At 57.4% G+C, this 230,686-nt stretch carries 196 protein-coding genes, 8 tRNA genes, 3 rRNA genes and 1 pseudogene (2 of these 208 running past the window's edge); 125 read left to right on the plus strand and 83 right to left on the minus strand.

Features of this window, described 5'->3' with window-relative positions; translation table 11 throughout:
• The 6 genes from dapE to map form a co-directional block, all read right to left on the minus strand.
• A protein-coding gene (gene dapE / locus ACO06L_RS00505) for a succinyl-diaminopimelate desuccinylase (RefSeq protein ID WP_202347396.1) crosses the window boundary here: on the minus strand, positions 1 to 227 show its 5' portion. Its footprint begins 910 nt before the window's first position; 227 of the gene's 1,137 nt are visible here — the first part of the coding sequence; it begins with the start codon at positions 225 to 227; its stop codon lies off the left edge, out of view.
• Complete coding sequence (gene dapD / locus ACO06L_RS00510; protein WP_104323431.1) at positions 214 to 1,242, minus strand: 2,3,4,5-tetrahydropyridine-2,6-dicarboxylate N-succinyltransferase; 1,029 nt, start codon at positions 1,240 to 1,242, stop codon at positions 214 to 216. Before dapD ends, dapE begins: the two co-directional genes overlap by 14 nt.
• A gap of 88 nt (positions 1,243 to 1,330) precedes the next feature.
• Positions 1,331 to 1,672 (minus strand): ArsC family reductase, encoded by a 342-nt coding sequence (locus tag ACO06L_RS00515; RefSeq protein ID WP_104323432.1) that lies wholly within the window; start codon positions 1,670 to 1,672, stop codon positions 1,331 to 1,333.
• The gene (gene dapC / locus ACO06L_RS00520; protein ID WP_202347397.1) at positions 1,669 to 2,871 is read right to left on the minus strand and encodes a succinyldiaminopimelate transaminase; all 1,203 of its coding nucleotides are present in this window, start codon (positions 2,869 to 2,871) and stop codon (positions 1,669 to 1,671) included. Before dapC ends, ACO06L_RS00515 begins: the two co-directional genes overlap by 4 nt.
• Positions 2,868 to 5,513 carry a [protein-PII] uridylyltransferase gene (locus ACO06L_RS00525; RefSeq protein WP_202347398.1) on the minus strand — a complete coding sequence of 882 codons (2,646 nt, stop codon included), beginning with the start codon at positions 5,511 to 5,513 and terminating at the stop codon, positions 2,868 to 2,870. Before ACO06L_RS00525 ends, dapC begins: the two co-directional genes overlap by 4 nt.
• Positions 5,514 to 6,284: a type I methionyl aminopeptidase gene (gene map, locus ACO06L_RS00530; RefSeq protein ID WP_064227416.1), complete on the minus strand. Its 771-nt coding sequence runs from the start codon at positions 6,282 to 6,284 to the stop codon at positions 5,514 to 5,516.
• A 253-nt stretch (positions 6,285 to 6,537) separates the two neighbouring features.
• Between map and rpsB the strand changes: the two genes are divergently transcribed.
• The 17 genes from rpsB (at position 6,538) to ACO06L_RS00615 (ending at position 22,030) form a co-directional block, all read left to right on the plus strand.
• Positions 6,538 to 7,290, plus strand: a complete 753-nt coding sequence (gene rpsB, locus ACO06L_RS00535) for a 30S ribosomal protein S2 (RefSeq protein WP_008170383.1) — start codon at positions 6,538 to 6,540, stop codon at positions 7,288 to 7,290.
• 91 nt (positions 7,291 to 7,381) lie between these two features.
• Positions 7,382 to 8,251, plus strand: a complete 870-nt coding sequence (gene tsf / locus ACO06L_RS00540; protein WP_064227417.1) for a translation elongation factor Ts — start codon at positions 7,382 to 7,384, stop codon at positions 8,249 to 8,251.
• 185 nt (positions 8,252 to 8,436) lie between these two features.
• The gene (gene pyrH / locus ACO06L_RS00545) at positions 8,437 to 9,165 is read left to right on the plus strand and encodes a UMP kinase (RefSeq protein WP_008170379.1); all 729 of its coding nucleotides are present in this window, start codon (positions 8,437 to 8,439) and stop codon (positions 9,163 to 9,165) included.
• Positions 9,166 to 9,239: 74 nt separating this feature from the next.
• Positions 9,240 to 9,797: a ribosome recycling factor gene (gene frr / locus ACO06L_RS00550; RefSeq protein ID WP_064227418.1), complete on the plus strand. Its 558-nt coding sequence runs from the start codon at positions 9,240 to 9,242 to the stop codon at positions 9,795 to 9,797.
• Positions 9,798 to 9,868: 71 nt separating this feature from the next.
• The gene (uppS, locus tag ACO06L_RS00555) at positions 9,869 to 10,639 is read left to right on the plus strand and encodes a polyprenyl diphosphate synthase (RefSeq protein WP_202347399.1); all 771 of its coding nucleotides are present in this window, start codon (positions 9,869 to 9,871) and stop codon (positions 10,637 to 10,639) included.
• 21 nt (positions 10,640 to 10,660) lie between these two features.
• Positions 10,661 to 11,500 (plus strand): phosphatidate cytidylyltransferase, encoded by an 840-nt coding sequence (locus ACO06L_RS00560; protein WP_202347400.1) that lies wholly within the window; start codon positions 10,661 to 10,663, stop codon positions 11,498 to 11,500.
• Between the two features lie 2 nt (positions 11,501 to 11,502).
• Positions 11,503 to 12,687 (plus strand): 1-deoxy-D-xylulose-5-phosphate reductoisomerase, encoded by a 1,185-nt coding sequence (gene ispC / locus ACO06L_RS00565; protein ID WP_202347401.1) that lies wholly within the window; start codon positions 11,503 to 11,505, stop codon positions 12,685 to 12,687.
• 49 nt (positions 12,688 to 12,736) lie between these two features.
• Positions 12,737 to 14,086: an RIP metalloprotease RseP gene (rseP, locus tag ACO06L_RS00570; protein ID WP_064227422.1), complete on the plus strand. Its 1,350-nt coding sequence runs from the start codon at positions 12,737 to 12,739 to the stop codon at positions 14,084 to 14,086.
• A 44-nt stretch (positions 14,087 to 14,130) separates the two neighbouring features.
• A complete protein-coding gene (gene bamA / locus ACO06L_RS00575) occupies positions 14,131 to 16,449 on the plus strand; it encodes an outer membrane protein assembly factor BamA (RefSeq protein ID WP_104323441.1) in 2,319 nt (772 codons plus the stop codon).
• Between the two features lie 45 nt (positions 16,450 to 16,494).
• Positions 16,495 to 16,992, plus strand: a complete 498-nt coding sequence (locus ACO06L_RS00580) for an OmpH family outer membrane protein (RefSeq protein ID WP_064227424.1) — start codon at positions 16,495 to 16,497, stop codon at positions 16,990 to 16,992.
• 47 nt (positions 16,993 to 17,039) lie between these two features.
• Positions 17,040 to 18,065 (plus strand): UDP-3-O-(3-hydroxymyristoyl)glucosamine N-acyltransferase, encoded by a 1,026-nt coding sequence (lpxD, locus tag ACO06L_RS00585; protein ID WP_064227425.1) that lies wholly within the window; start codon positions 17,040 to 17,042, stop codon positions 18,063 to 18,065.
• Positions 18,066 to 18,076: 11 nt separating this feature from the next.
• Positions 18,077 to 18,514, plus strand: a complete 438-nt coding sequence (fabZ, locus tag ACO06L_RS00590) for a 3-hydroxyacyl-ACP dehydratase FabZ (RefSeq protein ID WP_202347402.1) — start codon at positions 18,077 to 18,079, stop codon at positions 18,512 to 18,514.
• On the plus strand, positions 18,514 to 19,305 hold the full coding sequence (gene lpxA / locus ACO06L_RS00595; RefSeq protein ID WP_104323442.1) for an acyl-ACP--UDP-N-acetylglucosamine O-acyltransferase: 792 nt from the start codon (positions 18,514 to 18,516) through the stop codon (positions 19,303 to 19,305). Before fabZ ends, lpxA begins: the two co-directional genes overlap by 1 nt.
• Positions 19,306 to 19,323: 18 nt before the next feature.
• Positions 19,324 to 20,505, plus strand: coding sequence for a lipid-A-disaccharide synthase (gene lpxB, locus ACO06L_RS00600; RefSeq protein WP_064227427.1), 1,182 nt, complete (start codon positions 19,324 to 19,326; stop codon positions 20,503 to 20,505).
• Complete coding sequence (gene rnhB, locus ACO06L_RS00605) at positions 20,505 to 21,191, plus strand: ribonuclease HII (protein ID WP_064227428.1); 687 nt, start codon at positions 20,505 to 20,507, stop codon at positions 21,189 to 21,191. The genes lpxB and rnhB overlap by 1 nt, the downstream gene beginning before the upstream one ends.
• 69 nt (positions 21,192 to 21,260) lie before the next feature.
• Positions 21,261 to 21,337 (plus strand) — tRNA-Met (locus ACO06L_RS00610).
• A 276-nt stretch (positions 21,338 to 21,613) separates the two neighbouring features.
• The gene (locus tag ACO06L_RS00615; RefSeq protein WP_227512648.1) at positions 21,614 to 22,030 is read left to right on the plus strand and encodes a fibronectin type III domain-containing protein; all 417 of its coding nucleotides are present in this window, start codon (positions 21,614 to 21,616) and stop codon (positions 22,028 to 22,030) included.
• A gap of 31 nt (positions 22,031 to 22,061) precedes the next feature.
• Here the strand turns inward: ACO06L_RS00615 and ACO06L_RS00620 are convergent, their stop codons facing one another.
• From ACO06L_RS00620 to ACO06L_RS00635, 4 genes are all read right to left on the minus strand, one after another.
• On the minus strand, positions 22,062 to 24,629 hold the full coding sequence (locus tag ACO06L_RS00620; protein ID WP_202347403.1) for a CHASE2 domain-containing protein: 2,568 nt from the start codon (positions 24,627 to 24,629) through the stop codon (positions 22,062 to 22,064).
• Positions 24,630 to 24,662: 33 nt separating this feature from the next.
• Positions 24,663 to 26,300, minus strand: coding sequence for a FecR family protein (locus tag ACO06L_RS00625; protein ID WP_202347404.1), 1,638 nt, complete (start codon positions 26,298 to 26,300; stop codon positions 24,663 to 24,665).
• Complete coding sequence (locus ACO06L_RS00630) at positions 26,293 to 27,027, minus strand: response regulator transcription factor (protein WP_202347405.1); 735 nt, start codon at positions 27,025 to 27,027, stop codon at positions 26,293 to 26,295. Before ACO06L_RS00630 ends, ACO06L_RS00625 begins: the two co-directional genes overlap by 8 nt.
• A gap of 111 nt (positions 27,028 to 27,138) precedes the next feature.
• Positions 27,139 to 29,322 (minus strand): DNA topoisomerase 3, encoded by a 2,184-nt coding sequence (locus ACO06L_RS00635; protein ID WP_202347406.1) that lies wholly within the window; start codon positions 29,320 to 29,322, stop codon positions 27,139 to 27,141.
• 275 nt (positions 29,323 to 29,597) lie between these two features.
• Between ACO06L_RS00635 and ACO06L_RS00640 the strand changes: the two genes are divergently transcribed.
• Complete coding sequence (locus ACO06L_RS00640; protein ID WP_202347407.1) at positions 29,598 to 29,951, plus strand: BolA family protein; 354 nt, start codon at positions 29,598 to 29,600, stop codon at positions 29,949 to 29,951.
• On the plus strand, positions 29,951 to 30,574 hold the full coding sequence (locus tag ACO06L_RS00645; RefSeq protein ID WP_104323115.1) for an L-threonylcarbamoyladenylate synthase: 624 nt from the start codon (positions 29,951 to 29,953) through the stop codon (positions 30,572 to 30,574). The genes ACO06L_RS00640 and ACO06L_RS00645 overlap by 1 nt, the downstream gene beginning before the upstream one ends.
• 21 nt (positions 30,575 to 30,595) lie before the next feature.
• On the opposite strand, the gene ACO06L_RS00650 is transcribed toward ACO06L_RS00645, so the two are convergent.
• Positions 30,596 to 31,261 (minus strand): hypothetical protein, encoded by a 666-nt coding sequence (locus ACO06L_RS00650; RefSeq protein ID WP_202347408.1) that lies wholly within the window; start codon positions 31,259 to 31,261, stop codon positions 30,596 to 30,598.
• A 285-nt stretch (positions 31,262 to 31,546) separates the two neighbouring features.
• On the opposite strand from ACO06L_RS00650, the gene ACO06L_RS00655 reads away from it, so the two are divergent.
• Positions 31,547 to 33,181 (plus strand): methyl-accepting chemotaxis protein, encoded by a 1,635-nt coding sequence (locus ACO06L_RS00655; protein WP_202347409.1) that lies wholly within the window; start codon positions 31,547 to 31,549, stop codon positions 33,179 to 33,181.
• Here the strand turns inward: ACO06L_RS00655 and ACO06L_RS00660 are convergent.
• The 3 genes from ACO06L_RS00660 to ACO06L_RS00670 all read right to left on the minus strand — a co-directional run bounded on the left by ACO06L_RS00660 (position 33,150) and on the right by ACO06L_RS00670 (position 35,186).
• On the minus strand, positions 33,150 to 33,797 hold the full coding sequence (locus ACO06L_RS00660; protein WP_320407637.1) for an MBL fold metallo-hydrolase: 648 nt from the start codon (positions 33,795 to 33,797) through the stop codon (positions 33,150 to 33,152). The two genes, ACO06L_RS00655 and ACO06L_RS00660, sit on opposite strands and share 32 nt — an antisense overlap.
• Before the next feature lie 36 nt (positions 33,798 to 33,833).
• Entirely contained in the window at positions 33,834 to 34,412 is a 579-nt protein-coding gene (locus tag ACO06L_RS00665) for a Tll0287-like domain-containing protein (protein ID WP_082905110.1), read from the minus strand.
• A gap of 99 nt (positions 34,413 to 34,511) precedes the next feature.
• Entirely contained in the window at positions 34,512 to 35,186 is a 675-nt protein-coding gene (locus tag ACO06L_RS00670) for a hypothetical protein (protein WP_202347410.1), read from the minus strand.
• Between the two features lie 291 nt (positions 35,187 to 35,477).
• Between ACO06L_RS00670 and ACO06L_RS00675 the strand changes: the two genes are divergently transcribed.
• The 3 genes from ACO06L_RS00675 (at position 35,478) to rnhA (ending at position 38,442) form a co-directional block, all read left to right on the plus strand.
• The gene (locus ACO06L_RS00675) at positions 35,478 to 36,359 is read left to right on the plus strand and encodes a DUF2971 domain-containing protein (protein ID WP_202347411.1); all 882 of its coding nucleotides are present in this window, start codon (positions 35,478 to 35,480) and stop codon (positions 36,357 to 36,359) included.
• Between the two features lie 927 nt (positions 36,360 to 37,286).
• Positions 37,287 to 37,844, plus strand: a complete 558-nt coding sequence (locus tag ACO06L_RS00680) for a recombinase family protein (RefSeq protein ID WP_202347412.1) — start codon at positions 37,287 to 37,289, stop codon at positions 37,842 to 37,844.
• Between the two features lie 109 nt (positions 37,845 to 37,953).
• The gene (gene rnhA, locus ACO06L_RS00685) at positions 37,954 to 38,442 is read left to right on the plus strand and encodes a ribonuclease HI (protein ID WP_202347413.1); all 489 of its coding nucleotides are present in this window, start codon (positions 37,954 to 37,956) and stop codon (positions 38,440 to 38,442) included.
• Positions 38,443 to 39,440: 998 nt separating this feature from the next.
• Here rnhA and ACO06L_RS00690 read toward each other — a convergent pair.
• Both ACO06L_RS00690 and ACO06L_RS00695 read right to left on the minus strand, forming a co-directional pair.
• The gene (locus tag ACO06L_RS00690; protein WP_202347414.1) at positions 39,441 to 40,772 is read right to left on the minus strand and encodes a tyrosine-type recombinase/integrase; all 1,332 of its coding nucleotides are present in this window, start codon (positions 40,770 to 40,772) and stop codon (positions 39,441 to 39,443) included.
• Between the two features lie 131 nt (positions 40,773 to 40,903).
• Positions 40,904 to 40,980: transfer RNA gene (locus tag ACO06L_RS00695), tRNA-Arg, on the minus strand.
• A gap of 87 nt (positions 40,981 to 41,067) precedes the next feature.
• On the opposite strand from ACO06L_RS00695, the gene ACO06L_RS00700 reads away from it, so the two are divergent.
• Positions 41,068 to 41,775: a TIGR04283 family arsenosugar biosynthesis glycosyltransferase gene (locus ACO06L_RS00700; RefSeq protein ID WP_202347415.1), complete on the plus strand. Its 708-nt coding sequence runs from the start codon at positions 41,068 to 41,070 to the stop codon at positions 41,773 to 41,775.
• Complete coding sequence (locus ACO06L_RS00705; RefSeq protein WP_202347416.1) at positions 41,762 to 42,394, plus strand: TIGR04282 family arsenosugar biosynthesis glycosyltransferase; 633 nt, start codon at positions 41,762 to 41,764, stop codon at positions 42,392 to 42,394. Before ACO06L_RS00700 ends, ACO06L_RS00705 begins: the two co-directional genes overlap by 14 nt.
• A 5-nt stretch (positions 42,395 to 42,399) precedes the next feature.
• On the opposite strand, the gene ACO06L_RS00710 is transcribed toward ACO06L_RS00705, so the two are convergent.
• On the minus strand, positions 42,400 to 45,222 hold the full coding sequence (locus ACO06L_RS00710; protein ID WP_202347417.1) for an insulinase family protein: 2,823 nt from the start codon (positions 45,220 to 45,222) through the stop codon (positions 42,400 to 42,402).
• Between the two features lie 64 nt (positions 45,223 to 45,286).
• Positions 45,287 to 45,586 (minus strand): hypothetical protein, encoded by a 300-nt coding sequence (locus tag ACO06L_RS00715; protein WP_202347418.1) that lies wholly within the window; start codon positions 45,584 to 45,586, stop codon positions 45,287 to 45,289.
• Positions 45,587 to 45,971: 385 nt separating this feature from the next.
• Between ACO06L_RS00715 and ACO06L_RS00720 the strand changes: the two genes are divergently transcribed.
• Positions 45,972 to 47,957, plus strand: coding sequence for an SDR family oxidoreductase (locus ACO06L_RS00720; RefSeq protein WP_202347419.1), 1,986 nt, complete (start codon positions 45,972 to 45,974; stop codon positions 47,955 to 47,957).
• Between the two features lie 157 nt (positions 47,958 to 48,114).
• Positions 48,115 to 50,361, plus strand: a complete 2,247-nt coding sequence (locus tag ACO06L_RS00725; RefSeq protein WP_202347420.1) for a methyl-accepting chemotaxis protein — start codon at positions 48,115 to 48,117, stop codon at positions 50,359 to 50,361.
• Between the two features lie 74 nt (positions 50,362 to 50,435).
• Here ACO06L_RS00725 and rnt read toward each other — a convergent pair whose 3' ends face one another.
• Both rnt and pyrC read right to left on the minus strand, forming a co-directional pair.
• On the minus strand, positions 50,436 to 51,092 hold the full coding sequence (gene rnt, locus ACO06L_RS00730; protein WP_075267700.1) for a ribonuclease T: 657 nt from the start codon (positions 51,090 to 51,092) through the stop codon (positions 50,436 to 50,438).
• A 44-nt stretch (positions 51,093 to 51,136) separates the two neighbouring features.
• The gene (pyrC, locus tag ACO06L_RS00735) at positions 51,137 to 52,168 is read right to left on the minus strand and encodes a dihydroorotase (RefSeq protein WP_202347421.1); all 1,032 of its coding nucleotides are present in this window, start codon (positions 52,166 to 52,168) and stop codon (positions 51,137 to 51,139) included.
• A 186-nt stretch (positions 52,169 to 52,354) separates the two neighbouring features.
• On the opposite strand from pyrC, the gene ACO06L_RS00740 reads away from it, so the two are divergent.
• Positions 52,355 to 53,272, plus strand: a complete 918-nt coding sequence (locus ACO06L_RS00740) for a flagellar protein MotY (protein WP_202347443.1) — start codon at positions 52,355 to 52,357, stop codon at positions 53,270 to 53,272.
• A gap of 6 nt (positions 53,273 to 53,278) precedes the next feature.
• On the opposite strand, the gene ACO06L_RS00745 is transcribed toward ACO06L_RS00740, so the two are convergent.
• The gene (locus ACO06L_RS00745; RefSeq protein WP_202347422.1) at positions 53,279 to 54,205 is read right to left on the minus strand and encodes a histone deacetylase family protein; all 927 of its coding nucleotides are present in this window, start codon (positions 54,203 to 54,205) and stop codon (positions 53,279 to 53,281) included.
• A gap of 209 nt (positions 54,206 to 54,414) precedes the next feature.
• Between ACO06L_RS00745 and ACO06L_RS00750 the strand changes: the two genes are divergently transcribed.
• The gene (locus tag ACO06L_RS00750) at positions 54,415 to 57,159 is read left to right on the plus strand and encodes a GNAT family N-acetyltransferase (RefSeq protein ID WP_202347423.1); all 2,745 of its coding nucleotides are present in this window, start codon (positions 54,415 to 54,417) and stop codon (positions 57,157 to 57,159) included.
• A gap of 55 nt (positions 57,160 to 57,214) precedes the next feature.
• Here the strand turns inward: ACO06L_RS00750 and rdgC are convergent, their stop codons facing one another.
• The 8 genes from rdgC to ACO06L_RS00790 are packed head-to-tail and all read right to left on the minus strand — an operon-like array spanning position 57,215 to position 62,959.
• Complete coding sequence (gene rdgC, locus ACO06L_RS00755; protein ID WP_202347424.1) at positions 57,215 to 58,141, minus strand: recombination-associated protein RdgC; 927 nt, start codon at positions 58,139 to 58,141, stop codon at positions 57,215 to 57,217.
• A gap of 19 nt (positions 58,142 to 58,160) precedes the next feature.
• Entirely contained in the window at positions 58,161 to 58,361 is a 201-nt protein-coding gene (locus ACO06L_RS00760; protein ID WP_069184858.1) for a DUF2788 domain-containing protein, read from the minus strand.
• Between the two features lie 24 nt (positions 58,362 to 58,385).
• Positions 58,386 to 59,156 carry a peroxide stress protein YaaA gene (yaaA, locus tag ACO06L_RS00765; RefSeq protein WP_202347425.1) on the minus strand — a complete coding sequence of 257 codons (771 nt, stop codon included), beginning with the start codon at positions 59,154 to 59,156 and terminating at the stop codon, positions 58,386 to 58,388.
• A 12-nt stretch (positions 59,157 to 59,168) separates the two neighbouring features.
• On the minus strand, positions 59,169 to 59,402 hold the full coding sequence (locus ACO06L_RS00770) for a glutaredoxin family protein (RefSeq protein WP_202347426.1): 234 nt from the start codon (positions 59,400 to 59,402) through the stop codon (positions 59,169 to 59,171).
• Complete coding sequence (locus tag ACO06L_RS00775; protein ID WP_064227468.1) at positions 59,402 to 60,151, minus strand: YciK family oxidoreductase; 750 nt, start codon at positions 60,149 to 60,151, stop codon at positions 59,402 to 59,404. The genes ACO06L_RS00770 and ACO06L_RS00775 overlap by 1 nt, the downstream gene beginning before the upstream one ends.
• A gap of 57 nt (positions 60,152 to 60,208) precedes the next feature.
• Positions 60,209 to 60,880 (minus strand): phosphoglycolate phosphatase, encoded by a 672-nt coding sequence (gph, locus tag ACO06L_RS00780; RefSeq protein ID WP_064227469.1) that lies wholly within the window; start codon positions 60,878 to 60,880, stop codon positions 60,209 to 60,211.
• Positions 60,870 to 61,586, minus strand: a complete 717-nt coding sequence (gene ubiG, locus ACO06L_RS00785; RefSeq protein ID WP_202347427.1) for a bifunctional 2-polyprenyl-6-hydroxyphenol methylase/3-demethylubiquinol 3-O-methyltransferase UbiG — start codon at positions 61,584 to 61,586, stop codon at positions 60,870 to 60,872. Before ubiG ends, gph begins: the two co-directional genes overlap by 11 nt.
• 35 nt (positions 61,587 to 61,621) lie before the next feature.
• Entirely contained in the window at positions 61,622 to 62,959 is a 1,338-nt protein-coding gene (locus tag ACO06L_RS00790; protein WP_202347428.1) for a TRZ/ATZ family hydrolase, read from the minus strand.
• A gap of 113 nt (positions 62,960 to 63,072) precedes the next feature.
• Here ACO06L_RS00790 and mtnA point away from each other — a divergent pair, with 113 nt between their 5' ends.
• On the plus strand, positions 63,073 to 64,137 hold the full coding sequence (mtnA, locus tag ACO06L_RS00795; RefSeq protein ID WP_421845159.1) for an S-methyl-5-thioribose-1-phosphate isomerase: 1,065 nt from the start codon (positions 63,073 to 63,075) through the stop codon (positions 64,135 to 64,137).
• On the opposite strand, the gene ACO06L_RS00800 is transcribed toward mtnA, so the two are convergent.
• The 4 genes from ACO06L_RS00800 to ACO06L_RS00815 all read right to left on the minus strand — a co-directional run bounded on the left by ACO06L_RS00800 (position 64,126) and on the right by ACO06L_RS00815 (position 70,755).
• Positions 64,126 to 64,926, minus strand: a complete 801-nt coding sequence (locus ACO06L_RS00800; protein ID WP_202347430.1) for a helix-turn-helix domain-containing protein — start codon at positions 64,924 to 64,926, stop codon at positions 64,126 to 64,128. The two genes, mtnA and ACO06L_RS00800, sit on opposite strands and share 12 nt — an antisense overlap.
• Positions 64,927 to 64,944: 18 nt before the next feature.
• Positions 64,945 to 67,128, minus strand: a complete 2,184-nt coding sequence (locus tag ACO06L_RS00805) for a carboxy terminal-processing peptidase (protein ID WP_202347431.1) — start codon at positions 67,126 to 67,128, stop codon at positions 64,945 to 64,947.
• 238 nt (positions 67,129 to 67,366) lie between these two features.
• Positions 67,367 to 69,517, minus strand: coding sequence for a 3-hydroxyacyl-CoA dehydrogenase NAD-binding domain-containing protein (locus tag ACO06L_RS00810; RefSeq protein ID WP_202347432.1), 2,151 nt, complete (start codon positions 69,515 to 69,517; stop codon positions 67,367 to 67,369).
• A 29-nt stretch (positions 69,518 to 69,546) separates the two neighbouring features.
• Positions 69,547 to 70,755, minus strand: coding sequence for an acetyl-CoA C-acetyltransferase (locus tag ACO06L_RS00815; RefSeq protein WP_202347433.1), 1,209 nt, complete (start codon positions 70,753 to 70,755; stop codon positions 69,547 to 69,549).
• Positions 70,756 to 70,943: 188 nt separating this feature from the next.
• Between ACO06L_RS00815 and ACO06L_RS00820 the strand changes: the two genes are divergently transcribed.
• A complete protein-coding gene (locus tag ACO06L_RS00820; RefSeq protein ID WP_202347434.1) occupies positions 70,944 to 71,207 on the plus strand; it encodes a late competence development ComFB family protein in 264 nt (87 codons plus the stop codon).
• Positions 71,208 to 71,220: 13 nt separating this feature from the next.
• Here ACO06L_RS00820 and ACO06L_RS00825 read toward each other — a convergent pair whose 3' ends face one another.
• A complete protein-coding gene (locus tag ACO06L_RS00825) occupies positions 71,221 to 73,686 on the minus strand; it encodes a DUF349 domain-containing protein (RefSeq protein WP_202347435.1) in 2,466 nt (821 codons plus the stop codon).
• Between the two features lie 178 nt (positions 73,687 to 73,864).
• Here ACO06L_RS00825 and ACO06L_RS00830 point away from each other — a divergent pair, with 178 nt between their 5' ends.
• A complete protein-coding gene (locus ACO06L_RS00830) occupies positions 73,865 to 74,335 on the plus strand; it encodes a regulatory protein RecX (protein WP_202347436.1) in 471 nt (156 codons plus the stop codon).
• 20 nt (positions 74,336 to 74,355) lie between these two features.
• Here ACO06L_RS00830 and mltF read toward each other — a convergent pair whose 3' ends face one another.
• Positions 74,356 to 75,798: a membrane-bound lytic murein transglycosylase MltF gene (mltF, locus tag ACO06L_RS00835; protein WP_202347444.1), complete on the minus strand. Its 1,443-nt coding sequence runs from the start codon at positions 75,796 to 75,798 to the stop codon at positions 74,356 to 74,358.
• A 353-nt stretch (positions 75,799 to 76,151) separates the two neighbouring features.
• Between mltF and purL the strand changes: the two genes are divergently transcribed.
• Positions 76,152 to 80,057, plus strand: a complete 3,906-nt coding sequence (gene purL / locus ACO06L_RS00840; RefSeq protein ID WP_202347437.1) for a phosphoribosylformylglycinamidine synthase — start codon at positions 76,152 to 76,154, stop codon at positions 80,055 to 80,057.
• Between the two features lie 416 nt (positions 80,058 to 80,473).
• Positions 80,474 to 80,785, plus strand: coding sequence for a YqfO family protein (locus ACO06L_RS00845; protein ID WP_064227481.1), 312 nt, complete (start codon positions 80,474 to 80,476; stop codon positions 80,783 to 80,785).
• Positions 80,786 to 80,794: 9 nt separating this feature from the next.
• Here ACO06L_RS00845 and ACO06L_RS00850 read toward each other — a convergent pair whose 3' ends face one another.
• Positions 80,795 to 81,346, minus strand: coding sequence for an NUDIX hydrolase (locus ACO06L_RS00850; RefSeq protein ID WP_064227482.1), 552 nt, complete (start codon positions 81,344 to 81,346; stop codon positions 80,795 to 80,797).
• Between the two features lie 97 nt (positions 81,347 to 81,443).
• Between ACO06L_RS00850 and ACO06L_RS00855 the strand changes: the two genes are divergently transcribed.
• The 9 genes from ACO06L_RS00855 (at position 81,444) to rrf (ending at position 89,696) form a co-directional block, all read left to right on the plus strand.
• On the plus strand, positions 81,444 to 82,031 hold the full coding sequence (locus ACO06L_RS00855; protein WP_064227483.1) for an NUDIX hydrolase: 588 nt from the start codon (positions 81,444 to 81,446) through the stop codon (positions 82,029 to 82,031).
• A 1-nt stretch (position 82,032) separates the two neighbouring features.
• Positions 82,033 to 82,566 (plus strand): gamma carbonic anhydrase family protein, encoded by a 534-nt coding sequence (locus tag ACO06L_RS00860; RefSeq protein WP_202347438.1) that lies wholly within the window; start codon positions 82,033 to 82,035, stop codon positions 82,564 to 82,566.
• Positions 82,563 to 82,751: a DUF1289 domain-containing protein gene (locus tag ACO06L_RS00865; RefSeq protein WP_064227485.1), complete on the plus strand. Its 189-nt coding sequence runs from the start codon at positions 82,563 to 82,565 to the stop codon at positions 82,749 to 82,751. The genes ACO06L_RS00860 and ACO06L_RS00865 overlap by 4 nt, the downstream gene beginning before the upstream one ends.
• 21 nt (positions 82,752 to 82,772) lie before the next feature.
• Complete coding sequence (gene purT, locus ACO06L_RS00870) at positions 82,773 to 83,963, plus strand: formate-dependent phosphoribosylglycinamide formyltransferase (protein WP_064227486.1); 1,191 nt, start codon at positions 82,773 to 82,775, stop codon at positions 83,961 to 83,963.
• A gap of 398 nt (positions 83,964 to 84,361) precedes the next feature.
• Positions 84,362 to 85,901: ribosomal RNA gene (locus ACO06L_RS00875) — 16S ribosomal RNA — on the plus strand.
• 91 nt (positions 85,902 to 85,992) lie between these two features.
• Positions 85,993 to 86,069, plus strand: a tRNA-Ile gene (locus tag ACO06L_RS00880).
• A gap of 123 nt (positions 86,070 to 86,192) precedes the next feature.
• Positions 86,193 to 86,268 (plus strand) — tRNA-Ala (locus ACO06L_RS00885).
• A 322-nt stretch (positions 86,269 to 86,590) separates the two neighbouring features.
• Positions 86,591 to 89,483: ribosomal RNA gene (locus ACO06L_RS00890) — 23S ribosomal RNA — on the plus strand.
• A gap of 98 nt (positions 89,484 to 89,581) precedes the next feature.
• Positions 89,582 to 89,696: ribosomal RNA gene (rrf, locus tag ACO06L_RS00895) — 5S ribosomal RNA — on the plus strand.
• The 16S, 23S and 5S rRNA genes sit together here with 2 tRNA genes alongside, the layout of an rRNA operon.
• Before the next feature lie 67 nt (positions 89,697 to 89,763).
• Here the strand turns inward: rrf and ACO06L_RS00900 are convergent.
• From ACO06L_RS00900 to ACO06L_RS00935, 8 genes are all read right to left on the minus strand, one after another.
• On the minus strand, positions 89,764 to 90,444 hold the full coding sequence (locus ACO06L_RS00900) for a sensor histidine kinase (RefSeq protein ID WP_202348463.1): 681 nt from the start codon (positions 90,442 to 90,444) through the stop codon (positions 89,764 to 89,766).
• Positions 90,441 to 92,078: a tetratricopeptide repeat protein gene (locus tag ACO06L_RS00905; RefSeq protein WP_202348462.1), complete on the minus strand. Its 1,638-nt coding sequence runs from the start codon at positions 92,076 to 92,078 to the stop codon at positions 90,441 to 90,443. The genes ACO06L_RS00900 and ACO06L_RS00905 overlap by 4 nt, the downstream gene beginning before the upstream one ends.
• Complete coding sequence (locus tag ACO06L_RS00910; protein ID WP_202348461.1) at positions 92,075 to 95,593, minus strand: PAS domain-containing hybrid sensor histidine kinase/response regulator; 3,519 nt, start codon at positions 95,591 to 95,593, stop codon at positions 92,075 to 92,077. The genes ACO06L_RS00905 and ACO06L_RS00910 overlap by 4 nt, the downstream gene beginning before the upstream one ends.
• A 53-nt stretch (positions 95,594 to 95,646) precedes the next feature.
• Positions 95,647 to 96,153, minus strand: coding sequence for a hypothetical protein (locus ACO06L_RS00915; protein WP_202348460.1), 507 nt, complete (start codon positions 96,151 to 96,153; stop codon positions 95,647 to 95,649).
• A gap of 97 nt (positions 96,154 to 96,250) precedes the next feature.
• Positions 96,251 to 98,017 (minus strand): sodium:solute symporter family protein, encoded by a 1,767-nt coding sequence (locus ACO06L_RS00920; protein WP_064230527.1) that lies wholly within the window; start codon positions 98,015 to 98,017, stop codon positions 96,251 to 96,253.
• A 6-nt stretch (positions 98,018 to 98,023) separates the two neighbouring features.
• A complete protein-coding gene (locus tag ACO06L_RS00925) occupies positions 98,024 to 98,290 on the minus strand; it encodes a DUF4212 domain-containing protein (protein WP_008172923.1) in 267 nt (88 codons plus the stop codon).
• A gap of 213 nt (positions 98,291 to 98,503) precedes the next feature.
• The gene (locus ACO06L_RS00930; protein WP_064230528.1) at positions 98,504 to 99,211 is read right to left on the minus strand and encodes a PolC-type DNA polymerase III; all 708 of its coding nucleotides are present in this window, start codon (positions 99,209 to 99,211) and stop codon (positions 98,504 to 98,506) included.
• A 16-nt stretch (positions 99,212 to 99,227) separates the two neighbouring features.
• Positions 99,228 to 101,144: a putative nucleotidyltransferase substrate binding domain-containing protein gene (locus tag ACO06L_RS00935; RefSeq protein WP_202348459.1), complete on the minus strand. Its 1,917-nt coding sequence runs from the start codon at positions 101,142 to 101,144 to the stop codon at positions 99,228 to 99,230.
• 170 nt (positions 101,145 to 101,314) lie between these two features.
• On the opposite strand from ACO06L_RS00935, the gene smrA reads away from it, so the two are divergent.
• From smrA to ACO06L_RS00980, 9 genes are all read left to right on the plus strand, one after another.
• The gene (gene smrA / locus ACO06L_RS00940) at positions 101,315 to 101,896 is read left to right on the plus strand and encodes a DNA endonuclease SmrA (RefSeq protein WP_202348458.1); all 582 of its coding nucleotides are present in this window, start codon (positions 101,315 to 101,317) and stop codon (positions 101,894 to 101,896) included.
• A gap of 63 nt (positions 101,897 to 101,959) precedes the next feature.
• Positions 101,960 to 102,151, plus strand: coding sequence for a membrane lipoprotein lipid attachment site-containing protein (locus tag ACO06L_RS00945; RefSeq protein ID WP_064230531.1), 192 nt, complete (start codon positions 101,960 to 101,962; stop codon positions 102,149 to 102,151).
• A 79-nt stretch (positions 102,152 to 102,230) separates the two neighbouring features.
• Positions 102,231 to 102,719, plus strand: coding sequence for a (2Fe-2S)-binding protein (locus tag ACO06L_RS00950; protein ID WP_064230532.1), 489 nt, complete (start codon positions 102,231 to 102,233; stop codon positions 102,717 to 102,719).
• A 1-nt stretch (position 102,720) separates the two neighbouring features.
• Positions 102,721 to 104,925 carry a xanthine dehydrogenase family protein molybdopterin-binding subunit gene (locus tag ACO06L_RS00955; RefSeq protein ID WP_202348457.1) on the plus strand — a complete coding sequence of 735 codons (2,205 nt, stop codon included), beginning with the start codon at positions 102,721 to 102,723 and terminating at the stop codon, positions 104,923 to 104,925.
• The gene (locus tag ACO06L_RS00960; protein ID WP_227716136.1) at positions 104,918 to 105,913 is read left to right on the plus strand and encodes an XdhC family protein; all 996 of its coding nucleotides are present in this window, start codon (positions 104,918 to 104,920) and stop codon (positions 105,911 to 105,913) included. The genes ACO06L_RS00955 and ACO06L_RS00960 overlap by 8 nt, the downstream gene beginning before the upstream one ends.
• A gap of 49 nt (positions 105,914 to 105,962) precedes the next feature.
• Positions 105,963 to 106,589, plus strand: a complete 627-nt coding sequence (locus ACO06L_RS00965) for a methylthioribulose 1-phosphate dehydratase (protein ID WP_064230534.1) — start codon at positions 105,963 to 105,965, stop codon at positions 106,587 to 106,589.
• Complete coding sequence (locus ACO06L_RS00970; RefSeq protein WP_064230535.1) at positions 106,586 to 107,146, plus strand: 1,2-dihydroxy-3-keto-5-methylthiopentene dioxygenase; 561 nt, start codon at positions 106,586 to 106,588, stop codon at positions 107,144 to 107,146. The genes ACO06L_RS00965 and ACO06L_RS00970 overlap by 4 nt, the downstream gene beginning before the upstream one ends.
• Positions 107,143 to 107,835 (plus strand): acireductone synthase, encoded by a 693-nt coding sequence (gene mtnC / locus ACO06L_RS00975; protein WP_064230536.1) that lies wholly within the window; start codon positions 107,143 to 107,145, stop codon positions 107,833 to 107,835. Before ACO06L_RS00970 ends, mtnC begins: the two co-directional genes overlap by 4 nt.
• 36 nt (positions 107,836 to 107,871) lie before the next feature.
• Positions 107,872 to 108,927 carry a DUF3080 domain-containing protein gene (locus ACO06L_RS00980; protein WP_202348456.1) on the plus strand — a complete coding sequence of 352 codons (1,056 nt, stop codon included), beginning with the start codon at positions 107,872 to 107,874 and terminating at the stop codon, positions 108,925 to 108,927.
• A 6-nt stretch (positions 108,928 to 108,933) separates the two neighbouring features.
• Here ACO06L_RS00980 and ACO06L_RS00985 read toward each other — a convergent pair whose 3' ends face one another.
• From ACO06L_RS00985 to arsC, 4 genes are read right to left on the minus strand one after another with little or no spacing between them, the layout of a single operon-like run.
• Positions 108,934 to 110,751 (minus strand): GspE/PulE family protein, encoded by a 1,818-nt coding sequence (locus ACO06L_RS00985; protein WP_202348455.1) that lies wholly within the window; start codon positions 110,749 to 110,751, stop codon positions 108,934 to 108,936.
• Positions 110,752 to 110,771: 20 nt separating this feature from the next.
• Entirely contained in the window at positions 110,772 to 111,143 is a 372-nt protein-coding gene (locus tag ACO06L_RS00990; protein ID WP_064230539.1) for a DUF2069 domain-containing protein, read from the minus strand.
• Positions 111,144 to 111,200: 57 nt separating this feature from the next.
• On the minus strand, positions 111,201 to 111,806 hold the full coding sequence (gene wrbA / locus ACO06L_RS00995; protein ID WP_064230540.1) for an NAD(P)H:quinone oxidoreductase: 606 nt from the start codon (positions 111,804 to 111,806) through the stop codon (positions 111,201 to 111,203).
• A 43-nt stretch (positions 111,807 to 111,849) separates the two neighbouring features.
• Positions 111,850 to 112,203 (minus strand): arsenate reductase (glutaredoxin), encoded by a 354-nt coding sequence (arsC, locus tag ACO06L_RS01000; RefSeq protein WP_202348454.1) that lies wholly within the window; start codon positions 112,201 to 112,203, stop codon positions 111,850 to 111,852.
• A gap of 68 nt (positions 112,204 to 112,271) precedes the next feature.
• Here arsC and ACO06L_RS01005 point away from each other — a divergent pair, with 68 nt between their 5' ends.
• From ACO06L_RS01005 to ACO06L_RS01085, 17 genes are all read left to right on the plus strand, one after another.
• Positions 112,272 to 112,739, plus strand: a complete 468-nt coding sequence (locus ACO06L_RS01005) for a TlpA disulfide reductase family protein (RefSeq protein WP_320407650.1) — start codon at positions 112,272 to 112,274, stop codon at positions 112,737 to 112,739.
• A gap of 45 nt (positions 112,740 to 112,784) precedes the next feature.
• Complete coding sequence (gene dnaE / locus ACO06L_RS01010) at positions 112,785 to 116,267, plus strand: DNA polymerase III subunit alpha (RefSeq protein ID WP_202348452.1); 3,483 nt, start codon at positions 112,785 to 112,787, stop codon at positions 116,265 to 116,267.
• Positions 116,268 to 116,406: 139 nt separating this feature from the next.
• Positions 116,407 to 117,360 (plus strand): acetyl-CoA carboxylase carboxyl transferase subunit alpha, encoded by a 954-nt coding sequence (gene accA, locus ACO06L_RS01015; RefSeq protein ID WP_008172897.1) that lies wholly within the window; start codon positions 116,407 to 116,409, stop codon positions 117,358 to 117,360.
• Positions 117,344 to 118,699: a tRNA lysidine(34) synthetase TilS gene (gene tilS, locus ACO06L_RS01020; RefSeq protein ID WP_202348451.1), complete on the plus strand. Its 1,356-nt coding sequence runs from the start codon at positions 117,344 to 117,346 to the stop codon at positions 118,697 to 118,699. Before accA ends, tilS begins: the two co-directional genes overlap by 17 nt.
• Positions 118,700 to 118,786: 87 nt before the next feature.
• Positions 118,787 to 120,415 (plus strand): CTP synthase, encoded by a 1,629-nt coding sequence (locus ACO06L_RS01025; RefSeq protein ID WP_202348450.1) that lies wholly within the window; start codon positions 118,787 to 118,789, stop codon positions 120,413 to 120,415.
• A gap of 2 nt (positions 120,416 to 120,417) precedes the next feature.
• The gene (kdsA, locus tag ACO06L_RS01030) at positions 120,418 to 121,263 is read left to right on the plus strand and encodes a 3-deoxy-8-phosphooctulonate synthase (RefSeq protein ID WP_202348449.1); all 846 of its coding nucleotides are present in this window, start codon (positions 120,418 to 120,420) and stop codon (positions 121,261 to 121,263) included.
• Between the two features lie 180 nt (positions 121,264 to 121,443).
• Positions 121,444 to 122,739, plus strand: a complete 1,296-nt coding sequence (eno, locus tag ACO06L_RS01035) for a phosphopyruvate hydratase (protein ID WP_202348448.1) — start codon at positions 121,444 to 121,446, stop codon at positions 122,737 to 122,739.
• Between the two features lie 205 nt (positions 122,740 to 122,944).
• Complete coding sequence (locus ACO06L_RS01040; RefSeq protein WP_202348447.1) at positions 122,945 to 123,217, plus strand: septum formation initiator family protein; 273 nt, start codon at positions 122,945 to 122,947, stop codon at positions 123,215 to 123,217.
• A 6-nt stretch (positions 123,218 to 123,223) separates the two neighbouring features.
• Positions 123,224 to 123,925 carry a 2-C-methyl-D-erythritol 4-phosphate cytidylyltransferase gene (gene ispD / locus ACO06L_RS01045; RefSeq protein ID WP_202348446.1) on the plus strand — a complete coding sequence of 234 codons (702 nt, stop codon included), beginning with the start codon at positions 123,224 to 123,226 and terminating at the stop codon, positions 123,923 to 123,925.
• Positions 123,926 to 123,951: 26 nt separating this feature from the next.
• The gene (gene ispF / locus ACO06L_RS01050; protein WP_202348445.1) at positions 123,952 to 124,431 is read left to right on the plus strand and encodes a 2-C-methyl-D-erythritol 2,4-cyclodiphosphate synthase; all 480 of its coding nucleotides are present in this window, start codon (positions 123,952 to 123,954) and stop codon (positions 124,429 to 124,431) included.
• On the plus strand, positions 124,428 to 125,477 hold the full coding sequence (truD, locus tag ACO06L_RS01055) for a tRNA pseudouridine(13) synthase TruD (protein WP_202348444.1): 1,050 nt from the start codon (positions 124,428 to 124,430) through the stop codon (positions 125,475 to 125,477). Before ispF ends, truD begins: the two co-directional genes overlap by 4 nt.
• 11 nt (positions 125,478 to 125,488) lie before the next feature.
• Positions 125,489 to 126,259 carry a 5'/3'-nucleotidase SurE gene (gene surE / locus ACO06L_RS01060; protein ID WP_064230552.1) on the plus strand — a complete coding sequence of 257 codons (771 nt, stop codon included), beginning with the start codon at positions 125,489 to 125,491 and terminating at the stop codon, positions 126,257 to 126,259.
• Complete coding sequence (locus tag ACO06L_RS01065; RefSeq protein ID WP_064230553.1) at positions 126,256 to 126,912, plus strand: protein-L-isoaspartate(D-aspartate) O-methyltransferase; 657 nt, start codon at positions 126,256 to 126,258, stop codon at positions 126,910 to 126,912. The genes surE and ACO06L_RS01065 overlap by 4 nt, the downstream gene beginning before the upstream one ends.
• A gap of 2 nt (positions 126,913 to 126,914) precedes the next feature.
• Positions 126,915 to 127,904: a DUF368 domain-containing protein gene (locus ACO06L_RS01070; protein ID WP_202348443.1), complete on the plus strand. Its 990-nt coding sequence runs from the start codon at positions 126,915 to 126,917 to the stop codon at positions 127,902 to 127,904.
• Between the two features lie 309 nt (positions 127,905 to 128,213).
• Positions 128,214 to 129,002 carry a peptidoglycan DD-metalloendopeptidase family protein gene (locus ACO06L_RS01075; protein ID WP_227716137.1) on the plus strand — a complete coding sequence of 263 codons (789 nt, stop codon included), beginning with the start codon at positions 128,214 to 128,216 and terminating at the stop codon, positions 129,000 to 129,002.
• Between the two features lie 205 nt (positions 129,003 to 129,207).
• Positions 129,208 to 130,203, plus strand: a complete 996-nt coding sequence (gene rpoS / locus ACO06L_RS01080) for an RNA polymerase sigma factor RpoS (protein ID WP_202348441.1) — start codon at positions 129,208 to 129,210, stop codon at positions 130,201 to 130,203.
• A 206-nt stretch (positions 130,204 to 130,409) separates the two neighbouring features.
• Positions 130,410 to 130,985 (plus strand): chalcone isomerase family protein, encoded by a 576-nt coding sequence (locus ACO06L_RS01085; protein ID WP_064230556.1) that lies wholly within the window; start codon positions 130,410 to 130,412, stop codon positions 130,983 to 130,985.
• Positions 130,986 to 131,047: 62 nt separating this feature from the next.
• Here ACO06L_RS01085 and nth read toward each other — a convergent pair whose 3' ends face one another.
• Genes nth through metG form a run of 8 tightly spaced genes read right to left on the minus strand, consistent with a single transcriptional unit; the run spans position 131,048 to position 139,319 of the window.
• Complete coding sequence (gene nth / locus ACO06L_RS01090; protein WP_008172868.1) at positions 131,048 to 131,686, minus strand: endonuclease III; 639 nt, start codon at positions 131,684 to 131,686, stop codon at positions 131,048 to 131,050.
• A gap of 27 nt (positions 131,687 to 131,713) precedes the next feature.
• Positions 131,714 to 132,430 carry an electron transport complex subunit E gene (locus ACO06L_RS01095; RefSeq protein WP_202348440.1) on the minus strand — a complete coding sequence of 239 codons (717 nt, stop codon included), beginning with the start codon at positions 132,428 to 132,430 and terminating at the stop codon, positions 131,714 to 131,716.
• Positions 132,431 to 132,432: 2 nt separating this feature from the next.
• Positions 132,433 to 133,134: an electron transport complex subunit RsxG gene (gene rsxG / locus ACO06L_RS01100; protein WP_202348439.1), complete on the minus strand. Its 702-nt coding sequence runs from the start codon at positions 133,132 to 133,134 to the stop codon at positions 132,433 to 132,435.
• Between the two features lie 2 nt (positions 133,135 to 133,136).
• Positions 133,137 to 134,186: an electron transport complex subunit RsxD gene (rsxD, locus tag ACO06L_RS01105; RefSeq protein WP_202348438.1), complete on the minus strand. Its 1,050-nt coding sequence runs from the start codon at positions 134,184 to 134,186 to the stop codon at positions 133,137 to 133,139.
• A 21-nt stretch (positions 134,187 to 134,207) separates the two neighbouring features.
• Positions 134,208 to 136,055 (minus strand): electron transport complex subunit RsxC, encoded by a 1,848-nt coding sequence (rsxC, locus tag ACO06L_RS01110; protein ID WP_202348437.1) that lies wholly within the window; start codon positions 136,053 to 136,055, stop codon positions 134,208 to 134,210.
• Positions 136,055 to 136,633 (minus strand): electron transport complex subunit RsxB, encoded by a 579-nt coding sequence (rsxB, locus tag ACO06L_RS01115; protein WP_104320779.1) that lies wholly within the window; start codon positions 136,631 to 136,633, stop codon positions 136,055 to 136,057. Before rsxB ends, rsxC begins: the two co-directional genes overlap by 1 nt.
• A gap of 29 nt (positions 136,634 to 136,662) precedes the next feature.
• On the minus strand, positions 136,663 to 137,244 hold the full coding sequence (gene rsxA, locus ACO06L_RS01120; protein ID WP_064230563.1) for an electron transport complex subunit RsxA: 582 nt from the start codon (positions 137,242 to 137,244) through the stop codon (positions 136,663 to 136,665).
• A 44-nt stretch (positions 137,245 to 137,288) separates the two neighbouring features.
• Positions 137,289 to 139,319: a methionine--tRNA ligase gene (gene metG / locus ACO06L_RS01125; RefSeq protein WP_202348436.1), complete on the minus strand. Its 2,031-nt coding sequence runs from the start codon at positions 139,317 to 139,319 to the stop codon at positions 137,289 to 137,291.
• A gap of 198 nt (positions 139,320 to 139,517) precedes the next feature.
• Between metG and apbC the strand changes: the two genes are divergently transcribed.
• The 4 genes from apbC (at position 139,518) to ACO06L_RS01145 (ending at position 143,412) form a co-directional block, all read left to right on the plus strand.
• Positions 139,518 to 140,618, plus strand: coding sequence for an iron-sulfur cluster carrier protein ApbC (gene apbC, locus ACO06L_RS01130; protein ID WP_064230565.1), 1,101 nt, complete (start codon positions 139,518 to 139,520; stop codon positions 140,616 to 140,618).
• A gap of 279 nt (positions 140,619 to 140,897) precedes the next feature.
• Complete coding sequence (gene dcd / locus ACO06L_RS01135; protein WP_064230566.1) at positions 140,898 to 141,464, plus strand: dCTP deaminase; 567 nt, start codon at positions 140,898 to 140,900, stop codon at positions 141,462 to 141,464.
• Complete coding sequence (locus tag ACO06L_RS01140) at positions 141,461 to 142,060, plus strand: YjaG family protein (protein ID WP_104320776.1); 600 nt, start codon at positions 141,461 to 141,463, stop codon at positions 142,058 to 142,060. The genes dcd and ACO06L_RS01140 overlap by 4 nt, the downstream gene beginning before the upstream one ends.
• Positions 142,061 to 142,134: 74 nt before the next feature.
• Positions 142,135 to 143,412 (plus strand): valine--pyruvate transaminase, encoded by a 1,278-nt coding sequence (locus ACO06L_RS01145; protein WP_202348435.1) that lies wholly within the window; start codon positions 142,135 to 142,137, stop codon positions 143,410 to 143,412.
• Here ACO06L_RS01145 and ACO06L_RS01150 read toward each other — a convergent pair.
• The 3 genes from ACO06L_RS01150 to purM all read right to left on the minus strand — a co-directional run bounded on the left by ACO06L_RS01150 (position 143,409) and on the right by purM (position 145,957).
• A complete protein-coding gene (locus ACO06L_RS01150; protein WP_202348434.1) occupies positions 143,409 to 144,143 on the minus strand; it encodes a DUF3108 domain-containing protein in 735 nt (244 codons plus the stop codon). The genes ACO06L_RS01145 and ACO06L_RS01150 overlap by 4 nt on opposite strands.
• Positions 144,144 to 144,233: 90 nt before the next feature.
• Positions 144,234 to 144,896: a phosphoribosylglycinamide formyltransferase gene (gene purN / locus ACO06L_RS01155; protein ID WP_202348433.1), complete on the minus strand. Its 663-nt coding sequence runs from the start codon at positions 144,894 to 144,896 to the stop codon at positions 144,234 to 144,236.
• Positions 144,893 to 145,957 carry a phosphoribosylformylglycinamidine cyclo-ligase gene (purM, locus tag ACO06L_RS01160; RefSeq protein WP_202348432.1) on the minus strand — a complete coding sequence of 355 codons (1,065 nt, stop codon included), beginning with the start codon at positions 145,955 to 145,957 and terminating at the stop codon, positions 144,893 to 144,895. Before purM ends, purN begins: the two co-directional genes overlap by 4 nt.
• Positions 145,958 to 146,023: 66 nt before the next feature.
• Between purM and ACO06L_RS01165 the strand changes: the two genes are divergently transcribed.
• The 5 genes from ACO06L_RS01165 to ACO06L_RS01185 are packed head-to-tail and all read left to right on the plus strand — an operon-like array spanning position 146,024 to position 149,937.
• Entirely contained in the window at positions 146,024 to 147,454 is a 1,431-nt protein-coding gene (locus ACO06L_RS01165) for a DUF2066 domain-containing protein (protein WP_421845179.1), read from the plus strand.
• A gap of 21 nt (positions 147,455 to 147,475) precedes the next feature.
• Entirely contained in the window at positions 147,476 to 148,036 is a 561-nt protein-coding gene (locus ACO06L_RS01170; RefSeq protein WP_202348431.1) for a CDP-alcohol phosphatidyltransferase family protein, read from the plus strand.
• Positions 148,033 to 148,731 (plus strand): DnaA regulatory inactivator Hda, encoded by a 699-nt coding sequence (hda, locus tag ACO06L_RS01175; protein WP_064230572.1) that lies wholly within the window; start codon positions 148,033 to 148,035, stop codon positions 148,729 to 148,731. The genes ACO06L_RS01170 and hda overlap by 4 nt, the downstream gene beginning before the upstream one ends.
• Before the next feature lie 60 nt (positions 148,732 to 148,791).
• Entirely contained in the window at positions 148,792 to 149,589 is a 798-nt protein-coding gene (locus ACO06L_RS01180) for a ParA family protein (RefSeq protein WP_202348430.1), read from the plus strand.
• Between the two features lie 12 nt (positions 149,590 to 149,601).
• Complete coding sequence (locus tag ACO06L_RS01185; protein ID WP_064230574.1) at positions 149,602 to 149,937, plus strand: YqcC family protein; 336 nt, start codon at positions 149,602 to 149,604, stop codon at positions 149,935 to 149,937.
• On the opposite strand, the gene nadC is transcribed toward ACO06L_RS01185, so the two are convergent.
• The gene (gene nadC / locus ACO06L_RS01190) at positions 149,938 to 150,777 is read right to left on the minus strand and encodes a carboxylating nicotinate-nucleotide diphosphorylase (protein ID WP_202348429.1); all 840 of its coding nucleotides are present in this window, start codon (positions 150,775 to 150,777) and stop codon (positions 149,938 to 149,940) included.
• Between the two features lie 223 nt (positions 150,778 to 151,000).
• On the opposite strand from nadC, the gene ACO06L_RS01195 reads away from it, so the two are divergent.
• The 4 genes from ACO06L_RS01195 to ACO06L_RS01210 all read left to right on the plus strand — a co-directional run bounded on the left by ACO06L_RS01195 (position 151,001) and on the right by ACO06L_RS01210 (position 157,045).
• On the plus strand, positions 151,001 to 153,310 hold the full coding sequence (locus tag ACO06L_RS01195) for a DUF1631 domain-containing protein (RefSeq protein ID WP_202348428.1): 2,310 nt from the start codon (positions 151,001 to 151,003) through the stop codon (positions 153,308 to 153,310).
• 69 nt (positions 153,311 to 153,379) lie between these two features.
• On the plus strand, positions 153,380 to 154,006 hold the full coding sequence (gene ampD, locus ACO06L_RS01200; protein ID WP_202348427.1) for a 1,6-anhydro-N-acetylmuramyl-L-alanine amidase AmpD: 627 nt from the start codon (positions 153,380 to 153,382) through the stop codon (positions 154,004 to 154,006).
• Complete coding sequence (locus ACO06L_RS01205) at positions 154,007 to 154,894, plus strand: histidine kinase (RefSeq protein ID WP_202348426.1); 888 nt, start codon at positions 154,007 to 154,009, stop codon at positions 154,892 to 154,894. It begins immediately after the preceding gene.
• A gap of 120 nt (positions 154,895 to 155,014) precedes the next feature.
• On the plus strand, positions 155,015 to 157,045 hold the full coding sequence (locus ACO06L_RS01210; protein ID WP_202348425.1) for a methyl-accepting chemotaxis protein: 2,031 nt from the start codon (positions 155,015 to 155,017) through the stop codon (positions 157,043 to 157,045).
• Positions 157,046 to 157,087: 42 nt separating this feature from the next.
• On the opposite strand, the gene ACO06L_RS01215 is transcribed toward ACO06L_RS01210, so the two are convergent.
• From ACO06L_RS01215 to ACO06L_RS01235, 5 genes are all read right to left on the minus strand, one after another.
• Entirely contained in the window at positions 157,088 to 157,645 is a 558-nt protein-coding gene (locus ACO06L_RS01215) for a cob(I)yrinic acid a,c-diamide adenosyltransferase (RefSeq protein WP_202348424.1), read from the minus strand.
• 14 nt (positions 157,646 to 157,659) lie between these two features.
• The gene (locus ACO06L_RS01220; protein ID WP_064230581.1) at positions 157,660 to 158,553 is read right to left on the minus strand and encodes a ketopantoate reductase family protein; all 894 of its coding nucleotides are present in this window, start codon (positions 158,551 to 158,553) and stop codon (positions 157,660 to 157,662) included.
• A 5-nt stretch (positions 158,554 to 158,558) separates the two neighbouring features.
• Positions 158,559 to 161,411 (minus strand): valine--tRNA ligase, encoded by a 2,853-nt coding sequence (locus ACO06L_RS01225; RefSeq protein WP_202348423.1) that lies wholly within the window; start codon positions 161,409 to 161,411, stop codon positions 158,559 to 158,561.
• A 131-nt stretch (positions 161,412 to 161,542) separates the two neighbouring features.
• Positions 161,543 to 162,058, minus strand: a complete 516-nt coding sequence (locus tag ACO06L_RS01230) for a DNA polymerase III subunit chi (RefSeq protein ID WP_202348422.1) — start codon at positions 162,056 to 162,058, stop codon at positions 161,543 to 161,545.
• Positions 162,045 to 163,538, minus strand: coding sequence for a leucyl aminopeptidase (locus ACO06L_RS01235; RefSeq protein WP_202348421.1), 1,494 nt, complete (start codon positions 163,536 to 163,538; stop codon positions 162,045 to 162,047). Before ACO06L_RS01235 ends, ACO06L_RS01230 begins: the two co-directional genes overlap by 14 nt.
• A gap of 242 nt (positions 163,539 to 163,780) precedes the next feature.
• Between ACO06L_RS01235 and lptF the strand changes: the two genes are divergently transcribed.
• Together lptF and lptG are read left to right on the plus strand one after the other, a co-directional pair.
• Entirely contained in the window at positions 163,781 to 164,890 is a 1,110-nt protein-coding gene (gene lptF / locus ACO06L_RS01240) for an LPS export ABC transporter permease LptF (protein WP_202348420.1), read from the plus strand.
• Positions 164,877 to 165,938 carry an LPS export ABC transporter permease LptG gene (gene lptG, locus ACO06L_RS01245; protein WP_064230586.1) on the plus strand — a complete coding sequence of 354 codons (1,062 nt, stop codon included), beginning with the start codon at positions 164,877 to 164,879 and terminating at the stop codon, positions 165,936 to 165,938. The genes lptF and lptG overlap by 14 nt, the downstream gene beginning before the upstream one ends.
• A gap of 24 nt (positions 165,939 to 165,962) precedes the next feature.
• On the opposite strand, the gene ACO06L_RS01250 is transcribed toward lptG, so the two are convergent.
• The gene (locus ACO06L_RS01250; RefSeq protein WP_064230587.1) at positions 165,963 to 166,517 is read right to left on the minus strand and encodes an RDD family protein; all 555 of its coding nucleotides are present in this window, start codon (positions 166,515 to 166,517) and stop codon (positions 165,963 to 165,965) included.
• Between the two features lie 141 nt (positions 166,518 to 166,658).
• On the opposite strand from ACO06L_RS01250, the gene alaS reads away from it, so the two are divergent.
• The 8 genes from alaS (at position 166,659) to ACO06L_RS01290 (ending at position 172,574) form a co-directional block, all read left to right on the plus strand.
• The gene (gene alaS / locus ACO06L_RS01255) at positions 166,659 to 169,289 is read left to right on the plus strand and encodes an alanine--tRNA ligase (RefSeq protein WP_064230588.1); all 2,631 of its coding nucleotides are present in this window, start codon (positions 166,659 to 166,661) and stop codon (positions 169,287 to 169,289) included.
• 105 nt (positions 169,290 to 169,394) lie between these two features.
• A complete protein-coding gene (locus ACO06L_RS01260; protein ID WP_064230589.1) occupies positions 169,395 to 170,633 on the plus strand; it encodes an aspartate kinase in 1,239 nt (412 codons plus the stop codon).
• A gap of 189 nt (positions 170,634 to 170,822) precedes the next feature.
• A complete protein-coding gene (gene csrA, locus ACO06L_RS01265) occupies positions 170,823 to 171,020 on the plus strand; it encodes a carbon storage regulator CsrA (RefSeq protein WP_008172808.1) in 198 nt (65 codons plus the stop codon).
• Positions 171,021 to 171,146: 126 nt separating this feature from the next.
• Positions 171,147 to 171,236 (plus strand) — tRNA-Ser (locus ACO06L_RS01270).
• A 63-nt stretch (positions 171,237 to 171,299) separates the two neighbouring features.
• Positions 171,300 to 171,376, plus strand: a tRNA-Arg gene (locus ACO06L_RS01275).
• A gap of 25 nt (positions 171,377 to 171,401) precedes the next feature.
• Positions 171,402 to 171,478: transfer RNA gene (locus ACO06L_RS01280), tRNA-Arg, on the plus strand.
• A gap of 357 nt (positions 171,479 to 171,835) precedes the next feature.
• Positions 171,836 to 172,027: a hypothetical protein gene (locus tag ACO06L_RS01285; RefSeq protein WP_104320753.1), complete on the plus strand. Its 192-nt coding sequence runs from the start codon at positions 171,836 to 171,838 to the stop codon at positions 172,025 to 172,027.
• Between the two features lie 37 nt (positions 172,028 to 172,064).
• Positions 172,065 to 172,574, plus strand: coding sequence for a BCAM0308 family protein (locus ACO06L_RS01290; protein ID WP_202348419.1), 510 nt, complete (start codon positions 172,065 to 172,067; stop codon positions 172,572 to 172,574).
• Positions 172,575 to 172,590: 16 nt separating this feature from the next.
• Here ACO06L_RS01290 and ACO06L_RS01295 read toward each other — a convergent pair whose 3' ends face one another.
• Entirely contained in the window at positions 172,591 to 174,420 is a 1,830-nt protein-coding gene (locus ACO06L_RS01295) for a HAMP domain-containing methyl-accepting chemotaxis protein (protein ID WP_265103142.1), read from the minus strand.
• 282 nt (positions 174,421 to 174,702) lie between these two features.
• A complete protein-coding gene (locus tag ACO06L_RS01300; protein ID WP_064230592.1) occupies positions 174,703 to 175,239 on the minus strand; it encodes a DUF2058 domain-containing protein in 537 nt (178 codons plus the stop codon).
• Between the two features lie 106 nt (positions 175,240 to 175,345).
• On the opposite strand from ACO06L_RS01300, the gene dbpA reads away from it, so the two are divergent.
• The 4 genes from dbpA to ACO06L_RS01320 all read left to right on the plus strand — a co-directional run bounded on the left by dbpA (position 175,346) and on the right by ACO06L_RS01320 (position 180,374).
• Positions 175,346 to 176,719: an ATP-dependent RNA helicase DbpA gene (gene dbpA, locus ACO06L_RS01305; RefSeq protein WP_202348417.1), complete on the plus strand. Its 1,374-nt coding sequence runs from the start codon at positions 175,346 to 175,348 to the stop codon at positions 176,717 to 176,719.
• Between the two features lie 225 nt (positions 176,720 to 176,944).
• Positions 176,945 to 177,196 (plus strand): OadG family protein, encoded by a 252-nt coding sequence (locus tag ACO06L_RS01310; RefSeq protein ID WP_008172126.1) that lies wholly within the window; start codon positions 176,945 to 176,947, stop codon positions 177,194 to 177,196.
• Between the two features lie 41 nt (positions 177,197 to 177,237).
• Positions 177,238 to 179,025 carry a sodium-extruding oxaloacetate decarboxylase subunit alpha gene (gene oadA, locus ACO06L_RS01315; RefSeq protein ID WP_202348416.1) on the plus strand — a complete coding sequence of 596 codons (1,788 nt, stop codon included), beginning with the start codon at positions 177,238 to 177,240 and terminating at the stop codon, positions 179,023 to 179,025.
• Positions 179,026 to 179,039: 14 nt separating this feature from the next.
• Positions 179,040 to 180,374, plus strand: a complete 1,335-nt coding sequence (locus ACO06L_RS01320) for a sodium ion-translocating decarboxylase subunit beta (protein WP_082905231.1) — start codon at positions 179,040 to 179,042, stop codon at positions 180,372 to 180,374.
• Positions 180,375 to 180,425: 51 nt separating this feature from the next.
• Here ACO06L_RS01320 and ACO06L_RS01325 read toward each other — a convergent pair whose 3' ends face one another.
• Genes ACO06L_RS01325 through imuA form a run of 3 tightly spaced genes read right to left on the minus strand, consistent with a single transcriptional unit; the run spans position 180,426 to position 185,662 of the window.
• Entirely contained in the window at positions 180,426 to 183,545 is a 3,120-nt protein-coding gene (locus ACO06L_RS01325) for an error-prone DNA polymerase (RefSeq protein ID WP_202348415.1), read from the minus strand.
• Positions 183,545 to 184,963 carry a Y-family DNA polymerase gene (locus tag ACO06L_RS01330; protein ID WP_202348414.1) on the minus strand — a complete coding sequence of 473 codons (1,419 nt, stop codon included), beginning with the start codon at positions 184,961 to 184,963 and terminating at the stop codon, positions 183,545 to 183,547. The genes ACO06L_RS01325 and ACO06L_RS01330 overlap by 1 nt, the downstream gene beginning before the upstream one ends.
• 9 nt (positions 184,964 to 184,972) lie before the next feature.
• Complete coding sequence (gene imuA, locus ACO06L_RS01335; RefSeq protein ID WP_202348413.1) at positions 184,973 to 185,662, minus strand: translesion DNA synthesis-associated protein ImuA; 690 nt, start codon at positions 185,660 to 185,662, stop codon at positions 184,973 to 184,975.
• A gap of 128 nt (positions 185,663 to 185,790) precedes the next feature.
• On the opposite strand from imuA, the gene ACO06L_RS01340 reads away from it, so the two are divergent.
• Complete coding sequence (locus ACO06L_RS01340; protein WP_064230599.1) at positions 185,791 to 186,138, plus strand: 4a-hydroxytetrahydrobiopterin dehydratase; 348 nt, start codon at positions 185,791 to 185,793, stop codon at positions 186,136 to 186,138.
• Between the two features lie 275 nt (positions 186,139 to 186,413).
• Here the strand turns inward: ACO06L_RS01340 and ACO06L_RS01345 are convergent, their stop codons facing one another.
• Both ACO06L_RS01345 and ACO06L_RS01350 read right to left on the minus strand, forming a co-directional pair.
• Positions 186,414 to 186,728 carry a hypothetical protein gene (locus ACO06L_RS01345; protein ID WP_064230600.1) on the minus strand — a complete coding sequence of 105 codons (315 nt, stop codon included), beginning with the start codon at positions 186,726 to 186,728 and terminating at the stop codon, positions 186,414 to 186,416.
• A gap of 2 nt (positions 186,729 to 186,730) precedes the next feature.
• A complete protein-coding gene (locus tag ACO06L_RS01350) occupies positions 186,731 to 186,967 on the minus strand; it encodes an addiction module protein (RefSeq protein ID WP_064230601.1) in 237 nt (78 codons plus the stop codon).
• 139 nt (positions 186,968 to 187,106) lie between these two features.
• On the opposite strand from ACO06L_RS01350, the gene ACO06L_RS01355 reads away from it, so the two are divergent.
• The 5 genes and pseudogenes from ACO06L_RS01355 to ACO06L_RS01375 all read left to right on the plus strand — a co-directional run bounded on the left by ACO06L_RS01355 (position 187,107) and on the right by ACO06L_RS01375 (position 190,121).
• The gene (locus ACO06L_RS01355) at positions 187,107 to 187,469 is read left to right on the plus strand and encodes a transposase (protein WP_413816187.1); all 363 of its coding nucleotides are present in this window, start codon (positions 187,107 to 187,109) and stop codon (positions 187,467 to 187,469) included.
• Positions 187,454 to 188,278, plus strand: a pseudogene (locus ACO06L_RS01360) (IS3 family transposase); the annotation flags it as partial. The gene ACO06L_RS01355 and the pseudogene ACO06L_RS01360, both read left to right, overlap by 16 nt.
• Positions 188,279 to 188,284: 6 nt before the next feature.
• Entirely contained in the window at positions 188,285 to 189,094 is an 810-nt protein-coding gene (locus tag ACO06L_RS01365; protein WP_421845190.1) for a DUF6386 family protein, read from the plus strand.
• A 134-nt stretch (positions 189,095 to 189,228) separates the two neighbouring features.
• A complete protein-coding gene (locus ACO06L_RS01370; RefSeq protein ID WP_064230603.1) occupies positions 189,229 to 189,528 on the plus strand; it encodes a helix-turn-helix domain-containing protein in 300 nt (99 codons plus the stop codon).
• Positions 189,529 to 189,614: 86 nt separating this feature from the next.
• On the plus strand, positions 189,615 to 190,121 hold the full coding sequence (locus ACO06L_RS01375) for an N-acetyltransferase (protein WP_336143823.1): 507 nt from the start codon (positions 189,615 to 189,617) through the stop codon (positions 190,119 to 190,121).
• 71 nt (positions 190,122 to 190,192) lie between these two features.
• On the opposite strand, the gene ACO06L_RS01380 is transcribed toward ACO06L_RS01375, so the two are convergent.
• On the minus strand, positions 190,193 to 191,233 hold the full coding sequence (locus tag ACO06L_RS01380) for a succinylglutamate desuccinylase (RefSeq protein WP_320407624.1): 1,041 nt from the start codon (positions 191,231 to 191,233) through the stop codon (positions 190,193 to 190,195).
• Positions 191,230 to 192,714 (minus strand): hypothetical protein, encoded by a 1,485-nt coding sequence (locus ACO06L_RS01385; protein WP_064230606.1) that lies wholly within the window; start codon positions 192,712 to 192,714, stop codon positions 191,230 to 191,232. Before ACO06L_RS01385 ends, ACO06L_RS01380 begins: the two co-directional genes overlap by 4 nt.
• A 258-nt stretch (positions 192,715 to 192,972) precedes the next feature.
• Here ACO06L_RS01385 and cysP point away from each other — a divergent pair, with 258 nt between their 5' ends.
• The 7 genes from cysP to ACO06L_RS01420 all read left to right on the plus strand — a co-directional run bounded on the left by cysP (position 192,973) and on the right by ACO06L_RS01420 (position 200,981).
• Positions 192,973 to 194,007, plus strand: coding sequence for a thiosulfate ABC transporter substrate-binding protein CysP (gene cysP / locus ACO06L_RS01390; RefSeq protein WP_202346811.1), 1,035 nt, complete (start codon positions 192,973 to 192,975; stop codon positions 194,005 to 194,007).
• A 17-nt stretch (positions 194,008 to 194,024) separates the two neighbouring features.
• Positions 194,025 to 194,897 carry a sulfate/thiosulfate ABC transporter permease CysT gene (cysT, locus tag ACO06L_RS01395; protein WP_202346810.1) on the plus strand — a complete coding sequence of 291 codons (873 nt, stop codon included), beginning with the start codon at positions 194,025 to 194,027 and terminating at the stop codon, positions 194,895 to 194,897.
• A gap of 3 nt (positions 194,898 to 194,900) precedes the next feature.
• The gene (gene cysW, locus ACO06L_RS01400) at positions 194,901 to 195,731 is read left to right on the plus strand and encodes a sulfate ABC transporter permease subunit CysW (RefSeq protein ID WP_053114946.1); all 831 of its coding nucleotides are present in this window, start codon (positions 194,901 to 194,903) and stop codon (positions 195,729 to 195,731) included.
• Positions 195,732 to 195,741: 10 nt separating this feature from the next.
• Entirely contained in the window at positions 195,742 to 196,833 is a 1,092-nt protein-coding gene (locus ACO06L_RS01405; RefSeq protein WP_202346809.1) for a sulfate/molybdate ABC transporter ATP-binding protein, read from the plus strand.
• A gap of 130 nt (positions 196,834 to 196,963) precedes the next feature.
• A complete protein-coding gene (locus ACO06L_RS01410) occupies positions 196,964 to 199,363 on the plus strand; it encodes a Lon protease family protein (protein ID WP_202346808.1) in 2,400 nt (799 codons plus the stop codon).
• The gene (locus ACO06L_RS01415) at positions 199,353 to 200,222 is read left to right on the plus strand and encodes a universal stress protein (protein WP_227715800.1); all 870 of its coding nucleotides are present in this window, start codon (positions 199,353 to 199,355) and stop codon (positions 200,220 to 200,222) included. Before ACO06L_RS01410 ends, ACO06L_RS01415 begins: the two co-directional genes overlap by 11 nt.
• Positions 200,223 to 200,255: 33 nt before the next feature.
• Positions 200,256 to 200,981: a ZIP family metal transporter gene (locus ACO06L_RS01420; protein WP_202346807.1), complete on the plus strand. Its 726-nt coding sequence runs from the start codon at positions 200,256 to 200,258 to the stop codon at positions 200,979 to 200,981.
• 9 nt (positions 200,982 to 200,990) lie between these two features.
• Here ACO06L_RS01420 and ftsH read toward each other — a convergent pair whose 3' ends face one another.
• The 3 genes from ftsH to ggt are packed head-to-tail and all read right to left on the minus strand — an operon-like array spanning position 200,991 to position 204,955.
• The gene (gene ftsH, locus ACO06L_RS01425; RefSeq protein WP_202346806.1) at positions 200,991 to 202,904 is read right to left on the minus strand and encodes an ATP-dependent zinc metalloprotease FtsH; all 1,914 of its coding nucleotides are present in this window, start codon (positions 202,902 to 202,904) and stop codon (positions 200,991 to 200,993) included.
• A complete protein-coding gene (locus ACO06L_RS01430; protein ID WP_014576785.1) occupies positions 202,901 to 203,149 on the minus strand; it encodes a thiamine-binding protein in 249 nt (82 codons plus the stop codon). The genes ftsH and ACO06L_RS01430 overlap by 4 nt, the downstream gene beginning before the upstream one ends.
• A 42-nt stretch (positions 203,150 to 203,191) precedes the next feature.
• Positions 203,192 to 204,955 (minus strand): gamma-glutamyltransferase, encoded by a 1,764-nt coding sequence (gene ggt, locus ACO06L_RS01435; RefSeq protein WP_202346805.1) that lies wholly within the window; start codon positions 204,953 to 204,955, stop codon positions 203,192 to 203,194.
• A gap of 143 nt (positions 204,956 to 205,098) precedes the next feature.
• Between ggt and purU the strand changes: the two genes are divergently transcribed.
• The 12 genes from purU to pyrF all read left to right on the plus strand — a co-directional run bounded on the left by purU (position 205,099) and on the right by pyrF (position 219,554).
• Complete coding sequence (gene purU / locus ACO06L_RS01440; protein WP_064230613.1) at positions 205,099 to 205,953, plus strand: formyltetrahydrofolate deformylase; 855 nt, start codon at positions 205,099 to 205,101, stop codon at positions 205,951 to 205,953.
• Between the two features lie 126 nt (positions 205,954 to 206,079).
• Complete coding sequence (gene gyrA / locus ACO06L_RS01445) at positions 206,080 to 208,710, plus strand: DNA gyrase subunit A (RefSeq protein ID WP_202346804.1); 2,631 nt, start codon at positions 206,080 to 206,082, stop codon at positions 208,708 to 208,710.
• Between the two features lie 51 nt (positions 208,711 to 208,761).
• Entirely contained in the window at positions 208,762 to 209,844 is a 1,083-nt protein-coding gene (serC, locus tag ACO06L_RS01450) for a 3-phosphoserine/phosphohydroxythreonine transaminase (RefSeq protein WP_202346803.1), read from the plus strand.
• 2 nt (positions 209,845 to 209,846) lie between these two features.
• Complete coding sequence (pheA, locus tag ACO06L_RS01455; protein WP_064230616.1) at positions 209,847 to 210,944, plus strand: prephenate dehydratase; 1,098 nt, start codon at positions 209,847 to 209,849, stop codon at positions 210,942 to 210,944.
• Positions 210,945 to 210,989: 45 nt separating this feature from the next.
• Positions 210,990 to 212,114, plus strand: coding sequence for a histidinol-phosphate transaminase (gene hisC / locus ACO06L_RS01460; protein WP_064230617.1), 1,125 nt, complete (start codon positions 210,990 to 210,992; stop codon positions 212,112 to 212,114).
• Position 212,115: 1 nt separating this feature from the next.
• Positions 212,116 to 214,344: a bifunctional prephenate dehydrogenase/3-phosphoshikimate 1-carboxyvinyltransferase gene (locus ACO06L_RS01465; protein WP_202346802.1), complete on the plus strand. Its 2,229-nt coding sequence runs from the start codon at positions 212,116 to 212,118 to the stop codon at positions 214,342 to 214,344.
• Positions 214,344 to 215,024 carry a (d)CMP kinase gene (gene cmk / locus ACO06L_RS01470; RefSeq protein ID WP_202346829.1) on the plus strand — a complete coding sequence of 227 codons (681 nt, stop codon included), beginning with the start codon at positions 214,344 to 214,346 and terminating at the stop codon, positions 215,022 to 215,024. Before ACO06L_RS01465 ends, cmk begins: the two co-directional genes overlap by 1 nt.
• A 130-nt stretch (positions 215,025 to 215,154) precedes the next feature.
• A complete protein-coding gene (gene rpsA, locus ACO06L_RS01475) occupies positions 215,155 to 216,849 on the plus strand; it encodes a 30S ribosomal protein S1 (RefSeq protein WP_008172063.1) in 1,695 nt (564 codons plus the stop codon).
• 134 nt (positions 216,850 to 216,983) lie between these two features.
• Positions 216,984 to 217,280 carry an integration host factor subunit beta gene (locus tag ACO06L_RS01480; RefSeq protein WP_008172061.1) on the plus strand — a complete coding sequence of 99 codons (297 nt, stop codon included), beginning with the start codon at positions 216,984 to 216,986 and terminating at the stop codon, positions 217,278 to 217,280.
• A gap of 59 nt (positions 217,281 to 217,339) precedes the next feature.
• Complete coding sequence (locus ACO06L_RS01485; protein WP_064230620.1) at positions 217,340 to 217,642, plus strand: LapA family protein; 303 nt, start codon at positions 217,340 to 217,342, stop codon at positions 217,640 to 217,642.
• A complete protein-coding gene (gene lapB, locus ACO06L_RS01490) occupies positions 217,642 to 218,811 on the plus strand; it encodes a lipopolysaccharide assembly protein LapB (RefSeq protein WP_202346801.1) in 1,170 nt (389 codons plus the stop codon). Before ACO06L_RS01485 ends, lapB begins: the two co-directional genes overlap by 1 nt.
• Positions 218,812 to 218,843: 32 nt before the next feature.
• Positions 218,844 to 219,554 carry an orotidine-5'-phosphate decarboxylase gene (gene pyrF / locus ACO06L_RS01495; protein ID WP_202346800.1) on the plus strand — a complete coding sequence of 237 codons (711 nt, stop codon included), beginning with the start codon at positions 218,844 to 218,846 and terminating at the stop codon, positions 219,552 to 219,554.
• Between the two features lie 573 nt (positions 219,555 to 220,127).
• Here the strand turns inward: pyrF and ACO06L_RS01500 are convergent.
• Together ACO06L_RS01500 and ACO06L_RS01505 are read right to left on the minus strand one after the other, a co-directional pair.
• Positions 220,128 to 220,203 (minus strand) — tRNA-Asn (locus ACO06L_RS01500).
• A gap of 70 nt (positions 220,204 to 220,273) precedes the next feature.
• Positions 220,274 to 221,458, minus strand: coding sequence for a pyridoxal phosphate-dependent aminotransferase (locus tag ACO06L_RS01505; protein WP_064230623.1), 1,185 nt, complete (start codon positions 221,456 to 221,458; stop codon positions 220,274 to 220,276).
• A gap of 183 nt (positions 221,459 to 221,641) precedes the next feature.
• Between ACO06L_RS01505 and uvrB the strand changes: the two genes are divergently transcribed.
• On the plus strand, positions 221,642 to 223,702 hold the full coding sequence (gene uvrB, locus ACO06L_RS01510) for an excinuclease ABC subunit UvrB (RefSeq protein WP_202346799.1): 2,061 nt from the start codon (positions 221,642 to 221,644) through the stop codon (positions 223,700 to 223,702).
• On the opposite strand, the gene rimI is transcribed toward uvrB, so the two are convergent.
• Complete coding sequence (gene rimI, locus ACO06L_RS01515; protein ID WP_064230625.1) at positions 223,703 to 224,821, minus strand: ribosomal protein S18-alanine N-acetyltransferase; 1,119 nt, start codon at positions 224,819 to 224,821, stop codon at positions 223,703 to 223,705. It abuts the gene before it with no gap.
• A 200-nt stretch (positions 224,822 to 225,021) separates the two neighbouring features.
• On the opposite strand from rimI, the gene ACO06L_RS01520 reads away from it, so the two are divergent.
• The gene (locus ACO06L_RS01520; protein WP_064230626.1) at positions 225,022 to 226,521 is read left to right on the plus strand and encodes a RimK family protein; all 1,500 of its coding nucleotides are present in this window, start codon (positions 225,022 to 225,024) and stop codon (positions 226,519 to 226,521) included.
• 18 nt (positions 226,522 to 226,539) lie between these two features.
• Here the strand turns inward: ACO06L_RS01520 and ACO06L_RS01525 are convergent, their stop codons facing one another.
• Positions 226,540 to 227,700, minus strand: coding sequence for a cation diffusion facilitator family transporter (locus ACO06L_RS01525; protein WP_064230627.1), 1,161 nt, complete (start codon positions 227,698 to 227,700; stop codon positions 226,540 to 226,542).
• A 409-nt stretch (positions 227,701 to 228,109) separates the two neighbouring features.
• Between ACO06L_RS01525 and ACO06L_RS01530 the strand changes: the two genes are divergently transcribed.
• A complete protein-coding gene (locus ACO06L_RS01530) occupies positions 228,110 to 229,129 on the plus strand; it encodes a quinone-dependent dihydroorotate dehydrogenase (RefSeq protein ID WP_202346798.1) in 1,020 nt (339 codons plus the stop codon).
• 172 nt (positions 229,130 to 229,301) lie between these two features.
• Here the strand turns inward: ACO06L_RS01530 and rmf are convergent, their stop codons facing one another.
• The gene (gene rmf / locus ACO06L_RS01535; protein WP_008172042.1) at positions 229,302 to 229,514 is read right to left on the minus strand and encodes a ribosome modulation factor; all 213 of its coding nucleotides are present in this window, start codon (positions 229,512 to 229,514) and stop codon (positions 229,302 to 229,304) included.
• 301 nt (positions 229,515 to 229,815) lie between these two features.
• Between rmf and rlmKL the strand changes: the two genes are divergently transcribed.
• On the plus strand, positions 229,816 to 230,686 hold the 5' portion of the coding sequence (rlmKL, locus tag ACO06L_RS01540; protein ID WP_265103084.1) for a bifunctional 23S rRNA (guanine(2069)-N(7))-methyltransferase RlmK/23S rRNA (guanine(2445)-N(2))-methyltransferase RlmL. It continues 1,322 nt past the right edge of the window; 871 of the gene's 2,193 nt are visible here — the first part of the coding sequence; its start codon is at positions 229,816 to 229,818; the stop codon falls past the right edge of the window.

A 230,686-nucleotide genomic window follows, 5' to 3' on the forward strand; every position in this document is an offset into this window, starting at 1 on the left:
GTTGGAACCACATCGGTATGGCCGGCAAAGGCCAGCACCGGCCCTTCGGAGCCCTTTCGGGCCCAGAGGTTATCGGTATCGCCAAACCGCAGGTTCTCGCCGGTAAAACCCAGGGGGGCCAGCCGCGACATCATCAGTTCCTGGCAGCCGGCGTCGTCCGGTGTAACGGACTGCCGGCGGATCAGGTCGATCGCGAGTTCGAGGGTCGGGGAATCAGTTGTTTGCATGCAGCTCTTCATTCAGCTCGATGGCGGTCTTGTTGGTTTTGCACTCCACGGCGCCGGTCTGGCTGTTACGACGGAACAGCAGGTCTGTCTGATTAGCCAGGTCGCGAGCCTTGATAACCTCTACCAGTTCATTGTTGTCATCGAGCAGCGCGACTTTGGTGCCGGCTGTGATGTACAAGCCGGCTTCAACCTTGCAGCGATCGCCCAGGGGGATGCCGATACCGGCATTGGCACCGATGAGGCAGTTCTCGCCAACGGCAATGATGATGTTGCCACCACCGGACAGGGTGCCCATGGTGGAACAGCCGCCGCCCAGGTCAGAGCCCTTGCCAACCATGACGCCAGCAGAAATACGGCCTTCAATCATGCTGGTGCCTTCGGTGCCGGCGTTGAAATTGATGAAGCCTTCGTGCATGACCGTGGTGCCTTCACCCACATAGGCGCCAAGACGAACCCGCGCGGTGTCGGCAATACGAACACCTTTCGGTACCACGTAATCGGTCATCTGCGGGAATTTATCCACGGATTTCACTTCCAGCGTGCGGCCTTCCAGGCGGGCCTGGAGCTGGCGGTCGGAGAGCTCGTTCAGATCGATCGCGCCTTCGTTGGTCCAGGCCAGGTTCGGCAGCAAACCAAAAATACCGTCCAGCTTCAGACCGTGGGGTTTCGCCATGCGATGGGAAATCAGGTGAAGCTTGAGGTAAACCTCGGGCGTGCTGGACGCTGTGTCATCTGTTTCGAGTACGGTAACTACGACCGGGCGTTTGCTCGTGGCTGCTTTGTCCGCCAGTGCCGCCTGGTCGGTCTGGCCGATCTGGCGCAGGGCGTTGGCGAGTTGGCTGAGTTGCTCGGGAGTGGCACTGATCGCCTGGTTGCCACCCTTGTAATCCAGGGCGTTGGAGATGACGTCCATCAGGGTGTTATCGGGTGTCATGACCGGCTGCTGGTAAAAGACTTCCAGCCATTCGCCCTGGTTGTTCTGGGTGCCGATACCGATACCGAATGCAAAGCTCATCTGATGGTTGCTCCTGTTTTGAATGTGGGGTCAAAAGCACGCGCTTTCGGACCCCGGAATTAAAGTTTGAATCTGGTTTACCTGAGGTTCAGGTCAGCCATGCAGTCCATTCGTCTGCATTGAAACCCACGCGCACTTCATCGCCGCGTTCTACGACAGGGCGCTTAATGATGGATGGATTTTCCAGCATGATTGAATGGGCGCTCTGGGCGCTAATGGTATCACGAACCTCTTCGGGAAGTTTGCGCCAGGTGGTGCCGCGGCGGTTGACGAGGGCTTCCCAGCCTAACGCTTTTTCCCAGCCGGACAGCAGCTCGTCGTCGAGGCCGTCCTTCTTGAAATCGTGGAACTGGTAATCAACACCGTTTTCATCCAGCCACTTCCGGGCTTTCTTCACCGTGTCACAGTTTTTAATTCCGTAAACCTTCATGCCCGATTCGCCTTAACAAATTCAACAATGCGGTTTGCCGCCTCAACGCACTCTTCCAGTGGCGCTACCAGCGCCATGCGGACCCGGTTTTCCCCAGGGTTGTGGCCATTCACGGTGCGGGAGAGGTAGCGGCCGGGCAGAACGTGAACGTTCTGTTGGGCGGAAAGTTCCCGGGCGAAGGTCTCGTCGTCCATCGGGGTTTCCGGCCAGAGGTAGAAGCCGGCATCGGGAAAGTCGACGTTCATCACTTCCCGCAGTATGGGCACGACGGCCTCAAACTTGGCCCGGTAAGCGGCGCGGTTTTCGCGCACATGGTCTTCATCATTCCAGGCCGCAATGCTGGCTAGCTGGTTGTGGATGGGCATGGCGCAGCCGTGGTAGGTGCGGTACTTGAGGTAGCCCTCCAGAATGCTGGCATCGCCGGCGACAAAGCCAGATCGCAATCCGGGCAGGTTGCTGCGTTTGGACAGGCTGTGGAACACCACGCAGCGGCCGTAGTCATCACGGCCAATGGCAGCGCAGGTTTGCAGCAAGCCTTCCGGCGGATTGCTCTCGTCCGGATACAGCTCGGAATAGCATTCGTCAGAGGCAACAACAAAGTCGTATTTGTCGGCGAGAGCAATCACCCTGGCCAGCGTTTCCCGGGGGATCACCGCACCACTGGGGTTGCCTGGTGAGCAAAGGAACAGTACCTGACACTCCTGCCAGATGGATTCTGGCACCGAATCAAAATCGGGAATAAAGCCATTGGAGCCGTCGCAGGGAAGGTATACCGGGGTGGCGCCGGCCAGGAAGGCGGCACCTTCATAAACCTGGTAAAACGGGTTGGGGCTGACCACTGTGGCAGGCTTGCTGGAATCCACCACCGCCTGGACCAGGGAAAAGATTGCCTCGCGTGTGCCGTTCACCGGCACGATATTGCTGGCCGGGCTGAGGCTGCCAGGTGTCAGGTTGAATCGGCGCGTCGCCCACTGGCTGATGGTTTCGCGCAGTTCGTCCGTGCCTCGGGTCGTCGGGTAATTGGCAAGCTTGTCCAGATTGTTCGCAATGACCTGTTTGACGAATTCCGGCGAGGGGTGCTTTGGCTCCCCAATCCCGAGAGAAATCGGCCGGAGGTGATCTGGCACGCTAATGCCGGCCTTCAGTTTGGCGAGCTTTTCAAACGGGTAGGGGTGGAGTCTGTCCAGATTTGGATTCATTGAATGTCGTCCAGCATTTTACAGAGATCTTGCTGCAGGGCCTGGCACACGGCCGGGTCCCGGATGGCTTCGCCGTGCTCGTCGGTCACAAAGAAAACGTCCTCTACGCGTTCGCCCAGGGTAGCAATCTTGGCGTTGCTCAGGCGTACCCGATGCTCCAGCAATACCTGGCCGACTCGCGCCAGCAGGCCGGGCCGGTCGGGCGTGATCACTTCCATCACAGTGCGCTGATTGATGGTGTCATTAGAGAAAGTCACTTCCGTTGGGAAGGCGAAATGCTTCAGTTGCCGTGGTGTGCGCCGGTGGATGATGTCCGGGTAGTCCTCCGGATCATCCAGCTCTTCGATCAGGCGTAAACGCACTCGTTCCTTGCGCGCGGGGTCGATGCCCAGTGGCTGGCCCTTTTCATCCAGAACCACGTACGAACTGATGGAGTAGGGACCTTCGCTGGAGCTGATCCGGGCGTCCACGATGTTCAGGTTCAGTTGCTCGAGGACGGCGGTGGTTGCAGCAAACAGCGCCACCCGGTCCTTCATGTAGATAATGATCTGGGAGTAGCCGTCCGTGGGGCCGCCCCGGGTGTCGCGAATAAGCACCAGTGGGTCGGGGTTGTCGCCATGGCGGATAATGGCAGCGGTCTGCCAGGCGATATCAACGGTAGAGTCCTGGAGGAAATAATCCTCGTCTACGGTGTCCCAGATGGCGTCGATCTGTTCATCGGTCATGTTCTGGGCGTGCAGGATCTCCCGCGCTTCCGACTGGGTAGCGCGAACCCATTCCTGCCGGTCGATGGGGGTTTCCGTGCCCCGGCGCAGGGCCCGTTTGGCTTCAATGTACAGTTGACGCAACAGCGAGGCGCGCCAGGTGTTCCAGAGTTTGGGGTTGGTGGCACTGATGTCGCACACGGTCAGCACGTAGAGGTAGTCGAGGTGCGCCTGGCTCGGTACCGCCCTGGCAAATGCATGAATGATGTCCGGGTCGGAAATGTCTTTGCGCTGCGCAGTCATGGACATCAGCAGATGGTTTTCCACGAGCCATGAAATCAGTTGGGTGTCCCGCTCACTCAGATGGTGCCTTTGGCAGAAAGCCTCGGCGTCTATGGCGCCCAGTTCCGAATGGTCACCGCCCCGGCCTTTGGCGACATCGTGGTATATGCCAGCAATATAGAGGGTTTCCAGTTTTGGTAGCCGATGGATCAAGCGTGAGGCGAGGGGGTATTCAGTTCGGGCGTCGGCGCCGCTGAGTCTTACCATGTTGCGGATGACCCGCATGGTGTGGGCATCCACGGTATAGATGTGGAAAAGATCGTGCTGCATCTGGCCAATTATCTGGCCGAATTCCGGAAGGTAGCGGCCCAGCACATTGTACTTTTTCATGGCAGACAGCGTCTGATCCAGCGCATGGGGCGTTCTGAGCAGCTCCATGAACAGTGTGGTCACGGCCAGGTCGGACCGGAACGCATCGTCAATCAGGTGCCGGTGTGCCCGTAGAGACCGGATCGTGGTGGCCCGTATGCCCTTGATCTCCGGGTGCTGGGCCATCAGCACAAAGATTTCCATAATGGCGTACGGCGCGTAGGCAAACACCTGATTGTTAACCGCTTCGATATAATAGTTGCGAATCTGGAAGCGTTTGTTTATTGGCTGGATGGCGTCTTCCGACGCGCTGCCGAGAATGGCCTCGTCATAATATTGCAGAATCACATCGGCCAGCTCGGCGAGTGCCAGTACTGTCCGGTAGTAGGACTGCATCATCAGTTCAACGCCGAGTCGCTTACCTTCGTCCTTGTAGCCGAGCATCTGGGCCAGGGCTCGCTGGTGGTCAAACAGCAGGCGGTTTTCATTCCGGTCGGCCAGCAGTTGTAAGCCATAGCGCAGCTGCCACAGGAAGGTTTCACCCTGGAAAAGAATCTGGTGTTCTTCCTCGGTAAGAATGCTGAATCGGGTCAGGTCCGCAATGTTCTGGAGTCCGAAATGCCGCTTGGTAATCCAGCCAATGGTCTGTATGTCGCGGAGGGCGCCCGGCGACCCTTTGACGTTGGGCTCAAGGTTATATTCGGTATCGCCGTATTTCTGGTGCCGTTGCTGCTGCTCTTCGCGTTTGGCAATAAAGTAGTCGCGATCGGTGCTGACATTGTCGGAGTACACCTGCTCGCTCAGTTCCGAACGCAGTTCATCCGGGCCTGCAATGGTGCGGGTTTCCAGCAGGTTGGTCAGTATGGTGATGTCTTCACGGGCCGCCGCTTTGCTCTCTTCAATACTGCGAACGCTATGACCGATATCCAGTCTTAGATCCCACAGGAGGGTAACGAAGGCGCCCAGGTCTTCGTGCCAGCTGTCTTCAATGCCATTTCGTGTAAGGATGAGCAGGTCAATGTCGGAGTGGGGGTGAAGCTCACCGCGCCCGTAGCCGCCAACGGCTATCAGGGCAATGTCCGGTGAGTCGGCAAACGGGTAACGGTTCCAGATAAGTCTGAGAACGGTATCGACGGTGTCGGCCCGGGAATGAACAAGGGCGCGAACATCGGCGCCCTGTCGGAAGGCCTCGGCATCGGCGTCATACCTCCCCTTTAACAGCTCCCGGGCCGCCTTGACCGGAGAGGGGTCGTTACTGATGCGGGATTCCAGCTCGCTTTGGTCCACTTAGAAGGACTCTTCCTTTCGCTTGGTCAGAACCTCATGGCCGTCCGCAGTCACAAGGATGGTGTGCTCCCATTGTGCAGAGAGCTTGTGGTCCTTGGTAACCACTGTCCAGCCATCTGGCAGAAGTTTGGTCTGGTACTTGCCCTGGTTGATCATCGGCTCAATGGTAAAGGTCATGCCTTCCTGTAGCTCCAGACCAGTGCCGGGTTTGCCGTAATGCATCACCTGTGGCTCTTCGTGAAACACCGCGCCGATGCCATGGCCACAATAGTCACGAACCACGGAATAACGGTGTTTCTCGGCATGCTGCTGAATGACGTGGCCAATATCGCCAAGGCGGGTCCCCGGCTTCACCAGTTCGATACCCTTATAGAGGCACTCCTGAGTGATCTGAATCAGTCGCTCTGTACCTGGTTTCGGTTTGCCGACGATCCACATCTTGCTGGTATCGCCGTGGTAGCCATCCTTTATTACGGTGACATCAATATTAAGGATGTCACCATCCTTCAATATTTTCTTCTCAGACGGTATTCCATGACAGATAACGTGGTTGACCGAGGTGCAGATAGACTTCGGAAAACCTTTGTAATTGAGCGGCGCCGGAATGCACTTCTGCTCGTTAACAATGTAGTCGTGGCAAATCCGGTCGAGTTCTTCGGTGGAAACGCCCGGTTTGACGTAGTCGCCAATCATCTCGAGCACTTCGGCCGCCAAACGGCCAGCGACGCGCATCTTTTCGATTTCTTCCGGAGTCTTGATCGATACCTGCATTGGGCTTCCCGTTGATTTGTATCAAACCGGCATTTTAAGGGGCCTGCCGCCCGGGTACAAGGAAGCGGGTCGTCAAAAATAATGGCGTTCACCGACTCGAATATGGTATAAACGCGCCCGCTGGAAACGAATCCGGCAAATTCACACACGTGTCGGCACGTTATCCCAGGGTGCCTGCTTCTGCTTTTCAAGGAGCCAGGTTGGGGTAATCGGATACGTGGAGGACTAACCCGAAGCTAAAAAGGTAACTATCATGGCTCAGGTAAATATGCGTGACCTGCTGAAGGCAGGTGCTCACTTCGGTCACCAGACCCGCTACTGGAACCCGAAAATGTCGAAGTTTATCTTCGGCGCCCGTAACAAGATTCATATCATCAACCTTGAGCAGACTGTTCCTGCCATGAACGATGCGCTGAAATTCGTTCAGCAGCTGGCAGAGAACAAGAACAAGATCCTGTTCGTTGGTACCAAGCGTGCCGCGGCCAAGATCATCAAGGAAGAAGCCGAGCGTGCCGGTCAGCCGTTCGTCAATCACCGCTGGCTCGGTGGCATGCTGACCAACTACAAGACCATCCGTCAGTCTATCCGTCGCTACCGTGATCTGGAAACCCAGAGCCAGGACGGTACTTTCGACAAGCTGACCAAGAAAGAAGCCCTGGATCGCACCCGTGAAATGGACCGCCTTGAGCGCTCCATCGGTGGTATCAAGGACATGGGCGGCCTGCCGGACGCCATGTTCGTGATCGACGTTGACCACGAGCGTATCGCTATCAAGGAAGCCAACAAGCTGGGCATTCCTGTAATCGGCGTTGTGGACACCAACAGTGATCCGGACGGTGTTGATTACGTGATCCCGGGCAACGATGACGCCATTCGCGCGATCCAGATTTACGTGAAAGCCGTTGCTGACACCTGCATGGAAGCCGCCCAGTCTGCCGGTGCCGGCGCTGACGAGTTTGTTGAAGTCAGCGAAGACGCTGAAGGCGCTGCTCCAGCCGCTGAGTGACGCTTTACCTTCACGTTTGAGATGTAAGGTGTGCCCCGGTTGCCTCGGGCACACCTCCCCACCGAATTCGGAACAGTTGAGAGGATTGAACATGGCTGCAATTACCGCTGCAATGGTCAAAGAGCTGCGTGAGCGTACCGGCCTTGGCATGATGGAGTGCAAGAAGGCGCTCGTTGAAGCCGAAGGCAGTGTAGACGCTGCAATTGAAGAGCTGCGAAAGTCTTCTGGTCTGAAAGCTGCCAAGAAAGCAGGCCGTACCGCTGCTGAAGGCGCTTCACTGATCAAGATTTCTGACGACAACACCGTTGCCTACATTCTGGAAGTGAACTCCGAGACCGACTTCGTCGCTCGCGATGACAACTTCCTGAACTTTGCCAACGACGTGCTGAGCGTTGCATTTGAAAAAGGCGAAACCGACGTAGCCAAGCTGATGGAAGGCGATCTGGAAGCCAAGCGTGAAGCGTTGGTTCAGAAGATCGGCGAGAACATCACTGTTCGTCGTATCGTCAAGGTTGAAGGTCCGGTTGTTGGTGGTTATGTCCACAGCAACAACAAGATTGCTTCGGTTGTCGCCCTGACTGCCGGCGATCCTGAAGTCGCACGTGACATCGCCATGCACGCCGCTGCCGTTAACCCGCGCGTTGGCAAGCCGGAAGATATGCCGGCAGAAGAGCTTGAGAAAGAGAAGGAAGTGATCAAGGCTCAGCCGGACATGGAAGGCAAGCCCGCCGAGATCGTCGAGAAGATGATGGGTGGCCGCATCAAGAAGTTCCTCAAGGAAAACAGCCTTGTTGAGCAGCCTTTCGTCAAGAACCCGGATCAGACCGTGGGCGAGTTGATCAAGTCCAACGGTGGCGAGCTGGTTGGTTTTGTTCGCCTGGAAGTGGGTGAAGGCATTGAGAAGGAAGAAGTGGACTTTGCTGCCGAGGTTGCTGCTGCAGCCGGCACAGGCAAGGCCTGATCCTTCGTTTGATGCAGCCGGCATTTAGCCTCTGCATCACCTGAGTCTGCCACGTTAGCCGGGAATTCCCGGCTCTCGTGGCGGGCTTGTATCTGAGATACCCCTTTTCGCGAGGAGTATGTCAGATACAAGCCTGCAACGGGTATCACGCCGGATAGCAGCCAACAGACGACAAGGGGATCATCATGCCGACATCATCGAAAACCCAGCCCAGATACAAGCGTGTTCTGCTCAAACTCAGCGGCGAGGCCCTGATGGGAGAGCACGATTTCGGTATTGATCCCAAAGTTCTTGACCGCATGGCACTGGAAATCGGTGCGCTGATTGGTATTGGCGTACAGGTTGGCTTGGTGATTGGCGGCGGTAACCTGTTCCGTGGAGCAGCCCTGAATGCTGCCGGCATGGACCGGGTGACCGGTGATCATATGGGAATGCTGGCCACCGTTATGAACGGTCTGGCCATGCGTGATGCCCTTGAGCGCTCGAATATCCGGACCCGCGTGATGTCGGCAATCCCGATGAGTGGAATCGTCGAACATTACGATCGCCGTCGCGCGGTGCGGGATCTCAAGGACGGCGATGTCGTGATCTTCTGTGCCGGTACCGGCAACCCCTTCTTCACGACCGATTCCGCTGCCTGCCTGCGTGGTATTGAGATCGAGGCCGATGCCGTGCTCAAAGCCACCAAGGTGGATGGCGTATACTCAGCAGATCCACACCTGGACAGCAGTGCAGAGAAATACGATTACCTCACCTATGATGAGGTTCTGGACAAGAAGCTGGGCGTGATGGATCTGACGGCCATCTGTCTCGCTCGGGATCATGGCATGCCGTTGCGGGTATTCGATATGAACCGCGCAGGCGCGCTGACTCGCATCGTAACCGGCGAGAAAGAAGGTACACTGATTGAATGAATCGCTGTCCCGGCCCCATAGGATATTGGGGCCAGATTACAGAATGACATGACGAACGAATTGAGGATGCTGAAGTGATCAACGACATCAAAGCAGAAGCCGAAAAGAAAATGAAAAAGAGCCTGGAGTCCCTGAACTCCGCGTTCAACAAGATTCGCACCGGCCGGGCCCACCCCTCTATCCTGGATAGTGTCATGGTGAACTACTACGGCCAGGAGACACCGCTGAAGCAGGTGGCGAGTGTCAACGTCGAGGATAACCGCACGCTGACGGTCTCCCCTTGGGAGAAAAACCTGATGCCGACCATCGAGAAGGCCATCATGGCGTCAGACCTGGGTCTGAACCCGGCTACCAGCGGCGATATCATCCGCATTCCGATGCCCATGCTGACCGAAGAAACCCGTAGGGAAATGGTCAAGCAGGCAAAGGCAGATGCCGAGCATGGTCGTGTTTCCATCCGTAATGCCCGTCGTGACGCTAATAGCATGATCAAGGATCTATTGAAGGAAAAGGAAATCACCGAAGACGATGAGCGCAAGGGCGAAGACGATATCCAGAAGCTGACCGACCGCTACATTGCCGAAGTCGAGAAGATGCTCAAGGCCAAAGAAGAGGACCTGATGGCGGTTTAACCGTTCGGGTTCACTTGCAAGCGAATTGAAAGGCCGCGGCACAGAAGCGCTCCGGCCGCACAGGGGATTTCATGACGGGAACTGTATCCGCAGAGATTCCGGTGTCGGCAGACAGCCGGCCCCGGCATGTGGCCATCATCATGGACGGTAATAACCGATGGGCCAAGGCCCGTCGTCTAAAGGGAGTGGCTGGCCACAAGGCCGGTGTGGATGCGGTCAGGGCAGTGGTGGAAACCTGTGCCCGCGAAGGTGTGGAAGTCCTCACCCTGTTTGCCTTTTCCAGTGAAAACTGGCGCCGGCCCAAGGAAGAGGTGTCGGCCCTGATGAAGCTATTCCTGTTCGCGCTGGAGCGGGAGGTGCGCAAGCTTCATAGAAATGACATCCGGCTGCGCATTATTGGTGACCGGTCTGCATTCAGTTCTGCGCTTCGCGAACATATGGAAGCGGCTGAAGAGCTGACCCGTAACAATTCCCGGATGACACTGGTAATTGCAGCCAATTACGGCGGTCACTGGGATATCACTCAGGCCACGCGTAAGGTTGCTGAGCAGGTTCGTACCGGGCAGTTGGCTCCATCTGATATTACCGATGACCTGATTCAGCAGCACCTAAGTATTGGCGACCTGCCAATGCCTGATCTCATGATTCGTACCGCGGGTGAGCAGAGAATCAGCAATTTCATGCTGTGGCACCTGGCTTACACAGAGCTCTACTTTTCCCCGGTGTACTGGCCTGACTTCCAGCAGGAAGAGATGCTCAAGGCCCTGCAGGCCTATGCCGGTCGACAGCGTCGTTTTGGCCAGACAGATGATCAGATTGCGGCCAAGGCTCTACAACAATAACGAACGATAGCGACGTCAACCGTGTTAAAAACCCGAATTATAACCGCACTGATCCTTGCTCCGATCGCCATTGGCGGGATCTTCTTTCTCCCGCCGATGGGGTTTGCGCTCTTTACCGGGGCCATTATCACTGTGGGTGCCTGGGAATGGGCGAACATGTCCGGTATTGGCAATCCTGCCGGCAGGATTGGCTACGCCCTGGCTACCGCGCTAATTCTTTACGGTTTGCTGAACGTCCCCTTTGTGGCAGTGCTCTGGCTGTCGCTGCTCTGGTGGTGCGTGTGCTTTCTTCTGGTACGTAGTTACCCCGCCGGCTCCGAGAAATGGGGCAGTCTGCCCGCAAGGGCGGTGATGGGGCTGTTTGTGCTGGTGCCCGCCTGGGTGGGCCTTAATCATTTGCGCACCGGTGGCTTCCAGTTTGGGGATAGCACCAATAACCTGTTGCTCATTCTTTATGTGTTCTGTGTGGTCTGGGTCGCCGATATCGGCGCTTACTTTGCCGGTCGGGCCTTCGGTAAAGCGAAGCTGGCGCCCCGGGTCAGTCCTGGTAAGTCCTGGGCAGGTGTCTGGGGTGGTCTGGTAGCCGTAGGAGCTTTTGCCCTGGTGGTCAGCTTCCTGGCTTCGGCAGGCTCCGGCCAGACACTGCTCTTGATCGTTGCCAGTCTTGCTACAGGCCTGGTTTCCGTGTTGGGTGATCTGCTGGAAAGCATGCTCAAGCGGCACCGTGGCATCAAGGACAGTAGCCAGTTGCTTCCGGGGCACGGCGGGATTATGGATCGGATCGACAGCCTGACAGCGGCCATTCCGGTATTTGCGTTGATCATTACCCAACTTGGTTGGCTGACAACCGGGCACTGGTGACTATGTTAACCCGCTCTATCAGTGTTCTCGGAGCCACAGGTTCCATCGGTCTCAGCACCCTGGATGTTGTTCGGCGTCACCCGGAACGTTTCTCGGTTTATGCATTGACGGCCAGCACCCGGGCCGAGGAGCTGGCGGTATTGTGCCGCGAATTTCGTCCCAGGGTGGCTGTTATGGCTGATCCTGCGGCTGCCAATGAACTCTCTGAGCTGCTGGCCGACTTGCCAGATACCGAGGTGCTTGCTGGCCTGGATGGGTTATGCCAGGTAGCCTCGGCTCCTGCGGTTGATACCGTAATGGCAGCCATAGTCGGGGCGGCGGGGTTGTCGCCGACGCTCTCGGCGGTAAGGGCAGGGAAGCGGGTATTGCTTGCCAATAAAGAAGCCCTGGTAATGTCCGGCAAACTGTTTATGGATGCCGTGGCCGAGGCCGGAGCGGAACTTCTGCCGATCGACTCCGAGCACAACGCGATTTTCCAATGTATGCCGGCGGACAAGGTTCGGGATCCTGTTGGTGCCGGTATCACTCGTATACTGCTGACAGCGTCCGGCGGCCCCTTCCGCGAGCATTCCGCCGAGGACCTCCGGTCGGTAACACCGGCCCAGGCCTGTGCCCATCCGAACTGGTCCATGGGGCAGAAGATTTCCGTGGACTCCGCGACCCTGATGAACAAGGGGCTGGAGCTGATTGAAGCCTGCTGGCTGTTCAATACAACACCCCAGAAGGTCGAGGTGCATGTTCACCCCGAAAGCATTGTTCACTCCATGGTTGAGTATGCGGACGGCTCTGTGTTGGCCCAACTTGGCAGCCCGGATATGAGAACGCCGATCGCCAATGGCCTGGCCTGGCCGGAGCGCATTGACGCCGGTGTTGCACCATTGGATTTGTTCGCTATCGGACGTTTCCACTTCGAGCGCCCGGACATGGTGCGCTTCCCCTGCCTCCGCCTTGCCGCAGAAGCGTTTGAGGCAGGTGGCACTGCGCCGGCAGTTCTGAATGCCGCCAATGAAGTGGCCGTTGCCGCTTTTCTGGACGGCACCCTGTGTTTTTCGGATATCCCCGTTATCATAGAGCGAACGCTCGCTGCGACTGCCGTTGAGCCAGCCGACAGCTTTGACGTTATCTTTGCCAAGGATAAAGAAGCACGGAGCCGTGCACGGGAACAGATAGGTCTGTTAACTGTCTGATAGTCGCAGCAGAATGCTGCCCGGCTGAAGCCATTCAATCAGGAACGCTATGCAGATTATTGAAACCGTCCTCGCACTTGCGCTTACCCTGGGCATCCTGGTGACCCTTCACGAATACGGTCATTTCTGGGTTGCCAGGCGCTGTGGCGTAAAGGTGCTTCGCTTTTCCGTGGGTTTCGGGAAACCGATGTTCTCCTGGTATGACAAGCATGGAACCGAGTTTGCAGTCGCGGCCATTCCCCTGGGCGGCTACGTCAAGATGCTGGATGAGCGCGAGGGACCGGTACCAGAGGAGTTAAGAGACCAGGCCTTTACCGCCAAGCCTCCCGGCCAGCGTATTGCCATTGCCGCGGCCGGCCCCGTGGCCAACTTCCTGTTCGCCATTTTCGCCTACTGGCTGTTGAGCGTGGTAGGCGTTACCCATGTTGCGCCCATTGTCGGGCAGATTACTGACGAGAGTGTGGCCGAGCGGGTAGGGCTGCAGGAAGGCATGGAGATTCACGCTGTGGATGGCCATCGTGTCAGTTCCTGGCGCGATGTGAATATGCGTATTCTGGAGCGGACCGGCGAGCATGGTGTGATTTCCATGGAGGTGTCAGAGGATGGCGCCCGCGGCACAGTCAGCGGCGAGCTTTCCGGTTGGGGCCTGAGTGACGATACTCCCAATCCGTTAGCCGAGTTCGGCATTACGCCATGGCGCCCGGCTGTTCCGCCGGTATTGGGGCAGATTTCAGATGGTGGCCGTGCTCAGGCTGCTGGCCTGCAGCCCGGGGATCGCATTGTGGCCGTGGACGGTGAGCCGATCAGCAGCTGGTTTGAGCTGGTCGAATTTATTCGCAATGCCCCGGAGCAAACACTTCAGGTAACCATCGAGCGTAATGGCGAGGAACAATCTGTCAGCGTGACACCGGAAGCGAAGACTCAGGAAAGTGGTGAGTCAATCGGTTTTGTCGGTGCCGGTGTGGAAGCTATCTCATGGCCGGAAGAGGTGCTGCGTGATGTCAGCTACGGCCCATTCGCCGCCGTTCCGGTCGCCCTCAGCGAAACCTGGGCAGATACCCGTTTAACGCTGGTAGCCATCAAGAAAATGGTCACCGGACTTTTGTCGCCTACTAATCTCAGTGGTCCGATTACCATTGCCCGGGTTGCTGAAGCCAGTGTCAGCTCGGGATTCGAAGATTTCGTGCGTTTTCTTGCCTACCTGAGCGTGAGTCTGGGCATTCTGAACCTTCTGCCTGTACCGGTACTTGATGGTGGCCATATCGTTTACTACACCATCGAAGCCCTCCGCGGAAAGCCGCTTTCCGAGCAGGCTCAGGCGTTTGGATTACGAATTGGTATGGCAATGATCCTCACATTAATGGTGTTTGCTCTTTACAACGACCTGATGCGGTTGTGAGAATTGCGAGCTCCTTACGCGCATTAACCAGGCGAAATATTTGAATGAGACGTTCTCTTCTAGGTGTAGCCGTTGGCCTCGCTGTAGCCGTGTCCGGCCTGAAGCCAGCACTTGCTGATCAGTTCACTGTTGCGGATATTGAGGTGGAAGGCCTGCAGAGGGTATCTGCGGGTACTGTTTTTTCCGCGTTCCCTGTCAACATTGGTGAGCAGGTGGACGAGACCGAGCTGGCTGAAGCGATCAAATCGCTGTTCCGGACTGGTCTTTTTACCGACATTGAGGCCAGCCGGGATGCCGGCGTACTTATCCTGACAGTTCGGGAACGCCCATCGATCAGCGATATCGAGATCGAGGGCAACAAGAACATCGAAACCGAGATGTTGATGGATGCCCTCGCCGGTGCCGGGCTTCAGGAAGGCCAGGTGTTCCGGCGCGCGACTCTTGAACGTCTGGAACTGGAAATTCTGCGCTCATACATAGCTCAGGGGCGCTATAACGCCCGGGTAAAGGCAACGGCGGAAGAACTGCCCAGAAACCGGGTTGCGATCCGTCTGGATATTAACGAAGGTTCTGTTGCCGCAATTCACCACATCAACCTGATTGGCAATCAGGATTTCAGCGATGAGGAACTGCAGGAGCTGTTCGAGCTGCAGACCACGAGCTGGTGGAACTCGATAACCAATGCGGACAAGTACGCCAGAGAGCGTCTGAGTGGTGATCTGGAGTCGCTGCGTTCATTTTATCTTGATCGGGGCTACCTTGATTTCAACGTGGAATCCAGTCAGGTCTCTATTTCGCCGGACAAGCAAAAAGTCTTCATTGCGATTGCCCTGAATGAAGGTCCTCAGTACACCATTTCCGAGATTAACCTTCGTGGTGAGCTGATCGTGGGTGAAGAGGAGTTGCGCTCGCTGATTCCGGTAGAGGAAGGCGACGTATTTTCCCGATCCCGCATGACAGCCATTTCTGAATCCCTGGCATTCCGGCTTGGCCGGGAGGGCTATGCCTTTGCCAACGTCAACGCCGTTCCCGAACCTGGCGAAAACAACACGGCCGCAGTCACTTTCTTTGTGGAGCCTGGTAAGCGGGCTTACGTGCGCAGAATCAATTTCGACGGCAACGTTTCTACCCGTGATGATGTGCTGCGCCAGGAAATGACGCAGATGGAGGGTGGCGTTGCGTCTTCTGACCGCATCGAGTTTTCCAAGACCAAGCTTGAGCGTCTTGGCTTCTTCCAGACAGTCAATGTGGATACCGTTCCGGTGCCCGGCACCGATGACCTGGTGGATGTTAATTACTCCGTTGAGGAGCAGCCAACGGGTAGTCTTTCCGCCTCTATTGGCTTTTCCCAGGATTCCGGGGTGATTCTCGGTGCCAATGTCTCCGAGAATAACTTCTTTGGTACCGGTAAGCGGGTGTCGTTTGGCGTGAATGTCAGTGATGCCATCAAGAGTGCCAACATCTCCTACCTGGACCCCTACTATACAGTTGATGGAGTGAGCCGCGGGTTCAGCTTATTCGCCCGGGAGACTGACTATGAAGAGGAAGATATTTCCTCATTCCTTCTCGACGAGTACGGTGGCCGCGTTACCTTTGGCTATCCTACGGACAGTATTACCCGCCTGAACTTCGGTGCTGGTGTGACCCAGTCAAACCTGAAGGAAGGCCTGTTCACCTCACAGGAGGTGAGTGACTTTATTGATGAGGAGGGTGACTCGTTCACCAACTTCTTCCTGTTCGGGAGCTGGCGCCGCAGTACCCTGAACCGTGGCGTGCTGCCGACTGATGGTTACAGCCACTCGCTGTCGCTGGATGTGGCGGTACCGGGTAGTGACCTGACCTTTTACAAAGCCACTCATAAAACCGATTTCTACTACCCTGTGACTGACAACAATCGCTGGGTCTTCCGGGCACGGTCCGAGATTGGTTATGGGGATGGCTACGGCGATCGTTCCCAGATGCCGTTCTACGAACATTTCTATACCGGCGGCTATGGCTCGGTTCGTGGTTACGAAGCCAATTCCCTGGGCCTAAGAGCGACCAATAATGTCAACGACCTGTCGGATCCTGATCCGTTCGGGGGCAACCTGCTGACCGAGGGTGGCTTTGAGCTGATTTTCCCGACGCCATTTGCCGGCGATACCCGCTCGATGAGGACGGCATTCTTCCTGGATGCCGGCCAGGTATTTGACACGGCACGCGGTTTTGATCCGGAATTGAGCGAAATCAGGATGGCAGCCGGTGTTGGCTTCCAATGGATAACGGCAGTTGGTCCATTGGCATTCAGCCTCGCTTACCCTCTGAACGACAAGGCTGGCGACGATACCCAAGTGTTCCAGTTCTCACTGGGCCAGACCTTCTAAAGAATGGATAATAATAATCTACGGATGAAAACCAGGAGAAAACCAATGTCCCGATTTGTGTTGATGTTCGCTGCAGTGATCATGGCGTTTTCATTTCCGGCGATGGCCGAAACCCGGATCGGTGTCGTCGATCTGCGCCAGGCACTTTTCTCGTCTGACGATGCCAAAACCTTTAGCGAATCGCTTCAGAAAGATTTTGCAGGCGACGAAGCCCGGGTGCGTGAAGCGCAGGAAGAAGCGCGAAAACTTCAGGAGCGCCTGGAAAAAGACGGTGCCATGATGAACGAGAGTGAGCGCAACAAGCTAGCCGGCGAGTTCCAGGAAAAGGTGAAGGAATTCAACTTCCTGAAGCAACGGCTGGATTCTACTGTGAATCAGCGGAAGCAGGCGTTTCTTGAGCAGGCCCGCCCCGAGGTGGACGCAGCGGTCAAGGAGCTTCTTGAGGAAAATAACCTCGATCTGATCCTGCCAAGCGAAGCGGTTGTTTATGTAAAGCCGGAAATGAATCTGACCTCTCAGCTTCTCGAAAAACTGAACCGTTAATCTGTGACGGGCACCCCGGTGCCCTGATCGTTGCTTGGGAGTTCGCAATGACAGAAAGGTCCTATCGCCTTGGGGATATTGCCAATGCCCTGGGTGCGGAGCTACGGGGTGATCCTGATGTAAAGGTATCGGGTCTGGCGACGTTGCAGGCGGCTGGTCCAGGACAGATCAGCTTCCTGGCGAATCCGTCCTATGGCAAATACCTTGCGGATACACGTGCTTCGGCCGTTATTGCCTCGCCTGCCGGGGCGAAAGATGCTCCTACCAACGTCCTGTTACTGGATAACCCATATCTCGGATATGCTCAACTGAGTCATTGGTTTGATCCCGCACCCGTTGCTTCGCCCGGCGTTCACGCAACTGCAGTAGTAGACCCCTCCGCTACAATCGCTGAGGATGCCAGTATCGGTCCTAACGTGGTGGTGGAGGCCGGTGCAGACATTGGTGAGAAGGTTGTTGTCGGAGCCGGCTCGATTATTGGTGCCCGCGCCAGAATCGGAGCCCGAACCCTGATCCGACCCCGGGTGACTCTGGCCCACGACGTGGTGATTGGCGAACGTTGCCACATACTCAGCGGTGCCGTCATAGGCTCCGACGGATTCGGTTTCGCAAATGAAAAGGGCGTATGGCACCGTATCGCACAGCTCGGGCGGGTTGTTCTCGGGAATGATGTGGAAGTGGGTGCCAACACCACCATCGATCGAGGGGCATTGGACGATACCGTGATTGGCAACGGGGTGAAGCTCGATAACCTCATCCAGATTGCCCATAACGTATGTATCGGCGATCACAGCGCCATGGCTGCGATGGTTGGCATTGCCGGCAGCACGCGCATTGGCCGGCACTGTGTTTTCGGTGGCGCCTCCGGCGTGGCTGGCCACCTGGAGATCGCCGATCAGGTCCATCTCACTGGCATGACACTGGTAACCGGTGATATCCGGGAGCCAGGGGTTTATTCATCAGGCACCAGTGCCGATACCAACCGCCAGTGGCGCAAAAATGCTGTGCGCTTCCGGCAGCTGGATGCTCTGGCGCGACGGGTAAAAGAACTGGAAAAGAAATTAGAGGGCTGAGGCCGATCAACATGATGAACATCGACGAAATTCTGGAATACCTGCCGCACCGATACCCGCTTTTGCTGGTGGATCGGGTAACGGAGGTCGAAAAAGGAAAATCGATCAAGGGCTACAAGAATATTTCGTTTAACGAGTCGTTCTTCCAGGGCCACTTCCCCAATAATCCGATCATGCCGGGCGTATTAATCATTGAGGCCATGGCCCAGCTGTCAGGCATCCTTGGTTTTGTGACAGTGGGCCGGAAACCTTCTGACGGCGTGGTACAATACCTCGCCGGTTCGAGCAAGGCCCGGTTCAAACGCCCGGTATTGCCAGGGGATCAACTGTGCATGGAGTCGGAACTTATCTCCGGTAAACGGGGTATTTACAAATTCGAGTGTCGCGCCCTGGTCGACGGAGAAGTCGTTTGCGTGGCAGAGATTCTGACCGCTGAGAGAGAAGTTTGATGGCGACAAATGACTGGTCGGGTGTCCATCCTCAGGCGATTGTAGACCCGTCAGCCAGGCTCGGGGACAACGTCACGGTTGGGCCCTGGAGTTATATTGGTCCGGATGTGGAAATCGGCGATGGTACCGAGATTCTGTCCCATGTGGTTGTTAAGGGGCCTACGGTCATCGGCCGAAACAACCGCATTTTCCAGTTCTCCAGTATCGGTGAAGAGTGCCAGGACAAGAAATACGCGGGCGAGCCCACCACACTGGTGATTGGTGACGATAATGTGATTCGCGAGAATTGCACCATCCACCGCGGCACAGTCCAGGATCGTGGTGAAACCCGAATTGGCAGCGGTAATCTTTTGATGGCCTACGTGCATGTCGCCCATGACTGTATCGTGGGGGATAACACTATCCTGGCCAATTGTGCGACCCTGGCGGGCCATGTTTCGGTCGGTGATTTTGCCATCCTCGGTGGCGGTACCATGGTGCATCAATTCTGCCATATTGGTCCGCACAGTATGGCGGCCGGTGGCAGCATCGTACTCAAGGACATCCCGGCCTATGTGATGGCCAGTGGTCAGTCAGCCGAGCCACACGGCATGAACGTCGAAGGCCTCAAGCGCCGTGGTTTCAGTAAGGACGTTCTGCTAGCCTTGCGCCGGGCCTACAAGGTCATCTACCGCCAGGGACTCACGACCGAGCAGGCCGTCGAAGAGCTCGAGAAGTCTTATTCCGATGTGGCGGAGATACGGCCTCTCATCGACTCCCTGCGTGGAGCACACCGCGGCATCATCCGCTAACCCGGCAGGAGCCTGTCGGTGACAGATCTTTCTCACGCGACCATCAGCCAACGCAAAATCACATTTGGAATTATTGCCGGCGAGGCATCGGGGGATATCCTGGGTGCCGGTCTGATCCGTTCGCTCCGTCAACGCTATCCTCATGCCCGTTTCGTTGGAATTGGCGGTGAAGAGATGGTCGCGGAGGGTTTTCATTCCCTGGTGCAGATGGAGCGCCTGTCGGTCATGGGGCTGGTGGAAGTCCTCGGGCGAATCCGCGAGCTTTTCAGTATCAGGGCTCGATTGCTGGACTATTTCTTCACCACCCCTCCGGATGTGGTCATAGGAATCGATTCCCCGGATTTCACTCTCGCAATCGAGCGGCGCTGCCGCGAGGCCGGCATTCTTTCTGTCCATTATGTCAGTCCGTCGGTGTGGGCCTGGCGGCAGAAGCGGATCTTCAAGATCGCCAAGTCCGTCAACCTCATGCTGACCCTGTTCCCGTTCGAAGCCAGATTCTATGAGGAGCATCAGGTGCCTGTGGCATTTGTGGGTCACCCCCTGGCGGATCGTATTCCCCTGGAGCCTGATACCCTCAAGATGCGGGAGTCGCTGGGTATAGATCCTGATGCGTCGGTGCTGGCGGTTCTGCCAGGCAGTCGGGCAGGGGAAGTGGACAGGCTGGGCACTCTGTTTCTGGAGGCATCTCGCTGGATCCAGGAAAGACGTCCGGATCTTCAGCTGGTGATTCCCTGTGTAAACCGGGAACGTGAGAAGCAGGTGCGCGATCTGGTTGATGCGCTTGATGTGAAGCTGCCGGTTACTATTGTGCGAGGCCGGTCCAGAGACGTGATGGCCGCCTCCGATGTGGTGCTGCTGGCTTCCGGAACGGCAACCCTGGAAGCCATGCTGCTGAAAAAGCCGATGGTTGTAGGTTACCGCCTGAGTGGATTCAGCTATGCGCTCCTGTCCAAGCTGGTGAAGGTTCCTCACGTAGCGTTGCCCAATCTGCTCGCCAAGCGCCAGCTGGTGCCTGAACTGCTCCAGGACGATGCCACTCCGGAAAGTCTGGGGGCAGCGGTGCTTGAGCGCCTCGAGAATACTGAGGAGCGTGAGAGGCTCAGAGAAGCCTTTACCGACTTGCATCTTACTCTGAAGCAGGGTGCCGATGAAAAAGCTGCCCAGGCGATATCAGACCTGATGGAGCAGGGTGCCCACTGATGCCAAAGACTCCGTTGCCACCCTTCGAATGTCGCTACACCGGTTCTCTCCTGGCTGGTGTGGACGAGGTCGGTCGAGGCCCGCTGATCGGGGCTGTCGTGACCGCTGCGGTGATTCTGGATCCAGATCGGCCGATCGCGGGCCTTGCTGACTCGAAGAAGCTGACAGAAAAACGCCGTAGCGCCCTCTATGAGCAGATTCTTGAGCATGCCAAGGCCTGGAGCATCGGTCGCTGCGAGGCCTATGAGATCGACGAGCTGAATATCTATCAGGCCACAATGCTGGCCATGGAGCGCGCGGTTGCGGGGTTGGCCATTGTGCCTGAATACGTTCTGGTGGATGGTAATCGCTGCCCCAGGTGGCACTGGCCATCAGAGCCGGTCATCAAAGGCGACAGCCGTGTAGAAGCCATCAGCGCCGCCTCTATTATTGCCAAAGTAACCCGTGACAGAGAGATGGAAGCGCTCGAAGCGCGCTTCCCCGGATTCGGCCTGGCGCAGCATAAGGGATACCCAACGCCCATCCATCTGGAAGCCTTGCGCCGGCTGGGTGCAACCCCTGAGCACCGTCGCTCCTTCCGCCCGGTTCAGGAGGTGATTGAGCAGGTGGGTTTCTATCGAGAGGATGTGACTAAAGAGCCTGAGCAACTCCAGTATAGAGGCGACCTTTTTGAAGATATCGATTGACAGTGGTGCGTCCAATCCTTAATATACGCGCACGTTGATCGGGGCAGCCCGGTAAACAACCAGTTTTGATGCGGGGTGGAGCAGTCTGGTAGCTCGTCGGGCTCATAACCCGAAGGTCGTTGGTTCGAATCCAGCCCCCGCTACCATTATTCAAATAAAGCCCGCTTTTGCGGGCTTTATTGCTATATACCCCCCCCTCCTATCTCTTTCCGGGCTTAGACCTTTTTACAGTACCGTCCGCTTCTATCACCTTCCCCAGGCAAAATTTTGCTCGCCTAATCAGTAACTTCCCTTACTTCATTACCGATCCCTGACGGGAAATTGACAATTTCGTAACTAGGGAAATGACAGGCTTCACATCGATAATCAGCCCCGTTTTATACAATTTCACAAAGTCGACGAAAAAATGGTGCTAAATACACATGAAGCGCGTCATCAAAGTGTCACAGGCATGGATTGCCGCGTTTATTTTGGGAGCACTACTCACAGGGTGTGGCGGTGGTGGTTCTTCCGAGTCTGCAGGTACACAAACCGGTTCCAGCGGAGAGACTTCTTCTCCAGAGCGGTCCGCTGTATTGAGCTGGAGTGCACCCCTGACTCGCGTTAACGGCGAGAGCATCCCGATGGGCGAGCTGGACAGATACGTAATCCGTTATGGCCAGGATGCTGACGAGCTGAGCGAAGAGGTTGTCGTCACCAATGCCCAGGCCGAGGCGGAAATGTCCTACGAAGTAAGCGGTCTGGATACTGGCACCTGGTATTTCACCATTCAGGTTCAGGATACCAACGGGCTGATCAGTGAGCCCTCTGATGTTGTGAGCAAATCAATCCGGTCCTGAGAAGGGAATCCCCGGCCTGAAGTCTGAAGTCTCAGGCCAGAGGATCTGCAATCGGAAGTTTGAGAGTGAAAGCAGAGCCTTCTCCCGGTGTTGACGACACCGAAATCTCTCCCCTGTGTTTTTCCACAACAGTCTTCACGAAGGATAGTCCGAGCCCGGTGCCGTGCACTCCGGCCAGTTCAGTGCTCTTCTGGCGTCGGTAGCGGTCAAATAGATGCGGCAGTTCTTCCGGATCGATTCCTGTGCCTTCATCGGCGATCGTCAAACAGGCCTGATGGCCAGCGCGGAATACCTGAATGCTAACGTCTGATCCACTCGGGCTGTATTGAACAGCATTGGTCAGCAGGTTAATAACGGCCCGCTCCAGAAGCTCCGCATTGCCTTTCAGCCAAAGGTCCTCGGTGCCCTGTAACTGTAGTTGTATTTGTTTCTCGATGGCTTGCTCACTGACACTGTCCCGGGCGTTTTCGACAATGGCAAGAAATTCACATTCATAGAACCGGGTTTCCGTTAGCTGTTCGGCTCGTGCCAGCTGCACGAATTCCTCGGCCAAGTGGTAGCTTCTCCGGGCCAGTCGGCCCAGCTGTTCCAGTTGTTCCTGTTCAATGTGGCTTGGGTCCCGTTTCAACTGTTCAATCAGGGCAAGCTGGGACACCAGTGGCGAACGCACGTCGTGGGAAATAAAGTCGATGGCTTCGCGATGCTGGCGTTGCTGCTCCCGCAATTCTGAAATGTCCGAAATGTTGGCGATGATGCCTTGCTGGTCACTGTCGGGCAGTGAGAACGGCGCGAAGTGGATCAGGAAATCCTTGTCACGGATTCTCAGGTCCACGGTCCGGCTCTGCTGCAGGGTCAAGGTATCGGAAACAGTTTCGTGCCAGGGCGGCGTTTCCCGAGGGTCGTGTCCTTCGAGCAGTCTTACCAGGGGCAGGCCTGCGAGGCTGGGCATGGGTTCACGGAACCATTCCTCAATATGGCCGTTGGCAAAGCGGATAACGCCCAGCTCATCGGTCACGATGATACCGTCTGGCATGCGCTCGAAGCTTCTGCGAATAAACTGTTGCATATGATTCAGTCGATCTGTGGCAATGCGGACCCGCTCAATTCGTGCTGAAATATTTTCGCTGGGTCTTGCGGCTGAATCCGCTGGTACAGTCTGCTCTAGATGAAGTCTGCGCAAATAGCGCTGAATGGCCTCGCGACCGAGGTCATTGGGCAGCATCAGGCCCAGGTGATAGCGGGTGCCGGAGCGCAAGAGCTGAATCCAGCTGCGGTTGCTGTCGTGGAACCAGTGGCCTGGGGTCAGATCAGCCGGAATATCGCCCCGCGACAAACCTCGGGCCGAAAGAATCTCGCTCTCCTCTGTCAAAATCCACCCAGTGGGTCGGAAAAGCGCCTGGAAGTGCTCCAGAAGTTGCGTTGGGTTCCTTCCCGAGGGCGCGGGTAGGGCAACCTGGGGGCTCCTGGCAAGATCGTCCAGCTGCCGGTTCAGAAATCGGTTGGTCATGGCGAGTCGAAGGCCGCTCGAAACCGGAAATGCCAGGAGCGGCACCAGCAAAGCGTTCGCCAGGGGGATCCACCATTTCATCGCCAGAAGCATAAACAGATAGAGGCCGGCCAGCCCGATCAGGGCCGCTGCACAGGCCAGCAGGGTGCGGGCCGGGCGCATCTTAGGCAGCGCCAGCGCGAGTGTCAGAATGGTTGTAATCGAAAGAAGGGCAGAAGCCCACTCCGGCGCTGGGTGAATCAGTAGCCCCTGTGTCCTGGCCGAAAACACGTTGGCGTGAAATTCAACGCCGGACATTGGACGACTCAGGCCTGAGAAAGGAGTCGGTAGTATGTCTCCAAAACCTGCGGCCGTGGCGCCGACAAAGACGGTTTTACCCCTGAAACGTTCCGGTGCGGGCGGTTGTGTCAGAACTTGTGCAAAGGGGTAAGCCTGCAGGGAACCCGCGCCACCGATCAGAGGCACGGCCCGATATTGATCGCGAACATTCACATAGGGAAGGGCTTCTTCAGTCGCTGAATTCTGTGGCCCGAGCCCGCTGGCGGCCAGGGCAAGACTCGGCCACAACTGATGCCCGAGGCCATTGAACAGGTAAAGACCACGAGCGACACCGTCGCTATCCAGTTCCACGTGAGCGTGGCCAAGCCCCGCGGCCGCTGACGCCAGCTGTCCAACCGGCAATTGTTCACTTAACAGGTACTGGGATGTGGGTGGAGACAGGTAGACCGGCAGGATTACGTTGCCATGGTTGCGCATCTGTTCTGCCAGTTGCTGATCGTCGGGTGACGGTTCCGCGAACAGGATATCGAAGACAATGGCTTTCGCGCCTGCCTGCTCAAGCTTGCCAATAAGCTCGGCGTGCAGGTTACGAGGCCACGGCCAGCGCCCCAGGCGGTTCAGGCTGAGCTCGTCAATGGTTACCAGCACAACCTCGTCTGAGGCTTTCACGGGATTTGAAGTAATGGCCTGATCGTACAGCCAGTAATCAAGGCGTTGGGGCAGTTCCGTTGTCTGGATGAGCAGAAGAAGTGCCAGCAGTATCAGGCCCAGAGTCCAGGGGGTCGTTTTAATTGGCAGCCAATCCCGGTTCATGAGCCCTGCTGTGTGTTTCGGTCGATCAACGGATTATTCCAGGTACAATTCCCTCCCTGGTCCCCAGCGGCTTTGCAAAGGACCATCAGAAAGAGCTTTCAGGCGCACAAAATACCGCCTTCCGGGAATAAGACGCAAGGCCGCTGTGGTATCAGACAGCGTTGCTTCCTTGATGATGTTGTTGAAACCAGGCTCTTCCGAAAGCTGAAGGCGGTAGTCTGTCGCCGTGTCCACTTTCTCCCAGAACACCCTGACCTGGCTGTCGATGTAGTTCACGCTAATGATTCGAACCGGCGGCAGGCTTCCATTTACTACAAGCTCTCGCGGCTCGGTGGTAGCGACGGAGTTGCCGCCTGCTTCGGTAACGACCCGCCAATAATATTTGCCAGGCCCTAACGGACGTGAAGGCAGGGCTGCAGTCTCCGGCGCCCATTCGCTGGTAGCGATCAGGTTCCGGAAATCCTTGTCCTCGGCAACTTCTACTCGAGCTACTTCGTTATCGCCGTTCAGCTGCCAGCGAAACTCAGGCATGTCATCGTTCACCGTGTCACCATCGGCGGGAGATACCAGGCTGGCTGTTCTCGCCTGAAGGTCGACCTCCACCGGAACGACACGGGGCATGCCTGCGGTACCGCGAGTGTCGAGCGCCGCCAGATGCACCTCATAGCTGCCGTTATCCAGTCGCCCGATATCAAAGCTGTTGCCGGTGAGTTTCCGGCTCTCCACCCAGCGACCGGTGTCGCTTTCGAAAATATCCACCCGATGCATGGGGGCACGGCTTTCCTGCCAGGTCATGGTGGCCGGCAGTTGGGTCAGTCTCGGGGGAAGAGGGTTGAGCGCCGGCGCCGGGGGCAGGCGGCGTATGCTCAGGCCGTCATTGCCAGTGGTTGACAGGCTGGCACCGAAACCGGCAGGAATTCGGCGGGTCTTGCCGGGTGCACCGAAATCTACGTCTCCCTCGGTTACCTGAAGGCGAGTGCCGTCCGCGGATGTCTGGAGTGCAAATGCGGTTCCACGCACGGCGGCGACTGCCGAGGGCGTTTCAATCTCGAATCGGGCGCCGCCTTCCATCACTGGTTTCACACGAGTGTGGATCTCGCCCCTGTCGAGTCGGAGCCGGGTATCCACCATGCCGGCTTTACCATATTGGGTGAGGCGGTTGAAGATAAGCCGTGAATTCGGAGAAATCCGAACTTCCGAGCCGTCCGCCAGTTCAATAGTGGCGGTTCCGGACGCCGATAAAATTTCATCACCGACGCGGATCAGGGCATCTTCACTGAGGGGCGTTTTCCGGCCCGTGTTTCCGGAAATCAGTTGGACGGTTCCGGTGACCGAGGTCGCCTGCGCCGGTTGTGGTTGGCGTTTCAGCCAGGCAAGTGGAATGCGAACGCTGTCGCCGGCACCAAGCGTGGCACCATTGCCAATCTTGTTGTACTGAAGCAGCCGACTTGCGGGAAAGTTCGGCGCGAGCAGATCGCTGGCCACTTCCGAAAAACTCTCGCCAGGCCGTAACGTGTAGATCCACTCCGGCACTGTGTTGGCGGAAGATACGTCGGAATGTCCGGCAGATCCACGCGTCACCGATAGCTCCGCAGCCGTGGGTGCTGCGCAAAGAAGTAGCGCGAGTATCAGCAGCAGGAGAGGCAAGCACGGAGCGGGGCTTTCAGTCATTGGCTGCCCTGGCGGGTTGCTGGTCTTCAAACGTCTGATCCTGCGCCTTCATGGCTTCCAGGCGGTAGCCCCGCTGGTAAATCGTCTTGATTCGGAAGCCGTTTTCAGGATTGAGACCCAGACGACGGCGAAGGCGGCTCATGTGCGTATCCACAGTGCGGGTGTTAATGTCCCTGGCCAGCCCCCAGACGCGCTCAAGCAGCATTTCACGAGTCAGTAGTCGCCCCTGGTTCTGGAACAGGAACAAGGTCAGGTCAAAATCCTTGTCGGTCAGGGTCAGTTCTTCACCATGAAGTGCAATAACCCGTTGCTGCGTGTTGATTTCGAACGGACCGTAGCGAAGCACTTCCTTCTCGCTGTCAGGATTGGAGCGTCTTGCCAGGGCATTGATGCGCGCGACCAATTCTGCCGCACGGGCCGGCTTGGCCAGGTAGTCGTCGGCGCCGGCATCCAAGGCCCGAACAATGTCTGCCTCGCTGTCCCGTTGGGTGAGAAACACCACTGGAATCGGCCAGTTCAGCTGGGCGCGAACGCTCTGAAGAACGTCAATGCCGGTCATGTCCGGAATCTGCCAGTCCAGAATCAGCAGGTCGTAGCTGCGATGCAGAACCGCGCTCAGGAAATTTTGGCCGGTAGGGAAGCTGTCGCAGTGATGCCCGCGCTCAGACAGAATCGACTGGATGTGCTGTGCCTGTTCGGTTTCATCTTCAAGCAAAGCAATACGCATTTAGCCTCTCCCGGAGTGTTGCTCTCTTGCCTGTCATGGAGCAGAGCTTTTGACGGACTACTCTGCTATATCAAACAATTATCACAAAATGTGGATCTGGGTTCAGTATCGTTATGTAGACTTGCGTAAACGGACGGCAGGCTTTCCGTTGTCGTCGTCCAGTGTTTGTCGGCAGCCGGGGAAATTACTGCAGCCCCAGAACCAGCCTTTTTTACCTTTTCGCCGCACCAGGGGCGAGAAACAGTGGGGGCAGGGAATCGGCTTCTGGCTGGTCCCGTCCTGGGGGCTGGCCTCTTCCAGTGGTCGGGTGCCCCGGCAATCCGGGTAGCGGGTGCAGGCATAGAATCGGCCGAACTTGCCGTCTCGCTCCAGCATCGGGGCACGACATTTGGGGCAGTGGGGCTGGGACTCTGGTGAAGCTCTACCGGTCTGTTCGGTGTCCTGGGCCGGCCGGCCCTGTGGCCTGTTGAGAAAGCCGCGAATTTCCTCTTTCAGGGTTTCCAGGAACTGTCTCGGGTCACCTTCTCCGCGGCGGATGCTCTCCAGGTTTGCTTCCCATACAGCCGTTCGATCCGGTTTGCTGACCGATTCGGGCAGAGCGCCGATCAATGCCTTGGCTTTGTCGGTGGCGCGGATGTGTCGGCTGTCGCGGTACAGATAATCCCGTTTGAACAGGGTGTCGATGATGGCCGCGCGGGTCGCCTCGGTGCCCAGGCCATCGGTTTCCCGCAGGGTTTTTCTGAGTTCTGTATCGGTTACAAATCGGGCGATGTTGGTCATCGCCGAGAGCAGGGTTGCATCGGTGAAATGCTGGGGCGGCTGGGTTTTCCGCTCGGTAAGGTTGCTATCCTCGCAGAATACCGGTTCGCCTTTTTCCAATCTCGGCAGGGGTGTCTTGTCCGGTTCGTTGCGTCCTTCCCGGAGTTTAAGTTCCAGCGTTTTCCAACCAGGCACCAGGATGGCAGTTTCTGTGGCGCGGAACTGGTGCTCTGACACTCGTACCGTCAGTTTGCCTTCCCGGTGAACGGCATCTGGCGCGAACTGCATCAGGTAGTAGCGGCTTATCAGGCCGTAGATCTTTTGTTCCGCTGCGCTGAGTTTGCCGTTGGGTGTTGGGCGGCTGGTTGGGATAATGGCATGGTGAGCGTCGACCTGTTTGTCGTTCCACGCGGCAGTCCTGCGGTCCAGATCTGCGCCATTACAAGCTTCTCCAAGCTCTGGTGCAACCCGGGCAATGGCCTTTATCACCTGCTCCCGCTGAGGGTAATGGCCCTCCGGTAAGTATCGGCAGTCGGATCGCGGGTAGGTAATAAGCTGGTGGCGCTCGTACAGGTTCTGGGCGGTATCCAATACCTCTTTAGCGCCCATCCGGAAAAGCCTGCCAGCCTCGATCTGCAGGGCCGAGAGAGAAAACGGCAACGGTGGAGCTTCCGACCGATCCCGAAAACGGGATTCCGTGATAGTCCCGGGTCGGCTCCGGACGCTGTCGGCAATCTGTTCAGCGATTTCCCGATTCAGCAGGCGATTTTCTTCATCCAGATAATCCTGGAATTGCTCGTTGGGCAGCCAGCGGGCGGTGAAGGTTCGCTGGTCGGCTTCCTCCTCCTGAGCCTTGAATCGGGCTTCAATCCGGTAATAGGGCTTGGGCTGGAAGTGTTCAATGGTGTTGTCACGCTCAACCACAAGGCCGAGTACCGGCGTTTGGACCCGGCCAACCGAATAGACGCCTTGCTCCCCTTGCTGCTGGTAGCTGAGCGTATAGAAGCGGGTCAGGTTGATGCCATACAGCCAGTCCGCCCGTTGCCGGGCCAGTGCTGAATGGGAAAGCCGCCGGAATTCCCGGTTGTCTTTGGGGCTCTGGATCGCCCGAGCCACGGCCGCCGGTGTCAGATCGTTGATCAGAATACGCTGCACCGGGGCGCTGGCGCCGAAATAGCGGATAACCTCGTCTACCAGCAACTGGCCTTCGCGGTCCGGGTCGCCGGCATGAATAATGGTCTGGGCCTGGCGGATCAGGGATTCCAGCACCTTGAGCTGCTGCCGCACGCTGTCCTTGGGCATGACTTCCCATTTATCGGGAAACATGGGCAGGTCTTCCTGGCGCCATTTTTTCCACGCCGGGTTATAACGTGCGGGCTCTGCCGGTTCGAGAAGGTGGCCGATGCACCAGCTTACGGTGGCAGCATTTTCGCCATTGCCACAGCGTATCCAGCCCTGGCCTTTCTGGTGAGGGCCGGGGAGGGCGGCGGCGATGGCGCGGCCGAGGCTTGGTTTTTCGGCGATGTACAGGTGCATGGGGTTTGGGTGTTTTGGAATCGGGAGGGGAATGTGGCGCTTTGGCTTTATGCTGTCAAGGTTCGGGTGGTGCCTGGTATGTGTAGTAGACTGGTCGGTGTGGAGGAGGCGTCTGTGGCGATGGCTTTCCCAAAAGACGCCGTGAACCCTTCCATGGGGGCTTGGCGTTGCCATCCCTGGCAACGCACACTTTTGGGAAAGCCATCGCCACACCCGCTTCTGACAACGTGCTATTCGCCTCTCCAGTTCAAACGCGGAGGCAGGAGTATTGAAACATGAAAATCCAGAATGCAATTGAAACCAAATTGAACGACGCCTTCGATGCGCGTGTTCTTCAGGTGGAGAACGAGAGCCACAAGCACAGTGTGCCGCCGAACTCTGAAACCCATTTCAAGGTGACTCTGGTGTCGCCGGAGTTTGAGGGGCAGATGAGGGTGCGGCGGCATCAGGCGATTTACAAAGTGCTTGCCGAGGAGCTGGCGGGTCCGGTTCATGCGCTGGCGTTGCATCTATACTCACCGGAAGAGTGGGAGGCGACCGGTCAGGCGGCGCCGGAGTCTCCGAATTGTATGGGCGGGTCCAAGAAGGATCCGGCGATGGCGGCGCGGACCGCTCAGGGAGAGGATTAATGAGTCAGTTTTTCCAGATTCATCCGGAGACGCCGCAGAAGCGTCTGATCAATCAGGCGGTAGACATTCTTCGCCGTGGTGGGGTGATTGTTTACCCCACGGATTCCGCCTATGCCATTGGTTGTCACCTGGGTGACAAGCAGGCGGCGGATCGGATCAAGCGGATTCGCAGGCTGGATGACAAGCATAATTTTACGCTGGTGTGCCGGGACCTTTCGGACATCGGGGTCTATGCGAAGGTGGACAATACCCAGTACCGGTTGCTGAAGAATTTCACTCCCGGCCCCTACACCTTCATTCTGGATGCCACCAGTGAAGTGCCCCGGCGACTGCTTCATCCGAAGCGGCGTTCAGTGGGCGTTCGCGTGCCGGATAACGCGATTGTGCAGGAACTGTTGGGTGAACTTGGTGAGCCAATCATGAGCAGTACCCTGATTCTGCCGGGCGAGACGGATCCCATGACTGATCCCTACGAAATTCGGGATACTCTGGAACATGAGTTGGATTTGATTATTGATGGAGGATTCTGCGGCATGGAGGCGACCACGGTGGTGGACTTTACCGGGGATGCGCCGGTGGTTACCCGGGTTGGTAAGGGAGATCCGGCGCCATTCGATGTTTGATCGCCGTTATTTCTCCTGCTGTCAGGCACGGGCGTTCAGGTTGAAAGCGTACGCCCGGCTATTCCCCGCTGCTTCCATTTGCTCGGCATTGACCGAGCGCCGCATGGTGTCGTAACGGTGTACCAGGTCCTGCAGACCATTGAATTGCTGGTTTTCGCTGATCAGAGTGTCCAGTAGGGGGTTGTTCACCCCGTAGGCCTGGTTCAGCTTGAGCGCATTATCCATAAAGTGCAGCGTTGGCTCGTTAACGCTCAGGCGATTGAAGGCTTCCTTGAAGTTCTTGTTCACGTTCAGGTCTTTCTCAATCTGCGCACGTGTGTTGTCCGAGATTTTCCCTTCGACCGCAACGCTGCCGTTTTCATTTTTGCTGACGTTCAATGCGGTTGCCGGGTGCAGGTTGTATTCGGCAAGTTTGTGCCGCAGTGTTTCCCGAACGAAGGCAAGATCCTGCCTCACAGTCTGCTTGTAGTCTGTCATGGCCAGTCGGCGAGCTTTCAGGCGGGCGATGTCAGACTGGCTGTTTTCCGAAGGGGTGAAGCGGTCATCGCCAGGTGTCGCCTCGGTCTCTACAGTGTTCGTCTGGATTTTGCCAGGAGCGCCGTCCGGCCCTGCAGGCGGGGTCTGGCGCTTTTCCATGGCCTGCTGGAACTGGGTGCTCGCCCGGATCAGAGAGGTCAGTAGGGACATGGATAGTTTTCCTCCTTCGGCCAACCGGTGTGGCTTCCGAACAATCTGCGATTGGAATAGCGGATACTTACCACCTTGCGTTGCAGCTTTCAGGCCAACTTCAACGAGTCTTTATCATACAGCTCCCTTTCCTTTCTTTGGGCGTGAGAGACCTTTCCCGGATCTGATCTAAGTCAGGAAATAATTGACGCAAATCTATAAAGTTTGGCGACACTTAGCCGTCATTATGAATTGTCAAAACAATCTTCAAGCCGCCAGAAGAGCGGCCTTCTGCGTCGGGTTACCATGAAAAAACACTACTCCATCCGCTTCCTGTTGCTTGCTGCCCTGGCGGCTGCCTTCTCCCTGGTGCTCGTGTTTACTGTGCTCTACAGCGCAGACTCGCAGCGTGATCATCTCGAAGAGTTCAGCCACAAATACGTGGACGGGCTGGCTAAATCCTATTTCGATGGGCTGAACACCATGATGGTCACCGGCACCATCGGCAACCGGGATGTGCTCCGGCAAAAGGTGATGGCCTCTGAGGATGTGCTGGATGTCCGGGTGATTCGCAGTGACCATCTGAACCGCACCTTCGGGGCCGGCAATGCATCGGAGCAGAAAAGAGAGCCGCTGGATGAGAAAGCGCTGGCGGGTGAGCGGGTGGAATCCTACTCCAGTAATGAGGAAGGTCGAGTCTACACCCTGATTGAGCCAGTGATCGCCATGGAAAACTACCAGGGCGTGAATTGTCTTGGCTGCCACCAGGCCAGTGAGGGCGATGTTCTTGGTGCCATACGGGTGGATTATTCGCTTGCGGAAAGTGATGCCCGTTTGCAGCAACAGTTGCTGACCAGTGGCGGCATTCAGGTGGCTATCTTTGCTGCGGTGTTTTTTCTGACTGCGGCCGCTTTGACCCGCCTGGTGTTTTCTCGCCTACGACGACTCCACGACCGTATGGACGAGATTTCCAGCAATTCTGACCTGACCATTGAGCTTGAGGTCACCCGCAACGACGAAATCGGTTCCGTCTCCCGGGCATTCAACCGGATGATGGCGAAGATCCGCGACAGTATGAATACTGTTATGGACAATGCCGAACAGGTTGAGCAGGCGGCCAGAAGCATTGCAGGCAAAGCTGACACCACAGAGCGGGAAGTGCTTGCCCAGCGTGACAATACCGATCAGGTGGCCAGCGCCACCACCGAGATGGCTGCTTCTGCAGTTCAGGTCCGGGAAAACGCCATTCACACCACTCGCAAATCCGCAGATACGGCGGAATCTGCCAGCAAAGGGGAAAGCCTTGCCCGCAATGCGGTTGAAGGCATCGAGGCATTGAACAGCGAAGTTCAGAGTGGCGCACAGCGCATTGAACAACTGGATCAACGCACCGGCCAGATGTCTGACATGCTGGAGGTCATCTCCAATATTGCCGACCAGACCAACCTGTTGGCCCTCAATGCCGCCATTGAGGCGGCGCGGGCCGGAGAGCAGGGCCGCGGTTTTTCGGTGGTGGCAGATGAGGTACGGGCACTTGCCTCGCGAACCCAGGATTCCACAGAAGAAATCCGCAAAACCATCAATGGATTGAAAAGCGAGGTTGTCGATTGTGTGGCCACCATGCGCCACGCGTCGGAGATGGCAGAACAGCAGGTTTCAGCGATTCTGACCGTGGAGTCGGAATTGCAGGCCATAGCCGCCGCCGTGCGCGAGATTACCGATCTCAATCAGGAAATGGAGAGTGCCGCCAACGAGCAGAGCGATGTCTCCGAATCCATCAATCACAACGTGATTGAAATCAGTCGTTCAGCGGAGCAGACATCCGGGGATGCCAAGGAAACAGCCCGAATCGCAGGAGACTTGCTGGCCATGGCAGAGTCCCTGAGAAAGACCATTGAACAGTTCCGGCTCAACCCCGGTGGTCGGACACAAAAGGATTAGTGGCACGTTCCTGGCCAAAGGTGGACATCGGTCCGTGTCCCGGAATGAAGGCAACTTCGTCTCCCAGCGGGAACAGCTTTTCGCGGATGGAGTGAATTAATGTCGCGTGGTCGCCCTTTGGAAAATCCGTGCGCCCAATCGAACCGTGGAAAAGCACGTCACCCACCAGCGCTAGGCCTGATTCCTTGTGATAGAAAATTACATGGCCAGGTGTGTGGCCGGGGCAGTGAAGGACCTTCAGGGTCTGGTTGCCCACAGTGACCTGCTGCCCATCTTCCAGCCAGCGATCCGGGGTGAAGACTTCCGGCGCAGGAAACCCGAACATCTGGGCTTGCTGGGGCAGGCCGATGATCCAGAAATTGTCTTCCTTCTGCGGCCCCTCAATGGGAATACCCAGCTCTTTGGAAAGCTCCGCAGTTCCGCCGGCATGGTCAATGTGGGCATGGGTAAGCAGAATTTTTTCGACCGTCACACCTTCCTCATCCACAGCGGCGCGAATCTTCTCCAGATCCCCGCCCGGATCGACTACGGCTGCCCGGCGCGTCTTTTCGCACCAGATCAGTGAGCAGTTCTGCTGGAAAGGCGTGACCGGAATGATTCTGTAGTTCAGTGACATACCTGTTCTCAATCGCTGAAGAAATGGCTAGAGCCGTCAGTTTACTGGAACTTCCCGCGTAACAACGAACGCGCCCCGCAAATCGCCCTCGGAGAAGCCGGTCGCCTTGTCTTCAGGATAGAGTTCAGCCAGTTTTGCCTTCACCTCCGGGGCAATGGACTTACCGTGACAGCCAAGGCAAAGCTTCTGTGTCGGGATGGCGCTCATATATTGGAACGCCGGCTGTCCGGACGCTTCCGAGACCTGCCAGACCTCTACTGGTTTTCCGTTCTTGACCGGTTGTTTGTCCATGGCCCGCAGCTGGATCTCCTGCCAGTCGGTGGGGGTGTTTTCCGGGTTTCGGACTTTGAGACTGGTTCGGGTGATGGTCCACGCGCCCTTGCTGTTACTCTCGGCAATTTCCGGCGCCACGGTTTTGCAAACGCCAATACCGTTGGTAAGGCCACCTTCCTTGATTGCCGCCTGAAGCGCCTGCTTCAGGGAGCCACCATAGGCTTTCACCAGTGACCGTGCTTCGGTCACCAGTGCCTCCGGGTCTTCCGTCTGTGGTTGAGCCAGCAGTGGCATGGAAAGGACGGAGCATAAAAGGGCAGTTGTCATGATCGGCTTGGACATTGGGCGCCTCCCGGGCTCTTTTGGGTTTGGAATAAGTATATAACAAAGATGCCAAACTCAATTTGAGCTAGGGCAGGTCCGTGCAGCCGTTATCAGGAATCACCAGGCCAGCCAGATGACATGACGGGCGCCTTTGCCGGGGCGCAGGGCCCTTACGGTGATTGGCTCAACGGAAAAGCCCGCGCGTCTAAGCCTCTCGGTAAACGCGTGCTCAGGACCGGCTGACCAATAGGCGAGAATGCCGTCGGGGCGGAGGGACTTCTGGGCTGCCGCAATGCCGTCCGGGCTGTAGATCCAGTTGTTTTCTTTGCGGGTCAGGCCTTCGGGGCCGTTATCCACATCCAGCAGAATGGCATCCCACTCACCGTTCCCGTTTCTGAGCAATTCGGCCACATCCCCAATATGTACCCGGGCTCGTGGATCTTGCAAAGGGTTGCCTGCGGCAGAGCCCAGAGGGCCCCGATTCCAGGCTTCCACCTCGGGAACCAGTTCGGCCACTGTGACCTGCGCATCGTCTCCAAGAGCGGCCAACGCTGCCGCCAATGTGAAGCCCATGCCCAGCCCGCCGATAAGTACTCGGGGGGCGGGCTGATCGGCAATTCGTTCGCATGCCAGCGTGGCAAGAGCATCCTCCGAGCCGTGGATCCGGCTGTTCATCAATTCTCCGGTGGTGCCGGCGATCTTGATGGAAAATTCATCATTGCGTTGTAACAGGCGTAACTGGGTTCCCTTGCCGGGGATCGTTGCGGTGCCGATTTCAGTGAAGCGTGCCATTCAGGAGTCCAGATCTCAGGAGGGAGTGCAGTTTAGCGTGCTTTAATCTGGGTGAACATGAGAGGCGGAGGGTAGTTGAAGCTGGGGATGGTACCCCCGGCAGGATTGGTTACCTTCGGAGAGGTCCATAAACAATTGAATTCTATGGCTCAAACTGCGGCTCTGACGCAAGAGTAACACAGCTTGTTACACAGAGTGTACACTTGGCGGGAATGTACGAGCGTGAGATTGGGAACATTGGGCGCGTGCTCAATCATCGTTTATCTGGAGTTCAGAGATAGTGGAGGACGGGTGCCTGATTTAATCAAGGTGTTCAAGTTCAGGGAGGGAAACGTCAGAGACCTCGATGCTTTTTTCAACAACTACCTTTGGTTCTCGCCATTGGGAGCATTGAACGACCCCTACGAGGGCTTTGCACACTTTTCTTCTGAAGGCGTAACCAATGATCTGAGGGTCAAGTTTCTCAAAAAGGTATACGCCACTGAGTCGAAAGAAAGAAACCCGGAGAAGGTTGTACATGACCTTTACATGGAACATCTGAAGAATGGAGAGAATGAATTTGCTGACTATGTGGATGGTCAGGCAATAGAGTACCTTCGGGATTTTCACGAGGCTCAGAGAGAAGAGATCGCTGTGTACTCTCTGTCGGTATCGCGTGGAGACGATGAGAAGTTGCCCTCTCCATTGAACAACATGCAAATGTGGGCGCATTACGCAGGGGGCTTCAAGGGTTTTTGCATCGAGTTCGACTACGCAAAGCTCCTGGAATCCCTGAAAGAAAAGAACAAAGGCAGGATAGCAACATCACAGATACATTACGCGGATGATCAACGACTTCCTATAGTTTCTGTAAAGCAGCTTATGGAGAGCTACCTCAGCGACGAACATACCGCGTCGTCCATTGAGATTCTCAAAGCGTTCGCAACCAAGCAGAATAGTTGGGCATATGAAAACGAAGTCCGAGTGCTGGGGGATGTTCATGGAAAAATGTTCTTCGATCCGTCTTGCATTCGTGCCATCTATGTTGCCTCGCCAATGCCGGAGTGGTCGAAGACTTTTCTGTGTGCTGCCGCATCGTCAAAGGGCTCTCAAATCAAGGTTTATGTCGTGGAGCTTCATCCTGAGTTTTACAAATTTGGTATTCGGGAGATATTTCAGACTGATGACGATTAGGAGTGTTTCTGAAGGTCGCACCCATAGGCACCATGAAGACCAAGCTGATGATGTTGCGCCGCATTCGCACTGACATTACCGAAAGGTTTTCATAGAAAAAATTTGAGTGGGTAAGTAGATAAACTCGAAGCTTGAATTCCCCCCCATACCCCCTCTTATTTAGGGGCAGGGGAGGCAAAGGGGGCATCCCTTATAGCAACATCACGTGGGCTTCGTACTCTGCAACTTGTTTTATTTCCGGTTGCTCAGCATTTGGCCCGCCTGGAGTGATCGGCAAGATCAGCACCAAGTACAGCATCAGGGTTCTGAGCGTTCGCCCACTCACCCAGATTGATATTCCGTCTCTAGGAGGGGTAATATCAGGTTGTCGTCGCTCGAGATGTCGAGTTTGACGGTGGAGTAGTGGCATATGGGTTCTCCTCTAAAGTACCTGTTGCCATGCTTCAATGGACACATTGCGACTGGCGTCGGCCAAACTTCAGTCGCAGGCCTGCCCGGGGGAGACCTCGGGTCAGGCGTGTCCATTACCTAACCCTTCAGCATTTGTTTCCTACTGTATTTTCTGCTCAAGTCCTTATGTGCCGCTGATGTACAAACCTTAATGTAACCGCCTGTAAATGGACAGTGGGTGAGTGGTTAAGGTTCATTAAATTATGTTAGGTGGGTGTGTTGGTTGTGTAGTATCCCACTGTTGTTAGTGTAGAAATTGAACTTACCCACAGAAGTGGGGATCGCACGACATTTAGTGAACTGTTGAGATCGAGCCGCCCTGCATGTCCAGTTGGGTAAGCATTCCTGACACACTCCCGACCATGTCTTCACCCCTTGTTTCTTCGTGTCCAACAACCTCAGTCATAAATTTGTTGACATGATGTAACGGTGGGCCTTAGAGTTTTCTGGACACTACGTCTCACTGAGGATTCCCACTTGAACGGACATCATGTTGCCTACATCCGGGTCAGCTCTGTTGACCAGAATACCGACCGCCAGCTTGCAGACGCTGGTATCGAGTTTGATATGACCTTCACCGATAGGGTCAGCGGTAAGGACAGGAACAGGCCTGAGCTTCAAGCATGTCTGAAGCACATACGAAGCGGTGACCACCTGCACGTCCACAGCATCGACAGGCTCGCCAGAAACATGGTTGACCTGCTGGAACTTGTTGAAGAGGTCACAGAGCGCGGTGTGACCATTGAGTTTCACAAGGAGAAGCTGGTGTTCACTGGTGAAGAGAATCCGTTTCAACGGCTGCAGCTTCAGATGATGGGGGCCTTCGCAGAGTTTGAACGGGCAATGATCAATGAGCGTCAACGGGAAGGGATTGCTGCTGCGAGGAAGAAGGGTAAGCAAATCGGAGCGAAGCCCAAGTTGACCTCGGAGCAGGTCGCTGAGATTCGCGCCAGGGTTGCAGCCGGAGAGCAGAAGAAGGCTCTGGCACTGGAGTTTCGCGTCAGCCGTCAGACCCTTTACACAGCTCTGGCTTGATACGTACTACTACCTACCTGACCTCCTGCCCAGTCTTTTTGTCGGACCTACGGATGAGGAGCCATATCGGCTTCTCCCGAAATCGACAGAAACTCAGGAGGTCATCACTATGACAACTAACACATCCACTATCACCATCCACACTGACGGAGCCTGTAAGGGCAATCCAGGGCCTGGTTCATGGGCGGTCATCATCGAGGACGAGCGTCAACGACTGTTCCTGGCTGATCGAGTGCCCCACACCACAAACCAAAAAATGGAACTCACAGCCGCCATCAAGGCGTTGCAGACTTTGAGCAAACATGCAGGCAGGCCCATACGAGTCGTAACAGACAGCCAGTTGCTCGTGAACGGCATGGTCAAATGGCTGAAGGGCTGGAAGGCCGACGGTTGGCGAAGGTCAAACGGTAAGCCCGTCGAGAACCCAGACCTCTGGCGGGAACTGGATGTCCTGAACCAGGGGCACACAATCTCTTGGGAGTGGGTCAAGGGGCACAACGGCCATCAGGGCAACGAGGAAGCCGATGCTCTTGCAAACCGAGCGTTGGTTGAAGGGTATATCTGCGAGAGGGAATTTCTTGACGCTGAGGCCGCCTGAGGTGACCTGTAATGGCATCATCTTGTCGGGGTAATACGACAGTAGCTCTAAGCCTTTGGGGTCTTTCCTAGGCCTTTTAAATCAGCAGGGTATAAGTACTTCGACCTCGGAATTATGAAGACAATCTTAGCCCTCACACCCTGAACTATCAGGCTATCTCCTGCAGTATCAACGACGACAGTAAAGCTGAATTGCTTCTGCTGAGGTTGGGGGTGCTGCAGGGATAGGCTCCATGACCCCAGGTGTTGTGGTCCGATCTGAGTTGATCAAAATATCTACAGTAAATCGTGACCAATATCATCTCTGTGGCCCTTGTCTCCCATCGCTCAGAATAAAGTCGGACCTATGGATAGACCCAGAGACCATAACTATGGGTCATTTGCGATAGCGTTGTCTGACCTCCTTCTGTCACAGGGGGTGAATAAAGTCGGACCAAAGGATAGAGACACCTGAAGTTTGACCGACAGTCATGCTGAAGACCCATATTCAGTTCATCTGAATGACCATTGCTACTGGGGGGAGCATTGGTTCTTGGGGGGGTAGGGGGGGCAACTTAAAGTTTTAACTATTGGTTCCACTACTACTGGTTCTGTCCCTTCTAGTTCCAATGACTATTGGTCATAACTCGTGGTTAAACCCCCTGGTTAAAACTTGGAGTTTAACTACCGGTTCAGGCCTGTGCTCTTCTCCAAGTCAGCCGGGAGATGTGGCCGCGAGCCTTCACCTTTGGCTGGGTAGAACCACTGAGGTCATCACCAGTACCAGTTCCATGACCATCCTTAGTAACTCTGGGTTTGACCCTGAGGCAGCGATGAGAATGACCTGGATTCCTTACACAGGGTCTTGGGCCAGAGCCGATGAAGGCTGCCTACTCTCCGGTAGGAGTAGAGCTAGTCGACTATTATCTTGGTCCCACACCAAGCGCCCCATTACTTGCCATACTTCAGCCCCACTTGCGGTTAACTCCGTAGGTGGGGCTTTTTTTTCTGACTCAGGTTTCAACCTATTGATTGAAGGCCGTCGACTGATATAGCGACCTTCAGCAGGCTCTCTTGCTTCTTTTTGAGTGCCCGTCCCTTGCCGTAATAGGCGTCCATCTTGCCAGACCCGTGACCCTTGATTTCGTCCCTCACGTCTTGGGTCACATCTGCGTTCTTGAGTCTGTCTGTCATGGCGTGTCGGAAAGAGTGGGAAGTAAGGCCCCATCGCTTCAAGCGTTTGTTCACGGCAGCCGATGCTGAGTCATTGCCACGTGGCTTGGCATAGTTTGGGAATAGAGCTTCATGCTTACCTGAGTGGGACTCTATCGCTTTTCTGGCTGCATGGAGAGCAACGCCTACCAGTGGGACAGTACGTTCTGAAGAGTCGTTCTTGAGTGTCCGCCACTCGTTGTCCTTGAGGTCAATGTGGGGTGTCTCATGTTCGAGCACAACGTCTTCCAGCTTGAGACCTGAGATTTCGCCCACCCGTGTTCCTGTTTCAAGTTGCATGAGGATGATTAGGGCAGTTGAGGATGGGTCACCCAGGAAACTGTTGGCGATCTCCTGAAGTTCCAGGTCGGTTGGCACCTTCTTGTCCTTGGCGTCTTTTCCTTCATTCTGGATGCTTACAGAGCTGAAGGGGTTAGACCTGTTCGCCTCTGTCTCCGTAATGCACATCTGAACTATGGCCCTAAGCTGATTCAGTTCACGTCTGACGGTTCCTGTTGACATGCCATCGGTGAGCCTGTGATCAATGTAAGACCTGACGTGGGAGCGCTTGAGGTCAGCAAAGGGAATATCACCAACGACCGCTACAAATTGGTTCCAGTACCGATGGCACCGCTCGATGAACTGGGGGTCTTTGCCCTTCTTATGATGTTGCTCGTAATACGTGAAGACCCCTGATAACCGCAGCTCCTGTGGATTCTGTAGCCGCCTCAAGGTTTCCTGCTCAACTGGGGTTAGGAATTCTTCGACAGGTGAATGCTCATAGGTTTCCCAACACTGGCCAGCGTATGCCTGCCTCTTGGGCTCAGCCACAGCCTCAACGAAGGAATCAAGAGTCTGGTAACGCTCAGCGAGACGCGAGGCAGCGTCCATGGTCTCTCTGGGGGTAAGGCTCCTGTTCAGGCTGAGCGCCGCAAACTCAGCTTTGTAGGTCTGAGCGAAACGTTCAGCTATGCGAAAGGCTTCCATCTGGTCCTCTGTCTTCAACGACTTGCGAATGCTCTGCCTGCCGTAGTGTGGAACCAGTTCGGTGGGGACACGCATGACAAATTGGTAGATTTTGCCACGCTTCTGGAGGTATCTGGTTTTAATGGACAAGGCATAACCCAACTTCACTATCACTGAATACCGCTCCTACAATGGGAACCGGCAAGCAACGGCAGATGTATCACACCGTGTTGCCACTTTGTATCACAGTGAGCCTATGGAATATCGTTCAAGACCTTGAAAAGAAAGGGTTTCCCGCAAATTCTTGGTACCCCCGGCAGGACTCGAACCTGCTACCTTCCCCTTAGGAGGGGGACGCTCTATCCAGATGAGCTACGGGGGCATTATCGCGAGAAGGGCGGTATGATAGCGGGCTAAGCCCTGAGGCTCAAGGTGCGGCCCGGTTTCGGTGATTGTCACGGAGTTTGTTTTGCCAGACCCTTTCTCGTTAAGCGTGATTGTTCCTGTGTGGATGGAGGCGGCGGGCGTTACCGATACCCTGCGCGCTTTGCAACCGATTCGTACCCGGGGGCATGAGGTGGTTGTCGTTGATGGCGGCAGCACCGATCGAACCGTTGAGCTGGCCCGGCCGCTTTGCGACAGGGTTGTCGTGTCAGAGAAGGGACGGGCGCTTCAGATGAACGCCGGCGCAGCGGCATCAAAAGGCGATCTTCTGCTCTTCCTCCATGCCGATACGCGCCTGCCGGCAAATTCCCTCGAGTACCTCGCAAGTTTCGTTCATTCCCGCTGCGCCTGGGGGCGGTTCGATGTGCGGCTGAGTGGTGAGCGGCCGCTGTTCCGGGTCATTGCCTGGTTTATGAATCAGCGCTCCCGCCTGACCGGCATCTGTACCGGCGACCAGGCCATGTTCGTGCGTCGGGATGCCTTCGATGCCCTGGGTGGCTTTCAGCCCATCCCGCTGATGGAAGATGTGGAATTTTCACGGCGCCTTTGCCTGGTGTCCCGTCCTTTCTGTATAAAAGATCCAGTTGTTACCGATAGCCGCCGCTGGCAGACCCACGGTGCCTGGCGAACGATTTTTCTGATGTGGCAGCTGCGCTGGCGGTACTGGCGTGGTGAATCGCCGGAGTCTCTGGCCCAAATCTACCGATCGGATGTGCGCAATGCCTCAAAGTAATTCTCCCTCGGCGGTCTTCCTGCAGTTTGCAAAATGGCCCGAGGCCGGGCGGGTCAAGACCCGGCTAATGCCCGAGCTAGGCCCGGTAGGTGCACTTCATGCCCATATTCGACTTACTCTGGCGGTGCTGGATAACCTGTGTGCGACGGGCTACCCGGTGGAGTTCTGGTGGGACCGACCGGTGGATGACCGACCCGGGGAGGCCGAATCGATTGTTGAAGAGCTTGAAGGTGCAGGTCTGCATCAGGGCGTCCAGCAGGGCAGGACGCTCGGGGAACGGATGTACCGCGCCCTCAGTCAGTCTCTTCGGGATTACGACAGGGCCCTCATTGTTGGCAGTGACTGCCCGTCGGTGGACCCGGATTACGCCCGTAAGGCGGTCTCATGTCTGGCGGATTATGACGTCGTGCTCGGCCCGTCTGACGATGGCGGCTATGTCCTGATTGGCGCTTCGAGAGTGGCTGAGGGGATGCTGGACGACATCGCCTGGGGCTCGCCGGAGGTTCTGACCCAGACCTGTGATCGTCTGAAAGAATCGGGGCTCAGCTACTGTCTGCTCGAGCCCCGCTGGGATGTTGACGAGCCCGAGGACTGGGCCCGCTTTCTACGGACCTGCTAACGCTTTCAGCTGGCCGGCACCGGCGGCAGCTCGGTGAGCCTGCCGAGGGCCCGGCTTGCTTCCAGACCATCACCACCGGTAACAACCTGAAGGCTCTGGGCCCGCTCAAGAACCGTCTTTCGGAACGTCTCAAGCAGTGCCTGTTGGCTGACCTGTTCTACCGCGTTGGCCAGTTGCTGCCGCGAATCGAAGCTGTCCATACCACGATCAATCTCACGCCAGTAGCGGCTGGAAATCTCGCCTAGTTGCCGGTCACGCTCAAGCAGCTTGCTGATCACAGCCTGCTTTTCCCTATCCAGGCGCTCCGGTGTCAACGCTGTCAGGGTTTGCTCAAAGCTGTTCGAGAATTCCTGAACTGCTCGATCGATCTCCGCCCGAGTGGCAGATGGCGACTGCACAACAAAACCGAGGGCGGGCGTTTCCAGCATTTCGAAAGCCGTCGCGTAGACGATGTAGCCCAGTTGGCGGTTGGTACGGATCTCTTCATAGAAAGGGCTGCTTATGATCTGGGCCAGCAGACGGAATCGGGCCCGTTCTTCAAAGCTGGTGTTGTCGCCCTGCATGTAGAGTGTATAGCCGGTGTCTGGGTGGTCTACTTCAATGGAAACCTTCGTTTCATTGTCTGGCAACTGACGTACCTGGCTGCGCTCTACCTCGGTCAATTCACTGTTGCCCAGCAAAATCGCGTCGATCTGCCGTGCCAGGTTCAGGGCCGAGGCTTCGGTGAGATTTCCATGGGCCAGCATAACCGGGTCAACTTGTGAGAGCAGGGCTTCAGAGAAGGACTGCAGTTCATCGAAGGTAACTTCCCGGGCGGCCTTCAGCTTGTCGTCGGTAGGCCAGGCGCCTTCGATCAAGGACGTCTGTACGAACTCCGAGGTCTGTTCCACCGGGCGATCCTTGGCCTTGTTCTCCAGGCCGTCAATCAGCTGTTGCCGGGCAATTTCAAAACGTTGTTCGGTCAGTTCCGGTGTGGCCACCTGAAGCAGTATTCGGTTCATCAGAGTATGGAGTTTGTCGTTATAACCGCCAACACGGACCGTGATACCGCGCAGGTGGGGATAAACGCTGTAATCCAGACCCGCCAGGCTGGCGGAGTACGCCCAGGCATTCAGGTTGGTATTGATGGCGTCGACCAGGAGCTGGGTGAGCACGTAGCTGCGGGCCGAAGCGCGGGCGGCTGGCGTTCGGAGACCCACAAACACGTTGGCTTTCGGGGTATCAAACCTGGTGTCCCGGGCAAACCAGACATCCATCCCTTCAAGTTCGCCAAGACTTGTCGGCTGGTCCATGGTTTTTCCTGGTACCATCGCCAGATCTTCCGGCACGAACGGGTTCTCCGGGGGCAGGCGCAACTGTGCAGCCAGCTCTGGCAAAGTCTTTGCCCTGAGCGCTTCTGGATTGAGAGCTTCCCGGGTCCAGGCGGCGTCGTACCAGTCGGTGCGATTCGGATTCTCCAATTCTGGTTCCGGAGCCAGAACGAAGGCAAGGAGATTGTTCGGCGTCAGCCTGTCCAGAATGTCTCGGTACTGCTCCGGCGCAAAGCGCTCAACCAGCCAGGGCGCCCGCAGTACGTCTTCCGCGGGGTAGTCCTGCAGGTAGCGAGAAAGGCGCATGGCTTCATGCATAGGGTTGCCCTGCTCGCGGAACCGGAAATCAATGCGTGCCAGGTTCTGCATTTCCAGGAAGCGCTGCTCGCTGATCCCTTTCTGGCGAACCTTTTCTATGTAATCAAACACCAGGGGCAAAATGTCCTCGTGGCGCGACAGCCCTTCCGGGGTCAGCGAGATGCTGAGTTCCAGGGTGGCGTTCTCGCCGGTGTCCATACCCAGGCCCGCGGACAGACTCTCCGCCAGGCCAGCCCGTTTTAGCACATCGAACAGACTGCCTGGACCTTCATGGCCGAGCAGATTGGCCACGTAGCTGGCGGGTTTGGTGCGGTAGTTGTCTTCCTGGGACGCAATGGGAAAGGTAAGGGACAAGCTTCTGACATCCTTGAGCGCTTCCGCCGTCACCTTGGCTGGAAGATCGTCCGCCCGGTATAGGCTCGCCACATGGCGTTTCGTCTCAAGGTTGCGGTTTTCGATCGCATCGAACCGGCCCCGCACCATGGCTTCCAGTTCTTCCAGGGTTTGCGGCCCGTACACCGCCAGGCTCATGATGTTTGAGGAGTAGTGCTGCTTCCAGAACTCGATCAGGTCTGGCCGGAGGGGATTCTCTTCTGTGTTCTCCAGGGTGCTGACGTTGCCCACGGCAAACTGGTTGAAGGCGTGGTCCGGGTTACTGACGGCTTTTTTAACGGAATAGAATCGGCGCCCATCTTCTTTCTGTTTGGCGCTGAATTCCGAGTGCACGGCGTTGCGCTCACGGTCTACCAGTTCGGCGGTAAACAGGGGCGCGGAGAACTGTTGTGCGAACCGGTCCAGCGCCGGTTCCAGGAATTCGGCCTGAACATCGAAGAAATAATTCGTGTCCTGGAACGCTGTGAAGGCATTGTGCTGGCCGCCATGGCTCTTGATGAACTGCTGGTATTCGCCCGGATCGGGGTATTTCTCGGTCCCCAGGAACAGCATATGCTCCAGGAAGTGGGAGAGCCCTTCCCGATCCGCCGGATCATCCCCGCTACCGACCGCAACGTTCATCGAAGCAGCTGCCTTATCGGCATCCTGATCAGAAACCAGAATGACCTTCAGGCCGTTGTCCAGTTCGATGAACCGGTACAGGTTGTCGTCATTGGGGCTCTTCTCCGGAATCTGGGCTGCAAGAGCGAGGGTGCTGAACAGCACAAGTGTCAGCAGGGAAAACAGGCGTGAGATCGGGTTCTGCATTGAGTTCTTCCTGACGGTACGTGTGTTCATAGGCTCTCTGTGATTCGGAGAAGAGTCTCGCGCATCAGTGCATCATTGCGTTGCGCGTGCTCTCTGGTTGCTGATCGAGTGTTTTACGAGCCAGATCGGCTGCTTTCTCACTATCCAACTGGCCCGAGGCGATACGCTCCAGAACCGTGGCCATGATGGCAACGGACTGGCGATAATCCGCGAACTCGGCCTGGAATGCCTGGTCGATTGCCTCGTAGACTGCCTGAATCTTCTGTTCCCTTGAACCGGCGTTATCAGCTGTGTCGTTGATTGCCTTCAGACAGGCTCGGGCGATGGAGATGTAGCGTTCCGCGTTGGGATTGTCTTTCTGCATAGTGGGGATTCCGAAGTTCGGTTTTCCAATGAAAAGGAGAGATGCCAAAAGGCGCGATAAGTTCCCGATTATGTCATTGCTGGCGGGTGCTTTCATTGCTTTGTGGTAATCCGGAAATTGGGCATGCATGGGGCAATTCCTGTGCTAGTCTCAAAAACATTGTGTCGGCGAACCGGACAGGCCCGTTTAGCGTGCGGGGACGGATTTTTAGAGTAATAGCTCTATACAAAACAAAGGCTTACAGAGTAAAAGCTCTAAAAAAGTCCGATACATGAAGGTTGCAATTAAGTACAATGCCGGCGTTTCCGGAAAACTCTAAGACTTTAGTCGTATGGGTGCCGGCATGGATAGACAACAACTGAGCAACAGGCAGGGTGGAAGATCGATGAATTATTTCCTGACGGGTGGCACCGGATTTATTGGCCGTTTCCTCGTGGAGAAGCTTCTGGCACGTGGTGGTACTGTCCACGTACTGGTGCGTGAGCAGTCCCAGGACAAGCTGGAAAAATTACGGAAGCGCTGGGGCGCGGATGAAACCCAGGTGAAAGCCGTAATTGGCGACCTCACCAGTAAGAACCTGGGCATCGACGCCAAGACAATGAAGGCCCTGAAGGGAAAGATTGACCATTTCTTCCACCTGGCCGCCGTGTACGACATGGGCGCCGATGAAGAAGCCCAGCAGGCTACCAATATCGAGGGTACTCGGGCCGCGGTCAATGCCGCAGAGGCCATGGGCGCCAAGCACTTCCATCACGTGTCTTCCATTGCGGCTGCCGGTCTGTTCAAGGGCATTTTCCGCGAGGACATGTTCGAGGAAGCGGAAAAGCTGGACCATCCATACCTGCGCACGAAGCATGAATCCGAAAAGGTGGTTCGGGAGGAGTGCAAGGTTCCCTTCCGGATTTACCGCCCCGGCATGGTGATTGGCCATACCGCCACTGGCGAAATGGACAAGGTGGATGGCCCCTACTACTTCTTCAAGATGATTCAGAAGATTCGCCACGCGCTGCCCCAATGGGTGCCGACCATTGGTGTCGAGGGCGGGCGTCTGAACATTGTGCCGGTGGATTTCGTGGTTAACGCCATGGATCACATTGCCCACCTCGAGGGTGAAGACGGTAAGTGCTTCCACCTGGTGGACACCGATCCGTACAAGGTTGGCGAAATTCTCAACATCTTCAGCGAGGCGGGTCACGCTCCCAGGATGGGGATGCGGATCGATTCCCGGATGTTCGGCTTTATCCCGCCGTTCATACGTCAGAGTCTGAAGAATCTGCCGCCGGTGAAGCGTCTGACCTCTGCCATTCTCGATGACATGGGTATCCCGCCCTCAGTGATGTCGTTCATCAATTACCCCACCCGGTTCGATGCCCGTGAAACCGAGCGTGTTCTGAAAGGCACTGGCATTGAAGTCCCTCGTTTGCCGGACTACGCCCCGGTAATCTGGGACTACTGGGAGCGCAATCTGGACCCGGACCTGTTTAAGGACCGCACGCTCAAGGGCACGGTTGAAGGTCGGGTGTGTGTTGTTACCGGTGCTACCTCTGGCATCGGCCTGGCCACGGCGCAGAAACTGGCGGACGCCGGCGCCATCCTGGTGATCGGTGCCCGTAAACTCGAGCGCCTGAAAGAAGTGGCCGCAGAGCTGGAGTCCCGGGGCGCAAGCGTGCATGCCTATCCCTGCGATTTTTCGGATATGGATGCCTGCGACGAGTTCGTGAAGACCGTGTTGGATAACCATGGCCAGGTCGACGTGCTAGTCAACAACGCCGGGCGCTCGATTCGCCGCTCCCTGGATCTGTCGTTCGACCGCTTCCACGATTTCGAGCGCACCATGCAACTGAACTACTTTGGTTCCGTTCGTCTGATCATGGGCTTTGCGCCCAAGATGCTTGAGAATCGCCGCGGTCACGTGGTCAACATCTCGTCCATCGGTGTGCTGACCAACGCTCCCAGGTTCTCGGCTTACGTGGCCTCCAAGTCCGCGCTGGATGCCTTCAGCCGCTGCGCTGCTTCAGAATGGTCGGATCGCAATGTCACGTTCACCACCATTAACATGCCGCTGGTGAAAACACCGATGATTGCGCCAACCAAGATCTATGATTCGGTCCCAACGCTAACACCGGACGAGGCTGCGACCATGGTTGCTGATGCCATCGTCTACCGGCCGAAGCGAATCGCTACCCGCCTGGGTATCTTTGCCCAGGTGCTTCACGCCCTGGCGCCTAAGATGGCCGAGATCGTTATGAATACCGGCTACCGGATGTTCCCGGATTCACCGGCAGCCGCCGGCAGCCGTTCCGGGGAGAAGCCAAAAGTGTCCAGCGAGCAGGTGGCTTTCGCCGCCATCATGCGGGGCATCTACTGGTAATGTCGTAGCCCCTGAATCGAGTGGGAGGGGGAGTTACTCCCCCTCCCACATTAATTGGTTAAACGAGATTCGCCTCTTTTATGAATTGTTCTGGGCTAAAGAAAACGTGCCGATAGCCGATGGTTAACATAAGAACAATATAAAAGAAGGGCTATTGATGACTCTCAAGAAACGTCTTTTGCTGACTTTGCTGCTGGTTGGCCTGCTTCCCGTCATTGCCATCTCATTTTTTAACGCCGAAATTGCCCGACAGAGCCTGACGGAACAGGCGTTGCAACAACTCTCTATTGCGGCTACCAATAAGCAGCATAGTGTTGAAGATTATCTCAGCACTATTGCCCGGCAGCTGAAAGCCATGGCCAATAATCGCGGGACCCGAACGGCGGCCCAGGGGTTTGGTTTGGCATTCCAGAATTACGAAAAACTGGTACAAGAGGAGCAGTCGACCTTACGAGAAAACGTCGAGGCTTATTATCAGCAGAATTTTTTGCCACCCTTGCAGCAAAATGGTGGTGCTAACGGACGTTCAGCCTCGGACTTCGTTGCATCCCTCAGCAAAAACAGCCTGGCTCTGCAGATGGGTTACATCGTGGACAACCCGAATCCTGTGGGGCAGAAAGACGAATTGGTATCGGCTGACGTCCATATCGCGCAGTTTTATAACACGCTTCACAAACAGTGGCACACCTCGTTCAAGGAGTTTCAGGAGGCGTTCGGCTACTACGATATTTATCTCATTGATGCCGATACAGGCCACGTTATCTATTCCGTAGCCAAAGAGGTGGATTTCGCTACCTCCCTGAAAGACGGTCCCTACGCGGATTCTGGCCTGGCGGCAGCTTATCGTCAGGCGATGTCTGACGGACAGGAAACTGCTCCGGCTTTTGTTGATTTTACTCGGTATGTACCGTCCTACGGTGCGCCCGCCGGATTTGTGGCAACCCCCATATATTCCGAAAAAGATGAGCGGCTGGCCGTGCTGGCCTTCCAGTTTCCCATCGACAGCCTGAACAACATCATGATGGAACGAGATGGCATGGGCGAAACTGGGGATGCCTATCTGGTGGGGCCGGATAACCTGATGCGGTCAGACTCCTACCTGGATCCGGAAAACCGCAGTGTTGTCGCTTCCTTTGCCGACCCGGAGAATGGACGCATTAGTTCGACATCGGTGGATGAAGCTCTGGCTGGGAATTCCGGTGAAGGCGTGGTTTCGTCCTACCGTGGCGAGCCAGTGTTTTCCGCCCACAGGCCAGTTACCGTAGGCGGGCTGAACTGGGCGCTGGTGGCGGAGATCAGCGAAGACGAGGCCTTGTCGCCGGTGCGTGAAATGTGGACGCTGGCGGCGATAGCCATTGCTATTGTGATCCTGGCTGTAGTGGCCGTGGCGGTCTGGACCGCAGTGCGGATCATGAAACCCCTCGGTAAAGACCCGGCCGAATTGCAGGCACTGGCGGAGCAGGTGGCTGCAGGTAACCTGGTCATTGATTCGTCCGACAGTGACAATGCCACGGGCGTATACGGCTCCATGCTCAAGATGGTGTCAGACCTGAAAGAAGTGATCTTCAAGGTTGAAGAAGCGTCCCAGCGCCAGGCCAGTGCATCTGAACAGTTGTCCGGCACCACCTCGCAGACTCTGGACAGTGTGAATCAGCAGGCAGAGCAGACTGAGCAGGTGGCGTCGGCCATTGAAGAAATGTCCTCTGCCATCAGCGAGGTGTCCCAGAATACCTCGGAATCGGCAGCCGCCGCCCGGCGCACTGATGAGGCGGTCAGCCGCAGCGCCACCGAGGTGGAATCCTCCGCTGAGGACACCCGTGCTATGGCCAGGGAACTGGAGGAAGCAGAAGCCGGCATAGAGGACTTGCGAAAGAATATGGAATCCATCACCAGGGTTCTGGATTCGATAAAGTCTATCGCCGACCAGACTAACTTGCTGGCTCTGAATGCCGCTATTGAAGCGGCCCGGGCCGGTGAACAGGGCAGGGGCTTCGCGGTGGTCGCGGATGAGGTGCGCAGCCTGGCCCAGAACAGCCAGAAGGCGACCGAGGAGATCAGTAGTTCCATCGAAACTCTGGTCAATTCTTCGGAGCGTGCTTCAAAGGTGGTTACCCGCTGCAGCACCCAGGCCAGAGGTATTTCTGAGCGGGCAGGAACCGTAGTGTTGCAGCTTCGCGAGGCAGTGGAAGAGGTTGCACGGATGTCCGGTATGGCGGAGCAGATTGCTACGGCTTCCGAAGAGCAATCAGCCACGGCCGAAGAAGTCACGCGCAACGTATCTACAATTTCTGAGAGGTCCTTTGAGACCAAACAGGCCATGGCCCAGATATCCGAAGCCAGTGGTGACTTGGCGGAGTTGTCTCATCAGCTCAAGGATTCACTGTCCCGGTTTAAAGTCAGCTGAGTACGAGGCGTGACTTTCACGCTTATGCCTGGCGCACAATTAAAAAACCCGCTGCGGCGGGTTTTTTATGGCGATTACTCGGTCTCTTCGGGGATCACCGGAGGCGGAAAGCCGCCCAGTTCTTTCCAGCGATTCACAATGCCACAGAACAGGTCTGCGGTTTTTTCCGCGTCATAGGCGGCGGAATGGGCTTCCTTGTTGCTGAACGGAATGCCCGCGAGTTTGCAGGCCTGGGCCAGAACCGTGTGACCATAGGCCAGGCCGGCCAGCGTGGCGGTATCGAAGGTTGAGAAAGGATGGAACGGGTTACGACGGATATCGGCCCGCAGCGCGGCTGCAAAGATGAAGTTATGGTCAAAGGTGGCATTGTGGCCCACCAGGACGGCTCGCTTGCAATCGTGGTTCTTCACCGCCTTGCGAATGGGGCTGAAGATCTCGCTGAGTCCTTCCCGCTCGGGTACCGCTTCTCGCTCCGGATTCCACGGATCAATACCCGTGAAATCAAGGGCGGACTGCTCCAGATTCGCGCCTTCGAAAGGATCGATCTGCTGAACGTGGGTTTCAGCGCGCCGCACCCAGCCGTCGTCGTCCATGGTCAGTATCACTGCCGCCACTTCCAGCAGGGCGTCCCGCTCGGGATTGAAGCCAGCGGTTTCCACGTCGACTACAACAGGCAGAAACCCGCGGAAACGGCGGGACATGGGATGCGGTGGTTTGTTTTCGTCAGTCACTCAAGCTCCGGTCTTGGCCGTATGTGAGAAGGAATCAGTCAGGTTTACGCCAGCTGCCAGTGAACGGTTTCACCGGCCTTGAGCGGCACGATGGTTCCGTCAGACAGAGGCAGCTGTGCCGGCATTGTCCAGGGCTCCCGAACCAGGGTGATGGTATCGGTATTTCGCGGCAGGCCATAGAAATCAGGGCCGTTGAAACTAGCGAAGGCTTCGAGTTTGTCCAGAATGCCAAGCTCTTCAAAAATGTCGGCATACAGGCCGATGGCGCCATAGGCCGAGTAGCAGCCGGCACAACCACAGGCGGCTTCTTTGCGGTCCCTGGCATGGGGGGCGGAATCCGTGCCCAGGAAAAAGCGTTTGTCGCCGCTGGTTACCGCGTCCCTGAGCGCCTGCTGATGGCGGTTACGCTTCAGGATAGGCAGGCAGTAAAGGTGCGGGCGAATGCCGCCGACCAGCATATGGTTGCGGTTATACATCAAGTGCTGGGGCGTCAGAGTCGCGCCCAGATTGTCGCCCTTGTGCTGCTGGACAAACTCCGCAGAATCGGCGGTGGTGATGTGTTCCAGTACAACCTTCAGATTCGGAAAGGCCTCCAGGGTGGGGGCCAGTACCCGCTCGAGAAAGACCTTTTCGCGATCAAAGATATCGATGTCGGCATCAGTGACCTCGCCGTGAACCAGCAGCAGCATGCCGCAATCGACCATGGCTTCCAGAACCGGGTAGATGTTCCGGATATCCTTCACCCCTGAGTCGGAATTAGTGGTGGCGCCGGCCGGATAGAGCTTGGCGGCCACAACACCGGCGGCTTTGGCCTCGCGGATGGTGTCCGGTGTCATGCTCTCGGTCAGATACAGGGTCATCAGTGGCTCGAATGCGGTGCCATTGGCAGCTGCAAGAATGCGGTCCCGGTAGGCTGTGGCATCAGCGGCGGTTGTCACCGGTGGTACCAGGTTGGGCATGATGATAGCGCGACCGAAGCAGGCTGCTGTGGCCGGTACTACGTCCGTAAGAATGTCGCCGTCCCGAACGTGAAGGTGCCAGTCGTCGGGTCGGGTAAGAGTCAGCTTTTCTGTCATGGCAGTTGTCCGCAATACCTTTGGCGAGGCGTGCTGTGGTGCCTTGGTGGATAGCACCCCGAAAAATTTGGCGAATTATACCAGAAGGCGCCGGCGATTGTTTTCCGGTTGGCGGCTAAAGAAAGACAGACGCAGGCCGTTAACCAGTCAGAACCTGCAAACTCCCGGACACTGATGGCAAGCACTATGGGATTCCGCCCTGACAAACGTCTGAAAACACTACTGGCTGCCAGTTTTGCTGTCGTGCTTTTGCCGGCTGCCGGCCAGGCTGCCAGCTATGGCGCCGGCATTGAGAATAGCCAGTGGTATCTTGCCGAGTCGGTATTCGAGTGCCGTCTGGTGCACGAGGTTCCCGGCTACGGTCGGGCGGTATTCAATCACCGTGCAGGTGAGAGTCTAAGCTTTTTCCTGGAGTCTGATTCTGCACTCATGCGACCAGGGCGGGGCAGTCTCGTGGTTGAAGCACCGGCCTGGCGTCCGGGTGTGGCGCCGAAGCCCCTGGGCACGGTCAACGTGTCGGATGATCGCCGCCAGGTCTTTCTGGATACCCGCCAGGCATTTGTTGTTGCCCACGGCCTGCTGGATGGCATGCGCCCCACGGTTACCAGGGAATCCTGGTTTGATGGCCGTCCGGTTCGGGTGCAGGTGTCCAATATCAATTTTGCCGGCGAATACCAGCGTTACCAGCGCTGCACATCGAATCTCTTGCCGGTTAATTTTGACCAGATTCAGCGCTCAAGAGTGCCGTTTGCCAGCGGCAGCACCCAGCTTTCAGACGCCGACAGGCAGTTGCTGGATAATATTGTGACCTACGTGAACGCCGACTCAACGGTTGAGCGGATTTTCGTGGATGGCCACAGTGACAGCATTGGCAGCCGCATCGATAACCGCGCACTTTCCGAAGATCGTGCCAATGTCGTGGCTGACTATCTCAAGGCGCGCGGTATTGATGAAGACATGATCACCGTTCGGGCCCATGGTGACCAGTTCCCGGCATCGAACCGGCCGGCAGATAACCGCCGCACCAATATCCGACTGCAACGGGCCGGTGACCGCCCGGAATTGCAGCAGGCTAACGGCTATGGCGGCGAACCCAGGGGCTGATCGGCTTCAGTAAACCGAATCCAGAACTTCCAGGTGGGCATTGACACTTTCCGCCAGGGCCCGCAGGTGGTAACCGCCTTCCAGAGTTGAAATGATCCGGTCATTGCTGTGCTCACTGGCGACACTCACAATCATTTCCGTTAGCCAGCGATAATCTTCCGTATCCAGATTCAGTTCTGCCATCGGATCCAGCCGGTGGGCATCAAAACCCGCCGAAATCAGGATCAACTGCGGTTTGAATTCGTTCAGGCGCTTCAGCCATCCCGCCTCCACCTGCTTCCGGTACTCTTCAGACGAACAGTTCGCCTCAATCGGAATATTCACGATGTTGTCGGCCTGCCGGTGAACATGGGAGTGCGGGTAGAAGGGATGCTGGAAGCTGGAGCACATCAGGATACGCTCGTCGCCACCGACAATGTCCACGGTGCCATTGCCCTGATGCACGTCGAAATCGATGATCGCGACCCGCTCAAGATGGTGGAAGGTAAGGGCGCGCATGGCAGCGAGAGCCACGTTGTTGTAGAAACAGAACCCCATGGACTTCGCTCGCTCGGCATGATGTCCGGGCGGCCGTGCGCAGACAAACGCGTTGGTTACCTGGCTGCTCATGACCATATCCACGGCCTGGACGTTGGCACCGGCCGCCAGGCGGGCTGCCCGCAGGGTGTCTGGCATCATGGCAGTATCCGGATCGGTAAACACGCGGCCCCTTGTTGGTTGCATCAGGTCGAGTTGATGCAGGTACTTTTCAGGGTGCACGGTCAGTAGCTGGTCGCGGGTGATCTCTTCCGGCCGAACCCAGTCGAGCTTCTGATCGAGGCCGGTATCAGCCAGGTAGCTGATAATGGCTGCCAGCCGTTCAGGGCTTTCCGGATGCTCGGGCCCCATGTTGTGTTTCATGAAGTCATCGTGGGAAAAGAATGCCGTGGTCATACGTCTCGGACTGCCTTCGATATGCTTATATTTTCTTCAAGCTTATCAGGGAAAACTGCACGATGCCGTGTTTCTTTGGTCTTATAGGGGCGATAGCCATTTCACATCGGCGAATCAGGGCCTAAGATAAGAGTTACATTCATAAGTAACCTGTTTTATTAGATTTATTTCCCCAACGGCCTGCCGGCCAACCATGAAGGAGACTCAGCTTGAGCACCCGGTATCTGGAGAGCCTGTTCAATCCCGCGTCCATTGCGGTGATCGGTGCGTCGGAGCGGGCAGACAACCTTGGCGGTATGGTATTGCGGAACCTCATGGGGGGCGGTTATCCGGGGCGTTTGCTGGTCGTTAACCAGAACGATTATGACAACGTGCACGGTGTTCCTTGCGTCAAGAAAGTCTCGAAAATGGATTTTTCTCCGGATCTGGCAATCATCTGTACGCCGCCGGATACCGTGGCCAAGACCATCAAGCGGCTGGGAGAAGCCGGGGTGCGCACTGCCATTGTTATGACTGGCGGCATGTCCCGTACCCACAGTAAAACCGGGCAGCCCCTGATGTATTCCGTACGCGAAGCCGCCCGGGAAACCGGTATCCGGGTGCTTGGCCCCAACACCATCGGCCTGATGGTTCCGGCCCGCAGCCTGAACGCTACCTACGCTCACATGGGCGTGATCCCGGGCCGGGTTGCCTTCGTTGGCCAGTCCGGCACCATCGCCAGTTCGGTCATAGACTGGGCGTTCGCCCGAGGTGTGGGTTTTTCCTACTTCCTGACACTGGGCGATGGCATGGATATCGATCACGATGACCTGATCGACTATCTGGCGCAGGACACCCAGACCCGTGCAATTCTCCTGCATATCGAGAACATCCCGAACGCCCGGCGCTTTATGTCGGCGGTGCGGGTAGCCTCCCGTACCAAGCCAGTGATTGCGGTAAAGTCCGGTCGGGTGCCGGAATCGGAGTGGTTTCCCCACAGCCTGCCCGCAGGTTTGAAGCGCAGCGATCCGATCTATGATGCCATGCTCCAGCGGGCCGGTGTGCTTCGGGTGGACGGTCTTGGCCAGATGTTTGATGCACTCGAGACGTTGACCCGAATGCGTCCTTTGCGCCGCGAGACGCTGGCGATCATGGCCAACGGGGTTGGCCCGGGAGTGTTGGCCGTGGACCGGCTTGCGGACCTGGGCGGTGAACTCGCGGAGCTGTCGAATTCCAGTGTCGAGGCCCTGGCCGAGCTGCTGCCACCTTACTGGACCCGCAAAAACCCGATTGACCTCAACTACGACGCCTCGCCGGAGTTGTATGGCAAAGCCATCAAGATCCTGGCCAAGGATCCGGAAGTGGCCAACGTTCTGGTGATGTATGCCCCGAGTCTGACCGAGGACAGCCTACAGATTGCGGATTCGGTGGTGCAGGCCTCCAAGGGCACTCGTCTGAACGTGTTTACCTGCTGGCTTGGCCAGAGCACGGTGATGGATGCCCGGGAAGAGTTCTACCGGGCCGGGCTGCCATCGTTCTTCAATCCCGAGAAAGCCGTCATGGCATTCATGCAGCATGTTCGCCACCAGAGGGTTCAGCGGCTGCTTACGGAAACCCCCGAATCCTTTACCGATCACTTTGCGGACCGGACCCACACCCGTCATGTGGTCAGCAGGGCACTGCGCGCAGGGCGGTATCACCTGTCGAACCGGGAAGCCCGGGACCTGGTTCGGGATTATGGCATCAGCACCATCGACACCATGTACTGTGACGACATGGAAGAGGTCCTGGAGGTGTTCGCGGTTGAGCGGCGACCCATCGATATCACGATCATTCATGAGCAGGCCTGCCATCCTTTCCTGAATCTGAGTCCTACCCAGCGTCGGTACAAGGGCACGGTGCAGAAGCTCAACAGCGAAGCGGCCATCATGGACTCCTGCCGCTACCTGATGGAGGAATACAAGAGCCATTTCCCGGACAGTGGCTTTCTCGGGTTTGCAGTTCAGCGTTCGTACCAGCACGTGGGTGGGATCGAGTTCAGCGTCGGCATTACCCGGGATGCCCTGTTCGGCCCGCTGGTGGTGTGCGGTGCGGCAGGCGCGCAGATAAACGTAATGACCGATCGGCAGATCGCATTGCCGCCCCTGAATATGGTTCTGGCCCGTGAACTCCTGCGCCGCACCTATATGTACAAGCTGCTGAAAGAACACAGCCTTAAGCCGGAAGAGGATATCCGGGCGGTGTCCGAGACCCTGGTCACCCTCTCGCAGATCGTCATCGACATTCCGGAAATTCAGGGTCTGGAGATCTCGCCGTTGCTGTTCAACGAGCAGGGGGCTGTAGCCGTGAATATCGCCATCAATCTGGCCGACAAGCCGGGCCGGCCCATCATTCAGCCATACCCGCGGGAACTGGAGGAATGGATTGTGCTGCCTAAATCTGGCCGCCGGGTCATCATCCGTCCCGTGTTGGCTGAGGATGAGCCCGCCCACCGGGCGTTCCACGAATTACAGTCACCGGAGTCCATTCGCTACCGGTTCTTCCAGTACCGGAAGCATTTTTCCCGGGAAGACGTAGCCCAGATGGTGCAGATTGATTACGACCGGGAAATGGTGTTCATAGCCAATGCCCCCAGGGAAGACGGTGAAGGGGAAGAGACCTTGGGAACCGTGCGCACCTGGACCGACGCCGACAACCTGCAGTGCGAGTTCGCGGTGATGGTTCATGACAAAATGAAAGGGGAGGGCCTTGGCGTTGCCCTGATGCAGAAGATGATCGATTACTGTCGTGCCCGGGGCACCATGGAGATGGTTGGCAATGTGCTGCCGGACAACCGTCCCATGCTGCAGCTTGCGGAACACCTGGGTTTTGAGATCAAGTTCAACACGGAAGAGGAAGTCATGGATCTGCTGCTGGTTCTGAATGAACCGGAAAAAGACTGGCAGCGAGAGCGGTTGGGCAAAAGCGCTCACTGAGCGGTTCGGGAAAAGGGGTCAGATGGACAGTTCATCTGACCCCGGGTTCTCGGCTTTATTCTTCGACAATCGCTGAGCGGTCTTCACCACCCAGTGCTTCAAGGAGTCCCGGAATCAATCGAGACAGTTCCAGGGTCATCAGCGTGAAGGCTGCGTCAAACTTGGCAGCGGCATCGTCCACGTCGACGTCGTCCAGTTGATCCTGAAGCGTTTCGCCGAATTTCAGGCGACGAATACCCAGTTCTTCATCCAGCACGAAGGATACGTTGTCGTCCCAGGTCAGGGACAGTTTGGTCACCTGCATGCCCGCATCGAGATGGTTGCGGATTTCATCGGCTTTCAGATCCAGGCCCTTGCAGCGCACCACGCCACCATCTTCAGACGGATCCTTGAGCTCGCATTCAGTGCCCAGAACCACCTTGCCAGGCAGATCGATGGATTCGCTCAGCCAGCCGGTAAAGGTGAAGGCCGGTGCCTGTTCCACCGCGGGTGGACGAACCGGCAGCGACCCGAGGCTCTTGCGCAGAGTCGAGGCCAGATCTTCCGCCTGCTTGGCGGAGCCGGCGTCTACCACCAGTACACCGTCCTGGGGGGCAAGGTAGGCAAAGGAGCGGCGGTTCTTGGAAAAGGCCTGGGGCAGCATCTCCAGCATCACCTGTTCCTTGATTTCGTCCTTTTCCTTGCGTCGAACCTTGCGGCCCTGCTCGAATTCTATCGCTTCGGCTTTCTCTTCAACGGCTTCCTTTACCACCGGGCCCGGAAGAATCTTCTCTTCCTTGCGCAGAGCAATCAGGTGATAGCCGTTGGCGCTATGAACCAGCTGTTCTCCATGCTTGCCCAGCGGAGGTACCCAGCCCTGGCGGCTGGTTTCCTGGGGGCCGCAGGGTTTGAAGGCGTCGGCCTGCAGTTTTTCCTCCAGCTCTTCGGCGGAGATATCAAACGGTTTGGTAAAACGGAATACGCGGGCGTTGCGAAACCACATCAGGGCTGGTCCTTGTCTTTCATATTTGCATGATCTCTACGAGTACGGTTTTGATAATAAAGCCCACAACGCCGGCGCCCAGAACCGTAAACAGGGCGATGGTGCCGAATCTTCCGGCCTGGGATTTCTTGGCCAGATCCCAGACGATGATACCCATCCAGACAATCAGGCCGGTCAGAAACACCAGCATGGCGATCTGGGAAAACACTGCTTCGTTCATTGCTTACTCCGATATCAACGTGGATTACTGTTCATCCCGCAGGAAAACCCAGTTGTTCTTATCGGATTGGTCTTCGCTGAAGTAATAGCCTTCGAGGTTGAACCCCTTGAGGTCGTCGGCCTGGGTAATGCGGTTCTGGATGGCGAATCGACACATCAGGCCGCGGGCTTTCTTGGCGTAGAAGCTGATCATCTTATACTGACCATTCTTCCAGTCCTTGAATTGGGGGGTGACCAGCCGGCCTTCAAGGTCTTCCTTCTTTACACTCTTGAAATATTCATTAGAGGCGAGGTTTACCAGAACGCCGTCGTCGTCTGCCAACAGTCGGTTGATCTCGCCAGTAATCTTGTTGCCCCAGAACGCATAAAGGTCCTTGCCACGGTTGTTCTCGAACCGGGTACCCATCTCCAGGCGATAGGGCTGCATCAGGTCCAGCGGTTTCAGAACCCCGTAAAGGCCCGAAAGCATTCGCAGGTGTTGCTGGGCAAATTCGAAGTCCTGCTCGCTAAAGCTCTCGGCGTCCAGGCCGGTATAGACATCGCCCTTGAAAGCCAGTACAGCCTGGCGGGCATTGTCGGGGGTGAACGGCGTGTGCCAGTTCTGGAAGCGTTCAGCGTTCAACTGGCCCAGCTTGTCGCTGATGCTCATCAGATTGCTGATCTGATGCGGCTCGAGTTCCTTTAGCTGGTCGACCAGCTCGCAGGCGTCCTCAAGGAACTCCGGCTGGGTATAAGTGTTGGTCGCCAGGGGACTTTCGTAGTCCAGCGTTTTCGCAGGGGAAATAACCATCAGCATGTCAGGCAATCCTCATTGCAGGAATGTGAGTAATTCATCCCTGGTGAAAGGCCAGTCCAGTTCCGCACCGGTATCGTTGCGCCGCAGCACCGGTATCCGGGTGCCGTAGCGCTCCACCAGCTCTTCGGACTGGGCAATGTCCACTATGTCTACCGGTATTGGTTCCGGCATCGGCGTATTTACAAGCAGGGCTTCGGCCAGTTCGCACAAATGGCACTGGGATGTTGTGTAGAAAAGCAGTTCCATTATTTCGGCTGTGCGTCCAGTTTCTGGCCGTTAACGCCCTGGCTGTCCTTGCCCATGAGGTACAGGTAAATCGGCATCAGGTCTTCCGGTGCCGGATTCTGCTGCGGGTTCTCCGCCGGGTAGGCGTGGGCTCTCATATTGGTACGGGTGGCGCCGGGGTTCAGACTGTTCACCCGGACATTGTGGCGCTCATCATCCAGCTCTTCGGACAGCAACTGGCTGAGGCCTTCAACCGCAAACTTGGAGACCGCGTAGGCGCCCCAGTAGGCTTTGGCTTTCCGGCCGACACCGGAAGAGGTGAAAATCACCGACGCATCGTCGGATTTGCGCAGCAGGGGGATCATGGCCCGGCTGAGCAGAAACGGAGCTGTCGCATTCACGTGCATGACCTTGTTCCAGGTTTCCGGGTCATACAGTTCCACCGGGCTGCGATCGCCCAGGATGGCCGCGTTGTGCAGTAAACCGTCCAGTTGGCCGAAGTTGTCTTCCAGCGTCATGGCCAGTTCTTCGTAATCCTTCACCGCCGCGCCCTCAAAGTTCATGGGCACGATCGCTGGCTTCGGATGGCCAGCGGCCTCGATTTCATCGTAAACCGTTTCCAGCTTACCGACAGTTCGGCCAACCAGTACGACGGTCGCACCGTGGGCGGCATAGGCCTTCGCTGCGGCCCGGCCAATGCCGCTGCCGGCACCCGTCACCATAACGATACGGTCTTTCAGAAGATCGGCGGGTGCTTGGTAATCATGCATAACCTGTCTCCGTGTCAGGCTGTTACCGGCTGAACACCGGATCCTAAATTTGATGCCTTATTGTAACAGCTTTGCCAGGTCCGTGACGGTGTCAGCGATGAGGTCCGCTTGCCACAGGTCAATGGCTTCCGGCTCCTCGATGTAACCGTAGCGGACTGCGATAGTTTTCATGCCGGCATTGCGCCCGGCCTCGATGTCCCGTTCGTGGTCGCCAACGTAAATGCCAGCGCCCGGATCGGTGCCCATCTGCTGGCAGGCCAGAAACAGGGCCTCCGGGTGAGGTTTGCGCTGTGCGACGTGATCAGGGCATACCAGAGCTGCGCAGCGGTCCGCCAGATTCAGGGCTTCAATAAGCGGGACCGCGAAACGGGCGGGCTTGTTGGTGACAATGCCCCAGGGGATACCTTGCTCCTCGAGGGCTTTGAGGAGCTCGTCCATGCCCTCGAAAAGGGTGGTTTCCACTGCTACGCCGGCCTCATAAAGGTCCAGGAACGCGGTGTGCTTTTCCAGGTACTCCGGATGTTCCGGTTCCAGGCCGAAGCCGACCCGGATCATCGCCCTGGCGCCGTTGGAGACCGAGCGGCGAATGTGCTCCGGGGGCAGGGCAGGCAGTCCGTGCTGTTCCCTCAACTGATTCAGACACCGGATAAAGTCCGGCGCCGTGTCAATCAGCGTCCCGTCCAGATCAAACAGGACCGCCGAGGTTTGTTGAGTGTTTTCAGGCTTCACGGATATCCCTGGCGTGCATCAGGTAATTGACGTCCACGTCCCGGCCCAGCTTGTAGACCTTGGTGATCGGGTTGTAAGTCATCCCGGTCAGCTCCCGGACATCCAGGCCGGCGTGGCGCAGGTGGTCGGACATTTCCGAAGGCCGGATAAACTTTTTCCATTCGTGTGTGCCCTTTGGCAGCAACCGAAGCACGTATTCGGCGCCGACAATCGCAAACAGGAACGATTTCGGGTTGCGGTTGATGGTTGAGACAAACATATGGCCGCCGGGTTTCAGCATGGCGGCACATGCCTTGATTACCGATGCCGGATCCGGGACGTGCTCCAGCATTTCCAGGCAAGTGACAACATCGTATTGGCCCGCATGCTCGCTGTCCTGTGCCAGCTCCTCGACGGTGATCTGCCGATAATCCACGTTCACGCCGCTCTCCATGCCATGCAACCGCGCGACCGCGAGGGGCGCCTCGCCCATGTCGATGCCGGTAACATGGGCCCCACGCTGGGCCATGCCCTCTGACAGGAGGCCGCCACCGCAGCCGACATCCAGAGCGCGTTTACCTGCCAGGGAGACGCGCTCATCAATGTAGTTCAGGCGCAGCGGGTTGATATCGTGCAGCGGCTTGAATTCGCTCGAGGGGTCCCACCACCGGCTGGCCAGGGCTTCGAATTTGGCGATCTCGTTCCGGTCTACGTTCTGGTTTGTCATGGTTGGCTCTGCCTGGTGAATCAATAGGAAATCGGTTAGTCAGCCTTGGTTCGGATTCGCCCGGCCCAATCTTCCACCCGAAGCATGAGATCGGCAACGTCAATGCGGGTAAGCCGGCCATCCTGTACTTGTGGTACGCCGTTAATCCAGCTATGGCTTACTGATCGGCCATGGTTGCTGTACACCAGATGTGAGGCCGGATCATAGACTGGCTGCAGGAACGGGTCGCTCAGATCAATGGCAATGATGTCCGCCAGCTTGCCCTCGGCCAGTGACCCAAGCTCATGATCCCGCCCCAGGGCCCGGGCTCCGTTGATGGTTGCCATTTCCAGGGCTTTATGGGCAGACACCGCCGAGGCATCACCGGCCACCACTTTGGCCACCATGGCAGCGGTGCGGAGCTCTCCAAACAGATCCAGGTCGTTGTTGCTGGCTGCGCCGTCGGTGCCAATAGCGACATTGATCCCGTTATCCAGAAGCTCCTGCACCGGACAAAGGCCGCTGGCCAGTTTCAGGTTCGATTCCGGACAGTGAATGACGTGGGCGCCGGATTGTTTCAGCAGGCTGATATCGCCGCTGTCGATCTGGGTCATATGCACGCACTGGGTCTCGGGGCGAAGTACCCCGAGGTCCGCCAGCCTGGCCGTCGGCCGCTGGCCCAGTTTTTCAGTAGCCTCGGCAACTTCAAAGGCGGTTTCATGAAGATGTATCTGGATAGCGGCACCGGTTTTCTCGGAAAGCCGGACAGCTTCGGCCATTGGGCCGTCGGACACGGTGTAGGGAGCATGGGGGCCAATGGCCGGCATGATGTAGCCATCGGATTTCCAGGTGTCTATAAAGTCGGCACCCTTGCTCAGATACTCGTCCGGGCCGGCGCCCCAGGGCGTTGGGAAGTCCAGCAGTGGAAAACAGATCTGCGCGCGAATACCTGCATCGTGGGCGACCTGCGCGGCGATTTCCGGAAAGAAATACATGTCCGTAAACGTGGTGGTTCCGGTGCGCAGCATTTCGGCCATGGCCAGTTGGGTGCCATCGGCAATGAACTGTTCGCTGATAAAGCGACCTTCGGCCGGCCAGATGTGATCATTCAGCCAGGTCATTAGCGGCAGATCGTCCGCCATCCCGCGAAACAGGGTCATGGCCGCGTGACCATGCATGTTGATCAGGCCGGGCATGACAACATGGTGTGGAAGATCGACGGTTTCACGGGTTCGGAATGTCCGGTCCGCCTGCTCCTGGGGGATTATGGCGGCCAGGCGGTTACCCTGGATTATAACTGCGTGATTCTCAAGCACCGTGCCTGCCGGCTCAATTGGAATCAGCCAGCGCGCGTTGATGCGAATATCGGCTGCGGTGATGGTGTCTGCCGTCATTCATTCCTGCCTTACAGCGCTTGGTGCGAACCTGCCGCACCTTGAAAATGTAGCCCGGAAGTATAACCGTTATACTGGCAGTTTTCAGCGCTGAAAAACCGGAGCAGTTTTCTATGGCAACAACCCCGAAACCCTCTTCCGAACGCAGCATTGGCACCGTTGCAATACGGTGGCATGGCAGCAGTCTTGAGCTGCTGGACCAACGACTGCTGCCTGGAGAGGAGCACTGGATAACGCTGGAAGGAGCGGCCGGTGTATCGCAGAGTATCCGGGATATGGTGGTTCGGGGCGCTCCTGCAATCGGCATCAGCGCGGCCTACGGGGTTGCTTTGGCCGCGAGGCACGCCGGTGGCGGCGATTGGAAGGCAGAGATCAAACAGGCGATTCGCGAGCTGGCGGCGTCACGTCCGACTGCAGTAAACCTGTTCTGGGCGCTGCAGCGCATGGAGCGGGTGTTTCACGCGTGCCATTCGCTGGACGAGGCGGTAAAACGCCTGGCCGGGGAGGCCGAGGCGATTCATGAGGAAGACCTGGCAGCCAATTTTGCCATGGCGGACCATGCCCTTGAGTTCATCGGAGCAGAGGCACCGTTTTCGGTGCTGACCCATTGCAATACCGGTGCACTGGCCACCGGGGGCTACGGCACGGCACTGGGCGTTGTTCGTCGTCTCCATGAGGAAAAGCTGCTGGCAGAAGTCTATGCCGACGAGACTCGCCCCTGGCTTCAGGGTGGCCGGTTGACGGCCTGGGAACTTTCACGCGACGGCATTCCCGTCACACTGAATGCCGATGGTGCTGCTGCCGCAATCATGGCCCGTAAAGACGTACACTGGGTGATTGTCGGCGCCGACCGGATCACCGCCAATGGCGATGTGGTGAACAAGATCGGCACCTACAGCCTGGCGATTCTGGCCCGTCATCACAAGGTGGGTTTCATGGTGGTCGCGCCTTCAAGCACGGTGGACATGGCGATGGCGGCGGGGGCGGATGTTCCCATTGAGGAGCGCGACGGCATTGAGATCCGGGAGATACGCGGTATTGGGTTGGCGCCGGAAGGCGTCAAGGTGTTCAATCCGGTCTTTGACGTGACACCGGCCAGCCTGATCGATGCGATCGTAACTGAAAAGGGCGTGGTGCATAACCCGAACATCACCGGTATGCAGGCGTTATTTGGTTGACGGTGGGGTGCGCTCCGGCTGTTTCTTTTTGGCGGCAGGCTTGTCAGGTGATCTTTTCACTTCGGGGGGCTTTTCCTCGTAGGTGGCCCTGAGTTCGGCCACCTGCCGTTCCTGCTCCTCAATAAAATGCAGGGACATCTCAAAACTCTGGCGGGTGAACTCCAGCACTTTCTGGAAACCTTCATCCGAGAGTGTGCGAGCGTCGTCATGCCGGCGGAAGATGTTGATGAACTCCCGCTCCCGCTCAAACTGCAGGGGCAGTCTCGCCACGCCCCAGTCGTTCAGAATCTGCCAGACTTCAGGGTTGTAGTTGCGGGTGGTGCGCATGATGAACGGAATGGGGTCGTTCCTGGCAATGAGGGCAGCCAGGCGTAGTATCAGCTCGAAAGAAAGCGTGGACGTGCCGTTCTCAATGGCTTCCAGAACCGACTTGTCCCGCAGGTTCAGCGCCTCACTCATTTCCGACAACGTCAGCCCGGCCACTTCCCGGATGTCCTTGAGAGACTGGCCTGCGGTGAGCATCGCCCGCAGTTGATCCTGGGAATTGATCAGAGCCCGACCAACCCGGAGCGACGTATCGGTGGCTTTGACCCCAAACCGGAGCGCCGAGCCGGTCAGGCTGGCCAGGCGGTCGATCAGTCCCTCTGGCGTCCGTTCCTGGGTTACCGGTTTTTCCAGCCCTTCCACTTGTTCCAGCGAGCGCATGGCGTGCAGGGCATCCAGAAGCATGTCCTGGAGCATTCGAGCTTTCTGGCCGCTGTCCTGCCCGCTGGTATCCTTCGCAGTCATGGGGCTGGAGGTCTCCGTTTAACGGGTTGCGGCGGAGGCTGGAGCCTGTGCCGCGAACTGCTGCGGATCCAGGATGGATGCCATACGGTTATCCAGGTCCAGCATGTCAGCCATGATATGGCCGCCTTCCCTGATCACGAAATCCAGTTCTTCGTCGGTGGAATCCAGATCAGCCGCTTGCTGGTCCTGCCAGTCTTCCAGGTCTTCGAGGGAATCGAACGGTGGTTGCCCTTTCAGCTCACGCCTGGCGTTTGCGATAGTCAACCGCGTGCGTTCGATCTGTTCGTGCTCGGCGCGACGTTCTTCCAGATTCAGGCTGACACTGTCCGTGGCGCGCTGTTTGGTCAGGAAGTCGATTTCCTGCTGCAACAGACTGAATTCCGGATTGGTTGAGAATCGCTCCTCATGCCGCTTGCGAAGCTCATCGATGATTCCGCTGAAATCAAAGTATCGGGTGTGCGGTACGGCCTCGATCTGATCCCAGGGCAGGGCGTGATCCAGAGCGTCTTCACCAATGCGGGTCTTGTCGATACGGGAGGGGATCTCGATGTCCGGGATAACCCCTTTGTGTTGGGTGGAGCCGCCGGATACCCGGTAGAATTTGGACTGGGTAATCTTGAGCTGGCCATGGTTAAGGGGGCGCACTGCCTGAACGGTGCCCTTGCCAAAGGTCTGGGAACCGACAACCAGTCCCCGGCCATAGTCCTGAATGGCGCCGGCGAAAATTTCGGACGCTGACGCACTCATGCGGTTGGTGAGCACCACCAGCGGCCCGTCATAGGCGACCGAAGGATCCTCGTCATTGAGTACCTGCACATCGTTGTTGGCGTTGCGAATCTGAACCGTAGGGCCTTTGTCGATAAACAGGCCAACCAGATCATTGGCTTCGTGCAGCGCACCACCACCATTGTTTCGAAGATCCATTACCAGGCCGTCGACGCCGTCGGCTTCGAGTTCCGCAATCAGGTTGCGGACATCCCGGGTAGTGCTCTTATAGTTCGGATCACCAGCCTGCATGGCCTGGAAGTCCGCATAGAAAGTAGGAATGGTGATCACGCCAATCGTGTATTCCTTGCCGCCGCGCTCAAGGCGGATGGTGTCCTTGCTGGCGCTCTGTTCCTCGAGTTTTACCTCGTCGCGTTTGATGGCGATAGTCTCGGTAATGGTCTCATCAGAGGCATTGGCCGGAATCACCTCCAGTGTGACCGTTGAATTTCGCGGCCCACGGATAAGATCGACCACTTCGTCCAGGCGCCAACCAATGACATTCACCGGTTTTTCGCCCTCCTGTGCCACCGAGACAATGCGATCTGCGGGTTCAAGCTGGCCTTGCTTGGACGCCGGGCCGCCAGGTACCAGTCTTACCACCTTGGTATATTCGTTGTCTGACTGAAGGACGGCACCAATGCCTTCCAGTGAAAGGCTCATGTTGATGTTGAAGTTTTCGGAGGTGCGTGGCGAAAAGTAAGAGGTGTGCGGATCCCACATGCCGGTGAACGCGTTCATGTAGGCCTGGAATGCATCTTCACTGCGGGCCTGGTAGGCGCGCTTGAGCTGGCCTTCATAGCGGCGGCGCAGAGTTTCAACAATGGCCTCGTCATCGGCGCCGTTCAGGCGTTGCGCCAGAACTGCGTTCTTGATGCGTTTTACCCAAAGATCATCCAGGGCCTTGGCGTCGGGTTCCCAGTCCGCTTCCGAGCGGTCGACCAGAATGCTCTCTTTGGCCGAGAAATCCAGCGAGTCTATGCCGTTATCAATGGTTTCCAGGGCAAACTGGAGACGTTCGATAATTCGCTGCTGAACCAGGTTGTAGATATCAAAGCCCGGCTGCAACTGGCCGGTTTTCAGGGCCGAGCCCAACTGGGTCCGGATTTTGTCGAATTTTGCGATGTCGTCTTGTGACAGGTAGATCCGTTGGCCGTCCAGATAGTCCAGATAGGCATCAAACACGTCGCCGGAGAGTTCATCGCTGATTCCGAGGTCCCGGAAGTGGGTGAACTGCAGCTGACGGGCGATCAGGATATTGGCTCGCGCCTGATCAATCGTCGGTGCAACTGGCTCATACACGGCGGGAGTCTCAACGTTGGCATGAAGCCCCATTGGCGCAGACAGCAGCAATGCCACAGTCATTGCCTTGCACACCCCGAACCGAACAGATCCGGCCGGAGAGCGACGAGCCATAATTCTTTCCGCGATGGTCATAAATGCTTACCTGACGGTGTTGGGAGCCACTCGGTTTTTGAGGGAGTGTCTACCCGTGACTGATTAAATTTATTGTAGGCAAGCACTACACCCGATGCCATAGGCAGGGCGTATCGGTTCGTGACAATCTGTCCATGAAGACGCCACGTTCGTAACCGGGAGATCAGGAGTGTCCTGTGTAAGGAAACTGCCGGGAGAATAGCCAAATCCTCCCGACAGTTGATGTGCAGAGGATGGATCAGGCGAACGGAGTGTTCGATTCCGCCTTGTCCTGCAGGAGTTTTGGTGGTGCAAAGCGTTCACCGTAGGTCTCGGCGAGCTGGGATGCCCGCTCGGTGAATGCCCTCACGCCATACTGATTGATAAACTGAATCGCACCACCCGTCCAGGGCGCGTAGCCAATGCCGAAGATACTGCCGATATTCGCATCCTCTACCGTGCGCAATACACCTTCCTCCAGACAACGAACCGTTTCGATGGCCTGAATGAAGAGGATCCGGTCTTTCAGCTCCTGTAGTTTGACCGTTCTTGCCTTCTCCGCATTCACGAACAGAGTTTCCAGCTCCGGCCAGAGGTGTTTCTTGCCGTTGGCAGGGTACTCGTAGAAGCCGGCGCCCGCAGCCTTGCCCTTGCGGCCATACTCGTTGACCATCGCATCGATGACGGCCTCCGCGGGGTGGGGATTCCAGGTGCCGCCGGAGGCTTCGGTATCCTTTTTACTTTGGTCCCGGATGTGTTGCATCAAGGTCATACTGACTTCGTCGGAAATAGCCAGTGGCCCGACGGGCATACCGGCCAGCACTCCCGCGTTCTCAATGCTCGCTGGATGAATACCTTCACCAAGCATGCAGATGCCCTCGTTGACGAAGGTCCCAAAGACCCGCGAGGTGAAGAACCCTCGACTGTCGTTGACCACCACGGGAATCTTTCCGATCTGCTGAACGTAGTCAAACGAGCGCGCCAGGGTTTCATCCGAGGTTTTTTCGCCGACGATGATTTCCACCAGCTGCATCTTGTCGACCGGTGAGAAGAAATGCAGGCCAATGAAGTTCTCGGCTTTTGCTGAGGCCTCGGCGAGTTGGGTAATGGGAATGGTCGAGGTGTTGGACGCAAAAATCCCGTTTGCCATCAGCTTGGGCTCTGCTTCCTGGGTAACTTTTGCCTTCAGTCCACTGTCTTCGAACACCGCCTCGATCACCAGATCACAGCCTTCCAGATCTTCTGCGGAGTCTGTGGCTTTGATACGGCCCAGGATGTCTGCTTTTTGAGCTTCGGTCATCCGGCCACGGCTGACCTTCTTGGCCAGCAGCTTCTCGGAGTAGCTTTTGCCCTTTTCGGCATTTTCCACCGAGACGTCTTTCAACACCACGTCGATGCCGCGCGTGGCCGTCGAATAGGCGATACCAGCGCCCATCATACCGGCGCCGAGCACACCCACCTTACGGAAGGTTTCTTTCTCAACGCCGTCGGGACGGCTGCCGCCGGCCTTGATGGCGTTCAGCTGGAACCAGAAGGTGCCGGTCATGTTCTTGGCGACCTGGCCAATCACCAGTTCAGCAAAATACCGGGTCTCGATCAGGCTACCGTTGTCGAAATCCACCTGGGCACCTTCGACTGCAGCGGAAAGGATGCGCTCCGGTGCCGGATAACAGCCTTTGGTTTTCTGCTTCAGCATGGCCGGGGCGATGGCCAGTTTCTGGGCCATGGCAGGATGGTGAGGCGCGCCGCCAGGAAACCTGAAGCCTTTCTGGTCCCAGGGTTGCTGACATTTGGGGTTGGCATCGATGAATGCCCGGGCTTTTGTGATCATGTCGTCGGCAGAATCGGCCAGTTCGTCGACAATGCCGGCCTTGAGGGCGGCCTTGGGATTCACCTTTTTGCCTTCCATCAGGAACGGAAAGGCCGCTTCCAGGCCAATCATTCGGGGCAGTCGTTGCGTGCCGCCACCACCGGGCAGCAGGCCCAGTGTTACTTCCGGCAGCCCCAGCTGAATGCTGTCGTCGTCAATGGCGATGCGGTGGTGGCAAGCCAGGGCGATCTCCAGGCCGCCGCCGAGGGCGGAGCCATTGATAGCAGCAACCACCGGTTTGCCGGTGGTTTCCAGGAAGCGCATGTGGGCTTTCAGGCCGTTGACCATATCTTCAAAGGTTTGGGCGTCATCCCGGGTGACCTTGTGCAGCTCTTTCAGGTCGCCGCCGGCAAAAAAGGTCTTCTTGGCCGAGGCAATGATCACGCCTCGGATGTTGTCCAGATCACCTTTCACTTTTGCGGCAGTTTCCGAGAGGGCGTCCCGGAAAGCGGCATTCATGGTGTTGGCGGACTGGCCGGGCATGTCGATGGTGAGGGTCAAGATCTGATCTGAACCCAGTTCGTAACGGATGGCACTCATAATCGGTTCTCCTTGAAAAGTGGACGGGTTCAGACGCGCTCAATGATGGTGGCAATGCCCATGCCGCCGCCAACGCACAGCGTGGCCAGGCCATAGCGAAGTTCACGCCGCTCCAGCTCATCCAGCAGGGTGCCAAGAATCATGGCGCCGGTGGCACCCAGCGGGTGGCCCATGGCGATAGCCCCGCCGTTCACGTTCACTTTTTCGTCGGGAACCGAGAGTTCCCGCTGGAAGCGCATAACCACAGAGGCGAAGGCCTCGTTCACTTCAAACAGATCGATCTGATCGGCAGTCATGCCCGCTTTTTCCAGCGCTTTGCGCGCGGCCGGGGCAGGACCGGTCAGCATAATGGTCGGGTCAGTACTGGTTACTGCTGTGGCAATGATGCGGGCGCGCGGTGTAAGACCCATGGCCTTACCCTTGGCCTCGCTGCCGATCAGCACGGCAGTGGCACCATCGACTATCCCGGAGGAATTACCGGCGTGATGCACGTGGTTAATCTTCTCCACGTAATGGTATTTCTCTCGGGCGACACCATCGAAGCCCATCTCGCCCATCATCTGGAAGGAGGGCTTCAGGCCGGCAAGGCTCTCCAGCGTAGTGTTGCCACGCACGTGCTCATCGCGTTCAAGGATCACCACGCCATTCTGGTCAGTGATCGGAATAATGGATTTGCCAAAGTAGCCGTTTTCCCAGGCATTGGCCGCTTTTTGCTGGGATTTCACGGCAAAACCATCGACGTCTTCACGGCTGAATCCCTCCAACGTGGCAATTAGATCCGCGCCGATACCCTGGGGCATGAAACCGGTATGCAGATTGGTCTCCGGGTCTGTGGCCCAGGCACCGCCGTCGGAGCCCATAGGGACCCGGGACATGGCTTCCACGCCACCGGCAACCACCATATCTTCCCAGCCGGAGCGTACTTTCATGGCGGCCAGGTTGACTGCTTCCAGCCCGGACGCGCAAAAACGGTTGAGAGTGACGCCAGCCACTTTTTCGTCCCAGTCGGCTGCCAGAGCTGCGGTCTTGGCGATATCTGCACCCTGATCGCCCACCGCGGTGACGCAGCCCATCACAATGTCATCCACCTGGGCGGTGTCCAGACTGTTCCTCTCCTGCAGCGCATGGAGCACCGTCGTCAACAGCGTTATGGGTTTGACGCTGTGAAGTGATCCGTCTTTTTTTCCACGCCCTCTGGGGGTGCGGACTGCATCGAAGATATACGCCTCGGTGGTCATTGCTTGTCCTCTGGTCATATTGTTTTCGGAATTGATTTACCGATGACATAACCATAGCCGGTTGCAGTTGCGGGGTGTAATGACGCGGGCTGCCAATCGCATTGGCGAAATTGCTCATGAACCATGACAAGGAGAGAGGTGGCTTCTATGGTGTTAGAAACCGCAGACGAATTCAGGAGGCGCAAGCCATGTCTCTGCGAGATGCGATCGACAATTTTTACGAACGGCTGGTGGTGGATGCCATTGAGGCAACGCGGCAGGAGTCTGACACAGCGGACTATCTTACCGACGTGATGTGCGTGGCCCTCAACCGGCTGCCCACACGGTATTACCGGCATTCAATCGACATGATGTTTTATCTGGCGGACGAGGAGCTTAAGGGGATGAAAGAGAAGTCCCTGGCCGCCGTAAAGGAAGCCAGGGAATTCGTCAGAGAGCATCAGCGGGAGTAGACCGCTGGGCGCCTCAGGCCTCGTTCAGATTGGCGATAGCCCTGTTCAGTCGCTCAGCGAGCTCCGTGTCCGCGTTTTTGCCAGTGCCACCCAGGCACCAGGCTGCCAGCAGTTTCTCTACATCCTGCATTTGATCCGTGCTGTTGTCGGCGGAACCCATGCCATTGGCAAGGCGCTGAACCTGGATTTCCATGCGGCGCTGCTGATCGGCTTCGGGGGAGGGCACGCCGCAAAGGATTTCTGCGCGAATCACCAGCTCGACCGGATCGCTGGTGTCTGACGTTTCGGCCAGCGCAGCCCAGTGCTGAGGCGCTGATTCACTGCCGGACTGGCCCGCTTTGGCCGCCATCACCAGAGACTGCCAGGAAGCCATTTTTGCCTGCAGTCTCAGAGTCGAGAGAATCTTGCTCAGCCGCTGCTTTTCTTGCTGGACCTGTTCTCTGACGCCTTTTGAGAGCGTAGCGGCATCAATATCCTTGAGCGTCGCCAGGGCCGCAGTGACTGCCTGTTCGTCACTTTCCGGGGATATTCCTGAAACCTGATTCAGGCCTGCTTGCGCCGTCTCGTCGGCGGCCCGTGATGCCTGCTGCTGTTCCGAGCGCTCGGCATCACGGCGGGCGAAGATCTGGTCACAGGCCTTTCGGAACGCTTGCCATAGTTTGCGGTCTTCCCGATGGCGGGTGATTCCGATGGCTTGCCAGTCTCCCTGGAGGGCCTTGGCCTGGTTCATGGCATCCTGAAGCGGCTCGTGTTCGACCAGGGCCTGGGCCTTTTCCACGATCGTTTGTTTCAGGCCTTCGTTCTTGCGCCGTTCCTCGTCCAGGGGTGCTTCCAGCCTCTTGAGCAGTTCATCGAAGCGCTTTTGAACGGCACGATTGTCCCGGAATTCCACCGGCCAGGCTTCCTTCCACTCCTGGCGGGCGGTCTGGTGGATGCGCTCTGCGGCCTTCCAATCGATTGACGACCAGTCGGCGTTGTTCAGGAAGCTTTCGAGTTGCTCGCAAATGGCGGCTCGCTTCTCCAGATTGGCCTGTTTCAGGCCCGATTTCGCAGAAAAGTAGGCTTTGCATGGCTCATAGGCCTTGTCGGACGCAGCCTTGAAGCGGGACCAGAGCGTTCGGTCGGAAGAGCCGCCCAGATCGCGCCACTCATTCTGCAATTCCTTGATTCGCTCCGCCTTGGCTTCCGGGTCCATGGGTTGCTCTGCCAGATATTCCATTTGCTCACACAGGGCAATCTGTTTCGGCTCGGTCGCAAAGCCCTGCCAGTCCGAGAGCTCCCTCAGTTGCCCGTTCAGCAGTTGCATCCGGGCCTGGAAGGGTTTGGCGTGGCGTTGATCCAGATCCCGGAAATGCTGCTGGGCGGTTTTGAACAGCTGTTTCGACTCTTTCAGCTGTTTGGCCTCAAGGGCATTTTCCAGTTTGTTGAGGTCGACTTCGAGCCGATTCGCCAGGGATTTCTGCTGCTCCTGGTCAACACGAGGCTGGGTCGGTGCCTTGGGCTTGCCGGCCAGTTTTCGCAATGGCTCCAGCAGAGTGGGGGTGGGGTAGCCTTCCGGCCAGTTGATCTCGGCAACCAGGTTCTTGGCCTGGGCGCGCTGCTCGTCAGTGGGATCGCCTTCGCCTTCAAGCAGAGCGCCGAGTTCGACGATGGTGTCCCGGTCCTGGGTAATCCGACGGACAGAACTGAGATAATTGCGCAGCGCCAGCATGGCGGTCTCGTAGGATTTCTGTTCCTGCTTTTCCACTGTCGTATCGCGGGTTGCTTCCAGCCAGCGGTTTTCCTGGGTCTTCTGCAGAGCATCCAGAGAGGCGAGTGAGGGCAGGGTCTCTGGCGGTTGTGCCTTGAGTTCATCCAGTGTGCGGGTCAACAGGTCCAGGGTTTCCCGGCGTTGCAGTCGCTGCTCATCCTGGCGCTTTTCATCCTCCGCGGCGGACTGCAGGGCTGCAATGCGCTCCTTGCAGCGGTGCACCGCTTCCAGAAACGGCTGTGTCTGTTCCGGGGTGGCATGCTCTTCCACGTCGGTCCATTGCTTCAACAGGGCATCAAGCCGGGCCTCGTAAAGCTTGGTGTCGTCGCTTTTTGCCTGATCCTGGGCGTGACGGATCAAGGTGGCAATGGTCTGGCCGATGCTGTGCAGTCGCGCCTGTTCTTCACGGCGGTGCTGAAGTGCCGACTTGACCGTCTGATAGACCCCCTTGTCCCGGCCTTTGGCCTGTTTCTGCACTTCCTGAAGACTGGCTTCATCAGTCAGCCTGCCGGCGGCAGTCTGTCGGATGTCCGATGTGACGCCTTCAATGGCGAGTTTGGCCAGGTCGCTCTGCGACGGCGAACCTTCAAGGGTTCCGAGCTGTTCTTCTCTCTGGCTGGCCCGGGTGTCCTCCTGTTCGACAGGCTCGGGCTGATCGGCTTTCCGGTGTTTCGGAGCTGCCTCGGGTGTTTTGCGGGATTTGAACAGTTTCTGGATGAACGCAGCCATAAGAGTATCCTTGGGTGTTGAAACCAGTTCACGGTGTCGGGCAAAGTTGGACCGCCACCGGCCATCGGCCTCCGGTTCGGGGCGCCGGGTAGTTTGACTGGTCAGCCTGAGGTGCTGGCCAGTTGGAGAAATTCGCGGCTAGTCTAGCGTTTTGTATGCGTGTGCGGAAAGGGTCTGTATGGCAAAACAGGAAAATCAGGACGATCAGGAATACAAGGCCCGGGCAACGGCGCTGAGATTGCTGGCCAGAAGGGAGCACAGTCGCCTTGAGCTGAGCCTGAAACTCCGTCAGAGAAAGGTGTCGGGCGACATTATTGACGCCGTTCTGGATGATTATGAGAAAGAAGGTTGGCTTGACGATAACCGGTTCGCTGACGTCTACGCTCGCCAGAGAATGGACCTTGGTTACGGACCGCTACGCATTCTGGGCGAACTTCAACAGCGTGGTGTGCATAAGACTCCGGAGTGTGTTGACGAGATGACTGAGGAAGACTGGTGTCAGCGAGCTATTGGTATCCGCGATAAGCGGTTCGGCCTGGGAGATCTCAGTGAAGACTGGGACGAAAAAGTGCGTCAGGCGCGTTTTCTGAATCGTCGGGGCTTTTCCGCCAGTCAGGTGGAAAGAGCCCTTGAAGTTCGCGCCGACTAGCCCGCTTCGGATGGGGAGCTTCAGAGGGTCGGCGGGATCATGCCGAGCTCTGCCGGCAGGCCCGCTCGGAGTTTTTCGTCGGGCTGTAGTTCGTCGGTAAGGATCCCCGATTTCGGGTTCTCCTCTATCTGCACGATTTGCTCCTTCTGCTCTGGCACCGGTGTGGCCGGTTCGTTGAGCCTGGCCAGAACATCATAGTAGCGCCGGATATTCTGAACGTAGATGACCGGTTCATGGCCCCGGGCGTAGCCAAAGCGGGTCTTGGTATACCACTCCTTCTGTGCCAGCAGTGGCAGGAATTCTTTTACATCCATCCATCGGTCGGGGTCCTTTCCAGCGCCTTCTGTGAGGCGACGGGCGTCCTCGAGGTGCCCAAAACCCACGTTGTAAGAGGCGAGGGCGAACCAGGTACGGTCCGGCTCGGGGATCCGTTCGGGGATCTTTTCGTGCACGATCCGGAAATACTTGGCGCCGCCCTGGATGCTCTCCTCGGCGTCGAGGCGGTTATTGATGCCGATATGGCTGGCAGTGTTCCGGGTCAACATCATCAGGCCTCGGACCCCGGTGGGGGACACCGCGTTGGGCCGCCAGTGGGACTCCTGATAACCGATGGCCGCGAGCAGACGCCAGTCCATATTGAAGTCCCTGGCATAGTCGCGAAACAGTGACTCGTATTTGGGTAGGCGGTTTTCCACATGGTGCATGAAGGTGCGGGCGCCGACATAATTGAGCCGGTCCAGGTGACCGTAGAAGCGTTCGGCAATCTGGGCCAGGGTGCCGTCGGCCTCCAGAGTGTCCAGAAACTGCCGGGCAGCGTTTGCCAGGGATTCATCCTGTGCCGACGGGAAAAACCAGGCCAGTTCGCCGGGTTCTCCCACGGCAAATGCCTCCTTCACCATCGGGTAGAACACGTGATTCAGGTCGAGTTCATTGGAGGAAACCATCGCGTAGGGGAATTCGCCGCTCTCGACGCGGGATAGTACGCCAGCGGCGTCGAGGCCGGGATGCACTTGCCACTGAAGCTCCGCGATTTCCTCCCGGGCTTTTTGGAGGCGATGCTCATGGTTGCTGTCGGCCACCACGTGAAGGGCTTTTCCGGCCAGGTCTTTCAGTGACTCAGGTCGCTCTACGTCCCGGTTATAAACCAGTATCGACTGTGCGGTAATACCGGTAGCCACGGAATGGAAATGACCGGCCGTGTCGGGCTGACTGGACAGCCCCAGCATGCCCAGGTGGGCATAATTCTTATCCAGTACCGACAGGATCTCAGTATTGTCATCGGCGACGCGGATCCGGAGCTTTACCCCCAGTTCATTAGCGAACAGCTTTGCCAGTTCATAGTCGTAACCGGTAGGGCCGCCCTCACTTTCCACATAGATAGAGGGTGCCGTACGGGTGATCACATGCAGCACACCCTCATCCCGGATTTCCTGGAGAGTGCTGGGTTGTGAGCATCCAGTCATTAGTAGGGCGGAGCCAAGTAAGAGAAGCGTCTTGGCGGATGCGCCTGTTAAAGCAGCAAGAATTCTGGGCAAGTCCCTGATCTCCGTCACGTCTGGATCATCTGGTTGCAGAGCCGCTTGCAGATCTGCACCCCTCTCTATCCTGAGTGTGGAATTCCTTTCCACCTGCTCAATGATCCTTGGTGTCGGATGGTTGGTCAATAAATCTGGTTAATTAATATGCAAAACAATGTCAATTGTACGGTCGGGGATTAACGCTTCAAGCGCTGTATCCCGGCCTCGCTTTCGAGTATCATGGCGGCCTTTCAAATTGCACCCAGACTTCCCCGTTTCGCGCGATACAGGTTGATATCATGCTTGAACTTCGCGGCGCTCCCGCGCTTTCGCCATTCCGCTCCCGCAAACTGCATTCCCGGATTCAGGACATCGTGCCTGAAGTCGAGCACGTTTATGCAGAGTTCATGCACTTTGTCGATCTAGAGGCGGACCTCTCTGACGCAGAGCAGGCTATCCTTGACCGACTGCTGACATACGGCCCCAGCGTGCCGGTGGAGGATCCGGACGGGGTTCTGTTTCTGGTCGTGCCGCGCCCGGGAACGCTTTCACCCTGGTCCAGCAAAGCAACAGACATTGCCCGTAATTGCGGCCTTCGTCAGATTCACCGAATCGAGCGGGGTACGGCCTACTACATCCGTTCTGGTCGTAAGCTTGGCCTGGAACAGCGCGAGAAGATCGCAGCCCTGCTTCATGACCGCATGACCCAGAAAGTATTTCATGAAATGGGCGGGGCGGAGCTGCTGTTCAGCCATGAGGAACCGCGACTCCTCGGGCGGGTTCCTGTTCTGGCGGGTGGCCGTAATGCCCTGGTTGAAGCGAACTCTCGCCTGGGGCTGGCACTTGCCGAAGATGAAATCGACTACCTGGTGAAGTCCTTCACGGATCTTGAGCGGGATCCGACCGACGTGGAGCTCATGATGTTCGCACAGGCGAACTCCGAGCACTGTCGACACAAGATCTTCAATGCCTCCTGGGATATTGACGGCGAGGGCCAGGAAAAATCCCTGTTCGCGATGATCCGCAATACCTTTGAAATGAACAGCGAAGGCGTCCTTTCGGCATACAAAGATAACGCATCTGTTATCCGGGGCAGCCGGGGTGGCCGCTTCTTCCCGGATCCGGAGACTGGGGTCTACGGGTACAACGAGGAAGATATTCACATCCTGATGAAGGTGGAGACACACAACCACCCGACGGCGATTGCCCCTGCGGCCGGTGCGGCAACAGGCTCCGGCGGCGAAATTCGCGACGAGGGCGCGACCGGTCGGGGTTCGAAGCCAAAAGCGGGTCTGACTGGTTTCACAGTCTCCAACCTGAACCTTCCGGACGACCCCCAGCCATGGGAAATCAACTATGGCAAACCGGAGCGGATTGCTTCAGCTCTCGACATCATGATTGAAGGGCCTATTGGCGGTGCGGCGTTCAACAACGAGTTCGGTCGTCCCAATCTGGCCGGCTATTTCCGCACCTTTGAAGAGAAAGTGCCGGGTGCCGCTGGCGAGGAAGTCCGCGGTTACCACAAGCCGATCATGATTGCCGGAGGTCTTGGCAACATTCGTGAAGAGCACGTTGAAAAAGGCAATATCCCGGTGGGCGCCAAGCTCATTGTGCTGGGCGGGCCCTCAATGCTGATCGGTCTTGGTGGCGGCGCTGCTTCGTCCATGGATTCGGGTTCCAGCAACGAAAACCTGGATTTTGCGTCGGTTCAGCGGGACAACCCGGAGATGGAGCGTCGCTGCCAGGAAGTGATCGACCGTTGCTGGCAGATGGGGGACAACAACCCCATCGCGTTTATCCATGATGTTGGCGCCGGCGGCCTTTCCAATGCCATGCCAGAGCTTGTTAAGGATGGCGGTCGAGGCGGCAAATTCGAGCTTCGCGACATCCCCAGTGATGAACCTGGGATGTCGCCGCTGGAGATCTGGTGTAACGAATCCCAGGAACGGTATGTGATGGCAGTCGCTCCGGAGAATCTGGAACGGTTTGATGCCCTCTGCCGCCGGGAACGTTGCCCCTATGCCGTGATTGGTGAGGCGACAGAGGCCCACCATCTGGAGCTGGGTGATTCCTACTTTGACGACAAGCCGGTTGACCTGCCGATGGAAGTGCTGTTTGGCAAGCCGCCGCGCATGCACCGGAGCGTCAGTCGCGCTTCTTTTACCAAGCCCATATTCGACTCCACTAAAATCGATCTGGACGACGCCATTCGCCGTGTTCTGCGTCTGCCGTCCGTTGGCTCCAAGAGCTTTTTGATCACCATTGGTGACCGGACCATTACCGGCCTGGTTGCGCGGGATCAGATGGTTGGGCCCTGGCAGGTCCCGGTCGCTGACGTGGCTGTGACTGCCACCTCCTTCGATGTTCGCACTGGTGAAGCGATGGCCATGGGCGAGCGCACACCGGTTGCAACGATCGACTCCCCTGCGTCTGGTCGCATGGCCGTGGGTGAAGTGATTACCAATATGGCCGCCGCTCCGATCGCGAAACTGTCCGATATTCGCCTGTCTGCAAACTGGATGGCGGCTGCCGGACATCCGGGCGAGGATGAAAATCTCTATGAAACCGTTCGTGCAGTAGGGATGGAGCTGTGCCCGGAGCTGGGTATTACGATTCCGGTCGGCAAGGACTCAATGTCCATGAAGACCATGTGGGAGGAAGACAGCGGCGAACAGAAGAGCGTAACTGCACCGCTTTCATTGATCGTCAGCGGCTTTGCACCGGTAACCGATGTTTCCAGAACCCTGACTCCCCAGTTGGTGAAGGATGCCGGCGAGACCGACCTGATTCTGGTAGATCTCGCTGCCGGTCAGAACCGCCTGGGTGGTTCCGCTCTGGCTCAGGTGTACCGTCAGGTCGGTGCTGTGGCGCCGGACCTGGATGATCCCGAGGACATCAAGGCTTTCTTCGCGGTCATTCAGGGTCTGAACTCCGACGGTAAACTGCTGGCCTATCATGACCGTTCGGACGGTGGCCTGTTCGTCACGCTGGCTGAAATGTGCTTTGCCGGCCGTTGTGGCGTTGATATCAAGCTGGATGGCCTCGCTGAAGATCGCAGCCAGTTTGCCAGGGAACTGTTTAACGAAGAGCTGGGTGCTGTTATTCAGGTGCGCAGGGAAGACACCGGTTTTGTCCTGCAGCAGTTCTCTGCCGCGGGTCTTGGCGACTACATCAGTGTGATTGGCAGCCCGAATGACACCGACAGCCTGCGCCTCACCTTTGAGGGCGGCACGGTAGTGGATGAACCTCGTGTAGAGCTCCAGCGTCTATGGGCGGAAACCAGTTACCGCGTTCAGTCTCTGCGGGATAACGCCGATTGCGCCCGCGAAGAGTTCGATAATCTGCTTGATGCGGAGGATCCCGGTCTTCACGCCGAGCTCTCCTATGACATCAACGAGGATGTGGCCGCCCCCTATATCAACAAGGGAGCCCGTCCTAAGGTTGCAGTTCTGCGAGAGCAAGGTGTTAATGGACAGGTTGAAATGGCGGCTGCATTCGATCGCGCCGGTTTCGATTCTGTAGACGTGCACATGAGCGATTTGCTCTCTGGCCGGGTTACGCTGGATGGCTTTAATAGCCTGGTTGCCTGTGGCGGATTCTCCTACGGTGACGTTTTGGGCGCCGGTGAAGGGTGGGCCAAATCCATTCTGTTCAGCGATCGCGTCAGGGACCAGTTTGCGGCATTCTTCAATCGTCAGGACACGTTGGCACTGGGAGTGTGCAATGGCTGTCAGATGCTCTCCAACCTGCACGAACTCATTCCGGGCAGCGAAGGCTGGCCTCGTTTCGTACGCAACCAGTCCGAGCAGTTTGAAGCACGGCTGGTTATGGTTGAGGTGATGCCATCGCCGTCTGCGTTCATGGACGGTATGGCCGGCTCTCGCATGCCCATTGCGGTTGCCCATGGCGAAGGCAGGGTTGAATTTGCCAGTGGCACCTCCGCGGAGGCACTCTCCGAAAACGAGCTCGTGGCGCTGCGCTACGTGGATAATCGCGGGCAGGCAACGGTTCGTTATCCCTATAACCCGAACGGTTCGGAAGCCGGAATTACGGGGCTTACTACCCGCGACGGCAGGGTCACGATCATGATGCCGCACCCTGAGCGAGTGTTCCGGGCTGTTCAGCATTCCTGGCGTCCATCAGAGTGGCAGGAAGACGGTTCCTGGATTCGCATGTTCCGAAATGCGAGACGCTGGTTCGGTTAAATTCCCGCGTCAGTAAAGAGCCGGTTCTGGGTGCGCTCAACATGAGCGTTTTCTCCAGAGCCGGCTTTTTTATTGGCTGCCCCGTTTCTGGGCATTTTTCAAGGGAAAAATTCGGCGAAAATGGCAAAAATTCCCTTGACTCAGTATTTTTATGCACATTGCTGGTGCCTTCCTGTTTGTTCTGTGAACAAAGACCGGGAAATCGGTTCAACTTTTGCGCAAAACACATAAACTATTGAAAAATATAGAATTAATTAATCAGGTGATTTTGTCGCCAATTTAACGAAAGTGCAGTGATTACGGGGTTTGGGGGCGTGTTCCCAAAAACTTTCCCCAGAGTTATCCACAGATTCTGTGGGTAAGTGTCTAAGCTATTAATCTGTACAAAAAATATCCGATCCAAGGGAGGGTTTTCGATGTACAAGATGTGTTATTTCGTTCCGGAAACTCATGTTGAGCAAACCAAGCAGGCATTGTTTGATGCCGGAGCTGGTCGTATTGGTGATTACGATTGTTGTGCCTGGCAATGTCTCGGAAAGGGGCAGTTTCGTCCGCTTGAAGGAAGCGATCCATTTCTTGGCAAAGCCGGTGAGATTGAAGCGGTGGATGAGTACAAGGTTGAGCTGGTTTGTGCTGACGAGCTGATACGGGACGCTCTCGCAGCGCTCAAGCGGGCCCACCCCTATGAGGAGCCCGCTTACGAGGTCTATCGAATGGAGGAGTTGTAGCCGGCGGCCTTATTTGCGGTCTTTCGCCATGGGGTGGCGGATGTCGCTCACATGCACACCGAAGGACTCGCGCCTGAAGTCGGCCAGGAACAGCTCCAGGGTGCGCTTCACGGTTGGAAAGGAGATCTCCTCCCAGGGGATCTCATCCAGCCCGAACAGTCTGGATTCCAGAGATTCCTCACCTGCACCGAAATGCCCGTCTTTCAGTGTCGCTCGGTAGAACATGTGAACCTGATTGATGTGCGGAACGTCGATGATCGAGTAGAGGCCCTCAATATTCACTTCAGCGAGGGCCTCTTCCAAAGTTTCGCGCTCAGCGGCCTCAATAGTGGTTTCTGCGTTCTCCATGAATCCGGCGGGCAGCGTCCAGTAGCCATAGCGCGGTTCGATAGCTCTTCGGCACAATAATATCTGCCCCTCCCATACGGGAACGGTGCCGGCGACAATGCGAGGGTTCTGGTAATGTATGGTATCGCAGCTGACACAGACATAGCGGTGACGGTTATCGCCTTCGGGGATGCGTTGTTCAACCGGTTGGCCGCATGTGCTGCAGTACTTCATGATTTTCCCCGTATACTGAAATTGGTGTGGTAGTCAGTTTAACGATCCCGGCTGCCTCTGTCTCATCCAACCTCCGGATGTACCGTGGAGACGAACATTGCGTGATTTACTTGCCGAGCGCCTCGCCGGCTATGCGCCGCGGCAGCTGGCGCTGGATTATCCCGAGGCCGGGATTCTGGTCCCGATAACCGATGATCACCGAAACCCCGAAATGATTTTTACGCTCAGGTCTGAAAATCTGAGCACTCATCGCGGGCAGGTAGCCTATCCTGGCGGTAAACGTGATCCTGAAGACCCGTCTCTGGCAGCAACCGCGTTGCGTGAAACCCACGAGGAAATCGGACTGCCGCCGGACCAGGTGCAGATCATTGCGCCTCTGAGCCAGGTGATGTCCCGTTACGGAATTCTCGTGACCCCATACGTTGGCGTGATTCCCGGGGATCATCCTCTGGAGCCGAATCCGCACGAGATTGAAAGTGTATTCCGGGTACCGCTCTCCTTTTTCCTGGAGGACCGACGCGAGCGCACAGACGCTCTCAATTTCCTGAACCATACGTTTTACGTGCCTTGTTATCGGTGGGAACGCTACGAAATCTGGGGTTTGTCGGCAGTGGTTCTGGTTGATTTCCTGAACGCTGTGTACGATGCCGGAATTGACCTGCTTGAACCGCCTGAAGGAGGCTGAGATGTTTTACCAGTTGAATGACCGAACGCCAGAGCTGGAAGGTGAGGGGCACTTCGTTGCCGACAATGCGTCTGTGATAGGCCGAGTCCGGCTGATGGAGAAAGCCAGCGTCTGGTTCAACGCCGTTGTCCGTGGTGACAATGAGTGGATCACGATAGGGCCAGAGACGAATATCCAGGACGGTTCCGTTCTGCATACCGATCCCGGTATGCCGCTCACTCTTGGAAGGGGCGTAACGGTTGGCCACAAGGTTATGCTTCACGGCTGCGAGATTGGCGATTACTCATTGATCGGTATCAACGCGGTCGTTCTGAATGGTGCAAAGATTGGTAAGCATTGCCTGATCGGTGCCAATGCACTCATACCTGAGGGGATGGAGGTGCCCGATGGTTCCATGGTTGTCGGTTCACCGGGCAAGATCAAACGGGAGCTTAATGACAACCAGAAAAAGATGCTGGAAATGAGTGCGCAGCACTATGTGCAGAATGCAGCCCGCTATGCTGATGAGCTCAAGCCCTGCGAGCCGAAGAAATGAGTGTCGCTGACAAGGTACGCTCGCCCTGCGTGAGCATTTGCGCCCTTGATGAAGATGATGTCTGTGTTGGCTGTCATCGAAGCGGAGACGAAATCACCCGTTGGACCGGTATGGATAATGAAGAGCGTCGCGAGGTGCTGCAGAAGGTGGCGGAACGCGAAAAGAAATCCCTGATTCACGGCTAATTGTAAAGGTGCTGGCAGATCATGACTGACTCAGTTCGAATTGGTACACCCCTCAAAGGCAACGCTTTCAGGGTTCTGTTTTGCGGATCCGGTGAGCTTGGAAAAGAAGTAGTCATCGAGTTGCAGCGCTATGGCGTTGAGGTGATTGCCGTGGATCGTTATGCCGATGCGCCTGCCATGCAGGTGGCTCATCGGAGCCATGTCATCGACATGCTCGACGGCGCCAGTCTGCGCCGCGTCATTGAGCAGGAAAAGCCGAATCTGATCGTTCCTGAGATTGAAGCCATTGCCACGCCGGAATTGGTCAAGTTGGAAGAAGAGGGATATCACGTCATTCCAACGGCGAGGGCGGTAAACCTGACAATGAACCGTGAGGGAATCCGTCGGCTTGCTGCTGAAGAGCTGGGATTGCCAACGTCGCCATACCGCTTTGCTGGTTCCCGGGAGGAATATCTCGCAGCGGTGAAGGAGATAGGGCTTCCACTGGTGGTAAAGCCGGTTATGAGTTCCTCGGGCAAAGGACAAAGTACGGTCAAGACCGAGGGAGATATTGAAGCGGCTTGGGAATATGCCCAGTCTGGCGGACGTGCCGGTAAAGGAAGGGTGATCGTTGAGGGGTTCGTCGATTTCGATTATGAGATTACCCTGCTGACCGTCAAGCATCGGGACGGAGTTTCGTTTTGTGAACCCATAGGGCATCGGCAGGAAGACGGAGACTACCGGGAATCCTGGCAACCCCAGCCGATGGCGCCCCTGGCCTATGAGCGTTCGGCTGAAGTCGCCCGGGCCGTGGTAGAAAATCTCGGTGGATATGGCATCTATGGTGTCGAGCTCTTTGTTAAAGAAGACAGCGTCTGGTTCTCAGAAGTTTCGCCACGTCCCCATGATACAGGGCTGGTAACCCTGGTATCCCAGGACCTCTCCGAGTTTGCGCTGCACGCGCGGGCTATCCTGGGTCTACCGATCCCCTCGATCCGTCAGACCGGTCCATCGGCATCGGCGGTGATTCTTCCTGAAGGAGATTCAACAGAGGTTTCCTATTCAGGGCTTGAAGCGGCGCTTTCGGAGCCGGATACCCAGTTGCGCCTTTTCGGAAAGCCCGAATTAAAAGGGCGTCGTCGAATGGGGGTTGCGCTGGCGAAGGGTGCTTCTGTAGAGGAAGCGCGGAAAAAAGCGCGCGGCGCGGCACAATCGGTTATCGTTGAACCATGAATCTTTATCGAATGTTGGTGTCATAAAGAGGAATCGTGAGGTTTCATGAAAAAAATCAAAACCAATCGTTGACACCTCCTGAGAGGTCTGTAGAATGCGCATCTCTTTCGAGGGGTAAGCCACTCAGGCAGCTCCGGATTCGAAAGGCAACTGTTTGAAAGTACTGAAGAAAACGAGTTTTAAAATTCTTCAGATTAACGGTTGACAAGGCAGCGGAACGATGTAGAATACGCGGCCTTGATTGAGCAACAGCTCAAACGCTCTTTAAAAAGTTGACCAAGTAATTCGTGTGGGCGCTGGCCGAGGTATTTCGGGTATGAAATATCAGGACAGTGACTCGTCGAAATTGAGTTTTGTCTTGAGCAAGAATAGAGAATCTTCGGATTCTTGTATGATTTAAACTGAAGAGTTTGATCATGGCTCAGATTGAACGCTGGCGGCAGGCTTAACACATGCAAGTCGAGCGGTAACAGGGGGTGCTTGCACCCCGCTGACGAGCGGCGGACGGGTGAGTAATGCATAGGAAACTGCCCAGTAGTGGGGGATAGCCCGGGGAAACCCGGATTAATACCGCGTACGCCCTTCGGGGGAAAGCAGGGGATCTTCGGACCTTGCGCTATTGGATGTGCCTATGTCGGATTAGCTAGTTGGTGGGGTAAAGGCCTACCAAGGCGACGATCCGTAGCTGGTCTGAGAGGATGATCAGCCACATCGGGACTGAGACACGGCCCGAACTCCTACGGGAGGCAGCAGTGGGGAATATTGGACAATGGGGGCAACCCTGATCCAGCCATGCCGCGTGTGTGAAGAAGGCTTTCGGGTTGTAAAGCACTTTCAGTGAGGAGGAAAACTCTGCGACTAATACTCGTAGGGCTTGACGTTACTCACAGAAGAAGCACCGGCTAACTCCGTGCCAGCAGCCGCGGTAATACGGAGGGTGCAAGCGTTAATCGGAATTACTGGGCGTAAAGCGCGCGTAGGTGGTTTGATAAGCGAGATGTGAAAGCCCCGGGCTTAACCTGGGAACGGCATTTCGAACTGTCAGGCTAGAGTATGGTAGAGGGTAGTGGAATTTCCTGTGTAGCGGTGAAATGCGTAGATATAGGAAGGAACACCAGTGGCGAAGGCGGCTACCTGGACCAATACTGACACTGAGGTGCGAAAGCGTGGGGAGCAAACAGGATTAGATACCCTGGTAGTCCACGCCGTAAACGATGTCTACTAGCCGTTGGGACTCTTGAAGTCTTAGTGGCGCAGCTAACGCACTAAGTAGACCGCCTGGGGAGTACGGCCGCAAGGTTAAAACTCAAATGAATTGACGGGGGCCCGCACAAGCGGTGGAGCATGTGGTTTAATTCGACGCAACGCGAAGAACCTTACCTGGCCTTGACATGCAGAGAACTTTCCAGAGATGGATTGGTGCCTTCGGGAACTCTGACACAGGTGCTGCATGGCCGTCGTCAGCTCGTGTCGTGAGATGTTGGGTTAAGTCCCGTAACGAGCGCAACCCCTATCCCTAGTTGCTAGCAGTTCGGCTGAGAACTCTAGGGAGACTGCCGGTGACAAACCGGAGGAAGGTGGGGATGACGTCAGGTCATCATGGCCCTTACGGCCAGGGCTACACACGTGCTACAATGGTGCGCACAGAGGGCTGCAAACCCGCGAGGGGGAGCCAATCTCACAAAACGCATCGTAGTCCGGATCGCAGTCTGCAACTCGACTGCGTGAAGTCGGAATCGCTAGTAATCGTGAATCAGAATGTCACGGTGAATACGTTCCCGGGCCTTGTACACACCGCCCGTCACACCATGGGAGTGGATTGCACCAGAAGTGGTTAGTCTAACCTTCGGGAGGACGATCACCACGGTGTGGTTCATGACTGGGGTGAAGTCGTAACAAGGTAGCCGTAGGGGAACCTGCGGCTGGATCACCTCCTTAAACGAAGCCGAAAGCTTCGGTCAGAGTCCACACGAATTACTTGGTTAGCTGAATAAAGAGAGCAGATGGGTCGTTGCAGGCCCGTGTTTTTGGGTCTGTAGCTCAGGTGGTTAGAGCGCACCCCTGATAAGGGTGAGGTCGGTGGTTCAAGTCCACCCAGACCCACCAGAATTGCGTGGCTCGTCGTTGCTTCCAAGCTCACGTGCTACTCGCACGCTACGCTTGCAAGCGCCTAGATCCACACAATTCTATAGCTGAGGTTGAATTGACCTGGCTTGTGTGGAAGATCGAGGGGCCATAGCTCAGCTGGGAGAGCGCCTGCCTTGCACGCAGGAGGTCGGCGGTTCGATCCCGCCTGGCTCCACCAAAAGCCTGAACGATCGATGCTTTAAACTGACTAACTCCGGTTAGTAGTGTACAGAAACGAATGTTTCATACTGATGAAGCCTTCCTTTCTGATCACTGGGTCAGATTTGCTCTTTAACAAATTGGACGAGATAGAACACGATTGATGGATTCCATTATCTCCGGAATTCATTGATCAGAGTGATAACGATTTCAAGCGTTATCCGGTGTTGTCGTTGAAGTGGTTGTTCTATTGCTTCAAGTGGCTGTCTCGAAACAGGGTTCTTTATCAGGCTTGCCTGGTGAGGGATGTTGAATCGTGATCAGTTGTCTTGGGGTTATATAGTCAAGCAACTAAGCGCATACGGTGGATGCCTTGGCAGTCAGAGGCGATGAAAGACGTGGAAGCCTGCGATAAGGTTCGGGGAGCTGGCAAACAAGCTGTGATCCGGGCATTTCTGAATGGGGAAACCCACCGACTTTCGGGTCGGTATCTTACACTGAATCCATAGGTGTAAGAGGCGAACCGGGGGAACTGAAACATCTAAGTACCCCGAGGAAAAGAAATCAACCGAGATTCCCTAAGTAGCGGCGAGCGAACGGGGACTAGCCCTTAAGCTAGACAACTGGTAGGAGAAGGCTCTGGAAAGTGCCGCCATAGTGGGTGATAGCCCCGTATCCGAAACCTGAGTCTGGTGAAATCGAGTAGGACGGGACACGTGATATCCTGTCTGAACATGGGGGGACCATCCTCCAAGGCTAAATACTCCTGACTGACCGATAGTGAACCAGTACCGTGAGGGAAAGGCGAAAAGAACCCCTGTGAGGGGAGTGAAATAGATCCTGAAACCGTATGCGTACAAGCAGTCGGAGCGGACTTGTTCCGTGACGGCGTACCTTTTGTATAATGGGTCAGCGACTTATGTTCAGTGGCGAGGTTAACCGTTTAGGGGAGCCGTAGGGAAACCGAGTCTGAATAGGGCGATTTAGTCGCTGGGCATAGACCCGAAACCGGGCGATCTATCCATGAGCAGGTTGAAGGTGCCGTAACAGGCACTGGAGGACCGAACCCACTGTCGTTGAAAAGCCAGGGGATGACTTGTGGATCGGAGTGAAAGGCTAATCAAGCCCGGAGATAGCTGGTTCTCCCCGAAAGCTATTTAGGTAGCGCCTCGGACGAATACCACAGGGGGTAGAGCACTGTTTCGGCTAGGGGGTCATCCCGACTTACCAACCCGATGCAAACTCCGAATACCTGTGAGTACTATCCGGGAGACACACGGCGGGTGCTAACGTCCGTCGTGAAGAGGGAAACAACCCAGACCGCCAGCTAAGGTCCCCAAGTACCAGTTAAGTGGGAAACGATGTGGGAAGGCTCAGACAGCTAGGAGGTTGGCTTAGAAGCAGCCATCCTTTAAAGAAAGCGTAATAGCTCACTAGTCGAGTCGGCCTGCGCGGAAGATGTAACGGGGCTCAAACTGGTCACCGAAGCTGCGGCTGCATACTTTGTATGCGGGGTAGGGGAGCGTTCTGTAAGCCTGCGAAGGTGTGTTGAGAAGCATGCTGGAGGTATCAGAAGTGCGAATGCTGACATGAGTAACGACAATGCGGGTGAAAAACCCGCACGCCGGAAGACCAAGGGTTCCTGCGCAACGCTAATCGGCGCAGGGTGAGTCGGCCCCTAAGGCGAGACCGAAAGGTGTAGTCGATGGGAAACGGGTTAATATTCCCGTACCTTGGATAGCTGCGATGGAGAGACGGAGAAGGCTAGGTGAGCCGGGCGACGGTTGTCCCGGTTTAAGCGAGTAGGGAGTGGACTTAGGCAAATCCGGGTCCACAATCTCGAGACGCGACGACGACTGCTCTTAGAGCGGGAAGTCATTGATGCCATGCTTCCAGGAAAATCTTCTAAGCTTCAGGCTATTCGAGACCGTACCCCAAACCGACACAGGTGGTCAGGTAGAGAATACCAAGGCGCTTGAGAGAACTCGGGTAAAGGAACTAGGCAAAATGGTGCCGTAACTTCGGGAGAAGGCACGCTGGTGGTAGGTGAGACCCCTTGCGGGTGGAGCTGACGCCAGTCGAAGATACCAGGCCCCTGCGACTGTTTATTAAAAACACAGCACTGTGCAAACACGAAAGTGGACGTATACGGTGTGACGCCTGCCCGGTGCCGGAAGGTTAATTGATGGGGTTAGCGCTTGCGCGAAGCTCTTGATCGAAGCCCCGGTAAACGGCGGCCGTAACTATAACGGTCCTAAGGTAGCGAAATTCCTTGTCGGGTAAGTTCCGACCTGCACGAATGGCGTAACGATGGGGGCGCTGTCTCTACCCGAGACTCAGTGAAATTGAAATCGCCGTGAAGATGCGGTGTATCCGCGGCTAGACGGAAAGACCCCGTGAACCTTTACTATAGCTTCACAGTGAACTTTGAGCATGTTTGTGTAGGATAGCTGGGAGGCTTTGAAGTGGGAACGCCAGTTCTCATGGAGCCAACCTTGAAATACCAGCCTGACATGTTTGAGGTTCTAACTTGGTCCCCTTATCGGGGATGAGGACACTGTGTGGTGGGTAGTTTGACTGGGGCGGTCTCCTCCCAAAGCGTAACGGAGGAGCACAAAGGTGGGCTAAGCATGGTCGGACATCATGCGGTTAGTGTAATGGCACAAGCCCGCTTAACTGCGAGACAGACACGTCGAGCAGGTACGAAAGTAGGTCATAGTGATCCGGTGGTTCTGTATGGAAGGGCCATCGCTCAACGGATAAAAGGTACTCCGGGGATAACAGGCTGATACCGCCCAAGAGTTCACATCGACGGCGGTGTTTGGCACCTCGATGTCGGCTCATCACATCCTGGGGCTGAAGCCGGTCCCAAGGGTATGGCTGTTCGCCATTTAAAGTGGTACGCGAGCTGGGTTTAGAACGTCGTGAGACAGTTCGGTCCCTATCTGCCGTGGACGTTGGAGATTTGAGGAAAGCTGCTCCTAGTACGAGAGGACCGGAGTGGACGAACCTCTGGTGTTCGGGTTGTGACGCCAGTCGCATTGCCCGGTAGCTATGTTCGGACAGGATAACCGCTGAAAGCATCTAAGCGGGAAGCCCCTTCCAAGATGAGATCTCCCTGGACCCTCGAGGTCCCTGAAGAGCCGTTCAAGACCAGGACGTTGATAGGTCGGGTGTGTAAGCGCTGCGAGGCGTTGAGCTAACCGATACTAATTGCTCGTGCGGCTTGACTATATAACACCCAAGACAATTGCGGATAACGCAGAGCTAATCGCTCAAACGAAATCAATACCACTCAGTTCCATCTCGTCCCCCAGTGATCAACCGTTTTGCCTGACGACCATAGCGGTCTGGAACCACCTGATCCCATCCCGAACTCAGAAGTGAAACAGACCAGCGCCGATGGTAGTGTGGCGTTGCCCATGTGAGAGTAGGTCATCGTCAGGCGCCTAATACCAAAACCCCAGCATCCTCGATGCTGGGGTTTTTTATTGCCTTCAGAAAAACTTCTGGATCAGGGCAGCCAGATCTCAAACACCCCACCACCGAGGCTTCCGCCATTGTGGAGCTTTATCGACCCAGTTCGATTTCCCTCGCTGTGAAGTTTGGCGACGGAGGAGGCGAAAAACAGCCCAAGGCTGGTACTTCCACTTTTGAAATCAAGCGATTTGAAGTTCAAGGTTCCGGTGTGTTGCATACTGTCCGGATAACCCTTCCCATCGTCTTCAACACCAATCACCAGGCAACCGTCTCTCTCACCGGCAGTCAGGCGAATCTTGCTTTGGGTATAACGAATAGCGTTATTGATGGTGTTGTTCAGCACACCGGTCAACAGGTCCTCGTCGAAGAAGCCGTTTATGTCCTCAGCCTCCACCGAAACCTCAATGCCAAGCCCCTGAAGCAGAGGCGTGTGCCTTGCCAGGTGCTCGGTCAGGAAGTCCGGTACAAAGTGCTCCTCAATGTGCGCGGAAAGGTTGTTCTCCCCAAGGCGATAGATGCCAAGAAGTTGAACCAGATCGTTATGCATCCGTTCGGCTTCGTACTGCAGGGTGTTAAAGCGCGAGGACTCACCCAGGCTTGCTTCGTGTTCACTGCGCAGTTCGTCCAGGGAGTTCAGGAGCATGCCAAGCGAGTTCTTCATATCATGAACGGCTGAGGCGAGCACCATTGAAAAATCGATATTCTGGTCATTCATTGCATCAGTCCCTTCAGCTTTCGTTGTAAGGCAATATAACGCCGGTGTTGGCGATGTTGCTCTGGCAGCCCTGCTAACCGATCAAGGCAGGACTGGCAGCGTTTCTGGAGCTCAGTGTTGCCAGGATTATTGTCATGTTCCTTCATGAGTACCTGAACCAGATTAAGGTTCAGGGCGGCGTGGTCAGGGACAATCTCCAGGGCCTTTGAAAAGGTTTCCGCCGCTTCTTGCAGGTTTCCGGACTCGAAGGCTCTGATGCCATCCCGGTTCAGGGTTCGGGCTTTGATTTTCTGACGGAATCCCACGGGCTCATCCAGAAGGCTTTCAATCTTCTGGAGAGTTTCAGGATCATCGCTGAAACGTTCGGACATCTCGCCGAGCAGCTGTTTCGCATCGGATTCATGTCCAAGACGAAACAGGGTTTTGGCGTAATCTAGCCCCGTTTTGGCATCCAGGGCTGCGGTATCCTGGAGTTCTGGCCTGATACTCTCGAGGATCCTGGTGGCCTGTTGATCCTGTCCCTGTCCAGCGTACACCCGGCACTGTACGATCCGGCTACGCAGACTGATGCCTTCCTCGCCTTCAAATCGTTTTTCCATTCTTTTCAGCACAGCCAGCGCTTCTTTGGCCTTTTCCGCACCATCTTCCTCAAGATCGCCTTCACTCAGGTCCGACAGTGTCTGGCCCAGCGAAAGATAGTGCTCGGAGTTGTCATGTATTGAGTGGGTTCCCAGTTCAACGGTTCTACGCCAAGCATCCGACGCCGTGTCCATGTCCTGGTTTGAACCTGCCAGCTCGGCAAGGTGCTTTTGCCTGAGCAGGGCATTGGGGGAATGCTCAGCGGCTTTTTCGAGCACTTGCTGTGCCTGCGTCGGACGGCCTTGCCGTTCGAGGCCTTCTGCAAGCAGATCATATGCCTCCATATAGTCAGGATGCTTTGTCAGAAGGTCCCTGAGGCCATCTACGGCTTCGTCCAGGCTACGTTTGGCGAGCAAGACCTTACAGCGTCCGAGCTTCGCCCAGGAAAGCTCTCGTTGCGTCAGTACGTCATCATAGATTTTCAGCGCGTGAGCCAGGTCGCCGAGCTGGAAATACAGGTCGCCCAGGGTTTTCATCAACCAGGTTTTGTAGCGTGGCTGCCGGGGAAGAGCCTGGATACAGAGCGAGATAGCTTCCGGATAGTTTTCCCGGTCGATTTCCCGGTTAATGGGCAGAAGGATGTTGCGCTGGCTGATCAGGGCACCCAGGCGTTTCTCCAGTACGGCCCGATTGATCGGTTTTGTGAGGTAAGCGTCTGGCTGGTATTCCCTTGCGCCCATGACCATTTCCTTGGACGTTTCAGCAGTCACCATCAGGAATAGCGAAGACCGTTTGAGGAGTTTTTTGTGCCGTAGCTCCTCAAGTATGTGCTGGCCGTTCTTGCCTTCGCCAAGGTTAAAGTCGCACAACACCACGTCTACGTGATTGTAGGTACAGTATTGAATCGCCTGGTTGGCGTGGGCGACCAGTTCAATCTTATCGGCACCGCAGCTGCGCAGCATCTGGCGCATGGACAACCGGAAGTTCTCGAAGTCATCGATGACCAGATAGGTGAGTTTCCCAAAAGGATTGAAGTCAGCTTTTGAATCCGTCATGAGCGCTTCTGTTTGAGTAGCTTATTAACCAGTGCCCTCAGTGCAGCGGGTTTTACTGGTTTGTAGAGAATCTGGTAGCCCCGGTCGATGGCATCTTCCCGCACTTCAGGCGCCATATATCCAGTGATGAGTATTCCCGGGATGTCCGCGTTCAATGCACCACGAATGCTGTCCATGGCGTCGAGGCCGTTCTTGTTTTCATCCAGTTGATAATCGGCAAGTATAATATCCGGACTTTGGCCTTCCAGTTTTGCCATGGCATCTTCGAGACTCTCGGCCGCAGTCACATCACACTTCCAGTTGCCCAGCAGCGCCACCATTCCCTGAAGGATGGCCGGGTCGTTGTCGATACACAGGAAATGCAGGCCACCGAGATTCGATACTCGCCGTGATCCCGATGCAGGCTTGGCAGTGGCGGCCTCATTCTGTTCGGGTGCCGCTGTCGGCACCGTTATACCGAATACGCTGCCGCGACCCTGGACAGAATGCACGCTGACCGGGTGGTTCAGCATGCCGCTGATCCGGTCGACGATAGCGAGACCAAGCCCCAGGCCTTTCTTATCCCGGCCGTGCTGAAACCGGCGGAACTCCTCGAAGATGTGCGCCAGTTGGTCCTCGGGTATACCGGGCCCGGTGTCCCAGACTTCTATGCGGATATAGCCTTTCAGGCGTCGACAGCCGAGGAGGATCTTGCCTTCGGGCGTGTAGCGTATGGCATTGGACAGGAAGTTCTGGACCACGCGGCGCAGCAGCTTGGCATCCGAGCGGATCCAGACCGTGCTGGGCACAACGTGCAGTTCAAGGTTCTGGTCCTTTGCAATTGCTGAAAAATCGGTTGCCAGATGGCGCATGATCTCGTTCACGGGGAACACCCCGATATCCGGCTCCAGGGCGCCCGCGTCCAGCTTTGAAATATCCAGCAGGGTACTGATGATTTCCTCGGCAGCCCCGAGGGAGCTGTCGATGTGGTCTACCAGATCTTTCATCTCGCCGTCATCCGCTTTGCCGGCGAGGGCGGAGGTAAACAGTCTGGCGGCATTCAGGGGCTGGAGCAGGTCATGGCTGGCCGAGGCGAGGAAGCGCGTCTTGCTCTGGTTGGCCTGTTCGGCCACGGATTTGGCCTTCAGCATCTGCTCGTTAATGACCTGGAGCTCCTGTGTGCGCTCCTTTACCCGCTGTTCCAGATAAATGTTGGTTTCCTTGAGCGCCTGCTCGGTCCGGCGCATGGCGGTAATGTCCTGGAAGGTGGTGACATAGCCACCTCCGGGTATCGGGCTGCCATCGATGCGTAAAACCGTTCCATCCGGCCTCTGGCGCTCATAGGACATTGGTCGACCCTCCCGCATACTGGCGCAGCGATCAGCCACGATCTCATCAATCCTGCGGGCGGAAAGGTTGGCATTGGTCAGGTTGTAACGCATCAGATCCTCGACCGGGCGCCCGACTCTGACGAAGCCTTTGGGATAGGTGAACAGTTCCAGATAGCGATGGTTCCAGACCACCAGCTGCTGCTGATGGTTCACCACAGAGACGCCCAGACTAATATTCTCAATGGCCGACTGAAGCAGCTCTCGGCTGAAGGTCATGGCCTGCGAAGCTTCATCGACAATGCTGACCACGTCCTCGATCTGCATATCCCGGCCAGTGAGGGTGGATTCAAGGACCACCCGGGCCGTGGAGGCGCCAATGACCGAGGCCAACTGGCGCTCGATGTATTTCATCAGATGTGCGGACGCCGGGCGGTGCGGGTGCAGGCGAATGGCATTTCGACGTTCGTAATTCCGAAAAATGGTTTCCGAGCGCTCTTCGCCCATGAACCGGTCGGTAAGCGCCTGCAGGTCTGATGTGAGTATTTCACCCTGCCAGCTCTGATGCTGGGCGGTTTCGGCCTTGGGCTGTGGATCGTGGAAGAAGGAGGCAATCTGAATTTTTTCGCGGACCCGCTGACGGGTCAGCATTGAGAGCACGATGTACACTACCGTGTTGATTCCCAGGCTCCAGATAATGCCATGGCTGGTCTGATCAAGCTCCGACCCGAAGAGGGCGGTGGGCCGTGTCCAGTTCAGCCCCCAGATTCCCTGCTCAATCAGTGTGTCGGTGACCCAGCCCGTGGTGGCGAGCGCCGGTAGCAGCAAGGTGTAGCACCACATCAGGAATCCGAGACCCAGGCCCCAGACGGCGCCCATATAATTGCCCCGGCGCCAGATAATGCCGCCTACCAGAGCTGGTCCGAACTGAGCCGCTGCAGCGAAGGAGAGCAGGCCGAAGGCTGTCAGGCTGTAATCTTCGCCAGCCATCCGGTAGAAACCATAGGCTGTTAGCAGCACCACGAAGATGGCCACGCGGCGGATACTCAGCAGCAGATAGCTGAGATCCGTGCGCCGGTTCATGCCCGGCCGGAAAAACTTCAGAAGGGCCGGCATGATGATCTCATTGCTGACCATGGTGGCAATGGCAACGGAGCAGACGATAACCATGGCGGCTGCGGCCGAGCCACCCCCAAGGAACGCCAGTATGGCCAGCCATTCCTCGCCAGCCATGATCGGCAATTGCAGGATAAGGACGTCGGGGTTTCCGGCTGAGGCCTCGGGTGACAGCAGACCGGCTGCGGCAATGGGAAGCACGAAGGCGCTGGCCACGATCAGGTAGATCGGCATGGCCCAGCGGGCAATTTCGAAGTCCCGATGGTCGGTGTTCTCGACCACCATGACATGGAACTGCCGGGGTAGGCAGATGATGGCGAGCATCGCGATCAGTGTCTGGGTAATAAACGCCGGCGCCTCAATGCCATCGGTGGTCAGGGTGCCGATCAGGTCTGCATCCTTCGCGCGTTCAAACAGGTCTCCAAATCCGCCGTAAAGGCCGTAGCCAACAAAGAGGCCAACGGCGACGAAGGCCACCAGTTTGATCAGTGACTCGAAGGCCACGGCCTGAATCATGCCCCGATGATGCTCGGTGGATTCCAGGTGCCGGGTGCCGAACAGAACGGTAAATACTGCCAGGGCTAGGGTGATGTACCAGGCTGAATCGTTCCAGGCCGCAGTGCTCAGTTCCTCATAACCTGTGCCGGTTTCCGAAAGCACGTTGAAGCCCATGGCAATGGCTTTCAGCTGCAAGGCTATGTAGGGGACGCTGCCGATCAAGGCAAAAGTCGCAATCATTGCCGCCAGTAGCTGGGATTTGCCGTAGCGGGAGGCGACGAAATCGGCAATGGAAGTACTGTTATTGCGCTTGCTGATATAAATGATCCGGCGCAGCAAGGGCGCGCCGAAAACAAACACCAGCAGAGGACCAAGGTAGATGGGTAGAAAGCCGAGCCCCTCCTGGGTGGCGCGGCCAACGGCGCCATAGAAGGTCCAGGAGGTGAAGTAGACTGCCAGAGACAGTGCGTATATGTGGGTGCGTGCCAGGCGCCTGCGATACAGGCCGGGGTGTCTGTCGCCGGCCCATGCGATCACGAACAGGATCGAGATGTAGGTGATGGAAATGAGGACCAGCAGCCAGGCACTAATCATGGTTACGCGTTCCCGACAGTATCAGCAGGTTGAAGCATCACGCTAACGAGGTATCACTCTGCGCAGACGGTTTTATACAGGGTATCTCCGGGCTCAAGCAGCTTCAGGTTGTCCACTCGGGGGCTTCCGTCAGAACCCAGTGGTACCAGTTCCCGGGTCGCACAGTTGATGATGTGAATGCGGTGGGAAACGGCATCCGTCATTTTCTGCTCGAAACGATACAGGGTAAACCGCACGATGTCCTCGCTGTTGGTGTCACGGCTGATGCTCTTGGTATCGACTGTGGAAAATGCTGTGACGTAGGGGAGCACGAAGGTCCAGGGCCGCCACAGGATGCCGTCGGATTCGGTACTAACAACCACCGCTTCGTCTGGCAGCCGGGCCTCTTTCTGGTCGAACCAGGTGTATTCCATATAGATGAGATAGCCGAGCATGCCCGCGCCGGCAAAAACCGGGATGATCCACTTCGGGGCTTTATTTCGGGTGACGGCACGAATACCTAGAGCGATACCGGCAGCGCCAAGGCCGCAGACTACAGTGGCGACGAATGTCCAGAACATATAATGACTTCCTCAAAAAAGAACGGGCTCCCTCATTGAGGAAGCCCGTTCAGTATCAACCTGTCAGTTCATTGAACGAATCAGGCTGAGATGTTGCTTAGTGGTCTTGAGCCTGACCGGCACCACGTGGGTAACGGACGCTTTCGACCAGTTCCTGAATCTCAACGGGCGGTTCTTCAGTTGCGTTGGATACAATGAAGGCTACCGCAAAGTTGACGATTGCACCAACCGCACCGATAGACAGCGGGGAGATGCCCAGCACCCAGTTTTCCGGAGTGTCTGCCAGGTTGTTGGTGCCCGGAATGAACAGCCAACCCTTGTACACGAAGATGTAGGCAAGGGTGAAGGCCAGACCGGTCAGCATGCCAGCAATTGCGCCTTTGTTATTAACACGCTTGGAAAAGATGCCCATCATCAGCGCCGGGAACAGGGATGCAGCGGCGATACCGAATGCCAGTGCAACAACCTGTGCCGCGAAGCCGGGAGGATTCGCACCAAGCCATGTGGCAACAACGATGGCGACCGCCATGGATATCCGGGCTGCCAGCAGCTCACCTTTCTCCGTGATCGCCGGGTTGATGGAACCCTTGATCAGGTCGTGACTGACCGCCGAGGAGATCGCAAGCAACAGACCGGCCGCTGTGGATAGTGCTGCTGCCAGACCACCCGCTGCGATCAGACCGATGACCCAGCCGGGCAGGTTGGCGATTTCCGGGTTAGCCAGTACCAGGATATCCCGGTTAACAACCAGCTCGTTGCCGTTCCAGCCGCGGGCCTCAGCCGTAGGCGCGAAGGCTTCGCTGTCGTTGTACAGCTGGATACGACCGTCTTCGTTCTTGTCGGTGAACTGGATAAGACCAGTCACTTCCCACTCCTTGATCCAGTTCGGACGCTCATCATACTGGATCGGCTCCGCAGCGGTGCCGTCCGGGTAGATGGTGGTCATCAGGTTCAGGCGAGCCATGGAAGCAACAGCCGGTGCGGTGAGGTACAGCAGGGCGATGAATACCAGGGCCCAGCCCGCAGACCAGCGCGCGTCAGCAACCTTGGGTACGGTGAAGAAGCGGATGATAACGTGAGGCAGACCTGCAGTACCGATCATCAGCGACAGGGTGAACAGAACCATGTTCAGCTTGTTGTCGATATCGGCGGTGTACTCGTTGAAGCCGAGGTCGGTGATAACCTGGTTCAGTTTGTCGAGGATCGGCATGCCAGAATCCACGTGGGTTGAGAACAGACCCAGGGGGGGAAGCGGATTGCCAGTCAGCTGCAGGGAGATGAACACCGCAGGAATGGTGTAGGCAATGATCAGTACGCAGTACTGGGCAACCTGGGTGTAGGTGATACCCTTCATGCCACCCATAACCGCGTAGATGAAGACCACAACGGCTGCGATCATCAGACCGACGGTGGAATCAACTTCCAGGAAGCGGGAGAAGGCAACACCGGCACCAGCCATCTGGCCGATAACGTAGGTTACAGACGCTACGATCAGGCAGATAACCGCCACCAGGCGGGCATTCTTGCTGTAGAAGCGGTCGCCGATGAACTCGGGCACCGTGAACTTGCCGAACTTCCGCAGGTAGGGGGCAAGCAGCATCGCCAGCAGAACGTAACCGCCAGTCCAGCCCATGAGGAAGGTGGAGTTGGCGTAGCCACCAGCAGCGATCAGGCCTGCCATGGAGATAAACGATGCCGCGGACATCCAGTCGGCGCCGATTGCTGCGCCGTTGGTGATCGGGTGAACGCCGCCACCGGCAACGTAGAAGTCACTCGTGCTTCCGGCCTTGGCCCAGATAGCGATTGCGATGTAGAGGAGGAATGAGCCCCCTACAAACATGATGTTAATGGCAAATTGGCTCATTCGTTCTTACTCCTCGTGTACGCCGAATTTTTCATCGATCTTGTTCATGCGCCACGCGTAGTGGAAGATCAGAGCGATGAACGTGAGGATGGAACCTTGCTGGGCGAACCAGAAGCCCAGATCAGTACCACCAATCGGAATACCCGCAAGCATCGGCCGGAGCAGAATTGCAAAGCCGTAAGATACCAGGGCCCAGACAATCAGGCTCCCGAATATCAGGCGCAGATTCGCCTTCCAGTACGCTTCAGCGTCGTAGCTATGACCTGCTGACATAGGATCACTCCTGTTTTGTTGTTGTGGAGGTTGGGTGGGTTTTTGGTGAGGCACTTCGATTAGAGAATTTATTATTCATATAAGTACTTCTCCGACTAGTTGTCCCTACTGACTTTACTGGTCAAGCAATTTATAGATATTGGCAAAAGGTCTAATTCTCAGTAATTTGGCGTGACGTCGGTCTATTATTGAGACGTTCCGCCGGGCATCGATTCAGAAACGATGCATGTTTTGAAGGCGCCGGTGGTAATGGAGCTTGTCATAAAGCCCTTTCAGTGTTTTTACCCCTTCCGACCTTGCCTTGTTGAGGGCGACCAGGGTCAGTTCGGCTGTAGCGAGAGCATCGGAAGCCGCGTGGTGGCGTTCGCTGACTTCAAGGCCGAAATAATCGGCCCAGTTATCGAGTCCTTTGCCCCCCGTTTTCGTGTTTGGGAAAAAAGCAGGCATCAGGTCTGCTACGTCCATCCAGGTGTGAGGTTGGGTGTAGCCAAGCTGCGCCTTCAGCGTCTTTTCCAGGAATTTCTGATCGAACGCCGAGTGGTACGCCAGGATCGGATCGCCGTTCATCCACTCCAGAAGATAGAGCAGTGCATCCTCGATTTCGTGACCCTGGGTCAGCGCCTCAGGCCCGATCCCGTGAATGAGCACGGTTTCGCGGATGTCGAGCTCCGGACGCCTGAGGATCAGATCGAACTGGTCGCCCAGGTGGATAATGCCGCCGCGGATGGCGACGGCCCCGATAGCGATGACCTCGTCCTTGGAAGGGTTTAGTCCCGTGGTTTCAAGATCCAGCACGATCAGGCGGCAGTCCGTAAGCAGCTGCTCTCCCGGCGTTTTTGGATGGGGCAGATTGCCAGGATCGTGACTACCGATTTTTCCGCCCCGGCGATGCTCAATCCATTGTTTGATCTGTTCCAGCATGTCTCGCGCCTGAAGGTCAGAGTTGGTAGGTAACTTCGAGTTTTTGTTGCAACCGCTGCGCCTGCCTGAAAGATTCCCGCAGGATTCGACGGTCGAGTGGGTTCAGATCGTCGGGATCGATGTAGTTGGTGAGCTCCTCTCCCTTTGCCAGCATTTCCTGGTGGGCCCGCATCCGGATCGCCTGGATCAGGCTATAACCTTCCTTCCAGGCATTGGCATCTTTCGGATCGAAGACGCCTTTTTTCGCCAGCTCATCCATGCGCTCCAGCGTGTTCGCTGTCTCAACGCCATTCGCCAGGGCGAAAACCCGCACCGCTTCAACAAACGGCGCCAGGCCCTGACGCTTGAGGTCCAGTGAGTGCTTGTTGCCCTCGGATATGTAGCGGAAATTGCGGAACATGGTGAGCGGCGGCTTCCTTTGGAACGCATTGCCGGCAAGCATTTTCTGGAACAGGGCGTTTTTCCGGATCCGCGTGAGGATTTTGTCCAGAAGGTCGTTCAACGGCTCGGTTGGACCGTAGATAGCCCTCATATCAAGAAAAATCGAAGAATACACCAGGTTCTGGGGCGTGGAGGCATCAATGAACCGGATAAACCAGTCGTCCCATTCTTTGTCGCTCAGGCAAAGCTTAGGGTTACTGGCCATGATGTTACCCTTGCACAGGGTAAAGCCGCACTCGGCCAGTTCGTCGTTTACTTTTCGAGCAAAAGGCAACAGCTTTTCTCGGACCTGTTCGGCGGTCATCCCTTCCGGCGTCTGGAACAGTATGCCGTTGTCCTGATCGGTCAGCAGAGTCTGCTCCTGGCGGCCCTCGCTGCCAAACGTCAGCCAGGTGAAGGGAATGCCCGGGTCGTTTTTCTTGATGTTCAGTTCCAGGACCCGTCGGACGGTTACATCATTGAGCGTGGTGATGATCTTGACCACCTGCCCGGAGTCCGCGCCGTGGGCGAGCATCGCATCCACCAGGCGTGATACGTCCGTTCGCAGGCTGACCAGGGTGCGCAGGTGGGTGGCTGTGCCAATGGTGCGGGCAAGGTTCACCAGATCCACGCGCTGCAGGGAGAACAGGTCTCGTTCCGAAACCACACCAATCAGTTTATGGTCATCGTCGATGACGCAAAGATGCGCAAAATGATGCTCCGCCATCAGCATGGCAGCTTCGAACGCATCCGCATGGGAAGGAAGGCAGCAGGGATTCTTGGTCATTACCTGCTGTATAGGCGTGTCCAGGGGACCGGCGCCCTCGGCGATCATGGTGCGAAGGTCTCGGAGTGTGAAAATGCCGGTCGGTATACGGTTTTCATCGGTAACGATAATGCTGCCCACGTTGTTCTCGTGCATTCGGGCCACGGCTTTACGCACCGGCAGATCGGGCGAGCATACGATCGGATTGCGCAGGGCATAGCGTTCGAGTGGCGTATCTAGGGACGTGCTGGACCCGATTGAGGCCATGGCACTTGACTGTATGCGCCGGTTCACCTGGTCGAGCAGGCTGCTGACGCCTCGCAGGCAGAAATCCCGAAAAGGCTCACTTTCCGTGAACAGAGTAACGAAGGCCGCCTGCCCGATACTGAGGCAAAAGGTGTCGCCGTCTGCCCGATGCAGAGTTCTGGTAGGCCGTTCGCCGATCATGGCGGCGAGGGGAAAACATTCACCCTGGCTGATTTCGAAGGTCGTTTCCGTGCGGTCTTCTTTGTCGTTGTGGCGCTCGCCACGAATCCGCCCCTGTTTGACCACGTAGAATCGTTTAACGACATCCTGATCCGGAGACAGCACGATATCGCCATCGGCGTAGAACTGAATGGAGGCATGCTCGGCAAAATGCGCCAGATGCGCGTCATCCATACTGGAGAACGGCGCATGCTCCCGCAGAAACGTCATGATTGCCCGGATGTTCTGGGGGCGGTCGTTTTCCTGGTTTGCTGAGGCCATGTCCGTCGTCACTCGCTGGTTATTATTTTCCGTTTGAAGTGTAGTGTAGCCAAAGCATCTGTCGCCCTACGATTTTGGTCGCAGTAAGCCTGACATAGATCAGTTTTCTTTAAGGCCGGTTACCCGGGTGGTAAAGTCGGTATCTGAAACAGGTCATCAACTGTAATGCCATGACTACCAAAGAAGAGCGCCTCAGCTTCCTCGAGGAAATGAAAGACGTCCGGCGTATCCGCAAGCCCAACCGGGCCGAAGTGACAACGCCCCGGGAATTGACGCCAGGCCATCTGGAGCGTCAGAGGGCGGCCGTTGAAAAGCCTGTTCGGGACACCAATCCCCTGACTTCCGACATGGTGGAGCCGCTCACAGCCCACGATATACTGAGTTGGCAACGCCCGGGCGTCCAGCACGGCGTGTTCCGCAAGCTCAGGCTTGGCCAGTATCCGATCGAAGCCCGCCTTGATCTGCACCGTATGACGGTTGAGCAGTCCCGGCGTGAAGTCTTCAGGTTTATCGGTGATTGTGTGCGCTATGGCCTGCGTTCGGTCATCATTCTTCATGGCAAGGGCGAGCGTAATCCTGATGGTATCGCCCAGTTAAAAAGCTACCTCGCCAAATGGTTGCCGGAGCTGGACGATGTCCTGGCCTTTCATTCGGCCCAGAAACACCATGGTGGTACGGGGGCTGTTTATGTCATGGTGCGAAAGAGTGACCGGGACAAGCAACATAATCGTGAACTCCACGGCAGCCGTTAGGGCTGCCAATCCCCAGGTATTCCTTAACAAGAGCCGCTGCGCGGCTGAACGGAGGTTATCGTCGTGAAAAAAGCTGTATTGGTTTTATTCGCCGTACTGGCACTGGCGGGTTGTAAGGATCGAGTTATCTGGAACGACAACGGCAAGGTTGAAGAGGCCACAACGGACCGGGAGGTCTGGGACTCTAATGGCAAGATGGAATCCGGCGAGCGCAAGATCTGGGTTAACAAGGATGGCGAAGACGTCGTCAAATAATAGTTGAGTCTCCGCTGCAGGCGCGGGCACAACAATAAAATCCGGCAACAATGCCGGCGATATAGAGGAGAGAGTGGGGATGGCCGTGAGCCTGACAGTTAACGGCGACGAGCGGTCGCTGGACATCGAAGGAGATACACCGCTTCTTTGGGTGTTGCGCGATGAGTTGGGGCTCAAGGGCACCAAATTTGGTTGCGGTGCGGGTCTGTGTGGCGCCTGCACGGTGCACCTGAACGGTCAACCTGTGCGCTCCTGTTCTACACCGGTTGAAATGGCTGCCGGCGGCCAGGTGGTCACGATCGAAGGATTGAATGACGGTGACCAGCTTCATGCCCTTCAGGAAGCCTGGATTGAGCATGGCGTTCCTCAGTGCGGCTACTGCCAGTCTGGCCAGATCATGAGTGCCGCCCACTTGCTCGCCAACAATCCGGCCCCTTCTCGGGAAGAGATTGTCGCAGCCATGACAGGCAACCTGTGCCGGTGCGGCACCTACTCCCGGATCATTGCCGCTGTGGAATCGGTGGCTGGCGCCGAGTCGTCAGGCAGCTCACAGGGACGGGAGGCGTAACATGGCCATGAACCGACGAAATTTCCTCAAGGTCAGTGCCGGAGCCTCCGGCAGTCTTATGGTTTCAATGACGCTGCCGGGCTGTGCCGGAATCCAGACCGGCTACGAGCCGGATACAGGTGAGTGGCGGCCCGATGCCTGGCTCGAACTGACCACCGATGACGAGGTTTTCTTCACCCTGGCCCGGGTCGAAATGGGGCAGGGCACCTACACCGGATTGACGACGCTCATCGCGGAGGAGCTGGAAATCCAGCCTGAGCGGATCACGCCCCGCTTCGCGCCCGTGGCGCCCGAGTATCGAAATCCCCTTTATAAACTTCAGCTCACTGGCGGCAGTACCAGTGTTGCAACCAGCTGGGAGCCCCTCCGTATGGCCGGCGCGGAAGCCCGCCAGATGCTGGTTATGGCGGCAGCCCGGGTCTGGAGCGTCAAGGCAGCTGAGTGCCAAGCCAGTGAAGGGCGGGTGGTGCACCCGAACGGTATCGATTCCATGGCCTATGGCAAGTTGGTGGCGCTGGCGGCCAAAGAGGTGGTGCGGGGTGATATTGCCCTCAAGCCACGGAGTGAATGGAAGTATATCGGTAAGCAACGGGGCAAACTGGATGCCCGGGCCAAGTCAACGGGCACCGCGGTTTACGGAATTGATGTCGACCTTCCGGACATGGTGTACGGCGTTGTTTCACGGCCCCCTCGTCGCGGAGGCCGGGTTCGGGGCTTCAACGCTGATCAGGTCCGGGCAATGCCTGGTGTGCTTGACGTATTCGAGATCGAGCGCGGCGTTGCCGTGGTCGCAGATAAGTACTGGCGAGCCCGGAAGGCCCAGGACGCGCTCCAGATAGACTGGGATTTCTCGGATGCCGTGTCTCTGTCTACAGGCGACGTGTTCGATTCATACCGCGCCGCAGCTGATGACGATCCCGGAGAGTCCGAGCGCAGTGAAGGCAGCTTTGCCAGCGCCATGGAGGCGGGGGACAGGGTAATAGAAGCGGAGTACGCCCAGCCATACCTTGCCCACGCGACGTTGGAGCCCATGAACGCCACGGCCTGGTACCGGGGAGACCGGATGGAAGTCTGGGCCCCCACCCAGGCGCCGGATCTTGGTCGGGTCGCGGCAGCCAGGGCGACCGATCTCGGGCCTGACGATATCATCATCAATACCACCTTCCTCGGCGGCGGTTTTGGCCGTCGCCTGACCCAGGATTATATAGAAGAAGCAGCGGCGGTGGCCTATCGCACCGGGCGGCCGGTGAAGGTCATCTGGTCCCGGGAAGAAGACACCCGCCACGATCTATATCGTCCGGCAATGCTGCACCGTATGAAAGCCAGCCTGTCTGGTGATGAACTGACAGGCTGGCATCACCAGATTGTTGGCCCCCAGATTCTTGACTGGTATGTCCGCAACGCCGCGCCGGCCCAGTATCCCTGGGCACCGAAATTCATGTACGACACCCTTGGCTCGGTCGGACTGATGGCCGAAGGCATCGCCACACCCAAAGATATCTCTGCGATCGAGGGCGCCATCGAGTATCCCTACCAGGTGGCCAACATTGATATCCGCCATACCCATACCGATCCCGGCATTCCCATTACCTGGTGGCGTTCCGTGGGCTATTCCCACAACGGCTTTGCGGTTGAAACCTTCATGGACGAACTCGCCCATGAAGCCGGGGAAGATCCCTTCCAGTTTCGCCGCCGGTTGATTTCCCACGAGCCACGGCACCTCGAAGTGCTTGAACGGGCTGCCCGGCTCGCGGATTGGCAATCGCCTGTGCCGGACGGACGGGCCCGGGGGCTCGCTTTGTTCCGGAGTTTTGGCACCTACGTGGCGCAGGTGGTCGAAGCCGGAATCGAGAATGGTGCCGTTCGGGTTTACAGGGTCACCTGTTCGGTGGATTGTGGTCAGGTGGTGAATCCGCGGATCGTGGAAGACCAGATCGAGGGCGGCATTCTCTTCGGGCTGACCGCAGCACTCTACGGTGAGATTACCCTGCAGGACGGCGAGGTCCAGCAGAGCAACTTTCATGATTATCCGTTGATGAGACAGTACGAACGACCTGAGGTGCTGGTGGATATTGTCGATAGCACCGAGGCGCCGACCGGCGTTGGTGAGCCGGGCGTGCCTCCGGTAATTCCGGCCCTGGGTAATGCTCTGTTCGCTCTGAACGGCAAGCGCCAGCGAAGCCTGCCCTTGAAAGCCAATGCCTGAGTCACACGTTGCCCATTCGGTTGCTACCGGCCGCCAGACAGTCATAGACCGGATGTCTGAATGGCTGCAGGCGGGGCAGCGGGCCTGGCTGTGCACCATTGTCGAGACCTGGGGTTCCTCGCCACGCCCGGTCGGCTCCTGGCTGGCGATTGCTGAATCCGGTCACTGGAGCGGTTCGGTATCCGGCGGCTGCCTGGAAGAGGATCTTTTGCGTCGTACAGCGGAAGACGGACCGGATCATCCTGTCTTTGTTGATTACGGAATTACCGATGATGACCGGGACCATTTCCAACTGCCGTGCGGTGGCCGGATCCGGCTTCTTGTCGAACCCCTGCGAGGCCAGTCAGGGCTTGATCACGTGCAGGCGCTGGCGGGTGCTTTGCGCGATCGCGAGCCGGTGGTTCGTCACGTACCCATGAAAGGTGTTGCGGCCCTGGAGCATGCCGTGGCCATGAACGGCACGTCGGTTCGCTTCGACGGCGAGCAGCTCATCCACGCCCTGCAGCCAGAATGCCGGCTGTTGCTGATTGGCGCTGGCGAGGTTGCCCGTTACGTTTTCGAGTTCGCAACAGCAGCAGAATTTGCCGTAACTCTCTGCGAACCCAGGGAAACATTTGCCGCTGGCTGGAGTTTTGATCATATTCCGCTGGACCGGCGCCTGCCCGATGATCTGATATCGGCCCGGTTTGGCGATGCCTGGTCCGGCATTCTGGCCCTGGCGCACGATCCTCGTATCGACGATATGGGGCTGCTGGCGGCCCTTCATTCCGATGCCTTTTACATTGGCGCCATGGGCTCCCGCAAAACCTCGGAAGCCCGGCGGGAAAGACTCGCCTCTCTGGGGCTCGATAAGGCAGCACTGGAACGACTGCGCGCGCCCATTGGCGTCGATATTCCGAGCAAGACGCCGGCAGAAATTGCCATCTCCATTGTCGCCGATCTGATTGCTGCACGGCACCATTTGCGGGGCGCTGCTTCGTCCCTATAATGGCGGCCATGGGAGTGTTGTAAGCACTCCGAAACCCGGGAGAGAGCTCGTGTTTGATGTAACCCGATACGCAGTCGCTGCGGATGCGATTGTTGAGGCCGGCCGCTTCCTTTACCAGCAGGGCTGGTCACCAGCAACCAGCAGCAACTATTCGGCCCGCATAGACGCGGAACACATTGCCATAACCGTTTCCGGCCGCCACAAGGGCCAGCTGGGTGCCGGCGATGTTATGGTGGTGGACCTGGCTGGTCGCCCGGTTCAGAGTGACTGTCGCTCCTCCGCAGAGACCCGGTTGCATACGGTGTTGTACGAGGTGTTTCCGGAGGTTGGCGCGGTGCTTCACACGCACTCGGTGAAGGCAACGGTTCTCAGTCGCCTGCTGGAACCCGGCCAGCCGCTGTCGCTGGAGGGCTACGAATTGCAAAAGGCGTTTACCGGTGTCGACACCCACGAATCGGTCCTGACCGTTCCGGTGTTCGACAACACCCAGGATATCGACGCGCTGGCGGAGCATACCCGGGCGTGGTTCCGGGAACACCCCGAGCAGCCCGGTTATCTGATTCGTGGCCATGGCCTATACACCTGGGGCAAAACCATGTCCGATTGCCTGCGCCATGTCGAGGCTTTTGAATTCCTGTTTGAATGTGAGCTTGAAACCATGAGGGTCCGCCCATGACTACCCTGAGTATTTTTAACCAGAGCCAGCCCGAAAAGGCGAGCAAGGTTACCGAGAACCCCGCGGAGATTCGCGACCTCCTGGCCCGCCAGGGTGTGCGCTTTGAGCAGTGGCCAACCAGGGATTTGCCGGCTGATGCATCCCAGGAAGACATTCTGCAGGCATACGGCGACGAAGTGGCAAAGCTTAAGGAAGACTGCGGCTTTCAGACCGCCGATGTGATTAGCCTGAACCCGGACAATCCGCAGAAAGAGGCGTTCCGCCAGAAATTCCTCGATGAGCACACCCACAGTGAGGATGAGGTCCGTTTCTTTGTTCGTGGCCAGGGCCTGTTTTACCTGCACTTCGGCAACGAGGTGTTTGCTGTGCTGTGCCAGAAAAACGATCTGATCAGCGTGCCCGATGGCACACGGCACTGGTTCGACATGGGGCCGGAACCGGAATTCACCTGTATTCGCCTGTTTACCAATCCTGAAGGCTGGGTCGCCGATTTTACCGGTGAAGACATCGCCAGCAGGTTGCCCCGTTACGAGGCGCTGGCAGGAGCAGCGGAATGATCCGGGTTGTGCTGACGGACATTGAAGGGACCACCAGCTCGATCTCGTTTGTGCATGACGTCCTGTTTCCCTACGCCAGCGAACACCTGCCGGGGTTTGTCCGCGACCAGCATCAGGACAATCTCGCGGTTTCCGAGCAACTGGATGCGGTGGCTGAGGTTTCAGGTGTGGCTCGTGAGGATGTTGAAGGCCTGATCGAGGTGCTGAAGACCTGGATCATTGAAGATCGCAAGGAAACTTCCCTGAAGGCGCTGCAGGGCATGGTCTGGGAGCAGGGATACCAGCAGGGAGAGCTGAAGGGCCATATCTACGCCGATGCAGCCGATTACCTGCAGCGCTGGCATGATCGGGGTCTGCGTCTGTTCGTATACTCATCAGGGTCGGTCAAGGCCCAGAAGCTGATTTTCGGTTTCACCACGGAAGGCGACTTTACGCCATTCTTCTCCGGCTACTTCGATACCCGTATCGGTGGCAAGAAAGAGGTGGCCTCATACCGCAATATTCTGGCGGAGTTGGGCGTGGAGGCGGCCACGGTGTTGTTCCTGTCAGACGTGGAAGCCGAACTTGAGGCAGCCGAGGAAGCCGGTATGCAAACCGCCTGGCTTGTTCGCGAGGGGGATCTGCCGGAAACCGAACGTTTTGTTGCCCGTGATTTTGCGGAGGTTGATACCCTGCTGCAAAAGCGCTAGGCCAACGGCTTTTTCACGCTACCGCAGGAGGAATGAATGCCCGGAACCGGATTTTGCAGAATCGTTGCGCCGGTTCTCGCCGTGCTTCTTGCCGGTTGCGACCCTTTCTCTGACGCCCGCCCCATGATGGATGAGTACGTGGAGCGGGTGGCCCGGGTGCTGGAGACCGATCCCGAGTTTTCTGACATCCTTTCCGCAAGCCAGCTCCCCCGCCGCCGCGACCGGGTCTTGACCATGCCCGAGCTGGACATGGGGATGCTCGACTTTCTCTCGCTTTACGGTTGTGAACTCCAGTACGTGGTTGGGGAGAAAGCCTCGGTGATGGGGCGGGTTATGCAGCCCCTGAACCGTCTGCGCTATGAAATCCGGTTTATCGAAGCGGCTCGGGATTGTCTTCCCGAGATAGAAGATGAAGAGTTCGCCGAAGAGCTTACCGGCGCCATCGACAGCAAGCTTGAATCCCTGCCCATTGCCATCTGGAATGCCACCTGGGGCGTCGAAGAAATCGAGAAACTGTTCACCCTGGCCAAGGGCTATTATCCGGTCGCGCCTGAGGGCAATCCCGTGTCGGATCTGGCCCTTGATATTGAAAGCCTGAATTCAGCAGTTGCCCGTTTGTACTCCGAGGATCTGGCGGTTTCCCTCGATTTTGCCGGCGACGTTCATCAGCGCTGGCAGGCGGAATACCGCGCCGGCCAGTTGATCAACAGCGCGCTTCTTCTGACCGCACGGCTGCAGGACGGGACAAAATTGCTCAGGCAGAGAATCGACGGCCGCCCCCTGTGCCTCGATGGCAAGCCCAATAACCAGTCGGATATTGTGCAGAACATGTTCTTCAGCGTGTATATCGAAAAGATCCAGCCCTACATGAGCGCCGTGACCCAGGGACGGGTTGCGCTCATCGAGCCGTTCGAGCGGCTGGCATCGGTGCAGCAGGAGGTCATGCCCGAGAGTTTCACCGGCTGGTATGAGCGGCATCTCTCACAGGACGCTGAGGCCAGCCTCTGGCGGGAGCTCGATGTGGCCATGATGGCGCATACCAGAGCCTGGCAGGATTTACTGGGCCAGTGCGGATTGCGCCCGGGGGCTTGACCAGGTTCAGCGCTGGCTTTCGGGCGTCACTCGCAGAATTTCTTCGACCGTTGTCTGGCCGGCGGCCACTTTCTGTGCACCACTCAGGCGCAGGGATTTCATGCCTTCCTTGTAGGCATCCAGCCTTAGCTGCTCCAGCTCGCAATGATCGGTGATCTGGTGTAGCAATGTGCCTGACAGCGTCATGATTTCATAAACCCCTGCGCGGCCAAGATACCCTGTGTTCCGGCATTCCAGGCAACCTACGGGTTGATAGAACTGCTTGGGAACCGGCGCTTTCCAGGGCCGGGTGAGGGTCTGCCAGGCCTGTTCGTCAGCAGGGCCGGGCGACTTGCAATGGGGGCACAGAGTTCGGGCAAGCCGTTGTGCCATCACGCCCAGTACCGTGGCCCGAATCAGGTAAGGTGGAATGCCCAGTTCCATCATCCGGGTAATCGCGCTCGGTGCATCGTTGGTGTGCAGGGTTGAGAGCACCAGATGGCCAGTGAGCGCGGCCTGAACCGCCATTTCCGCCGTTTCCAGATCGCGGATCTCACCGATCATGATGATATCCGGATCCTGTCGCAGCAAGGCCCGCACGCCGGCCGCAAAGGTCAGGTCGATGTTGGTCTGAACCTGCATCTGGTTGAACGCAGGCTCCACCATTTCGATGGGATCCTCGATGGTGCAGACGTTGAGCTCGGGTGAGGCAATCTGTTTCAGGGTCGAATACAGGGTCGTGGTTTTGCCGGACCCGGTCGGGCCGGTTACCAGGACAATACCGTGTGGACGGGACGTGATTTCCTGCCACCGCTGGCGGTCTTCCTTGCCGAATCCCAGTTGCTCGTAGGACTTCAGCAGCACGTCCGGATCAAAAATCCGCATGACCATCTTTTCGCCAAAGGCAGTTGGCATGGTGGCCAGACGCAGTTCCACCTCCCGGTTATCGGGCTTGCGGGTTTTGATACGACCGTCCTGCGGGCGGCGTTTCTCTGCCACATTGAGGCGGCCAAGGATCTTCAGCCGACTGGTAACCGCCACGCCCACGTGTTCCGGGAATTCGTAGACGTTGTGAAGCACGCCGTCGATCCGGAACCGCACCTGGGTGACCGTTCGGCGGGGCTCAATGTGGATGTCCGAGGCGCGCTGGTCAAAGGCGTACTGCAGTAGCCAGTCGACGATCTTGACGACGTGCTGGTCATTGGCGTCCGGATGTTCGCTGGCGCCAAGATCCAGTAATTGCTCGAAATTCTGGTTGCCGGCTACACCCGGGCCCTGGCCGCCACTGGCCTTGCTGACGGAATTGGCCAGTTGATAAAACTCGACGGTGTATCTGCGGATATCCTCGGGGTTGGCGACAACGCGACGGATATCCTTGCGGACGGCCTGTTGAAGGTTTTGTACCCAGTCGCTCTTGAACGGCTCACTGCTGGCGATCAGCACCTCGTCGGCGCCGATCTCAACTGCCAGGATGCCATGGCGCTGGGCGAAGGCGTAAGACATCACCCGGGCAATGGCGGGTGTGTCGATCTTCAGAGGGTCAATATGGTAGTAGGGTTGCCCGGCCCAATCGGCCAGCCAGTGGGTCAGTCGGTCCAGGTCGAGGGTGCGGCCGCTTTTCTGGCTGGTAAGCGCGGCAATGGCAACCAGTTCCAGCGGATGGCGTTTTCCCTTCTGTCCTTCGCCAGTGGCTGCGCCGAGATTGGCCGAAAGCACCCGTTCGGCGTCTTCCTGGCCGATTTCTCCGCTGGTCACAAGTGCGGTGCAAACATCTCTCAGGGTCAGGGTGCTTCTGGGCGGCGCGGGTGGCCTCGGCACGGTTCCGGAGTTGCTTGTTTCAGCCATAAAGTGTCAGGTCCAGGAATTCAGGGTGTATTTCCATTCGCCACTGGCCGGTTCACTTTGAGGTGAATCATGGCAACAGTGAACAACAGGAAGGTCAGTACCGTCAGAATGACCGGTCCGGGAGCGCCTTCACTCAGCCAGGCGGAAACGACGGCCTGGGTGAAGTAGAAGATCACCACGAACGACATCCAGATATAGCCCCGATTGTGGCCCCGAAACACCGGAACCGCAAAGGGCAGAAGAGGAATCAGTTTCACAGCCAACATCAACGGTATTGATACGCCCTCGACGGGTGCCGGGTAGAAGGTCGTAATCAGCAAGGTGGCAAGCACGCCGATATAGAGCGCGATGGTTGCCCGCACGGTGGTGCGGGCCTTCGGGTTGTTCAGCATAGTGTGTTCCGGGATAAATAAGTGTTAAGCAACGTACGTCTGGTACCCGAGCCTGTATCAGTCAGCGAGTTTCAGCGCGAGCCGGGCCAGGCGCTCGCCAAATGCCTGGCACAGCGCTTTCTCGTGATTGCTCAGTGGCTGTTGTTCACCGGTTCCTGCCCAATGGGTCGGGCCATAGGGTGTGCCACCGGTTTGCGTGTCCCCCAGGCTTTTCTCGGAGTAGGGCAGGCCGCAGACGACCATGCCGTGATGCAGGAGCGGCATCATCATTGTCATCAGTGTGGTTTCCTGTCCGCCATGAAGGCTGCCGGTCGACGTAAATGCGCCGGCGGGCCTGCCTTCGAGTGTGCCGGCCAGCCAGAGATCGCCCGTGCTGTCCAGGAAATGCTTCAGAGGTGCCGCCATGTTACCAAAGCGGGTGGGGCTGCCGATGGCCAATCCGGCACAACTTGCGAGATCCGATTTGCTGGCATAAGGTGCGCCGGAATCTGGCACGGCGGGCAGCGACGCTTCCGTGTCCGGGGAAACCGGCGGTACTGATCTCAGTCTGGCTTCAATGCCTGCCACACGGGCCACGCCTCGGCCGATCTGGCTGGCCAGCTCCGCCGTCTGGCCGGTACGGCTGTAAAAAAGCACGAGAACATACGGCAATTGCTCGGACATGGTCAGCGATCCTTCTGATCTGACGCGGGGAAGTTGTGTGGGCTCACAGAATCGAAAGAACGTTTTCCGGTGGGCGACCAAGGGCTGCTTTGCCATTGGCGATTACGATCGGTCGTTCAATCAGCTTCGGTGTCGCTGCCATGGCCGCGATTAACTGCTCATCACTGAGGTCGGGGTTGTTCAGGCCCTGTTCTTTGTACTCTTTTTCTTTTATGCGCATCAGTTCGCGAGGACGCAGATCCAGAGCGTTCAGAATATCCTTTAGCTCCTGCTCTGTCGGTGGTGTTTCCCGGTAGCGTATAATCTCCGGCTCAATTCCCCGTTCGGTAAGCAGTTCAAGGGTTTGACGGGATTTCGAGCAGCGTGGGTTGTGGAAAATCCGGGTTGGTTCTGTCATCTTCGTGCCTGGTTGTCTGAATGGAGTCCACTATTTCTGTGGTCGGTAGTCTAACAGGAGGTTTTCCAGTGCAGTACCCTGATTCTGTTTGTGGTCACTCCCGCTTTTATCTGGTTGGTGTTGCGCTGCTTGTTCTGGCTCTGGCCGGTTGTGAGAAAATTGAACTTGAGAGGGCCGAGGGAACAAAACTGAATTGGGACAACTTGCGCGGTCAATGGGTGCTGGTTAACTACTGGGCGGAATGGTGCAAGCCATGTCTTGAAGAAATACCAGAGCTCAATGAGCTGGACAAGGCGCCCGATATCACTGTGCTGGGTGTCAATTTTGATGGCGTGCGGGGCGATGCCCTGGTCGAGCTCGGCGAGCGAATGGGTATCGAATTCACCATGCTGGCGGACGATCCTGGGCCCGGGTTCGGTTGGAAATTGCCGGTCGCGTTGCCGGCCACGTTCCTGGTTAACCCCGGCGGCGATCTGGTTGAAACCCGTTTTGGCCCTCAGACCGAAGAAGAGCTCCGGACCGTGATCGGCGGCTGAGACCGCTGCCCTAATTGAATTACACAGCAGGAATAACCTGACGTTATGTCGCAGACTTTTGTACACCTCCGTGTCCATTCCGAATACTCCATGGTGGATGGCCTGGTCAGGGTTAAACCGCTGATCAACCGTGTTGCCGAGCTGGGCATGCCGGCCGTTGGCCTCACTGAGCAATCCAACATGTGCTCGCTGGTACGTTTCTATAAAGCGGCCATGGGCGCGGGGGTAAAACCGATCATCGGCGCGGATCTGTGGCTGGAAAACCCGGACGAGCCCGAGAACCCGTTCCGGCTGACACTGCTGGCCCGGGATAACGATGGCTACCTCAACCTCACTGAAATCATTTCCCTGGGTTACACCGAGGGCCAGCGTTTCGGCAAGCCGATCATTCAGCGCAAGTGGCTTGAGGCCCGGGCGAACGGTCTGATTGCGCTCTCCGGCTCCAGGATGGGCGATGTGGGCAAGGCACTGATGGCGGGCAAGCCGGAGCTGGCCCGAGAGCGCGCACGTTACTGGATGGATTTGTACCCGGATAGCTACTACCTCGAGTTACAGCGCACCGGTCGTCCCGGAGACGAAGACTGTCTGCACCTGAGTGTTGAGCTGGCCGGTGCCCTTGGCCTCCCGGTGGTTGCCACTAACGACGTCCACTTCCTCGAGGCGGAAGACTTTGAGGCTCACGAGGCCAGGGTCTGTATCGGTGAGAGTCGTACCCTGGATGATCCGCGCCGTGATCGCCGGTTCAGTGACCAGCAGTACCTGCGCAGCGCCGATGAGATGATCGAGCTGTTCAGCGACATTCCGGAAGCGATCGAGAACACCGTGGAGATTGCCCGGCGCTGCTCGGTGAAGGTTCGGATGGGCGAGTACTTCCTGCCCAATTACCCGATTCCCGATGGCATGACCATGGACGACTATTTCCGGAAGGTCTCCGAGGAGGGGCTGGAAGAGCGGCTGGCCAAGACTCTGAGCAAGGAAGATCCGGAATATGATGCCAAACGCGAGGCCTACTACAAACGCCTGAACTTCGAGCTGGATATCATCATCCAGATGGGGTTCCCGGGCTACTTCCTGATCGTGATGGACTTCATCAAGTGGGCCAAGAACAACGGTGTGCCCGTGGGGCCGGGCCGGGGTTCCGGTGCCGGCTCGCTGGTGGCCTATGCCCAGTTGATTACCGATCTGGACCCCTTGGAGTACGACCTGCTGTTCGAGCGGTTCCTGAACCCGGAACGGGTATCCATGCCCGACTTTGACGTCGACTTCTGCATGGAGGGCCGGGATCGGGTGATCGAATACACCGCCCAGAAATACGGTCGAGAGGCGGTGTCGCAGATCATTACCTTCGGCACCATGGCCGCGAAGGCGGTTGTACGGGATGTTGCCCGGGTGCAGGGCAAATCCTATGGCCTGGCCGACAAGCTGTCCAAAATGATCCCGTTCGAGCCGGGCATGACCCTGGAGAAGGCTCTGGAGCAGGAACCACAGCTGGTCGAGTTTCTCGAGAACGACGAGGAAGCCCAGGAAATCTGGGAAATGGCTCGGAAGCTTGAAGGCGTGTGCCGGAATGCCGGTAAACACGCCGGTGGTGTCGTGATCGCGCCCACCAAGATCACCGATTTTTCGCCCCTGTACTGCGACGACGAGGGTGGCAGCCTGGTGACCCAGTTCGACAAGGGCGATGTGGAAGATGCCGGACTGGTGAAATTTGACTTCCTGGGCCTGCGGACGCTCACGATCATCAAGTGGGCGCTGAACATGATCAATCCGCGCCGGGAAAAGAAGGGCATGCAGCCGCTCGACATCAACGAGATTCCGCTTGATGACGTGCCCTCGTTCGACATGCTCAAGAAAGCCGAAACCACGGCGGTGTTCCAGCTGGAATCCCGGGGCATGAAGGACCTGATTCGCCGCCTCCAGCCGGACTCTTTGGAAGACATGATCGCCCTGGTGGCGTTGTTCCGGCCGGGGCCTCTGCAGTCGGGCATGGTGGATGACTTTATCGACCGTAAGCACGGTCGCCAGCCCATGTCCTTCCCGCACCCGGATTATCAATATGAAGGCCTGAAGCCGGTTCTTGAACCCACCTACGGGGTCATCCTTTACCAGGAGCAGGTCATGCAGATTGCCCAGGTGATGGCAGGTTATAGCCTGGGTAACGCTGACATGCTGCGTCGGGCGATGGGTAAGAAAAAACCCGAGGAGATGGCCAAGCAGAAACAGTTCTTTCTGGATGGTTGCGAGAAAAATGGCATCAACACAACCCTCGCAGAAAACATCTTCGACCTGGTGGAGAAGTTCGCCGGTTACGGTTTCAACAAGTCTCACTCGGCCGCCTACGCGTTGGTGTCCTACCAGACCCTCTGGCTGAAAGCCCATTACCCTGCAGAGTTCATGGCTGCAGTACTGACCGCCGATATGCAGAACACCGACAAGGTGGTCACGCTGGTGGAAGAGTGCCGGAACATGAAGCTGGATCTTCTGGTGCCCGACGTCAGCCGCTCGGAATACACCTTTACCGTCAACGACGAGGGTCAGATTGTGTACGGCCTCGGTGCGATTAAAGGCCTGGGCGAGGGCCCGATCCAGAGCATCGTCGAAGGGCGTGGTGATGGCGAGCCCTATCAGGATATTTTCGATTTTTGCCGACGCATTGACCTGAAAAAGGTCAACAAGCGCGCCATGGAAGCGCTGATCCGGTGCGGCGCCATGGACAAGCTTGGCGCCAGCCGGGCTCAGTTGATGGCCAGCATCGATAAGGCCGTGCAGCAGGCCGGCCAGCAATCCCGGAACGAATCCGTTGGCATGATGGATATGTTCGGTGAAATGCTCGAGGCGGGCGACGGTGGCGATCCCTACGAGGATGTGGCCGGTATGCGCGAGTGGCCCGAAAAACAGCGGCTGAAAGGCGAGAAAGATACCCTGGGGCTTTACCTCACCGGCCACCCGTTCGATGAATACGAGAAAGAGGTTCGGCGGTTTGTCCGGTCCTCCATAGCCGATCTGAAGCCGAACAAGTCACCCCAGCGCGTCGCCGGGTTGGTGGTTGCCCAGCGCACCATGAAAACCCGCACCGGCTCCACCATGTGTTTCATTACGCTGGACGACAGAAGCGCGCGGATCGAGGCGACCCTGTTCTCGGAAGCTTTCTTTGAAAATCGGGAACTGTTGCAGTCGGACCAGGTGATCGTGGTGGAGGGGCAGGTCAGCCACGACGACTATTCCGGCCAGATGAAGATGCGGGTGAGTACGGTTATGGATGTGGCGAGTGCTCGCCAGCAGTTCAGCCGCGGACTGAAGCTGAACCTGCATGCCGATCAGCTACAAAACGGCCTGCTGGAGAAACTGGAAACCACCCTGAGACCGTTCCGGTGTGAGGGTAGTCCGGTCTGGATAGAGTACAGCAGCCCCGAGGCGTCCACCCGGATCGAGCTGGGTGAGTCCTGGCGTGTGCAGCCGGATGACAACCTGCTACTGGAGCTCCGTTACCTCGTAGGCGACCAGTCGGTAGAACTGGTCTATGATTGAGAAAGCTGAAAATTAAAAGTTTGTCAGATAGCGGACTCATACCAATGTCCGCTTTAGCCACTGACCGGGCGCTGCTATCTTTGTGTAAATTCTGGTTTGGCGGAGCATTTTCCCGCCTGGCAAAAAATGATGGAACATCATGAACCCTAACTATCTGGATTTCGAACAGCCAATCGCCGACCTGGAAGCCAAGATTGAAGAGCTTCGGATGGTTGGCAATGACACCGACATCAATATTACCGACGAGATCACCCGGCTGAAGAAGAAGAGCGTCAGCCTCACAGAGAGCATTTTCTCCGATCTCAAGCCCTGGGACGTTGCCCGACTGGCTCGCCATCCCCGCCGGCCCTACACCCTGGACTACATCGAATCCATGTTTGAGGATTTTGATGAGCTGCACGGCGACCGCCGTTATGCAGACGACCTGGCCATCGTGGGCGGCACTGCCCGGTTGGATGACAAGCCGGTGATGGTGATTGGTCATCAGAAGGGCCGGGAGGTGCGGGACAAGGTCAAGCGTAACTTTGGTATGCCTCGCCCGGAGGGGTATCGCAAGGCCCTGCGCCTGATGGAAATGGCGGAGCGGTTCAAGATGCCCATTCTAACGTTCATCGATACACCGGGCGCCTATCCGGGCATTGGTGCTGAAGAACGAGGCCAGAGTGAGGCCATTGCCTTCAACCTGGCCGTGATGTCCCGCCTCAAGACACCCATTATCTCCACGGTGATCGGTGAGGGCGGTTCCGGTGGCGCGTTGGCCATCGGTGTCTGTGACCAGTTGAACATGCTGCAGTATTCCACCTACGCGGTTATTTCCCCGGAAGGTTGTGCCTCAATCCTGTGGAAGAGTGCGGAATATGCGGCCCAGGCCGCAGAGGCCATGGGTGTTACCGCTGATCGGCTGAAAGATCTTGGCCTGGCGGATAACGTGGTGACCGAGCCCCTCGGTGGCGCTCACCGCAACCCCGAAAAAATGTCGGAATCCCTCAAGGAGGTTCTGGCAAAAGGCGTCGCTGAGCTCAGCCGCCTGCCACTGGATGAGCTGGTATCCCGCCGCTACGAGCGGCTGACCCGCTATGACACCGGGCGCTGAGCCCGGCTCCGGATTCCGCTGGCCGGAGGCGCTTTGCGCCCCGGTCAGAGAACTCCCAGATCACGCCCGCCTGTGGGTTGCCCTTAGCGGCGGCCTGGATTCGACACTGCTATTACACCTTGCAGTCCATTGTCATGGCTGCACCGGAACCGTGCGGGCAGTGCACATCAATCATCAACTTCAGCCGAACGCATCCGATACCGAGTCGTTTTGCCGCGACCTGTGTGATCGTCTGGGTGTGCCGCTGGTGGTGGAGCGGGTAACTGTTGCTGCAGCAGGGAATGGGGCTGGCGGTGGTGGCATCGAAGAGGCGGCCCGCAAGGCGCGGTATTCCGCATTCGAGGCACTGATGCAGCGCAGGGACCTGCTTTTGATGGCTCACCATGGTGATGATCAGGCGGAAACGGTTCTGTTCCGGATGCTGAGGGGTAGTGGCGTGGCAGGACTGGCAGGCATGCCGGCCAGTCGCGCACTGGGCCCGGCCATGCTTGCCCGGCCTCTCTTGGGTTTTGAGCGGGCCGAGCTTGAGCACTGGGCGCGATCCGCCGGCCTGGCATGGATTGACGATCCCAGTAATACCGACCAGCGATTCGACCGGAACTTTCTGCGCCACACCGTGCTACCGCTTCTACGCGAGCGCTGGCCGGGACTGAATCGCAGGCTCCGGCACACGGCAGAGTCCTGCGCCGAAAGCGAAGCGCTTAACCGTAAGCTGGCGGCTATGCAGTGGCAGGCTGTAGGCGGCGATCAGGACCGTCTGCCCGTCGATGGGCTGAAAACACTGCCTCTGGCGGAGCAGAAAAATCTGATTCGTTGGTGGGTTCGGGAACGCGGGTTTCATGCGCCCACGATTTCTGACTGGCAGCAGGTCATTCAGGACCTGTTGTTTGCAGGGGAAGACCGGGAGCCGGAGTTCCGGTCCGACGGCTTCAGTCTGCGCCGTTTTCAGGGCGATCTTTACCTGGTTCCCGATCACTCGCCTCTGCCGGAGGTTCCCCTTGCTCTGGAGCCCGGTCCCGGGCTGAACTTCGGTGAATGGTTCCTCAGGCTGGAACCTGCCGTTACCCCGGAAAGGCCATTGCCGCCAATACGGATATTTACGAGGCAGGGTGGCGAGCGGGTCCGTTTCCGCCCCGATGGGCCGTCCCGTTCGCTCAAGAAATGGCTGCAGGAAGTCGGCGTTCCACCCTGGGAAAGGGCCCGTCTGCCGCTGGTTTTCGCGGGTTCCGGGGACGCAGCAGAGCTCATTGCCGTTGGCGATTTATGGTGTTCTGAGCAATACTCGGGAGGCGCCCATGCCGCCGGTTGGCGGCTGGTTGTAGAGCGGGAATGTGATTGAGTCAATGGGGCCTTTCTGGTAGTCTGGCGTCCCATCTTGAGATGACAATCTCCCTCCTTCACCGAACCAGACAATCACGGAATCTGCATGACGCGTTATATTTTCGTCACCGGCGGTGTCGTGTCCTCCTTGGGGAAAGGTATCGCATCAGCCTCACTGGCCGCGATCCTCGAGGCACGCGGCCTGAAGGTCACTATTCTCAAGCTGGACCCGTACATCAACGTGGACCCCGGCACCATGAGCCCGTTCCAACACGGTGAGGTTTTTGTCACCGAGGATGGCGCGGAAACAGACCTCGATCTGGGCCACTATGAGCGCTTTATCCGCTCCCCGATGAGCAAGCGCAACAACTTCACCACCGGCCGGGTTTACGAAGAAGTGATCCGCAAGGAGCGCCGTGGTGACTACCTGGGCGGAACCGTTCAGGTAATTCCCCACATCACCGACGAAATCAAGCGGCGGGTCGTTGAAGGTGCCGCCGGAGCCGACGTGGCGCTGATCGAAATCGGTGGTACCGTGGGCGATATTGAATCCCTGCCGTTCCTCGAAGCCTGTCGTCAATTGAAGGTCGAAGTGGGCCCCCAGCGTGCGCTTTTCATGCACCTGACCCTGGTTCCGTACATTGCTACTGCTGGCGAAATCAAGACCAAGCCCACCCAGCATTCCGTCAAGGAAATGCGCTCTATCGGTCTGCAGCCGGATATCCTGCTGTGCCGCTCCGAGCACGAGGTGGACGCCAGTTCACGTCGCAAGATTGCCCTGTTCACCAACGTCGAAGAGCGGGCGGTTATTCCTCTCCAGGATGCCAAATCCATTTACGCCATTCCGCGCATGCTCTATGAGCATGGTCTGGATCAGCTCGTTATTGAGCGCTTCGGTCTGGATGCCCGTCCTGCGGACCTGAGTGAGTGGGACAACGTTGTTGAGTCGTTGATGAACCCCGAGGACGAAGTGACCATTGCCATGGTTGGCAAATACATGGAACTTCTGGATGCCTACAAGTCTCTGATCGAGTCCCTGTTGCACGCCGGCATCAAGACCCGCACCAAGGTCAATATCAACTACATCGATTCTGAAGATATCGAGCGTGATGGCACCGGTGCGCTGGCCAGCGCCGACGCGATTCTGGTGCCGGGCGGCTTTGGCGAACGGGGTGTGGAAGGCAAGATCCGCACAGTCCAGTATGCCCGTGAGAACAAGGTGCCTTACCTGGGTATCTGTCTGGGTATGCAGGTTGCAGTTATTGAGTACGCCCGCAACGTGGCAGGTCTCAAAGAAGCACACAGTACGGAATTCCGCACTCACACGCCGGAACCAGTGGTTGGCCTGATCACCGAATGGCTGGACTCGACCGGAGAGCGTGAAGAGCGCACTGAAGAATCCGATCTGGGTGGGACCATGCGTCTTGGCGCCCAGGACTGCGTTCTCACCGAAGGTTCCACCATTGCCAACTGCTATGGCAAGAAAACCATTCGCGAGCGTCATCGCCACCGTTACGAGGTGAACAACCATTTCCTGCCGAGGTTGGAAGAGGCTGGTCTCCAGATTTCTGGTCGTTCGACCGATGGCCGCCTGGTAGAAGTTGTTGAGGCGCCGGACCACCCCTGGTTTGTCGCCTGCCAGTTCCATCCGGAGTTTACCTCCACGCCCCGCGACGGCCACCCGCTGTTCAGGGGGTTCGTTGAGGCAGCACTGGCCTGCAAGAAAGGATCCTGAGTATGGCGCAGAGCACTGTAAACGTATCGGGAATCGACGTCGCCAACCACAAGCCGTTTGTGCTCTTTGGTGGCATGAACGTCCTCGAGTCGCCGGAACTGGCCATGGAAGTGGCCCAGGCTTATGTTGAGGCTACCGGCAAGCTGGGTATTCCCTACGTTTTCAAGGCGTCTTTTGATAAAGCCAACCGGTCGTCTGTGAATTCCTTCCGTGGCCCCGGCCTGGAGAAAGGTCTTCAGATACTGGCGGACATCAAGAGCAAGTATGGTGTGCCCATCATCTCGGACGTTCACGAGCCAGCCCAGGCGGCTCCGGCAGCCGAAGTCTGTGACATCATCCAGCTGCCGGCTTTCCTGAGCCGCCAAACGGACCTGGTGGTCGCTATGGCGAAAACCGGTGCGGTGATCAACATCAAGAAGGCCCAGTTCCTGGCTCCCCAGGAAATGAAACACATCATCACCAAGTGCGAGGAAGCCGGCAACGATAAGGTGATCCTGTGTGAGCGGGGCAGCAGCTTCGGTTACAACAACCTGGTTGTCGACATGCTGGGCTTTGGCATCATGAAGGCCATGAACGTGCCGGTAATGTTCGATGTGACCCACTCCCTGCAGATGCCGGGCGGACGAGCCGATTCCGCCGGCGGCCGCAGGGCCCAGGTGACGGATCTGGCTTTGGCAGGTATGTCCCAGGGCCTGGCTGGCCTGTTCCTCGAGGCCCATCCGGACCCGGACAAGGCCAAATGCGATGGCCCCTGCGCGCTGCGGCTCAGCCAGTTGGAGCCCTTCCTACAGCGGGTGAAATCTGTGGATGATCTGGTAAAAAGTTTTAAACCTATCGACACCGCCTGATTGGCGGTGTTGGCGTTTTACGCGGACTATGGGAGCGAGCGGGAACGGCCCTGCGAAAATGTAGAGGGCCATGGATGGCCCGAAACAAGCGCACAGGGATGTGCTTGTAGCGGTTTTCGCAGGGCCGTTCCCGCTCGCTCTGGCTCCCGAATTTGAACATGAACTTGGAGACAGAGAAGAATGACCAAGATTGCCAACATCAAAGGCCGTGAGGTGCTGGATTCCCGCGGTAACCCTACTGTCGAAGCAGACGTTATCCTTGAAGACGGAACTATTGGAAGCGCATGCGCTCCCTCTGGAGCGTCTACCGGTTCACGCGAGGCTCTTGAGCTGCGTGACGGTGACGCTTCCCGTTACCTTGGCAAAGGTGTTCTGAAGGCAGTTGAAGCCGTGAACAGCAAGATTCGTGATGCACTGGTAGGCAAAGATGCAGCGGATCAGCGCACTCTGGACCAGATCATGCTGGATCTCGATGGTACCGAGAACAAGGCGAACCTGGGCGCCAATGCAATTCTGGCGGTTTCCCTTGCTGCGGCCAAGGCAGCGGCAATCTCCCTGGGCAAGCCGTTGTATGCGCACATTGCCGACATCAATGGCACCTCCGGCAAGTTTTCCATGCCGGTGCCGATGATGAACATCCTGAACGGTGGCGAGCACGCGGATAACAACGTTGATATCCAGGAGTTCATGGTTCAGCCGGTTTCCGCCAAGAGCTTCTCTGAAGCCCTGCGTGTCGGCGCGGAGATTTTTCACAGCCTGAAAAAAGTGCTGAAGGCCCAGGGCCTGAACACAGCGGTTGGTGATGAGGGTGGTTTTGCTCCCAACCTGCCCTCCAACGAAGCCGCGCTGGCGGTGATTCAGGAAGCGGTCGAGAAGGCCGGTTACAAGCTGGGTACCGATGTGACGCTGGCCCTGGACTGTGCGTCCTCCGAATTCTACAAAGATGGCCAGTACCAGCTGTCCGGTGAAGGCAAGAGCTTCGATTCCGAAGGCTTTGCCGACTACCTGGCGGGTTTGTGCGAGCGTTACCCGATTGTCTCCATCGAAGACGGTATGGATGAGAGCGACTGGGATGGCTGGAAAGTGCTGACCGACAAGCTCGGAAGCAAGGTTCAGCTGGTGGGCGACGATCTGTTCGTTACCAACACCAAGATCCTCAAGCAGGGTATCGATAAGGGTGTGGGTAACTCTATCCTGATCAAGTTCAACCAGATTGGCAGCCTGAGCGAAACCCTCGATGCCATCAAGATGGCACAGGATGCCGGCTTCACCGCTGTGATTTCCCATCGCTCCGGTGAAACCGAGGACACCACCATTGCCGATCTGGCTGTGGCCACCTGTGCCGGCCAGATCAAGACCGGTTCCCTGTGCCGCTCCGATCGTGTTGCCAAGTACAACCAGCTGCTGCGTATTGAAGAGGCCCTGGAAGGCAAGGCGCCTTACCGCGGCCTGAGCGAGATCAAAGGGCAGGGCTGATCGACTGATCTGACCGGTTCTGGCAGAGTGTCAGGCCGGCAATCGGCGAAAAACTGTTAAGGCCATCGTGTTTCGGGTGAGAATCTGGACGCGATGGCCTTTTTGTACAGGCAGTTAGAAGAATTTGTTGCTAATCTACTCTAAGGTCTATACTCAACGTCCGGCGTTGGTATTTTGATTGATTGAATTTTGAACGGAATCGGCAATGAAGTTGCTCTGGACCATAATGGTAATTGTGATTCTCCTGCTGCAGGTGCGCCTGTGGGTCGGGGAGGGCAGCTTTGCGCAGGTATGGGCACTCGAGCAGTCCATCGCCGAGCAACGTGAAGAAAATGCCGAGCTGGCCACCCGCAATGAACGTCTTTATGCCGAAGTCAGGAATCTGCGTAACGAGCAGGGCGCCGTTGAAGAGCGGGCCAGAATGAACCTCGGCCTGATAAGAGAAGACGAGACCTTTTTCCTGGTTGTTGAAAACTGATTGTCTATGCCTGCTCCGAGACTTTGGCTGATTGTTCCTGCCGCCGGCATCGGCCAGCGTATGCAGGCTGAGCAACCGAAACAGTACCTTCGTATCGACCAACGTTTCATTCTCGACATCACCCTTTCCCGACTGCTGGATTCCGCGCCTTTTTCCGGCTGCATGGTGCCATTGCATCCGGCCGATCATTGGTGGCCTGATACCGAGGCCAGCGGAGATAGTCGAATCCAGACCTGCACCGGTGGTTCCGAAAGGGCGGGTTCGGTGTTGTCGGCACTGCATGCCATGGCGGAACAGGTCAGTGATGATGACTGGGTTCTGGTTCACGATGCGGCACGGCCATGTCTTCATACCCGGGATCTGTGCAATCTTATTGACCAACTCTACAACCACCCTGTTGGGGGGCTCCTGGCTTCGCCAGTGGCCGACACCCTCAAGAGCGCCGGCACCGGCGAGCTGCCCGAGGTTTCCGGGACGGTGGATCGCACAAGTTTGTGGCGGGCGTTAACGCCCCAGATGTTTCGCTATCGTATTCTGGTGGAGTCCCTGGAAGCGGCCCTTGCCAGGGAACTTCCGGTGACTGATGAGTCCTCTGCCGTGGAGTTTTCCGGTAACATGCCGGTTCTGGTCGAGGGGCGGCCGGACAATATCAAGATCACCGTACCCGCGGATCTGGCACTCGCAGGCTTTATTCTTAGCCGGTTCTGAACGTTCGGAGTTTTCCGGAGCACATTATGCGTATTGGTCAGGGCTTTGATGTCCATGCCTTCTGTGAAGGCGATTCTGTGATTATTGGAGGCGTAAGCATTCCCCATTCCCATGGGCTTAAGGCCCATTCCGATGGTGATGTCCTGCTGCATGCGCTGGCAGATGCGCTGCTGGGCGCCGCAGCACTTGGCGACATCGGACATTTTTTCCCGGACACCAGTGATGAGTGGGCAGGGGCCGACAGCCGCGATCTTTTGCGCCGGGTAATGACCCGGGTCCGGGATGAAGGGTTTGGTGTGGTGAACGTGGATACCACCATCATCGCTCAAGCACCCAAAATGGCACCTCATATTGATGCCATCCGGCTGAACATAGCTGAAGATCTGGGCGTGCCCGCCAGTCGCGTGAGCGTGAAAGCGACCACCACGGAAAACCTCGGTTTCACGGGGCGGGGTGAAGGCATCGCCTGCCAGGCCATCTGCCTGCTTGAACCGGTGGATTCGTGAGTCAGTGGCGTCTTGACTGGCCCACATCTGGCGGTGGCCGTATTGCTTCTGGTCGTTTAAAGACAACGCCCGGCGATTTCATTGTCGACGAGTTACTGGAATTTCTGGAAAGCGGCTCTGATGTTGACGCAGACGCAACTCCGGGCAGTGGAGAACATCTCTGCCTGAAACTGGAGAAAGTGGGCGATAACACGGAGTATGTCGCTCGCGAACTGGCCAGAATGGCGGATTGTCGGAGCTTTGATGTCGGCTTCTGCGGTCTCAAGGACCGGCATGCGGTAACACGCCAATGGTTCAGTCTTTATCGACCAGGTTGTGAAGCTGAAGACGCTTCGTTGATTAAGGAAATTGCCGCTCGCTGGCCCGTTCTGGCGGCCTCCCGACAGGCGCGGAAATTACGGCGAGGGGAACACAGGGGTAATGGCTTTGTTGTCACCCTTCGGGCCGTTACCGGGGAGCACGAGGTCATTGATCGTGCCCTGGTGCGTCTGGCAGATATTGGCGCTCCCAATTACTTTGGTCCCCAGCGGTTCGGCAACGGCGGCGCAAACCTTGACCGGGCGGTGCACCTGGATCCCGCCACCCTGAACCGTCGGAGCCGATCTGGCGGAAAAGGCCGCGGCGGCAAAAAGCGTGCTGGCAGCGACGGCTCGAAAAACGTATTGTATTTTTCGGCGGCGCGCTCTTGGCTGTTTAACGAGGTGCTCGCAGCTCGGGTAGAAGATGGTAGCTGGGCTGAGGCAGGGGCGACAGGGCCCCTTTGGGGTGACGGCGGCACGACTGCTTCCGGGGCGCTGGAAACTCTTGAACGGGACATTGTTGCGCAAACCCCGGGTCTGGCAAGCCTGTTCTCGGTCACCCGGATGAAACCGGAGCGACGGCCCCTGGCGGTAAAGCCAGGTAGGCTCTCCTGGCAGTGGCTGGCTGAGGACAGCCTGGAACTGACGTTTGTTCTGTCACCCGGCCAGTACGCCACAACGATTTTGAGTGATATTTTCGAGCTTGAGGACATGGGCCTCAGCCGACATAACGAACAACAAGGCTAACGGAGAACACTGTGCGTATTCTGTTGTCGAACGATGACGGCGTTCATTCGCCGGGGCTTATCGCCCTGTTCGAGGGATTGAAGGGCCTGGGTGAGCTGGAGGTCGTGGCCCCCGATCGGGATCACAGCGGTGCCAGTAACGCCCTGACCCTCAATCGCCCCCTCACCGTGGAAGAGCATCCAAACGGGTTCCGTTCCGTGGATGGAACGCCCACAGACTGTGTTCATCTGGCGGTCAACGGGCTGTTCAAAGAGCCATTCGACAGGGTGGTTTCCGGGATAAACACCCATGCCAACCTGGGCGATGACATTATCTATTCAGGTACCGTTGCCGCAGCCACCGAAGGGCGTCACCTTGGCCTTCCGGCCATTGCCGTTTCCCTGGTTAACGATGGCCACTTTCACTACGAAACAGCTGCCCGGGTGATCCGGATGCTCCTCGAAAACGAGCGCCCCCTGGCGCTTGGGCCGCGCTCCATTCTTAATGTGAATGTCCCGGACGTACCCTGGGAGGAGCTGGCTGGAATCCGGGTGACCCGCCTGGGCCACCGGGAGCGGGCTGAAGGCGCGGTTCCGATGACCTGTCCCCGCGGTAAGGAGCGTTACTGGATCGGGGCCGCCGGTGTGGGCGGTGATGCAGGTCCGGGTACGGATTTCAACGCCGTCCGCGAAGGCTATGTCTCGGTGACTCCGGTACATATCGACATGACCCGGCATGAGGCGCTGTCCCGGCTCCGGGACTGGGTCGACACCCTGGAGGATTCGCTGGAGGGCCGGGGATGACCGCTCAGCTCGAAGGCATCGGGATGACCTCCCGACGCACCCGGATGCGACTGGTCCAGCGCCTCAGGGAAGCCGGCATCGAATCGGACCGGGTACTTGAGATTATGGGGGAGGTGCCACGGCACATCTTCCTGGATGAGGCCCTGTCCCATCGCGCTTATGAAGATACATCCCTGCCGATCGGCTATGGTCAGACCCTGTCCCAGCCCTACATTGTGGCGCGGATGACGGAATTGATGCTGGCCCATGGGCCGGCACGGGTGTTGGAGCTGGGAACCGGATCAGGCTACCAGACCGCGGTGCTCTCCCGTCTCTTTTCCGAAATCTACAGCGTTGAGCGTATCAAAGCGCTGCAGGACCGGGCCCGGGACCGATTGCGCCAGTTGAACGCCAGAAACGTGTTCCTGAAACACGCTGACGGTGGCATGGGCTGGCCCGAGCGCGGCCCTTTCGACGGCATTATCGTGACCGCTGCGCCAATTGAAGTTCCCGGCGAATTGCTCGCTCAGCTGGCCGACGGTGGCATTCTGATTGCGCCAGTGGGAGAAGAGAATCAGGTATTGGTGGAGGTTACCCGCAGGGGCGATCGTTTCGATCACAAGGAGCTGGAACCGGTCCGGTTTGTCCCGCTCCTGGGCGGGGTTGTCCGATAGTTATGGTTGAATCTGCAGTACTCAGCTCCGACGCAGATAGCGAAACCGCCCGTAACCATCATCCTGCGGCAGTATTTCTGCGGGGCATTGCAATGGGAGCCGCTGATATCGTTCCGGGTGTGTCCGGAGGCACCATCGCATTCATAACCGGTATCTATTTCCGGCTGCTGGAGGCGATCAACGCTGTTCCCGGAGCGGTCTTTCGCCAGCTGTTTCGGGGCCAGTTCAGGGCTTTCTGGAACGCCGTCGATGGAACCTTTCTGGTCTGCCTGCTGGCGGGCATTCTGACCAGTATTGCCACTCTGGCTTCAGCCATCAGTTACTTGCTGGTGGCGTATCCGATCCTGATCTGGAGCTTTTTCTTTGGCTTGATTGTCGCCTCGGTGTGGCATGTGGGGCGTCAGGTCCGGCGTTATACGCCCACATTACTGATTCCGCTGCTGGTAGGGATTGCTATCGCCTGGTGGGTAACCACCCTTTCCGCCAGCGAGGTCTCGCCTTCCGCTCTGGCATTTTTCGGCGCCGGCGCCCTCGCCATCTGTGCCATGATTCTTCCCGGCATCTCGGGCAGTTTCATCTTGGTGATTATTGGCATGTATGCGCCCGTGCTGGCGGCGATCAAATCGTTCGAGGTGGGCATTCTGTTGCTGTTTATGGCAGGTTGCGTGGTGGGCCTGTTATCCATCGCCCGCCTGATCACCTGGGCGTTTCATCATTTCCATGATCTGGTGCTCGCTTTGCTGACCGGCTTCATGATCGGTGCGCTCAACAAGGTCTGGCCCTGGAAAGAAACACTCAGTTGGCGGGAAAACAGCTCTGGTGAAAAGGTGCCCCTGAATGAGGCAAGTATCTGGCCCTGGACCTTCGCGGAACAGGCAGGGCAGGACCCCAAGGTGCTTTTCGCAGTGCTTATGGCACTGGCTGGTTTCGGTCTGGTTCTGCTTGTGGAATGGATTGGTTCCAGGCGCGGATATGTCTCATCGTCGACGTAAATCGGGGCGATTGTGGTGCCAGAGTGTTACCTGACGCACAAAATGGGTGTTTCGTGAGGTAACAAGGATGGCCGGGGAGTAACTTGGCTTCCTGCGAGAAATGTGCAATATATTAGCAAGTTACTATAAAAAGTTTAGAAACTGCTTCGACAACCAAAATGGTTTATATGGATTTTTCATAACTGGGTCAGTTTTATTCCTGTGAGATTTTTGCGTGGGCTAGTCAATGCCGTTTTACCGGTGTCCCCGCGGTTCCTTTCCGGTGCCTCTGAATCCTCTCGCCCTGCGGAAAAAACGCCGACCAGCCTTTTGATTCTCCTTCCCCTGAGTGCCTTGCTGCTTTTGTCTGGCTGCAATACCCCCGCGCTCTACCAGGATGATATATACAATCCCCCGGTCTACTGGGGCCGGCACGTCGTCCAGCCTGGCGAAACCCTTTACAGCATAGCCTGGCGGTATGGTCGGGACTATCGGGAGCTGGGTGATGCCAACGGGATTGGTCCACCCTGGAACCTCAAGGCAGGGCAGGTGCTTCGCCTGGATCTTCGTGGAAATGTAACCTCCGGCAGTCAGACTACTACTGCCAGCAAACCGGCTTCCTCGGTCACCAGAACGCCGAGCCGGGCTTCGCCGCCCAAGCAGACAGCTGCCACGGCACCAAAACCTGCGGTAACCAGGGCGCCTAGTAAGGGTGCGCCGCTGGCTTCCCAGACCCAGACCGTGGCTCGAATCGAATGGCGCTGGCCTCACGTTGGCACTGTAATTGCTGGATATTCAACATCCGGAAAAGTCAATAAAGGTATTGATATTGCCGGGCAAGCCGGGGATGCTGTAAGGGCTGCGGCCACAGGGAATGTGGTCTATGCCGGTAACGGGTTGCTTGGATACGGCAATCTGATTATCGTGAATCATAATGAGCACTATTTAAGTGCTTACGCTCACAACCGGAAGATTCTGGTGCAGGAAGGGGAGGATGTGAAAGCCGGGCAGGTGATCGCAGAGCTCGGTAGCAGTGGCGCTGAACGACCCATGTTGCATTTTGAGATTCGCAAAAACGGCAATCCGGTTGACCCAGTCCATTATCTGCCACCGCGCTAATAAATAACGCAGTCAGCAGGCTGCGCAGATCCCACACGCCGGCACTGACAAAAAACCGCGTTCGCAAGAAAAACAAAAACGGTATAAGGCCATTACAGGCCGACCAACAAAATGTCCTGAAGAAAAAGCACGAATACAAAGACGTCCGCAATAACAAGAAGTATCGGACGAACATCCAGGATTATTGAGAGGCGGGGCAAGACAAATGTCAGCAGAGCAAGAAGACATCATCATTGATCGTGTATCGGACATGGACGATGCCGAGGATCAATTGTTAGCAGAAGAAAAAGTCGAAAAAGAGGCTACCGAAGAGGTGGCTGAGACAGAAGAAGATTTTCCCACCCAGGGACGTTATTTCACCAGTCAAAAACAGCTGGATGCCACTCAGCTGTATCTCAACGAAATCGGTTTCTCACCACTCCTGACGCCGGAAGAAGAGGTCTACTTTGCCCGCCTGGCGCGCAAGGGAGAGGAGTCCGGCCGCAAGCGCATGATAGAGAGCAATCTTCGTCTTGTAGTCAAGATTGCCCGTCGCTACGTGAATCGGGGCCTGACGCTGCTGGACCTGATTGAGGAGGGCAACCTAGGTTTGATCCGGGCGGTTGAGAAGTTTGATCCGGAGCGTGGCTTCCGCTTCTCCACTTACGCCACTTGGTGGATTCGCCAGACCATTGAGCGGGCCATCATGAACCAGACCCGCACCATCCGTCTGCCGATTCATGTGGTTAAGGAACTCAACCTCTACCTGCGTGCGGCGCGGGAGCTGACCCAGAAACTGGATCATGAGCCGTCGGCCGAAGAAATCGCTAGAATGGTCGACAAGCCGGTAGCTGATGTGAAGCGCATGCTTGGTCTGAATGAGCGTGTGGCGTCGATGGATACGCCCATTGGTACCGGTGGCGAAAAGTCGCTGCTGGATACCGTAGCCGATGAGGGAGCTTCAGATCCGGCGGATCTCCTGCAGGACAACAACATGTGTTCCTGCCTGGAAAAGTGGATCGATCAGCTCAGTGACAAGCAGCAGGAAGTTCTGTCACGGCGGTTTGGTCTTCGGGGTTATCCGGTCAGTACGCTTGAGGAAGTGGGGCAGGAAATCGGTCTTACCCGTGAACGCGTGCGGCAGATCCAGGTTGAGGCGCTACGTCGCCTTCGTGAAATTCTGGAGAAGGAAGGCTTGTCCGGAAACCTGCTCTTCAAGTAAAGCCCTTCTGATCTTTCGATCGAAAAGCCGGCCAGGATATTCCTGGCCGGTTTTTTTGTGTTTCAGGATCGCTGCAAATGAGAACCAGGTTGCGCACTGGCCGCCAGCCTCATTGATAGAATGCCGTGACCGGGCGGGGATAAGGGTGTCGAAACCCGGTGCACGAATGAAACACGTCAATAATAACGATCGAAAAGGAAAGGACTATGAAGAAGGCTCTTACAACCGGCTTTGCCTCTGTGCTTATGACAGCGCTGCTGTCGGCACCGGCTGCTGCGATCACCGTGGAAGGTGTTGATGTTCCGGATACCTATTCAGCCATGGATACCGAACTTAAGCTTAATGGCGCAGGTACCCGCTCCAAGTGGTTCATGGATCTGTATGTCGGAGGCCTGTATGTCCCGGAGACCATCGACGATGGTGAGGCAGTGATCAACGCGGATGAACCCCAGGCAATTACTCTGCATATCATTTCCGGCATGATTACCAGCGAACGCATGACCGAGGCCACACTGGAGGGTTTCGAAGCCTCCACCGACGGCGATATGGCGTCTATCCAGGAGGATGTGGACCAGTTCATGGCGGTGTTCCGGGAAGAGATCACCGAGGGTGACGTATTTGACTTGGTGTATCTGCCGGGAGAAGGCGTCCGGGTCCTCAAGAATGGTGAGCACAAGGACACCGTTGGCGATCTGGCCTTCAAAAAGGCCCTGTTTGGAATCTGGCTGTCAGATAAACCGGCTCAGAAGGACCTGAAGGAGAAAATGCTCGGCCAGCGGTAACCCCGGGCCTCGCTTCTGAAAGTAAAAAGCCGGCGCAATGCCGGCTTTTTATCAACCTGAATTCACAGATAATCCCGTTTCTGCTTGAACTCGCACAGGTCTTCAATGATACAGGCGCCGCATTTTGGCTTTCGGGCGGTACAGGTATAACGTCCGTGCAGAATCAGCCAGTGGTGCGCGTCCAGCAGGAACTCTTTCGGCACCAGGCGCATCAACCGGTTCTCCACCTCGAGAACGTTCTTGCCCGGGGCGATGCCGGTTCGGTTCGACACCCGATAGATATGGGTGTCCACCGCCATTGCCATGTGGCCGAAGGCGGTATTCAGCACCACATTTGCGGTTTTGCGACCGACACCTGGTAATGCCTCAAGATCTTCCCGGCGTTCCGGTACCTGGCCACCGTGCTTTTCAATCAGGATTCGACAGGTTTTGATTACGTTCTCGGCCTTGCTGTTAAACAGGCCGATGGTTTTGATGTATTCCTTGAGGCCGTCAACCCCCAGGGCGAGGATGGCCTCTGGCGTGTTGGCCACCGGGAACAGCTTGTCCGTAGCCTTGTTGACGCCCACATCCGTGGCCTGGGCCGATAGGATAACCGCGATCAGCAGCTCGAACGGGCTGGAATAGTTCAGCTCGGTGGTCGGGTTGGGGTTAGCCTCCCGGAGACGGGTGAATATCTCAATGCGTTTCTGTTTGTTCATCGGCTCTCAGTCTTCTGTAACCTGGACTCAGGAAACATTCCCGGTAACCCGGACCCGTTTGCTGCCCGCTGCCACGGGTGCTGGTTCATTGGCTTTGCGGCGTTCTTCCAGGTGATTGTCGATCCCGTTCTTGAGGGCGATCAGCAGGCCGAGGCCCACAAACGCGCCTGGTGGAAGAATCATGAACAGCATGTCCGGGTAATTGTCGAACGGACGTACCACCCAGTCGGCGGCAATGGGGCCGAGCAGCAGGTGCATGTCGACAAACAGAGTGCCCTGTCCGATAAGTTCCCGCAGGCCGCCCAGAACCACCAGAACCGCCAGAAAACCGAGGCCCATCATGGCGCCGTCCAACAGTGCCGGAAGTGGTGGATTCCTCGAGGCGAAGGCGTCGGCACGGCCCAGAATGGCACAGTTGGTGACGATCAACGGGATGAAAATGCCAAGGATCAGGTACAGTTCATAGGTAAAGGCCTGCATCAGCAGTTCGGCGCAGGTCACGAACGAGGCGATGATCATCACAAACGCGGGCAGGCGAACGGACTCGCTCACGAAATTGCGAATCAGCGACACCGCAAGATTGGACCCCATGAGCACCATGAGTGTGGCCAGGCCCAGCCCAATGGCGTTAACGACGGTACTGGTCACGGCCAGAAGAGGGCAGAGCCCAAGCACCTGGACGAGGGCAGGGTTGTTGTCCCAGAGCCCGTCCCGGACGATTTCGCTGGATGATTTGGTTGCCATGATCAGGAATGCTCCGTATTGGACGATTCGCCGGCAATCGCTTCAGGGTTCAGGATGTTGTCTCTTGGTGACGGCTCTTCATTAAGCCGCTCCCGGATAATCTGACGATTTTCCCGGAAGTAGATCAGTGCCTTCTGAACAGCTTTTACCACAGCCCTTGGCGTGATGGTGGCGCCAGTGAACTGATCGAATTCTCCGCCATTCTTTTTGACGTTCCACTCCCGATGCGGGGGCTTGCCCAGAGAGCGGCCATCAAAGCTCTTGATCCAGTCGGATTTCCGGGTCTCGATCTGGTCTCCCAGCCCCGGCGTTTCTTTATGGTTGGTTACCCGGACGCCGAGAATGGTTCCCTGCATGTCCACGCCCACCAGCAGGTGTATTTTTCCGGAGTACCCGTCCGGGGCCACCACTGGCATGATCATGCCAATGGGGCGTTCGTCCTGTCTCGCCACCCAGACGGTCAGAGGGCCGGGTTGCGCGAGCCGCTCGCTGGCGGGTAGCTGCACGGTGTCCCGGAGCAAGTCGTTGTTGTGCCGGCTTTCCGGAATAATTTCATAGAGGGCCTGGGCCTCGGCACGGGCCGCCTGCTCACGAATGCGCTCTTCGGTAGCCACCTGGGTTACGGCGATGGTGCCACCGGTGATCACGGCAAACAAGCCGAGGCCGATGGCGCTGCGACGGATGGACTGTGCAACTGCAGCCATGATTATCCCTGACTCCCCGGTACACCCCTGCGGGCCTTGTGATGCCCATATGTCCGCGGGGGTGTGTAATGATCGATGAAGGGTACCGCAAAATTCATCAGCAAAACGCTGAACGCCACGGCGTCCGGATAATTGCCCCAGGTGCGGATCAGGTAGATCAGGATGCCAATCCCGGCTCCGTAGATCAGTTTTCCCTGGTGGCTGGTAGCGGCCGAAACCGGATCGGTGGCGATGAAGAACGCGCCCAACATGGTTCCGCCCGCCAGCAGATGCAGGGAGAGCGGCGCGTAGAGGTCGGCGTTGTTGCCAAAAGCCAGGCTTATCACGATCAGACCGCCAAGAAACCCAGCCGGAATATGCCAGCTGATAATGCGCAGGCCGATGAGCAGCAGACCCCCGGCGAGGAACGCCGCATTCACCCATTCCCAGCCCTTGGCAACACCTTCACCAAAGGTCGGGTGGGTGAGAACCTCGGCCGCGGTATGGGTGGTGATCTTGTGTTTGTATTCATCAAGCGGGGTTGCCATGGTCCAGCCATCGACCGCTGTTTGCTGGCCGGAGGCAATGGTCGCCAGGGTCTCACCAAAGCCCGGTGCACCGTCCCAGAGCATGGCAGGTTCCGCCCAGTTGGTTGTCATGGCCACCGGAAATGAGACCAGGACCAGGGCGTAGCCGACCATGGCGGGGTTGAACGGATTTGAGCCCAGCCCGCCATACAGCTGCTTGGCAACAACGATGGCTGAAATCACCGCGACGGCGGAGACCCACCAGGGCGCAAACTGAGGCAGTGACAGGCCCAGCAGAAGGCCGGTGACGGCGGCGGTGTTGTCTTTGATAAAGAATGCGACTGGCTTCTTTCTGAGCTTGAGCAGGGCAGCTTCGGAGGCAATGGCAACGGCGATACAGAAGACCACATTGATCAGGTTGCCCCAGCCAAAAAACAGCGTCTGGGCCAACAGGCCAGGCAAGGCCGCAATAAGTACCCACAACATCACGCGGGACGTTGGCCGGGCACTGTGTGCGTGGGGCGATGACTGCTGAACGAATGCCATGGATGTGGTGCCTGATCTCGGTTAGTGGGTTGGCTGGGATTCAGTTGAACCGGCGGCCAGCTTCTCTCTGGCTTCAGACAGCGCCTCTTCAGCCCGTTGTACCCGGTCGTGGTTCTTGGCCACGGCCCGCTCCAGCTTTTCTACGTTGTCTGCCTGCTGGGCTTTGGCGTCATCCAGCATGCCCTGCATGTTGTCCAGTTTTGACTGAGCCTGGCTCAGCTGCTTTTCGAGGGCCTCAATATCCGGTTTTTGCTCTGCAGGCGGGGCACTGGGGGCCGGCGGCGCACTGGCGGCAGGTGGCTGAGATGCCTCGGCCTTTGCTTTCTTGCGGGCCAGGGCCTGTTCAACCAGGGCTGACTTGGCGGCCCGCTCATCGACGGCCTCGCCCTCGTCTGCAGCTTTTTCCGCTTCAGCCTGCTTCTTGGCCGCCGCGTCTGCAGCTGCCTTCGCGCGCTCCTTGCGCCTGAGCTCTTTCTCCTGCTGCTCACGCTCAAGGCGGGCCTGGCGGGCCTCGAACCGTTCCCGGGCCCGGTCTGCCTTCAGCTGCTCTGCTTGTTGTGCACGGATTTCGCCCTTGGCAAATCGATAGTACTGGACCAGCGGAATCGAACTCGGGCATACGTAGGAACAGGCGCCACATTCGATGCAGTCAAACAGATTCAGGTGCTCCGCCTTTTCAAATTCGGTGGCCTTGGCGTGCCAGAACAGTTGCTGCGGCAATAGCTCCATGGGGCAGGCTTCGGCGCACTGTCCACAGCGAATGCAGGGTTGCTCCGGCGGTGGTGCCGGTAATTCAGTGGCCGTCGCGGCGATCACGCAGTTGGTAGTTTTGATTACCGGGACTGCTTCTGTTGTCAGCGTGTAGCCCATCATGGGGCCGCCAAGGACCAGGCGGCTGACCGCGTCCTGGTTGATACCGGCCTGCTCCAGCAAATGCTCAATCGGCGTGCCAATAAGGGCTTCGAAATTGCCCGGTTCCCGGACGGCTTCCCCGGTGATGGTAACCACACGGGAGATAAGCGGTGTTCCCTCAAAGACCGCCTGTGCCACGGCCACGGCAGTGCCGATGTTCTGGCACATCACGCCGATATCGGCCGGAATGCCGCCGCTGGGTACTTCCATGCCGGTCAGTATCTGGATCAGCTGTTTCTCGCCACCTGAGGGGTACTTGGTCGGCACAACGGCTATTTCGGTCTGTGTGCCTTCGGTGGCCTTTCGAAGTGCGGCAATGGCCTCGGGTTTATTGTCCTCAATCCCGATCACGCAACGTTCGGGGCGCAGAATCCAGGCCATGATTTTCAGGCCGGCAACCACCTCGTCGGCCTTTTCCCGCATGGTCATGTCGTCAGCGGTGATGTAGGGCTCGCATTCGGCACCGTTGAGGATGAGCGTGCTTACCTTGCGATCCCGCGGTGGCCGGAGTTTGATGTTGGTGGGAAAGCCGGCGCCACCCATGCCGGAAATACCGGCATCACAGATAATTTGCAGAACCTCGTCGCGCTCCAGAGAACGATAATCCGCCACTGGGCTGCGCTGGCACCATTGGTCCTCACCGTCCGGTTTCAGGGTGATGCACCGGTCCGCCATACCTGAGGGATGGGGCACAGGGAAGTCGGCGATGCTCTCGATCACCCCGGATGTCGGTGCATGAACGGGAACGCCCATGCCGGTTTTAACGTCGGCAATTTTCTGGCCCTTCAAGACCCGCTCGCCGACCTCAACAATGGCTTCCGCCGGATCACCGATGTGCTGCTGAAGTGGCAGAACCAACTGGGCAGGCATGCCGGCATCGCGAATCGGACGCGCGGTCGAGATGTCTTTGTGTTCCGGAGGATGGATACCGCCGGAGAAATTCCAGAGTTGAGTCATCAGGCACTGGCTCCCTGGCGATCGGTGGCAATGAGTCCGGATTTGGGCGGTGTCCAGGTCCAGGTGCGAATATCCGGTTCCACTGTCACCATGTCGATACAGTCTACCGGGCAGGGATCAACGCACAGATCACAGCCGGTGCATTCGCTCTCAATGACTGTGTGCATGTGTTTGGCGGCACCCAGAATGGCATCCACGGGGCAGGCCTGGATGCACTTGGTGCAACCGATGCACTCGTCTTCGCGAATGATAGCAACCCGTTTGACCTGCTCAACGCCATGCTCGGCATCCAGTGGTTCCGGCTCCACATCCAGCAGGTCTGCCAGCGCCTTGATAGTGGACTCGCCACCTGGCGGACACTTGTTGATCGGGCCGCCTTCGGCAATGGATTCGGCATAGGGCCGACAGCCGGGATAGCCGCACTGGCCGCATTGGGTCTGGGGCAGAAGGGCATCGATCTGGTCGACCAGGGGGTTGCCTTCCACCTTGAATCGTTCGGCGGCAAATCCGAGCAGGCCGCCGAAAACAACGGCAAGGGCCAGAAGAACCACAACGGCAACAAGAACGCTTGTCCACATAACCTGTTACTCCTAATCCTGCCAGCCGGTCAAACGCTGACCAGGCCGCCAAAGCCCAGGAAAGCCAGAGCCATCAGCCCGGCCGTAACCAGACCGATGGCAGCACCGCGAAAGGCAACTGGCACGTCGGCCACGGCGATGCGCTCACGCATGGCCGCGAACAGCACCAGAACCATGGAAAAGCCCGCTGCTGCGCCAAATCCGTACAGAACCGACTCAACAAAGTTGTTGTTCTTGTTGATGTTCAGAAGGGCAACGCCGAGCACCGCGCAGTTCGTGGTGATCAGCGGAAGGAAAATACCCAGCACCCGATAAAGCAACGGGCTTGTCTTACGAACCACCATCTCGGTGAACTGGACCACCACGGCAATCACCAGAATGAACGTGATGGTTCTCAGAAACGCCAGATCCAGCGGTTCAAGCAGGTAAGTGTAGGCAAGGTAGCTGCACACCGATGCCAGGGTCAGCACGAACGTGGTAGCCAGCGACATACCCATGGCCGTTTCCAGCTTGCTGGATACGCCCATGAACGGGCACAGGCCCAGGAACTGAACCAGTACAAAATTGTTCACCAGAATGGTGCTGACCAGAATCAGCAGATATTCGGTCATTTACCTTGCTCCATTGGACCCCTGCCAGCGTTGCCCGGCCGCCCTTACATAATCCGCATGCCGGGGGTGGCGCCGGAATCCGGGGACAGGATAAAGATATCCTTGCCACCGGGGCCTGCTGCCAGAACCATGCCCTCGGACATCCCGAACTTCATTTTCCGCGGTTTGAGATTGGCCACCATGACCGTCAGGCGCCCCTCGAGATCTTCCGGCTTATAGGCTGACTTGATACCAGCAAACACGTTGCGCTCGCCATGCCCTACGTCAAGGGTAAGGCGAAGAAGTTTGTCGGCACCTTCCACGTGCTCGGCTTTGACAATTTTAACGACGCGAAGATCCACTTTCGCGAAATCGCCAAATTCTATTTCATCCGCAATGGGCTCAAGATTGGCAGCAGGTGCCGGTTTGCCGGTCGCTGCAGGCAACTCTTCCTTGGAGGCATCCAGCATCTTCTCGATCTGGGCCATGTCCACACGGTTCATCAGCGGCTTAAACTTGTTGATGCCATGGTTTTCCAGGCGCTCGCTACGATGGTTCCAGTCCAGCGGCGCATTCAGGAACGCCTCGGAAGCCTTGGCGGTCTCCGGCAGTACCGGTGCCAGATAGGTCATCAGAAGATGGAACATGTTGATGGCGTTGGTGCAGATGGCCTGAAGATTCTCGTCCTGGCCTTCCTGCTTGGCGATCACCCACGGCTGCTCATCATTGACATACTGGTTGGCAATGTCGGCCAGCTCCATGATCCGGCGCATCGCGCGGCCAAATTCGCGGGTCTCGTAGAATTCCTCGATTTCCTTGCCGGCCTCGATGAATTCCTTCAGTTTGGCGTGCTCGGTAACCTCGCCAAGCTGGCCGTCGAAGCGCTTGGTAATGAAACCGGCACTGCGGCTGGCAATGTTGACCACCTTGCCCACCAGATCCGAGTTCACCCGGGCCGCAAAGTCTTCCAGGTTCAGGTCCATGTCATCCACGCTGCCAGTCAGCTTGGCGGCGAAGTAGTAGCGCAGGTATTCCGGGTTCAGATGGTCCAGGTAGGTGCGGGCCATGATAAACGTACCGCGGGACTTGGACATCTTCTTGCCGTTGACGGTGACAAAGCCGTGGGCCCAGACCGCCGTCGGCGTGCGGAAGCCGGCATCGTGAAGCATGGACGGCCAGAACAGCGCGTGGAAGTTGATGATGTCCTTGCCGATGAAGTGGTAGACCTCGGCCTCGGAATCCGCTTTCCAGAAGTGCTCGAAATCGATGCCTTCGCGGTTGCAGAGGTTCTTGAAGCTGGCCAGGTAGCCGATCGGCGCGTCCAGCCACACGTAGAAGTACTTGCCGGGCGCGTCCGGAATTTCGAAACCGAAGTAGGGCGCATCACGGCTGATGTCCCATTCCTGGAGGCCTGCGTCCAGCCATTCCGCCAGCTTGTTGGCCACCTGGGGCTGCAGCGTGCCGCTGCGAGTCCACTTGGCGAGGAAGTCCTGGAAATCCGGCAGCTTGAAGAAATAGTGCTCGGATTCCTTCTCGATAGGCGTGGCGCCGGAGACCGCCGAACGGGGGTTGATCAGCTCGGCAGGCGTGTAGGTGGCGCCACAGGCCTCGCAGTTATCACCGTACTGGTCCTCGGTCTTGCACTTGGGGCAGGTGCCCTTGATGAACCGGTCCGCCAGGAACATGTTCTTTTCCGGGTCGTAGGACTGGGTGATCTTGCGCGTGGCAATGTGCCCGTTTTCCTGAAGTTGACGGTAGATGTACTCGGAAAACTGACGGTTCTCCTCGGAATGCGTGGTGTAATAGTTGTCAAAGCGGATGTGGAACCCGGCGAAATCTTCCTGGTGCTCCTCACGGATCCGGTCGATCAGCTGCTCGGACGTAATACCTTCCCGCTCAGCGCGGAGCATAATGGCGGTGCCATGGGCATCGTCGGCGCAAACGTAGTAACAGTTCTGGCCCCGCATCTTCTGGTAGCGCACCCAGATATCGGTCTGAATGTATTCCAGCAGGTGCCCGAGATGGATAGGGCCGTTGGCGTACGGCAGGGCGCTGGTAACCAGAATATCGCGCTGTTGCTTGCTCGCTTGCGTCATGGTGATGTCCGAACCTTATGTTGACACGGGTTGGAAAGACAAAACGGGGAACTGGTGGCTGTCTTGATTGATTGCCCCAGGTAAAGACCCCATATGGTCAGAAACGGGCACAGATGATACCTTCCGAGCAGATAATTTTCACCCGAATCACCTGTTTCCGTGCTTAAAATCGAGCATGAGCTTATTCCGGAGAACCCGATGACACAGATTTCTGAGCAGGCCCTGCAAACAGCGGTTCGCCAATACCGTGACCCGTACCTGAACAAGGACCTCTACGAACTGGGTGCCGTTAAATCCCTGAATGCCGATGAGAGCGGAAACGTCACCCTCATGGTCGAGCTGCCATACCCCTCGAAAGGCATCGCCGGCGCCCTGAATCAGCTGGTGGGCAACGCCCTGGAAGACGTCGACGGGGTAGAAAGTGTGGACGTCCACGTAGGCCAGAAAATCCACTCCTACAAAGTCCAGAAGGACCTTCCTTCGGTGCCCGGCGTAAAAAACATCATTGCCGTCGCCTCCGGCAAGGGTGGCGTCGGTAAATCCACCACCGCCGTCAACCTGGCCCTGGCGCTCCAGGCCGAAGGCGCACGAGTCGGCATTCTCGACGCCGACATCTACGGCCCCAGCATCGGCATGATGCTCGGCGTACCCGAAGGCAAACGCCCGGACACCCGTGAAAACAAATACTTCGTCCCCATGGACGCCCACGGCCTCCAGGCCAACTCCATGGCCTTCGTCGTCACCGAGAAAACTCCCATGGTCTGGCGCGGCCCCATGGTCAGCGGTGCCGTCATGCAATTGCTCCAGCAGACCCTCTGGAACGAACTCGACTACCTCATCGTGGACATGCCCCCCGGCACCGGCGACATCCAGCTCACCCTGGCCCAGAAAGTCCCGGTAACCGGCGCCGTCATCGTCACCACACCCCAGGACATCGCTTTGCTGGACGGCAAGAAAGGCATCGAAATGTTCCGCAAAGTCGACATCCCGGTGCTTGGCGTGGTTGAAAACATGAGCGTCCACATCTGCAGCAACTGCGGCCACGAAGAACCCCTCTTCGGCCACGGCGGCGGCGAACGCATCGCAGAAGAATACGACACCACACTCCTTGGCCAGCTGCCCCTGCACATGACCATCCGCGAACAGACCGACGGCGGCACCCCCTCGGTGATCGCAGAACCGGACTCTGAAGTAGCGCGGCGGTATCGCGACATCGCTAGAAGGGTAGGGGCTGAACTGTCGACCCGTGAGCGGAACCTTTCCGGTTCGATCTCAAGCGTTTCGGTTACGGAGCACTGACTACTTCTCAAAGTTTGTGGCGTTCCATTCCAAGGTAACTTCGCGGTCATAGGGGCAGCCTTCCAAAAATGTCGAAGGCCAAGGATGGCCTGAGACAAGCGCACATGGACGTGCTCGTAGCGGTTTTTGGAAGGCTGCCCCTATGAGCGCAGCCCGCCAATCTTGAGGTCCGAGCACGTACCCGCAGCCCGAGGGGAAGAGACTCTACAGTCTTCGACAGACCCCAAGGGAACAGGTAAACTACGCCCCAATTTTCCCAGTGGATACGAGACTTCGCCAATGAGCATCAAATCCGACAAGTGGATTCGCCGGATGTCCGAACAACACGGCATGATCGAACCGTATGAAAGCGGACAGGTTCGTGAAACCGAAAAAGGCCGCGTGATCTCCTACGGCACCTCCAGCTACGGCTACGACGTACGCTGCAGCAACGAATTCAAAATCTTCACCAACGTCCACTCCGCCACCGTGGACCCGAAGAACTTCGACGAAAACAGCTTCGTCAACTACACCGGCGACGTCTGCATCATCCCGCCGAACTCCTTTGCACTGGCCCGCACGGTTGAGTACTTCCGCATCCCGCGAAGCGTACTGACCATTTGCCTGGGCAAGTCCACCTACGCTCGTTGCGGCATCATCGTCAACGTCACCCCGCTGGAGCCGGAATGGGAAGGCCAGGTTACCCTGGAATTTTCCAACACCACCAACCTGCCGGCGAAGATCTACGCCAACGAAGGCGTCGCCCAGATGCTGTTCTTCGAATCCGACGAGATCTGTGAAACCAGCTACAAAGACCGGGGCGGCAAATATCTTGGCCAGACCGGCGTGACCCTGCCCAGGACATGAACGCCAACCAGTTCCTGAAAGCCGTTTCACAGCTGCAGGGCTGGCGCGAATGCGCCTTCCTGCTGGCTCTGGCCGAGCGCTCATTCCCGAACTACGCCCTGTTTGCCGATGCCATGGGCCTGAAGACCGGTGCCAAAATGCGCCAGCTTCTGGATCTGGCCTGGGGCATGCTTCAGAAAGACGTCGCCGAATCTGCCATTCCCCAGTTGCTCGCCAAACTGGAAACCCTGTCGCCGGACGTGGACGCCTACGACGCCTACGGTGTTTACCCGGCCTTCGACTTCTGTCAGCTACTGGAGCAGGCTCTGCTGAACCGCCTGAACCCCTCCAAACACCGTGCTACCGATGCGTCACAGATGGCGACCGGAACCGTGATGAACTTTATTGAGCTGTCCGAAGGGGAAGACCTGGAGGAAGACGAACTCGTCCGTCTGCTTGATCATCACCCGTTGATGAAAGAAGACAAGACCTTCCAGCGGGACCTGATCCTGGAGCTGAAGCGCCAACGCACGCCGACCGATCAGTTCGTGGCCCGTCTCCGGGAGGATGCAGCCAACGAGGGTGTCAGTAACCTTGGCATTTCGCTTACCGAATAAACGTTGGCGAGCGAGCAAGCTACACTTCCGGTATTACCCGATATTTTCAGATTAGGTCAGATGGATTTTACCCCATGAAACTCTCTGCTTTTGGTCGCAAGTTCACCGCCGATGCCGGCATCACGTCTCTGATGGATGACCTGGGTAATGCCATGGCATCCGGCGACGACATGATCATGATGGGTGGCGGTAATCCGGGGCACATTCCCGAGATCCAACAGAGAGTTCAGGAAATTCTGGCTGATATGAGCCGTAACGAGGGTGACGTTCGTCGCCTGGTCGGCATCTACGATCCGCCCCAGGGCGAAAAGCAGTTTATCGCCTCGCTCGCCGAGCTGCTCAACCGGGAATATGGCTGGGGCCTGAAACCCGAGAACATTGCCCTGACCAATGGCAGCCAGGCGGCCTTCTTCATGCTGTTCAACATGTTCGGCGGCGATTATGGTGAGGGTCACCGCAAGCACATCCTCTTGCCCCTGGCGCCCGAGTACATCGGCTACGCCGACGCCGGCATCGAACCGGGCCTGTTCCATGCGGTGCAGCCGGACATTTCGTTCACCGATGCCCACGAATTCAAGTACCGGGTGGATTTTGATGCCGTGGAGGTTACCGGCGAGACCGGCGCTATCTGTGTGTCACGCCCCACCAATCCGACTGGCAACGTCGTTACTGACGAAGAGCTTGCGCGGCTTGAAGAGCTCGCCCGACAACACGACATACCGCTGATCGTCGACGGCGCCTATGGCACACCGTTTCCCAGCCTGCTGTTCGTCGATGCAACGCCTACCTGGAACGACCAGATCATCCTCTGCCTGAGCCTTTCGAAGCTTGGTTTGCCGGCAGCGCGGACCGGTATCGTGATTGCGGCCCAGCCGGTGATCAAGGCGTTGTCAGGCATTAACGCCATTATGAATCTGGCGACGGGCAGTTTCGGTGCCATGTTGGCGGAGCCTCTGGTTCGCTCCGGTGAGATTCTGTCCCTGAGCCGGGATGTGGTTTGCCCCTTCTACAAGGCGAAGATGGAGCGGGCGGTGTCTGCTTTCCGGGAGGCCATGGGGGAGGACAGTTGCCGCTGGTATGTCCATAAACCCGAAGGCGCCATGTTCCTGTGGCTCTGGTTTCCGGATCTGCCGATTACCAGCCTTGAGTTGTATCAGCGGCTGAAAAGCCGGGGTGTTCTGGTGGTTTCCGGGCACTATTTCTTCCCGGGGCTGCCGGAAGATGGCTGGAGGCACCGGCACGAATGCCTGCGCGTGACTTATTCCCAGGACGACGACCGGGTTGCGGAAGGCCTTCGGATCATCGCCGATGAGGTCAAGGCCGTCTGGCGGGAGGCCGGGCGCGATTTCTAGCGCTCGAACTCCGCTTCCTTGAGTTTAAGTTCGTAAGTGCTGCCGTCCGGCTCCACCTGTCTGAGCCGGACGAGCAGGAAATTCTGTTCCGGTGAGAACCACATCAGGGTCTGGCGCTTCGAGTCCTCGCGAACTTTCTCCGCCTTGAGGGTGCTCCTTTGTTGGCTGCCGGTACTCATTTTCTCGCCATTGATCACCGCGAAGCGATCTGTGTCGATGGAGTTTCCGTCGAGCACCCGATAGGTCATCTCCCGCTTACCGTTCTTGATGTCCTGGTGCAGCTGAAGCTGATAACCCAGTGGATCCAGCAGGCCTTCCTCCAGTTCCAGCTCAAAGGGCTTTCCTTTGTATTCCCCGGTCGCAATGCCTGCAGACCAGTCAAAGTCGATGGAGTTCTTGCGGTCGCTGACCAGAAATCCGGATAAGCGATACCGGTATCTCATGGGTATGACTTGATCGTCTTCCCAGCGAAAAACCAGGGATTCATCGATACTGACGATAAAGGAGTCCACATCCGTGCGGTACAGCCAGACGTCGTTGCCCTGGGAGGTGAGTGTGCGCTTTGCAGTACCATTGAGGGATAGGCCTTTTTCCATGGCCGCGGTGTAGCTGGCCTCAAAAGGAACCAGCCCCGCTTCGGTCTCTGCGTGCAGAGTGACCGGCCAGGCCAGAATGCCGAGGCAGGTCAGCAAGGCCACGCAGCCTATTCTGCTGAGTTGTCGTGAAAGCATCTTGTTAAACCCGAACCATTACCGTCATCAATGGCGACAGTGTAGCTGCTCGGGCAGGATGCGGGGATGACAATTCGTTCAGGCGATGTATCAGTTGTCCGGCAGGCGCATTGGGGCGGTCAAAGGTTCGCCGTCGAACAGCACGTAATCGCTGCCCAGTTGAATCCGGCCTTCGCAAAACCAGCGCACAACGATGGGGTAGAGGATATGTTCCTTGGCCTGTACCTTCTCTGCGAGGCTTTCGGGAGTGTCATCGGAAGCAATCGAAACTTCTGCCTGAGCAATCACGGGGCCGCCATCCAGCTCTTCGGTAACGAAGTGGATAGAAACGCCGTGAACCGTATCGCCCGCCTCCAGTGCCCGGCGGTGAGTGTTCAGCCCGGTGTATTTTGGCAGCAGCGAAGGGTGAATGTTCAGCATTTTGCCTCGAAACGCCCGAACGAAATCCGTGGTCAGAATCCGCATGAATCCTGCCAGCACAATCACGTCCGGATTGTAGCGGAGGATTTCTGTCATCAGGGAGGCGTCAAACTCGTCCCGGGATTCGAAATTCTTGTGGTTTACCACAAAGGTTTCGATATTGGCCTGGGCCGCACGTTCCAGTGCAAAAGCGCCAGGCTGGTTGCAGCCGACAGCAACGATCTGTCCGGGGAAGTCCCGCTCACGGCTGGCATCAATCAGAGCCTGCAGGTTGGTGCCACTGCCAGAGGCGAGCACCAGGATTTTCGGCAAAGGGGTCTGATCTGCCTTCATGCCGACAGCAACCCTGGTGCGTAGCGAACGCAAGCATCTGCTTCTTCGTTATCTGCACGTTCGATCAAGCCTACCTGCCAGGCGTGCTCACCCAGTGCTTTCAGGGTATCCAGGGCCAGTTCTTTCTGATTGGCTGGCACGCAGACAATCATGCCGATACCGCAGTTGAACGTTCGGTACATTTCTTCACTGGCAACGCCGCCGTTGTTCTTGAGCCACTGGAATACCGGGGGCAGCGACCAGCTGTCGGTATCAATGGCTGCAATGGTCCCGTTCGGCAGCACCCTGGGAATATTTTCCGGCAGGCCACCACCGGTGATGTGGGAAAGTGCCCGAACGTCCACTTCGCGAATCAGCTGCAGAAGGTTTTTTACATAGATTCGCGTCGGTGCCATCAGGGCATTGGCCAGGGTGGTGTCGCCCATTGGCTGGTCGAGGTCGGCGTTGCTGACTTCCAGAATTTTCCGGATCAGGGAGTAGCCGTTGGAGTGGGGGCCGGAGGAGCCCAGGGCGATCAACACGTCTCCAGACTGGACACGGCTGCCATCAATAATCTCGCTGCGCTCGGCAACGCCCACGCAGAAGCCAGCGAGGTCGTAGTCGTCGCCTTCGTACATGCCCGGCATTTCGGCGGTTTCACCGCCTACCAGTGCACAACCAGCCTGTTCGCAACCCTCGCCAATCCCGGCGACAACCTGTGTAGCAACGTCTACGTTGAGCTTGCCGGTGGCATAATAATCAAGGAAGAACAGTGGTTCAGCACCACCAACCACCAGGTCGTTCACGCACATGGCGACCAGATCAATACCGATGCTGTCATGCTTGTCCAGCTGCATGGCCAATCTGAGCTTGGTGCCCACTCCGTCAGTACCGGAAACCAGAACCGGCTCGTTGTATCCGGCGGGAATCGAGACCATGGCGCCGAAGCCGCCCAGGCCGCCAAGAACCTCCGGGCGGCGGGTGCGCGCTGCGGTGTCCTTGATTCGGCTGACGAGTTCATTGCCTGCATCGATATCGACGCCAGCATCGCGGTAGGTCAGGGAGGGCTTCTGTTCGCTCATGGTGTACTTAACCGTTGGCCAGTGGGTCAGGCGGCGGATTTTAACAGGTGCGGTGTGGCGCTCCAAATGTATATTGCTTTTCTGAAATCCGGGGCCGCTACTCACGCCCTGGGGCATGGTGTATCCTATGCGCCATTCATGCGAATTGCAGGGTGTTTCATGTCAGTATCAGGACAAAAGCCGGCACAGAGGTCTGTATCCCCGGCGTGGTTCTTTGCGCTGTTTGCTTTTCTGCTGGTCGGGTTTTCCGCCCAGGTAACCGCAGTGACCGTTTCCGGTCTTTATTCGGCCAAAGTACCGGTGGAAGGATCGTCGCCGGGTCAGCTGGCCCAGGGCTATGCGGATGGCCTGAGCCAGGTGTTGGTGAGGGTTTCTGGTACCCGCGACGTGCTTGCGATGGAAGGCGTTCAAACACTGCTGTCCGATGCCGAGTCGCTTCTGCTTTCCTATCAGGTTGCCCGGGATGAGTCTGGCCAGAGTGTTCTGAGCATGTCCTTCGGAGCGGTCGGGGTGAACCGCGCGCTGGCCTCAATCAACGCGCCGGTGTGGGGTGCTAACAGACCGCTCACGTTGGCCTGGATTGCTGCCGAGGACCGTGGCTCGCGAACACTCGTGACCCGGTCTGACGCAGGCGCCGGGCAGGAAAGCTCTGCAAGCTGGCGGGCTGCGTTCGATGAGGCTGCCAGGAAGCGGGGCTTGCCGGTGGCACTGCCGCCGGCGGATTTCGCCGCAGACCGGGAATTGTTGTCGGATATCTGGGGGCAGTTCATTGGTCGGGTGAAGTCCGCCTCCGAGGACCTGGATCACGATGTGCTAGCCGTGGTGCGGGTCAGCCGTGCTGGCGGGCAATGGCGTGCCGGTTGGGTGTTCGATGGTATGGCCATGAATGCTGGCGAAGAGTCAGTGACCGCACAGACTCCAGAAGCATTGGCAGAGGCGATGATTAATCGCTGGGCCGAGCTGTACGCCAGCCGATACGCCGTGTCTGCTGCGGAAGTGGGGGATTCCCCGCAAGTGGATATTGTTCTGCGCGGCGTAACCTCACTGGAAGACTACGCCCGAGCCAATAAGGTGCTGGAGGGGCTGACACCGGTTGTCAGTGTCGGTGCCCACAGGGTGCGCGATGAACAACTTACCCTGCGTGTGGCTTTTTCCGGTGAGCTGGACCAGCTTCGCGAGTACATCGCCCTGGATCCACGCTTTGTTCCGATGGAGTCAGACGTTCCGGCCGATCCGTCCGATGCCGCCCGCATAACAGCCGACCCGGTGGCGTCGTCTTCGACAAATGCCGAAGAAACGCCCGAAAGCCAGGAAGCGCAACCGGTGGAGGGGGATCAGCAGACCTCAGCTGAAGAATCTGAGGAGACTTCCTTGTATACCTACCAGCCGGTGCCCGTTGATGAGGAAGAGGCCAGAGAGGCGTTCGAATCCCTGTACCAGGTTCTGTACTATCGTTGGCAACCGTCTTCTGTCATCGGGAGCGATGGCGGCGAATAAGGTGTAACCGGAGGGAGTCTTTTGAATTTGCACCGCTGGCGCTGGATTCCCAATGCCCTGACGTTCCTGCGTATTCTTCTGATCGCTCCCTTCGCGGGAGCGTTATTGACCGGAGATTATCGCCGTGCGTTGCTGATATTCTTTCTGGCAGCCGGCACAGACGCGGTTGACGGCTTCCTTGCCCGGCATTTCAATTGGCGTTCCAGGCTTGGTGCAATTGCAGATCCTCTTGCCGACAAGGCCTTGCTGATCACCGCGTACCTGATGCTTACCCTCACCGCTGTTCTGCCAGTGTGGCTGTTTCTGCTGGTGTTGGGGCGTGATCTGCTGATTGTGGTCGGCGCCCTTGCCTACCACTACAAGGTTGGTCGATACGATATGGAGCCCAGCATTCCCGGCAAGGTCAATACTTTTATCCAGATTCTTGTAGCCCTGGCCATCATTGTGCTTCTGGCAGACCTGCCGATGCAGCCTTGGGTGGTGGATGCCGGCATTCTCCTGGTGGCTATCTCCACAGTGTTCAGCGGGGGGCATTACCTGTTCGTGTGGGGCTTGCGGGCCTGGAGGGCTACCCGGCCATGACCGCATCCCAGTTGGTGCTCGGGGTCAAGCTGCGTGACGACGCCCGATTCGACAATTTCCATGGCGACCGGAACACGGGCGCAGCCCAGCGCCTTGAAAGCGTTTGTCAGCAACCTGATGATGTTCCGGTGGTTGTTCTGTGTGGTGATGCCGATACCGGCAAAAGCCATCTTTTGCAGGCGGTTTGCCACCTGGGTGAAAAGCAGGGCAGGGCTGCGGTCTGTATCAGCATTGCAGAGCTCGAGCCTTTTGGTCCTGATGCTCTGTCGGGGCTTGAGACCCATGACATCGTCTGTCTGGACGACATCGACCGCATCGCCGGTCAGCGGATGTGGGAAGAGGCCATTTTTCATCTCTATAACCGGATACACGACCGTGGCGGCCTTTTGCTGGTAAGTTTGGCGGATTTGCCGGCCAGTTTGCCCTTCGAGTTGCCGGATCTGGTCTCCAGGTTCAGCCATGGGCTGATCATCCAGTTGGGTATCTACCGGGATGAGGACCGCCTGACCATTCTCAGGGCCCGTGCCGAGAAGCGGGGCCTGGTGATGGCGGATGATGTAGCCAGCTATATAATGCGCCGGGCGCCTCGAAGGCTCGGTGATTTGCTGGGGATTCTGGATATACTGGATGAAAATTCACTTCAGGCACAGCGACGGCTTACTATCCCGTTTGTGAAAACAGTGATGGGGTGGTGAGTTGGAATGGGTTCATCGCAGGGCAGAAAACGATAACGAATTCATCAAGGGAGAGGCAAAATGAGACGGGTGGTATTCAACCAGAAAGGCGGTGTCGGCAAGTCCAGTATCACGTGCAATCTCGCAGCGATCAGCGCCGCTCGTGGAAAGCGAACCCTGGTCGTGGATCTCGATCCCCAGGGAAACTCCACCCACTACCTGCTGGGCAAGCCGGCCAGCGAGCTCAAGGATACCGTTGCGGATATGCTGGAGCAGACGGTGGCCTTTACCGTGTTCAACCGCCGTCCGGACGAATTTGTCCACGCCTCACCATTCAAGAACCTGTTTGTGATGCCTTCCAGCCCGGAGCTGGACTTCCTGGAGCGCAAGCTGGAAGCCAAGCACAAGATCTACAAGCTGAGAGAGGCTCTGAAAAAGCTCGGTGAATCCTTCGATGCAATCTACATCGACACAGCGCCCGCGCTGAATTTTTATACGCGCTCTGCGCTGATTGCCGCTCAGCGCTGCCTGATACCCTTCGATTGTGATGATTTTTCCCGTCAGGCCCTTTACAACATTCTCAATGAAATCCGAGACCTCCAGGAAGATCACAACGAAGATCTGGTGGTTGAGGGAATTGTTGCCAACCAGTTCCAGCCTCGCGCCAGCCTTCCTAAGCAGCTGGTCAGGGAGCTTACCGAGGAAGGCTTGCCGGTTTTGCCGGTGCGGCTCTCAAGCTCCGTGAAGATGAAAGAATCTCATCAGAGCCGTCAGCCACTGATTCATATGGCGCCCAAGCACCCGTTGACTCGCCAGTACGAAGACCTGTTCCGGGTTCTGCATGGCGAAACCGTGGAGCTTGAGCCTCTCACCGACTGAAGCGAGATTGATATGACCGAATCCGGTGACCCGATCGGGCAGGTGGCGGATTGCCTGCTGAACATAGAGATGGAGTTGCGGCAACTCGGGCTTTGGGAGTCCGAGCCACCACCGGAAGAGGCTTTCCAGAGTGCTCAGCCATTTTGCATCGATACGCTGGAGTTTACCCAGTGGCTGCAATTTGTCTTTGTGGAAAAAATGAAGATCATTATTGAAAATGACCACCCCTTGCCTTCGGCCTCCGGCATAGCACCCATGGCTGAGGAGCACTTCCGGGGGCGGCCCGAGTCCGGCAACAGGCTGGTCAGGGAGCTGGAGGAAATCGACCGCCTTCTCAGCGGGGAGTGATCAGTCCAGTCTCATTGACAGGTCGACAGCCTTCACATCCTTGGTCAGCGCGCCAATCGAGACGAAGTCGACCCCCGTCTCGGCGATCGGCACCAGGGTGTCGGCGTTGATTCCCCCGGAGGCCTCAAGCTTTGCCTTGCCTTGGGTGGTGGCAACCGCCGTTCGCATATCTTCAAGTGAGAATTCATCCAGCATGATGATGTCGGCGCCCGCCTTCAGGGCTTGCACCAGCTCGTCAAGGTTCTCGGTTTCCACTTCAACCGGTTTGCCCGGGGCAATCCTGTGGGCGGCCTCGATGGCTTCGGCAATCGAGCCGCAGGCGGCAATATGATTTTCCTTGATCAGGAAGGCATCCCAGAGCCCGATGCGGTGATTGAAGCAACCGCCACAGGTGACGGCGTATTTCTGTGCCAAGCGCAGGCCCGGCAGGGTTTTGCGGGTATCCAGCAGTCGTACATTGGTGTGGGCAACCCGGGCGGCATAGTTGGCGCAAGTGGTAGCAACCCCGGACAGGGTCTGAAGCCAGTTCAGGGCGGCGCGTTCGGCGCTCAGCAAGCTTCTGGCAGGGCCCTGCATGGTAAACAGTACCTGATCCGGTGAAACGGTTTCGCCATCGGATACCTGCCAGGTGAGCTCGACGGCCGGATCTACCTGCCGGAAAACCTCGTTTACCCACTCCTTGCCCGAAATCGTTGCGGTTTCTCGGGTAATCACGCGGCCTTTCGCCTGTTTGTCGGCGGGTATCAGTTTGGCCGTGACGTCACCATCACCAATATCTTCCCGCAGGCTCTGGGCAACATTCTCGATTCTGGCCTGACGAAGGAGTTCAGGGGGGATCATAGGGCAAAGTGTCCGATGCAGTGGGTTGTAGGCTTTTGAGGCTGTCAATTCTAATGGGCTGCTGGTGAATCGCCAAACTCTTGAGTCCAGACTGCTAAACTGTGATGCAGGTCAGGTATACACAAAAGGTGACAAATTCTGACACAACCTGACGTGGGCAGCTCGTATCATGTGAAGTGGATAATCAAACAGGCATTTGTGCGATACAAGGCGGAGCAGCGACATGGTGCACGATAACAAGGTTGTCAGCTTTTCAGGCCAGAAGCCGCCCGCCCGGTTTGCATTGCCTGCAGCCCTCGTCCGCCTGCGTGACGCATCGGGTCAGTCCCTCAAATCCGTTCTTGCCAGTTTTTTCGATCGTGCCGATGATGCCCTGTTTGAACTCGCCGACAGAGCCGGCTCCAACCTCGACCAGACCGCCTATTTTGATGCCATGCGTGAGCTCAGGCTTCGCCGCAAGGCCATGGTGGTCTCGATCCTCCAGTACGTCAGCCAGGCTTTCAATGAAATCGGCAGGTTCCAGCCCCAACAAAGCGCCAGGACCCTGGATGAAGTTGACGAGGACTCTCTCAGCCTCGTTGACCATTCCCAGCTTGAGCAGCAGGTGGCAGTCGACAACCTCATAAATAAACTCCGGAACCGTTATACCGAACAGATCCGTCTGCTTACCGTCCGGGTTGGGCATCTGGTGCCGGGCATCGAGCTGAAAGACGCACAAATGCCGCTGAGCCCTGAGATCATCTGTGGCGGTGTTGCCGAGGCCTGTGCCGACCTCGACATTGATATCCGGGCCAAGCTGGTGGTTCTGAAGCTGTTTGATCGCCTGCTCGCCGATACCCTCGGTGATTTCTACAAAGAAGCCAATCGCACCTTGATTAAAGAGGGGGTCATGCCTGATATGAAGCGGCCTCCTGCCGGCAAAGCGCCTGCGCGCTCCGGTCAGCGCATGTCAGGGGAAAATTCAGCGCCGACAGGCGCCAGCGTTCAGGCCAGTTCCACCGACGAGAGCCAGGGTATGTCTCAATCGCAGGCCACATTCTCAGAGCTCAGTGCGCTGCTGCATCGAGGCGATGCTGGTGCTGCCTGCGGTGGTGCCCCCGCTGGCGAAGCTTACATTGACACTGATCGACTGATGGCGCGTCTTACCGAGGCCCAGTCGAGCAGCCGGCAATGGGGCGATGGTGCCGTTGTGCCACTTAACGAGCAGCTTCAACCCATCCTGCGCTCCGGTGACGGAAAAAGCCTTCATGTGGGGCAGGTAGACAGTGATGTGATCAATCTGGTTTCAATGCTATTTGACTTCATCCTGGAGGATCGTCAGTTGCATCCGGTGATGAAGGCGTTGATCGGTCGTCTGCAGATCCCGGTGCTGAAGGTGGCGTTGAGTGACAAAAACTTTTTCAATCGCGGCGGTCACCCGGTTCGCAAGCTGCTTAACGAGCTGGCGCTGTCAGCCATTGGTTGGACTGAGAAAAAGACAGGTCAAAGGGATCCACTTCGGGAAAAGATTGAGTCGGTGGTAGATCGGGTGCTTGGCGAATTCACCACCAACGTCAGTTTGTTCGAAGAGTTGCTTAAAGATTTCAGTCACTTCATGGATCTCGACCGCAGGCGTCGTGAGCTTGTGGAGCAACGTCTTCGGGATGCGGAAGAGGGGCGAGCCCGTCAGGAGCGGGCGTCCCAGGCGGCAGAAGGATTGGTACAGGAGCTGACTGAGCAGCGGGACATTCCAGAGCCGGTTGCCGGTCTTCTCAACGAAGCCTGGACCAAGTATCTGCAGTGGGTGGTTCTGCGGGAAGGTGAGGAAAGCGATCGCTGGCAGCATGCCCGGAACCTGACCGAACAGCTGGTGTGGAGTGTCGATCCGCGGCCGGTCAATGATTCCACCCGGGGAGAGCTTCTGCGGGCAATTCCAGCCATCGTGGATGACCTTCGCAAGGCGCTTCAGGAGATTTCCTGGGACCCCTTTGCCACCGATGCCGCCATTCGTGATCTGGAACTGGCACACGTGGATGTTTTCCAGCGGCTGGTAACCGCGCCGTCGCGTCCGGAATCACCAGCAGAACCTGAGGACCTGCCGCAGCCGGAACCCGAGCGTTCGGTCGAAACGCCTGTGGCCCCTCAAGCGCCAGTTGAGGAGTTGAAGCAAACTCCGGTTCCGGCAGAGCCCGTGGAGTCACCCGTTGCGGTGGTCAACGAAGCGCCTTCCGAAACGGGAGGGAAAACCGGAACAGAAGAGTCGGCTTCGGTATCGCCACAATGGCTGGAAAAGGCGGAGAGCCTCCGTGTAGGTTCCTGGATTGAGCTAACCCGCGACGAAACCAAGGTGCGCTGCAAACTTGCGGCCTTTATCAAGGCTACCGGCAAGTACATCTTTGTGAACCGCAGTGGTGCCAAGGTGGCCGAGTATCTGCGCCAGGAGCTGGCCGCAGACATGGAAGCCGGAAAAATCAGCATGCTGGATGACGGCCTGATTTTCGACCGGGCCCTGGAGTCGATCATCGACAACCTCCGCAGCAGCCGCAAGGACTGATTCGTAGCAACCGTGGCAACTTTGTGATTCAATCAGAGGCTGTAATGCTCTGAAACTTTTGGAATTACTTTGCCCGATTCAGACGTTTTTTCCGAACGCCCTTCAGCCTCCGGTACCGATGGAAATTCGCTTCGCGAAACCGGGCGGATTTCCTTCGCCCGCTGGACCCCTTCGCCGAATTTCGGGCCTCGTCCGGATGGAGCAGGCATCTCTCTTCTGGTCGTCCACAATATCAGCCTGCCTCCGGGTCAGTTTGGTGGCCGCGAAATAGAAGACTTCTTCTGTAACCAACTCGACCATTCTGCGCACCCCTACTTCAAGACTATCGAGGGCGTCCAGGTGTCTGCGCACCTGCTGATTCGCCGCGATGGCGCGCTGGTCCAGTTTGTCAGCCTGCTTGATCGGGCCTGGCATGCCGGCCGATCGTGTTTTGAAGGGCAGGAGGAATGCAATGATTTTTCCATCGGGATTGAACTGGAAGGGACCGACGACACCCCTTACACCACCGAACAATATCGCATGCTGGCGAAAGTGGCGGACCTGATTATGACGGCCTGGCCGGATGTCACGGCCAATCGGATTACCGGGCACTGCGACATTGCGCCCGGCAGGAAGAGCGATCCGGGGCCTGCCTTCGACTGGCAATTTTTCCGGGCAGCCCTCCAGGCAGTCCAGGGATCCGGGAGGAACGTCTGAATGGAGTTTGTTGTGTTTCTTCTGGCGTATATGGTACGCAGGCGTCTGGATTCCCTGGATCTGCTGTCCGGGGATGAGGTCTGGCGTCGGTGGTTTCGCAATGGCAGCCGGGTCAGGGCGGGCCATGAGTCGGGGATTGCTATCGGGCTGGCGCTGGTTGTATTGCCGGCCTTCCTGCTGGGTCTTGCGGAATATCTCCTGGTAGCCTCCGGCTGGAGAATGGCCGCTTACCCATTGGAGTTCCTGGTTCTGGTCGTCCTCATGGGTACACCCGGCTGGCGACAGGTGCTCCGGGCTTACGCAGAGGCATGGCAGCGGGGAGACATGCAGTCGGCGTGGCATCATGTGAAAGATCTTTTACCGGCCGATGAACGGGGTGCAGCGGTGTCTCCCGAGGCCATGCATCTGTCCCTGTCCAAGGCATTGATGGTTTCGGTGTTTCAGCGCTTCTTCCTGGTGGCTTTCTGGTACGTGGTTGGCGGTATCGGCCTTGCGGTTCTGGCGCGTGGTTTGGTCGCGCTTGCCGATCAATGGCTTCAGGCGCCGGCCAGGCCGCGTTTTGCGAGAATATCGGACCTGGCCGGCTGGGTCCCCGCAAGACTTCTTTCTTTGACCTTCGGGATAGCCGGAGACCTTGCCGGCTGGCTGCGGGAAACCCGCCGCACCCTCACTGGTGTAACCAAAAAAGCCGGGGAGGTCCTCATGATTTCGGCCAATGGGTCGTTAACCGGGTATGCACTGGATCCAGCCCGCTTTTCCCGGGTTCACCCGGATGAGTGGACAGCGTTCGGAGGACGTAGCCTGAGAGCAGTAAGGGATTTATTGAACAGAAGCATGCTGGTATGGATATGCACGCTCGCTCTGCTGGTCATTTCCGGGGTTGTCTGACCTGGATTTTATAAAACATTACAGTTTAACAACAAATAATGCTTAAGTTTTTAAGACTTTAGGCGACAATATAAGAAAAGAACATACGTTCAGTTGTTATTTGCCAGCACGAGGGTCACTGTGAAGCAACTCATTAATCCTGCCATTGCACTGATGAACCGGCTGCCAATGGTCTACAAGTTCAGCCTCATCAGCATTCTGTTCCTGTTACCGATCGGTGGACTGTCCTGGCTTGCCATTTCCGAGCTGAACCGCTCGGTTCAGACCATGACTCGAGGTGTCGAGGGGCTTGAACAGCTTCAGCAGGTGGATCGGCTGGTGGACGCCGCGATGGATTATCGGGATTACCGTTCACCGGCAATTATCAAGGATGAATCCGCTATTACGGCAGTTTCTGAAGAAGCGGCCGGTGAGATAGACGACACTCTGGCGGCACTCGTTGCCGAAGAGCGTTCGTTCGATACAACCGGCTCATGGGCTGAACAGGTGCAGTCCCTTCGCCAGGAGTGGGAGGCACTCCGGGCGGATGATAACTATCAGGGCAGCTTCGATCCCCAGTTCAAATATTATCAGGAGTTTGTCCAGAAGGCCCAGGCTCTGCTGTCCGCGACCATTGAAATTTCAGGCTTGGGGCAGGGAGCCTCGAGGGAGAACCAGCTTATTCTTGGCCTGGTCAGCGACTCGCTCCCTGCCGCACGCACCGTGATCGGCCGTGCAAAATCCTACGGCATCTTCGCGCTGGTTGAGGGTCAGGTGGGCTATGCACTGAGCGAGACCTTGAACGCGATCTATGACCAGCTAACCAATCGCAGCTCATTGCTCTCACCTGCGTTGGCCCTGGCCTCCGAGGCATCGCCGGCGTTGACCGAGCAGGCGGGCAATGCGATTCAGCGGGTTGATGAGAGCCTGATGGTGGTCCGGGATCAGCTGGATCTGAACGTGATTACGCCAATGCGTCTGGAAATGCCCTGGACCGAATACGACGATTTGATGTCCGGGCAACTGGCTCATTACGACGAGGTCAAGACGGCTGCGTTCAGTGTGGTCGATTCGAACCTGCGAGCACGGCTCGAGAGTGAGATTAACCAGCGTCGGCTGATCGTCATTGCTCTCATTGCCATCCTGCTGGTGGTCGTCTATCTCTATATCGGTTTCTTTATGTCGGTGCGCACCGCCATCAACCGCTTCAGCGAGGCTGCACGGAGCGTCGCTGCCGGTGATATGACCACCCATATCATGTTGCGTAACCGCGACGAGCTGGGCGAACTGACCACTGAGTTCAACAACATGACCGACCGGATTGCCGAGCTGATTCGCTCGGTCAGCCGGACCACGGCGGATGTGGACCAGCAGGCGACCCGGGTCAACGACACCGCGGCTGCCAACAGCGAGGCCGTGGCACGCCAGATGGAAGAAAGCGGCCAGATCAACGAGGCCATGAACCAGATGGTTGAGGCGGTCCACGAAGTAACAGAAAGCGCTCACCGGGTTGCAGACAGCGCCAGTAACGCCGAACAGGATACGGAAACCGGGCGTGGTGTGGTTGCCGACACCGTTGAAACCATCAACAAGCTGGCGGGCGAGATATCTGGCGCCGTGGAAGTGATCAACCGGGTCAGCAAGGACAGTGACAACATCAGCCAGGTGCTGGTCGAGATCAAGGCGATTGCCGAACAAACCAACCTGCTGGCTCTGAATGCCGCTATCGAGGCTGCCAGGGCCGGTGAGCAGGGGCGCGGTTTTGCGGTAGTTGCCGATGAGGTTCGCTCGCTTTCCCAGCGTACCCATAAATCCACTGAAGAGATTGAGGGTATGATTTCCCGCCTTCAGAGCGGCGTGAAAGATGCGGTGTCAGCCATGACCAACAGTCGGGACGTGACCGAGGCGACGGTGCAGAAGTCGGGTGAGGTCACGGAGGCTCTGGACAGGATCGCCAAGGGTATTTCGGTGATCGTGGATATGAGCCACCAGATTGCCCAGGCGGCGGAAGAGCAATCCGCCGTTGCCAAGAACGTGAATTCGAACGTTGAGCAGATCGGTGAGCTGGGTCAGAGGACTGCCGCCAACGCCGAGGAGACGCTCGGTTCCTCGCGGGAAATGTCGCAGCTGACCGCCTCACTCCAGCGCCTGGTGGAGGCCTTCAAGGTCTGACTGGCGCCAGCTTCCGAGTAACAGTGAAGACAAATCCGGCCCCTAGAGGCCGGATTTTTTTTGCTCCCAGAGAATTTCCTCACCACCATCGCGACGGGCCAGGACGCGGGCGATGACAAACAACAGATCCGACAGACGATTCAGGTAGTGCCGGGAGGCGGTATTGATAGAATCTTCATGGCCGAGGGCAACAACGACTCGCTCCGCCCGACGGGATACCGCCCGGGCCAGGTGGCACTGGGCTGCCGCAGGTGTGCCGCCAGGCAGGATAAAGTTCTTCAGAGGTGGCAGACCCTCGTTATGGCGGTCGAGGGTGTTTTCCAGCCATTCGATATGATCATCACCGATCACGCGGCTGCCGGGGATGGCAAACTCGCCTCCCAGATCAAACAGGTGGTGCTGGATGCGGCGCAGGCTTTCAATCAGTTCGTCGTCGCTGTCGAGAGTCTCGATCAGCAGCCCGATGTGACAATTCAGCTCATCGGCGGTGCCCATGGCTTCAACCCGCTGGGCATTCTTGGCAATACGGTTGCCATCGGCCAGGCCCGTGGAGCCATCATCTCCGGTGCGGGTGTAAATCTTGGAAAGGCGGTTGCCCATCAGTCTGCTCCTGATTAGTGTGACGACAGTTGTTGTACCCGTTCGGTCAGCATTTGGTTCACTGGCGTTTTGATACTGAGTTCATTTCCCAGCTGTGTCAGGTAACCGTTGATAAAGTCTATCTCGGTTCGGCGGCCCCTGAGAACATCGGCACGCATGGAGGATGTGTTGCCGGCGGTATTGCGAGCCACCTGCTCGATGCGCTGCCGCAGGGAGTTCGGTGTCTCTCTGATCTGAAGGGAGGCGTCCATCAGTTCTGATAGCTCGTGGCAAAGGTCGTCGATGGTGCTCTGATACAGGTGCGTACTCAAAATCTCGCCATTCGGGCAGTCCAGGATGGCGGTGTAGGGATTGATGCCGGCGTTGATGATGAGTTTTTGCCAGAGTCGCTGGAGGATGTCCGGCTCGGGATGAACAGCCAGGCCGGTGGCTGCCAGCATTTCTACGGTTTTGCTGACGGCGGCTCTGGCGGGCTCGGTCATTGGCCCCACCCAGGTATCACCGGTGCCGGCATGAACGAGAAGCTTCGGCTCCGGCCGGTTGGCGCCTTCGGTGGTGCTGGCGGCCAGGATCGGGCGCTCCGGCCACCGGTCGGCAACAGCCTGTTGGCTGCCCAGGCCGTTCTGGAAAAGCAGGATGGGGGTGTCCATGGCAAACTGGTCGATCACCCCCGCCAGGGCATCCAGGGTGTCACCGGCCTTGGTTGTGACCAGAAGCAGATCTGGCTTGTTACCCGCCTTGAGGAATGGGATTCGTACCGTTGATTCCGGCCCTTTAAAGGGCCGGAAACGGTAACTGAGATCGGTGTCGGTCGGCTCGCCAGGCCTGGCAATGAAGGCAACGCGACCCGCGGGTAGCATTGCGCCCCAAAGCCTGCCCAGAGAGCCTGCACCGAGAATACCGATCATGCCGGTTACATGGCCTCGATGTCGGCCCTTTGCTGGCTCAGGCGAGCCTGGCTGCTCTGGGCGTCACGGAGTTTCTCCTGCTCCTTCTCAACCACTTCGGCTGGGGCTTTGGCGGTAAACTTCTCGTTCCCCAGCTTGCCCTCCAGGCGGCCAATCTCTTTCTGCAGGCGCTCCAGCTCCTTGTCCAGGCGCTTGAGTTCCGCATCCTTGTCGATCAGGCCGGCCATGGGGACCAGCACTTCCATTTCTCCCACCAGTTGGGTGGCGGACATCGGCGCTTTGTCACCCTCGAACCAGTCAAGGCTCTCCAGCTTGGCAAGGGAGCTCAGGAACTGGCGGTTGTCGTTCATGCGACGCTGATCTTCCGCGTCTTTGCCACGCAGCAATACCGGGATCTTTTTCGCCGGGGAAATGTTCATTTCACCACGGATGTTTCGCACTGCAACGATGACGCCTTTCAACCATTCAATATCGGCGGTCACTGCAGCATCCTGCTTGGTGGCATCCGGCTGTGGGTAGGCCTGCAGCATGATGCTGTCTCCGGTCTTGCCGGCCAGGGGCGCAATGCGCTGCCAGATTTCCTCGGTGATGAACGGCATCATCGGGTGGGCCAGGCGCAGGACGGCTTCCAGTACGCGCACCAGGGTGCGACGGGTGCCGCGTTTGGCTTCGGCACTGGCGCTTTCATCATTGAGCACCGGCTTCGACAGTTCCAGATACCAGTCGCAGTATTCGTTCCAGATGAATTCATACAGCGCGTAGGCAGCCAGGTCAAAGCGGTATTGGTCCAGGTGGCGGATCACATCCTGCTCGCAGCTCTGCAGTTCGCTGATGATCCAGCGGTCGGCAAGGGACAGCTCCACCGGCTCGTCATTCACGCCGCAATCTTCGTCCTCGGTATTCATCAGCACGTAACGGGCTGCGTTCCACAGCTTGTTGCAGAAGTTGCGGTAGCCTTCCAGGCGCTTCATGTCCCAGTTGATGTCACGACCGGTGGTGGCCATGGCCGCCAGGGTGAAGCGCAGGGCGTCGGTGCCGTGGGCGGTGATGCCCTCCGGGAACTCCTTTTTGGTGCGCTTGCCGATCTTCTCGGCCAGCTTGGGCTGCATCAGATTGCCAGTGCGCTTCTCCAGAAGGTCATCGAGGCTGATGCCGTCGATCATGTCCAGCGGATCGATCACGTTGCCCTTGGACTTGGACATCTTGTCGCCGTGCTCGTCCCGGATCAGGCCGGTGACATACACGGTATGGAAGGGCACCTGGGGTGTACCGTCTTCGTTCTTCATGAAGTGCATGGTCATCATGATCATCCGGGCTACCCAGAAGAAGATGATGTCGAAGCCGGTCACCAGCACATCGGTTGGATGGAAGGTTTTCAGGCGTTCGGTGATCTCCGGCCAGCCCAGGGTGCCGAAGGTCCACAGGGCAGAGCTGAACCAGGTGTCGAGAACGTCTTCGTCCTGCTCGAGGGCGACGTCGGCGTCGAGGTTGTGCTTCTGGCGGACTTCGTCTTCGCTACGGCCAACGTAGATGTTGCCTTCGGCGTCGTACCAGGCCGGGATGCGGTGGCCCCACCAGAGCTGGCGGGAAATACACCAGTCCTGGATGTCCCGCATCCAGGCAAAATACATGTTTTCGTACTGTTTCGGTACGAACTGGATACGGCCATCCTCAACAGCTTCGATGGCCGGCTTGGCCAGGGTCTTGGCATCGGCAAACCACTGGTCGGTGAGCATCGGCTCGATAATCAGGCCCGACCGGTCACCGCGGGGGACGCTGAGCACGTGATCCTCGATATTCTCAACCAGACCCTCGGTTTCCATGTCGGCGACGATCTGTTTGCGGGCCGCTTCGCGGGTCAGCCCGGCGTAGGCGTTTGGCATGGTCCCGTCGAGTTCGGTGTTTTCAGTGCCGTCCGCGTTGAACACTTCGGCCACGTCCCGGATGTTGGCATCCTGGGTCATGACGTTGATCATCGGCAGGTTGTTGCGCTTGCCGACGGCGTAGTCGTTGAAGTCGTGAGCCGGGGTGATCTTCACGCAGCCGGAACCTTTCTCCGGATCGGCGTGATGGTCGGCAACAATGGGAATCCGGCGATTCACCAGCGGCAGCATCACGTGTTTGCCAATCAGGTGCTGGTAGCGCTCGTCTTCCGGATGCACGGCCACGGCTGTATCGCCGAGCATGGTCTCGGGCCGGGTGGTAGCGACTACGAGGTAGTCTTTGCCGTCTTTGGTCTGCGCGCCGTCAGCCAGCGGGTAACGCAGGTGCCAGAAAAAGCCTTTTTCTTCCTTGTTTTCCACTTCCAGATCAGAAATGGCGGTGTGCAGTTTCGGGTCCCAGTTGACCAGGCGCTTGCCACGGTACACCAGGCCTTCGTCGTACAGACGGATAAACACTTCCTGAACGGCTTTGTAGAAGCCGTCGTCCATGGTGAAGCGTTCGTTGTCCCAGTCTACAGAGTTGCCGAGGCGCCGGATCTGGCGGGTGATGCTGCCGCCGGAATGTTCTTTCCAATCCCAGATACGCTTGATGAACTCTTCCCGACCCAGGTCGTGGCGGGTTTTGTCTTCTTCAGCGGCCAGTTTGCGTTCAACCACCATCTGGGTGGCGATGCCGGCGTGGTCGGTACCGACGGTCCACAGTGCGTTGCGGCCCTGCATGCGCTTGAAGCGGGTGAGGGTGTCCATGATGGTGTGCTGGAACGCGTGGCCCATGTGCAGGCTGCCGGTAACGTTGGGCGGCGGGATGGCGATGCTGTAGGACGGGCCTTCACCGCTGGGGCGGAAGTACCCTTTGGATTCCCAGTTTTCGTACCACTGGCGCTCGATGTTTTCTGGCTGGTAGGTTTTTTCCATGGGGTTCTGCAGTGACCGTTGGTTGATTCACAAGGGAAAATTGAGACGCCCGATTATACATGGTCGCCTGCCCAACGGCGAAATCCGAGTTAAACCGTAGGTCGGGTAAGCGAAGCGTAACCCGACACAGGCTATCCCCGCTTCCTGAGGTCATGCACCCGCGGTTCAATCCCCAGTGCCCGCAACTGCTTGAAATGCGACCGGGCCTGATTCAGCACATTCCGGTCGTTATGGGCAACCAGCGCAAGCCGCTTAAAACGGTCCGCATCCGCCGGCAAGGTGGCCGAGAGAATGATCACGGTATCCCAGTCTTCGGCAACCGGCGGGCAGAGCAGGATGCCGACAGGATCGGGGCAGGTGGTAGCGGAATCGGGAACAACGCTGTGGGGGATGAAGGCGTCGGGGCTGAAGTTCCAGAGCAGGTCGTCCAGCTCTTCAGCGTGTTGCATGGTATCGCAGACGATGCACACACGATCACCCTGCTGCCAGGCTTTGTCCACGAGTTTGGCGGCGTGGAGGTTGCGGGCGGCAGGGGTGTTCTGGGCAAGGATATGGAACCAGTAGCGTTGGTTCCGGTCCTCCTGGCCGGAAGCTCCGGCAGCAGGGCTGCCGGGTTCTGGAGAGGGTGCCGGGTTATTTTCCGGCATGGGACATCAGGTAGTCGACCAGCAGAGGGACCGGACGGCCGGAGGAACCTTTGGCTTTGCCGGAATGCCAGGCGGTGCCGGCGATGTCCAGGTGGGCCCACCGGTAGTCCTTGGCGAACCGGGACAGGAAGCAGGCTGCAGTAATGGTGCCGGCCGGGCGTCCGCCGATGTTGGCCATGTCGGCGAAGTTGCTGTCCAGCTGGCTCTGGTATTCGTCCCAGAGCGGTAGACGCCATGCCCGGTCACCGGCACGTTCGCCGGCAGCCAGCAGTTCGTTGGCCAGATCATCGTTGTTGGCCAGCAGGCCGGTGGCGTGATTGCCAAGGGCAATGATGCAGGCACCGGTCAGCGTCGCCAGGTCGATGACGGCGGCCGGGTCGAATTTCTTCACGTAGGTGAGGGCGTCGCACAGTACCAACCGGCCCTCGGCATCGGTGTTGAGGATTTCGACGGTCATGCCCGAGAGGGTGGTTACGATATCGCCCGGGCGGGAAGCGCCGCCGTCCGGCATGTTTTCCGCCGCGGCAATCACGGCCACCACGTTGATCTTGGGTTGGGTTTCGGCCAGGACTTTCATGGCGCCAAAGACACTGGCGGAGCCGCCCATGTCGTACTTCATCTCATCCATGCCTTCGCCGGGCTTGAGGCTGATGCCGCCGGTGTCGAAGGTGATGCCTTTGCCGACAAGTACGTGAGGCTTGTCCTTGGCCTTGCCACCACGGTATTCCATCACGATCAGGCGCGGCGGCTGTGTGCTGCCTTTGCCCACGGCCAGGATGGTGTTCATGCCCATTTTTTCCATCTGCTTTTCATCAAGCACTTCGGTCTTGATGCAGTCGTAGTCCTTGGCCAGCTTCTTCGCTTGCTGGGCCAGCCACTCCGGGTGGCAGATGTTGGGTGGAGTGTTGCCGAGATCCCGGGTGAGGTTCATGCCTCGACCGGTGGCCAGGCCGAGGTTGAAGGCATCCTTGAGGGCCTTGCTGGCACTGGAGGCAAGCACAACGGCTTTGTTGAGCTTGCGGGCGGCGGGTTTTTCGCTCTTGAAGTCGCTGAAGGTGTAAAGCTGGTCTTCCAGGGTGCGGCCGATCAGGCTCAGCCGGGCGGCTTCGGAACTCACGGCCTCTTCTCCGGTTACCGTCGTGTCCGCCAGGGCGATGGCCACACTTTTCGATGGGCCATCCTTGAGTGCGGTCATCATCGCGATCAGCGCCTTGCGGTAGTTGGCAGGGCTGCGATCAGTATCCTTGCCAGTGCCAACCACGAGCAGACGGCTCCAGGGCTGGTCTGTCAGGGGAATTGTCAGAGTCGTGGCAATCTTGCCGGAAAGGTCGCCGGCCTTCTGGAGCGTCTTGATCAGCCCGCCGAGTGCTTCATCGGCCTGATTGGTAGAATCGGGCCAGGTACCCTTCTCAGGCAAGCCGATTACGAGGCAGTCTGCTTTGCTACTGGCGATGGCTTTACTGCTCAGGCTGAAATTCATGGCAACTCCTGTTGATTGTTCGCGAGACATCCGCCGACGGCGGGAATCGTTCTTGATTGTGATCTAGTCTAGCATTGGGGCGGGCCGGGAAATTATCAAGCAATTGGCGCGGCTTTGGTGCCTGTTCGCGCCTTCGTATCGGTGTAATACGGCTGCTCTGTCATTCGACACCAAGGTTACATAGAATACGCGCAGTTCCCAGCGACCTCCACGTTTCAACGGATACGGCCAGAGAGACCGATTTGAACATCATTTTCCGTTACCTCATACGCCAGATCATGATCAGCATGGTTGCCGTTTCCGGCATCCTGCTGCTGGTGTTTATGAGCGGCCGTTTTCTGAAATACCTCGACAGTGCTGCCCAGGGGAGCATTTCCGCCGGTGTTCTGTTCGAAATCATGGCTTACCGTTTTCCGGGGTTTCTCGAACTGATACTGCCACTGGGTCTATTTATTGGCATTCTGCTCGCTTACGGTCGCATGTACCTTGAAAGCGAGATGACGGTGTTGTTCGCCTGCGGTGTCAGTGACAAGGCCTTGTTGGGTAAAACCCTCCTGGGTAGTCTCCCCGTGATGATTATTGTCGGCGCCATGAGTCTTTACGTCTCGCCCTGGGGGATGAATCAGGTCGAAGAGATCTTTAATGAGCAGCGCAAGGCCACGGAGTTCGAGATGCTGGCGCCGGGTCGCTTTCAGGATTTCTCGTCGGGCGGTCGGGTGACATACACCGAAGGCCTGAGCGAGGACAAGCGCCGCCTGCAGGGCGTCTTTATCGCAGAATACGCTGACAACGGTCAGGGCCTGACCATTATCACAGCCGATTCCGGTTCCCAGCTGGTGGACCCTGAAACCGGAAGCCGTTTTTTAATTCTTGAAGAGGGTGGCCGCTTCGAGGGTGCTGCTGGTGAGCTGGATTACACCACTATTGATTTCGAGGCCTACGGCCTGAAAATCGAGAGCGGCAAGGCTGGAACCCGCGAGCTGGAAGAGGGGGCCAGTACCTGGAGCCTGATGCAGTCAGACCGGCTTGAGGATCGTGCTTTGTTGCACTGGCGCTTTTCGCTCCCGCTGATTGTTCCGGTAGTGACTTTGCTGGCGGTGCGCTTGAGCCGGGTGAATCCCCGCCAGGGCAGATTCTTTCACCTGCTTCCAGCGATGCTCGTGTACATCACCTACCTGGGTTTGCTGATCGTGGCCCGGGACTGGCTGGCCGAGGGCAAGGTCCCCGAGTGGGTCGGCATGCTCTGGGTTCATGCCCTGTTCATCGGTTTTGGCCTCTGGTTGCAGTTTGGCCCTGACTGGCTGCATCGCAGGCGGTTGATGCGGGAGGGGGCTGTCCATGCGCAGGATTGACGGCTATGTAATGCGGACCGTCGGCGGCGCCATGTTCCTGGTTATGGTGGTGGTGCTGTCGCTTGATCTGATCTTCGCCTTTATCGCCGAACTTGAGGATACCCGGAATGATTACCAGACGCTGGAAGCGCTCTGGTACGTCTTCCTGACTCTGCCTCGCCGCATCTACGACTACCTGCCGCTGGGCGCGTTCATGGGTTGTCTGGTGGGGCTGGGTTCCATGGCCAGTTCATCGGAGCTGACTGTGATCCGGGCGGCCGGTGTCTCGCTGAAGCGAATTGTCTGGTCGGCAATGAAGCCGGCTCTGGTTGTGGTCATCCTTGGGGTGTTGATTGGTGAGTACGTGGCCCCACCGGCGGAGCGTGTGGCGCAGAGCGACAAGGCCGTGGCGCTGGGTGCGGGCACCAATGTGGCGTCGGCGTCCGGGGTCTGGCACAAGGAAGGGAACGTTTACATTCATCTGAACGCGGTGCAGCCCAATGGCGTGCTTCACGGTGTTTCTCGCTTCCGTTTTGACGAGGATAGGCAGCTGCTGGCGGCGAGCTTCGCGGAACGGGCCATCTATCAGGGCGATTACTGGCTTCTGGAAAAGGTGCGCACCACTGAGTTCGAAGACGACAGAACTACCCGTTCTGAAAACAAGATCCTGAGGTGGGAAACGGGCCTGTCACCAAGCGTTCTGAGTGTCCTGATTGTGAAACCGGAAAATCTGTCCATGACGGGCTTATTCACCTACGCTCGCTACCTGGGAGAACAAAACCTCAATGCCTCCCGTTACTGGCTTGCATTCTGGAAAAAAGCCCTGATGCCCCTGGGTACCGCTGTGATGGTGCTGGTCGCCATATCCTTTATTTTCGGGCCGTTGCGATCAGTCACCATGGGGTTCCGCGTGTTTACCGGGCTGTTGGTGGGGTTGCTCTTCAAATACATGCAGGATCTGCTGGGGCCGATGAGTCTGGTTTACGGCTTTAACCCGATGCTGGCGGTACTGGTGCCAATCGCAGTGAATGCCGTTGTGGGGGCTATCTTGATGCGACGGGCCGGCTAGCGGGCCCGCCCTGGCCCTCTGTGGTTACTTCGCCGCGCGCTTTTTCGTTGCGGTTTCCTTCGGAACCGAGACAACGACGCTGTCGGACAGGCGATCAGTAACCGAAAGGCCGTTAATCGGATAGAACAGTGCGACAATTGCCGGGATGCTCAGGAACAGAGTGGCCGCTCCGAAATAGTAGCTGCCCAGCAGGGTCAGGAAGATCACCCCAGCCGCCGTCACATAGCGTCTGAGCGCCTTGGTCCAGCTCACTGACGTGCCGTCAATGTTTTCAATGCGGATCCGCCACACCTGCATCCCCAGGGTCTGGCCGATGCGAGTCCAGAAATATCCAAAGAACAGATAAAGAACCAGAAACAGGGTGAATGTCAGGCCTGGGTCCCCGGAAAGCTGGCCGGACTCGGCCATTTGCTCGTAGCGGTCCCAGCCCGTAATCCAGCCGGCCACCATGGTGTATCCCCAGGTAGCGACAAGCAGCACGGCGATGCTGATCAAACCGTCGTAAATAATGGCAAGGGCGCGTTTAAGGGCAGTGGCTGGTGGGAATAGTTCCTCGGCGTCATGGAAGCGTCGGGGCATGGAATCTCCTGTGATGTTTCACGTTTTTCCTGTTCTCGGCGTGTGCTAGAGTAGCGGATTTGCACAAGCATGTAAGTATTCGTATTCAATCGTGGACCGGGCGGCATTTCCGCCGGGTTTCTGGAAAGGTATCAAAGGGCTATGAAAACCGCAGAGTTGCGACAGGCATTCCTCGATTATTTCAAGCAGCAAGGTCACACCATTGTTCCAAGTAGTTCGCTGGTACCTGCGGACGACCCCACATTGTTGTTTACGAATGCGGGAATGAACCAGTTCAAGGACCTGTTCCTGGGTCGCGAGGAGCGTGACTATACCCGGGCAACCTCCACCCAGAAATGTGTCCGCGCTGGCGGCAAGCACAACGACCTCGAAAACGTCGGCTACACCGCCCGTCACCACACCTTTTTCGAGATGCTGGGCAACTTCAGTTTTGGCGACTACTTCAAGCGGGAAGCGATCAACTACGCCTGGACATTTCTTACCGGTGAGAATTGGCTGAACCTGCCCCAGGAGAAACTCTGGGTAACCGTTTACGCCGAAGATGACGAAGCCTTCGATATCTGGAACAAGGAAATTGGGGTGCCGGCAGACCGTATCGTCCGGATTGGCGATAACAAGGGCGGCCGTTACGCCTCTGACAACTTCTGGCAGATGGGGGACACCGGTCCCTGTGGACCCTGTACCGAAATCTTCTACGATCACGGCCCGGATGTCGCTGGTGGACCTCCCGGATCACCGGAAGAGGACGGCGACCGCTACATCGAAATCTGGAACGTGGTGTTCATGCAGTACAACCGCACCGCCGACGGTGAGATGCTGAAGCTGCCCAAGCCGTCTGTTGACACGGGCATGGGGCTGGAGCGAATCACCGCGGTTTTGCAGGGTGTGCACAGCAACTATGAGATTGATCTGTTCCAGGATTTGCTGGCAGCCGCCTCTCAGATTCTGGGTGGCGCGGCAACGACCGAAGCGTCGCTGCGTGTTGTTGCCGACCACATTCGCTCCTGTGCCTTCCTGATCGCGGACGGCGTGATGCCGTCCAACGAGGGCCGCGGTTTTGTGCTGCGCCGGATCATCCGTCGTGCGGCGCGCCATGGTAACAAGCTGGGTGCAACCGGCCCCTTCTTTTACAAGCTCACCGGCGCCCTGTGCGAGCTGATGGGCGATGCCTTCCCGCAACTGGTCAGCAGCCGTAAACAGATTGAAAAGGTGTTGCTGCAGGAGGAAGAGCAATTTGCCAAGACCCTGGACAAGGGCCTGCGCCTGCTTGAGCAGGACATCGCCGAGCTCAAGGGCAGCGAGATTCCGGGCGAGACCATCTTCACGCTGTATGACACTTATGGTTTTCCGGTCGACCTGACCAACGACATTGCCCGTGAGCGCGGCCTGACGCTGGATTACGAAGGTTATGAGACAGCCATGGAAGCTCAGCGCGAGCGTGCCCGGGCAGCCAGTAAATTTGGTATCGACTACAACGCCGCCGGCCTGCAACTCGAGGGCAAGACCGAGTTCACCGGTTACGAGCACATTGACGGCCACGAGAAAATCCGCGCGGTCATTGTCAACGGAGAAGAGAAGACCGCCGAAGCCGGCGATGAAGCCGTTGTGGTGCTTGAACGCACGCCGTTCTACGCCGAATCCGGTGGTCAGGTTGGTGATACCGGCCTGCTGACGTGGAGTGGTGGCCGGTTCAAGGTGACGGATACACGCAAGGAAGGGGATAACCACCTGCACCTTGGTACTCTGATCGAAGGCGAGCTGTTCCCGGGGCTGGAAGTTGATGCGCGGATTGATCACGCCCGCCGCGAGCGTACCAAGCGTAACCACTCCGCCACCCACCTGCTGCATGCAGCCTTGCGCAAGGTGCTGGGTGAGCACGTCAGCCAGAAAGGTTCACTGGTGGACCCGGATAAACTGCGTTTCGATTTCTCCCATTTCGAGGCCGTTACTCCGGAGCAGCTTCGCGAGATTGAGCGCCAGGTGAACGAGCAGATCCTGGAAAACAGCCCGGTACAGACTGAAATTACCGACATGGAAAAGGCCCGGGAGAAGGGTGCCATGGCGTTGTTCGGTGAAAAATACGGGGATGTGGTACGGGTGCTCAGCATGGGTACCGACAACTACTCTGTTGAACTCTGCGGCGGTACTCATGTTTCCCGCACCGGTGACATTGGCCTTTTCCGTATTACCTCAGAAAGTGGTATTTCATCCGGTGTGCGTCGTATTGAAGCGGTTACCGGCATGGGCGCGCTGGACTGGATTGACGGTACCGAGCGGACCCTTCGGGAAGCGGCGCGTCTGGTGAAAGGTTCCCGCGAGTCTGTGATTGAAAAGGTTCAGCAAACCATTGACCGCAACCGACAGCTCGAGAAGGAAGTGGATGCCCTGAAGGCAAAACTCGCCTCTTCTGCAGGTACCGATCTGGCCAGCACTGCTGTTGATGTTGCCGGGCTCAAGGTGGTGGCTTCCGAGCTGGAAGGCGCTGACCGCAAGGCCCTGATGGAAACGGCCGATCAGCTGAAAAACAAGCTGGGCGAAGGTGTCGTGGTTCTCGCCAGCGTGGAAGATGGCAAGGTAACTCTGGTTGCCGGCGTAACCAAGTCCGCCACTGACCGGATCAAGGCCGGGGATCTGATGAAACATCTGGCGGCTCAGGTCGACGGTAAGGGCGGGGGACGACCCGATATGGCTCAGGGCGGTGGTAACGATCCGTCCAAGCTGGAGGACGCCCTGGCCGGTGTCGCCGGTTGGGTCGAGAAAAATATCGCTTAAGCAACTGTTTTTGTGGGCGGGCTGGGGTTTATAATCCCGCCCGTTTGTCTTAATTGGCGGAGCATCGCTCCGCTGTGAGTCCCCGTTTCGGATATTGGGAAAACAATGGCTCTGTTGGTTCAGAAATTTGGTGGCACATCGGTTGGAACAACCGAACGTATTGAAGCGGTAGCCGACAAGGTGTGCCGTTTCCGTAAGGAAGGTCATGATGTTGTTGTCGTGGTTTCCGCCATGAGCGGTGAAACCAACCGGTTGATCGCCCTGGCCAATAACATCATGGAGGAGCCGACGCCCCGTGAGATGGACGTGCTGGTCTCCACCGGTGAGCAGGTAACGATCGCGCTCCTGTCCATGGCGTTGCAGAAGCGTGGCTGTGAAGCGCGTTCTTACACTGGCTCCCAGGTCCGAATTCTCACGGACAGCAGCCACACCAAGGCGCGGATCAAACAGATCGATGAGCAGCGCATGCGCGAAGATCTGGATTCGGGCCGAGTGGTGGTGGTTGCCGGATTCCAGGGAATCGACGAAAGTGGAAACATCACCACGCTTGGGCGGGGCGGATCGGATACCACGGCGGTGGCTCTTGCCGCAGCCCTCAGGGCCGATGAATGCCAGATCTACACTGACGTTGACGGTGTCTACACAACCGATCCAAGGGTTGTAGACACTGCGCGCAGGCTTGAACGGATTACGTTCGAGGAAATGCTTGAAATGGCGAGCCTTGGTTCGAAAGTGCTCCAGATCCGCTCGGTAGAATTTGCAGGTAAATACAACGTTCCATTAAGGGTTCTTTCCAGCTTCCAGGAAGGCGAAGGCACCCTGATTACTCTTGAGGATGAAAACGCCATGGAACAACCGGTTGTTTCCGGCATCGCTTTTAACCGTGATGAAGCCAAACTGACCATTGCCGGCGTACCGGACACCCCGGGTAGCGCGCTGCGTATTCTGAAGCCGGTGAGCGACGCTAACATTGAAGTTGATATGATCGTGCAGAACGTGGGCGAGGATAACCGCACTGCCTTCACGTTCACCGTGCACCGTAACGATTTCAAGCGGGCGAAAGAGGTGCTCCAGAGGGTGGCCGATGAACTTGGTGCCCGTGAAGTGGCCGGCGACAGCAAGATTGCCAAGGTCAGCATCGTGGGTGTCGGTATGCGTTCCCACGCTGGTGTGGCAACACAGATGTTCGAGGCGCTGTCCAACGAGGGCATCAACATTCAGATGATCTCCACGTCAGAAATCAAGATTTCCGTGGTGATCGACGAGAAATACCTTGAGCTTGCGGTTCGCGCGCTTCACAGTGCATTTGAACTGGACAAGCCCGCGGTATCGGAAGAGGCCTGAAAGCCGCAGATAAAAGGTCGGTCTGCGGGGCCTCCGAAAAAAGGGCATCATATACTGAGCCTATGACAAACGCACACCGTATAAGGGAATGTGCGTCTACAGCTCAGTAAGTGATCCCACTATAAAAGCAATAAATAGATCAAAAAACCATTTATCGGAACAGGTAGCTCTGGATAGGGAGTAAGGGATATGTTGATTTTGACTCGCCGCGTGGGCGAAACTCTGATGGTCGGCGACGATATCACCGTCACCGTCCTGGGAGTGAAAGGCAATCAGGTGCGCATTGGCGTCAATGCCCCGAAGGAAGTCGCGGTACACCGTGAAGAAATCTACCAGCGGATCCAGTCGGAAAAAGGCTCTGAAGAGCCCGAGCCCGGCAACAGCTGAGAGACAGAAAGCCGTTCAAGGGAAACCTGAACGGCTTTTTTGATGGTGTGGGGAAGCGGGCCCGAAAAATCTCGTGTCAACCCTATGAAAACAGAAAAATTATGGTAGTATACGCCCCGTTCTCAAGGAGAGGTGGGTGAGTGGCTGAAACCAGTTCCCTGCTAAGGAACCGTACGAGCAATCGTACCGAGGGTTCGAATCCCTCCCTCTCCGCCATTTTCCTTCTGGGAAAAGCGAGACAGGTTGAGGTAGCACTCAACCACAGCAAGTGATCAATGTGCGGCTGTAGCTCAGCTGGATAGAGTACCTGGCTACGAACCAGGCGGTCGGAGGTTCGAATCCTCCCAGCCGCGCCATCGATCAACCTGCAACAAGTTTTAAGCGGCTGTAGCTCAGCTGGATAGAGTACCTGGCTACGAACCAGGCGGTCGGAGGTTCGAATCCTCCCAGCCGCGCCATATCAAATAAAGAACCCCGCCTTGTGCGGGGTTTTTTATTTGCAAATCTCGGAGTCTGAAAGGATTTGAACCGATAAGAGGTTCGACCGAAACCCACGTAGTGGGTTGAGGAACGCCGGAGCCGCGCGACGGCGACCCCGAAGGGGTGAGGGCCGAAGGCCCGAATAATCCTCCCAGCCGCGCCAAATAAAGACCAAAGCGCCTCAGTTTGTGCACCCCACAGGCTGAGGCGTTTTGCTTTACCCTTCCAGTTTTGCTCTCAGTCAATTTTCCGTTGATCAATATTTGCACAACTCCCTCCCGCCTGCCTATTCTTTCAGATGTAAGGAAATGGAAAGCAAACAGGAGGTTTCACTCATGAGCAAAACAGTCAATGGCGCCTATCAGGATCGTGACCAGGCCAAGAACACCTGGGATGATTTGATCGCAACCGGCATTCCTCGGGACAACATCTACATTGACGAAGATGCCAAGCTAGTCAAGGTTATTGTGCCTGCGGAAACCGAGCGTGAGGTTCGGGAAATCTTTGATCGCCACAAGCTTCAGTGAACCCGGGCAATCCGTTAATAGCGAAGGGAGCAATGATATGAGCGGCAAGGATGGGGATGTAGCGGGACGCGGGCGCGGAGACAGACTCCTCAAAGAGGAAGTTCACGACCCATACGTGGCTCGAAGCAAGCCCAGGGAGCCCACCACGTGCCCTGGTTGCGGCGCTGTTTTCCATAAAGGGCGCTGGCAGTGGGCGGACCAACCGGGTGGAGCGGCTCACGAGATGATGTGCCCCGCCTGTGAGCGGATCAGGGATGATATGCCGGCCGGGATTCTCACGCTCTCTGGAGGGTTCCTGGGTAAACACCGGGATGAAATCCTGAAACTCATCCATAACAAGGTTGAGGAAGAAAAAGCCGAGCACCCGATGAAACGTCTTATGGGTATTGAAGATGGTCCGGAGGGAGAGTTGATCGTTCGGTTCACCGATCTTCATCTTCCCCGGGGTGCCGGGGAAGCGATTGAGCGAGCCTACGACGGTGAGCTGGACATCCAGTACACTAAGGAATCGAACCTGGTTCGGGTGTACTGGAATCGGGATGAGTAGATAGCAGGTTTGCCAGTTACAGTCGGAATCGGGAAACCAGATTCTGCAGGTCACTCCCGAGCCTCGCCAGTTCGCTACTGGAGCTGGCGGTCTGGTTCGATGAGGCGGCGGACTGATCGGTCACGTCGCGGATGCTGGTAATGTTCTGATTGATTTCCTCAGCCACCGATGTCTGCTGCTCGGAGGCTGTGGCAATCTGGCTGTTGTACTGTTTGATGTCCTCCACGGCCCGGGCAATGCGTTCAATGGTTGCCCCGGTTGCGGTGGCGCGCTCGAGGGTGTTTGAGGCCATGGTGGTGCTGGACTCCATGGCGGATACCGAGTTGCCGGCACTGCTTTGAAGCGATGTCACCAGCGTCTCGATTTCCTGGGCGGACGATTGGGTCCGCTGGGCGAGTGAGCGTACCTCATCTGCCACAACGGCAAAGCCGCGACCCTGCTCGCCAGCTCGGGCTGCCTCAATAGCGGCGTTGAGGGCCAGCAGATTGGTCTGTTCGGCGACCGATTTGATGACATCCAGGACTGTTCCGATGTTGGCGGTTTCCTTCTGCAATCCCTGGATGGTTTCCATGCTCTGGCTGACTTCATGGGCCAGGTTGTTCACCTGATTGACCGTTTCCCGTACTTCCCGTTCACCATCGCTTGCCTGGCTGGCGGCGTCTGTGGCTACAGAGAATGCCTGTTCGGCGCTGCGGGCGATTTCGCCAACGGTTGCGGTCATTTCGTTCATGGCCGTGGCAACCTGGTCGGTTTCCTGTTTCTGGCGGTTGATGCCGTCGCTGGTCTGGCTGGTAACCGTTGACAGCTCCTCGGCAGAGGCGGCGATGTTGGACGCCCCTGATTCAATGCTTCTGACCAATTCCCTGAGGCTGGTTACCATGGTCGCCAGAGCGGCCATCAGCCGACCAATCTCGTTGGTACCGCTTGCCTTGATGTCCACGGTCAGGTTGCCAGAGGCAACTTCGGACGCAATGTTCACGGCCTGATTGACGGGGGAAACGATGGCGCGGGTAATCAGGTAAGCCATCAGGATGCCGAGCACCAGGGCGATGCCGGTGGCGCCAAAAATCAGCCAGGACGCCTGCTGCCTGTCAGCTTCCATCTTTTCGGCCTGAAGTGCCCGAAGGTTGTTTGCCGATTCGATGGCGCTCCTCGCCGTGCTAACCATGTCATCTGAAAATTGCTTTCCGGCATTGGTAAGATCCACAACGTTTCGAAATTCAGAGACATAAGTATCGAGAGCCTCGTTAATCTGCTCCTTTTCCTCGGCTGTTATCGCTGCTGACTTAAGGGGACCCTGAACCCGTTTGGCGTCATCAAGGTAGGCTTTCACGCTTGCATCGTCGTGATCGATAAGAAACTTTCGCTCGGATCGACGCATGTCTTCGAAAATGGCCGAAGCAAAGAACAAAGAGCTGTGGGCCTTTAAAGAGGATCCAAAAATGCGCGCGCTGGTTTCCAGTCGCTCAAGCGCCTCCTCGCGCTCGCCGATGTTTGTCTCAACCTGTTCCATCAGCTGTTGGTAGTTTTTTACGTCGGCCTGAATCTGGCCTAGCGTTTCGATATCTTTGGGCACTGCAAGTAATGGCTTGATGTCACTGATCAGCTCCAGAACCCGGTCGCCCTGGGCCTGGGTTCTGGTGACAGCTTGTGCTTCGCCGGTCAGAAGGAAGTTCTTCTCTTCAACCCGGGCCTCGGTGAGATTGGTGTTCACCTGCCCGAGCATGGCAACAATGTTTGACCGCTGGCTGTAACTATCCAGTGCGCGGTCGCCAACCAGGCCTACCAGAATGGTCAGAATGAGCAGGATGGCAAATCCTCCGGCCAGCCTGGTTCGGATAGTCATGTTGTTGAAGAGCTCTGAAAAACGCATTGTTTCTGTGTTCCTGACGGGTGTGAGGTTTGCCGGCCCAACTTCGATAGCGTCTCGATTTTGGCCTGGGACCAGAAAAAAGGACTTTTGATACGCCTGGAAGAGTAAAGGTGGCTTTTATTTGACTTATATTAAGAGGTTTTACGGCAGGGTATTCCAGAACTTTACAGTAACAGATGATTACCGGGTGTTTTTTAACGTGATACGAAATGGTGGGTTGCTGGTTCTGATTGCTATCAGAACCAGCTCAGCTGCTTACCACATCAGGTCATCAGGAATTTCGTAGCCCGCGTAGGGGTCGTCCTCTCCCACATCGTCTTTCTTGCGGTCATGGAGCACGACAACGGCGCTGCCATCCCGTTCCATGATCTTGCGGGCAACGCCTTCAGCCACGATCTCGTAACTGTCGTTCACAAAAACGATCGCGAGGCGGCCGCGGGAGAGCTGGTCCACCATGGTGTCGTCCACGAAAAGCTTCTTGATCTTCTTGTCATGGACAAACTGATATGAGGTTTCGCCCCGGCTGCGATCCAGTCGATTAGTTTCCACCAACTGGCGGATCTGGGCCTGAATAGCTTTTTTCTCGGCAGTGCGCTGGCGCTCCAGGTTGAGTTGGCGATCCCGTTCGGCTTTTTCTTCCCGGGCCTGGCGAGCCCGGATCTCGGCCTCGTTCACCTCGACAGCGCCCTTGGGTTGCTGCTTTCTCTTCTTGCGCTTTTCGCTGCGAATGGCCTTGGCCTTTTTCTCGTCGGCAAGGCCGGCTTTCAGCAATTGATCCTGCAGGGATGCCATTAGTAACTCCATTCTTTCGTTGCAGATTCTGGTATCATTTCGGCCTAGTATACGCCCTCATTATTGCCTTCATAACCAGCTTCCGCTGATTCCGGGATTTTCTTCTATGTCTTCTTTCAATGACTTCGGCCTGTCCTCTGCCATGCGCTCGAACCTCGATCAACTGGGTTTTGCCAAGCCCACTGAGATTCAGGAGAAGGCCCTTGCACCGGGACTGGCCGGGAAAGACATCATCGCCATGGCCAAAACCGGTAGCGGCAAAACGGCCGCCTTTGGCATCAGTCTTGTTGAGCGGCTAAATCCCCGGCTGTTTGCGGTTCAGGCGCTGGTGTTATGCCCAACCCGTGAACTGGCAGACCAGGTGGCCAAGGCCATCCGGGAGCTGGCGCGGGCCCGGGATAACATCAAGGTACTGACTTTGTGTGGTGGTGTTGCCATCGGACCGCAGATCGGGTCGCTCAGCCATGGTGCACATATTGTGGTTGGAACGCCGGGCCGGATTCAGGACCACCTGCGCAAGCAGACCCTCTCGCTGGCACGTCTGAAAACCGTGGTGCTTGATGAGGCGGACCGGATGCTGGACATGGGTTTTCAGGAAGCAATGGAAGATATCCTCTCCGAGACGCCGCCCTCTCGCCAGACCATGATGTTCTCGGCGACCTGGCCCGCGCCCATTCGTGAACTGAGCAAGCAGTATCAGAAAAGCCCGGTAGATGTTCGCGCTGAGGAAGCCGGTGATAATCCCGACATCGAAGAATTGTTCTACGAAGTGTCGCCGCAATCCAAATCGGATGCCATCGTGGCACTGCTTTCCCAGCGAGAGCCTGAGTCCTGTATCGTTTTCTGTACCACCAAACAGCAGTGCGACGAACTGGCGCAGGAGCTGGGTGAGCGCGGGTTTTCCGCACTGCCGCTGCATGGAGACCTGGAGCAGCGGGAACGCGACAGCGTGCTGGTGCGCTTTGGTAACCAGAGCTGCTCCATTCTGGTTGCCACCGATGTGGCTGCCCGAGGCCTTGATATCAAGTCTCTGCCGTTAGTCATCAATGCTGAACCCGCGAGAGATCCCGAAGTTCATACTCATCGCATCGGGCGCACCGGCCGGGCAGGGGAGCAGGGCCACGCCGTTACCTTCTGTACACCGGCCCAGGGCCACAAGATCAGTCGCATTGAATCCGAAAGAGGGCACAACGTGGACTGGGGAGACACGGAGGCTCTTCTGGCGACGCCCCTGAAGCCAGTTGCTCCGGCTATGAAAACCCTGTGTATTGCTGGTGGCCGCAAGGACAAGATTCGTCCCGGGGATGTTATGGGTGCGTTAACCGGTGAGGCGGGTCTGCCCGGAAAGGCCGTTGGCAAGATCGACCTGTTCGACCATCAGTGTTTTGTGGCGGTTGAAAAATCACTGGCAGGTAAGGCTCTGTCCAGGCTTGAAAGTGGCAAGGTCAAAGGCCGGAAAATACGCGTCCGATATGCCTGAATGAGAATTGCTTCGTCTGTATAAATACGTGTCTTTTCGGGCCGCGACGCTCGGAAACCCCGTATAGATTTTTGTATTCAGGTTGCCCGAGGGCCCTGAAAACGGTAAATTACGCAGGATTTTGCCCCCCCGAATTGTGGCGGAAGGCTGTTAGACCTTAGTCTAACTGGTCAGTCCGGGCAACGTTCGGGAGAAACATAAAATCAATACAGGTAGCTGTTCGATATGAATGACCTGATGTCACAAGCCGTCGATCTGATGATTGCCGGAATGGGGTTTGTGTTCGTGTTCCTGATTATTCTGGTGTTCGCGACACTCCTCATGTCCAAACTGATAGGACGGTTTGCGCCGCCAGAGCCGGCAACCCCGGCCAAAACGCCACGTGCCAAGCCGAAGGCGCCCGCGTCGGTTGACCCTGACACCGCCGAGGCCATCAAGAAGGCGATTGCACAATTCCGGTCGCGCCACAAGAAGTGACCCGGTAAAAGACTAGAACCTTTAAACAGAAGGCTGACACGATGACTGACACAAAGAAACCGCTGGGGATTACGGACGTTATCCTGCGTGACGCCCACCAGTCCCTGCTTGCCACCCGTATGCGGCTGGATGACATGCTGCCTATTGCCGAGAAACTCGACAAGGTCGGTTTCTGGTCCCTGGAGTCCTGGGGCGGCGCTACCTTTGATTCCTGCATCCGCTACCTGGGCGAAGATCCCTGGGAGCGCATCCGTGAGCTGAAAAAAGCCATGCCCAACACCCAGCAGCAGATGCTTCTGCGCGGCCAGAACCTGTTGGGCTATCGTCATTACGCGGATGATGTGGTTGACCGTTTCTGTGAGCGTGCCGCCGAGAATGGCGTCGACGTGTTCCGTATTTTTGATGCGATGAACGATCCCCGTAACCTGGATCGCGCCATCAAGGCCGTACGTAAGACAGGTAAGCATGCTCAGGGCACTATTGCCTACACCACAAGCCCGGTGCACACCATCGAGATGTGGGTCGAGCTGGCGAAAGAGGTCGCCGACATGGGCGCGGACTCCATCGCGATCAAGGACATGGCCGGTATTCTCAAGCCGTACGTGGCCTTTGACCTGGTCAGCCGTCTGAAGAAAGAGCTGGACATCCCCATTCACATGCAGTGCCACGCCACCACCGGCATGTCTACCGCTACCGCCATCAAGGCTGCGGAAGCCGGTATTGATAACGTGGACACCGCCATTTCCTCAATGAGTATGACCTACGGTCATTCGCCCACCGAAGCCGTGGTTGCGATTCTTGAGGGCACGGACCGTGATACCGGCCTGGATCTGAACCTGCTCGAAGAAATTGCCGCATATTTCCGCCAGGTGCGGAAGAAGTACGCGAAGTTCGAAGGCAGCCTGCGTGGCACCGACTCCCGAATCCTGATTGCCCAGGTACCGGGTGGCATGCTCACCAATATGGAAAACCAGCTGCGTGAGCAGAACGCCAGCGACAAGTTCGATCAGGTTCTGGACGAGATTCCCAAGGTTCGTGAAGACCTGGGCTTCATTCCGCTCGTAACGCCGACTTCCCAGATCGTGGGTACCCAAGCGGTACTGAACGTTCTGACCGGCGAGCGCTACAAGTCCATCTCCAAAGAGACCTCGGCAATCCTTAAAGGCGAATACGGTGCTGCACCGGCGCCCATGAATAAGGAACTGCAGGAGCGTGTTCTGGACGGCAAAGAGCCCGTTACCTGTCGTCCGGCGGATCTGCTTGAGCCGGAAATGGACAAGCTGACCGAAGAGCTTCAGAAGCTCGCCGAAGAGAAAGATATCAAGCTGGCGGAAAACACCGTAGATGACGTTCTGACCTACGCGCTGTTCCCGCAGATTGGTCTGAAGTTCCTGGAAAACCGTGGCAACCCGGATGCGTTCGAGCCGGTTCCGACCGCTGAAAGCGCAGCTCCGGCCAAGAAGTCTGAAGGACCCGAGACCTACACCGTTGAAGTGAATGGCAAGAAGTTTGTTGTTGCCGTTTCCGAAGGTGGCGAGATCACCCAGATTCAGGGCGAGGGTGGTGCGGCTTCCGCACCGGCAGCTTCCTCGGCTCCGGCACCTGCAGCAGGTGAAGGTGAGCCTGTAGTTGCGCCGCTTGGCGGCAACATCTTCAAGGTCCTGGTTTCACCGGGTGACACCGTGGAAGAGGGCGATGTGATGATTATCCTCGAAGCCATGAAAATGGAAACCGAGGTTCGCGCGCCGAAAGCCGGCACTATCGGCGAAGTCTTCATCAAGGTCGGTGATGCCGTCTCTCCTGATGATGAAATGCTGACAATCGCATAAAGGGCCAGCATTCCATGGAAAAATTAATGACACTCTGGACAGGTAGTGGCCTGTTCAACATCGAGATCGGCCAGGTGATCATGATCGCCATCGGCCTCTTGCTCCTCTATCTTGCGATCAACAAGAAATTCGAGCCGTTGCTTCTGGTACCCATCGGGTTCGGCGGCATTCTGGCGAATATTCCGGAGGCAGGCCTGGCCCTGACTGCGGCGGAAAATGCTATCCACTTCGCTCTGAAGAACGAAGCAACGCAGGTTCTGGCCGCATTGGCCGCGCCCCTGGATGTGGCCTATCAGGCCGGGCAGGCAGTAACGCCTGAGCTGAAGGAAGCCTTCAAGGTGGCTGTGAAAGAGGCCAGCTACTCCGAAATGGCGGCGGCGAACTCCCTTGCCCAGGACTTCGGCTATGGCAATGGCATGCTCTATAACTTCTACTCCGTGGTTATCGGCAGCACCATCGGGCCTCTGCTGATCTTCATGGGTGTAGGTGCGATGACGGACTTCGGCCCGTTGCTTGCCAACCCCAAGACCCTGCTGCTGGGTGCTGCTGCTCAGTTCGGCATCTTCGGTACTGTGATCGGTGCTGCGCTGCTGGATTGGACCGGCGTTCTGGAGTTCAACATCCTGGAAGCGGCTGCCATCGGTATCATCGGTGGCGCGGATGGCCCGACGTCCATCTACGTATCCAGTGTTCTGGCTCCGCACCTGCTGGGTGCCATCGCGGTCTCTGCCTACGCCTATATGGCGCTGGTACCGATGATTCAGCCGCCGATCATGAAGGCGCTGACTTCTGCGGAAGAGCGGAAGATCAAGATGAGCCAGCTGCGCCCGGTCAGCAAGCAGGAAAAAATCATTTTCCCGCTGGTGGTACTGATTGCAGTGGTACTGTTCCTGCCGGATGCGGCGCCGCTGCTGGGTATGTTCTGCTTCGGTAACCTGATGCGCGAGTGTGGCGTGGTTGAGCGTCTGAGCGACACTGCCCAGAATGCCCTGATCAACATCGTGACCATCTTCCTGGGCTTGTCTGTTGGTTCCAAGCTGATGGCTGACAAGTTCCTGGACGGCCAGACTCTGGGTATCCTCGGCCTGGGTATCGTTGCCTTCGGTATTGGTACCGCCTGCGGTGTTCTGATGGCGAAGCTGATGAACAAGCTGAGCAAGGAGCAGATCAACCCGTTGATCGGTTCTGCCGGTGTATCTGCGGTGCCGATGGCAGCGCGGGTGTCCAACAAGGTTGGTCTGGAAGCCAACCCGCAGAACTTCCTGCTGATGCACGCCATGGGCCCGAACGTGGCCGGTGTTATCGGCTCTGCGGTTGCTGCCGGTGTGATGATCAAGCTTCTGGGCTGATTCGTTCGCCGCAGTCCCGAAAACCCCGCCTTGGTGCGGGGTTTTTTGTGTCTAGTGAAAATTTCGTGAATTGACCGGCAATGACTGGATCAGATGGCTAAGATCCGAAAGTCTTCCCGCCATTACATGCACAATATCCCCCTGGCGCTCCAGCACTCCCTTCACATGCAACAACCGGGCGGTCAGTAACGGCTTGCGCTGCCGCCGCGCCGTCTCCAGCCACACCACCACGTTCACGTTACCGGTTTCGTCTTCCAGAGTGACGAAGGTGACGCCGGAGGCGGAGCCAGGGCGCTGGCGGCCGGTGACGAGGCCGGCGACCTGAACCGGAATGCCGGCTTTGGTACTTTTCAGTTGCTCGGCACTGAGGCAGAAATTCAGGTGGCCCTGTTCCCGCAGTAACGCCAGTGGGTGACGCTGCAGAGTGAGGCCCTGGCTGGCGTAGTCGGCCAGCACGTTCTGGCCTTCCGAGGGTTCTGGTAGTTGCTGGCAGTAGTCCGGTTGGTAGTCGACCGCCGTTTCCTGAGCGAATAGCTCAGCAGGTTGTTCATGGTCGAGCAGTTGCCAGTACGCCTGGTGGCGGTTGGCGGCGAATGCCGGCATGGCGTTGGCCCCGGCGAGTAGTTCCATATCCCGCTGGTTGAGTGCGGCCAGGCGGCGAAGCTCGCTGGCAGAGCGGTAGCCCTCGGCTGGCCGGTTCTGGTGGATACGCTCGGCGCCATGAATGGACAGGCCCTGGATGATTCTAAGGCCCAGGCGCAGATGGCGTTCTTCACCTTCCAGGGTGTGGTCCCACTGGCTGGCATTCACATCTGGTGGCAGTACGGTGACATTGTGGCGCCGGGCGTCCTGCACCAGTTGTGAAGGCGAATAGAACCCCATGGGTTGGCTGTTCAGCAGGGCACAGTAAAACGCCGCCGGATAGTGCCGCTTGATCCAGGCGGAGACGTAGACAAGCAGGGCAAAGCTGGCGGCGTGGGATTCGGGGAAGCCATAGCCGCCAAAGCCGCAGATCTGCTGGTACAGCCGTTCGGCGAAGTCGGCATCGTGACCACGCTCGAGCATACCGGTGACCAGCTTTTCCCGGAATGGGGTCAGGTCGCCGTGGGATTTCCAGGCGGCCATGGCTCGGCGGAGCCGGTCGGCTTCGCCGGCGGAGAAGCCGGCCGCCACCATGGCCAGTTTGATCACCTGTTCCTGGAAGATGGGCACGCCGAGGGTGCGCTCCAGCACCTTGCGCACGGCATCGTTCGGGTAATCCACCGGCTCCAGGCCGTGCTTGCGGCGCAGGTACGGGTGCACCATGTCACCCTGGATGGGGCCCGGCCGCACGATGGCCACTTCGATCACCAGGTCGTAATAGGTTTCCGGTTTAAGGCGGGGCAGCATGTTGATCTGGGCCCGGGACTCCACCTGGAAAACCCCGATGCTGTCGCCTGTCTGAAGCATGGCGTAGGTGTCGCGGTCTTCCTGGGGAATGTCCTGTATCCGGAAAGGCTGGCCTTTTTCATCGCTGATCAGTTCCAGCGCTTTTCGAATGGCGGAGAGCATGCCAAGGGCCAGCACATCAACCTTCATCAGCCCCAGACTCTCAAGGTCGTCCTTGTCCCACTGGATTACGGTGCGGTCGGCCATGGCAGCGTTCTCCACCGGCACCAGTTCGGCCAGTGGCCCGGCGCTGATCACGAAACCGCCCACGTGCTGGGACAGATGCCGGGGGAAGCCCAGCAGGGTATTGACCAGGGTGAAGAACTGGTCCGCCACCTGTGGGTTGCGGGTGATTTTCTTGTCGAGAATCTGCTGGCGCCAGTTGGTGGCCTTGTCCCGCCAGTCGATGCCTTCCAGCAGCTGTTCCACCAGGGCCGGATCAAACCCCAGGGCCTTGCCAACATCCCGAATGGCGCTTTTGGGCCGGTAACGGATCACCGTGGCAGCCAGGGCGGCGCGCTCACGGGTATAGCGCCGGTAGATATACTGGATAACCTCTTCACGCCGCTCGTGCTCGAAATCCACATCGATATCGGGCGGCTCGTTCCGGTCTTTGGAAATAAACCGCTCGAACAGCAGTTCCACCCGGTCCGGGTTCACCTCGGTTATGCCAAGGCAGTAGCAGACCGCGGAGTTGGCCGCCGAACCCCGGCCCTGGCAGAGAATCCCACGGCTGCGGGCAAAGTCCACAATGTCATGGATGGTGAGGAAGTAATGCTCGTAGTTCATCTCCGAGATCAGGCCCAGCTCCTTTCGGATGAGGCTCTGAACCTGCAGTGGTGTGCCATCCGGGTAACGCCGGCGCTCGCCTTCGCGGGTCAGCCGTTTCAGGTAGCCGGCCGGAGTTTCACCCTCCGGCACCAGGTCTGGCGGGTATTCATAGCGCAGGCTGCCGGGCTCGAAGGTGCACTGGCTGGCAATGGCCAGGGTTTCATGCAGCCAGGCTTCCGGAAACAGCCGTTGCAGAACGGGCAGGGGACGCAGGTATCGCTCGCCATTCTGGAACAGGCAGTGGCCGGCATTCTCCAGATTGGTGTGATTGCGCAGGGCTGTCAGTACATCCTGCAGCGGCTGGCGCTCCCGGCTGTGCATGTGCACCTCGCCCACGGCAGCCACGGGAATGCGCAACTGATCGGCCAGCCAGTGTATCCGCGCCAGCCGCTGCTCCTCGCCGGATTCCAGGGTGCGGGCCGCGGCAATCCAGATCTGGGGATCAAACAGGCGGGCCAGCCACTCGCCGCAGGCCAGCGCCTGGTCGGAATCCGCTTCAGTAGGCGATGGGGGCAGCCACAGGCACAGGCAGTCATCCAGGGTGTGGGTTTCAATGTCCCGGTAAAACAGCTGGTAATGGCCTTTCTCAGCCCGACGGCGGCCGGTAGTGATCAACTGGCAAAGCTGGCCATAGCCTTTGCGCGTGCGGGCCAGAAGGATAAAACGAGGAGAAGTGGCGCCGGCGGGGGCATCCGACAACTCAAACCAGCTGCCGGTAATGAGTTTTACAGGACTTTCTGCCAGCGCCGCCCAGGCCCGGGGAATGCCGGCAACGGAGCAGGCATCGGTGATGGCCAGGGCGGTGTAGCCCAGCTCATGCGCTCGCTCAGCCAGTTCGTGGGGATGAGAGGCCCCGGTGAGGAAGGTGAAATTGCTGAAGCAAAACAGCTCTGCATACTGATTCCCGGACATCAGCCAAACCACCCATGCACAAACCAGCCTTCCCGGGCATCCCGGAAGACCCAGGCCAACTGGCCGCTGCTCAACTGGGCAATGTAATAATCTCGGTGCACGCGCTGGCCATCCCACCAGCCACCGCTGATGCGCTCAGGCCCGGAAAACCAGGTAACGGGCGCCTCGGTCAGCGGTTGCGGGCCTTTCAACAACCAGAGCGGCCGCCTGGGCAGTTCTGCTGCCGGTACTAGCGGCGTTCCGGTTTTACGCAGAACTTCCGAGGCCGACCAGGCCCGTTCGGGACGATGATCTGCCTGGGGCGAGAGCTGCCTGAGAGCCTGATCGCCCAGACGCGCCTGCAGCCGGCTGATCAGGGTATGCCAGGCTTCATTCAGATCCTGGGTTTCACCCAGCAGATCCTGCCCGGAGGGTGCTTCCCGTGACAGGAAATGCTTCACCAGCAAAACCATGGAGATAACCGGGGCGCTCAGGGAATGTTGCTCCAGCCGCAGACGAACCAGGTTCAGGAAATGATCGGCCCGGTGCTCCGGCCCGGATGTGCGAATCTGCAGCCGGGTTGGTTCCGCATGCCGGTGCTTCAGAACCAGCCGCAGGCTGTCGGTATCCTGCTGGCGCCAGCACAGATCCTCTTCCAGTTCGACAAGCATGCGCTGGAGCGGAAACAGCAGCCCCTGGGTGTGTTCTATTTCCTGCACAAAATCCGCCTGTTGCCGAAACGAGTGGGGCGGCTGCCAGGGCGTGCGGGGATCTGGCCGGGTGCCCTGGATTTTCTGGATGTAAGCCAGAAGCTCTGGAGACAGACGCCGTGCCAGTTCGCCGGGCGGTAAATCAAACACCTCCCCCAACGTGTTCAGCCCCAGGCGCTGCAAACGGGTACAGGCTTTCTCGTTGAATTCCGCTGCCAGCAGGGGCATCTGGCTCAGGCTTCGAAGAATGTGGCCTTTGTCTGCCGTGCATTCCCCCTTGCCGGCGCGGGCAATCAGCCGGGCCGACAAAGGGGTATAGCCAATACCGATCCAGGCATTCAGCTGGCGCTCATTCAGCCCCTGTTCCACGGTTTGCCAAACGGCGGGCAGCCCGCCATACAGTTTTTGAAGGCTGCCAATTTCGGCCAGCAGACCATCGGGCGGCACCAACACAATATGGGCCGCATAGCGGTACAGCCAGCGGGCCTGATCTTCCAGAATCCTGGCTTCCTGGGTTTCATCGGCCCGCACCATGCCCAGATCCGGCGCCAGGCTGATGGCGGTTTTCAGGCGCATGCCGCTACGAATACCCTGGCTCCTGGCGTCCGGGCAGGCCTGGATCACCTTCTGGCCAGAGCCTTCAACCACCACCAGGGCGCCCTCATCTTCACGGGTGCGCCGAATATGGTCCAGCACCAGGTGCGGGAAATGCAGATACAGCCAGAGCATGGAGCGTTATTACCCGGTTGAACCCGACCAGGGGCCCCGGACAACCCGGGTGGTTTCACGGAAGGAGAGATCGGCCCGCTGGGCCATGGCCAGTGAACAGCGCTGCCCGGGCCAGCTACCCCGGCGCTTGAGCACATTCACCTTGAGATCCTGCTGCTCCCCCGGTTCCAGCTCCAGCCGCAGGGCAGCCGGAGAATTCTGCCCGGCGTAACATCGTTCCCGGAACAGCACACACACATTGCTCCCGGCTTCGGCGGCCAGTTGCAGGCGACGGACTTCCCGTGAGGCCAGCTTGCCCGGCCAGGCCATGACCAGGCCTGTTACTGGTGAACGCAGACAGTTCTCCAGTGTCCACAGAAAGTCGCCCTCATCGTCGGTATGGATCAGCACCACCTGGTCCAGGTTGACGCCTTCCCGGGCCAGGGCAGGGGCATAGGGCGTATGCGGCGGGTTCAGCCAGAACACACTTTTGCCTTCTTCGCACACCCGTTGCATCAGCGGCAGAAGCAAATGCAGCTCACCAATACCCGGTGCATCCAGCAGGCATTCGCTCAAGGCACCCCGGGGCCAGCCCAGGCCACCGAGCTGGTTATCCAGCACCTGGTAACCGGTGGGCTCCGCCGGCTGTGTGGTCTGGGTGTGGCGGTGCCCCTGCCAGACACGGGCATCCTGCATCAGCGTGTTCAGAAGCTCGCTCATGATGAAAACTCTCAAAATACTGTTTAAATATACAGTATTCTGAAAGTGGCCGGATTTCAAGAGAAGGGTTGATAAAGCGAAGGGCACGACCCACGCTTGTAGTACAGCCATCAACCATGGAGGTTGAAATGAGTGACCTGAAAGCACACAGCTGTGAAGCCTGCAGCCCGAACGCACCAAAGGCCACCGAGGAAGAAAAGCAGCAGCTGCACAAAGATGTTCCAGACTGGGAAATTCTGGAAATTGACGGTGAAGAACAGCTTCACAAGGTCTACAAGCTCAAAAACTTTATAAAAGCTTTGGAGTTCACCAACAAGATTGGCGAACTCGCCGAAGAGGAAGACCACCACCCTGTGATTGTGCTGGAGTACGGCAAAGTCGCAGTCAGCTGGTGGAGCCACGAAATCGGCGGCCTGCACAAAAACGACTTTATCCTGGCAGCGAGAACCGACGCTGCGTTCAACGACATGCAATAACCCGAACTGCGGCGGAACCTGGTTTCCGTCGCTGTCCCATCGACAGTTTCCAGTTCCTGATCCGCCCCACCATCAGGCTCTCTATTGCTTTCGATACTTCGGCAAAAAGCTGGCTGAAATAGCAGTCGCAATATGCACTCTGGCATGCCGAACAACATCGCAAAGAGCTCAACGTGAAGAAGCTTGTTGCAGCCTGAAGTAGCACATAACCAGACCATGCGCCGAATGCCAAAACCTCCGCTTCGCTGGGATTTTGTCACCGATGATGGCGGGCGTTAGGGCTTAATGCGTTTCCGCCAATAGCCAGGTTTTCGGGAGTGGTGAGCAACGGCAATGACTACAGCTCCTTCTGGAAGCTCAATGGCGACTATATCGTATGGGAAACGCTCCAGAATCAAGCGCCTCGCACCGGTATCGCCGGCTTCTTGCGGGAGAAGTGATAAGGGAATGAAGTCTTCTTCAATAACGTCGATGGCAGCATCAACAGCAGCAAAAAACTCGGCTCCGAGTCCAGGCTGCTCATATTCATACCATGCTGCCGCCTCTATTGCTTCCTGCGAGGCCTCTTCCAGTATCCTTACTGTTCGCACTGTTACTGGCCTAACTTTGCTCGCATCTTTGATCGAAATTCTTCACGGCTGAGCAACGTGGCTTTTCCGCTTTTGACCTTGGACACACGGCGAACAATTTCATCGTTCCAAGCCTGTTCGACTGAGTCGTCACGAGGGCCGTCCAGGCTCATGATTAGCTCCCGAGCCAGCGCTGCACGCTCCGACTCGGAGAGAGTCGAAATCTGGGAGCGTAGGTGGTCTAATGTTTCGGTAGTCATGAGGCCTCCGCAAGTGACGATACAAGTATGCTATCCCGATTCAAAGACGCTAACAAGGCGGTCAACGGGACGCTGCACTTCCCCCACTTCAGTAGACACGCATCGATAACTCCTCAACAGGAGAAGAACGATGCCTGCAATGAACACGGGGAAGAAGACCCAAAGGTACAGCATTGAGTTCAAAGTCAAAGCGGTGGAGTGGAGCTACCAGCCCCACCGAAGTGTAAAAGGGGTGGCCGAGGCGCTGGATATTCACCCCTTCATGCTGTCACGCTGGCGAAAGGAATACCGGGAAGGGAAGTTCGCCATGAAGCGGGTCAAGAAAGCACCAGCGGGCGCCAAAGAGCTATTGAAGGAACGGGATGAGATCAATCGTCTGAAACGCCGGATAGCGGAGCTTCAGGAGGAAAATGACATCCTAAAAAAGTTTCAACGTTTTCAGGCAGAGGAACGACGGAAGCGTTCAGATTCGTCTGGAAACACCGGGGACAGCACGGAGTAAAGTCGCTGTGTCGTCACCTGAACATCTCGCGGTCTGGCTACTACGCCTGGGCAAACCGCAAGCCCGGCCAGAGAGCTGCTGAGAATGCTGATTTGCTCTTGAAGATCCGCAGAGTCTATGACGGCAGTAAGGGCCGTTATGGCAGCCCCAGAGTCTATCAGGCTCTTCGTAAAGAGGGCCTGATTGTGGGTGAGAATCGGGTTGCGAGGGTCATGCGAGAATGGGGAATGAAAGCCCGTGTTGCTCGAGTATATCGCCGAATGAAGAAGCTCAGGGAAGACCTGAAAGCCCTGCCTAATCATCGACTGGAGGCCGACAAACCGGCCGCAGCGAATCTGCAATGGAGCAGCGATGTCACCTACATCAAGCTGGGTAAGAAATACGTGTTTCTGGCGGTGGTGTTGGATCTGTATTCCCGACGCATCATCAGTTGGCGACTAGGTGAGAACCTGAGCGCGGATTTCGCCAGGTCCACGCTCCGGGAGGCCTTCACGAACAGGAAACCAGCCTCAGGCCTGTTGTTCCATACGGATCGTGGTATCGAATATCGCGCCCACAAGACCCAGGCTCTGCTGAATCAGTACCGGGTACGGCACAGCATGAACCGCCCAGGACAGTGCACGGATAATGCCGAGGTGGAGTCCTTCTTCAAGACACTGAAGGGCGAGTTGCTGCACGCCACTAGCTTCGTGACGATGCGGCAATTACGGAAACATATAAGTAACTATATTGAGTGCTTTTATAACTGCCAACGGCTGCATAGTGGCCTTGGTTACCGGACTCCGATAGAGTTCGAAGGAATCAATTAATGGGGCGTGTCCACTTTATTGGGGGAAGTCCACGCTGCACTTCCTGCGCTTCGTTGTCGCCCATTACCGCTGGCGGTAGGCACCACGATGATTCCAATGAGACAATGTATTGGACGGACAAAGAACCTCAATCGGTGCTTAAGAAAGGGGCACTGGAGATGGTTTTGTCCAGAGCACAAGAAGCAGCCTTTGGTATGGCTGTTTGGTTTAGTTTTCACTGTTATTGCGGGATCCGCCTCAATCTATTCGGTAGTGGCTCCATCGGGGGTAAACTCCGCCCCAAGTCCTTCTGTCAAAAATCCAGGCTCGGTGGGCAGCGCAATTCCGCCTCTGAGTTTGAGCTCAGTGATACATAAAGAGCATCTCATTGCCTTTAAAGTTGCCACAGATGTAGCCCTAATTTCTATTTTTGATCCGAAAGCATTAGAACACCGATTCCGCGACGAGGAAACTTGGTGGGTAGAGGATGATGCGCTACTTACAGAAATAAATAGGGGCAACGGAATTTTCTTGTCCACCGGTTATGATGGCTACTTCGAGGTTCTCGTCCACGGAAAAAATCCGAGGCTAACTACTGAGAAAGAGCTGAGTTTGACGCTGGTCTGCGACGGTGGCCTGATCTATGTCGGGGGTCACCCTATTGATGGGCTGAAAAAGCTAGATGAGCCTTTCGGTGGAGACTACTTTTCGTGTGAAAAAGGCGCTTACAATGTCGGAGTCCGGGTTAGGAGAAATGTTGTAGATCTCTCCTTTTCGCCTATCGAAATGTTCACGAGAAACTTGGTCCATTCAGTTCCTCACTTTGATGAGTTATAGCTATGCATAAAAAGGCTGAGCACCCGAAAAGCTCGTGTCAGCGGCGTTAACCCTTCCAACTTCCACCTCGCAAAAGTCCGTCAAGGAGAACATGCCCGCGCATATCCTGAAGTCGATTCGTAAGGTATTGGAAAATGAGTAATGAGACTCTGAGTGCTGAGGAACTTGGCAACAAGCTGCTTCAATCTGTGAAAAAAATGAAAGCGGGCAACGCTGCGCGCGTCAGTCTTGTAGAGCCAAATGAGGTCGCAGAGGCGCGTGGCAAGACTGGCCTTACACAGCGAGAGTTTGCCGAGGTACTCCATATTTCTCCACGTACGTTGCAGGAATGGGAGCAGGGGCGACGTAAACCTTCCGGGCCGGCAAAGGCGCTCGTCGAGATTGCTTTTCGCCATCCGGAGGTTATTCGGGAAGACCTCGAGCTCAGGGGTTAACGAGGTGGTCAACGGGACGCCAACTGCGTTGCGCTCCGTTGCCGCCCATTACCAAAGGCGTTATCTCTTCAGATGGAAAATCGCGAATGAACATTACGATCAGGACTGAGCAAGAACAGGACGTTTCGTCGATTCGTCATGTCACCCAGGCGGCATTCGCTACCGCTAAGCACGCTTCGGGGACCGAAGCTCAAATTGTTGAAGCTCTTCGCGCCGCAGATGTACTGACTGTTTCGCTTGTTGCGGAGTGCAACGCTGAGGTCGTAGGGCACGTCGCCGCGTCACCTGTCGAGATTTCTGACGGGGCCAGGGGCTGGTTCGGGTTTGGTCCGGTTTCGGTGTTGCCGGAGTACCAACGTCAAGGTGTTGGAACCCGTCTGATACGCAGTGCTCTTGATGCGTTGAGAAGAGCAGGGGCACAGGGGTGTGTCCTGGTTGGCGACCCGGCCTACTATGAAAGATTCGGGTTCAACACGGTTCCCGATCTGACCCTTCCCGACGTGCCACCTGAATACTTTCAGGCGCTAAAGTTCGGCACCAGGTTTCCGGTTGGTTCAGTGACATTCCACGAGGCATTCGCGGCCGGGAGCTAACCAATTGTTGTAGTTTGTTCCCTGCACCGTACGCCCTTGTCAGAGCGCCGCTAAACAAGCGCATAAAGCTGTTAAAAAATAGGCTCCCCCGTCGCCTTGACCGCATAAAACAGGCAATCACTTTTCGCAATAATCGGATTGGTGGTAATCATAAAGGCCCGGATGGCCTGGGCGGCGTAGATCTGCCCATCTCTGACTTGCAGAACCTGCTCCATGTTCTCCTTTCGGTTGTGGCCAATCGCTGTAAGTATGCCTAGGCCTTTCTTACCCACCCATCCCAGGGGCTCATCCGGAGAGACGATTCCGAAATTACGATGCTCAATGTCGGGCGGAAACGTCAGGTCGGCCTGGCCGGTGGGTTCGAGGCGGTATTCTATGGTCGCTTCGGGCGCCAGCTCCACTCGGATCGGGTTGCGCAGCACGGTAACGTCCCACTCTGCTTTTTCCAGTGACAGCACATCTGGCCTTGAGCAATACCGAACAAGTCCCTCATAGGCCAGTTCGTGTGCCTGGTCGTCCTGGGAGCCACCACACTCAATAGTTACCGTGGGCACCTCCTGTTCGGAATATTCCATAAGCGCCCCCAGGCGAAGGTCCGTCATAATGAGGCGGTCGGTAAACAGTGAGGTCAGCGCCTGATGGGCCGCGTCATTGGTAACGGACACAGCGAAGGCCGGGCCTGTGCCTGAGGTATTGTGAACATCCAGCAGGCATTCGGGCTTCGCGTCATGGAGCTCAGCCAACATGGCCTGGGCGATTGCCCCTTCCTCTCCCTCAAAAGGTTCTTTGAAACATCGGTTGAGGTCACGTCCGTCTGGAATCTGGCGCATTGAGAGCCTGGGCGGAATCTTCGCAGGGTAGATGCCACCCAGGAGAAACAGCATGTTGACTTCGGGGGTGTGCTGCTCAAGCAGCCATCGGTGAAGCGCAAAAAGGCCCGAAGGCTCGTTACCGTGAAGCAGTGTCGCCATGGCTCGGGTCCTGGAGCGATCACGACCGGCAACACGAATAACCGTGGGTTTCTCCAGCTGGTCCAGCCATTCGAGTGGGGAACGGCCCAGGGTCCGGGGTGACGGATCATTCAGATAATCAAGTATTTTCGAGTTGCTCACGGTGACAATGTCCATTCATGGATCGGCGTATTCTTCTTCTGGTTGGCCATGTAAAGAGACAGCATGGTTCGGAACGCCTCATCGGGGCTCAGGGATTTGAGCAGAGATTCGGTGATGTGTCGTTGCCACCGGGCGCCCGACATGGCGGTTTCAATGCGGCCTTCGATGATTCCCAGCAGGCGGTGAATTTCCGCCTCGTCTACTGCTGTTTTTGCCAATGCTTCCCGGGCGCGGGGCAGCAGCTCCCGGGCCACGGTTAACAGGGGCGTATCCTGCAACTGAACCTGATCTTTGTGGGGCCAGATGATTTCTGCGCCCACGCCATATTTGGCGGCGCGGTAAAAATTGTGTTCGGTGTAGTGGAAGGGCAGTATCGACGTCAGATGCTGAATGTCATCAAGCACTGCCAGCGCAGCTCCGATCACGAACAGGCCGTTCGCACACATATCAGCGGCTGTAGGGCCTGCAGGCATTGAGCGAATCTCGATACGCAGGTGGCCGCCTTCGGTATCGTCGTAGATGGCCCGGTTCCAGGGCCAGGTGGTTCCCTGATGCAGTCGCAGCTCGGCCAGTCTTGGCACTTCACCAAGATCAATCACCGCCATCGGATCTTCCTCCGACATCAGTGGAATGATGGGCGGATAGAGCGATGCCGAGGCCGCAAACAGTTCCCAGGCGCTGCGTGTCCAGCCGTTGCCGTAGTACACCCTTGGCGGATGGCGCCAGGTCTTGTGGTTGGGTGACCGGCTGTCAATGGATTGCTTGAACAGGGCAATCCGGGTTTCGTCCCAGAGGTGGTGGCCAAACAGGCTGGGAGAATTGCTGGCCAGAGCGAGGACAATCGGCGTGACCAGTTGTACGGCATTGAAATAATCCGCAAAACGATGGGCGGGCACACGCCAGTGCAGCTGGAAGGAGGTATTGGCGCCTTCCATGTAGACGTCGTCGGCCTCCAGATTGATCACATCATTGCCCCCGATATGGATGCTGAAAGGCTCGCCCCGTTGCTTGAGTAACGCATTGGATAGGGCATGGTAGCGGGGCTCGTCTGTCATTACCTTGGCGCCCATATCGGACTGTCGAAGTGTGGGCAGAATGCCGATGGGTACCAGCTCCCCATCCAGTGCGGCGGCGTGCTGATTGATCCGTTGGATCGCAGCAAGCAGCTCCTTCTCTGTTCTGGCGAATGGAGAGCCTTTGAATGCCTGGGGGCTGAGGTTGTATTCGAGATTGAAGCGGTTGAGCTCAACCGTGAGCTGCGGGTCCTGAACGCTGGCGGCAATTTCTGTGTTGATCGGCTGAACCCGCAGGTCAGAGTTTACAATGTAGAACTCTACCTCGGCGCCAATGGAACTTTCTCCCTCACCAAAGCCGGGCCGGTTCAGAAGGCGGGTGAGCGCTTTCAGGTCCGTTCGGACCTTGGCTGCAAAACGTTCAAACTCTTCCGGTGCAAATTCTGTTGTCTTGATCGACAGTCCCACGGCAACGTCTTCTCCAGCGCTGACTTACCTTGATAGTAGTGGAAGATGCGGCCGGCACCAGCTCAGCGACGCTAAATCAATCAGTAGGCTTTCCAATGGTGACCTATATAACTGAAAGTTCCTAAAAAAGTTATAAATCATCTAGCCAGAGCATTGTTGTTCTTAGGCTCCTACCTTATCTTTGCGTTCTAACAAAGCGTCATCTTTATTCTTTTGGCGCATATCAAGATTCCGAGTTAACTGGGAGCTCTGCCTACTATGCCGAATTCGATTTTTTCCGGATCCAAAGCCCGTAAGGGCCTGTGGTTCAGTGCACTGGCGCTGGCGTTCTCGATGGCGGGGCCGGCTTCCGCCCAGGAGCGGGAGATTCTGAACTCCTCCTACGATATTGCCCGCGAGTTGTTCGCGGAATACAACGTTATGTTCCAGGATTACTGGCAAGAGAAGACCGGGGAAACCGTGAACATCCAGCAATCCCACGCCGGCTCCTCGAAGCAGGCACGCGCCATTTTGCAGGGGCTGGGTGCCGATGTGGTGACCTACAATCAGGTGACGGACGTTAATATCCTGGCCGAGCGCGGCAACCTGATTCCCGAGGATTGGGCCTCACGTCTGCCCAACAACAGCTCTCCCTACTATTCCACCATGGCGTTCCTGGTGCGTGACGGTAACCCCAAGAACATCCAGAACTGGGATGATCTGATCCGCGAAGATGTCGAACTGATCATGCCGAACCCGAAAACCTCCGGTAACGGCCGCTACACCTACCTGGCGGCGCTGGGTTTTGCCCAGGACAAGTTCGGTGACGACCAGGAGAAGATTGATGCCTTCCTCAGCGACCTGCTGGGCCAGGTGAAGGTGTTCGACTCCGGCGGCCGTGGTGCCACCACCACGTTTGTGGAGCGCGGCCTGGGTGATGTGCTGCTGACCTTTGAATCCGAAGTGAACAACATTCCGGCGCTGAACCCGGACAAGAACTTCCAGGTTGTGGTTCCGAAAGTGAGCTTCCTGGCCGAGTTCCCGGTGACCTGGATCGACAAGAACATCGAGAAGAAGGGTACCGAGGAGCTGGCTCAGGCGTATTTGAAGCACCTTTACTCTGAAGAAGCCCAGCGCATGCTGGCCGGCTTCAACTACCGGGTGCATAACGAAACCGTGAAAGCGGAAGTGGCTGACAAGTTCCCGGAACTGAAGCTGATGCCGATTCAGGACATCGCCGGCAGCTGGGAAAATGCCATGGAGACCCACTTTGCCAGCGGCGGCAAACTCGACCAGTTGCAGCGTCGCCGCTAAGGATGCGCAACTGATCCATGGCCACCACTGACCTTTCGGAGCGCCCGGCAAAGCGGCTGAGCGCTCCCGCCACCAAACGCGTTTTGCCGGGGTTCGGATTGAGCCTCGGCATTTCGCTTTTCTTTATCAGCCTGGTGCTGCTTCTGCCCATCAGCGGCCTGTTTATCCGTGCCGCCGGCATGGGGTGGGAGCAGTTCTGGTTTGTGATCACCGATCCGCGGGTGGTTGCCTCCTATAAGGTCACCGCTTTGGCTGCCCTGGCGGCTTCCCTGTTCAACTGTGTGTTCGGCCTGCTGATGGCCTGGGTGCTCGTGCGTTATGAGTTCCCGGGCAAACGACTGTTAGATGCGATCATGGATTTGCCGTTTGCTCTGCCGACCGCCGTTGCCGGGATCACGCTGGCGACCCTGTTTGCCGAGAACGGCTGGTATGGGCAGTATCTCGCGGATCTTGGTATTGAAGTGGCATTCACACCGCTGGGTATTGTGGTGGCGATGGCGTTTACCAGTGTGCCGTTTGTGGTGCGCACGGTTCAGCCGGTGCTAGAAGAGATGGCCCCGGAGGACGAAGAGGCGGCCATGAGTCTGGGCGCCTCGGACATGACGGTATTCCGGAAGATTCTGTTTCCCACGCTATGGCCGGCGGTTGTTACCGGCGGTGCGCTCTCGTTTGCACGCAGTTTGGGAGAGTATGGTGCCGTGATCTTTATTGCCGGTAACTCCCCTTATATCAGTGAAGTGATCAGTCTGATGATCTTTGTTCGCCTGGAGGAATACGATTTTCCGGCGGCCAGTGCCATTGCCGCAGTAGTGATGACGGTATCGCTGTTGCTGCTTCTGGCGATCAACGTCTGGCAGGGGCGCTATCTCAAGCGCTTGCACGGAGGTTAGGGTATGGCTGCGCGTAAACATCGCCGCGTTGGCGACAGCCCGTTGGTTCGTCGCACTCTGATCGGAATTGCCGTCGGCCTGACGGTGCTTCTGCTGTTCATGCCCCTGGTGCTGATCTTTGTGCAGGCGTTTGCCGAGGGTTGGGCCGGTTACGTCAGCAATATCCTCAATGAGTACACGCTTCACGCCATCGGTCTGACGCTGGTAGTTGCGCTGCTCACGGTACCGTTAAACATGGTGTTCGGCGTGTTCCTGGCCTGGCTGGTGACCCGTTTCCGATTCCCCGGTCGCAAACTGCTCACCACCCTTATTGATATCCCGTTCGCCGTGTCTCCGGTGGTTGCCGGCCTGCTGTTCCTGCTGCTCTACGGCAGCAATGGCTGGGTGGGCCAGTGGCTCGGCGAGTACGACATTCAACTGATGTTCTCCTGGCCCGGCATCGTGATGGTCACCGTGTTTGTGACTTGTCCGTTCGTGGCCAGAGAACTGATCCCGCTGATGCAGCAACAGGGTCGGGAAGAGGAAGAGGCCGGGGTGGTGCTGGGCGCATCCGGCTGGCAGCTGTTCCGGCGGGTTACCCTGCCGAACATTCGTTGGGCGTTGCTGTACGGCGTGATCCTCACCAATGCCCGGGCAGTGGGGGAGTTTGGTGCGGTATCGGTGGTCTCCGGCAATATCCGTGGCGAAACCAACACTCTGCCGCTGCAGGTGGAGCTGCTTTACCAGGATTACAACACCGTAGGCGCGTTCGCGGCATCCTCACTGTTGGCCGGCATCGCGCTGATCACTCTTGTCGTGAAGGCCATTGTTGAATGGCGTCAGAGTCGTAATTAAGGGTTTCCCCATGAGTATCGAGATACAGGGTATCAACAAGTTTTTCGACAAGTTCCAGGCCCTGCATGACATCAATCTGACCATTCCGGATGGCCAGCTCACGGCGTTGCTGGGCCCTTCCGGTTCGGGCAAGACCACGCTGTTGCGCATTATCGCCGGCCTGGAAACACCTGAACAGGGCAGGATCCGGTTCAGTGGACGGGACGTGACCGACCTGCACGTTCGGGACCGGCGCGTGGGATTTGTATTCCAGCACTATGCGTTGTTCCGCCACATGACGGTGGCCGAGAACGTGGCTTTTGGCCTTAACGTGTTGCCGCGTAAGGAACGCCCGGGTAAGCCTGAGATCCGCAAGCGGGTGAAAGGCCTGCTGGAAATGGTACAGCTGGAACATCTGGCTGACCGTTACCCGGCGCAACTCTCCGGTGGCCAGAAGCAGCGCATTGCTTTGGCCCGGGCCATGGCCATGCGGCCAGAGATTCTTCTGCTGGATGAGCCCTTCGGCGCACTTGATGCCAAGGTGCGAAAAGACCTGCGCCGCTGGCTGCGCAGCCTCCATGACGAGCTGCACTTCACCAGTGTGTTCGTGACCCACGATCAGGAGGAGGCCCTGGAACTGTCGGATCAGGTGGTTGTGATGAGCAATGGCAGGATTGAGCAGGTTGATACGCCCCTGGAGCTCTATGGCCGCCCGGACAGCCGGTTTGTGTTCGAGTTTCTGGGGCAGGTGAATGTGTTATCCGGCAAGATCCGCGATGGTGTCATGAGCCAGGGTGACGCCTGGATTCGCCTGCCCGAAGGCTGCGAAAACGATGACGCGCAGCTCTATCTGCGACCTCACGAGGTGCGCTTGACCCAGTCTGCCAGTGACGAGGCCCATCTGCCTTTCCGGATCGAGGCCATCAACCTGATCGGTGCGGAAGTGCGAATCGAACTCAAACCCGATGGCTGGGAGTGCGAGGAGCTTTGGGAGGTAGGCATCAGCCATACCGAGTTCAACGCCCGCCAGCCCCAACGCGGTGACCGTTGCTTTGCGGTGCCGGATGTCGGGCATCTGTTCTGTGAGCATGCGGTGGAGCCCAAGACTCTCGAGTGGCGCTAGCCTGACGATTGTTGGAGCGGGTCGCCCGCCATCATCTATAGTTTCCTGATGAGGGGGCTTTGCCCCCGGATTACTCGTTCGACGTAATCGGCGTTTTCCACCCTCGGGTGGAAACCATCAGGAGGATGTAATGCCACTACCCGCCCCGTTAGCCGAAAACCAGGTCTACCACCGTTGCCCGGAAGACAAGCTGGATTTCATCACTACCGAAGACCTGCCAGACCTTGAGCGTCCTTATGGTCAGGATAGGGTGTTGAGGGCTCTGGAATTTGGCGCCGGTATTCAGGCAGAGGGTTTCAACCTCTTTGTCCTCGGACCCTCCGGGGCGGGTAAGCACGAACTTGTCGAGCGATTTCTTTCCCTGCACGCCGCCAGGCAACCGGTTCCTCCGGATTGGTGCCATGTCTATAACTTCCAGTTCTCGGACCGACCGAATGCTTTGAAGCTGCCGGCCGGAGAAGGGCGGCAATTCAAGAAAGACATGAACGATCTGGCCGAAGAGCTGCGCACGGCCATTCCAGCGGCGTTTGAGAGCGAGGAATACCAGGCCCGGTTGCAGGAACTGCAGGAAGAAATGGCCAAGCGGCAGCACCAGGGTCTGTTCGAGATCCAGGAAGAGGCCAACCGCAACAACATTGCCATGATCACCACGCCGGCCGGTTTCACCTTCGCCCCCATGCGCAAGGGCGAGGTGATCGACCCCGAGGAATACAAGAACTTTTCTGATGAAGAGAAGCAGCTGGTTGAATCCAAGGTCGAGGAGCTTCAGAAAAAGCTGCAGCAGACCATTCAGCAGATTCCCAGGATGCGGAAAGAAGTGCGGGAACGGGTCCATGCCCTCAATGAAGAGATGGTGCAGCTGACCCTGGGCGGCCCGATCGGTGAATTGCGGGAGAAGTGGTCGCACCTTCCGGATATTGTCGATTACCTGGATGCCGTCCGCGAAGACGTAGTGGAACATGCCGAAGCTTTCCAGGACAGTGATAACGGGCCACCGGTCGGCCTGCTGGCCCGCTACAAGGTCAATTTGCTGGTGGATAATGCCGAGACAGTCGGCGCGCCCGTTATCTACGAGGACTTGCCCAACCACCAGCACCTGGCGGGGCAGATCGAACACCGGGCCCGCCAGGGCAATCTCTATACGGATTTCACCCTGATTCGTGGCGGCTCCATGCATCGGGCCAGTGGCGGGTATCTGATCATTGATGCCCGCCGGGTGCTGACGCAGCCGATGGCGTGGGAAAGCCTGAAGCGGATTCTGTCTTCCGGTGAAATCCGCATAGAGTCCCTGGAGCGGCTCTATGGGTTGGTAAGTACCGTCAGTCTTCAGCCCGAGCCGATTCCGGTGTCAGTCAAAGTGGTTCTGCTCGGGGACCGGATGTTGTATTACCTGCTGTCGCACTACGATCCGGATTTCCTGGACCTGTTCAAGGTGGAGGCGGATTTCGAGGACGATCTGGACCGCAACGACGGCTGTTACGAGCTTTACGCCCGAATGATTGCGACCATGGCCCGAGCTCTGAAAATGCGGCCACTGGAGCGAAGCGCAGTGGCCAGACTGATCGAGCATGCGAGCCGGCTGGCAGCGGACCAGCGCAAACTGACCGCCCACGATCGGGTGCTTCGGGACATTCTGAGTGAGGCAGACCACTGGGCGGGCCAGGCCGGGGCCGATACGGTCGAAGCCAGCCACCTCCAGCAGGCCATTGATGAACGGGAATACCGGGCCAGCCGGGTGCGGGAGCGAAGCCGCGAGCAAATCAGCCGGGGTGTGGTGATGATTGCCACCACCGGCGAGGAAGTGGCTCAGGTGAATGGCCTTTCGGTACTCAGGCTCGGGGCGTCGATGTTTGGCCAGCCTACCCGGATTACCGCCACGGCACGGCCCGGCAAGGGGCAGGTGGTGGATATTGAGCGGGAGGCCAAACTTGGTGGCCCCATTCACAGCAAGGCTGTGATGATTCTTTCACGGTTCCTTGCGAGTCGTTACGCCGGTGATGGCGAACTGTCGCTGTCAGCGAGTCTGGCTTTTGAGCAATCCTATGGTGGTGTTGAGGGTGATTCTGCCTCGGTGGCAGAGACTTGCGTGCTGCTGTCAGCCATTTCCCGTGTACCACTGAAGCAGTCCTTCGCCGTAACGGGGTCCATGAACCAGCATGGTGAAGTTCAGGCAGTGGGGGGCGTGAATGAGAAGATCGAGGGCTTTTTCGACGTCTGCAAGGAAGCTGGTGACATTAGCGGGCAGGGCGTTCTGTTGCCCGCAAGTAACGTTGAGCACCTCATGCTGAGAGCCGATGTGAGGCAGGCGATCGCTGAAGACCGGTTCCGGATTTATCCGATTTCAAGCATCAATGAGGCGATTGAACTGTTAACCGGTCTTGAGGCCGGAGAACCGGACAGTAATGGCGAGTTCCCTGAGAACAGCTTCAATCGCCGTGTTGCCGAGCGCCTCGAGAAGTTCGCGGAGGCCAGCAAGAAAAGGGACGAGAACGGAGAAACGAACAGCAGCGGAGGCAAGGATGGTGACTGATACGCCGACAGCCCGGGCTGATCCAGGCACCTCAAATGGTCGTGTACTGGTGCTTCTGGACGGTTCCAGAATGAGTTACGCCGCCTTGCGGGCTGCGGCTGAGATTGCGGCGTCCACCGGTGCCGACGTTCTGGGCGTGTTTGTTGAGGAACTGAACCAGCTGCGAAGTGCCGGCTATGGTTTTGCCCGCGAGGTGGGTGCGTCATCTGGCGTCAGCCGCCATTTTGATCCTGCCGGCGTTGAACAGCGAATGCAGAGACTGGCGGACCAGGCTCGCCGTGCCCTTGCCGGCGCTGTAGCGCCCCATGGCGGCAGGCATTCACTGAGCATTGCCCGGGGTCATGTGATCGATGAAGTGCTGGCTCTGGCGGGGCCCGGGGATCTTCTGGTGCTTGGTCGCGTCGGTTGGTCCTCTGCGCCGGGCGCACGGTTGGGCTCCACGGCAAAAGGTCTTGTTCACCGTTCACCGGGCAGGGTGTTGCTCTGGTGCGAAAAACGCTCTCTGCCTCAGGGTAGGGTTGTGGTCTTTCTGAATGATCACGTGGACGCCAACAGCCGCGCTATACAGGCAGCCGCTGAGGTGAGCCGTCGCTCTCATCGACCCGTGACGTTTTTGGTGGGAGCGGATTCAAGTGTCCTGTCCAAAGACCTTAAAGGCGTCGCCAGGGACCTCGGTGTTCAGGAATCGGAGCTTCGTGTAAGGTCTTTGCCGTCAACGGATCCGGTTACGGTGGCCGGCATTTTGCGCCAGGAAAGGGCGGTCCAGTTGGTGCTAAGCCGTGATTGTAACCTGCTTCAGGAGCCTAACGCAGAGAGGTTGCTGGTGGCCCTGAATCTTCCGGTTACGGTCACGCCTTAAATTCTCCTGTCTGTTTCATAGGTCTGTTATCCGATGTTAATGGACGTTCTCTACATTGTTGGCCTGACCGTTCTTGCCGGTGCCTGCATTCCACTGGGCGGTCTGCTCGCCAGCTTCGAGCACATCCGTCCAAACTGGCTGGAGCAGGAGGTCCGTCATTTTCTGATCGCGCTGGGCGGCGGCATACTGCTGGGTGCGGTTTCAGTGGTTCTGATCCCCGAAGGACAATCCAGCATGGGGGATTCTCTATGGGCCATTCCCGCCATCATTGCCGGTGGGCTGCTTTTCTTTGGGGTAGAGCGGATTCTTGGCCTGAAGCGGCGCGAGTCTCCGCAACTGATGGGCGTGATGCTCGACTTTATTCCGGAGGCAACGGCTTTGGGCGGCCTTGCTGTCGTGAGCCCGGAAACGGCAGTGTTGATGGCTGTCCTGATTGCCATGCAGAATCTGCCTGAGGGGTTCAATGCCTATCGGGAGTTGGTTAGTCTGCCGGGTTATACCTCCACGAAAACCCTGTTGTTTATGACCGGCCTTGTGATGACGGGGCCGCTGGCGGGTTTGCTTGGCTATTTTTTCCTGTCGGAACGCCCGGTGGTATTGGGCGCGATCATGCTGATTGCTTCGGGCGGTATTCTCTACCTGATCTTTCAGGATATCGCCCCGCAATCCAGGCTTGAGCGCCACTGGGGGCCGCCGCTGGGTGCGGTTGTGGGGTTCTGCCTCGCGCTATTCAGTCATGATCTGGTGGGTCAGGTCTGATCCATCAGATCAGGCAATTTTTCGGGCGTCTTCCTTGCGCAGGATTTCCTCGACATCTTCGGCAGACAGGGTCTCGTGCTTCAATACGGCTTTGGCCAATGCTTCCAGCTGGTTGCGGTGTTCGGTCAGGAAGTCCAGGGTCGCTTTCTCCAGAGCCAGCAGTTGGGACTGGATTTCCCCGTCGATCATCTCGGCCATCTTCTCGCTGAACTCCCTCGGCATGCCCATCTCCCGGCCAAGGAAAACATGCTCTTCGCCGATGTTCAGGCCCAGGGGACCGATTTTTTCACTCATACCCCACTGGCCGATCATCTTGCGAATCAGCGCAGTAGCTTCCTTGAGATCGTTCTGGGCGCCGGTGCTGACTTCTCCGTAGATCAGTTTTTCCGAGCAGCGACCGCCAAGCATCACCTTGATGCGATCCTTGAGGTAGCTCTCGGTGTAGGTGTAGTGATCTTCCCTGGGCGTCTGTTCCGTCACCCCCATGGCCATGCCGTGGGGGATGATGGTCAACTTGGTAAGGGGATCCGCGTTCGGCATGTAGTAGGCCATGATGGCGTGACCACACTCGTGGTAGGCAACGGCCTCACGCTCCTGCGGGTTCAGCTTGGTGTCGCGCTCTTCACCGAGAATAATTCTGTCCCGGGCCAGATCAAAGCAATGGGCATTTACCTCATGCAGGCTTTCACGGGCTGCGGTGAGCGCCGCTTCATTTACGAGGTTCTTGAGATCCGCCCCGGAAAAGCCGATGGTGCGTGCGGCAAGTTGATCCAGGTCGACATCATTCGCCAGGGGGACCTTTCGCACGTGAACGGCCAGGATCGCCGCGCGGGCCTCCTTGTGGGGGCGGTCGAGGGTGATCTTGCGGTCAAAACGGCCCGGGCGGAGCAGGGCGCTGTCCAGTACGTCCGGCCGGTTGGTGGCAGCCAGTACCAGGACATTCTCGTGGGCCTCGAAACCGTCCATTTCCGTGAGAATCTGATTCAGGGTCTGTTCCCGCTCATCGTGGCCGCCACCCAGGCCCGCGCCCCGTGAACGGCCAATGGCGTCCAGTTCGTCGATGAAAATCAGCGCCGGCGCGTCTTTACGGGCTTCCTTGAACATGTCCCGAACCCGCGCGGCGCCAACACCCACGAACATCTCGATGAATTCCGAGGCGCTGATGCTGTAGAAGGGCACCTCCGCTTCGCCGGCGATGGCCCGGGCCAGCAGTGTCTTGCCTGTGCCCGGCGGGCCGACCAGGAGCACGCCCTTGGGCATGACGGCACCCAGGGCCCGATATTTTTCGGGAGATTTCAGGAAATCGATGATCTCGGCAATTTCCCGCTTGGCGGATTCAATGCCGGCTACGTCATCCAGGGTGGCGGTTGAGGTTTCCTTGCGGGCCCGTCTTGCCTTGGAACGGCTGAAATCAAACGGCCCACCTCCCTGGGTCATCCGCTTCTGCGCGGCGCCCCAGAACCAGAACATCAGCGCCAGCAGCAGGATCCAGGGCAGGAAGCCGCGGATCATCTCCTGCCACCAGGGTAAGCCGGAGGGGGTGGCACGGATGGTGACTTCGTGCTCTTCCAGCAGGTTAAGCAGGGAAGGGTCTTCCATGGGCGGGCGGATGGTCTGGAATCCCGGGGTGCTTGTCCGTGCGGGGCTGTCGGAGCTGAAATCGGCTGCGCCGCTGTCGGTAAACAGGCCGGTGATGGCTTCTTCTTTCAAAGTGACTTCCGCCACCTGATCGTTCACCACAGCGGTTTTGAATTCCGAGTAGGCCAGGTCCTGAAGCCGGGGCTGTCCGCCGTCCTGAAGCCAGAGCACCACAAGAAAGATAGCGGCACTGAGCCACAGGAACGCGAACTGGTTCGGGATTGCCGGCTGCTGGTTCTGGTCCGGCTTCTGTTGTTGGTTCTCTGGCCCGCTCGGTGCTGTCATTTCGGTCTCCGGTCGCCCTCCATGATCTTCGCCACGAAGACGGATTTTCCGTAGGTCTCGAACGACCATTTCATGGTATCCGAGAGCACGCCCATAACCTCATCATAGTCGCCAAAAATTTCGGTGCTCATTCGCCCCGGGTAGACTTCCAGCCCGGTTTGTTCCAGGCGTGCGATAAGGTCTTTTATCGGCTGTTTATATTCCTCTTTCAGGGGATAACAGCTCAGTTGAACAGAAAGATACATAATGCCTCCGATCGGGTCAGTGACCCTGGTCAATTGCCAATATTAATAGCCCATGGCCGAGGAGGTACTTCTCCTTGGGTCTGCGCCACCGTGCCGGATTCCTTGATCATCAATCAGGATACTCTGGATGGCGCCCATGGCAGATCCGCCGACCACCTTGTGCCCCCGCTCTTCCAGTAGTCGGATGGTGTCGGGGCTGATGCCTTGCTCGATCCGGATTTCATCCGGCAGCCACTGGTGGTGCATACGAGGTGCGCTCACGGCGGTCTGTATGTTCATTCCATGATCAATCACATTGAGGATCACCTGCAAGGTGGTGGTTATAATCCTCGAGCCACCCGGGCTGCCGGTTACCAGAACATTCTTGCCGTCCTTTTTCACGATCGTGGGCGACATGGAGCTCAACATGCGCTTACCTGGCTCAACCTTGTTGGCTTCGCCGCCGATCAGGCCGTAGGCGTTCGGCACGCCCGGCTTGGCGCTGAAATCGTCCATTTCGTTGTTCAGCAGGAAGCCCGCGCCTTTTACCGTAATGCCGGATCCGTAACTGAAATTGATGGTGTAGGTGTTGGACACCGCGTTGCCCCATTTGTCCACCACGGAAAAATGGGTAGTCTCCGGGCTTTCCCAGGCTGCCGGCTGGCCCGGATTGATCTCGCTGGCCGGCCGCGCCCTTTCGGGGTCAATGCCTTTGCGCAGTTCTTCTGCGTAACCTTTGCTGGTGAGCCCCGCCAACGGTACATCTACATAATCGGTGTCGCCCAGGTATTTCGAGCGATCGGCGTAGGCCAGTTTCATGGCTTCCGCCATATGATGGATGGCATCAGCGGAGTTGTGGCCGAATTCGGCCATGGGGAAGCCTTCCAGGATATTCAGGATCTGGACGATGTGTGTGCCCCCGGAAGAGGGTGGTGACATGGAGAAAATATCGTACCCGCGATAGTTGCCATGAACCGGAGTTCGAACCACCGGGGAATAATCTTTCAGGTCCTGCAAGGTGATCAGGCCATCGTGCCGATCCATCTCACTGGCGATCAGTTCGGCCGTTTCACCCTCGTAAAAGCCCTTTACGCCGTCATCGGAAACGCGCTGGAGCGTCGCGGCCAGTTCAGGCTGGCGAAAGCGTTCACCGGGCTGCCAGGCACTGCCATCTTCCTTGTAAAAGGTTTCACGGGTGGCGGGCCAGCGCTCAAGCCTGTCCCGGGCCTGTTCCAGCCCCTCGGTAAAGCGCTGGGGTACGATGAAGCCATCCCTCGCAAGTTTGATGGCCGGCGCCAGCGCCTGTTTCAGGGTAATGGTGCCGTGTCGCTCCAGCGCCAGTGCCAGGCCAGCGACGGTCCCGGGTACGCCAGCGGCCAGGTGGGTAAAGCGGCTGCGGTTTTGAACCACGTTTCCGGATTCGTTCTGGAACATGGTTTCAGTCGCGGCAGCGGGCGCTTTCTCCCGGTAATCGATGGCTTCCGGGTCTGAGCCGTCGCCTTTGGAAATCAGCATGAAGCCGCCGCCGCCAATGTTGCCGGAGCGTGGCTGAGTAACCGCCAGGGCAAAACCCGCCGTGACCGCCGCATCTATGGCATTGCCGCCGTTCTTCAGTACCTCGAGGGCAACCTCGGTGGCCAGTGTGTGGCTGGTGGCAACCATGCCCTGGGTCGCAGTAACCGGGTGAAATCGCTCTCCCTCAAGGATGGCTTGCCCGAAAGCCGGGCCTGCGGCCATCAAAAAGGCCAGGGCCGCGACAATCGAAAGGCGGCCTGAGCGCCCCCTGGCGAGGTTTTTGGTTGTATGTTGGTAGAGGCCTCTGTCCATATCTCCATTCCTCGTTTCTGGCGTTCAGATAGGCTATGATAGCCGGTCATTTTCATAGGTGCGTACCGTTAACCTGCCGTTAATGCCGGTGGTGATTCCCCGACGCACCTGCTTTCCCGGATTTCAGTTAAGGAAAGGCTTTCATGGAGCATACCTATCGTCTTGTGATTTCCTGCCCCGACCGGGTGGGAATTGTCGCCAAGGTGAGTAATTTTCTATCCACGTACAATGGCTGGATTACCGAGGCAAGTCACCACTCGGATACTCACACCGGCTGGTTTTTCATGCGGCACGAGATCAAGGCTACCTCGATTCCGTTCGGCCTGGACCAGTTCCGCGCCGCGTTCGAGCCGATTGCCCGCGAATTCAATATGAACTGGCACATTGCCGATTCGGCCCAGCCCAAGAAAGTCATACTGATGTGCAGCAAGGAATCCCACTGCGTTGCAGACCTTCTGTACCGCTGGCACAGCAACGAGATCAATGCCGAGATTGTAGCGGTCATCTCCAACCACGACGATCTGCGCCGGATGGTGGAATGGCACGAGATTCCCTACCACCATGTGCCGGTCAGCAAGGAAAACAAGGCGGAAGCCTTTGCCCATATCGATGAGCTCTTCCAGAAGTACGAAGCCGATGTGGTGGTGCTGGCCCGTTATATGCAGATCCTGCCGGGCGAGCTTTGCCAGAAATACTCGGGCAAGGTCATCAACATCCATCACAGCTTCCTGCCGTCTTTCGCAGGTGCACGCCCCTATCACCAGGCCTACAGCCGGGGTGTCAAGCTGATTGGTGCCACCTGCCACTATGTGACCCAGGACCTCGACGAGGGCCCGATCATCGAGCAGGACGTTATCCGGATCACCCACAGCGATTCCATCGAGGATATGGTTCGCCTGGGTAAGGATGTGGAGAAGAACGTGCTGGCCCGGGGCCTGCGTTCCCACATCGAAGACCGGGTGATTACCTACGAAAACAAGACAGTGGTGTTTGATTAAGGCTGCCTCACAGTTGCCCCGGAGAGGGTGCGACTGTGGTAGACTTGGCGGCTTGTTGAAGAATAACTATGGGGCCCGGAAACGGCTCCGATACGACTTCCAGATAACGCAAAGGAACCTTTCTCGATGGGTGAATTAGCCAAAGAGATCCTGCCGGTCAATATTGAAGACGAGTTAAAACAGTCCTACCTCGATTACGCCATGAGCGTGATCGTCGGGCGGGCGCTTCCGGATGTGAGGGACGGCCTCAAGCCGGTTCACCGTCGCGTTCTGTTCGCCATGTCCGAACTGAACAACGACTGGAACAAGGCCTACAAGAAGTCCGCCCGTGTGGTGGGTGATGTCATTGGTAAATACCACCCCCACGGTGACTCTGCGGTATACGACACCATCGTACGTATGGCCCAGCCGTTCTCCCTGCGGTATCCGCTGGTCGACGGCCAGGGTAACTTTGGTTCCATCGACGGTGATAACGCGGCAGCCATGCGTTACACCGAGATCCGCATGGAGAAGATCGCCCACTCCCTGCTGGCGGACCTGGACAAGGAAACGGTCGATTTCGTCGATAACTACGACGGCACCGAGCGGATTCCCGAGGTGCTGCCCACCCGGGTGCCCAACCTGCTGGTGAACGGTTCCTCCGGGATTGCCGTGGGTATGGCTACCAACATTCCGCCCCACAACCTGACGGAAGTCGTAAGCGGCTGCCTGGCGCTGATTGATAATCCGGATCTGACCATCGATGAGCTGATGGAATTCATTCCGGGCCCGGATTTCCCGACCGAGGGCATCATCAACGGCCGTGCCGGCATCGTCGAGGCCTACCGTACCGGCCGTGGTCGTATCTATATTCGTGCCCGCCACGAGATCGAGCACGACAACAAGACCAATCGCGATGCCATCATCATCACCGAGCTGCCGTATCAGCTGAACAAGGCCCGCCTGATCGAAAAGATCGCCGAGCTGGTGAAAGAGAAGCGTCTTGAGGGTATCTCCGAGCTGCGGGACGAATCCAACAAGGAAGGTATTCGGGTGGTGATTGAGCTGCGTCGGGGTGAAAACCCGGACGTTGTGATCAACAACCTGTTTGCCCAGACCCAGCTGGAAACCGTATTCGGCATCAACATGGTCGGCCTGATCAACGGTGAGCCGAAAACCCTGAATCTGAAGCAGCTGCTGGATGCGTTTGTTCGTCACCGTCGTGAAGTGGTGACCCGCCGTACCATCTACGAACTACGCAAGGCCCGTGAACGTGGCCATATTCTGGAAGGTCTGACCGTTGCCCTGGCCAACATCGACGAGATTATCGAGCTGATCAAGGCCTCGCCGTCTGCCGCCGAAGCCAAGGAAAAGCTGATTGCCAGGGGCTGGTCCCCGGGCGATGTCATGGCCATGCTGGAGCGTGCTGGCGAAGACGCTTGTCGCCCAGATGATCTGCCGGAAATCTACGGTCTGCGTGAGGGGCTGTATCATCTGTCGCCGGAGCAGGCCCAGGCGATCCTGGATCTGCGACTGCACCGCCTGACCGGCCTGGAAACCGAGAAGCTCCAGAACGAGTACAAGGAGATTCTCGAAAAAATTGCCGATCTGCTGGATATCCTGGGCGACCCCGAGCGGTTGCTTCAGGTAATTCGGGAAGAGCTGGAAGCTATCGTTAGCGAATTCGGCGACGAGCGTCGTACCGAGATCACCAGCTCCCGTCGCGACCTGACCATCGCAGACCTGATTGATGAAGAAGACCTGGTGGTGACAATCTCCCACAGTGGTTACGCCAAGACACAGGCAGTGGAAGACTACCAGGCCCAGCGCCGGGGCGGTCGCGGCAAGGCGGCAACTTCCATGAAGGATGAAGACTTCGTTGAGAAGCTGCTGGTTGCCAACTCCCACGACACCATTCTGTGCTTCTCCAACCGTGGCAAGGTCTACTGGCTGCGGGTATTCGAGATTCCGCGTGCGAGCCGGGCGTCCCGCGGGCGGCCCATGGTGAATATCCTGCCGCTGGATGAGGGAGAGCGTATTACGACCTTCCTGCCGGTTCGTGATTATCCGGAAGACCAGTTTGTGCTGATGGCTACGTCCGCAGGCGTGGTCAAGAAAACGCCGTTGCCGAACTTCTCGCGTCCGCGCAGCAGCGGCCTGATCGCCCTGTCTCTGGACGAAGGCGATACCCTGATCGGTGCGGCCATTACCAAGGGCGATGCCGAGGTCATGCTGTTCTCGACCGCTGGCAAGGCCGTGCGTTTCAACGAAGAAGCCGTTCGTCCGATGAGCCGGACAGCCCGTGGTGTTCGCGGTATCAAGATGCCGGAAGGTCACCATGTGGTGTCGCTGATCATCCCGCAGGAAGGCGGGGTTATCCTGACGGCCTCCGAAAATGGCTACGGCAAGCGGACCGCTATCGACGAGTTCCCGACCTACAGCCGGGGTAGCCAGGGCGTTATCGCCATGCAGTGCTCCGAACGCAACGGTAACCTGGTTACAGCCCTGCAGTTGTTCGAAGGCGATGAAATGATGCTGATCTCTGACAAGGGCACGCTGGTGCGTACTCGGACAGACGAAGTGTCCGTTCTGAGCCGGAACACCCAGGGTGTGCGCCTGATCAAGCTGAGTCAGGAAGACGAGCGGCTGGTAGGCGTTGAGCGGATCGCGGAAACCGACGACGAAGAGCTCGACAGCGAAGGCAACCCGATTGTTGCCGCCGAGAGCCCGGAAGAAGGCCAAGAAGGCCAAGAAGGCGAGAGTGCCGGCGACGAATAAGCCGGCACTTGCCACAGACAGATTCAGCAAGACGTGAGAGAACACAGCAACATGAGCAGGGCGTATAATTTTTGTGCAGGTCCGGCGACTTTGCCGGAGAGCGTGCTTCGTCAGGCGCGGGATGAAATGCTCGACTGGCGCGGTACCGGCATGTCGGTGATGGAAATGAGCCATCGCAGCGACGAGTTTGTCCAGATTGCCGAGACTGCAGAAAAAGATCTGCGTGAACTGGCTGGCGTGTCGGATGATTACGCCGTGCTGTTTATGCAGGGTGGAGCGTCCAGCCAGTTTTCCACCATTCCTCTGAATCTGCTGGGCGAAAACGGCTCTGCGGACTACGTGAACACCGGCATCTGGTCCAAAAAGGCCATTGCCGAGGCCAGTCGTTATGGCAAGGTGAACGTGGTAGCGAGTTCAGAAGATAGTGGCTTTACCACGATTCCGGACCAGTCTTCGTGGCAGACCACCGCCGATGCGGCGTACCTGCACTACACGCCCAACGAAACCATCGGTGGACTGGAGTTCGATTTTATTCCGGAGAGCCCGACAGCACCGCTGGTTGCCGACATGTCCTCGTCAATGCTGTCGAGGCCGGTAGACCTCTCCAGGTTCGGCGTGATCTATGCCGGTGCCCAGAAGAACATCGGTCCCTCAGGATTGGTGGTGGTCATTATTCGCAAGGATCTCCTCGGCAAGGCCCGAAGGGAGACCCCGACCATGATGAACTATCAGGTGATTGCGGATAACGGCTCCATGTACAACACCCCGGCCACCTACTCCTGGTACCTGGCCGGTCTGGTGTTCAAGTGGCTGAAAGAGCAGGGCGGTGTGAAGGCAATGGGTGAGGTCAACCTGCGCAAGGCCCGCAAGCTCTACGACTTTATCGATACCAACGAGTTCTACGCCAACCCGATCGATCCGCGCTTCCGCTCCTGGATGAACGTGCCGTTCACCCTGGCTGATGACGCCCTGAATGGCGAATTCCTGAAAGGTGCCAATGCCCGTGGCCTGCTGAACCTCGCCGGCCACCGCTCGGTTGGCGGAATGCGTGCAAGCATCTACAACGCGATGCCCGAGTCGGGGGTTGATGCGCTGATTGACTACATGACCGAATTTGCGAAGGAGCGTGGCTGATCATGAGTGACGAGCAGGTTCGGCTCGGAGAGCTGCGGGACGAGATCGATCAGATTGATCAGAAGATCATGGAGCTGATCAGTGCCAGGGCCGCCTGTGCCCAGGAAGTGGCCCACGTCAAAATGACCGCCAATCCGGGGCAGGACGTCTTCTTCTATCGCCCTGAGCGGGAAGCGCAAGTACTTCGGCGCATCAAGGAGCAGAATCCTGGGCCGCTGTCCGGTGAAGAAATGGCCCGTCTGTTCCGGGAAATCATGTCGGCCTGCCTGGCGCTTGAAAAGCCCATGCACATTGCCTTCCTGGGACCGATTGGCACCTTTACCCAGGCGGCAGCGCTCAAGCATTTTGGCCACTCGGTGGTCAGTGTGCCGCTACCGGCTATCGATGCGGTGTTCCGGGAGGTCGAATCCGGCGCAGCCCATTACGGCGTGGTACCGGTGGAAAACTCTACCGAGGGAATGATCAACCACACCCTCGATATGTTCATGTCCTCGCCGCTCAAGATCTGTGGCGAGGTTCAGCTGCGGATTCATCATCACCTCCTGGTGTCTCCGAAGCACGGCGACCAGGAAATTACCCGGATTTATTCCCATCAGCAATCGTTTGCCCAATGCCGGCAATGGCTGGATACCCACCGCTACGGCATCGAGCGGGTCACCGTTTCCAGCAATGCGGAAGCTGCCCGACGCGCCGCCGAAGAGCCGGGTACCGCAGCCATTGCCGGTGACATGGCGGCCGAGCTCTATGGCCTGGAGAAGCTGGCGAACAGCATTGAGGATCGCCCGGACAATACCACCCGATTCCTGATCATTGGCCGGGAGGAAGTGCCGGCCAGCGGTCACGACAAGTCATCCATTCTGGTGTCCATGCGCAACAAGCCAGGGGCTCTTTATCAGCTTCTCGAGCCGTTCCATCGTCACGGTCTCAGCCTGACCAGAATCGAAACGCGGCCGTCGCCCAGCGGTACCTGGGCCTATGTGTTCTACATCGATTTTGAGGGGCATATGGAGGACGAACAGGTTCGGAGGGTGCTGGCGGAAGTGGACGAAGAGGCCGTCGAACTCAAGCGCCTGGGTTCCTACCCGATTGGCGTGCTTTGAGTATCTGCACCTGCGTTTCTGAGAAAAGAGTGTCGAGGACGATTTATGGCCATTGATTACCAGAGTCTGGCGGTTCGCGGCGTACAGGCGCTCTCACCCTATCAGCCGGGCAAGCCGATTGAAGAGCTGGCCCGTGAGCTTGGCCTCAATCCGGCAGAGATCATCAAGCTGGCGAGCAATGAAAACCCGCTGGGGCCCAGCGAAAAGGCTCTGTCGGCTGCGCGGCAGGCTCTCTCCGAGCTTTGTCTGTATCCCGATGGCAACGGATTCAATCTGAAACAGGCGTTGTCGAAGCGTCTGAACGTTGGAATGGATCAGATTACCCTGGGTAACGGCTCCAATGATGTACTGGAAGTGATTACCCGTTGTTTCGCTGATACAGATTCCGAAGTCGTTTTCTCCCAGTACGCATTCGCCGTTTATCCTCTGGTGACCCAGGCTATCGGCGCCAGGGGCGTGTCTGTGCCAGCCCGGGAGTGGGGGCACGATCTCGATGCCATGGCTGCGGCGGTTACCGATCGCACTCGCCTGGTGTTTGTCGCCAACCCGAACAACCCCACGGGCACGGTTCACACGGCGGATGCCATTGAGGCGTTCCTGAACAAGATTCCGGAGAAGGTGCTTGTAGTTCTGGATGAGGCCTACTGCGAATACCTGACCGGCGAGCAATACCCGGACGGTGTTGAGCTTCTGGCCCGCTTCCCGAACCTCATCGTTTGCCGCACGTTTTCCAAGGCCTGGGGGCTGGCGGCTTTGCGGGTCGGGTACAGCATCTCCTCACCGGCCATTGCGGATATTCTGAACCGGGTGCGCCAGCCGTTTAACGTCGATACGGTTGCCCTGTCTGCGGCCACGGCTGTGCTTGAGGATGAAGACTATCTCCAGCGTTCCCGTGACGTGAACACAGCCGGTCTGCGTCAGTTGCAGGAGGCATTCGACCGGATGGGGCTCAGCTACATTCCGTCAGCCGGGAACTTCGTTGCCGTGGAAGTGGGGGAGCAGGCCATGGGCGTATACCAGGCTCTGCTCGCACACGGTGTAATTGTCCGGCCGATCGCGGGCTACGGCATGCCACGGCATCTCAGGGTGTCTGTCGGGCTTCCGGAAGAAAACGAGCGCTTTATCGAGGCTTTGGCCCAGGCCCTTACCGCATCGGGGCTCAGCGACTGATATGGCGTCTTCCGAGCCTCTGTTTAAAAGGGTAGCGGTGATTGGCCTGGGGCTGATTGGCGGCTCCCTGGCCTGCGCGATCCGGCGCAACGGGCTGGCGGGCACAGTTGTTGGTACAGATCAGCGCGATGAAGAGCTGCAACTCGGCAAAGAGCTGGGTGTAATCGATCAGTCGGCTGCTTCGATCGCCGATGCTGTCCGGGGGGCAGACCTGGTTGTGCTGGCCGTTCCTGTACGGGCTACTCGCAAGGTGCTTGAGCAGGTTCGCCCGGCACTGGAACCGGACGCGATATTGACCGACGTTGGTAGCACTAAATCCAGCTTCGTAACCGATGTTGAGGCCGTGTTCGGCGGCTTGTCGCCCCGGGTTATTCCCGGCCATCCCATTGCTGGCTCTGAAAAGAGCGGCATTCGGGCGGCCAATCCCGAGCTGTTTGCCAACCACAAGGTCATTCTTACGCCGCCTGACGACGTCAGTCAGCCACACCTTGCCCGGCTTAAAGCGCTGTGGGAGGGCTGTGGTGCCACGGTGCTGACCATGTCGGTGGCGTATCACGATGAGGTGCTGGCGGCCACAAGCCACCTGCCGCACCTGATTGCGTTCTCCCTGGTGGATACCTTGGCGGGTGAAGATGAGAACATGGATATCTTTCGCTATGCTGCCGGTGGCTTCAGGGACTTTACCCGGATTGCGGCCAGCGATCCGGTGATGTGGCACGATATCTTTCTGTCGAACCGCGATGCGGTTCTGCGCGTGATTGACCACTTCACCCACGATCTCGAACAACTGCGTACTGCCATCGCCAACCAGGACAGTGCCACGTTGTTACGGGTTTTCAGTCGCGCCAAGGCGGCGCGTGAACATTTTTCGAAGATGCTCTCAGGACAGGCTTACGTGACAAACAACAGTGAAAAGCAGGTAACGTTCCGTCTTAAGCCCGGTGGGGCGATTGCCGGTGATATCCGGGTGCCCGGTGACAAGTCGATGTCACACCGTTCAATAATGCTGGGTGCGCTGGCGGACGGCGTAACCGAAGTGAAGGGATTTCTGGAAGGTGAGGACAGCCTGGCCACGCTCCAGGCGTTCCGGGATATGGGCGTGACCATCGAAGGCCCGGACGACGGCTTTGTTCGCATCCATGGCGTTGGCATGCACGGGCTTCAGGCCCCCCGGGGGCCTCTGTATCTGGGTAACTCGGGAACCGCCATGCGGTTGTTTGCGGGGTTGCTGGCCGCCCAGCCCTTTGATTCCGAGCTGACCGGCGATGCGAGTCTCTCCGGTCGCCCGATGGGGCGGGTTGCCGATCCGCTCAGGGCCATGGGTGCCGTGATTGATACCGCGGAGGGTGGCCGCCCGCCACTGAAGATCCGTGGCGGCCAGAAACTTTCCGGTATTCATTATGAAATGCCGGTGGCCAGCGCCCAGGTGAAATCGTGCCTCCTGCTGGCTGGTCTTTATGCGGAAGGCAGTACGTCGGTGACCGAGCCGGCTCCCACCCGCGATCACACCGAGCGCATGCTGGCGGGCTTTGGCTATCACGTTCACCGGGACGGCGCGACCGCAAGTGTCAGTGGTGGCGGCAAACTGACGGCGACCAATATTGATGTGCCTGCCGATATCTCGTCGTCCGCGTTTTTTCTGGTAGCCGCGAGTATTGCTCCCGGATCCGATCTGGTCCTGCGGCATGTGGGGATGAACCCGACCCGGGTCGGTGTGATCAACATCCTGAACCAGATGGGCGCCAGCATTGAGATTCTGGACGAGCGCGAAATCGGCGGCGAGCCGGTCGCTGACCTGCGGGTCCGCTCGGCAGAGTTGCAAGGTATCGATATTCCTGAGGATCAGGTGCCCCTGGCCATTGACGAATTCCCGGTGCTGTTCATCGCCGCGGCCTGTGCCAAAGGCCGAACGGTTCTGCGAGGCGCAGAAGAGCTTCGGGTCAAGGAAAGCGACCGAATCCAGGTAATGGCTGACGGCCTCGCCGCTCTGGGTGTGGAAACCACGGTAACGCCAGACGGCATCATTATTGATGGCGGCCAGACCATCGGTGGCGGCACCGTGAACAGCCATGGAGACCACCGGATTGCCATGTCTTTCGCGGTGGCATCGCTCCGCGCCGAGGGAGAGATCACGGTCACCGATTGTGCGAACGTGGCGACATCTTTCCCGGGATTCGTGGAACTTGCGCAAGGTACGGGAATCAATATCTCAGCCGAGGGGGCTGAATGATGTCAGATAGCAGTGCGCCGGTGATTACCGTGGACGGTCCCGGGGGTTCCGGCAAAGGCACAATTACCCAGATGCTGGCCCGTAAATTGGGTTGGCACCTGCTTGACAGTGGTGCCTTGTATCGGCTGACGGCCTTGGCCGCAGTTCGTCAGGGCGTGTCTCTGGACGATGAGGCCGGCCTGGTGAGCGTCGCTGCCGGACTGGACGTGGCGTTTGAGCCCACTCCGGCAGGTGAACCGGTTAAAGTCATTTTGGCAGGGCAGGACGTGACCGCAGATATACGTACGGAATCGGCTGGCGACAATGCTTCAAAGGTGGCTGTGATGCAGCCGGTCCGGGACGCACTTTTGCAGCGCCAGCGCGACTTCCGGCAGGCGCCGGGCCTGGTGGCCGATGGTCGTGACATGGGGACGGTGGTGTTTCCGGATGCGCCGGTGAAAATCTTCCTTACGGCAAGCGCCGAGGAGAGGGCCCAGCGGCGCTATAGCCAGTTGAAGGACGCGGGTGTCGATGTTAATATTGACGCCCTTTTAGAGGAGATACGGGTTCGTGATGAACGGGATATGAACCGTTCCGCAGCCCCTCTCAAGCCCGCAGATGATGCGCAAGTCATTGATTCTACGGGGTTGAGTATAGAAGAGGTGTTGGACAGGTGTATGGCCGCAGCAGGCCAGGCCTGACTACACCTTTTTGTCGTTGAAATGCCGGATGTAGCGCTATCTGCCAGCCACAGGCTTAATCCGGAACTTGTTAACAGACCGTGTTGCTGGTGGCACGGAGTACACTTGCGTTGATCATATAGGACTCATAATGAGCGAGAGCTTTGCGGATCTTTTTGAAGAAAGCCTAAAAGAAATTGACATGCAACCGGGTTCCATCGTCCAGGGAACCGTTGTAGACGTCGATAACGACTGGGTCACCGTTAACGCCGGACTGAAGTCCGAAGGCGTTATCCCCGCCTCCCAGTTCCTTAACGAAAAAGGCGAGTTGGAAATTGCTATCGGCGACGTTGTCGATGTAGCTCTCGACGCTGTTGAAGACGGCTTCGGTGAGACCCGTCTGTCCCGTGAGAAGGCCAAGCGTGCAGAAGCCTGGAAGGTGCTCGAGAAGTCCTTCGAAGCTGAGGAAGTGGTTAAAGGTATCATCAACGGTAAGGTCAAGGGTGGTTTCACCGTCGATCTGGCCGGTATCCGTGCCTTCCTGCCTGGCTCGCTGGTAGACGTTCGTCCGGTTCGCGACACCGCGCACCTGGAGAACAAAGAACTCGAATTCAAGGTTATCAAGCTCGACCAGAAGCGTAACAACGTGGTTGTTTCCCGCCGCGCCGTTCTGGAAGCTGAAAACAGTGCTGAGCGTGAAGCTCTGCTGGAAACCCTGACCGAGGGTATGGAAATCAAAGGTATCGTCAAGAACCTGACCGACTACGGCGCGTTCGTAGATCTGGGTGGTGTTGACGGCCTGTTGCACATTACCGATATGGCCTGGAAGCGCATCAAGCATCCGAGCGAAATCGTTAATGTTGGCGACGAAATAAGCGTTAAGGTTCTGAAGTTCGACCGTGAGCGCAACCGTGTTTCCCTCGGCCTGAAGCAGCTGGGCGAAGATCCCTGGGTTGATATCAAGGGTCGTTACCCGGAAGGCAGCAAGGTTACTGCGCGCGTTACCAACCTGACTGACTACGGCTGCTTTGCTGAGCTGGAAGAAGGTGTTGAAGGTCTGGTTCACGTATCTGAAATGGATTGGACCAACAAGAACATCCATCCGTCCAAGGTTGTCCAGGTAGGCGACGAAGTGGGCGTGATGATTCTGGATATCGACGAAGAGCGTCGTCGTATCTCCCTGGGTATCAAGCAGTGTGTATCCAACCCGTGGGAAGATTTCTCCAGCAACTTTAACAAGGGTGACCGCATCTCCGGTAAGATCAAGTCAATCACTGACTTCGGTATCTTCATCGGTCTGGATGGCGGCATCGACGGTCTGGTTCACCTGTCTGATATCAGCTGGAACGAGACTGGCGAAGAAGCGGTTCGTGAATACAAGAAGGGTGACGAAGTTGAAACCGTTATCCTGTCTGTTGATCCGGAGCGTGAGCGTATCTCCCTGGGTATCAAGCAGCTCGAGAGCGATCCGTTCGCCGAGTTTGTACAGCTGAACGACAAGGGCTCCATTGTTAAGGGCACCGTGTCTGCAGTTGATGCCAAGGCAGCTACCATTGCCCTGAACGACGAAGTTGAAGCGGTATTGAAAGCCTCTGAAATCAGCCGTGACCGTGTTGAAGACGCCCGCAACGCGCTGAAGGAAGGCGAAGAAGTTGAAGCGAAGATCATCAGCATCGACCGCAAGAACCGCATCATCAACCTGTCTGTGAAGTCCAAAGACGTTGAGGACGACAAGCAGGCGCTGGAAAACGTGCGGACCAAGACTGCGGAAACTTCTTCTGGTGCGACCACCATCGGTGATCTCATCAAGGAGCAGATGCAGCAGCAAAACGCCAACAAGGACTGAATTTCCGGTTGGTACGAAAAAAACGGGCTCTAAGAGCCCGTTTTTTTTGTGTTTTTTTCTGGTTTGGCTAAACTAGGTAGTCATGGGAATCCGGTAACCGACGGCCGAATAAAAACGAAAGAGGGAAACGCCTCATGACGAAGTCCGAACTGGTCGAGCTGATTGCTTCCAAGCAGACTCAGCTCTCCGTTAAAGATGTCGAACTGGCTGTAAAAACCATCATTGAGCACATGTCCCAGTCGCTTGCCGATGGTCAGAGAATTGAAATTCGGGGATTTGGCAGTTTTTCCCTTCACCACCGGGCCGCGCGCACCGGGCGCAATCCGAAAACCGGTGAAGCCGTTCAGCTACCAGCCAAGTATGTGCCGCACTTCAAGCCCGGCAAGGAATTGAGAGAGCAGGTCAACGACAGCTTGAAGAAAGGCTTTTAACAGCTGCTCAGGGAACGCGTATAATTCGGGCTTTCAAGCCCTTTGGGAGTGCTATCGCTATGGCAGGATTGCAGAAGATCCTTATTATTCTGTTGGTTTTGGTCCTGGTTCTGCTGGCACTGGTATTCTCGCTCAACAATCAAATGGCAGTCTCCCTCAACTTCCTGCTGTTTGAAACCCAACCTCATGGTGTTGCCGTCTGGATTATCATGGCATTCGTTGTCGGTGCCCTCGTTGGCGTGTTGATGACCATGCTGGCCACCGTTCGTACCTCGGTGTCCCGCAGAACCCTTCAGAAACGACTTGATCGTGCCGAGCAGGCATTGGAGAAATCCAGGGCCCAGAACGACCGGACTCTTTAATGGATATCGTACTTCAGTGGCTGCTGTTGACAGTTGCAGTCGCCGTTGGCTGGCTTGTGGGCCGGCTGGGGAGCAATGACAGCCGATCCGGAAAGACGATTTCCGATGAGGAGTCAGTGAAGGATCGTCTCCAGTTCCTTTTCACTAACTACTCTGATCAGGCTGTTGAAAATTTCGTCCAGTCCCTCGCGGTAAACAAGGACACGGTCAGTCTGCACCTTTCCATTGGTAGTCATTTCCGCAACAAGGGTGAAACAGACCGCGCCATCTTGATCCACCAGAATCTGTTGGCCAGGCCCGAACTGCCTCCGCGTTTCTCACCACAGGTAACCCTTGAGCTTGCCCGGGATTATCTCAATGCCGGCCTGCTAGACCGTGCCGAGGCGCTGCTGCACCAGTTGATGGGCGACAAGGAATACGGGCGGCACTCCTCCCAGCAGCTGATCGACCTCTATCAGCAAGAGAAGGAGTGGGCCAAAGCTGCCGAGGTTGCACGGACTCTGACCCGGGGCGACGCCGACCCGGCCATGTTCAAGGTCCTGGCCTATCTGACCTGTGAGCTTTCTGAGGAGTCCCTGAAACAGGACGACCGGTGGGCTGCCCAGAAGCTGGCCAAGGAAGCGCTCGACTATGATCGCTCATGCGTTCGGGCCAATCTTATTCTGATGAAGCTGCTGGTTCGGCAGGGCAGTTATCGGGAAGCTGGCAACCAGTGCCTGAAAGTGTTTGATCAGAATCCGGAGTTTGGGCCGGAAGCGATCGACCGTTTGATGAAGCTTGAGCACGAGCACGGCGACATCGGCAGGCTTGCGAAAAAGCTGCGCAAGCTGTACGAAAGCTACCCGAGCACCAGTCTGCTGCTTGCCCTCGTAGAGTCCGTAGAGCGCGCTTCGGGGCGACCGGCAGCCATCGATTTACTCAGGCAGGAACTGGAAACCCGGCCGAGTGTCCGTGGCTTGCTCAGGCTGGTGGAAATGGCCGGCTATGAAAAGGGCATGACCACCGATGAGGGCAGGCTGGTGAGCCGTATCGGCCACCTGATTCTTGCCAATCGTCCCGTCTACCGCTGTGTCAGCTGTGGTTTCTCTGGTCGTCAGCTGCACTGGCTTTGCCCAAGCTGCAAGCAATGGGAAACCGTACGCCCGATCCAGGGTGTTGAAGCCGAATAAACCTTTACCGAATCTCCGCAGGACAACTGAACGTGCAAACCGCCAACGATCCCAAGATCATCGTCGCCCTCGATTTCCCCTCCCAGAATCCGGCCCTTGAGCTGGTCGACAAACTGGATCCGGCCAAATGCCGCCTGAAAGTGGGCAAGGAGCTGTTCACCCGCTCTGGCCCGCAATTGGTCGAGGGGCTACAGAAGCGTGGCTTCGACGTGTTCCTGGATCTGAAATTCCACGACATCCCGAACACCACATCGGCAGCAGTAGCAGCCGCAGCCGACCTAGGTGTCTGGATGGTGAACGTCCATGCCTCTGGCGGTGAGAAAATGATGACCGCCTGCCGGGAACGTCTTGAAGCTTTCGGCGCGAACCGCCCGCTGCTGATCGCCGTCACCGTCCTCACCAGCATGAACGCCGACGACCTGGCTGGCATCGGCATCACCGATTCCCCGGAGGCCCAGGTATCCCGCCTGGCAACCCTCGCCAAAAACTGCGGCCTCGACGGCGTCGTCTGCTCTGCGCAGGAAGCACCAAAGCTCAAAGCCGAGCAGGGCGCCGACTTCAAGTTGATTACCCCGGGGATTCGACCGCTGACCGCTGACAAAGGAGATCAGCAGCGCATCATGACGCCCACAGATGCCCTCAAAGCCGGTTCCGATTACCTCGTGATCGGCCGTCCGATTACTCAGGCGTCTGACCCGCTGGCTGCCCTTGAGGCTATTCACTCTGAGGTTATTGGCGTCTAGTTTCTCGGTTCCTGTCTGAGTTGGGCTCCTAGCCTGCATGGTTTGGAGTCTGGTGGTGTGGGGCCTCCCTCCCAAAAACCGCTACGAGCACATCCATGTGCGCTTGGCTGTGGCCATCCTTGGCCACAGACATTTTTGGGAGGGAGGCCCCACACCACCTCTTCGGACTTCTCAGAAATATCTGGCCGCAACTAAGAGTAGGTCGGATTAGCGCAGCGTAATCCGACGAGGGAGGCTGCTAAATAGGCAGTCAACGTATTTGTCGGATTACGCTGCGCTAATCCGACCTACTGGTTACCCGTTTCCACAAGGTTTGTTGTTTGCTTTTCAGATAACTTCACGGTCAGAACGGTGTGGCTGTCATGGCTTTCCAAAACTGTAGAGGGCCAGGGATGGCCCGATTCAAGCGCACACGGACGTGCTTGTAGCGTGTTTTGGAAAGCCATGACAGCCACGCCAGTCCCGCCATCGACCAGGCTAGGGCAGGACTAGATCAAAACAACAAAAGACAGAGTCAAAAGCGGGGCAATAAAAAACCCGCTAACTCAAAGAATTAGCGGGCTTTCAGAATAGTGGCTCCCCGAGCTGGGCTCGAACCAGCGACAAACGGATTAACAGTCCGTTGCTCTACCAACTGAGCTATCGGGGAACGTCGTCGTGTGACGAGGCGCGTATATTAAGTTGGCAATACCGCCCCGTCAACCCCTGGCCAGAACTTTTTAGCCAAGCGCTTTCTGAAGACGTTCGACAGCCTTTTCCAGGTTTTCCATGCTGGTTGCGAAGCTCAGGCGCATGTGGCCAGGGCAGCCGAAGGCGGAGCCCGGGACCAGTGCCACGCCGGCGTCGGTCAGCAGTTTCTCGGCGAATTCAACGTCGGTGCTGACGCTGGAATCCGCATCAATGGCGCCCTGGAAGCTGGGGAACACATAGAAGGTACCGTCGCCGTTCAGGCACTCAACGCCCGGTAGTTTGTTCAAGGCCTCTACCAGCCAGTCGTGGCGTTCCTTGAAGGCCTTGACCATCTCGCCCACGCAGGCCTGATCGCCATCAAGCGCAGCTTGTGCTGCTGCCTGGGAGATAGAGGCCGGGTTGGAGGTGCTCTGGGACTGGATCTTCTTCATGGCGCCGATGATTTTCGCCGGGCCCGCCGCGTAGCCGATACGCCAGCCAGTCATGGAATAGGCTTTGGACACGCCATTCAGTACGAAGGTGCGGTCATACAGCTCAGGCGTCGCATTTAGGATGTTGCAGAACGGCTTGCCGGTCCACAGGATCGGTTCGTACATGTCATCAGTGGCGATCATGATATTCGGGTGCTTCTTCAGCACCTCGCCGATGGCCTGCAGCTCTTCCAGGGTGTAGGCCATGCCGCTCGGGTTCGAGGGGCTGTTGATCACGAACAGGCGGGTACGCTCGGTGATGGCGTTTTCCAGTTGTTCCGGCGTGATCTTGAAGCGGGTCTCGGCGCCGGTTTCGATAATGACTGGTTTGCCCTCGGCTACCAGCACCATGTCCGGGTAGGAAACCCAGTAGGGTGCCGGGATAATGGCTTCGTCACCCGGGTTCAGTGTGGCAAGTGCGAGGTTGAAAAAGCTCTGTTTGCCACCACTGCTTACCAGTATCTGGTTGGCTTCGTAATCCAGGCCGTTGTCCCGTTTGAACTTCGCAATAATCGCTTTTTTCAGGGCTGGCGTACCATCCACGGCAGTGTATTTTGTCTGGCCGTTATTGATGGCTTCAATGGCTGCCTGTTTGATGTGATCAGGTGTGTCGAAGTCCGGCTCGCCGGCACCCAGGCCGATAATGTCCTGGCCTGCTGCGCGGAGTTCCGCGGCCTTGTTGGTGACTGCGAGGGTGGGAGAGGGCTTGATAGCCTGTACTCGGCTGGAAAGTTGAAGGTCCAAACTTGCGCTCCTTAAAGCTGCGTCTGATAGGGCTGCGACCGCCGGGTGCCAGAGCTGCTGGCTGATTTTCGCCCAGCCGTCGATCGCACTGATGGTATCATGAAGCGAGTGTATCGCTAAATTTCTCTAATGGCAGGGGCTGTTTCAGCCCTGCATCGGTTTTACCGGAGGTTTCCGCCAGTTATGGCCAGTAATCAGGCAAACGTTTCCGCCAGAGAAGGTGTGTTCCAGGTTGATTCACCGTTCCAGCCAGCGGGCGATCAGCCCAAGGCAATCGAGGGACTGGTGGATGGTATCCACTCCGGTCTGGCACATCAGACGTTGCTGGGGGTAACCGGTTCCGGCAAAACCTTCACCATCGCCAATGTCATCCAGCAAATCCAGCGGCCAACGATCATCATGGCCCATAACAAGACCCTGGCGGCTCAGCTTTATGGTGAGTTCAAGGAGTTCTTTCCCGACAATGCGGTGGAGTATTTCGTTTCCTACTACGACTACTACCAGCCAGAAGCTTACGTGCCCTCGTCGGACACGTTTATCGAAAAAGACGCCTCTATCAATGAGCACATCGAGCAGATGCGTCTGTCCGCCACCAAGGCTTTGCTGGAGAGACCAGACGCCATCATCGTGGCGACGGTTTCGTCCATCTACGGCCTGGGCGATCCCCAGTCGTATCTGAAGATGATGCTGCACCTGGACCGGGGCGATCAGATTGACCAGCGGTTTATTCTCCGCCGCCTGGCCGAGCTTCAGTACACCCGGAATGATGTTGAGTTTCACCGGGCCAATTACCGGGTGAGGGGCGATGTGATTGATGTATTTCCGGCGGAATCCGAGAAAGAGGCCATCCGCATCGAACTGTTCGATGACGAGGTGGAAAATCTCAGCTATTTCGACCCTTTGACCGGTGAGGTTCTCCGCCGTGTACCTCGGGTTACCATTTACCCGAAATCCCACTATGTCACGCCCCGGCAGACGGTGCTGGATGCGGTTGAGCACATCAAAGTTGAGTTGGACGAGCGACTGCAGCAGTTGCGAGACAACAACCGCCTCGTGGAAGCCCAGCGCCTGGAAGAGCGAACCCGGTACGACATTGAGATGATGCTGGAGCTGGGCTATTGCAACGGCATCGAGAACTACTCGCGCTATCTCTCCGGTCGCCGCCCCGGTGAGGCACCACCGACCCTGTTTGATTACCTGCCACCCAACGCGTTGTTGGTGGTGGATGAGTCCCACGTGACCATTCCTCAGATCGGTGCCATGTATAAGGGCGACCGTTCCCGTAAGGAAACGCTGGTGGAATATGGCTTTCGCCTCCCATCGGCACTGGATAACCGGCCCATGAAGTTTGAAGAATGGGAGCGGATTGCGCCCCAGATGATCTTCGTATCGGCAACGCCGGCCAACTACGAGGCCGAGCATGCTGGGCAGGTGGTGGAACAGGTGGTGCGACCCACCGGCCTGCTGGACCCGGAAATCGAAGTGCGTCCGGCCTCCACGCAAGTGGACGACCTGCTTTCAGAGATCCACACCCGGGTGAAAGCGAAGGAACGGGTTCTTGTGACAACGCTGACCAAGCGTATGGCGGAGGATCTCACCGACTTCCTGATGGAGCACGACATCAAGGTTCGCTATCTGCACTCGGACATTGATACCGTGGAACGGGTCGAGATCATACGGGACCTCCGGCGGGGTGAGTTCGATGTACTGGTGGGCATCAACCTGTTGCGGGAAGGTCTGGACATGCCCGAGGTTTCGCTGGTGGCTATCCTCGATGCTGACAAGGAAGGTTTCCTGCGGTCCGAGCGCTCACTGATCCAGACCATGGGTCGCGCCGCGCGGAATGTTCACGGTAAGGCCATACTCTACGGCGATCGAATTACCGGCTCTATGCAGCGGGCCATTGATGAAACGGAACGTCGCCGGGCCAAGCAGGAGGCCCATAACCTCGAGCAGGGTATTACTCCCCAGGGGCTGAACAAGAAGATTGCCGACATTATGGAAGGTGCCGGTGGCGGCGGTCGCGGCCGCCGTAAGGCGGAGCGTCCGGGACAGAAAGCGGCGGAAGAGGCAGAACAGTATCGGGCCAAAGCCGGCAACCGGTCTCCGGAGGAAGTGCTCAAAGAAGTTTCGCGACTGGAGGATGAAATGTACAAGGCCGCGTCCGAGCTGGATTTCGAAACGGCCGCTCGTCTGCGGGACGATATCGCCGAGTTGAAAGAGGCGGCCTTGCGGACGGGGTAATCAGGCCGGCCGTTTCGGGCCAACGATGACTGCGGCCTGCAATGGCTGGTTCCTGCCATAGCGGGAAATCTGGCTGAATACCCGTTTGTCGACTGGCAGGTATTGCTTGTCGGCGACGGTCTCGCCCATTTCCACGTCTATCTCCGGATCGTGCAGGTATACGAACTGGTCATCAATCGCGCACACGGTTACCCAGTGGGGAACGCGGCTTCGGTTCAGTTGCCAGGTGCTGATAAGGATCACCGGAACCCGGCCCTCGTGTAGGGCCTCTGCCATGGCTTCCAGAGTCAGCGGGTCATGGTGCAACTGGATGCCGGTCTGGCCGATGTCATGCAGAAAGCCCTCATGGACCAGTTCCAGGACCCGCTTTTTGTCCTCGCTTCTGACGGTGTCCTTGAACAGGGCACCTTCCATGCTGATCCACGCACTGGCTTCAAAGCCCCGGTTCCAGGCGGCGAGTGCCAGTCCATGGGGGCCGCAGCCGCCGTGGCCGGCGAGCATGAAAATTGTGGTCGCCTCCCGCCATAATCTCAGTTCTTCCAGCGTTGTCAGCGGTTGCTGTTCATCCAGGGCGGCCATGGCCATGATCAGGGCGGCGGGGCCGCAGGAAAAATCCGTGGTCTGCGGGTAATAGGGCACCGCGGGGAATTCCCGGGACGGCTCGTAGAACAGGATTCGCCGCTCAAAACGCAGGGCAGTGCCGTGGTCTTCGTAGTAGTCCCGGTAGGTTCCGAACTGTCGATACCCCAGGCGTTTGTAAAGGCTGATGGCGCCCCGGTTATCCTCACGTACTTCCAGTCTCATGACGATTCGGCCCGCTTCCGCAGCTTCTGATTCTGCCTCTCGGACCAGCTTTTCACCCACGCCCTGGCCGCGCACCGTTGGCGAAACAGCAATGGAGTAAATGCGGGCCAGCCGGGTAGCCGCGCTCATCAGAACCAGGCAATAACCCACCAATTCGCCATTGGCCTCAGCCACAATCAACCGGTCCCTGGGCATTTCCAGAAAACGGCGAAAGCTGCGCCGGGACAGACGGTCCTCGGTGAAACACCGGTTTTCAAGCGCAACCAGAGCGTCGAGGTCCTTGCTGGTGGCTTGTCGGAGCTGGAAATCAGGCATTAAGGTGCGGCCTTGAGAAGACTTGGAGGGCATGCTGGTGGGCTTCCCGTATTCGGCTATTATGGGTGAGAGTAGGTGGAACGCAAAGACCGCAAGGATGCGTAAAAGCACGCATTATTCGCCGATTGTGCAGGGATCGTGACCGGCGTATTGTGGCCTCAATTACCACAGGCAAGACCTTTCAGGGAGGAATGCCCTTAATGTCCCGATTGCTTATCGTAGTGGACCGTGCCAAAGACTGGGCGCCCTATTACCCCAGTGAGGATGTGCTGACGTTTGATCAGTACCTCCAGTTCTCAGCTCCGCCTGCCAGCCGGGTAAGGGTCATCAACCTGTGTCAGAGCGCCCGCTATCTTAGCAAGGGCTATTACTGCTCACTCCTGGCGGAAGCCCGTGGCCACCATGTGGTGCCTTCGGTAATGACTCTTAACGACCTCGGCCGAAAAGGGCTGTTTTCACTTGAGCTGGAAGAGCTTGATGAAAGCGTCATCAACTGGCTGGAAGCGGCTGGCTCGGCAATTGATCCCGCCAGTGATGAGCGAGCAGCCACCCACGAAGTCCGGATTCGGACTTACTTTGGCCAGGCTGAGCATCCGGATCTCAAACCCGTCGCCCGGGCGCTGTTCGAGCGTTTCCCGTGCCCGATTCTTGAGATTGTCTTCAAGCGCCGCAAGCAGTGGCAGATCGAGTCCATGAAGCCGGCCGCTCCGGCGGATCTCGGCGAGCATGAACAGGATGTGTTTGCTGCCGCCCTGGATCGTTTCAGTAGCATGGTGTGGCGTAAGCCCAGAACCCGCCGCCGTTACCGCTATGATCTGGCGGTGCTGGTCAATCCCGATGAGGAAATGCCTCCGAGTGACAAGGTCGCCCTGAAGCGGTTCGAGAAGGCTGGTCGCAAGCTGGGTATCAATGTTGAGCAGATTACCCGGCGGGATTATATGCGCCTGCCGGAATACGATGGCCTGTTCATCCGGGAAACCACCGCCATTGATCACCATACCTACCGCTTTGCCCGCAAGGCCGCCGCTGAGGGCATGGTGGTTATTGATGACCCGGTATCGATCCTGAAATGCACCAACAAGGTGTTCCTTGCGGATCTTCTCAAGAACAACAAGGTTCCCACACCCAAGACGCTGATCCTGTCAAAAGACCAGAAGAATGCGGTCGAGCAGGTCATCAGTGAGCTGGGCTTCCCGGTGGTCATCAAGATTCCGGATGGCGCGTTTTCCCGGGGCGTAACCAAGGCAGAGGACGAGAAGACTCTCCGTGCCGGCCTCAGAGATTTGTTCAAACAGTCGGCCCTGGTGCTGGCTCAGGAATATCTGTACACCGATTATGACTGGCGCATTGGTGTGCTGGGTGGTCGGGCTATCTACGCCTGCAAGTACATGATGGTGAAAGGCCACTGGCAGATCTATCAGCACGGTGAATCCGAGAGTGAAAGCGGTGGCTTTGAGACCATGCCCACCTACGAGGTGCCGAGAAACGTAATCCAGGCGGCGCTGAATGCCACCAAGCTTATTGGTAACGGGCTTTATGGAGTGGATATCAAGCAGTCCGGCAACCGGGTTGCGGTGATTGAAGTCAACGACAATCCGAGCATTGATGCCGGTGTGGAGGATCGCTTTCTCGGTGGCGAACTCTATACCCTGATCATGCAGGAGTTTCTTTCAAGGATGGAAGAGAACCGCCGTCGGTGAAGGGTATAGCCTGCTCCCTCAGGGGCCGGCCACCCACACCCTGACACTGCCAAACCAGGGGTAATCCCGGAGCTGTTCCTTGATGTTCGCAGAGGAGAAGGCAGTCCTTTCTTCGTGCTCGTCCAGGAACAATTCCAGGTGCACCTTGTTCTTCAGGTAGTGAAGCCGCAAACGACTGTGGTGAGGGAGCTCACCAATGTGCTGAGCCAGGATGGCCCGGATGTCGCCACGGGAGGGTAGACGCTCAGAGGTCAGGGGCTGGTCTTCGTCGTTTTCGGCGTCGATGTGGAAATTGATATCCCGAATGTTGTCCAGGGCATCCCGCATGCCCGAGACTACCTGCATACCGATCTGGTGTCCCTCTGAGACGCTGATTTCCGGTCGAACCACCAGGTGAATATCCAGCAAAATATCGTGGCCCATTCGGCGGCTACGGAGTTCGTGGACGTTACGTACCCCGTCTGTGTCCCGGGCGATGCTCTTGAGCATCTCCGTATCCTCATGCGAAAGACCGGTGTCAACAAGCTCTTTCACGCTGTCCCAGGTGAACTTCCAGCCGATGTGGATAATGATTCCGGCGATCACCACTGCCGCAAACACATCCAGCCAAACCATGCCTAGCATGGCACCGGCGGTGGAAACCAGAACGACAACAGAGGAAAACGCGTCGGTTCTGCTGTGCCAGGCGTTGGCGATAATCAGGTCTGAGCGAATCTTCTGGCCGACATGGCGAGTGTATCGGAAAATCCATTCCTTACCCGCAACGGACGCTGCAGCTGCCACCAGAACCGGCCAGCCCGGCACGGTATCTACGCCGCCCTCGAGCAGGCGCAGGGTATTTTCCCAGGCCAGGGCTGCGCCAACGGCGATCAGAATGCTACCGAGAACCAGGGTGCCGAAGGTTTCGATTCGTTGATGGCCATAGGGATGATCGTCATCCGGTTCCTGGCGGGATACCTTCATTACCCCAAGAACAACAAGATCCGAGGCGACATCCGTGAAGGAGTGAATGCCGTCAACCAGGAGGGCCTGGGAATGAAAAAGAGCACCGCCAATGACTTTTATGATTCCGAGCACTGCATCGAGAATCATCCCGATAATGGTCACGCGCGAGGCCGCCTTCATTTCGCCCGCGAGATTGTCCCGGTGCTGTTGGGCGGGGGAAGTCGGCTCTTGCATTGAAGCACTCCAGATCAGAAGACAGGTGTCAGTATAACGTTATTCCCAGTGCCTTTGGCAGGGGCGGCCAAAATGAAGAATTTCAAGTGATTTATGCACATCATTGCAGAACGGTGACTCGGTAACATTTTGTTTAGTATTTGTCGACAGGTAAGGGAAAAATATATAAGACCATGAAAATAAAGGAAAAAATAACTGGTTAAAAAATGATCAATCTGTAGATTGGCGCAGTTATCAAGGGATGGCAACCGTTGCCCCGGGATTTTCAACAGGGTTATCCACAGATTCCGTGGAAAAGGTCACGAGACTGCCATGATACAGTCATTTACAGCTGATTTGGTTCTAGCCCGGGATGCTGTGGAAAACTTCCGGTATACTCCGCCCACTTGGATGAGGGGAGTTTTTTCAGATGTACGGCGTTATCCGAAACCTGCTTTTCCGCCTACCGCCGGAGCAGGCTCACAATGTTGCATTGAATGGTCTGGATCTTGTGCACCGACTGGGTGTTTTGAGCGCTTTTTCGCCAAAGATAGATGCATTGCCAGTAAATGTTATGGGGCTGGATTTCCCGAACCCCGTAGGCCTCGCTGCAGGCCTCGACAAGAATGCTGATCACCTGGATGCGCTCGGTGCCCTGGGCTTCGGGTTTATCGAAGTGGGTACGGTCACGCCCCTGGCGCAGCCGGGCAACCCCAAGCCGCGAATGTTCCGTTTGCCGGAACACCAGGCCATCATTAACCGCATGGGTTTCAACAATGAAGGTCTGGACCACTTGCTGGCGCGCGTGGATAACCGTCGCTACAGCGGTGTGCTCGGAATCAATGTGGGCAAAAACAAGGATACCCCCAACGACCAGTCCGAGTCGGATTACCGGAAGGGGATATCGGCGGTTTACACCCGGGCCGACTATATCACTGTCAATGTGTCCTCGCCCAACACGCCGGGGCTCCGGGATCTGCAGTTTGGCGATTCCCTGAAAGGTCTGCTCGAAGCGATCAAGGATGAGCAGCTCAAGTGTGAGAAACAACATGGGCGGTATGTGCCTGTGGCCGTGAAGATCGCCCCGGACATGGATGATGACGGTATCCGCTTTGTGGCATCTGCGCTGCGGGAGACAGGACTGGACGGCGTTATTGCCACCAATACAACGATCAGTCGCGGTGCGGTGGCGGGTCACGCCCATGCAGATGAAGCTGGCGGTCTTAGTGGAGCGCCGGTTCGGGAAGCGTCTCTCAGGGTGATAAAAGGGCTTTACGCCGAGCTGGGGGAGTCACTACCGATTATTGGTGTCGGTGGCATTACCGATGGCGAGAGCGCGGCAGAGAAAGTCCGGGCCGGTGCCAAACTGGTGCAGGTATACACCGGGTTTATCTACCGCGGGCCTGAGTTGATTAAAGAAGCGGTTGAGGCGATCCGGCAGGTTAAGTGATTTGTTGTGCCCCAGAACGAAGGTGGGCCCGCTTAGCGGGCCCGAGCGGGGAATGAACCCCGTGGCACTTCATCGCATGGTATGGGGCGGGAGGCCCCATTTGGGTTGCTCTGAGTACTGCGTCAAATTGTGTAGAAAAAGATCAGATTAAGATTCGGGGTTAGTTCAGGCGTCACGCCGTCGTAACGTTAGCCAGTTTGTGGATGCCGGATACGCCGGTCATGCCCTCCCATTGATCTGTGCGGCCTTCTCGCCACCCGTTCAGCCATTCCTGGCGAACTTCCGCCTGTTCAATCGGGCAGCTGTCTTTGGATTTACCGGACACGCCAGCGAGATAACCCCGCTTGAATGCACGAGCGTACATGTCTCTTTTCTGTCTTTTCATGCCGTTCCTCACTGATGGATTAACAGAACAAGCGTGTACACTTCTGCAGTGGCTGCGACAAGCGTTACCCACTTCCGGGATAACCCACTATTGTCAGCTCAAGCCAGAGCAGTCAGGATCCTGTTGACGGAAGGTTTATTGCCTTCCGGAACGACGCGTCACTTACAAGGTAAGTCGAACCTTGCGCAGATGTACACTAATTATTTCATCTATGTGACGCTTTTTTTATAGTTATGTGAACTAAAGAATTGCTGCCAATTTCGGAACAGCCAGTATTCCGGAAACTTACCAATAGCCGTCGATGCACCAGGAGTTGAACTTGTCCAAATCTGTATTTTTCGTAACCTGCCCGAAGGGAGTGGAATACCTTCTGGCGGACGAGCTCAGCACCTTTGGCCTGGACACCGTGCGCAATGCGCCGGCCGGAGTCTGGGTGGAAGGTTCTCTGGAGGCTGGCTACCGCGCTTGCCTGTGGTCACGCCTGGCCAACCGCTTGATCCTTCATATTGACGAAGTGGATGCCAACAGCGGCGATCAGCTCTATGACGGCGTTGTGCACATGGACTGGCAGCAGCATATCCCGGTGCATGGCAGCTTCCGGGTGACTTTCCTCGGCCAGAACGAGGCCATCCGGAATACCCAGTACGGTGCGCAACGGGTGAAGGACGGCATTGTGGATCGGTTCCAGGCCAACGTCGGCCCTCGTCCTTCAGTAGATGCCAAGAATCCCGATGTGATTGTCTCCGCCCGCCTGAATCGGGGGCGCCTGTCACTGGGAATTGACCTGAGTGGCCACAGCCTGCACATGCGTGGTTACCGCACAGACAAGGGCATAGCACCACTGAAAGAAAACCTGGCGGCAGCATTGCTGATGCGCGCGGGCTGGCCCGAGATTGCCGCGGCCGGTGGCGATTTCGTGGACCCGATGTGTGGATCCGGCACTCTTGTTATTGAAGCCGTCATGATGGCGCTGGACATGGCGCCTGGTCGTAAGCAGGAACGGTTCGGCTTCGAGAAATGGCCCGGGCACCAGCCGGAACTCTGGTTGTCCCTGCGCCAGGAAGCGGAGCGCCGCGCCCATGAAGGCAAACAGGGGCGCATCCCGAGACTGGCTGGTTTTGATCAGGACAGCCGGGTCATCGCGACGGCCTGGAAAAACATTCAGAGAGCGG

It is taken from the genome of Marinobacter sp., from assembly GCF_965229985.1.
GTDB lineage: Bacteria > Pseudomonadota > Gammaproteobacteria > Pseudomonadales > Oleiphilaceae > Marinobacter.

Bases quoted from the DNA above. Each gene is read 5' to 3' on its own strand.
- dapD (WP_104323431.1), bottom strand. From the start codon at position 1,242: ATGAGCTTTGCATTCGGTATCGGTATCGGCACCCAGAACAACCAGGGC.
- ACO06L_RS00515 (WP_104323432.1), bottom strand. From the start codon at position 1,672: ATGAAGGTTTACGGAATTAAAAACTGTGACACGGTGAAGAAAGCCCGG.
- dapC (WP_202347397.1), bottom strand. From the start codon at position 2,871: ATGAATCCAAATCTGGACAGACTCCACCCCTACCCGTTTGAAAAGCTC.
- map (WP_064227416.1), bottom strand. From the start codon at position 6,284: ATGCAGGTATCGATCAAGACTCCGGAAGAAATCGAAAAGATGCGCGTC.
- rpsB (WP_008170383.1), top strand. From the start codon at position 6,538: ATGGCTCAGGTAAATATGCGTGACCTGCTGAAGGCAGGTGCTCACTTC.
- tsf (WP_064227417.1), top strand. From the start codon at position 7,382: ATGGCTGCAATTACCGCTGCAATGGTCAAAGAGCTGCGTGAGCGTACC.
- pyrH (WP_008170379.1), top strand. From the start codon at position 8,437: ATGCCGACATCATCGAAAACCCAGCCCAGATACAAGCGTGTTCTGCTC.
- uppS (WP_202347399.1), top strand. From the start codon at position 9,869: ATGACGGGAACTGTATCCGCAGAGATTCCGGTGTCGGCAGACAGCCGG.
- ispC (WP_202347401.1), top strand. From the start codon at position 11,503: ATGTTAACCCGCTCTATCAGTGTTCTCGGAGCCACAGGTTCCATCGGT.
- rseP (WP_064227422.1), top strand. From the start codon at position 12,737: ATGCAGATTATTGAAACCGTCCTCGCACTTGCGCTTACCCTGGGCATC.
- bamA (WP_104323441.1), top strand. From the start codon at position 14,131: ATGAGACGTTCTCTTCTAGGTGTAGCCGTTGGCCTCGCTGTAGCCGTG.
- ACO06L_RS00580 (WP_064227424.1), top strand. From the start codon at position 16,495: ATGTCCCGATTTGTGTTGATGTTCGCTGCAGTGATCATGGCGTTTTCA.
- lpxD (WP_064227425.1), top strand. From the start codon at position 17,040: ATGACAGAAAGGTCCTATCGCCTTGGGGATATTGCCAATGCCCTGGGT.
- fabZ (WP_202347402.1), top strand. From the start codon at position 18,077: ATGATGAACATCGACGAAATTCTGGAATACCTGCCGCACCGATACCCG.
- lpxA (WP_104323442.1), top strand. From the start codon at position 18,514: ATGGCGACAAATGACTGGTCGGGTGTCCATCCTCAGGCGATTGTAGAC.
- rnhB (WP_064227428.1), top strand. From the start codon at position 20,505: ATGCCAAAGACTCCGTTGCCACCCTTCGAATGTCGCTACACCGGTTCT.
- ACO06L_RS00615 (WP_227512648.1), top strand. From the start codon at position 21,614: ATGAAGCGCGTCATCAAAGTGTCACAGGCATGGATTGCCGCGTTTATT.
- ACO06L_RS00620 (WP_202347403.1), bottom strand. From the start codon at position 24,629: ATGAACCGGGATTGGCTGCCAATTAAAACGACCCCCTGGACTCTGGGC.
- ACO06L_RS00625 (WP_202347404.1), bottom strand. From the start codon at position 26,300: ATGACTGAAAGCCCCGCTCCGTGCTTGCCTCTCCTGCTGCTGATACTC.
- ACO06L_RS00630 (WP_202347405.1), bottom strand. From the start codon at position 27,027: ATGCGTATTGCTTTGCTTGAAGATGAAACCGAACAGGCACAGCACATC.
- ACO06L_RS00635 (WP_202347406.1), bottom strand. From the start codon at position 29,322: ATGCACCTGTACATCGCCGAAAAACCAAGCCTCGGCCGCGCCATCGCC.
- ACO06L_RS00640 (WP_202347407.1), top strand. From the start codon at position 29,598: ATGAAAATCCAGAATGCAATTGAAACCAAATTGAACGACGCCTTCGAT.
- ACO06L_RS00645 (WP_104323115.1), top strand. From the start codon at position 29,951: ATGAGTCAGTTTTTCCAGATTCATCCGGAGACGCCGCAGAAGCGTCTG.
- ACO06L_RS00650 (WP_202347408.1), bottom strand. From the start codon at position 31,261: ATGTCCCTACTGACCTCTCTGATCCGGGCGAGCACCCAGTTCCAGCAG.
- ACO06L_RS00655 (WP_202347409.1), top strand. From the start codon at position 31,547: ATGAAAAAACACTACTCCATCCGCTTCCTGTTGCTTGCTGCCCTGGCG.
- ACO06L_RS00660 (WP_320407637.1), bottom strand. From the start codon at position 33,797: ATGTCACTGAACTACAGAATCATTCCGGTCACGCCTTTCCAGCAGAAC.
- ACO06L_RS00665 (WP_082905110.1), bottom strand. From the start codon at position 34,412: ATGTCCAAGCCGATCATGACAACTGCCCTTTTATGCTCCGTCCTTTCC.
- ACO06L_RS00670 (WP_202347410.1), bottom strand. From the start codon at position 35,186: ATGGCACGCTTCACTGAAATCGGCACCGCAACGATCCCCGGCAAGGGA.
- rnhA (WP_202347413.1), top strand. From the start codon at position 37,954: ATGACAACTAACACATCCACTATCACCATCCACACTGACGGAGCCTGT.
- ACO06L_RS00705 (WP_202347416.1), top strand. From the start codon at position 41,762: ATGCCTCAAAGTAATTCTCCCTCGGCGGTCTTCCTGCAGTTTGCAAAA.
- ACO06L_RS00710 (WP_202347417.1), bottom strand. From the start codon at position 45,222: ATGCAGAACCCGATCTCACGCCTGTTTTCCCTGCTGACACTTGTGCTG.
- ACO06L_RS00715 (WP_202347418.1), bottom strand. From the start codon at position 45,586: ATGCAGAAAGACAATCCCAACGCGGAACGCTACATCTCCATCGCCCGA.
- ACO06L_RS00720 (WP_202347419.1), top strand. From the start codon at position 45,972: ATGAATTATTTCCTGACGGGTGGCACCGGATTTATTGGCCGTTTCCTC.
- ACO06L_RS00725 (WP_202347420.1), top strand. From the start codon at position 48,115: ATGACTCTCAAGAAACGTCTTTTGCTGACTTTGCTGCTGGTTGGCCTG.
- pyrC (WP_202347421.1), bottom strand. From the start codon at position 52,168: ATGACAGAAAAGCTGACTCTTACCCGACCCGACGACTGGCACCTTCAC.
- ACO06L_RS00740 (WP_202347443.1), top strand. From the start codon at position 52,355: ATGGGATTCCGCCCTGACAAACGTCTGAAAACACTACTGGCTGCCAGT.
- ACO06L_RS00745 (WP_202347422.1), bottom strand. From the start codon at position 54,205: ATGACCACGGCATTCTTTTCCCACGATGACTTCATGAAACACAACATG.
- rdgC (WP_202347424.1), bottom strand. From the start codon at position 58,141: ATGTGGTTTCGCAACGCCCGCGTATTCCGTTTTACCAAACCGTTTGAT.
- ACO06L_RS00760 (WP_069184858.1), bottom strand. From the start codon at position 58,361: ATGAACGAAGCAGTGTTTTCCCAGATCGCCATGCTGGTGTTTCTGACC.
- yaaA (WP_202347425.1), bottom strand. From the start codon at position 59,156: ATGCTGATGGTTATTTCCCCTGCGAAAACGCTGGACTACGAAAGTCCC.
- ACO06L_RS00770 (WP_202347426.1), bottom strand. From the start codon at position 59,402: ATGGAACTGCTTTTCTACACAACATCCCAGTGCCATTTGTGCGAACTG.
- ACO06L_RS00775 (WP_064227468.1), bottom strand. From the start codon at position 60,151: ATGCATGATTACCAAGCACCCGCCGATCTTCTGAAAGACCGTATCGTT.
- ubiG (WP_202347427.1), bottom strand. From the start codon at position 61,586: ATGACAAACCAGAACGTAGACCGGAACGAGATCGCCAAATTCGAAGCC.
- ACO06L_RS00790 (WP_202347428.1), bottom strand. From the start codon at position 62,959: ATGACGGCAGACACCATCACCGCAGCCGATATTCGCATCAACGCGCGC.
- mtnA (WP_421845159.1), top strand. From the start codon at position 63,073: ATGGCAACAACCCCGAAACCCTCTTCCGAACGCAGCATTGGCACCGTT.
- ACO06L_RS00800 (WP_202347430.1), bottom strand. From the start codon at position 64,926: ATGACTGCGAAGGATACCAGCGGGCAGGACAGCGGCCAGAAAGCTCGA.
- ACO06L_RS00805 (WP_202347431.1), bottom strand. From the start codon at position 67,128: ATGACCATCGCGGAAAGAATTATGGCTCGTCGCTCTCCGGCCGGATCT.
- ACO06L_RS00810 (WP_202347432.1), bottom strand. From the start codon at position 69,517: ATGAGTGCCATCCGTTACGAACTGGGTTCAGATCAGATCTTGACCCTC.
- ACO06L_RS00815 (WP_202347433.1), bottom strand. From the start codon at position 70,755: ATGACCACCGAGGCGTATATCTTCGATGCAGTCCGCACCCCCAGAGGG.
- ACO06L_RS00820 (WP_202347434.1), top strand. From the start codon at position 70,944: ATGTCTCTGCGAGATGCGATCGACAATTTTTACGAACGGCTGGTGGTG.
- ACO06L_RS00825 (WP_202347435.1), bottom strand. From the start codon at position 73,686: ATGGCTGCGTTCATCCAGAAACTGTTCAAATCCCGCAAAACACCCGAG.
- ACO06L_RS00830 (WP_202347436.1), top strand. From the start codon at position 73,865: ATGGCAAAACAGGAAAATCAGGACGATCAGGAATACAAGGCCCGGGCA.
- mltF (WP_202347444.1), bottom strand. From the start codon at position 75,798: ATGACTGGATGCTCACAACCCAGCACTCTCCAGGAAATCCGGGATGAG.
- purL (WP_202347437.1), top strand. From the start codon at position 76,152: ATGCTTGAACTTCGCGGCGCTCCCGCGCTTTCGCCATTCCGCTCCCGC.
- ACO06L_RS00845 (WP_064227481.1), top strand. From the start codon at position 80,474: ATGTACAAGATGTGTTATTTCGTTCCGGAAACTCATGTTGAGCAAACC.
- ACO06L_RS00850 (WP_064227482.1), bottom strand. From the start codon at position 81,346: ATGAAGTACTGCAGCACATGCGGCCAACCGGTTGAACAACGCATCCCC.
- ACO06L_RS00860 (WP_202347438.1), top strand. From the start codon at position 82,033: ATGTTTTACCAGTTGAATGACCGAACGCCAGAGCTGGAAGGTGAGGGG.
- ACO06L_RS00865 (WP_064227485.1), top strand. From the start codon at position 82,563: ATGAGTGTCGCTGACAAGGTACGCTCGCCCTGCGTGAGCATTTGCGCC.
- purT (WP_064227486.1), top strand. From the start codon at position 82,773: ATGACTGACTCAGTTCGAATTGGTACACCCCTCAAAGGCAACGCTTTC.
- ACO06L_RS00900 (WP_202348463.1), bottom strand. From the start codon at position 90,444: ATGAATGACCAGAATATCGATTTTTCAATGGTGCTCGCCTCAGCCGTT.
- ACO06L_RS00905 (WP_202348462.1), bottom strand. From the start codon at position 92,078: ATGACGGATTCAAAAGCTGACTTCAATCCTTTTGGGAAACTCACCTAT.
- ACO06L_RS00910 (WP_202348461.1), bottom strand. From the start codon at position 95,593: ATGATTAGTGCCTGGCTGCTGGTCCTCATTTCCATCACCTACATCTCG.
- ACO06L_RS00915 (WP_202348460.1), bottom strand. From the start codon at position 96,153: ATGTTCTGGACATTCGTCGCCACTGTAGTCTGCGGCCTTGGCGCTGCC.
- ACO06L_RS00920 (WP_064230527.1), bottom strand. From the start codon at position 98,017: ATGAGCCAATTTGCCATTAACATCATGTTTGTAGGGGGCTCATTCCTC.
- ACO06L_RS00925 (WP_008172923.1), bottom strand. From the start codon at position 98,290: ATGTCAGCAGGTCATAGCTACGACGCTGAAGCGTACTGGAAGGCGAAT.
- ACO06L_RS00930 (WP_064230528.1), bottom strand. From the start codon at position 99,211: ATGCTGGAACAGATCAAACAATGGATTGAGCATCGCCGGGGCGGAAAA.
- ACO06L_RS00935 (WP_202348459.1), bottom strand. From the start codon at position 101,144: ATGGCCTCAGCAAACCAGGAAAACGACCGCCCCCAGAACATCCGGGCA.
- smrA (WP_202348458.1), top strand. From the start codon at position 101,315: ATGACTACCAAAGAAGAGCGCCTCAGCTTCCTCGAGGAAATGAAAGAC.
- ACO06L_RS00950 (WP_064230532.1), top strand. From the start codon at position 102,231: ATGGCCGTGAGCCTGACAGTTAACGGCGACGAGCGGTCGCTGGACATC.
- ACO06L_RS00955 (WP_202348457.1), top strand. From the start codon at position 102,721: ATGGCCATGAACCGACGAAATTTCCTCAAGGTCAGTGCCGGAGCCTCC.
- ACO06L_RS00960 (WP_227716136.1), top strand. From the start codon at position 104,918: ATGCCTGAGTCACACGTTGCCCATTCGGTTGCTACCGGCCGCCAGACA.
- ACO06L_RS00970 (WP_064230535.1), top strand. From the start codon at position 106,586: ATGACTACCCTGAGTATTTTTAACCAGAGCCAGCCCGAAAAGGCGAGC.
- mtnC (WP_064230536.1), top strand. From the start codon at position 107,143: ATGATCCGGGTTGTGCTGACGGACATTGAAGGGACCACCAGCTCGATC.
- ACO06L_RS00980 (WP_202348456.1), top strand. From the start codon at position 107,872: ATGCCCGGAACCGGATTTTGCAGAATCGTTGCGCCGGTTCTCGCCGTG.
- ACO06L_RS00985 (WP_202348455.1), bottom strand. From the start codon at position 110,751: ATGGCTGAAACAAGCAACTCCGGAACCGTGCCGAGGCCACCCGCGCCG.
- ACO06L_RS00990 (WP_064230539.1), bottom strand. From the start codon at position 111,143: ATGCTGAACAACCCGAAGGCCCGCACCACCGTGCGGGCAACCATCGCG.
- wrbA (WP_064230540.1), bottom strand. From the start codon at position 111,806: ATGTCCGAGCAATTGCCGTATGTTCTCGTGCTTTTTTACAGCCGTACC.
- arsC (WP_202348454.1), bottom strand. From the start codon at position 112,203: ATGACAGAACCAACCCGGATTTTCCACAACCCACGCTGCTCGAAATCC.
- dnaE (WP_202348452.1), top strand. From the start codon at position 112,785: ATGTCGCAGACTTTTGTACACCTCCGTGTCCATTCCGAATACTCCATG.
- accA (WP_008172897.1), top strand. From the start codon at position 116,407: ATGAACCCTAACTATCTGGATTTCGAACAGCCAATCGCCGACCTGGAA.
- tilS (WP_202348451.1), top strand. From the start codon at position 117,344: ATGACACCGGGCGCTGAGCCCGGCTCCGGATTCCGCTGGCCGGAGGCG.
- ACO06L_RS01025 (WP_202348450.1), top strand. From the start codon at position 118,787: ATGACGCGTTATATTTTCGTCACCGGCGGTGTCGTGTCCTCCTTGGGG.
- kdsA (WP_202348449.1), top strand. From the start codon at position 120,418: ATGGCGCAGAGCACTGTAAACGTATCGGGAATCGACGTCGCCAACCAC.
- eno (WP_202348448.1), top strand. From the start codon at position 121,444: ATGACCAAGATTGCCAACATCAAAGGCCGTGAGGTGCTGGATTCCCGC.
- ACO06L_RS01040 (WP_202348447.1), top strand. From the start codon at position 122,945: ATGAAGTTGCTCTGGACCATAATGGTAATTGTGATTCTCCTGCTGCAG.
- ispD (WP_202348446.1), top strand. From the start codon at position 123,224: ATGCCTGCTCCGAGACTTTGGCTGATTGTTCCTGCCGCCGGCATCGGC.
- ispF (WP_202348445.1), top strand. From the start codon at position 123,952: ATGCGTATTGGTCAGGGCTTTGATGTCCATGCCTTCTGTGAAGGCGAT.
- ACO06L_RS01065 (WP_064230553.1), top strand. From the start codon at position 126,256: ATGACCGCTCAGCTCGAAGGCATCGGGATGACCTCCCGACGCACCCGG.
- ACO06L_RS01070 (WP_202348443.1), top strand. From the start codon at position 126,915: ATGGTTGAATCTGCAGTACTCAGCTCCGACGCAGATAGCGAAACCGCC.
- rpoS (WP_202348441.1), top strand. From the start codon at position 129,208: ATGTCAGCAGAGCAAGAAGACATCATCATTGATCGTGTATCGGACATG.
- ACO06L_RS01085 (WP_064230556.1), top strand. From the start codon at position 130,410: ATGAAGAAGGCTCTTACAACCGGCTTTGCCTCTGTGCTTATGACAGCG.
- nth (WP_008172868.1), bottom strand. From the start codon at position 131,686: ATGAACAAACAGAAACGCATTGAGATATTCACCCGTCTCCGGGAGGCT.
- ACO06L_RS01095 (WP_202348440.1), bottom strand. From the start codon at position 132,430: ATGGCAACCAAATCATCCAGCGAAATCGTCCGGGACGGGCTCTGGGAC.
- rsxG (WP_202348439.1), bottom strand. From the start codon at position 133,134: ATGGCTGCAGTTGCACAGTCCATCCGTCGCAGCGCCATCGGCCTCGGC.
- rsxD (WP_202348438.1), bottom strand. From the start codon at position 134,186: ATGGCATTCGTTCAGCAGTCATCGCCCCACGCACACAGTGCCCGGCCA.
- rsxC (WP_202348437.1), bottom strand. From the start codon at position 136,055: ATGACTCAACTCTGGAATTTCTCCGGCGGTATCCATCCTCCGGAACAC.
- rsxB (WP_104320779.1), bottom strand. From the start codon at position 136,633: ATGTGGACAAGCGTTCTTGTTGCCGTTGTGGTTCTTCTGGCCCTTGCC.
- rsxA (WP_064230563.1), bottom strand. From the start codon at position 137,244: ATGACCGAATATCTGCTGATTCTGGTCAGCACCATTCTGGTGAACAAT.
- metG (WP_202348436.1), bottom strand. From the start codon at position 139,319: ATGACGCAAGCGAGCAAGCAACAGCGCGATATTCTGGTTACCAGCGCC.
- apbC (WP_064230565.1), top strand. From the start codon at position 139,518: ATGACACAGATTTCTGAGCAGGCCCTGCAAACAGCGGTTCGCCAATAC.
- dcd (WP_064230566.1), top strand. From the start codon at position 140,898: ATGAGCATCAAATCCGACAAGTGGATTCGCCGGATGTCCGAACAACAC.
- ACO06L_RS01140 (WP_104320776.1), top strand. From the start codon at position 141,461: ATGAACGCCAACCAGTTCCTGAAAGCCGTTTCACAGCTGCAGGGCTGG.
- ACO06L_RS01145 (WP_202348435.1), top strand. From the start codon at position 142,135: ATGAAACTCTCTGCTTTTGGTCGCAAGTTCACCGCCGATGCCGGCATC.
- ACO06L_RS01150 (WP_202348434.1), bottom strand. From the start codon at position 144,143: ATGCTTTCACGACAACTCAGCAGAATAGGCTGCGTGGCCTTGCTGACC.
- purN (WP_202348433.1), bottom strand. From the start codon at position 144,896: ATGAAGGCAGATCAGACCCCTTTGCCGAAAATCCTGGTGCTCGCCTCT.
- purM (WP_202348432.1), bottom strand. From the start codon at position 145,957: ATGAGCGAACAGAAGCCCTCCCTGACCTACCGCGATGCTGGCGTCGAT.
- ACO06L_RS01165 (WP_421845179.1), top strand. From the start codon at position 146,024: ATGTATATTGCTTTTCTGAAATCCGGGGCCGCTACTCACGCCCTGGGG.
- hda (WP_064230572.1), top strand. From the start codon at position 148,033: ATGACCGCATCCCAGTTGGTGCTCGGGGTCAAGCTGCGTGACGACGCC.
- ACO06L_RS01180 (WP_202348430.1), top strand. From the start codon at position 148,792: ATGAGACGGGTGGTATTCAACCAGAAAGGCGGTGTCGGCAAGTCCAGT.
- ACO06L_RS01185 (WP_064230574.1), top strand. From the start codon at position 149,602: ATGACCGAATCCGGTGACCCGATCGGGCAGGTGGCGGATTGCCTGCTG.
- nadC (WP_202348429.1), bottom strand. From the start codon at position 150,777: ATGATCCCCCCTGAACTCCTTCGTCAGGCCAGAATCGAGAATGTTGCC.
- ACO06L_RS01195 (WP_202348428.1), top strand. From the start codon at position 151,001: ATGGTGCACGATAACAAGGTTGTCAGCTTTTCAGGCCAGAAGCCGCCC.
- ACO06L_RS01205 (WP_202348426.1), top strand. From the start codon at position 154,007: ATGGAGTTTGTTGTGTTTCTTCTGGCGTATATGGTACGCAGGCGTCTG.
- ACO06L_RS01215 (WP_202348424.1), bottom strand. From the start codon at position 157,645: ATGGGCAACCGCCTTTCCAAGATTTACACCCGCACCGGAGATGATGGC.
- ACO06L_RS01220 (WP_064230581.1), bottom strand. From the start codon at position 158,553: ATGATCGGTATTCTCGGTGCAGGCTCTCTGGGCAGGCTTTGGGGCGCA.
- ACO06L_RS01225 (WP_202348423.1), bottom strand. From the start codon at position 161,411: ATGGAAAAAACCTACCAGCCAGAAAACATCGAGCGCCAGTGGTACGAA.
- ACO06L_RS01230 (WP_202348422.1), bottom strand. From the start codon at position 162,058: ATGCCGGAAAATAACCCGGCACCCTCTCCAGAACCCGGCAGCCCTGCT.
- ACO06L_RS01235 (WP_202348421.1), bottom strand. From the start codon at position 163,538: ATGAATTTCAGCCTGAGCAGTAAAGCCATCGCCAGTAGCAAAGCAGAC.
- lptG (WP_064230586.1), top strand. From the start codon at position 164,877: ATGCGCAGGATTGACGGCTATGTAATGCGGACCGTCGGCGGCGCCATG.
- ACO06L_RS01250 (WP_064230587.1), bottom strand. From the start codon at position 166,517: ATGCCCCGACGCTTCCATGACGCCGAGGAACTATTCCCACCAGCCACT.
- alaS (WP_064230588.1), top strand. From the start codon at position 166,659: ATGAAAACCGCAGAGTTGCGACAGGCATTCCTCGATTATTTCAAGCAG.
- ACO06L_RS01260 (WP_064230589.1), top strand. From the start codon at position 169,395: ATGGCTCTGTTGGTTCAGAAATTTGGTGGCACATCGGTTGGAACAACC.
- csrA (WP_008172808.1), top strand. From the start codon at position 170,823: ATGTTGATTTTGACTCGCCGCGTGGGCGAAACTCTGATGGTCGGCGAC.
- ACO06L_RS01285 (WP_104320753.1), top strand. From the start codon at position 171,836: ATGAGCAAAACAGTCAATGGCGCCTATCAGGATCGTGACCAGGCCAAG.
- ACO06L_RS01290 (WP_202348419.1), top strand. From the start codon at position 172,065: ATGAGCGGCAAGGATGGGGATGTAGCGGGACGCGGGCGCGGAGACAGA.
- ACO06L_RS01295 (WP_265103142.1), bottom strand. From the start codon at position 174,420: ATGACTATCCGAACCAGGCTGGCCGGAGGATTTGCCATCCTGCTCATT.
- ACO06L_RS01300 (WP_064230592.1), bottom strand. From the start codon at position 175,239: ATGGCATCCCTGCAGGATCAATTGCTGAAAGCCGGCCTTGCCGACGAG.
- dbpA (WP_202348417.1), top strand. From the start codon at position 175,346: ATGTCTTCTTTCAATGACTTCGGCCTGTCCTCTGCCATGCGCTCGAAC.
- ACO06L_RS01310 (WP_008172126.1), top strand. From the start codon at position 176,945: ATGAATGACCTGATGTCACAAGCCGTCGATCTGATGATTGCCGGAATG.
- oadA (WP_202348416.1), top strand. From the start codon at position 177,238: ATGACTGACACAAAGAAACCGCTGGGGATTACGGACGTTATCCTGCGT.
- ACO06L_RS01320 (WP_082905231.1), top strand. From the start codon at position 179,040: ATGGAAAAATTAATGACACTCTGGACAGGTAGTGGCCTGTTCAACATC.
- ACO06L_RS01325 (WP_202348415.1), bottom strand. From the start codon at position 183,545: ATGTCCGGGAATCAGTATGCAGAGCTGTTTTGCTTCAGCAATTTCACC.
- ACO06L_RS01330 (WP_202348414.1), bottom strand. From the start codon at position 184,963: ATGCTCTGGCTGTATCTGCATTTCCCGCACCTGGTGCTGGACCATATT.
- imuA (WP_202348413.1), bottom strand. From the start codon at position 185,662: ATGAGCGAGCTTCTGAACACGCTGATGCAGGATGCCCGTGTCTGGCAG.
- ACO06L_RS01340 (WP_064230599.1), top strand. From the start codon at position 185,791: ATGAGTGACCTGAAAGCACACAGCTGTGAAGCCTGCAGCCCGAACGCA.
- ACO06L_RS01350 (WP_064230601.1), bottom strand. From the start codon at position 186,967: ATGACTACCGAAACATTAGACCACCTACGCTCCCAGATTTCGACTCTC.
- ACO06L_RS01355 (WP_413816187.1), top strand. From the start codon at position 187,107: ATGAACACGGGGAAGAAGACCCAAAGGTACAGCATTGAGTTCAAAGTC.
- ACO06L_RS01370 (WP_064230603.1), top strand. From the start codon at position 189,229: ATGAGTAATGAGACTCTGAGTGCTGAGGAACTTGGCAACAAGCTGCTT.
- ACO06L_RS01375 (WP_336143823.1), top strand. From the start codon at position 189,615: ATGAACATTACGATCAGGACTGAGCAAGAACAGGACGTTTCGTCGATT.
- cysP (WP_202346811.1), top strand. From the start codon at position 192,973: ATGCCGAATTCGATTTTTTCCGGATCCAAAGCCCGTAAGGGCCTGTGG.
- cysT (WP_202346810.1), top strand. From the start codon at position 194,025: ATGGCCACCACTGACCTTTCGGAGCGCCCGGCAAAGCGGCTGAGCGCT.
- cysW (WP_053114946.1), top strand. From the start codon at position 194,901: ATGGCTGCGCGTAAACATCGCCGCGTTGGCGACAGCCCGTTGGTTCGT.
- ACO06L_RS01405 (WP_202346809.1), top strand. From the start codon at position 195,742: ATGAGTATCGAGATACAGGGTATCAACAAGTTTTTCGACAAGTTCCAG.
- ACO06L_RS01410 (WP_202346808.1), top strand. From the start codon at position 196,964: ATGCCACTACCCGCCCCGTTAGCCGAAAACCAGGTCTACCACCGTTGC.
- ACO06L_RS01415 (WP_227715800.1), top strand. From the start codon at position 199,353: ATGGTGACTGATACGCCGACAGCCCGGGCTGATCCAGGCACCTCAAAT.
- ACO06L_RS01420 (WP_202346807.1), top strand. From the start codon at position 200,256: ATGTTAATGGACGTTCTCTACATTGTTGGCCTGACCGTTCTTGCCGGT.
- ftsH (WP_202346806.1), bottom strand. From the start codon at position 202,904: ATGACAGCACCGAGCGGGCCAGAGAACCAACAACAGAAGCCGGACCAG.
- ACO06L_RS01430 (WP_014576785.1), bottom strand. From the start codon at position 203,149: ATGTATCTTTCTGTTCAACTGAGCTGTTATCCCCTGAAAGAGGAATAT.
- ggt (WP_202346805.1), bottom strand. From the start codon at position 204,955: ATGGACAGAGGCCTCTACCAACATACAACCAAAAACCTCGCCAGGGGG.
- purU (WP_064230613.1), top strand. From the start codon at position 205,099: ATGGAGCATACCTATCGTCTTGTGATTTCCTGCCCCGACCGGGTGGGA.
- gyrA (WP_202346804.1), top strand. From the start codon at position 206,080: ATGGGTGAATTAGCCAAAGAGATCCTGCCGGTCAATATTGAAGACGAG.
- serC (WP_202346803.1), top strand. From the start codon at position 208,762: ATGAGCAGGGCGTATAATTTTTGTGCAGGTCCGGCGACTTTGCCGGAG.
- pheA (WP_064230616.1), top strand. From the start codon at position 209,847: ATGAGTGACGAGCAGGTTCGGCTCGGAGAGCTGCGGGACGAGATCGAT.
- hisC (WP_064230617.1), top strand. From the start codon at position 210,990: ATGGCCATTGATTACCAGAGTCTGGCGGTTCGCGGCGTACAGGCGCTC.
- ACO06L_RS01465 (WP_202346802.1), top strand. From the start codon at position 212,116: ATGGCGTCTTCCGAGCCTCTGTTTAAAAGGGTAGCGGTGATTGGCCTG.
- cmk (WP_202346829.1), top strand. From the start codon at position 214,344: ATGTCAGATAGCAGTGCGCCGGTGATTACCGTGGACGGTCCCGGGGGT.
- rpsA (WP_008172063.1), top strand. From the start codon at position 215,155: ATGAGCGAGAGCTTTGCGGATCTTTTTGAAGAAAGCCTAAAAGAAATT.
- ACO06L_RS01480 (WP_008172061.1), top strand. From the start codon at position 216,984: ATGACGAAGTCCGAACTGGTCGAGCTGATTGCTTCCAAGCAGACTCAG.
- ACO06L_RS01485 (WP_064230620.1), top strand. From the start codon at position 217,340: ATGGCAGGATTGCAGAAGATCCTTATTATTCTGTTGGTTTTGGTCCTG.
- lapB (WP_202346801.1), top strand. From the start codon at position 217,642: ATGGATATCGTACTTCAGTGGCTGCTGTTGACAGTTGCAGTCGCCGTT.
- uvrB (WP_202346799.1), top strand. From the start codon at position 221,642: ATGGCCAGTAATCAGGCAAACGTTTCCGCCAGAGAAGGTGTGTTCCAG.
- rimI (WP_064230625.1), bottom strand. From the start codon at position 224,821: ATGCCTGATTTCCAGCTCCGACAAGCCACCAGCAAGGACCTCGACGCT.
- ACO06L_RS01520 (WP_064230626.1), top strand. From the start codon at position 225,022: ATGTCCCGATTGCTTATCGTAGTGGACCGTGCCAAAGACTGGGCGCCC.
- ACO06L_RS01525 (WP_064230627.1), bottom strand. From the start codon at position 227,700: ATGCAAGAGCCGACTTCCCCCGCCCAACAGCACCGGGACAATCTCGCG.
- ACO06L_RS01530 (WP_202346798.1), top strand. From the start codon at position 228,110: ATGTACGGCGTTATCCGAAACCTGCTTTTCCGCCTACCGCCGGAGCAG.
- rmf (WP_008172042.1), bottom strand. From the start codon at position 229,514: ATGAAAAGACAGAAAAGAGACATGTACGCTCGTGCATTCAAGCGGGGT.